Consider the following 228,621-nt stretch of genomic DNA (forward strand, 5'->3'; position numbering starts at 1 on the left):
GGCTGTGGCGGGGTCTGCCCGGTGATCTGGAACAGATAATAGCCCAGCTGCGCGGCCTGATTGCGAGTCAGGAAAAACTCCGAAACTTCCACGGCCTTGCGTGCCTTGCTCTCGCTGGAACGATAGCCCTGCATCTTGAGGACAAACCTGTCCCCCAGCTTGGCGCCATACCAGCCGACCAGTGCGAAATAGCTTTCCTCGCCAGTTGCCCCCAGCTTGGGAAAGTCCTGCGTGTCTTTCTCCATAGAGGGGCATCTATGTGGGGCCTGCGGGGCAAGTAAAGCGCCTAGCGAAGCGCGATCCACAGGCTACTGTCTCGTTTTTGGGCGATTTCAGAGCAGCTTGTACATCACCAGCGCATCCACCAGGCCGAGCCGCTTGTGGCGGAAGGCCTGGGGCAGGCGACCCACCACATGCAGCCCGTGCTTCTGCCACAGCCGCAGCGCCTGCTCATTGGTGGCGACCACCAGATTATATTGCATGGCAAGGAAGCCGGCGTCCTTCGCCCGCTGGAAACTGTCGCGCGCCATTGCGCTGGCAACGCCTTTTCCGCGCGCGGCGGGATGGGTCATATAGCCGGCATTGGCGACATGATCGGCAAGGCCGGTGGAATTGGGCTTGAGGTAATAAGTACCCAGCACCGCACCCTCAATCTCGGCCACGAACACCTGCTTGTCCGGCGCGAACCAATATTGGAACGCCCCATCCCGATCGAGCCCGGGATCGAGGGGATAGCTCGCCCCGTCGCGGATCACAGGTTCCATGATCGCCCAGATCGCATCGTGATCCTGATCGGTGGCGGGGCGGATGGAGAGTTCGGCGTTCGGCATTGCTCGGCTTTTCAGGCTCTCGGTGATTGCCTTCTGTAGCTCAATGCCTCGGCAATGTGAATCCGTCCGACCTGCTCCACGGCTGAAAGATCGGCGATGGTGCGGGCCACGCGCAACATCCTTGTATAGCCGCGCGCGGAAAGGCGCATGGCGTCGGCCGCCTGGAGCAACAGCTTGCGCCCGGCCTCGTCCGGCGTCGCGAACCGATCCAGCGCCTCGCCATTCAGTTCCGCATTGGTGCGCGCGCCGGTTTCTTCCGCGCGGGCGCTTTGCAGCTGGCGGGCGCGGGCGACGCGGGCGGCGACTTCGGCCGAGCCTTCGGTGGGCGGGGGCAGGGCAAGGTCCGCCGCGCTGACCGGATCGACTTCCACATGCAGGTCGATCCGGTCGAGCAGCGGGCCTGATACCTTGCTCTGGTAATCGGCGGCGCAGCGCGGGGCGCGGCTGCAGGCCAGCGCCGGATCGCCCAGATGGCCGCAGCGGCAGGGATTCATCGCCGCCACCAGCTGCACCCGTGCAGGGAAGGTCACATGGGCATTGGCCCGCGCCACGCTGACCTCGCCGGTTTCAAGTGGCTGGCGCAGGCTGTCGAGCACGGCGCGCTGGAATTCGGGCAATTCGTCAAGGAACAGCACGCCGAGATGCGCCATGGAGACTTCGCCAGGCCGCACCTTGAGCCCGCCGCCGGTGAGCGCGGCCATGGAGGCGGAATGATGCGGGCTGCGGAAGGGGCGGGTGCGGCTGATTCGCCCGCCTTCCAGCTCCCCCGCGACCGAGGCGACCATGGAAACTTCCAGCGCCTCAGGCGGGGTGAGGTCCGGCAATATGCCCGGCAGGCAGGAGGCGAGCAGCGACTTGCCCGCGCCCGGCGGCCCGATCATCAGCAGATTGTGGCCACCGGCTGCGGCGATTTCCAGCGCGCGCTTGGCGGTTTCCTGCCCCTTCACTTGCCGCAGGTCCGGCCCGCGCGCAGGCTCGTCCACCCGGCCCGGCTCCGGTTCGGGCAGGCGCTGCGTGCCCTTGAGGTGATTGAGCAGGCTGACGAGGTCGGGCGCGGCGCAGACTGGCACGCCAGATGCCCAGCGTGCTTCGGCCCCTTGCGCGACGGGGCAGATCAGGCCCTTGTCCTGCTGGCTGGCATGGATCGCGGCGAGCAGCACGCCGGGGGAAGGCACGATCCGCCCGTCCAGCGCCAGTTCGCCCACTGCCACCCAGTCCTGCAATTGTTCGCCGTCGGTCACGCCCATGGCGGCGAGCAGGGCAAGGGCGATGGGCAGATCGTAATGGCTGCCTTCCTTGGGCAGGTCCGCCGGGGAGAGATTGATGGTGATTCTTTTGGGCGGCAGCGAAAGGCCCATGGCGGCAAGCGCTGCCTGCACGCGCTCGCGGCTTTCGCCCACGGCCTTGTCCGGCAGGCCGACAATCGCGAAGCGCGGCATGCCCGGGGCCACCTGACACTGCACTTCAACCGCGCGCGCTTCCAGCCCGAGATAGGCAACCGTCGATACCAGTGCGACCAAGAGACCCCCAAATGTCCTTTTCGTGTGGGACGATAACGCCGCGCGCGGCCCTGTCCATGGGCGCTTCCCTCATTCCCTCCGCTTTGGACCTATGCCTGCAATGCTTCGGAGAAACAGAGTGAACGGCCTGTAAAGCAGTTTTGCTGAGATTCGCGCAGGGCCCCCGGGGGCAGTCTGCCAGGCATGAAGCGGGCCTTTGCCTTATTGGCCGCGATGCTTGCGGCCCTTGCGGTGCACGTCCCCGCCACCGCGCGGGTGACCGTGCTGGAAACGTGGGAATATGAGGTGGCCGATGATGGTCCGGCAGCGGATGCCGGGCAGGCGGGCCGTTTCGTATCGGGAGCGCCGCTCGGGAAAGTCCCCGGGGCTCTCGCCCAGGGCGTAACTTACGGCCCCTTTCGCGTGATCGACGATAGCCATGCCGCTCTGTTGGGTATCACCGATGATCGCAGCCCGGCCCAGTTCGCGGCGATGCTGCGCGATTATCCCGGCATCGCCACTCTGGAGATGATCGAATGCCCCGGCACTTTCGATGATATCGCCAATCTCCAGCTCGGGCGGATGATTCGCGCGGCGGGAATCGCTACGCGCGTGCCGCGCGGGGGCTCGGTTCGTTCGGGCGCAGTGGAACTGTTCCTGGCCGGTGCGAATCGCACCATCGAGGATGGGGCGAGCTTCGCGGTCCATGCGTGGGAGGATGATTCGGGTTTGCAGGCGAACGATTATCCCGCTTCCGCGCCAGAGAACCGCAAATATATCGCCTATTACCGTGAGATGGGCATGAGCGCGCAGCAGGCGCAGGCTTTCTATGCTATGACCAATTCGGTGCCGTTCGAGGAGGCGCGGTGGCTCTCGGCCCGGGAGATGAGCGGCTGGGTGCGATTCGGGCCGGTGCCAGCCTATTCTCTGCCAGCCCGTTCGCAGGCTGCCCGCCGGCTGGCCCATGCTCCGGGCGTTGCCCTTGCGCCATTTTCGCCTAAGGAGCATCCGCAGGGGCAAGGGGAAGAACGCGCACCAAGGCTTGCCTATCTTGACTTGGCTGCGCTGCTCCACTAACCGCCCCCGCATATTGATGGCCGCCTCCCTTGGGCTGGCGGCTTTTCTGTTGGCGTCGCCCCGGTGGCGCTTAGTTTGGAATTTCTGAAGGGTTCAGATCATGAAGCGCACTTTCCAGCCGAGCAATCTCGTGCGCAGCCGTCGCCACGGCTTCCGCGCGCGTACCGCCACTGTTGGTGGCCGCAAGGTTCTTGCCGCTCGCCGCGCTCGCGGCCGCAAGAAGCTGAGCGCCTGATTTAGCGGCTCTTTGCGGGCCCGGCTCCGGCTGGGCTTTACGCATCGCACCGGCCCGCTGCCTTTCCTCGTCGCCCTCTATCGGGCGGCCGGGCAAGGAAGCGGGCCGGTGCCGCTTTCAGCGCACAGGCTTTCGGGCTAACGGAACAGGCCATGCCGCCGGACCTTTCCACCCTGCGCAAACGGGCGGATTTTCTCGCCGCGAATCACGGGCTGCGCGTGGCGCGCCTCGGATTCGTGCTGCTCGCCCGTCCGAATGACGGGCTGGGCAAGCGGATCGGCATCACCGTTACCAAGAAAATCGGCAATGCGGTGGTGCGCAATCGCATGAAGCGCCGCTTCCGCGAATTGGCCCGTGCGATCCTGCCGCTTGAAGGACTGCCCGATCATGACCATGTTCTGATCGGCCGGGAAGGCGGGATCGAACGCGATTTCGCGCGGCTGAAGGAAGAACTCTCCGCGGCTCTCCAGCGGGCCGCCCAGGGCAAGGGGGATGCGCCGCGCCGTCCGCGCGGGAAAAGGCGATGAAGCGGATTTTCATCCTTGTCGCGCGTTTCTGGCAGTTGGGCCCTTCACGTCTTTTGCCGCCTAGCTGCCGCTATGCGCCTTCCTGCTCGCAATATGCGATAGAGGCGCTGGAGAAATATGGTGCGATGAAGGGTGGATGGCTTGCGCTCAAGCGTCTATTGCGCTGCCACCCTTGGGGAGGGCACGGGTACGACCCCGTGCCGTGAAATACCCGCGTCGCATCCGTGCGGCGCGGTCAGCCGATGAATTGACGGGAACTAGGATCGCCAGTGGACAATAAGCGCAACATCATCCTGTTCGTGGTGCTCAGCGCCTTGATGCTGCTCGGCTGGGAGGCCTTTTCGCGCTGGTATTTCCCCCAGCCGCAGCGGCCCGCTGTCGAACAGAGCACGCAGGCATCCTCTTCCGCCGCGGAAGACGAAAAGCTGCGTCATTCGCGCACCAATCGCGAAGGCGGTCTGCACAATGCCGCTGACATCGCGGCAGAACGCAAGGATCTCGCCACCGATCTGGCCGCGCCCGTCCGCGTGAAGATCGACGCGCCCAAGATTGCCGGTTCGATCAACCCGGTCGGTGCGCGGATCGACGATCTGACGCTCAACCGTTATCGCGTCGATCTGGACAAGAGCAGCGATCCCGTCCGCCTGTTCTCGCCCGCGGGCACGCCGGCCGAATATTTCAGCCAGTTCGGCTTCGTGCTGGATGGCGAGCTTGCCACTTCCGGGGATACGCCCTGGCAGACATCGGGCGGTCCGCTCGCGCCCGGCAAGCCGGTCACGCTCAGCTGGAACAACGGCAAGGGCCAGCAGCTCTCCATCAAGTTCTCGGTCGACGATCATTACATGATCACCGCGGAACAGACCGTTTCCAACACTGGCGCAGCGCCCGTGGTGGTGCAGCCCTATGCGCTGATCAAGCGCACCAGCAAGACGGCCAGCGGCGATTCCTGGAACGTCCATTCCGGCCCGATCGGCGCTTTCGACGAAGCTGTGACCTATGGCCCGGATTATGACGATCTGGCCGAAAGCGGCAGCGACAGGCCCACGGGCCGGCCCGACTGGATGGGCTTTACCGATATTTACTGGCTTTCCGCGCTGGTCGCGCAGAACGGGCAGAAGGCCGATGCGCAGTTCCGCTCGCTGGGCGGGGAGCTGTTCCAGGCCGATCTCAACTATCAGCCCGTCACCGTGCCCGCGGGCAAGGCCTTCACCCGCACTACCCGCCTGTTCGCAGGCGCCAAGGAAAGCGACGTGCTGGGTGCCTATCAGGATGCCGGCATTCCCAATTTCAGCCGCGCGATCGACTGGGGCTGGTTCGAAATTCTCGAAAAGCCGATCCTCTGGCTCCTGAAGCACCTGTTCGCGCTGGTGGGCAATTTCGGCGTGGCGATCATGCTGCTTACCGTGGTGATCCGCGGGCTGATGTTCCCCATCGCGCAGAAGCAGTTCGCTTCCATGGCGGCGATGCGCGCCATTCAGCCCAAGATGAAGGCGTTGCAGGAACGCTACAAGGACGACAAGCAGAAGCAGCAGCAGGAAGTGATGGCGCTCTACAAGGCAGAGGGCGTCAATCCGCTGGCGGGCTGTCTGCCGCTGCTGTTGCAGATCCCGATCTTCTTCGCGCTCTACAAGGTGCTGATCCTGTCGCTCGACATGCGCCACCAGCCCTTTGCCCTGTGGATCAAGGACCTTTCCGCGCCCGACCCCGTGCATTTCCTGAACCTGTTCGGCCTGCTCGATTTCACGCCGGAGGGCTTCCTGGCCATCGGGCCGCTGGCGCTGTTGCTGGGCTTCACCATGTATCTGCAGTTCAAGCTGAACCCGGCCCAGATGGACCCGGTGCAGCAGCAGATGTTCATGTTCATGCCGTGGATCATGATGTTCGTCATGGCCCCGTTCGCGACCGGTCTGCTGCTTTACTGGTGTACGTCCAACCTGCTCACCATCGCGCAGCAGGCCTATCTCTACAGCCGTCATCCGCAGCTGAAGGCGCAGGCGGAGAAGGACAAGAGCGATCAGGAGCGGGCCAAGGCGCGCGACAAGAAGGGCTGAGGGCCGCGCGCCATGAGTGATGACATAGACGATCTGGCGGAACGCGCCGGCAAGCTCTTTTCCGGGCGGGTGGAGTTTCTCAAATCCGCCCCGGAACTCAAGTTCCTGCCCGACCCCAGCGCGCCGGAGATTGCTTTTTGCGGGCGCTCCAACGTGGGCAAAAGCTCGCTGCTGAATGCGCTGACGGGCCGCAAGGCGATTGCCCGCGCCTCGGTCACGCCGGGCCGCACGCAGGAACTGAACTTCTTCGAGGTCGGCGATCCCACCCAGTTCCGGCTGGTGGATATGCCCGGCTATGGCTTTGCCAAGGCGCCGCCCAGGGTGGTGGCGAAGTGGAAGATGCTGGTGCGTGACTATCTGCGCGGGCGGCAGGTGCTGAAGCGCACTCTGGTGCTGATCGATGCCCGCCACGGCCCCAAGCCGGTCGATGTCGAGATGATGACCATGCTGGATGAGGCCGCCGCCAGCTACCGTGTGGTGCTGACCAAGGCCGACAAGATCAAGGCCAGCGATCTGGCAGCAGCCCTTGCCGCCACGCAGGCCGAAGCGCGCAAACATCCTGCCGCCTTCCCCGTGGTGCATGTCACCTCGGCGGAAAAGAAGATGGGCATCGATGAATTGCGCGCCGCCGTGCTGTCCGATGTCGAGCTGTAATCGCCAGCAATGATCGCGCGCGAACTGATCGACACGGCCCAGGTGCCGGGCGGCGAGGAATTGCGCCTGTTCCGCCATGGGCGCGACTTCATGATCGTGCTGGACCGCAATGAGCTGATGAGCACGCGCATGAGCGGTTCGGAGCAGGCGCTCGCCACGATGAGCTGCGAACGGATCGCCGGGCAGCGCGCGCCGCATCTGCTGATCGGCGGCTATGGCATGGGCTTCACCCTGCGCGCGGCGTTGGCGATGCTTGGCCCCGATGCCAAGCTGACCGTGGCCGAACTGGTGCCGCAGATCATCGAATGGGCGCGCGGGCCAATGGCGGAAGTGGCCGCCGGTTGCCTTGACGATCCGCGTGTGCGGCTGATCGAGGAAGATGTCGGGCTGGTGATCGCCAATGCGCGCGCCACTTACGATGCGATCCTGCTGGATGTCGATAATGGCCCGGACGGGCTGGTGCGGCAGGAGAATAACCGGATCTATTCGCGTCAGGGCCTGCTGGCCGCGCGGGAGGCCTTGCGCCCGGGCGGCGTGCTGGCGATCTGGTCCGCCGGGCCGGACCCGGCCTTCTCCGCCCGCCTGCACAAGGCGGGTTTCGATGTGGAAGAAGTGGCGGTGCGGGCGCGCAGCAACGGCAAGGGGGCCAAGCATGTGATCTGGTTCGCCCGTCAGGCCAAACGTGCAGGTTCGCCAATGGGCCCCGCAACCGGACAGGCAAGAGGATAGAGCAGGCATGAAACGCGCCGCACGGGCAATCGCACCCTTTTTCGCGCTGGCTGCGGGCCTGTTGCTGGCAGGTGCCTCTCCGGCGGCGGATCAGGGCGCGGCCTTCCGCGCTTCGCTGGCCGAAGCGCCGCTGGCGCCGGGGGTGAAGCCCAAGGCCTATGACGTTACCATCGTCCTCTATTTCGATTACCAATGCGCCTATTGCAAGAAACAGCACCTCTCGCTGATGGACCTGCTGCAGCGCGATCCCAGGGTGCGGGTGGTCTATCGCGACTGGCCGGTATTCGGCGCGGTTTCGCAGCGCGCCGCGCGGCTGGCCATCGCCTCGCAATTTCAGGGCCGCCATGCAGCTTTCCACGATGCGCTGATGCGCACGCAGGGCAAGCTCGATGAGGCCGCACTGAAAGCGGCCGCGCGCACCGCCAGGGTGGATTGGGAGCGGCTGCAGGCCGATCTCGCTGCCAATGGCGCGAAGATCGACGCGCTGATGCGCCAGACGCGGAGCCAGGCCAGCCAGCTTCAGCTGGAAGGTACGCCCGGCATGGTGATCGGCAATTATATCGTTCCCGGCGCGATGAACATCACCGGCCTGATGGACGTGCTGAAGCGCGTGCGTGCCGGCTGATTGGCCAAAATCAATTCCCTTCGCGGAAAATGGTATTAGAGGGGCAGCCATGTCCGCTCTCCGGCTCTTCCTGATGCGCCATCGCCGCCTGGCAGCTCTGCTGCTGGCGCTTGCGTTGTGCCTGAAGGCATTGGTGCCGATGGGCTATATGCTGGATGCCACGGGCGCCACGCTGACCATGCGCATCTGTGACGGGCAGACGGTGAAGACCGTGCAACTGGCTATTCCGGGCAAGAAAGCCGATGCCGATACCAGCCGCGCGCAGGAGGCCAGTCACTGCCCCTATACCGCGCTGGGCATGGGCGGGCTGCCGGGGGCCGATCCGCTGCTGCTGGCAGCGGCAATTGCCTTCATCCTGCTGCTGGGCTTCGCGCCGATGGTTTCGCCCGCGCTGCGCCCCATTCCCTTTGTCTCGCCGCCCCTGCGCGGCCCTCCTGCCCTCGCGCTCTGACTGGCGGGCCGGTTTCCGGCCTGCCTGCATGACGCTGCCTCTCCGCCGCCGGGCGGGGCGGGCCATTATGTCGGGCCGATCCCCATGAGGGGACAAACGGGACCAGAAGACCATGACTATTCGCATTTCCGCCTATCGTGCCGCGCTTGCCGCCGGCTGCTGCCTCGCCACCCTTTCGCTCGCTGCCCCCTCCTTCGCTCAGGACGAGGCCGCACCTGATGAAGACACCGCGCTGGAAGCGGGCGGGGAAGGCACGGTGGTGATCACCGGGCCGGTTGCCGGCAGCGAGATGGGCCGCCGCTCCATCGCGCGCCGTCAGGCCTCCACCAGCGACACGGCGGCCATCCTCACGCGCATTCCCGGCGTCAGCGTGGCGACGGGTGGTGGCTTTTCCTCCATGCCCGCGATCCGGGGCCTTTCCGAACAGCGCCTGACGGTGCTGGTCGATGGGCAGGCGATCGACATGTCCTGCCCCAATGACATGAACTCGCCGCTTTCCTACACCGATCCGCAGAATGTGGCCTCGATCCAGGTGCTCACCGGCATCGCCCCGGTCAGCAAGGGCGGCGACAATATTGGCGGCGTGATCGCGGTGGATGCCGCTCCGCCGCAATTCGCCACGGGCGATGCGATGCTCATCACCGGGGAGGCTTCCACCTTCTACCGTTCCAATGGCGACGGTTTTGGCGGCGCATTGCGGCTGACGGCGGCCAGCCAGCACGTCAGCGCGACCTATACCGGCTCCTACACCCAGTCGGACCAGTATGATGGCGGTGGGGATGACGGGATGGTCCGCTCCAGCGAATATGCCAAGACCGACCACGCGTTGGCGCTGGCGGTGCAGGGCGGCTCCAGCTTGTTCCAGCTGAAGGGCGGCTATCACTTCTCGCCCTACGAAGGCTTCGTGAACCAGTGGATGGACATGACCTCCAACAAGAGCTGGTTCCTCAACGGCAGCTATCGCGGCGTATTCAACTGGGGCAAGCTGGACCTTGCCGCAGCCTGGCGCGACACGGACCATGTGATGAACTTCCTGGAAGACAAGCTTCCGGGCTCCATGCCGATGAATACCGAGGTCCACAGCTTCGATGCCTCGGCCAAGGTGGAACTGCCCCTTTCGATGCATGACACAGTGCGTCTGGGCGGCGAATATCATCACCAGTGGCTCAATGATTACTGGCCGCCGGTTGCCGGCAGCACGATGATGAGCCCCAACACCTATGTGAACATCAATGCCGCCACGCGGGACCGGATCGGCGCCTATGCCGAATGGGAACGCCACTGGAGCGACCGCCTCTCCACCGTGGCGGGCCTGCGGTATGACCGGGTGGAAATGGATGCGGGCGATGTACAGCCCTATAATCCGATGGACCCGATCCCTATGGGCGGAATGGGCGGCATGGGCATGACCAGCATGGCAATGATGGGCATGGCCAATCCCGACGTCGGCGCGGCCAATGCCTTCAATGCCGCCGACCACCAGCGGGTCGACAATAATTGGTCGGGTTCCTTCGTGCTGACCTGGCAGGCATCGGACATGGTCGCGCTGGAACTGGGCTATGCCCACAAGGCGCGCTCTCCGAACATCTACGAGCGTTACAGCTGGGGTGTGGGCAGCATGGCCAGCCGGATGATCGGCTGGTATGGCGACGGCAACGGCTATATCGGCAATCTGGACCTGAAGCCGGAACGGGCCGACACTGTCAGCGCCGCGCTGGACCTTGGTGGCGGATCGCAGGGCTGGTCGCTGCGGATCGCGCCCTATTACACACATGTCCGCGATTATATCGACGCGCAGTTCGTGAAGGTTCTGCCGGACATGATGGGCATGCCTTCGCCCTTCGTGCAGCTGAAATTCGCCAATCAGGAAGCCGAATTCTACGGCGTGGACCTGTCCGGCGGGATCGACCTGTGGCGCGGCCAAGGGCAGGACGGTACGCGCCTGAACGCCGCTGCATCATGGCTGCGGGGGGATAACCTCACCGATGGCGGGCCGGTCTATCGCCAGATGCCGTTCAATGCCCGCCTTGCGCTCGATCACCGGCAGGGCGCGCTGGAACTGGGCGCGGAGCTGCAATGGGTGGCGGAAAAGACCCGCGTTGACACCACGCGCAACGAGCCGGTTACCGGGGACTATGCGCTGGTGAACCTCAGCGCGGCCTATACGGTCGCCGGGGTTCGCCTGAGCCTTGAGGCCGAAAACCTGTTCGACCGGGCCTATGCCCTGCCGCTGGGCGGCATGTCGCTGGGCGATTATGGTGTCACGGGCGATCTGCGCCCGGTGCCCGGCCGTGGCCGCTCGATCAATGTGGGACTGAGCACCCGCTTCTAAGCGTGAAACGACGCCGGCCGGCCCCCGCAAGGGAGCCGGCCGGAACGCCGCTTGGATCGCGTAAACTGTCAGCGGTTCTGCTGATTGCCCTGCTGGCGATCCTGTTGTTCGCCCTGCTGGCGGCGGTTGCCCTGTTCCTGTTCCTGCTGGCGGGAACGATTGGCGTCCTGTCCACCCTGCTGGTTGGTCTGATCGCCCTGCTGGCGATTGGCGCCGCCCTGCTGTTCGGCCTGACGGTTGCGATCCTGATTCTGGTTCTGGTTGGGCCGGTTTTCCATCGGTCTTACTCCTCTCCGCTACCCGGGATTGGGTATGTCCGGAAAATGGATACAGAGCTGCTGCGTTCCGCCCGATGCGCCGGAGTGCCGGGTGTGGAAGCCCGGTTGCGGCAGGTGTTTCCTGCCAGCGCCAAAGCGTGTTCCTACAGCCTTCCGATCCGGCATGGGCCGGTCGATGGAACGCCAGCCCTATATTTCCCGAAGCAGGCGAAAGGTCTCCTGGCGGGCTGGCGACCCTGGTTGGGACTGTAACTGGTGTAACATTGTTCAGCCTCGACAGCGGCAGGATGAATGCTTAGGGCATCCCGGCGAACGAAAGGCGGGCCTTGTGAAGCTGATCATCGGCAACAAGAACTATTCGAGCTGGTCCCTGCGCGGCTGGCTGGCAGTCAAGCAATCCGGGCTCCATTTCGAGGAGCTTACCGTCAACATCAATGGCGAGGATTGGGAAGAGGCCAAGCGCGAGCAGGGCGATTTCGCACCCTCCGGCGGCAAGGTGCCGATCCTGTGGGACGGTGACGTGGTGATCTGGGACAGCCTCGCCATCCTCGAATATCTAGCCGACCGTGTCGGGCGGGATCGCTTCTGGCCCCGGGACGATGCCGCGCGCGGCATGGCCCGCTCCATGGTGGCGGAAATGCATTCCTCCTACCTCCCCCTGCGCCGCGCCATGCCGATGAATGTCCGCCGCCGCTTTGAAGGCGTGCAGGTTACGGATGAGGTGAAGGGCAATATCGTTCGCATCCTCACCCTCTGGGCAGAGGCGCGGGCGCGGTTCGGCGCGGGCGGGCCCTTCCTGTTCGGCACGTTCTGCGCTGCCGATATCTTCTATGCCCCCATCGTCAGCCGCTTCCTGACCTATGGCATCGGCGTGCCCGGCTTTGCCGAGGCCTATATGCAGGCCCTGTGGGAACATGAATGGATGCAGGACTGGGTCAACGCGGCGGAGGACGAACAATGGGTGATCGCCCAGTGGGATGCGCCGCCCGTCAGCGCCTGACGGGTCACTTGATCCGGTCGGTGGGATAGGGCGTGCCGTCCCGGTGGAGATAGGCGCTTTCGGTGAATACCATGTCGATGTCGGAATAGGTGCCGCCCTTGCTCCGGTCCCCGGCGCTAACCACCACGAAGCTGCAATCTGCATCGCTTTCGTTGCGCAGATGATGGCCATTGGCGGTTCCCATCGCCCATGCCGCGACATCGCCTGCGCGCAGCACGGTGCGGGCATCGTCTTCCACCAGCACGGCTTCTCCGCCGAGCATCACCAGCAATTCATCCTCACCCTCGTGCCAGTGGCGCTGGGAAGACCATGCGCCCGGCTTCAGGACCACGTGGCTCGCCCCGAAGGCAGTCAGCCCGCCCGCCGGTGCCAGGCGCCGCCACCAGCGGCCCTCGACTTCCCGGTCGAAGGGTGCGGGATAGCCGGTGGCGTTGGATTGCGGGATGGCTTCGACGTCGAGCTTGGGCATGGCGGGGCGCTCCTCCTTGTATCGCCCGCGCATAGCCCATATGCGCTTGTCCAGCCATGACAGAACCATCCGCGAACGTCGTCGATTTTGCTTCCGCGCTGATCGCCTGCCCCTCCGTCACACCGGCCACGGGGGCGGTGTTCGATTGCCTTGAGGACATGCTCCGGCCGCTGGGCTTCGTGGTCCATCGCTTCATCGCCGGCGATCCGCCTGCCGGGCCGGTGGAGAACCTCTTCGCCATCCGCAAGGGGCCGGAAGGATCGAAGCACTTCGCCTTTGCCGGCCATGTCGATGTGGTGCCCGCCGGCGAGGGCTGGACGGGCGATCCCTTCGTGCCGGAACGCCGCAGCGTGCCGGGCGGGGATCTGCTCTATGGGCGCGGCGCCGTGGACATGAAGGGCGCGGTCGCGGCCATGATCGCGGCGCTGCACGATATTCCCGCCGATGCCGGAACGGTCAGCCTGATCATCACCGGGGACGAGGAAGGGGAGGCGATGTACGGCACGCGCGCCCTGATCGATCATATGCGCGTGGTGGGCGAAATCCCGGACCTGTGCCTGGTGGGGGAACCGACTTCGGTAAACCGGCTGGGCGACATGATGAAGATCGGCCGGCGTGGTTCGATCAACGCATGGTTCGAGGTGGAAGGGCGCGAAGGCCATGTCGCCTATCCGCATCTGGCGGATAACCCGATCCCCCGCCTCGTGGCGCTTCTGGCCGATCTGGACGCGATGGAACTGGATGACGGCAATGACTGGTTCCAGCCTTCCAATCTCGAAATAACCGAGATCACCGTGGGCAATCCGGCCACCAACGTCATTCCCCCCCGCGCCAGCGCCCGCATTTCCATCCGCTTCAACGATACGCATACCGGCGCCGAATTGTCGCAGAGAGTGACGGAGATCGCGCACAGGCATGGCGCCAGCGCCCGCCCGATCATCTATGGCGAGCCATTCCTGACGCCGCCGGGGGCCTTCTCGCAGATCATTGCCGAAGCAGTGGAGGCCGAGACGGGGCTCTCGCCCGAGGCTTCGACCAGCGGGGGCACGTCGGATGCGCGGTTCCTGAAAGACCTGTGCCCGGTGATCGAATTCGGCCTGCTCAACGCCACGATGCACAAGCGCGACGAAGCCGTGGCGGTGGACGATCTGGAAACGCTGGTGCGGATATATCGCAGAGTTGTGCTGGCCGCTCTGGGGGCTTGATAAATCCTCTCGCGATTGCGAGCGTACGCAAGTCACTGACGACGCAGAACTCCCGGGGGATTCACGAATGACCGACGCTGCCGAAATGGCAAAGGACGCCGCGCCTGCCGGCCATGGCAAGCTGCAGATGCGGATTCTGTTCGGCTTCCTGCTTGGGCTGGTCGGCGGATTGGCAGTGCACAGCTTTGCTGCCGATGCGGCCTGGGTTGATGCGGTCGTGACCTATGTCACCGGCCCCATCGGCCAGATATTCCTGCGCCTGCTGTTCATGCTGGTGATCCCGCTGCTGGTCTCGGCACTGGTGGTCGGCATTTCGGAGATGGGCGAGATTCGCCTGCTGCGGGCAATCGGGATCAGGACGCTGGTCTATACGGTGATCGTCTCGGGAATTGCGGTGGCGCTCTCGCTGGCGCTGGTGAACATTCTCAGGCCCGGCCAGGGCGTCAATCCCGCTGCCGCGCAGGAATTGCTGGAGCAGGGCAGGGAGAATGCCGCGGGCATCGTCGCCGCCTCCGCCGAAAGCGAGATGGGGGTGAGCCAGATCGTGGCCATTGTGCCCAACAACATCATCGGCGCGATGAGCAATAATGACATCCTCGCCGTCATGTTCTTCGCCTTGTTTTTCGGCATCGGCTTGCTGCTGGTAAACACGCCGCGCACGGCGGTGCTGAAGGATGCGGTGGAAGGCGTGTTCGAAGTGGCCATGCGGCTGATCGGCATCGTGATCCAGCTCGCGCCGCTGGCGATCTTCTGCTTCATGTTCAACCTTTCGGCCCAGTTCGGCTGGGATCTGCTGGTGAAGCTGGCTGCCTATGTGGGTGTGGTGCTGCTGGCGCTGGGCCTGCAGATGTTCGGCGTGTTCCCCGCGCTGCTGAAATTCGTTGCGCGCAAGAGCCCTGTCGCTTTCTTCCGCGAGACTCGAGAGGCCAGCGTGATGGCCTTCTCCACCGCCAGTTCCAATGCCACTCTGCCCACCTCGCTGCGGGTGGCCGAAGGGGGGCTCGGGCTGCCGCCGCGCATTGCGCGCTTCGTGCTGACCATCGGGGCCACGGCCAACCAGAACGGCACCGCGATGTTCGAGGGCGTGACGGTGCTGTTCCTCGCCCAGTTCTTCGGGGTGGACATCTCCCTGCCGGATCAGTTCTTCGTGATGCTGGTGTGCATCCTTGCGGGCATCGGCACGGCGGGCGTGCCCGGCGGCTCGCTGCCGGTGATCGCGCTGATCCTCAACGGGGTGGGCGTCCCGCCCGAAGGGATCGGCCTGATCCTGGGTGTGGACCGGTTCCTCGATATGTGCCGCACCACGCTGAATGTGGTGGGCGACCTGGTATGCGCTCAGGTGATCAGCTCGCTGAGCGCTGAGGACGAGCACGCGGCTACGGAGTAAGCCAACCGTCCCCCGTTCGTCCTGAGCCTGTCGAAGGACGCGCGCGAACCTTCGCCCAAAGCGTGCCGAGCACTTGTGCAACCTTGATGGAACAGGAATTCATCAAAAACTGATGTTTTGCGCGTCCTTCGACAGGCTCTGGACGAGCGGAAGTTGGAGGGGCGCATTTACCCCTTCCGTCCCTTCGGAGCCTCCAGCACCTTTGCCTTGAATTCGCATTGTGTCACCACCGGGCAGCGCCAGCATTCGGGCATGCGGGCCTTGCAAGTATAGCGGCCCAGCAGGATCAGCCAGTGATGGGCGTCGCGCCGGAAGGGCTGGGGCACGCGCCTTTCCAGCAGCGCCTCCACCTTCTCCACCGTCTTGCCCTTGGCGAGGCCGGTGCGGTTGGAAACGCGGAATACATGAGTGTCCACTGCGAAGGTTTCCGCCCCGAAAGCGCAATTCATCACCACATTGGCGGTCTTGCGGCCGACGCCGGGCAGAGTCACCAGCGTGTCGCGATCCTGCGGAACCTCGCCGCCGAAATCGCGCACCAATATTTCCGACAGGGCGATGACGTTCTTCGCCTTGGAATTGAACAGCCCGATCGTCTTGATGTGCTCTTTCAGCCCATCCTCGCCCAGCGCCACCATTTCGGCCGGGGTCTTCACCTTCTCGAACAGCGCGCGAGTGGCCTTGTTCACGCCCGCATCGGTCGCCTGGGCAGACAGCACCACGGCCACCAGCAATTGATAGGTGTTGCCGAATTCCAGCTCTGTCTCGGGATGGGGGTTAAGCTCCGCCAGGGCCGAAAAGAAGGCGAAGATGTCGTCTTTCTTCATGGGTTGGGGGCCTCGCGGGATGAGGCGGGGCTCAGAGCCCCAGAACCTGCGGCATGGTATAGCGCCCCGGCGCCTTGCCGATCAGCCAGCCAGCAGCCTTCACCGCGCCATGGGCAAAGATCATGCGGTTTTCGGCGAGGTGAGACAGGGTGATGCGTTCCTCCTCGCCCGCCAGGATCACGGAATGCTCGCCCGCCACCGTGCCGCCGCGCAATGCGGCAAAGCCGATATTGCCGGGCTTGCGGATACCGGTATGCCCGTCCCGCCCGCGATCGGAATTGGGGGCCAGATCGATCCCGCGCCCTTCCGCTGCCGCCTCGCCCAGCAGGATCGCGGTGCCGGAAGGGGCATCCACTTTCATGCGGTGATGCATCTCCACGATCTCGATATCCCATTCCACGCCCAGCTTCGATGCCGCTTCGCGCACCAGATGGGCCAGCAGGGTAACGCCCAGAGAGGTATTGCCCGTCTGCAGCACGGGGATGGCGCGGGCCGCCGTATCGATGGCGGCATGGTCCGCCTCGGAAATGCCCGTAGTGCCGATCACGATGGGAATGCCAGCCTGCACAGCCGCGTCCAGATTCGCGGGCAGGGCGGCGGGTGCGGAAAAGTCGATCAGCACATCGCTGCGCGCTGCAATATCCGCCGGATTGCCGCCGCGCCCTATGCCGCCTGCCAGCGTAAGGCCCGCAGCTTCCACCGCCAGGGCCAGCGCCTTGCCCATGCGACCTTCGCTGCCGATGATTCCGATACTGCTCACTGTTTCGCCCCGCTCGTCATGCTGAACTTGCTTCAGCATCCATCTTTCCGTTCGCGCGGCGGTGCATGGGGCTAAATGGGCCCTGAAACAAGTTCAGGGTGACGATATAGGCAGGGCATGACGGCGATTCGTAATATCGTGATCCTCACCGGCGCAGGGATAAGCGCCGAAAGCGGCTTGCGGACCTTCCGCGCCGAAGATGGCCTGTGGGAGGATCACCGGGTGGAGGATGTTGCAACGCCCGAGGCGTTCCGCCGTGACCCGGAACTGGTCCAGCGTTTTTATGACGAGCGGCGTGCAGGTGTACTCGCCGCCCGGCCCAATCCCGCGCATGAGGCACTCGCCCGGCTCGATCGGGAATGGGATGGCGAATTGCTGATCGTCACCCAGAATATCGACGATCTGCACGAGCGGGCGGGGGCGGCCCGCGTACTCCACATGCATGGGGAGGCGCTTTCCGTCTGGTGCCTGGCCTGCGATGCGCGCCACCATTGGGAAGGCGCATTGCTGGACGGGCCGCCCTGCCCTTCCTGCGGGCAGGCAGCGCTGCGGCCGGACATCGTGTGGTTCGGGGAAATGCCTTACCGGATGGAGGAGATTTTCCGGGCCATTTCCCGCGCGGATATGTTCGTTTCCATCGGCACTTCCGGCGCGGTCTATCCGGCGGCGGGTTTCGTCCAGCAGGCGTCCAGCCACAGGGCAAGGACACTGGAACTCAATCTGGAACCCAGCCAGGGCTCGCACTGGTTCGAAGAGACGCGGCTCGGCGCGGCGAGCGTGCTGGTGCCGGAGTGGGTGGAGGAAGTGCTAGGCGATTAATCCTCCGCCCATCGGGGGAGGGGGACGGTCCGCAGGACATTGGTGGGGGCTTGCCGCTGGGCGAACCCTCTCCGTCATCGCTACGCGATGTCACCTCGCCCGGTAAGGGAGGATTTCAGGTGGAACAAGCTCGGCACTCCGGGTCTTTCGCGATATTCAGCGTGCGCAGCGAGGGCGTGAGGCCGTCCAGCAGGTGCAGCTTGCCCCATTGCGGGTCGCCCAGCGGGCTGACCCCGTCCAGCAGCACGCGGATCGCTTGCATCGCGCCGAAAGTGGCGGCCCAGCCGGCCATGGCGCCCAGCATGCCGTCTGCCGCGCATGTATCGCAATCTTCCGCATCGAAGGCATCGCCGACATAGCAGCGATAGCAGCTATGCCCCTCGATATGGCCCGCAAAGGCAGCCACTTGCCCCTGGAAGCGGCCGACCGCGGCGCTGAGCAACGGCACTCCGGCGGCCACACAGGCATCGGAAACGGCCAGCCGGGTAGCGAAATTATCGCAGCCGTCCATCACCAGATCCGCGCCCTGGACCAGAGCGGGGGCGGTTTCGGGTGTCACTCTGATCGCGGCGGCCTGGCAGGCGATGGCGGGATCGAAACGCAGCAGCCATTCTTCCGCCCGCTCCACCTTGAGCAGGCCGATATCGGCTTCGGCAAAGATGGTCTGGCGCTGGAGATTGCTGGCATCCACCCGATCGTCATCGATCAGGGTCAGCCGCCCGATTCCGGCGGCGGCAAGATATTGCAGGGCCGGTGAACCGATGCCCCCCACGCCCACCAGCACGACATGCGAATTGGCGAGTTTCATCTGCCCCGGTCCGCCGATTTCCGGCAGCACGATATGGCGGGCAAAGCGTTCCAGGCGTTCGGGCGAAAGGCTCATCGCCGGGCCTTACGCCTTGGGTTCCTGCGGCAGGCGTTCCTTGCGGAAGCCCACCAGCCCCAGCCACCATTGCGCGGCGATCACCGCGCCTTTGGCCGGCTGGAGTATCCCCAGCATGAGCCCCGCCGCCAGCGGCAGGGCAATAGTGCTGGTAGCCAGGATCGAGAGGTGGAAATCCAGCACCAGCAGGATCAGCAGGGGCGCCATCAAATGGCCGGTGATCAGGATGGAAATATAGGGCGGGAAATCATCCGCGCGCTGCAAGGTCCAATCCTGCCCGCAAGCATAGCAGAAATCCACCGGCTTGAGCCATTTGCGGAACAGGGGCGCCTGGCCGCAGCGCGGGCAGGTGCAGCGCAGCCCGCCCCGGATGGCGGCCTCCAGATAAGTGGAAGGCAGCGTGCGGGGCAGGGGAGACTCGGCAATTTCGGTCATTTGGCGGCTTTATGCGCCCAATACCCCTCCTGTCGACAAGCCTGTCGAAAAGAGGTTGGCGAAAGAGGGAACCGGCGGTGGACATTTTGTGCGCACCGCCGGGAAAAGGGATCAGCTTTCCAGCTGCCTCAACAGGCTGCGCACATCGCCATCCATATCGGCATCGCGCTTGCGCAGATCCTCGATCAGGCGGACGGCGTGGATCACGGTGGAGTGATCGCGCCCGCCGAACTTGCGCCCGATTTCCGGATAGGAACGAGGGGTAAGCACCTTGGCGAGATACATCGCCACCTGGCGGGGACGCACCACCGCACGGGCGCGGCGCTTGGAGGACATTTCCGAACGGTCCACCCGGTAGAACTGGCAGACCGTGCGCTGGATCTCGTCAATCGTGATGCGCTTGCGATTGGCCGAGAGAATATCGGTCAGCTGCTCTTCGGCCAACTGGAGGGAAACTTCCTGCCCGGTGAGCTGCGCATAGGCGATCAGCTTGTTCAGGCCGCCCACAAGCTCGCGCACATTGCGGTTGATGGTGCGGGCCAGGAACTCGATCACATCGGCCGGAACTTCCAGCGGAGCGAACTTGGTCAGCTTCGATTCGAGAATCGCGCGGCGCAGCTCGATGTCGGCGGGCTGGATGTCTGCCACGAGCCCCATGGAGAGGCGCGAGAGCAGGCGCTGCTCCACCCCGTCGAGCGCCTGGGGCGCACGATCGGCGGCGAAGACCAGCCGCTTGCCTTCGGCCAGCAGCGCGTCGATCGTATAGAGCAGCTCTTCCTGGGCGGAAGCCTTGCCGATGATGAACTGGATATCGTCCACCAGCAGCAGGTCGAACCCGCGCAGGCGCGCCTTGAATTCGATCATCTCGTTCTGGCGCAGGGCCGAGACGAACTCGACCATGAAGCGCTCAGCCGAACAATAGAAGATTCGCGCACGCGGATGGGCCGCCAGATAGGCATGGCCGATGGCGTGCATGAGATGCGTCTTGCCCTGGCCGGTAGCGGCCTTGAGGTAGAGCGGCGAGAATTGCGGCTGCTCCACCTTTGCCATGCGCTCGGCCGCGTTGAAGGCCAGCACATTGGTGGTGCCCGTGACGAAGGCGGCGAAAGTCAGGCTCGGGTCGAGGCCGACAGAGGCAGTGAAGCCTGCATCGCCGATCGTGCCAGTGCCCATCGCGCCGAAGCTCTCGGCCGCGCCGTCATTGGCGGCACCGCGGCCGAAGCTGTCAGGCCCGCCCAGCGACACTTCCGGCAGCTGGCGACGGCCGGGATGTACGCCAATACGCACCTGCCGGACTTCGCTGCGCGCAATCTTCCATGCGAGCGAGAGGCGGTCGGCAAAGCGATCGGCCACCCAGTTCGCGGAAAACTCGGTCGGAAGGAACAGATTTAAAGTGCCGGTGTCCTTGCAAAAGCTGCCCAGCTGGATCGGCTTGATCCACTGGCTGTGGAGCTGGTGGCCCAGATCTTTTCTCAGGCCCTGGCTGATATCTGCCCAGTCGGCTGCGAGGTCCAGCGCCTCCTGGTCTTCAGTCATCTCATCTCCGCCTTTGCGCTTCCTTGCTGCTGCAGTTCGATCTGCGTGTGGTCCCATCCGAATCATCTACCGCCCATCCCTCAGCAATACGGTGTTTGATCCCAATAGACGGCCGCAAGCGCGCACAATGATTGTCCGCACTTTCAGAGCAAAGCTCCGCCAAGCCCGATCCCCCCAAGACCGGAGCCTGATTGCCATCATCTCGACTAGTGATGCCCCCAACGGACTCGCCGTGGGCTTCGAGGATTTATGGACGGCGCGCCGAAATGGGCAAGTGGCCGTCCGTAAAAAAAGTGAAATAATGAGTCTTGACTCGTCCGAGGTGCGCGGACTTGCGTCGAAGTCGCTGATTTCCTGATTTTTTACTATTCGAATGCCCCCGAATCGTGAGATTTCGGGCACTTACGCGAATTTGTAATAATCACTGTTGGCAGGCGCGAAAAAAGCCGACGCGAAACGCGCCGGCCTGTTCGTTTTGTGTTCCTGCCGGGACCCGACGGGGTCCAGCGAATCAGAGCGAGGCGATTCGCTTCGACAGGCGCGACACCTTCCGTGCCGCGGTATTCTTGTGCAGCACGCCGCGAGCGACGCCGCGAGCCAGTTCCGGCTGCGCGCTGCGAAGGGCTTCTGCGGCGGCGGTCTTGTCGCCACCGTCAATCGCGGTTTCCACCTTCTTCACGAAGGTGCGGATGCGGCCCAGGCGGGCGCCATTGATTTCGGCCCGGTTGGCGTTGCGACGGATGCGCTTGCGTGCTTGCGGCGTATTGGCCATCTTCGTCCTCTGTCGGGCCACCTGCGGGGCGGCCGGATTCCTAAATCCAAAAAACTCGCGGGAAGGGCTGTTGCCCTCCGGAAAGCGGCGCCCTTAACCGGGCATGCCCGAATCGTCAACAGATTGTCGCCGTCGCCCTTCGGACACAGGCCCTGTCATTTCTGGCAGGAGGGGCAATACCAGCTGCTGCGCCCACCCTGCGCGATACGTTTCACCGTGCCGCCGCAACGGCGGCAATCCTCCGCCTCTCGCCCATAGACATCGAAGCGGGTCGCGAAATAGCCCAACTCGCCATCGGGCCGTGCATAATCGCGCAGGGTGGAGCCGCCATCGGCAATCGATTCGGTCAGCACCTGCCTGATCGCAGGCACCAGCCGCTCAAGCGCGGCGAGCGAGACTTTGCCGCCCGCTCGTTGCGGGCTGATGCCCGAACGGTAGAGCGCCTCGCACACATAGATATTGCCTAGGCCCGCCACGATCCGCTGATCCAGCAGCAGCAGCTTGATCGCCTGCGAACGTCCGGCGAGCGCCGCGCGCAGGTGGGCCGGCGTCAGATCTTCGCCCAGCGGCTCCGGCCCCATGGCGGCGAATTGCGGCCATGCCGCGAGGCCGGAGGTATCGACAAGGTCCACCGAGCCAAAGCGCCGCGCATCGTTGAGGGCGAAGAGGTGCTCCGCCGTCCGGATCACCAGATGATCATGCGTGCCGGGCTCCGCCGGATCGATCCGCCAGCGCCCGCTCATGCCCAGATGGAACACCATGGTCTGCCCGCGATCGGTGTGGATCAGGCCATATTTCGCCCGCCGGCCCAGCCCCGTGACCGTCGCCCCGGTGAGCGACTGGACGAGATCGGGCGGAAAGGGACGCCGCAGGTCAGGCCGGTTCACGGCCACGCGTTCTATCCGTTCCCCTTCCAGGAAACGGGCAAGTCCGCGCACGGTGGTCTCTACTTCGGGCAGTTCCGGCATGGGCATTTATCTAGGGTTGGCGTTGCGGATTGTCACCACGGTCAGCTTTTCATGCGCATCCGGCCCTCGCCAAGCGGGGCTTCGCTGCCTATTGCCGCCGTCATGTCTATGCCCAATCAGGAAGCGTCGCCCAATCTGAAGGCCTTCGCCATGCTGGGCCTGGTGATGTTCTTCTGGGCAGGCAATTCGATCATCGGCCGCGCCGTCCATGACGATATTCCCCCCTTCACTCTGGCTTTCGTGCGCTGGACCTGCGCCTCGTTGCTGTTGCTGCCCTTTGCGGCCAGATCGGTGTGGAATGATCGGGCGGCCCTGTTGAGCGGGTGGAAGATGGTTCTGTTGCTGGGGATGATCGGCATCGCGACCTTCAACGGCTTGCTGTATATGGGGCTGGGCTACACCACGGCCAGCAATGCGCTGCTGCTGCAGGCGGCCATTCCTGCGCTGGTGGCCCTGTTCGACCGGATCATCTTCGGCACAAGGCCTGATCCCCGGCAGGCGGCGGGTGTGGCGGTTTCGATCCTGGGCGTGGTGGCAATCGTGTTCCAGGGCGATCCCTATGCCGCGCTGCGGCTCCATTTCGGGATAGGCGATGCGCTGGTAATGACGGCGGTGGTCGCCTGGGCTCTCTATACCGTATTGCTGCGCCTGCGGCCCGTTACTGCGCCGGAAAGCTTCGTGGCCGTTACTTTCTGGGTGGGCGTGGTGGCCATGGCACCGCTGGCCGCGATGGAATGGATGCAGGGCAAGCATGTGAACTGGAGCTGGGGCACGGTGGGCGCCTTTGCCTATGTCTCGATCCTGCCCTCGCTGGTGTCCTACTTCATCTATAATTGGGCCACCGGGAAGGTCGGCCCGGCCCGCGCCGGGCAGGCGATCACATTGATGCCGTTGTTCGGCGCGCTGCTTTCCGCGCTGATTCTGGGGGAGAAGCTCTATTCCTATCACTGGATAGGCATGGCTCTGATCCTGGCGGGAATCGTCGTTTCAGCACTGGCGCTTCGGCCCAAAGGTTCGGCTGGCGCCAAGCGGGACTGACCGCTACAGGGCAGGCATGAGCGAACAGGTATCCTTCGGCTACGAAGAGGTGAGCCCCGAAGAGAAGACCCGGCGCGTGGGCGCGGTGTTTTCCAACGTGGCGGCGAAATATGACATCATGAACGATGCCATGTCGGCCGGCATGCATCGTTTGTGGAAGGACCGTTTCGTGCGGCGGGTGAAGCCCCAGCCGGGTGAGCAGGTCCTCGACATGGCGGGCGGCACGGGCGACATCGCCTTCCGCATGGCGGAGCGCGGGGCCATCGTGACCGTGTCCGACATCAATCAGGACATGCTGGATGTCGGCATCGAACGGGCGATCAAGCGCGGGCTGGATGAACTCGTCTGGTCGCGCCAGAATGCCGAGGAACTGAGCTTCCCCAGCCGTTTCTTCGATGCCTACACCATCGCTTTCGGTATCCGGAACGTCACGCGGATAGAGAAGGCGCTGGCCGAGGCCTATCGCGTGCTGAAATTCGGCGGGCGGTTCTATTGCCTCGAATTCTCGACGACCGAATGGCCGGGCTTCAAGGAGGTGTATGACCTCTATTCGCACAAGCTCGTCCCGCAGATCGGCAAGGCGATTGCCCATGACGAGGAAAGCTATCGCTACCTCATCGAATCGATACGCCGCTTCCCGCCCATGCCCGAATTCGAACAGATGATCCGCGATGCCGGTTTTACCCAGACGCGGGTGGAACCGATCCTGGGCGGCCTGGTGGCGATCCATTCGGGGTGGAAGGCTTGAGGCGGCACGCAAGGCGATGACCAGCCCGGTAACGCATATCTTCCGGCTCCTGTCCTGGGGGCGCACGGCGGCGCGATATGGCGCGCTGCGCGGGATCGAGCGTGATCCCAATACGCCGGGCCCGGTGCGGCGGCTGGCCAAGCTGGCTCGCTTCGGCACTTTCCAGCCGCGCGAGCCTGACTATTCCAGCGCCTTCAAGGCCATTGGCCCGGCGGCAATCAAGCTGGGTCAGTCGCTCGCCACCCGTCCCGACCTGGTGGGCGAGGATGCGGCGAATAATCTGCTCAGCCTGCAGGACAGCCTGCCGCCCGTACCTTTCGAGGCCATCCGCGCTGAGATCGAAGGCAGTTTCGGCCAGCCGCTTGAGGCCCTGTTCGCCAGTGTCGATCCCGATCCCGTGGGCGCTGCTTCCATCGCGCAGGTCCATAAGGGCGTGACGATTGATGGGCGCACCGTGGCGATCAAAGTGCTGCGCCCCGGCATTCGCCGCCGGTTCGAGCGTGATATCGAGACCTATGAATGGGCCGCCGCTCATCTTGAAGCACTAGGCGGAGAAGCAGCCCGGCTGCGCCCACGCCTGACGATCGAGAATTTCCGCCGCTGGACCGCGCGCGAACTGGACTTGCGGCGCGAGGCCGCCTCCGCCAGCGAACTGGCCGCCGCGATGAAGGGCTTCGAAGGCTATCGCGTACCCGAGATCGACTGGGATCGCACCAATGGCCGGGTGATGACCGTCGAATGGATCGACGGGTTGAAGATCAGCGATATCGAGGCGCTGAAGGCCGCCGGGCACGATCTGCCCAAGCTGGCGAGCCGGCTGGTGCTGGCCTTCCTCACCCAGGCGATCAGCGCCGGTTTCTTCCATGCCGACATGCATCAGGGGAACCTGTTCGTGAAGGCGGATGGCACGATCGTGGCGATCGATTTCGGCATCATGGGCCGGATCGACCGGCGCGCGCGGCAATGGCTGGCGGAGATTCTCTATGGCCTCACCACCGGCAATTACCGCCGCGTGGCCGAGATCCATTTCGAGGCGCAATATGTGCCGAGCTATCACTCGGTGGACGAATTCGCGACTGCCCTGCGCGCCGTGGGCGAGCCCATGCGCGGCAAGCCGGTGAGCGAGCTTTCGGTCGGCCAGATGCTCGACGGGCTGTTCGCCATCACCCGCGATTTCGACATGCAGACCCAGCCGCATCTGCTGCTGCTGCAGAAGACCATGGTGATGGTGGAAGGCGTGGCCACTCAGCTCGATCCCTCCATCAATATGTGGGACGTTTCCGGCCCCTTCGTGAAGAGCTGGATACGCGACGAACTGGGCCCCGAAGCCATTCTGGCGGACCGGCTGCGCAGCGATTTCCAGACCCTGCTGCGCCTGCCCGATCTGCTGCGGCGGCTGGAAGATCGCATTCCGGCCAAGGGCGGCGCGCCTGAAGCGCCTCCGCTGGCATCCGTGCCGCTCATCTGGGAACGGCGCGGCAATCGCCGCTGGCCGGGCTATGTGCTGGCTGCGGCGGCAGGCGGCGCGGCGATCTGGGCGGCCAGCCTCGCCGGATGGCTCTCCTGACCGATCCGCCGGTGCTGTCGCGGGCAAGGCTTGCGGCATGGATCGACCGGCCGCTGGCGCGCCTTCCGCGTCCAGCGGCCATTCTGACGCTGCTGGCGCTGATTGCAGGCTGCATCTGGAGCATTTCGGCCACTGGCGCGCTCATTCACTCCGCGGACGCACGGATTGAGGCGCAGCAGGAGGGGCAGCACCCCGGCGCGGAGGGAGACAGGGGAGACCTCAGTCTATATCGTGCGATCAACGCCCGAATGGCGCGCGGGCAAGGCTATTACGAAGCCGCCATCGCCGAGCAAATGGCGCGCAATTATCCAACGAAGCCCTTCTTCACTGTCCGCTCGCCCGTCCTGGCGGAGGGAACGCGTTTGTTCGGTTCGGGCGGCTGGCGGATCGTGGCCACTTTCTCGCTCGGCCTCTGCCTTGTCGGGCTGATGGGCCTTCCTTCCGAGCGAACCAGCGCGCCTGAACGGATTGGTGCGGCCTTGCTGGTGGCACTATGCGGCCTCGGTGCTTTTCTGGACATTGCCGGGCTGGTGCATGAATTGATTGCGGGCCTGCTGCTTTCCGCTGCACTGCTGCTTTACCGGCCGAGGCGCTGGTGGCCCAGCCTGGTGCTTGCCGCCGCCGCGCTGGCCGTGCGGGAACTGGCGCTGCCTTTCCTCCTGCTCTGGATGGCTTTCGCAATTGCCGGGCGTCGCAAGGGGGAGGCGCTGGCCCTGCTGGGGGTGATCGCGCTCTTCGCCATCGGCATGGCGCTTCATGCCCAGGCCGTAATTGCGCTGGGTCCACCTGATGCGCCTTCCTCGCAAGGCTGGTCGGGCCTGCTGGGGCCGCAAGCCTTTCTGGAAGCCATGGTGCGGCTGACGCCTCTGTCATTCCTCCCGCTCTGGCTGGGCACCCCGCTGGCGCTGCTGCCGCTTTTCGGCTGGCTGGGGCTGGGCGGCAGACCCGGCTTGTTTGCTGCTTTGTGGTTCGCAGGATTCGCGCTGGCTATCGCCCTGTTCGCCCGGCCGGAGAACTTCTATTGGGGCGCGATGGTGCTGCCCGCCTATGGCGCGGGGCTGGCCTTCGTCCCGCGCGCAGTCGCAGACCTGCTGGCGGCGGCACGGGGCGTGCCGCCGCGGGAACGGGCTTAGCTCGTCAGTTCTTCAACCTTGTGGTGCGGCAGCAGGCGGTTGCCCATTATGGAGACCAGCACTACGCCCGCCTCGATCGCCATGGGCATGGCCGCACCTTCATATGCGCCATCGGCGATCAGGCTCACCAGCCGGCCGATAAAGGCGATGCCGAACAGGGCGGCGGGCACCAGCAGCATGTCGCCCGCGCGCTTCCATGCGCCCCACACCATGCAGAAGCCGCCCACCACGAAGAAGGCGGTCATATCCGCGCGAATGGTGGACCAGCCCGCCGCCCCCACGGCGTCGAGGCCGAAACTGCCCACCGAGGATTGCGGCATGGCAAGAAAGCTCAGCCCGTTGATGATGAAGAACAGCCCGCCCACGAACAGCAGGGCAGTGAGGATCAGGCGCATATTTTATATCTCCTCCGTCTCTCCATATGCCTATGCCCGGATAGGCGCTGCTAGGCAAAACTTAACCACGGGCGGGCCATGACTGGCATTAGGTTAACGGCGGCGCTAGGTTGGTTGAATGAACTTCATCGCGCACAGGTGCAGGTTGCACATATGACAGGACCGCGCATCTTGCTGGTCGTGGGCGGCGGTATAGCGGCCTATAAATCCTGCGAACTTGTTCGCCTGATCCGCAAGGGCGGCGGGGATGTGACCTGCGTGCTGACCGAGGGCGGCGCGCAATTCGTTACGCCCATGTCGCTCGCGGCGCTGAGCGAGAACAAGGTTCACACCTCGCTGTGGAACCTCACGGATGAGGCGGAGATGGGGCATATCCAGCTCAGCCGGAATGCCGATCTGGTGGTGGTCTGCCCGGCCACGGCCGATCTGCTGGCCAAGATGGCGGCAGGCATTGCCGACGATCTGGCCACCACGCTGATTCTCGCCACGGACAAGCCGGTGCTTGCCGTTCCGGCCATGAATGTGCGCATGTGGCAGCACGAGGCGACCCAGCGGAATGTCGCCTGGCTGCGCCATGCCGGGGTGCGCGTGATGCAGCCCGATGAAGGCCCGATGGCCTGCGGCGAATTCGGCCCCGGTCGCCTGCCGGAACCGGAGATGGTCTGGCTCGAAATTGCAGAGATGCTTGGCCTCGATCCTGGCCTGCTGGGCGAAGGCGGGGCAGGCCGGCACCAGATCGCCGATTATCTTGAGGCGCTGGAGCCGGAGGATGAAGAGGAAGATCTGCTGGAGGAGGCCTCCACCGCAAGTAAGGGGGGCCTAAGCGGGCTGTTCGCTTCCTTGATCCAGCGCACCACCCCGCGCCGCATCCGCGAGGAGGAAGTCGAATATGGCGACCTTCCCGCGCTGCCGGAGGATTTCGTTCCTTCAAGCTCGCCCTTCCAGGATGCTCTGAGCAGGGCCTATCCCGAACCCGGTGCCCGTGCGGTGGAAGTGCCTGTTGAGGCCGAACCCGATCTTTCCAGCCCGCTTTTCGCGCGCAAGGGCAAGGCGCGTTCTGCGCCGGCCACCGATAGGGAGGCGCTCAATCACCTCGTTCGCACCGGATCGGGCGGGGCGGCGGCAGAATCCGTGGATTGGGATCAGGCGATTCCTCCGCTGGCGGAAATCCGCGAAGATCCGCTGGAAGGACAGCCCGGTTTTGAAATCGCGCCCGAACATCGCCCCCTGTATGGCAGGCATGTGCTGGTCACCGCAGGCCCCACGCATGAGCCGATCGATCCGGTGCGCTACATCGCCAATCGCTCCTCCGGCAAGCAGGGCTTCGCCATCGCCGCCGCCGCCGCCGCACTGGGCGCGCGGGTGACTTTGGTGACCGGCCCGGTCCATCTCAGGACCCCGCCGGGCGTGGACCGGATCGATGTCGAATCGGCTCTTGAGATGGCGGATGCGGTAAAGCGGGCCTTGCCCGCCGATGCGGCAGTGATGGTGGCCGCCGTGGCGGACTGGCGGACGATGGAATTCGCCGATGCCAAGATCAAGAAGCGCGCCAACGCCCCGCCGGCGCTGCTGTTGACGGAAAACCCGGACATTCTCGCCACCATTGCCGCAGGTCCGAACCGGCCGCGCCTGCTGGTGGGCTTTGCCGCCGAGACGAACGACCTGATCGAGAACGCCAAGAAGAAGCGCAAGTCCAAGGGCGCGGACTGGATCGTGGCCAATGACGTGAAGGGCGATACGATGGGCGGTGAACAGAACACTGTGCATATCGTCACTGCCGACTCTGTCGAGGACTGGCCCGTGATGCCAAAGGAAGAGGTAGCCCTGAAGTTGATGGAAAGGATTGCCGATGCCCTCGAATGACGTTGCGGTTCAGGTCAAACGCCTGCCGCATGGCGAGGGGCTGGAGCTTCCGAACTATGCCACGCCGGGCGCTGCGGGGATGGATGTCCTTTCCGCCGAGGATGTGGTGCTGGAGCCGGGCATGCGCCACGCTGTGGCCACGGGTCTCGCATTTGCCATTCCCGATGGCTACGAAATCCAGGTGCGCCCCCGGTCCGGCCTTGCGCTGAAACACGGGGTGAGCGTTCCCAACACTCCCGGCACGATCGATTCCGATTATCGCGGCGAGCTGAAGGTCATCATGATCAATTTCGGCAGCGAACCCTTTGCGATCCATCGCGGGGACCGCGTCGCTCAGCTCGTGCTGGCCCCGGTCACGCGCGCGCGCTGGGTCCAGGTGGCCGAGCTTGACGATACGCAGCGCGGAGAAGGGGGCTTCGGCTCGACTGGCGGAGTGGTGTCTCTCAAGGCTTGATGCGGGTCAAAAATCTTTCCCTTCCCGTGGGTAAACAGGGCCTTCACTAAAAATTAGGCAGATCTGTAAGCCCTTTGCTGATGAAACATCATCATCAATCCTTGCCGATGCCACGGCGCGGATTTCTGCCGTTTCCCGGCGGCACCACAGGAAAAACAAACGGGATAGCAATGTGGCCGCCGATGTGCCGAACGAGGCAAGACAACTTATCGCCCAATGTCGCACGCGCAGCGGCGGGGTGCTCGATCTGCCCGTCCTGGATATTTCTCCCATCGGCTGCATGATTGACCGGCGGGCCTGGTCGATCCGGTCCGATGACCGGGTTCTGATCAAGCTGGAAGGGCTGGCTTTCCAGCCGGCCACGGTGATCTGGGTGGAAGACGACAGGGCCGGGCTGATGTTCGAACAGCTGCTGTACGAACCGATCCTGGCACGCCTGCGCAAGACGCTGCTGACCCCGAAAGGCGAATAGGGCCAGGACGGGAAGGACAGCAAAAAGGCGGACCCATCGGGCCCGCCTTTTGTTTGCCTGCTGTCCCGGCGATGCCGGGGGGCGGCGCTTACTTCTTCTTTTCAGGCGCGATCGTGATCCGCACCGTCTCGCCCGAATTGCCGGGGAAGTCCGTGAACATGGCTTCCACCAGATTGGGCACCAGATATTGCAGCCGGTTGGAGGTGGAAACAGCCTCCGCCTTGCCTTCGAACAGGCGCTGGCCATCGGCCGCACGGTCGATCTTCAGGTCGATTCCGCTGGTGTAGACGGTGTAGCTGTCAAGCGAACGGTCATCGAAGAAGGGATCGTACCACCCGAAGCCCCACAGGCGGCTGGCGTAATAGGGGCGGCCATAATAACCGCGATAGCCATACCAGGGGCTGAAGAAAGGATCGCGGCTGAAGCTGCTGCCGGTCACCTTCTCGCGTCCATTGTCCACGCCATAGTCGAAACGAACGATCAGGGACGCGTCCTTGGGCGAGGCCAGCTCATATCCCAGCTTCTGCATCTGGCCTTCCACCAGATGGGCATATTGTGCGAATTCGAGCCCACCCGCGAGCTTGGGATCATCCGCCACGACAGCGAAACTCTGGCCCTGCGGAGCCGGAAGCTGGCTCTGGAAGCGGGAAACATCTGCCTTGAAGCTGGATGCGCAGGCCGCCAGCGCTGCAAGCAGCAAGGGAACTACCACCAGCTTGATCGTGCGGCCGATTGTCGAGTGACTTGGTTGCATTACCCTATTCTCCGGCAACCCGTGTCCGGAACAGCCGGCGCGCGGGAACGAGTCCATTGTCAGATGCTAGCTTGACGCAGGCAGCGTGAATAGGCCTTGAATGGGCGCGCCAGCAGCGGCAGGCGCGCCCATTTGAAGGCATCAGTGGTGGCTGCGGACCAGCCCCAGCGCATCATAGGCCGCATTCAGCGTCGGCCCGGCAAGGGCCCGGGCTTTCAGCGCGCCCTTGGCCAGGATCGCATCCAGTTCCTCGCGGTCCTGCTTCAGTTCCACAAAGCGGCTGGTGATGGTGCCCAGCGTTTCCACCAGCAGCTCGCCCAGAGCGGGCTTGAATGCGCCGAAACCCTTGCCTGCGAAATCGGCCAGCACAGCTTCGGGCGTGATGTTCGCCATAGTGGCATAAATGCCCACCAGATTGTTCGCTTCCGGGCGGCCGGCCAGCCCTTCCACTTCGGAAGGCAGCGGTTCTGGATCGGTCTTGGCCTTCTTCACCTTCTGCATGATGGTGTCGGCATCGTCGGTAAGGTTGATGCGGCTCATGTCCGAGGGATCGGACTTGCTCATCTTCGACGTGCCATCCCGCAAGCTCATGATCCGGGCCGCGTCGGGAGGAATGATCGCATCGGGCAGGGTGAACACCGGGGCGTCCTCGCTCGCGAAGTCGTTGTTGAACTTCTGGGCGACGTCGCGGGCCAGCTCCAGATGCTGCTTCTGGTCCTCGCCCACGGGAACGTGAGTCGCCTGATAGAGCAGCACGTCGGCCGCCTGCAGCACCGGATAGGTGAACAGGGCGATGCTGGCGCCTTCGCGGTTCTTGCCGGACTTGTCCTTGAACTGCGTCATGCGGTTCAACCAGCCCATGCGGGCCGTGCCGTTCAGCAGCCATTGCAGCTCGGCATGGGCGGGCACCTGGGCCTGGTTGAACAGGATCGAGCGATCGGGATCGATGCCGCAGGCAGTCAGTGCGGCGACCATTTCGAGCGTGGCGGCATGCAGTTCAGCGGGGCTGTGCGGCATGGAGATGGCGTGCAGGTCCGCAAGGAAGAACAGGCATTCGCTGCCTTGCTCCATCTCGTCCTGCATGCGCACCCAGTTGCGGATGGCGCCCAGATAATTGCCAAGGTGAAGCTGCCCGGTGGGCTGGATGCCGGATACGATACGCATTGTTTTGGAACTTTCGTGAGACGAATTGCGGTAACTCCGCCCCCATGATGCGGGCGGCGGGCAGTAGAGATCAGCGCGCGATGCGCGATGTTACCTCACGCCATCGCCCCGACTCTTCCGGTGCCCCCCGGCCGATGCGGGCCATGATGCAAGCGCAGGATGGGATTCGTTCCATGGGCGGGGCGCATATCACAATTTGCGCCTTGAGAAAGCCCGTGATTACTTACCCACCCTCACCGGCCGCCTGATCGGGCCTGCTATCCGGTCAATCCGTATCCAGCGCGCTTTCATTCGGGCGGCGGCGGCGCAACTGCCGCAGCAGATCCTTGTCGAGCGCGCCCACGGCATAGGCAACGGTGAAGAACACCCCCAACCCCAGGCCCACAAGAACCACGAGCGACCAGGTCCGTTCGATGAAATTGCCGGAATAGCGAGCCATCATCAGCGGCATGACATTGTAGAGCGCCGTGGCCATGGCGGCGGTCGCCACGATCTGCCGACCGATCTGTAACGCCAGCTTGCGGGTGAAGTGGAACCAGCCCCGGCGGTGGAGAATGGTGTAGAGGATTGCGCAGTTGAGCGTGGCCGAAGCGGCAGTGGCCGCCGCCAGCCCGACAATGCCGAAACGCTGTACCACATAGAGGTTCACCGCGATGTTGAAGATCAGCGAGACCAGCGCGGAGAGCACCGGGGTCCGTGTATCTTCCCGAGCGAAGAAGCCGGGATTGAGGATTTTCACCACCACATAGGCGGGCAGCCCCGCCACCAGCGCCATTACGATATGCGCCATGGTGGCCCCATCGGCCTGGGTGAACTTGCCGCCCACGAAAAAGGCCGTGACGAAGGCCGGGGCGCAGACCGCCAGGGCCGCCGCGGCGGGCAGGGTCAGCAAGGTTCCCATTTCAAAGGCATTGGCTTGCAGGCGCTGCGCCTCGCGCGGATTATCCTCATGGATATGGCGTGAGAGCATGGGCAGGATCGCGGTGCCCAGGGCGATGCCAACAATACCCAAAGGCATCTGGTTCAGCCGGTCCGCCAGCTTGAGCAGCGTCAGCGAGCCTTGTTCAAGGCTCGTGGCGAAGAAAGTGTCGACGAACTGGCTGATCTGATAGATGCCCGCGCCGAAAGTGGCGGGCAGGATCAGCGCGCCCAGCCGCTTCACTTCGGGCGTGATCTTCGGAAAGGTCACTTTCAGCCGCACGCCTGCCCGGCGCGTTTCCCATGACAGATAGATCAGCTGCAGCAGCCCGGCCACGGAGACGCCCACCGCCAGAGCGGTGGCAACGGTCGTGTCGGTCCCGCCCTGTTCGCGCAGATACCAGCCCGCGCCCAGCGAGGAGATCAGCGCCAGATTCAGCAGCACCGGCGCTACTGCTCCGGGGCCGAATCGTGCCCGGGCATTCAGCAGGCCCGAAAGCATCGCCACAAGGCTGATCAGGCCAAGATAGGGGAATGTTACGCGGCTGAGCGTGACGGCCAGTTCGAACTTGCCGGGCACGCTCTGGAACTCGCTTGCCAGAATCCACACGATTCCCGGCATGGCCAGCATCGCCAGTGCGCTGAAGGCGGTGAGCACCCAGATGAAGACGGAGAGTACATCGTCTGCGAATCGCTCCGCCGCTTCTTCGCTGCCCGGCTGGCCGCCCGCGCCGTGCAAGGCGCGGGAGTAAAGCGGCACAAAGGCCACCGAGAAGGCACCTTCTGCAAAGAGTCGCCGGAAGGTATTCGGCAGAGTGAAGGCGAGCTGAAACGCGTCAGCGGCCAGCCCCGCCCCAAGGACGCGGGCCAGCAGCATGTCGCGGATAAAGCCGAAGACGCGGCTGATCGCGGTCAGCCCGCCAATCGTGCCGACATTGCGAACAAGGCTCATCGCCCGCCCCCCTCAGGCCGGCAGATCAGGCGTTGCCGACGGTAGAGTCTTCGCTCTGGCCTTCCTCCAGCCGGCGCTGGAGCTGCTGGGCATAGAGGCTGTGGAAGTCGATCGGGTCCAGCAGCAGCGGGGCAAAGCCGGCATCGCGGGTGGCATCGGCCAGTACGCGGCGGGCGAAGGGGAACAGGATGCGCGGAGCTTCGGCATAAAGGAAGGCATGTGCCTGATCTTCGGGCATGTTGCGCAGGCCGATCAGGCCGCAATAGGCCAGTTCCACCACATAGCTGGTGCCCTGCGAAGTCTTGGCCGTGGCGCCGATCTTCAGTTCGATTTCATGCACTTCGGCATTCACCTGGCGCGTGCCGATGTTGAACTGAACGTCGAGTTCGGGCTGCTCGGTCCACTGGAAGCTTTCCGGCGCGCGCGGATTTTCGACCGAAAGATCCTTGATATATTGAGACAACAGACCGGCCACGGGCTGGCTGTCCACGCCATTGGCGGCGGCATTGGGATCGAGGTTGGTCAGGACGTCGCCTTCATCGGCCATGATATTCGCTTTCTCTAGGGAATCCGCTCAATTTTCCACCGCGCGATGTCGGTGTCCGGCGGCGCGGTTAGCATCTGGGATGCCGCCCCGCAACGCCCGCGCGCCATATCGTGATAGTCGCCATGCTGCCACACGCGCCGCACCGGAAATGCCGTCCACCTGTTGTTCATTTGTAAAAAGTACCTATTTCGGGCACATTGAAAAATTGAGGCGGTGCACCATGCGCTGCCATGGTAAACCGGTTCAGAGCCTGAAACTCATGATCTACGAAATTGTAATCCTGGCCATGATCGCCGCCTTCCTGGGCCTGAGGCTCTATTCCGTGCTGGGCCGCCGTGCCGAGCATGAGGAAGAACCGGTGCCCACCCGCTTCGATCAGCCCGAAGGGCAGAAGGGCCTGCCGCGCCGTTCCCCGCCGCAGCCCGCGCAGACGGCCCAGCAGCCGCAGCGTCCGCGCGAATTCGGCCTTTATCCGCCCGCGCTGGATCAGGGCCTGCGGGCCATCGCTTCGGCCGACCGGTATTTCGACCTTCCTTCCTTCCTCGAAGGGGCGAAGGCGGCTTATGGCGTTATCCTCGAAGCCTTCTGGCGCGGGGACAAGGAAACGCTGCGCGCCCTGTGCGACAATGACGTTTATGAAGGTTTCAGCGCCGCGATCGACGCGCGCGAAGCGGCAGGCGAAACGCTGGAAAACCGCCTTGTCCGGATCGAGGAAGTGGAAATCCACTCCGCCTCGTTCGATGGGCGCATCGCTCGCATCGGGGTCGGTTTCAATGCCGATATCGCTGCCGTGACACGGGACAAGGACGGCAATGTCGTGGCCGGCTCGCTGCATGACGCAGTGGAAAGCCGCGATATCTGGACCTTCAGCCGTGACGTGTCCTCTGCGGGGCCGGACTGGCTGCTCGACGAAACCGACGAAGGCTGATCTCTCATGGGGGCGCGTTTGCGCGGGCTGGGCTCGCTCGCCGCGCTGGCCATGCTTGCCGCATGCGGGCGCATCATTCCCGAAGGGGGACGCCCCCCGGGCATGATCCCCGCACCGGCCCCGGCGCCTGCCTCCGCACTCATCGCGGGCGTCGCGCCGGGCAAGGGCATGGGGGCGCTGAACCTTTCCCGCTATGATGCGGGCGATGCGCTCGCCTCTTTCACCGAAAGCTGCCCCCGCCTCACTGCGCGGGACGATACGAGCGGGCTGACCCGCAAGGAAGACTGGCGCCCCGCCTGTCAGGCCGCCGCCACCTGGAATCGCGACGATGCCGCGCGCTTCTTCGCCACCTATTTCGAAACCGCCGTGGTGGGTGATGGCGCGGCTTTCGCCACCGGCTATTACGAACCGGAAATCGCCGGGGTGCGCGCTCGCCAGCCGGGCTATGATGTGCCCGTCTATGCTCTGCCGCCTGATCTGACGCGCGGTTGGTATGACGATATGCCTGTTGCCGAGCGCTCGGGTCAGCCGCCGCTCGGCCGTTATGACGCGCAGGGGCGCTTCGTTCCCTATTTCGAACGGGCCGAGATCGAACAGGGCGCGCTGGAGGGCAAGGGGCTGGAAATCGCCTGGGCGGCCGATCCGGTGGAATTCTTCTTCCTGCAGATCCAGGGTTCCGGCAGGCTGCGCGGGCCCGACGGCACGGTGCTGCGCATTGGCTATGCCGGGCAGAACGGGCGCGAATATGCGGGCATCGGCTCGCTGATGCGCCAGCGCGGCCTGATCGGCAGCGAACCGGGGCAATATTCCGGTTCGATGCAGGGCATCATGCAATATCTGCGCGAACATCCCGAAGAAGGCCGCGCCCTGATGCGCGAGAACAAGAGCTGGGTGTTCTTCCGCGAACTGACCGGCGATGGCCCGCTCGGCGCGCTGAACGTGCCTGTGCGCCCGCAAAGCTCCGTGGCGGCGGATCCCAAATTCGTGCCACTGGGCGCGCCCGTGTTTCTCGATGTCGACAACCCGCTGGCCAGCGGGTTGTGGATCGCGCAGGATACGGGCGGGGCGATCAAGGGCGCCAATCGCTTCGACACTTTCTGGGGCGCGGGCGAGGAAGCCCAGGAGGTTGCCGGCGGGATGAGCACGCGCGGCCAGGCCGTGCTGCTGTTGCCCAAGGGCACCTTGCGCCGTCTGGGCGCGGAATAAGGGGGCCGCCATGCGCACGCCGCGCGGGCTCTCGCCCGAAGAGAAGGCCCTGTGGCAACGCGTGGCCAGCACCGTGAAGCCACTCCATCCCAAGCCTCCCCGCACCGGGGAGGGGGACCAGCCGCAGGCTGCCGGAGGGGCGCGGGCAGTCATCGATCCGCCTTCCCCTAAACCCCAGCCCAAGGCGCTCAAGGGGCGCGTACCGCCGCCGCTGCCGCCCAAGGCAACGCCCGCGCCGCGCCAGACCCTGCATGATCGGCACGGCCTCGATTCAAGCTGGGAACGCAAGCTGAAGGGCGCGCGGATCGATCCCGATTTCACGCTCGACCTGCACGGCCACACTCTGGACGAGGCGCATATTCGGCTGGACCGCGGGCTGGCGCAGGCCAAGGCGATGGGCGCGCGGCTGGTGCTGGTGGTAACCGGCAAGCCCCGCCCGGTGGAACATGCCGACCGGGGCGAACGCCGGGGCGCCATCCGCGCCAAGGTTCTCGACTGGCTGGCCGCGGGGCCGCACGGCGCGGACATCGCAGCCGTGCGCGGCGCCCATCGGCGCCATGGCGGGGAAGGGGCGGTTTATATCGTGCTCAGGCGGGGACGGTGAGGGGAAGCCCCGCGCGGTAGCGGATAGACTGGCCTCGATCCGATCACCTTTCCCGTTCTTCTTCGCCCCGGCGATCGCCTTCTATTTTGCCATGCGGGCTGCGGTGGCAGCGCGTGCAATTCTCGATGTCGCGGATGCCCTCCTCGGCATGTTCGGCAATGATCCGCGCAGGTTGATGTTCGTGGCAGCCGTAGCAGGTGTAGCGCTCGAACTGGTTGCCGATGTGGCAGGTCGTGCAGGCCACATTGTGATCGGCGTCGAGCTGGAAGTAGCGATCATGTGCGAAGCTGGCCGGCGTCCACTTGTTCGTCGTGTGGCATTGCGCGCATTGCCCGGTGATGGTGGCGTGCAGGCCGTCCTTGGGCTTGGCGTGGCATGAGGCGCATTGCGTTGCGACTGCGGGCTTGAGCAGGTCGTGAGCAAAGCTTTTGGGCTTGTTCCTGGTAAGCAGGGCTGCGGCGTGATCCGTGTGGCAGGCCATGCAATCGGCATCCTGCAACTGCGCGTGGAACGCCACCTTGGGTTTCTCGCTGCGGATCAGTTCCCCTTTCGTCGTCTTGACCCCGATCTCGGTGGGGACGTGGCAAGTGACGCATCGTGTGGGCGAGGCCCCGCGCAGGGGCGCATGGCAGGCGAAGCAATCCTGTTCCAGCTCGGCATGAGCGGGGATCAGCGGGCCGGGCGCGATCATCTGGTGCGGATAGATGAAGAGCAGGGCCAGCAGCACCATCAGCGCGACGGCAATTCCCGCGAGCAGTGCGCGCCCTGTGCGGGGGCCGGGGGCTGTCATTTCCAGCTCCAGAACAGAAAGATGGTGATGATGTGCGCCAGCGCCAGCCCGGCAAAGGCCAGAGTGATCGGAACATGGATCACCCGCCACTGTTTGATGAGGTCCATCGTCCTGGTGTCGAAATGGGTGCGCTCGGAAATATCGTCAGCAGACAGGCCCGCATCCGTGAGTGCCCGCCGCCGGTTGGCGAGGCGTTTCTGCGTGCGGCCGAGCAGATATTTGCCGGTAAGGCCGCTGGCGACGTTGATCAGCATCGCGGCAACGGCCAGCCAGCCCAGCCAGGCGTTAAAGTGAATGCCGGCATGAACGAGCACCAGCAGCGATCCGATCCATGCCAGCCACTGATGCTGCTTGAGCAGCTTGGCAGGCTTTCCCCATGATACGATCTTGTGCTTGCGCAGCGAATACCGGCCCGAGACCAGGATCAGGATCGTTCCCGGAATCCCGAGATAACGCCCGATCCAGACTGCGTTGCCAAGATGCAGCAGCGCATCGAGCAACAGCGCCGCCGCCACCAAGGCGAGCAGCGACAGGTAGAAGGGCAGAACATCGTGCCCAAGCAGGCTTTGCGATCTGCCGATTGGCATCAGTTGCGGCCGGGCAACATGCGCCTCAGCGTATCGTCCCTGACGATATAATGATGGAAGAGGGCCGCAAGGGCATGCAGGCCGATCAGGAAATATCCGACTGTGCCGATAGTCTCGTGCACTTCCTCCACCTGCTCCGCCAGCGCCTCGCTCGGGCCAACCAGAGCGGGAAGTTCCAGCCCGAAGAACGGGATGGCCTTGCCCGAGGCGCTCAGGGCCAGCCAGCCCAGAACGGGCATCGCGATCATGAACGCGTACAGGGCAAAATGCGTGACCTTGGCGAGCAGCACCTGCCAGGCCGGCGGTTCCGGTGTGATGGGTGGCTTATGGCCGATGCGGGCTGCAACTATGCGGATGATGACGAGGGCAAGAACGGCAAGGCCCAGCATGAAATGCCAGGTCTTCAGCCCCTCCCGCAGATCGCTTCCCCTGGGATAGTTTTCGCGCAGCAGGATGGAGGCGTAAACCGCGGCAATCAGCACCACCATGATCCAGTGGAGCGCAATGGACAGCGGCGCATAATGCCGCGAGGGGACAGTCGAACTCATTGCAGACCTCTCATTCGCCACAAGTCCTGAACGAGAGCAACGTGGAACGCATTGTCGTGGATCAAGCTGCCCTGTCGATTTTTTATACTATTCCATGAAATAGTTGATGTCTTGTGCATCTGTATCGGCGGGCGCGCATCGGCGCCAGCGCGACGGGCGCATATGTAAGACGGGCAGGAACCTTCCGGTCCCTGCCCATCCTGTGTGCCGCCAACATGTGCGGCAGTATGGGCGGCGTCAGGCCGCTTCGGCCACTTCTTCCGCCGGAGCATTGCGGATGATGTAGTCAAAGGCGCTGAGTGCCGCCTTTGCGCCTTCGCCCATGGAGATGATGATCTGCTTGTAAGGCACGGTAGTCACGTCGCCCGCCGCGAAGATGCCGGGCAGGTTCGTGGCCGCCTTGTCGTCGATCACGATCTCGCCCCGCGGGGAAAGTTCGACGCCGGAATCCTTCAGCCATTCGCTGTTGGGCACCAATCCGATCTGGACGAACACGCCTTCCAGCTCGACCTTCTTTTCCTCGCCGCTTTCCCGGTCCTTGTAGACAAGGCCGTTCACCCGTTCGCCATCGCCGGTCACTTCGGTTGTCTGGGCCGAAGTGTGGATGGTGACGTTGGGCATGGAACGCAGCTTGTCCTGCAGCACCTGGTCGGCACGCAGCTGGTGATCGAATTCGATCAGCGTGACATGGCCCACGATATTGGCCAGGTCGATCGCCGCCTCGACCCCGGAATTGCCGCCGCCGATCACTGCCACGCGCTTGCCCTTGAACAGCGGGCCGTCGCAATGCGGGCAATAGGCAACGCCCCGGTTGCGATATTCGAATTCGCCCGGAACGCCCAGATTGCGCCAGCGTGCCCCGGTGGTGAGGATCACCGCACGGGCCTTCAGCGTCGCGCCATTCTTCAGCACCACTTCGTGATAGCCGCCGGGAACCTTGGCGGGCACAAGCTTTTCGGCCTGCTGCAGGTTCATCAGGTCAATGTCGTATTCCTTGACGTGAGCTTCCAGCGCGGCGCCCAGCTTCGGCCCTTCGGTATAGGGCACGGAGATGAAGTTCTCGATCCCCATGGTGTCGAGTACCTGCCCGCCGAAGCGTTCCGCCGCGATGCCGGTGCTGAAGCCCTTGCGCGCCGTATAGATCGCGGCAGAGGCGCCGGCCGGGCCGCCGCCCACCACCAGCACTTCAAAGGGCTTCTTTTCCGCCAGCTTGGCCGCAGCCTTCGCATCGGCATTGCTGTCGAGCTTGGCGAGGATTTCCTCCACGCTCATCTTGCCGCTGGCGAACATCTCGCCATTCAGGAAAGTTACGGGCACGGCCAGCACATTGCGCGCATCGACCTCGGCCTGGAAAGTGCCGCCTTCGATCAGCGTGGCGTGGATGCGCGGATTGGTCAGCGCCATCAGCGTGAGGGCCTGCACCACATCCGGGCAATTGTGGCAGGAGAGCGAGAAATACATCTCGAAATTATAATCGCCCTCCAGGCCTGCGATCTGGTCGAGCACGTCCTGCTCCACCTTGGGCGGATGGCTGCCGGCCCACAGCAGCGCGAGCACCAGCGAGGTGAATTCGTGGCCCATCGGCAGGCCGGCGAAGCGGACCTGGCGGCTGGGGTCGGAAGCGCGGATGATCGCGAAGCTGGGCTTGCGTGCATCGTCGCCGTCAAAGCTGGCGCTCACCTTGTCGGACAGGGCGGCGATCTCGTTCAGCAATTCGCGGGTCTGGGCCGATTTCGCATCGTCGCCAAGCGAGGCGACGAGCTCAATCGGCTCGCGCAGATTCGCAAGATAGGTTTTGAGCTGCTGCGTCAGATTGGCGTCGAGCATGGGTTTGGTTCCTTGGATTCGGGTCTCGTGAAAACAAAAGCGGCTCGGGGCGGAGGGGGCGCCCCGAGCCGCTCATGCGTCCCGCAGATGCGGGCTCGAGGGATTAGATCTTGCCGACGAGGTCGAGCGAGGGAGCAAGCGTTTCAGCGCCTTCTTCCCACTTGGCCGGGCAGACCTGGCCGGGGTGCGAGCGGACATACTGCGCGGCCTTGATCTTGCGGACCAGTTCCGAAGCATTGCGGCCCACGCCTTCGCAGGTCACTTCCATCACCTGGATCACGCCATCGGGATCGACCACGAAGGTGCCGCGATCGGCCAGGCCCTGTTCCTCGCGCAGCACGCCGAAGTTCTTCGAGATCGTGTGCAGCTGGTCGCCCAGCATGGGGAACTTGATCTTGCTGATGGCGGGCGAGCTGTCGTGCCAGGCCTTGTGGCTGAAATGCGTGTCGGTGGAGACGGCATAGACTTCGACGCCGAGCTTGGAGAGCTCTTCATACTGGTCGGCCATGTCTTCCAGCTCGGTCGGGCACACAAAGGTGAAGTCCGCCGGGTAGAAGAAGAAAACGGACCACTTGCCCTTCACGTCAGCGTCGGTCACCTGGAAGAAGTCCTTGCCGGCCTGGAAGGCGGTGGCGTTGAACGGCTTGATCTCGCTGCCGATGATACCCATCATTTTGCTCCGTTTATTCAAGATGAAACTCAGTCACGCCGAGATAGGGGCGTGTGGCTCATCTGCCAAACAAAAGAGTCCGATTGGTATGATAGAGTAAATCAATCAGCGCGGATTGATCGGAATCATAGATAAGAGGGGGAGGCCCGGCCCGCCCGCTGATTACCCGTCCGCCTTCGGTTCAACCCACCTGAGCGCGATGCAGCAGTTTGTGATCCGCCAGCACCAGCGCCATCATCGCTTCCACCACCGGTACGCCGCGAATGCCCACGCAGGGGTCATGGCGGCCCTTGGTGGCCAGCTCGGTCGCTTCCCCTTCGCGCGTGATCGTCGGCTGGGGGATCAGGATCGAGCTGGTGGGCTTGAAAGCCACGCGTACCACCACCGGCTGGCCGGTTGAAATGCCGCCTGCGATGCCGCCTGCATGGTTTGCGTCGAATTCCGGCGAGCCACCCGCGCCGGGGCGCATCGGATCGGCATTCTCCTCGCCGCGCAGGCGCGCCGCGTTGAAGCCTTCGCCGATTTCAACGCCCTTCACGGCATTGATGCCCATCATCGCGGCGGCAAGGTCTGCATCGAGCTTGCCATAAAGCGGCGCGCCCCAGCCTGCAGGAACGCCCGTGGCCACGCATTCCACCACCGCCCCGAGCGACGATCCGGCAAGCCGCGCATCGTCCACCAGCTTTTCCCACCGGGCGGCGGCGGCTTGATCGGGGCAGAAGAAGGGGTTGTTGCGGATTTCGCCCGCATCGAAGCTCTCGATCCGGTCCCCGCCGATTTCGCTGACATAGGCCAGGATCGTCACTTCCGGGATCGCCAGCCGCGCCACGGCGCCTGCCGCCACGCGCGCAGCGGTTTCGCGTGCGCTGGAACGGCCGCCGCCGCGATAGTCGCGGAAGCCGTATTTCGCGTCATAGGCATAATCGGCATGGCCGGGGCGATAGGCCTTGGCGACTTCCGAATAGTCCTTGGATCGCTGATCGGTATTCTCGATCATCAGCGAAATGGGCGTGCCGGTGGTCTTGCCTTCGAACACGCCGGACAGGATCTTTACCTCGTCCGCCTCGCGCCGCTGGGTGGTGAACTTGGACGTTCCCGGCTTGCGCGCATCGAGGAAGGGCTGAATCCACGCCTCGTCCAGCGTCAGACCCGGAGGGCAGCCGTCAACCACGGCGCCCAGAGCGGGGCCATGGCTTTCCCCCCAGGTGGTGAAGCGGAATACGCGGCCGAAAGTGTTGAAGCTCATGGGATGGGGCTATTGTCGGAAATTCCCAACATGTCCACACCCCGCAATTGCGAGGACGATAAGCGAGGCGTGGCACTAGCCATGTGCCTCGGTTTCAGGCAGGAACAAAACATGATTGCGAAGCTACGGGGCCTGCTGGACGAAACCGGAACCGACTGGGCGATAATCGACGTCCAGGGCGTAGGCTATCTCGTCCATTGCTCGGCCAAGACGCTCAGCGCCTTGGGGGAGAAGGGCGAGGGGGTCACGGTGTTCACCGATCTGCAGGTGAGCGAGAACGACATGCGCCTGCTCGGCTTCGCCACCAGTGCGGAGCGGGACTGGTTCCGGTTGCTGACCCTGGTGCAGGGCGTGGGCAGCAAGGTGGCGCTGGCGATCCTGTCTGCGCTCTCGATCGACGAACTGCGCAACGCCTGCGCCAATGGCGATGCCGCCCAGGTCGCGCGCGCCAATGGCGTCGGGCCGAAGCTGGCGGGCCGCATCGTCAATGAACTGAAGGAGAAGGCAGGCGGAATGCCTGGCGGTTCGGGCGGTGTCGCGCTGGGCGCAGTGGCGGCTCCGGTGGGTTCGGCCAGCGCGGATGCGGTTTCGGCTTTGCAGAATCTCGGCTTCAAGCCTGCCGTGGCGGCCAGCGCGGTCGCCCATGCGCAAGGCGAACTGGGCGAAGATGCGGGGCTGAACGATCTGGTGCGGGTCGCGTTGAAGAGGGCGGCGGGGTGATGGCGGAGGTCTTGGCCGCGATTCTTGGGGCACTGCTTGCTGGGGGTTTCCAGACAGTTGTTTCAATTTTTGACAGGCGACGTGAAGACGAAGCGATTCTTCTGGCAATTGCCAGTGAGGTTGATGCGCTTTGTAAGCTCACCAGACTACAGAACTACCTCGGCGAAGCGCGCCGTATCAGGGAAGAGTTGGTACGAGATCCGAACATCTCGTATGTCTATCTGGTCGATCTCAGGAGTGACTATTTTTCGGTTTACCACTCTTTGTCATCGAATCTCGGGCGGCTGAGGGCTGCTAACGCGTCGAAAATCGTACGTTTTTATTCCATCAGAAAGACAATAATCGATTGCACTCGTCCTGATGGTATCGCTGCCCATCCTATCCCAAACTCGAATGCTCAAGAGGCATTTGACCTTATAGTTCAGCTGTTAGTTGAGTTCCTAGCGCTGGGCGATTCGATCGTGCGGATGCCGAGGGAGTCATTTCTGGATTTGTCTGATACGTGACCACTAACCCCACCCTCTCCCCCCAGCGCCAGCCGGAGGATCAGGACGCGGCCCTGCGGCCCAAGTCGCTTGCCGAATTCATCGGGCAGGCGGCGGCGCGGGATAATCTGCGGGTGTTTATCCAGAGCGCGAAGTCGCGCGGGGAGGCGATGGATCATGTGCTGTTCCATGGCCCGCCCGGCCTTGGCAAGACCACTCTGGCGCAGATCGTGGCCAAGGAACTGGGCGTGGGCTTCCGCGCTACCTCTGGCCCTGTAATCGCCAAGTCCGGCGATCTGGCGGCTTTGCTGACCAATCTCGAACCCGGTGACGTGCTGTTCATCGACGAGATCCATCGCCTCAATCCGGTAGTGGAGGAAGTGCTCTATCCCGCGATGGAGGACCGCGCGCTGGACCTGATCATCGGGGAGGGGCCGTCCGCCCGCTCGGTGCGGATCGACCTTGCCCCCTTCACCCTGATCGGCGCGACCACGCGGCAAGGCCTGCTGACCACGCCGCTGCGGGACCGCTTCGGGATTCCCGTACGGCTGCAATTCTATACCGAGGCCGAGCTGGAACTGGTGGTGCGCCGGGGTGCGAAGCTGCTTTCGGTGGAAATGGACAGCGAAGGCGCGCGCGAGATTGCGCGGCGCGCGCGTGGTACGCCGCGCGTGGCGGGGCGTCTGCTGCGGCGGGTGCGCGATTTCGCCCATGTGCTCGGCTCCCCCGTGGTGACAGCCAAGGTCGCGGATGAGGCTCTGACCCGGCTTGAAGTGGATGCGCTGGGGCTCGATGCGATGGACCGGCGCTATCTCACCATGATCGCGGATATCTACAAGGGTGGCCCGGTGGGCGTCGAAACCTTGGCCGCGGGCCTGGCCGAACCGCGCGATACGGTGGAGGAAGTGGTCGAGCCCTACCTCATCCAGCTGGGCCTGCTTGCCCGTACGGCACGCGGGCGTGTGCTGAACGATCGCGGCTGGGCGCATCTGGGAATCACCCCGCCCGCCGGCGGATTGCAGGGGGGGCTTTTCGGGGAAGGGAAATAATCTCCCCCTCAATGGCCTTGCTGTTACGCATTTTCCCGAAAGCCTGACCAAGCGTTCGGTTCCATTGTGGGACAACTCTGCCCCGAAGGGGCTGAATGTCCCAAAATAATCGCCTTCCTCGCGGGCAAACATAGTTAATTCAATTGCTCGCAAGGGGGTGGTCTGGCCTGTTGCATCGGTCAGGGTGGTGAAAAGGGGGAGTCGTATCCGCGGCTCGGGCCATTCTGAAGCGAACAGGATTTGAGACCATGTCGGTAAGAATGGCCCTCGCGAAATTGTCTGCCGCTGCTGCTGGCGGTGCGCTGCTTGGCGGCGGGGCAGTGCATGTCGCAGAACCGCAATCTGCCAATGTGACGACCTACAAGTCGGCCAAGGTAGCCAAGGCGGCCCCGAAATATGTGAAGCGCAAGCCCGCCAAGCGCGTTGCTGAAAAGCCGCGCGTGGTGAAGCGTATCCGCCGCGTGATCGAGGCGCCTTGCGAACAGGGCGGCCCGGATTGCACGCCGCAGATCGCGATGATGCCCGTGCCGCTGCCCCAGCCCCTTCCGGCGCTTCCCCCGGTCAGCGGATCGAGTGGCGGCGGTGTGACCGTGGTTGGCGGTTCGGGCGGCTTTGGTGGTTTCGGCGGCGGGTTCTTCGGTGGGTTCTTCGGCGGCGGCAGTTCCTCGGGCGGCAGCGTCGTGGTGACTTCCACCACCACGGGCGGCTCGACCAGCACGTCGAGCGGGGGCAGCTCCACTTCCAGCAGCGGCGGATCGACCTCCACCAGTGGTGGTTCCACCTCTACTTCCACCGGTGGGGTGACGAGTACGACCACCAGCAGCACGGGCGGCATCACCAGCACGACGACTACCAGCTCGGGCGGATCGTCTTCCTCCAGCTCTTCCAGTTCGTCGTCATCCTCCTCGTCTTCGTCGAGCTCTTCCAGCTCATCGAGTTCGAGCGGCGGGTCGAGCGGGAACTGCCATCACAAGCATTGCGGCGGGTCGAGTTCGGGTTCCTCCAGCGGTTCGAGCTCCAGTTCGGGCAGCAGCAGTTCGTCCAGTTCCAGCTCGGGCAATGTGACGAGCAGCACGTCTTCCTCGACCAGCAGTTCGACCTCCAGCTCCACCAGTTCCTCGACCTCTTCGAGCACGAGCACTTCGGGTTCGACCAGCGGATCGAGCACCAGCACCACCAGCGGCACGCAGGTGCCTGCCCCGCCGATGCTGTTGCTGTTCGGTGCAGGCGCCGCCGCCGTCTTCGGCCGCCGCCGTTTCGGCAAGGCCCGGCAGGAGAGCAAGCGCGCCGCCTGAGGCGCTGGCCTTGGCGAAAATGAAAAGGGCGGCCTCGCAAGGGCCGCCTTTTTCGTGTGGCCGCCCTTTTCGTAAGGCAAGTTTCTGAACCGGATCAGTCGGCACCCAAAACAAAAGCCGGCCCGGTGCGGCCTACTGCACCGGGCCGGCCCTTTCGGCGAGTTGGGCGCTCGCCGGGGTGACCTCTTCAGGATCTCAGTAATAGACGCCCAGGGTGAAGCCGATCACGCGCCCGCAGAAGGGGATGATCAGCCAGATACCGAGCGAAAGCGCGCCCGAGAGCTTTGCCGCCGCGGGAACACTGCCGCCCGGCTTGCCCCATTCGTCGATGCCCTTGGACAGGATGCGGTGGAAGATCGCCATATTGACGCCAGCCAGGGCCATCAGGCCCATTTTCCAGAGGAAATAGGGATTGGCCATGTAAGTGGTCGCCTTGCTGACGAACAGCAGCACGCCGGTGATCAGGGCCACCGCGAAGCCGATCCAGGTGACGGGCACCGTATCGCGTTCCACTGCCTTCACGCTGCGGTTCTTCGAAGTGAGGCCCAGCAGGCGCATGTCCATGATGGCGATGGCGCCGATGACGGTGACCAAGGCGAAGACGTGAATGGTCTCGATGGTCGGGAACATCCATTCATTGCTGGCGATAGTGGTGCCGAGGCCGGATTGCTCGAGGCTGGCCCAGATGGAATTTGCCATTGTTCTTTCTCCCCCCTCAAACCGGTGCGTAGGCGATCCAGCGCCCACCAACCATGACCAGCATCCACAGCACGATCAGCGCGACGGCGCCGAGCTTGATCGAGCCCTGCCCGCCGGGCGAGACCTCCCACTGCTCCATCCGGCCACGCACGGCGGCCTGGAACCACAGGCTGACGATGATCGTCACGATCAGTACGCCCATCTTGATCCAGAAAATCGGGTTGACCATGTTGCGGACCGGTTCGCTGATCAGCAGGATGATACCCGTGGTGATCAGCACCAATGCGCCGCCCTTGATCCAGGGCTGATAGCGATTGAAGATCTGTGGCAATGTCTGGTCTTTGCCGCTCACGCCCAGCACCTTGAGGTTGAGCATCAGGGTGGAGCCGAACAGCACCGCGATGGCGAGGATGTGCAGCGTCTGGAAGCCCGGGATCGCCAGGAAGTTGCTCTGCAGCCAGAGCGCGAAGGGCCAGTCGGAGACCCAGAGCGAGAATTCGACGATCGGCGTCTGTCTGATCGCCTCCGTCATCTGGAATAGAAATTCGCCAATCGACATGGGTTACAACCTCCCCTGTATCCGGCAGGCGCATGGCGGCGCGACCCTGTCCGGTTGTTCCTGTCACTCAGGCTCCGCGACTCCAGTTGGGCTTTGCGGAACCCGTCCCATCCAAGACTGCCTGATGGCTTAGTTGACTTCGTCCGCCATTGACCTGGATCAACTGGGCTGACGTGAACCTGAAAGAGACAGGGGGGAGGAAGGAGTGGGGCGGCCGGCGAAAATGGAATGATGTTGTGTGTGAACATGGCGGTCTGTTGCCCGCCTCTCGTCACCCTGAACTCGTTTCAGGGTCTATTTTTCGTCTCGTTCAGGGCTGGCTGTGAAGGCGAGATGGATGCTGAAACAAGTTCAGCATGACGAAGAGGGGGAGGTGACGCAGAACATCCGCCGTGTTTCCAAGTGATATATTCGCCAACGAAAAAGGCCCCGCATCGCTGCGGGGCCTGTTCGATTTCGGCAGTGCCGGACTGGGCCGGACTGGGCCGGGCTGGCGCGGATCAGGCGGCCAGCTTGCGCAGCACATATTGCAGGATGCCGCCATTCATGAAGTATTCCACTTCATTGGCGGTATCGATGCGGCACAGGGCAGTGAAGGTGAAGGTCGAACCGTCCGCCTTGGTGACTTCCACTTCGACATCCTGCTGCGGCTTGAGATCGGCCACGCCGCGGATGGTGAAGCTGCAATCGCCGTCGAGGCCCAGGGACAGGCGGGTATCGCCTTCCTTGAACTGCAGGGGCAGCACGCCCATGCCGACGAGGTTGGAGCGGTGGATACGCTCGAAGCTTTCCACGATCACCGCGCGCACGCCCAGGAGGTTGGTGCCCTTGGCCGCCCAGTCGCGGCTGGAACCGGTGCCGTATTCCTTGCCGGCGACCACCACCATCGGCGTGCCTTCGGCCTTGTGCTTCATCGCCACGTCATAGACCGGCAGCACTTCGTCACCATAACGGCTCATGCCGCCTTCGATGCCGGGAACCATCTCGTTCTTGATGCGGATATTGGCGAAGGTGCCGCGCATCATCACTTCGTGATGGCCGCGCCGCGCGCCATAGGAGTTGAAGTCCGCCTTGGCCACCTGATGCGCCATCAGCCATTCGCCCGCGGGGCTGTCGGCCTTGATCGAACCGGCCGGGCTGATGTGATCGGTGGTGATGGAATCGCCCAGGATCAGCAGCGGCTTGGCTTCCACGATGTCGGAAACCGGGGCCGGGGTCATGGTCATGCCTTCGAAGTAAGGCGGGTTGGCGATATAGGTGGAGCCTGCACGCCAGGAATAGGTTTCCGAACCGGCAACGTCGATTGCCTGCCAGTGCTTGTCGCCCTTGTAGACGTCGGCATAGCGGGCCTGGAACATGGCGCGATCCATGCAGCTCGCCATGGTTTCATAGACTTCGTTATTGGTCGGCCAGATGTCCTTGAGGAACACGTCCTGGCCATCCTTGCTCGTGCCGATGGGGGTGGTGATGAAATCTTCCACCACGGTGCCCTTCAGCGCATAGGCCACCACCAGCGGCGGGCTGGCGAGGAAGTTGGCGCGCACATCGGGGCTGACGCGGCCTTCGAAATTGCGGTTGCCCGAGATGACGGCGGCGGCGACGAGGCCGTTTTCGTTGATCGCCTTGCTGATCGGTTCGGCCAGCGGGCCGGAATTGCCGATGCAGGTGGTGCAGCCATAGCCGACCAGGTTGAAGCCGATATTGTCGAGGTGGGACTGGAGGCCCGCCTTGTTGAGATAATCGGTAACGACCTGCGAGCCGGGGGCCAGCGAGGTCTTCACCCAGGGCTTGGGCTTGAGGCCGAATTCGTCCGCCTTCTTGGCGACGAGGCCGGCGGCAACCAGCACGCCCGGATTGGAAGTGTTGGTGCAGCTGGTGATGGCCGCGATCATCACGTCGCCATCGCCCACGTCGAAGTCCTTACCCTGCACCGGAACGCGGGTGGCGGTCTTCTTGTAGGTTTCGGTCATGTCCTTGTTGAACACGTCGTCCACCTCGGGCAGCGGCACCCAGTCCTGCGGGCGCTTCGGCCCGGCGAGCGAGGGCACCACGGTCGACAGGTCGAGTTCCAGCGTGGAGGAGAACACCGGTTCCACGGCGCCCGGTTCCATCCAGAAGCCCTGTTCCTTGGCATAGGCTTCCACCAGGGCGATCTGTTCTTCCTCGCGGCCGGTCAGGCGCAGGTAATCCAGCGTCTTGTCGTCAATGCCGAAGAAACCGCAGGTCGCGCCATATTCGGGGGCCATATTGGCCAGGGTGGCGCGGTCGGCCAGCGTCAGCGAGGCAAGGCCGGGGCCGTAATATTCGACAAAGCGGCCCACCACGCCATGCTTGCGCAGCATGGAGGTGCAGGTCAGCACGAGGTCGGTCGCGGTCACGCCTTCCTTCAGCTCGCCAGTGAACTTGAAGCCGACCACTTCGGGGATCAGCATGGAAACCGGCTGGCCCAGCATCGCGGCCTCGGCCTCGATCCCGCCGACGCCCCAGCCCAGCACGCCCAGGCCGTTGACCATGGTGGTGTGGCTGTCCGTGCCGACGCAGGTGTCGAAATAGGCCACGGTCTCGCCATTCTGGTCCACGCTGGTCCACACCGACTTGGCGATGTTTTCCAGGTTCACCTGATGGCAGATGCCGGTGCCCGGGGGCACGGCGTAGAAATTGTTGAGCGACTTGGAACCCCACTTGAGGAAGTCATAGCGTTCCATGTTGCGCTGATATTCGATCTCGACGTTCTCCTCGAACGCCTTGGGGTGACCGAATTCGTCCACCATCACCGAGTGGTCGATCACGAGGTTGACCGGCACCAGCGGATTGATCTTGCTGGTGTCGCCGCCCAGCTTGGCAATGGCATCGCGCATGGCGGCCAGATCGACCACGCAGGGCACGCCGGTGAAATCCTGCAGCAGCACGCGGGCCGGGCGATACTGGATTTCAGCGCCGGTCACGGGGTTCTTCTGCCAGTCGGCAATGGCCTGGATGTCGTCGGTGGAAACGGTGAAGCCGCCATCTTCGAAGCGGAGCAGGTTTTCCAGCAGCACCTTCATCGAGAAGGGCAGGCGGCTGACGTCGCCGATCTTTTCCGCCGCCTTGTTGAGGGAGTAATAGGCATAGTCCTTGCCTCCCACGCTGAGCGTGCTGCGGGTGCCGAGCGAGTTCTTGCCGACCTGGGTCATCTGTGCGCCGTCCTCTTATTTCCGAATTGCGGAGCCCTCCGATGCGCTCGTTTGCGAAGGAGGGGAGTCGCCCGGCACCTGCGCGTTTTGCCCCGCAAGGTCAAGGGTTGGGCCTTGCAAATAGCCGTCCGCCAGGGCGCTTTTTCATGCTCTGTGGCGAATCCTTGGCGCAGGCGCACACCCGCGCTATCGCTCCCGCCGATGAATGGAATCGGCAACTCTCCCCGCAAAGCGGAGCCGCTGCGCGTCGCGGTCATGGCGGCTGCATTGGTGGTGGCCGCATGTGCCGGCGCGGGGCTGGGCTTCCTGCTCGATCTGATGAACGGGGATGAGGCTCCCGCCGGCTCGGCAGACAGCGGCGCGGGCAATGGCCCGATCGGGCTGAACGCGCCTTAGGCCGCGGGCCTAGAGTGCGGTCTGCTCGGTGCGCTTGCGGGGCGCCGCGATCCAGCAGCCTGCCACGATCAGGGCCGAACCCAGCACCGTGGGCATGGTCACCGCTTCATCAAAGGCGATCCAGCCGAACAGGGCGGCCCACAGGAAGGCGGTATATTCAAAGGGCACCAGCGCCTGCGTTTCGGCCCTTCCATAGGCCCAGCTGCCCAGCATCAGCGCGCCGATGGCCAGCACGGCGCTGATGCTCACGCTCATCCAGGCTTCCGTATCGGGGATCACCAGCAGCCAGGGCGCGGCTATGACCAGAGTCAGCGTGGCGGCAACGCACTGGAACAGGGCCACTTCGGCAGGCTTGGCCAGCAGGGCCTGCTGGCGCTGGAGCACGAGGTTCCAGGCATAGAGGCAGGCGGAAACCAGCACGGCGATGACGCCCAGCGTTGCTTCGGGATGGGCGTTGGCCTCGCCCGCGCGGCCCAAAGCGATCACCAGAACGCCCACCAGTCCCAGCACCGATGCGCCGATGGCCTGCCGCCCCACCTTCTCCTTCAGCAGCAGCGCCGCCAGGAACAGGGCGATCAGCGGGGCGATGAAGGAAATGGCAATCGCTTCCGCCATGGGCAGGCGGATCAGGCCGTAGAAGAAGCTTGTCCCCACGCCCGCCGACAGGCAGCCGCGCAGCATGTGCAGCTTCAGCAGCGGCAAATCCGGCCGCCGTGCGCCTTCCTTCAGCCATAGTGGCAGCACCATGGCCGCCCCCAGCACATTGCGCCAGAAGGTCGCGCTATAGGCGCCCAGCGCCAGCGAGGCGAACTTCATCGCCCCGTCCATCACCGAATAGAAGGCGATGGAAACTGCGATGGCCACGAAGGGCGCCATCGAATGCCGGGAATGGGCGGAATGGCTCATGCCGGGGCACATAGGGCCGCGCCGCTGCGCCGTCACGCCGAATTGCCAGCTCCTTTCACGGTTAATTCTGCAGACATCGCTTTTGTTGAATGATTGGCTTAATATCACGACACATATGGCCGGGCCCCCTCCGGCGCATAGACAGGGCTAGATCTCGATGAATGTTCCGATGCGCAGGTTTGTTGTTCTTGGTTTGGCGGCGCTGGCGGTTCCCGCCGCGGTCTCAGCCCAGCCGGGACAGCCTGCGCCCACCCGGCAGCCGGCGGTGCCGCAACCCGCACCCACTCCGCTCCTGCCCGCCAATAGCCAGCCCGCCCCTGCCGCCGAGGCCGCTGCCACTCCGGTGGTCCAGCCTCTGGCCGATGCGGATCAGGCGCCGCTCAAATGGACCTTGGCTGATGGCGAGGCGCTGCTTGAACTGATCCAGGGCATCGGCTCGGAAGGGCTCATCCCCTATGATTACCAGATGCAGGGCCTTGCCGCCGCGATTGCCGATGGCGAAGGCGCCAGTCTGGACGAGCAGGCGACCCGCAGCTTCTCCTGGCTGATCGAGGATCTGCGCGACGGGCGCACTCCGATGGAGGCGCGCAAGCAGTGGTTCGTGGTCGATCCCGATCCGGACCGGCTGCCCACTCGCCAGATCATGGCCGAGGCGCTGGAAAGCCACGACATTGCCGGAGTGGTCGGCAAGCTGGCGCCCACCGTGCCCGATTATGCGGAGCTCAAGGAAGCGCTGGCCGCAACGCCCAAGGCCAACAAGGCGCGCATCGCCCTGATCCGCGCCAATATGGATCGCTGGCGCTGGCTGGCGCGCGATCTGGGCTCGCAATATCTGCTGACCAATGTGCCCGAATATCAATTGCGGCTGACGGTGAACAACAAGATCATCCGCAGCTACAAGACGATCGTGGGCAAGCCGGGCCGCACCGCCACGCCGCAGCTGGCCGAAGTGGTGGAAGGCGTGATCTTCAACCCCACCTGGACCGTGCCGCAGAGCATCGTGAAGGGCGAAGGGCTGGGCGCGCGGCTGCTGGCCAATCCCGCTTCCGCCAAGGCGCAGGGCTATGCCGTCACCAAGGGCGCCAATGGCTTCGTCAATGTGGTGCAGCAGCCCGGCAAGAACAATTCGCTCGGCCTGATGAAGCTCGACATGCCCAACGAACATGCGATCTTCCTGCATGACACGCCCTCGCGCCATCTGTTCGACAGTGACAGGCGCGCGCTCAGCCATGGCTGCATCCGCACCGAAAGGGCGCAGGAACTGGCGATCACCATGGCGATCCTGGGCAAGGGCGCGGCCAAGGACGATGCCGTGGCCATCTCGGTTTCCGGCAAATATACCAAGGTGCCGCTGCAGAAGACCTTCCCGGTCTACATTACCTATTTCACCATGGGCCGCGACATCAACGGCCAACTGACCACCTTCAACGACATCTACGACCGCGATGCCCCGGTTCTGGCCAGCTTCGACCAGCCCCGCCAGGCCAACCGCGCTCGCGAAACCGATGAGGAAGTGGTGGAGATCGTGGACGATCTGCAGATTTGAGGCACAGCGGTTCTGTTGCTGCCCCTCAATCCCCGTTCGTCCTGAGCCTGTCGAAGGACTCGCGCTGAGTTTTGATCCGGGCGCTCTTAACGGCAACGCTTGCGCGCGTCCTTCGACAGGCTCAGGACGAACGGGTGTGGGTGAAGGGGGAACAGGGCACCAAGCCCCATCCGGCGGCGAGCCCGGACGTAACGCCATCCTATGGAACAAACCAATCGCGCGGCCGGCACGGCGTCAGGAACTGAGGCGCGTGCGGAGCGGGCGGAGGGAGTTGCGAGAGACCGGGCGCCCATCCGCAGCGCCTTGGGTTCGGCCCTTTTTTCGGTGATCGGCCAGGAAAGGCGCCACGGGCTCGCGTGCGGCGTGTTTTCCCTCGCGAGTGATCATCTCGCGCCACTGGCGGTGATCCGTCCCGGAGAGCCCGTCCTCCAGGGACAGGTGTGCACGGGCAGAGGAGAGCACCACACATCCGATCATCCGCGTCTGAGCGCTGGGAGGCATTGCCATTGGGAGAACCGCCCAAGGGAGCACACACCCGCGCCGGCCGCGTTGTTCTGTTGAACAAGGGAGGCTTGCGGTCGACTACGCGCACCTCCGGACTGGTAGGTAATTGCAGGGTTGGTAGTCCTGCAATGTGCCGGGGCATATAACCGAAACGGTTCGCAATGTCAATTCAAAACGCCAATCCTGTCAATCGTCCTCCGGGCGAAGGCGGGGACCGCTGGCCGGATTGCGTGGGGTGATGTGGAAGGGTTTCACGCGGAGACGCGGGGGCGCGGAGAGAGAGTGGGCGCTCGCAGAGGCGCAGGAGCGGCTGGGCGCTTTCCCTCTGCGCCTCCGCGTCTCCGCGTGAGTATTATTGGGTTCGCGCAAAGAGCGCGAAGAACGCTGAGGGGCTGCGCTAAACTCAGCCCCCTCGTCATTCCCGCGAACGCGGGAACCCAGTTCAATGGTTGCTGCTAGGTTCCCGCATTCGCGGGAATGACGAACTAATGAGGCCAAGCGCCACATCTTCGCGCGCTTTGCGGTCTTTGCGCGAACCGGAAACACGCCCCGCCAGTGCCTGTAATGTCGCTCTCAGACCAGCCCCAGCCGATCCGCATAAAGCAGCCGCCCGCCCGAAAGGTGCCACAGGGCTTCGTTGAAGTCCTCCGGGCTCATGGCGAAGCAGCCGTTGGAGCGGCCGAGGCGGCCCCATTTTTCGACATGGGCCTGTGTGGCGTAATCGGCCGAATGCATCACGATGGCGCGGGGCAGCGCATTGGAATTGTCCTGATCCAGCCCGCCGAGGCGGATCGAGGTGCCGTATCTGCCCTTGTACCATTCCCAGGTGATATAGGCGCCGCGGCTGGTGGCGTTGGAGCCTTCGATATTCGAGAATTGCTGCAGGAAGCCCGAATGGTCCGGGTCCGATCCTGTGCCATGGGCCACCAGGAAGCTGCGCACATTGCCTGCTTCCAGGTTGACGAAATGGAAGCGCGGAATGGCGGAATGGACGCCGTAATCGGCAATGCCGACAATATCCGTGCGCCACAGGGTACTGCCCGCCCGGTCCACTTCGCGCCGGGCGATGTCCAGCAGCTTGCGGTCCCGCTCCGAAAGGGGGGAAGCCTGGGCGAAGGCGCGCGTGGGCAGGGCGGCCATTGCGGCGGCGGCGCCTGCGACCTTCAGCAGATTTCGTCTGTCGAATGCCGTGCTCATGGCGCTATTATGCCATAAAATTCGTGAGAGGAAAATGAATGGTGAGCGGCGGTGTTGGGGGCTTCCCCTTCGTCATCCCGGCTTTCGCCGGGATGACCAGTTGTTCAGCGGCCTATCGCCCTTGCCCCGCCAGCGCGGTCAGCGCATCGCCGTCCACGCGCATCACGGTCCATTCGTCCATCATCTTCGCGCCCAGCGATTTGTAGAAGCCGATGGAAGGCTCGTTCCAGTCCAGCACCCACCATTCCAGCCGGGCGCAATCGCGTTCCACCGCCAGCCGGGCAAGTTCGGTCAGCAGCGCCTTGCCCAGCCCCGCGCCGCGCGCTTCGGGCATGACGAACAGATCTTCCAGGTAAATCCCCGGCCGCCCTTCGAAAGTGGAGAAATTATGGAAGAACAGCGCAAAGCCGCGCGCTTCGCCATCAACCTCCCCGATCAGCACTTCGGCGTAAGGTCGAGAGCCGAACAATTTCTCGGCCAGCACCGCCTCGTCAAAGCGGACTTCGTGGGCGAGCTTTTCATAGTCTGCCAGTGCCCGGATCAGCGAGGCGATCAGCGGCATGTCGGCGGGAGTGGCCGCCCGGATGGAAATGCTCATTTCCCGTCAGTGCCAGTCTGGATGATGCGGCCCACTTCCAGCTCGTCGATCCGCAGCTTGCGGATGCGGGCCTTGCCGATGTTCAGCCTCCCGATGGCAAGCGCGCCCACGGCGAAAGCACCCAGCGCGAAGGCACCTATGGCAATCGCCCCGATGGCCCCGCTGCCCAGTGCCGCCGCGCCGGTGGCCGATGCTCCCGTGGCGCTGGCCCCGGTGGCGACTGCGCCGCGCGAGAGGGATGGCTTGCGCGTGGCGGGCAGGGCGGCGTCCCTGGTGACGGGCAGCACCTCCTGATCCGCCTTGCGCATCATGCCGCCTTCCCGTGCAGCGTATCCATGCTGACGGAAGTGCCCGCGTCTATCTCGGCCGCCTTGGCTTCCACCAGCTTCACGATGTGATCGAGCATGTCGGCATCGTTCACATGGTGGTCGGTCACGCCCGAGAGATAGACCATGTGCTTGCCCGCGCCGCCGCCGGTGATGCCGATGTCCGTCTCGCGTGCTTCGCCCGGCCCGTTGACCACGCAGCCCAGCACCGAAACGCTCATCGGCGTCTTGATGTGGCTCAGCCGGTCTTCCAGCGCGGCGACGGTGCGGATCACGTCGAAGCCCTGCCGCGCGCAGCTGGGGCAGGAGACGACGCGCACCCCGCGCGTGCGCAGGCCCAGGCTCTTGAGGATTTCATAGCCGACGCGCACTTCCTCTTCCGGCTCGGCCGAGAGGGAGACGCGGATCGTATCGCCAATGCCGGCCCACAGCAGATTGCCGATGCCGATGGAGCTTTTCACCGTGCCGCCGATCAGCCCGCCAGCCTCGGTAATGCCAAGGTGCAGGGGGCAATCAACCGCGTCGGCCAGTTGCATATAGGCGGCGACCGCCAGGAATACGTCGCTGGCCTTCACGGCCACTTTGTATTCGTGGAAATCGTGATCCTGTAGCAGCTTGATATGATCGAGCGCGCTTTCGACGAGCGCCTCGGGGCAGGGCTCGCCGTATTTTTCAAGCAGGTCTTTCTCAAGGCTGCCCGCATTCACGCCGATGCGGATCGAACAGCCATTGGCCTTGGCCGCGCGCACCACTTCGGCCACGCGTTCGCTGCTGCCGATATTGCCGGGATTGATGCGCAGGCAGGCCGCGCCCGCGTCTGCCGCTTCCAGCGCGCGCTTGTAGTGAAAGTGGATGTCCGCAACGAGCGGCACGCGGGCGGCGCGGGCGATCTGCTTGAAGGCCGCAGTGCTCTCCACATCCGGGCAGGAAACGCGGATGATGTCCGCGCCCGCTTCCTCGCAGCGGCGGATCTGGTCGATCGTGGCCACCGGATCGGACGTGAGCGTATTGGTCATGGTCTGCACCGTGATCGGCGCATCGCCGCCAACGGGGACATTACCGACCATGATCTGGCGGCTCTTGCGGCGCATGATATCGCGCCAGGGGCGTATGGAAGACATGGCCCGCGATATAGAGGCAAGCGTGTTGCCCTACAATGACGGATCGGGGCGGTCGGCCCCTATCCTGCAAAGGGCGTGGCGGGCACGCCGGGAATGTCCACCCGGAAAGAGAAGATCGCACCGGCATAGGGATGCCGCTCCAGCTCGCTATCGCTCATCAGCGCACGGGCGCTGGTGACATAGGCGGTGCGCATGTCATCCCCGCCGAAGCCGATCATGGTGGTGCGGTGCGTGGGGATCTCGACGGTGGTCAGGATTTCGCCCTGCGGGGAAAGGCGCACGACCTTGCCGCCCCCGTCTGACAGGCCGAACAGCGCCACCCAATAGCAGCCTTCCACATCGAACCAGCCGCCATCGGGCGTGCCCTGGCCTTCGGGGAAGCTGTGCAGAATGCGCCGGTTGGAAAGCGTGCCGCTCACCGGATCGGCATCATAGGCGCGCAGTGTGTGAGTGGGGCTGTCGGCATGGCAGAACATCGTGCCGGCGGCGGAAAAACCGGCGGAATTGCAGGTGGTCATCCCGCTTTCGATCAGGGTCACGGTGCCATCGCCATCCACCCGATAGAGGGCGGCGTCTTGAGCGCTCTTCGCCTCGTTCACAGCGCCGACCCAGAAGCGGCCCGATGGATCGGTGCAACCATCGTTGAGCCGCAAATCGTCCTTCCCCGCCAGCATCTGCTCCCCATAGGGCACCGGCTCCGCATCCCAGCTATCCAGCGTTGCCAGCCCGTCCTTCATGGCCAGCAGGAAGCCGCCCTTTGCGCGGAAGGCGAAGCAGCCCAGCGCCTGATCGAAGCGGCGGCTTTCATCCATGCCCGTGACAGGATCGAAGCGGTGCAATTCGTTGCGGAAGATGTCGACCCAATAGAGTCGCTTCTCGTCCGCATGCCAGATGGGGCTTTCGCCAAGTTCGGCCCGCGCATCCAGCGCGACGATGGGTTCGATGATCTGCATGGGCGGGGAATGGACGCGGCGGGGCCTCCGGACAATGGAGGGGAGCGCCCAACTTCTTGGCTTCCCGCGTCCTTCGCTCATCGGCCGCACGGCGGGTTGCGCCTCTGTGGGAATCGGCTCAAGAAGCGTGCCCAACGGGCTTATCGGAAAGACGGTTAGATGGAAGAAGCGGGCCAGGCATCCTTGCTGCATGACGGGTTCCTGATGCTCGGCTTCGCGCTGTTCTTCGTGCTCGTATTCCGGCGCTTGGGGCTGGGCGCCACGCTGGGCTATCTGGTGGCGGGGGCAGTGGTCGGACCGCAGGTTCTGGGCCTTGTGGGCGATGCGGAACAGAAGATCGGCATTGCCGAACTGGGCATCGTCCTGCTGCTGTTCATCGTGGGGCTGGAACTTTCCCCATCGCGCCTGTGGCGGATGAAGCGGGAGATCTTCGGGCTGGGCGTGCTGCAGGTGGTTCTGTGCGGCCTGGCGGTTAGCGCCATCGTCTATTACTCCACCAGCTTCACTACTGCGGCCGCGCTGGCGCTGGGCCTGCCGCTGGCGCTTTCCTCAACCGCGCAGGTGCTGCCCATGCTGCAATCGGCGGGGCGCCTGCGCACGCCTTTTGGGGAGCGGGCCTTCGCGATCCTGCTGTTCCAGGATCTCTCGATCATCCCGCTGATCACCGTGATCGCCGCCATGAGCCGCAATCCGGCGGATGCGGGTGGGCCACCGGGCTGGTTGCTGGTGCTCTATACCATTGCCGCCATTGCCGGGCTGATCGCTGCGGGCCGCTTCCTGATCCGCCCGCTGTTCGGCCTGATCGGCAATCTGGGCGAGCGTGAGATGTTCGTCGTCACGGCCCTGTTCACGGTGATCGCGGCGGCCGCGCTGATGGAAATGCTGGGGCTTTCGACCGCGCTGGGCGCCTTCGTCGCTGGCGTCATGCTTGCCGATTCGCCCTATCGGCATGAGCTTGAGGCGGATGTGGAGCCTTTCCGCTCGATCCTGCTGGGCATGTTCTTCCTCTCGGTGGGCATGCTGCTCGATCTGCGGGCGATTGCGGACCATCCCATTTTCGTGGCCGCCATGGCTGCGGCGCTGATCGCCACCAAGACGGCGGTGATCTTCGGCATCGCCACCTTGTTCCGCATGCCCTGGCGCAGTGCGCTGGGCCTTGGCCTGCTGCTCAGCCAGGGCGGCGAATTCGGCTTCGTTCTGTTCGCGCAGGCGCAGGATGCGCTGCTGATCGAGCCGGAGGCGGCCAGCCTGTTCGGCGCGATTATCACCCTGTCCATGGCCGCAACGCCCTTCCTGATGCTGGCGACCAAGCGGGTGCGGCAGGTGCCCGATGCCAAGCTCGCCACGCGGGATGGCCCCAAGGCCGATGGCGCGCGGGCGCTGGTCGTGGGCTATGGCCGCTTCGGGCAGACCATGGCGCAGATGCTGATGGCTGGCGGCATTCCCGTCACGCTGATCGACCGCGATGTGGGGATGATCGATGTGGCGGGCCAATTCGGCGCGCGGGTGTGGTTCGGCGACGGTACAAGGCTGGACGTGTTGCGCCAGGCCGGCGCGGCGGATGCGCAATTGATCGCTTTCTGCATCGATCGCGACCAGGCAGAGCCCGGCCTGATCGAGGCGGTGCATGAGGCATTTCCGCAGGCGGCGATCTATGTGCGCGGGTTCGACCGGCGCAGTGTGATTGCGCTGCATGGCAGCCCGGTGAACTACGTGATGCGCGAAGTGCTGGAATCGGCCGTGGCGATGGGGCGGCTGGCGCTGGAAAATCTGGGGCTGGGGCAGGACGAGATCGAGCGGGCGGAGGACGTTTTCCGCGCCAATGACCGTGAACGCCTGCACGACCAGTTCGCCTCGGGCGATGTGCGCAGTGCGCGGGACAAGATCCTCACCGAGCCGAGGCGTGTGGGCCAGCCTTAGGGCGGGCTCCCACAGTCGTCATCCCAGCGAAAGCTGGGATCGCTGGCGGCTATATCATCTGTTCGAAGAGATCGTCCCAACCGGGATTGGCGGTTTCGATCAGTTCGATCTTCCATGCCCGTTTCCATGCCTGCATCGCTTTCTCGCGTGCGATAGCAGCATGAATGTCGCCGTGCTCTTCGGCATGTACGAGCCGCTGGATGCCATATTTGCGGCAGAATGCTGATCCGATTCCGGCACGATGCTGCATCATCCGCCGGGCGAGGTCGGCAGTCACGCCGATATACAGCACCCCCTTGGGCTTGTTGGCGAGAATGTAGGTCCAGGCGCTCACGACGCACCCGCACATTCAGCCGAGAACGATCCCAGCTTTCGCTGGGATGACGATATTATCAATCGCATCGCTTGCGAGGGCAAAGCCGCGATCGCCTAAAGCATCCGTGCGAACAGGAACTCGTCATCCCGGTGGTCGCCCACCCAGAAGTAGATATCGGCCAGCTTGTCGAAGCCATAGCGGCGGTAGAATTTGTGGGCGCCGGTATTTTCCGAGAAGACCGACAGATGCACTTCATCCGCGCCGCGGGCGTGGAATTGTTCCATCGCCCAGTCCATCAGCAGCGCGCCGATGCCTTGCCCCAGCCGGTCAGGCGCGGCGTAGAGCTGCTTCAACTCCATCGTCCGATTTCCCCGCGCATGTTCGGGGAAGCCGCTCTTGAAGGCGATCTTGCAATAGCCGGCAATCTCGCCCGCATCGTCCACCGCCAGGCAATAGAGCCGGCCCGGATCGGCCAGCTCGCCTGCAATGGCTTCGTCGCTGAAGGTTTCGCCAAGGAACCGGTCGAGATTTTCCCGCGAATAGAGATGGCCGAACTTGGCGATGAAGCTTTCGCGGCCCAGCGCGGCAAGGGCGGGAATATCCGCCTCGGTCGCCGGGCGCAGGGTGATCGTCGTCCTGGTATCGCTCATGAGAATTTATCCGCCTTGCGCTTGCCGAAGCGCATGTCCCTTTCCAGCCGGGCGCGGAGCTGGGCGTAGAAGGCTTCGAGGAAGGCCCTTTCATCGCCCGACCCGGCCGACCAGCCGATCTTGTTGCAGATCGCCGTGGCTACCGCCACCAGCGCCTCGGGATTATTCTCCCTCAGCACGCGTTCCAGCGTCTGCAATTCATATTCGCCATAGACCGAAAGCTCCGCCTCGCCGAAGCGATATTGCGCGCCCGTGGCCACGGAACGCCCGCGCGCTGCCTCACCCAGCGACATGGCCTGTTCCAGCTTGCGCCGGGGCACTTCCACTACCCAGGTTCCCGCGATCAGATCGCCCGCGCGCATCGCATCACGGTTGAAGAAGGGGAACAGGAGGAAAATCGCCAGCCAGGCGAAACTGGCCCAATTGGCCGCGCCGCCTTGGCCCGCGCTGCTCATCAGGAAGATCAGGGGCAGGAATATTTCTATATCGCGCAGCAGGTTGCGCGCGATCACCGCATTCACGCTCAGCCGCCCCCCATCGCGTGCGGCAACGCGGATGCCGGTGAGGCGCTTGCCCGGCGTCGCCCCGCGCGGGCCCAGTTCGAAATAGAGGAAATAGCCATAGCGGAACAGGAACATGGCGATGATCCACACCACTCCCAGGAATTCCATCGCCGCGCTTTGTCCCTCCCCGAACAGTCCGATCACTATCCCCAGCAGGGCCAGAGTGACGGCTATCTGGATCACGCCCATGATGATGAGGTCCAGCATCAGCGCAGAAGCGCGTGCGCCCCGGCTGGCGATGGTCAGCGGCAGGCTCAGCCCTTCGGGCGTCACCAGCACGCGCTTGCGCCGGTCCGGCCGGCGGAGGGCACGGGCCCGGCTCATTCGCCGATGTCCCCGGGGCTACGGCGGAAGGCGAAGAAATAGGCCAGCCAGAGGGCCAGCATGGTGCCGCCAATCGCCAGCCGCATCCCCGTATCGGTCACCAATTGGCGAGCGAAGCTTTCCAGCAGGGCGGCCACCACCAGCATCAACACCACGCCTGCCATCACCTGCGCGGCGCGCTGCCCGCTTTCCGCAGCGGCGGCCACCACCGTGCGATTGCCCGGAAAGGCCATGGAACGGCCGATATGCAGCCCGGCGGCCCCGGCCAGCAGGATCGCGAAAAGTTCCGTGGTGCCATGGATCGAAAGCCAGGCGGCAAAGTCCAGTGTCAGCCCGGCTTGGCTGAACAGCCACAGCATCGCTCCCAAAGTCGCAAGGTTCTGCATCAGCAGCATCAGCGAGGGGATGCCGAAGGCGAAACCCAGTGCGAAGGCCAGGATGGCCACCTTGGCGTTGTTGCTGAACAGAAAGGCGGAAAAGAACGACAGCCCGTCAATCTTCTCGACGCCGCTCAGGCTTTTATCCAGCACTTCGCGCGATGCGCCCGGCACGCGGGAATCCGCAAAATCGGTGGGGACGAGCGCGTAATACCATGCCTCGTCCCGCGCGGAGAGCACCCAGCCGACAATCGTGCCGGCCACCATCACCGCCAGCGCGATGCAGATTTCCAGCCACAATTCGCGCACCGACGCGCTCCACCCGCCGCCGAAGAAGCGCCGCAGCCAGCCGATCAAGGAACTGCGCGGGCCATAGACCTGGAACCAGGCGCGCTGGACCAGCGATTCGAGGTAGGCCAGGGTCGCGGCGTCCAGCGAGGTTTCGCGCGCAATGGCCAGGCTGGAGGCCGCGGTGCGATAAAGTGCGGGCAGCTCCAGCAGATCCTCGTCCGGCACCTTGCGCAGGCGCCCGCTCTCCATCCGCTTGAGGATCGCCTCCAGTCGCTTCCAGTCCTGCTCGCGCTCCAGCCGGAACCGGTCGGAGCGCAGGGCGGCGGCCTCGATATCGGGCAGTTCCTCGATGGGTTTTGAGCGGAAGAGGGCGGTGATTGGCTTCATCCGATGCTCCCGCTGCGTTTGATTTCCAGATAGCGGTCGATCAGGCGATAGGTCAGCGCCTGCCACGGTGCCTCGATCACATCGACATTCAGCTGGCGCAGCTTCTGCAGTACGATCGCGCGCTGCCGGGCGAGGGTTCCCGCCGTCACGGCCACGGCCACATCGTTCACCGTTTCGGGATCGGCATTGGCCAGCGTCGCCAGCTCGGTATCCTCCATGGTCACGAACAGCACCAGATGGCGCTGCACCAGCCGGCTGACGCTTTCCACCATCAGCTGCGCGCTGGTGGGATCGGTGAAGTCCGAAAACAGCACGATCAGCGAACGCCGCTTCAGCTGCGCGGAAAGCGTGGCCAGCGCCAGAGTGAAATTGGGTTCCGCCGAATGATAATCCAGCTGGGCGGCGGCGCTTTGCAGCCGGTGGAACTGGCGGCTGTCGGTAACGAAGGGAGTGAACAGCTCGGGCCGTTGGCCGAAGCCGAACAGGGCCACCTTGTCCCCGCCTTTCAGCGCGACATAGCTGGCGGTCAGCCCGGCGGAAACCGCGCGGTCGATGCGCGGCAAGCCGTCCACCGGCTCGCACATGGCCTGCCCGCAATCGAAGGCAAACACGATCTGGTTGTTGCGCTCGCTCTCATTTTCGCGGGCATAGAGCCGGGTCTGCCGGGCGGAGCTTTTCCAGTCGATCCGGCGGCGGTCCATGCCCGGCTCATATTCGCGCAAAGCCTCGAACTGAGTGCCTTCGCCCCGGATGCGCCGGGCGATCAGGCCGAACTGGGCATCGCGCAGATAGGTTTGCAGCGCAGGCGAACGGACCGGCGAAAGGTCCGGCCAGATGCGGATCTGCGTATCCAGTTCGCGCTCCACCTGCCGGTGGGCAAGGCCCAGCGGGCCCGGCCAGCGCAGCCAGATACGGCTCACTTCGCCGATGCCGCGCCTGCTGGGGACCAGGCTCACGCTGCCGGCATAGGCGCTGCCGGTCTCGTCCCGGGACAGGCGCAATTGCACGCGCCCGCCGGGGCCGAGCCGCGGATCGAAAGACAGGGCCGCTTCCGGCGCCCCGCCCATCCGCCGCCCGCCAATATCCGCCAGCACGGTGATGGGCAGTTCCTGCCCCACTTCCGCATCGGCCGGGGCGATTACCCTGAGGTCGGTCAGCACGCCCGCCACCAGCCCGTCGAGCAGGACCAGCACCAGCAGGGCGAAAGCCGCCGCCGGGGCCACGATCCACGCGCCGGGCGCGCTGGCGGCCACCAGCAGCGCCACGGGCGCGGCGAGCGCAGCCAGAACCAGAGCGCGGGCGGAGGGGACGATCATGCGGCGGCGTCAGTCATCGAATCAGCGCGGTGCCTCGGTCTGTTCGACCAGCGTCGCCACCAGCTCCTCGACCTGCCGGCCTTCGATCTCGGCCACCGGGGAAAGCAGCAGGCGGTGGCGCAGCACGGCAGTGGCCAGCGCCTTCACATCGTCAGGCAGCACATAGTCCCTGCCTGCCAGTGCCGCGCGGGCGCGGGCCGCATTGGCCAGCAGCACGGCGGCGCGGGGCGATGCGCCGCTGGCCAGTTCCGCCGTCTCGCGCGTGGCGCGGATCAGGCGGACGATATAGTCGATCACTTCCTGCGCCAGTGTAACCGCCTTCGCCGCCTCTGCCACGGCATTGAGCGTGGCGGCGTCCGTCACGCGCGAAACGCCGAAATCGCCGGGATGTGCCGGGCCGCTGCGTTCCCCGAAACGGGCGACGATCTGCGCCTCTTCCTCGGCGCTGGGATAGGGGATCAGCAGCTTGAACAGGAAGCGGTCCAGCTGGGCCTCGGGCAGGGGATAGACGCCCTGATTCTCGATCGGGTTCTGGGTCGCCACCACCATGAAATGATTGGGCAGGGCGTGGGTTTCGCCATCCAGCGTCACCCGCCGTTCCTGCATGGCTTCCAGCAGGGCGGCCTGCGTCTTGGGCGGGGTGCGGTTGATTTCATCGGCCAGCAGCAGCTCGCAGAAGATCGGCCCGCGCGTGAGGGTGAACTGGCTGGTCTGGAAGTTGAACAGGTTGGAGCCCAGAATATCGCCCGGCAGCAGGTCCGGCGTGAACTGGATGCGCCCGAAATCGAGGCCGAGCGTCTGGGCGAAACATTGCGCAAGGAAGGTCTTGGCCGTTCCCGGCGGGCCTTCCATCAGCACATGGCCCTGGCTGACCAGCGCGATCAGCAGATGTTCGATCGTGTCGTTCTGGCCCACTACCGCCTTGGCCATTTCGGCGCGGATGGCATCCGCCAGCGCGCGGACATCTGCGAGCGTCGTGGTCATCGGGCAAGCTTCCTTTCGATGGTCTTCAGAGCATGCGCATGGCGCAGCAAATCATGCGGAGTGCGCGCGGCGCGCAGCGCCTCGGCATGGGTCGAGAAATTGGCGGGTTCGATGCCGCGGCGTTCCAGCACCCGGTCGATCTCGCTTTCGGTCAGCGCGGGGTCGGCGCCCGCGCGAATGCCCAGCAGATGCGCCACCTTGCCGCGCAGGATCGCGGAATAGGGCGCGCCCAGCAGGTAAAGCCGCCGGGAACGCTGGATCAGCGCCGCGCCATTGGTGGCCAGCTGGCGCTTGCCGAAGGCGAAGACCGGCAGTGCGGCGAGCGGCGGGCCGAAGCGTTTCATTCCCCGCCAGGCGACGATGATCGCGGCGATGAGGAAGCATAAGGTCGCGGCCAGGAAGGGCGGGGTGAAGGCCAGCGCCAGCAGGTTAGGACCGGCGCCCAGCCCGTTCAGCGTCAGGTCGAAAGAGATCGGCAGATCGTAATCTTCCAGCGTGGCGCTGACGATGGCGAGAGCGAGCATCGCCCGGTCGCGGTCGGCCAGGCCGTAATTGTCCAGCAGGTCCGGCTCGGCCACGATCACCACGGGCCAGAGGTCTTCATTCTGTCCCTCTTCATCCAGCGGCTCCATTCCGGCGGAATTGGCCAGATCGGGGTAATAGCCGCCATCGTTCCAGAAACCCGCCAGCATGCGCCCATGCTCGTCCGCTACCAGCGGCACGATGGCGCGCGAAGCCATCGTCTGCACCGCGCCCGGCTGCGGGAAACGCCCGGAAAGGCCCAGCCCGGTCCAGCCCGGCTCCGTGGGAGTGGCCTTGTTGAGTGCAGCGGCAAGCAGGCCCTTTTCCCCCACTTCGCCTGCCCAGGGGGGGCTTTCGGCCCCCAGCAGCGCCACCCAGCCATCCCTGGCCTTTATGGCGGGATTTTGCAGTAGTTTCGCCGCTTGCCATTTGGGCAGGACCAGCAGCGTGGGCCCGGTATGGCGATGTTCGGAAATGATCCGGTTGATCTCTTCCACATCGGCATGGGCAGGCGGGGTGAGAATCAGCAGGCCTTCAGGATCAAGATTCGCGGCATTGCGGATGGTGCCCACTTCGTGGCCGCGCTTTTCCAGCAATTCGGCCAGTGCGGAATAGCCGTTAAGGCCGTCTCCCGCCGCATGGCCGCCGCCATCATTGCCCTTCTGCTCCAACTGGCCCGCACCCATGAACCAGAGCGCCGCGATGAAAGCGAGCGCGCCGAACACCAGCAGGCCGAGCACTGTCCGGGAGGAGAAAGGGGCCGTACCGGCAGGCGCGCTCATCCCCGGCCTCCCGCTCTCAGATCAGACAGCCTCAGGTCGGAAAGCGCAAAATCGGCATAGGCGGCGCGGGCCGCGTTCCAGTCCTCGGCCTCCAGTCGGCGCAGGGCGAACAGGCTGCGTTCCACCCGTTCGGCAATCGCGGCGAAGGCGCTTCGGGCGCGGTCCGGCAAAGCGGGCAGGGCGGCGATTTCCCGCGCGGTGCTGGAAGGCTCCAGCCAGTCGGGCCGCGCCTGCGCGATCTGGCTGACGCTGCGCTGAAGCAGAAGGTGAACCGCCTCGTCGAAGCGGCCTTCCGCCGCCAGACGGTCCGCATCTTCCAGCAGGGCAATCGCCTGTCCCCGGTCAGGCACCCAGGAAGGCTCATCCCCCGTTTCGTCAGCGGAGCGAGCGAAGCGAATCCGCGCGATCGGGGCAAGCAGCCGCCACAGCAGGGCGAGCGCGCAAAGCACCGTGATGCCTAGCAGCACCCATTTGAACACCGGCCAGGAAACGCCCAGCGCCTCTGCCGCGGGGCGCAGCAATTCGCCCAGGAATTTCAGGAATTTCAGGAATTGCACCAGCCAGTCGGGCGGAGGGGCCTGTTCGGGCATTTTTACCGGGGCGAACTGGATGTCGCCGCTGGCGCGCACCGCTTCCCAATCGCGCACCGCATCCGATGCGGACCCGGCGGCCGTTCCCCCAGCGATTTCGCCCGATGCCCTCGTCACGAGGGGAGTGGTGGCATGGGCACGAAGGCGGTGCAAGCGCCCACTCGGCCCGATTTGGACCGGGCGGCGTTTATCCGCGTTCGCGCGCCATGCGATAGCTGCCCAGCAGGCGGACCGACTTGGAATGGAACGTCAGTTCTTCCAGCGCGCGGTCCACGTTGGGTTCGCCCGGACGGCCCACAATATCTACAAAAAACATGGTCGCGGCAAAGCTGGCGCCTGCCTGATAGCTTTCCAGCTTGGTCATGTTCACGCCATTGGTGGCAAAGCCGCCCAGTGCCTTGTAGAGCGCGGCAGGCACATTCTTCACTTCGAAGACGAAAGTGGTCATCGCCGGTTCGCCTTCCAGAGTGGCGGGGTCCAGCGGTTCCTTGGCCAGCACCACGAAGCGCGTGGTGTTGTCATGCGCATCTTCCACGGCCTCGGCCGCCACGGTCAGATCATAGAGATCGGCCGCGATCCGGGGGGCGATGGCGCAGGCCGTGGGATCGCCCATTTCCTTCACATAGGCCGCCGCGCCTGCCGTATCGGCATAGGCCATCGGCACGATGCCGTGGCTGCGCAGATAATGGCGCGTCTGGCCCAAGGCCTGCGGATGGCTGTAGGCGGCGGAATAGGGGCCGGGGCCGATTCCCATAACCGTGTGGGAAATCGGCAGGAAAATTTCCCCAACGATCGACAGGCCGCTTTCAGGCAGCAGGAAGTGGATATCCGCCACGCGGCCATGCTGCGAATTTTCGATCGGAATGATCGCGGCCCCGGCGCGCCCTGCCTTCACCGCGTCCAGCGCGTCTTCGAAGCTGAAGCACGGCAATGGCAGGCATTCCGGCGCATATTCCAGCGCGGCGCGGTGGGAATTGGCGCCCGGCGCGCCCTGAAACGATATGGCGCGTGCCGGTTCCTGGGCTGCCGAAGCGGTCATCTGCTCGACCAAAGCGAGTGCGGGGGCGGGGAAGCTATGCATTGCGGCAAGCGCCTAAACGCAGTCAGCGACGCGAACAAGTCACGTTGACACTTGCGAAGCGCGCGGGGGCTGACTAGAGCGGCGCCCAAACTCCAATCGCCCGGACAGATCACGGATGACCGACCGTTTCAACACCTTCGCCGGATGGCTTCTCTTCTCAGGTATCGTGGCCCTCGGCCTTTCGATCTTGAGCGGCATGTATTTTCAGGCCGACAAGCACCATCCTCCGCATGAGATGGGCTTCCCGATCGCTGGCGTCGCGGAAGAAGGCGCGGGCTCGGGCCCGTCGCTGAACACGCTTCTCGCCTCGGCCGATCCGGCCAAGGGGGAGAAAGTATTCTCCAAGTGCGTCTCCTGCCACACGATCGATCAGGGCGGCGCCAATGGCATCGGCCCGAATCTGTTCGCGGTTGTGGGTGAAGGCATCGCCCAGGGCCGTGGCGGTTTCGCTTTCTCCAGCGCCCTTGCGGGTCATGGTGGCACCTGGACCTTCGAAAACCTCGACGAATGGCTGAAGAGCCCGCGCGGTTTCGCCAATGGCACCAAGATGAGCTTTGCCGGTCTTTCCAATCCGGAAGATCGTGCCAATCTGATCGCCTATCTCAACACGAAGGGTTCCAACCTGCCGCTTCCCGCCGCTGACGCAGCTCCGGCCGCCGATGCCGCCGCCGCTCCTGCGGAAGGCGAGGCTCCAGCTGCGGAAGGTTCGGAAGCTCCGGCTGCGGAAGCTGCTCCCGCCGCTCAATAATCCGGCGCGCAGTACCGAAATTGAAAAAGGGCGGGGTAATTCCCGCTCTTTTTGTTTGTTACTTGCGGATGCTCGATGCGGAGGAACTTTACCATCCGTTGTCGTCATGCTGAACTCGTTTCAGCATCCATTTATCCTCACAAGCGGCGGATCGATCAGGAGAAATGGGCCCTGAAACAAGTTCAGGGTGACGATTGAGGCAGCGTGAAACCTTCCCTCTCGAAGCATTTCGCGGCCTGAACGTGAGTTGTCATCTGGCGCTTGCGAGGGCTGAGTCCCTCAGCGCCCCTTGAAACCCTGCGCGATGACGTACCATTCGGAAGAGCCCTTGCGGCTCGCAGGCGGCTTGGCGTGCTTTACCGTGGCGAAGTTCTGCTTCAGCAGCGTCAGCAGCTCGGAATCGGTTCCGCCGGCAAAGACCTTGGCCACGAAGGCGCCGCCGGGCGCCAGCGTCTGGATCGCGAAATCGACGGCGGTTTCCACCAGCCCCATGGTGCGAAGATGGTCTGTCTGCTTATGGCCCACGGTATTCGCCGCCATGTCGGACAGGACGAGGTCAGGAGGGCCGTCCAGCGCCCCTTCCAGCGCTTCCGGCGCCTCGTCGGCCATGAAGTCCATCTGGAAGATGGTTACGCCCTCTATCGGCTCCGTGGGCAGCAGATCGATCCCGACAATGGCCGCGCGCGGTGCCATCTTGCGCACCACCTGGCTCCAGCCGCCGGGGGCGATGCCCAGATCCACCACGCGCTGCGCGCCCTTCAACAGGCCGAATTTCTCGTCCAGCTCGATCAGCTTGTAGGCGGCCCGGCTGCGATAGCCCTCCGCCTTGGCCTGCTTCACATAGGGATCGTTGAGCTGGCGCGACAGCCAGCGATTCGAGGAGGCTGTGCGGCCTCGAGCGGTTTTGACCCGCTTTTCGGGATTGCGTCCGGAACGGGTCACGATGCTTGCCTTTTCAACCGGCGCAGATGGGCGCGCGCCTGTTCGCCTTCATTGTCGGCGCTCATCAGGCTGCGCAAGATGCCTTCGCGAATGCCGCGATCTGCCACGCCCAGCCGGGGCGCGGGCCAGATGTCGAGAATCGATTCGAGAATCGCGCAGCCTGCCACCACCAGATCCGCCCGCTCATTGCCGATGCAGGGCAATTGCTTGCGCTCTGCCGGGGAGAGTGTGGACAGGCGGCTGCTGATCGCGCGCATCGAATCGGATGGAACGATCAAGCCATCGACTGCCTTGCGATCATATTGCGGCAGGTCGAGATGCACGCTGGCCAGCGTCGTTACCGTACCGCTGGTGCCCAGCAGGCGCAATTCGGGGGCGCGGGCGGAGGCAATGCGCTCTGCAAAGGGGGCAAAGCTCTCGCTCACCAGCCGGCGCATCTCGCTGTAGCGGGCGAAGCGCGCCTCGGCGGAGGATTCGTCATGGCCGCAGGTCTCGGTGAGGGAAACGACGCCCCAAGGCACGCTCTGCCAGTCCACGATGGCGGGAATCGGCCCGCCTTGCTCGATCAGCACCAGCTCGGTCGATCCGCCGCCAATGTCGAAGATCACGGCGGGGCCCGTCCCGTCTTCCAGCAGGATGTGGCAGCCCAGCACGGCCAGCCTGGCCTCTTCCTCGGCGGAAATCACGTTCAGCACGATGCCGGTCTCGCGCTTCACGCGCTCGATGAATTCATCGCCATTGCTGGCCCGACGGCAGGCCTCGGTCGCCACGGAGCGGGCGAGGTGGACATTGCGCCGCTTGAGCTTTTCGGAACAGATTTTCAGGGCGCACAGGGCTCGCTCCATTGCCTCGTCGGAAAGGCGTCCGGTCTGGGCCAACCCTTCGCCCAGCCGGACCACGCGGCTGAAGGCGTCGATCACCGTGAAATTGGCGCCGGAAGGCCGCGCGATCAGGAGGCGGCAATTATTCGTGCCAAGGTCGATCGCGGCATAGGAATTGCGAGGCAGCATATTGCCGCCGCGCGGATTCCCAACGGCCTGCAAAAAGCCTGGCCGGCCGCGTCCACCTGTGTCGGGCGTATTCGCCCTTGCTTCCTGCTTGTCGCCGGAAGCGCGGGATTGCCTGCTCTCAGGACCGGATTTGCGGGCTTTGCTTTTCCGCTTGCCCCGGCCCGATCGTTGCGCAGCGTCCCGCTGCCTGTCCGGCGGAATCACATCCGCCATACTCGAATTCTTTCTTGTTCTTATGCCCGCCCTTCAAAGGGGGGTACCTGGCCGACAAGCTAGCGCCATGCGGGTTATGGGGCAAGGCGCGTGAAAGAAGTGGAAGTGGGCCTTGACCAACCGCGGAACCCGCCCTAGAGGCACCCCCCGCGTTGCCCCGTCGTCTAATGGTAAGACTACGGACTCTGACTCCGTCAATTGAGGTTCGAATCCTCACGGGGCATCCATATTCCGGACATTATCGTTTCCTTTCGATGGGTTGCGGTCCTGTTTTGGCTAACTCCCTGGATTGGCTGGCCATTACCCTGCTCGCCGCGGCATCTGCGCGGGGCGCGTGAGACTCCTTGACGGTGTCCGGCGGCACTCTTCCCCTGTCTTTTGGCACGGTCTTTCGGCACGGTCTTTTGGCCGATGATCGGTCTGCCTTCTTCATCGATGCATCCGGTTTCTCAGCAGCGCCGTGTCGAATGAGTAATCCCGCTTCCAGTTCCCGCTTGAGCGGCTGACGATGGGAACGCTTGCGGGATTGCTGGTTTTACTTGCTGGAGATTGATCCAATTATATCGGATGGGCGCGTGGGCCATTATGCGCACGCCGCCGCTGTGGTGCGGTCCGTGTGGCCGGCGTCTCTTTTGCCTGCGCGTGTTTGGGGAATTGCACGTGATCGGCCGGGTTAGGCGCTGTTGCAGGGGTGCAGGGCAATTAGTTGGGGGATTGCATGAGTGGTGAAGGCGGGCAGCCGAACAAGACGGGCTGGCTCAGGATCGGCTCCATCGTGGTTGGCGCGCTGGTGGTGCTGATGGTGATCGGAGCAAGGGCTGGCGGCGATGAAAGCAAGGGCGCAGGCGGTGTATCAGGCAGTGACACTGCTTCGGCCGCTGCGCCGCCGCTGGAAGTGACCGCAGACGAACTCTCCAGGGCATATGACGCGAACGAAGCTGCTGCGCGGCAGCACTATGCCCAGCGTCCCCTGCTTGTTTCGGGGAAGATTGAGCGCATCGATCTGGATTTCAGGAACAGGTCGGTTCTTGTGCTTGGCCCGTCAAACCAGCTCCCGAGTGTTCAGGCATCGCTGACCGAAGCGACCCAAGGCAAGGCGGCATCGCTCTTCAAGGGACAGAACATCAGACTTCTTTGCCAGAACGTGTCAGAAGTTGCAGGTTCTCAGATACTTAGGGATTGTGAATTCTGAAACAGTCAACTGGCGATATTCAGTTCGCCAGCTGATCTGGCGCGGGCGGAATTCGGCAGAAACTCGAAAAATCGTAGTTAATTGCGGATTTACCACCTATTTACTCCGATGAAACGATTTCAACCTAGTTTTAGGCGCATAAGGGTCGAAATATATAATCGGAGCCAGGATGGAACTGCGTGAAGCGGGGAGGCCATTATTTTTGTCTTGTGTTGTGGAAGCACGGCTCGTCCGGACGATAGCACAGCTACGTTCTTCCGGAGTTGGGCTGCCGCAGCACAACTATCCGGTTGATCCATATAGAATTACGGATCAGTAGGCCCATGACGCGGATTAACAGCGTCACCCTCGTCATAGCTCTGGGTGTTTGTGTCGCGATCGGTCTGCCGGTTGCAGCCGCGATCGGGTTGGCACGGGAAGAATCGGAGGAACGGGCCGAAAGTCGGGCACTGGGGCTGGCGCAAGTCGCTCTGGTGCAAGGCGAAGAGACGGGCAATCAGCTTGCCGCCGCGACAGACGCCATCAACAGGCTTCCAGCGGATCGCCCCTGTGATCGTGAAGGTGTCGATCTCATGCGGCAGATCGATCTGGAATCCACGCTGTTGCAAGCAGTAGGGTGGGCGGATGGAAACGTGATGCGCTGTTCCTCAATTGGAGGAAGCGAACGCCTATTCGACCTTGGCGAACCCGAAATGACTTCGTCGCTCCAGGCACGGATCAGGAGGAACGTAGTCCTTCTCGACCCGAGTGACCGGTATTTCGTGGTCCAGAGAGGCCATGGGGTGGCCGTAATCCACCAGCAATTGGCCCTGAGCTTCGTGAAAGATTATCCGAGCATGTCCGTTGCGCTGTTCAGCAAGTCAAAGGGAGAAATCCTGATGCAGAGGGGGGATGTCCCCCGCCGCTATGTGCGCAGTTCGCAGCTCCCATATGAAACCTTCCGCGATGGAAACCGGCAGATCGCAATCGTCCGCTCGCCAAAATACGACATCGGGGCAATCGTAGTTCAATCCAATGCGAGCTTTTACAGCTACGTGAACCGGGCGGCACTGATCCTCATATCCATCGGATTGATCGTGGGGGTTTTTCTGTCCCTGCTTCTGATCGATGGCGCTCGCCGCTGGACATCCTGGCCGGCATTGATCCGGTCGGGGCTGAAACGAGGGGAGTTTGAGCTGCATTATCAGCCGGTGGTTCGGCTGGAAGATGAGAAAATCGTCGGAGCCGAGGTTCTGGTTCGATGGAGCGATCGAGGCAATCTCAGAATGTCGCCCGACCAGTTCATACCTCTGGCCGAAGATGCAGGGATCATTACCCTCATCACGGACAAGGTCCTGGACCTGCTGGTAGCGGATGCGCAGGCCATCCTGAAGATCGATCCCAAATTCCATTTCGCCGTGAACATCTCTTCGCAGGATATTCACCGGGCCGATCTGGCTGAACGATTGAACTTCTTGATCAGACGTTCGGGTCTGGATGCGGGGCAAATCGTGGTGGAAGTGACCGAGCGCAGCGTGGTGGATGCCGAGCGAGCCGAGGCGACTTTGGGGCTGCTGCGCGCAACGGGTGTCAAGGTGGCTGTCGACGATTTCGGGACCGGCTATTCCAGTCTAGCGTCAGTCGCCAAGATGAAGCTCGATTTGCTGAAGATCGACAAATTGTTCGTCGGTGCAATCGGGACAAATTCAGAAGTGGGCCGCGTAACCAACAAGATCGTCGATCTGGCAAAGCATCTTCATTTGGGGATTATCGCGGAAGGGATCGAAACGCGCGAACAGGCGGAGGCTCTTCGGAGCATGGGGGTCGAGTATGGTCAGGGTTACTATTTTGCACGGCCAATGATCCCGCACGACTTGCTGCAGAAATTGCGCAAACAGCGAGATGAAGGCTAGGCCACGTCGCCTGCGATCGGAATGCGGTCGGCCCGCGCAGGAGGAATGGTGACAATGTCGGAGGCATAGCCTTGCAGAGCGTCCATATTCCGGTGCTGATCAGCGCCCCGGGCCTGCAACGATCCTCTACCCTCCGGATTCTGGGGCGTCGCCATTTCGGGGCGCCTTCTCACCCCCCTCTTGCAGGCCATGCGCCTGAAAGCGTAACCACCCGGTCCGCGACTCCTTAGGCCGGAGCCGATCATTGTCCGTGGCCGGTCATTCGCCTGCAAATTACGTGAGTATCCCGAAATGAAGATTGCCGTTTTCGGCCTGGGCTATGTCGGATTGTCCAATGCCGTCCTGCTCGCACAGCACAATGATGTGGTTGCGGTGGATATTTCGCCCGAGCGGGTGGAGATGCTGAACGCGCGCAAATCGCCCATCGTGGATGCGGAACTGGATGAGTTCCTGGCGACTAAGCCGCTCACTCTGATGGCGACTCTCGATCCGCAGGAAGCGCTGGCAGGCGCCGATTTCGTGATCGTGGCCACGCCGACCAATTACGATGTGGAAACCGACAAGTTCGATACTTCCTCGGTCGAGGCGGTGATCAAGCTGGCGATGGCGGCCAATCCCTCCGCCACGATCGTGATCAAATCGACCATTCCGGTCGGCTTCGTTGACGATGTGCGCGAGCGTCTGGGCACTTCGCAGGTGATCTTCAGCCCCGAATTCCTGCGCGAGGGGCGGGCGCTTTATGACAACCTCCATCCTTCGCGCATCATCGTGGGCGAACGTTCGGAACGGGCGCGGGTCTTTGCGGATCTGCTGCTGGAAGGGGCGATCAAGAAGGACGTGGAGATTCTCTTCACCGACGCCTGCGAGGCGGAGGCGATCAAGCTGTTCGCCAACACCTATCTTGCGATGCGGGTGGCCTTCTTCAACGAACTGGACAGCTATGCCATGGCCCGTTCAATGGACACGCGCCAGATCATTGACGGGATCGGCCTCGATCCGCGCATCGGACGGCACTACAACAATCCCAGCTTCGGCTATGGCGGCTATTGCCTGCCCAAGGACACCAAGCAGCTTCTCGCCAATTATTCGGAAGTGCCGCAGAACCTCATCCGTGCGATTGTCGATGCCAATCGCACCCGCAAGGATTTTCTGGCAGATCAGATCATCGCGAAGAAGCCGAGGAAGGTCGGCGTGTTCCGGCTGGTGATGAAGGCCGGATCGGACAATTTCCGGGAATCGTCGATCCAGGGGATCATGAAGCGCATCAAGGCCAAGGGGATCGAGGTCGTGGTTTACGAACCGACCATGGCGGAAGCGGAATTCTTCGGTTCGAAAGTGGTTCGCGATCTCGACGCGTTCAAGCAGGAATGCGACATCATCATCGCCAACCGGATGATGCCCGCGATCGAGGATGTGAAGGACAAGGTTTTCACGCGCGATCTGTTTGGATCGGACTGATCCGCAGGCAGGGCCATCCATGCCGGTTTCGGCAAACACGGCGGGAAAACAGGGCCGGAAAACAGGGGAAATGAAAAGTGCAGGAAGATGGCCCGATTCTGGTGACCGGTGCGGCCGGTTTTATCGGCCATGCCGTGGCTCACCGGCTGCTGGAGCGGGGTGAGCGGGTCATCGGGGTCGATAATCTCAACGATTATTACGACGTTTCTCTCAAGGAAGCTCGTCTGGCGACCTTCAACGGGCGGCGCGAATTCGCCTTCCACCACGGCGATATAGCAGATGCTCCGGCCATGGCGGAGATGGTGCGCGCCAATGGCGTAACGCGGATCGTCCATCTCGCCGCGCAGGCAGGGGTGCGGTACAGCCTTGAGCAGCCCTTCGCCTACGAACATTCCAATCTGGCCGGCCATCTTTCCCTGCTGGAGGCCAGCCGCCACGTGCCGGGCTTCCGGCATCTCGTTTATGCCTCGTCCTCGTCTGTCTATGGGGAGCGGCCGATGGGCGGGCAGGGCTTTTGCGAGGACGAGCGGGTGGACAAGCCTGCCTCGCTCTATGCTGCCACCAAGGCCGCCTGCGAGCTGATGAGCCAGAGCTACACCCATCTTTTCGATCTTCCGCAGACCGGCCTGCGCTTCTTTACCGTCTATGGCCCCTGGGGCAGGCCCGACATGGCCTATTTCAAGTTCACCCGGAAGATCATGGCCGGAGAGCCGATCGAGGTTTACGGCGAAGGCCGGATGGCGCGGGACTTCACCTATATCGACGACATCGTCGATGGCGTGATCGGGGCGCTCGATAATCCGCCGCCTCAGGGGGATCACCGCATCCTCAACATCGGCGATAGCCGCCCCGTGGGGCTGATGGACATGATACAGACGCTGGAGAGAGTTCTCGGCCGGGAGGCGGTGAAGATCATGAAGCCGATGCAGCCGGGAGACGTTACGGCGACTTACGCGGATGTCTCCAAGCTCCACGCGCTGACGGGCTATCATCCCGAGGTAATGCTGGAGGATGGGCTTGCCCGGTTCGCGAAGTGGTATCGGGAATTTTATCCGGAGGAATTCGGCTGACCGTTCTTGCCATGCGGCAGGTGCGATATGGCGGCACGGATCGCGGACTTACGCGGGCAGGCCGTTACTGATAGCGTAAAAAATATGCTAATGTTTTATTGAGGTTACGCTCCAGCGAACCTTTGCTGCGGATGTTCACGAAATCATCGTAATTGTTGCGCATTGCAGCATAGGTTGGCACATGGTCTTCATGGGTTTCGGCAGTAAAGGATGATGCGAGTGGGAAGTGCTAAGGTTGCCTTGGTAACGGGGGTCACGGGTCAGGACGGTGCGTATCTTGCTTCGCTGCTGCTTGAAAAAGGCTATGTCGTTCACGGTGTGAAGCGCCGTTCATCCTCGTTCAACACTGGCCGAATCGAGGAAATCTACGAAGATCCCCATATCGAGAACGCGCGGTTCCATCTCCACTATGGCGATCTCACCGATGCGACCAATCTGATCCGTATCGTGCAGGAAACCCAGCCGGACGAGATCTATAACCTCGCGGCGCAGAGCCATGTGCAGGTAAGCTTCGAGACGCCGGAATATACCGCGAATGCGGACGGCATCGGCACGTTGCGCCTGCTGGAGGCGATCCGCATCCTGGGCATGGAGAAGAAGACCCGCTTCTATCAGGCCTCCACATCCGAGCTTTACGGGCTGGTGCAGGAAGTTCCCCAGCGTGAAACCACGCCTTTCTATCCGCGCAGTCCCTATGCCGCGGCCAAGCTCTATGCCTACTGGATTACCGTGAATTACCGCGAAGCTTATGGTATGCATGCTTCCAACGGCATCCTGTTCAACCATGAGAGCCCGCTGCGCGGCGAAACCTTCGTCACCCGCAAGATCACGCGGGCGGCCGCGGCGATTTCCCTTGGGCGCCAGGAAAAGCTCTATCTCGGCAATCTCGATGCCCGGCGCGACTGGGGTCATGCCAGGGAATATGTTCGCGGGATGTGGCTGATGCTGCAACAGGACGAGCCTGACGATTACGTCCTCGCCACCGGCGAGACCACCGAAGTGCGCGAATTCGTGCGCTGGTCGTTCGAAGATGCCGGCATTCCCATCGATTTCACGGGTTCCGGCGTCGATGAAAAGGGCATCTGCCAGAAGACCGGCAAGGTTCTGGTGGAGATCGATCCGCGCTATTTCCGCCCGACCGAGGTGGAACTGCTGATCGGCGATCCCGCCAAGGCGCATCAGAAGCTCGGTTGGAAGCATGACACTTCCGTTCGCGACCTCGCTCGGGAAATGGTGCTCGCCGATCTTGAGGTGATGCGCGACGCTCCGATTTCGAAGGGGGCCTGATAGGTTGTAGCTGACACGCTGTATCTGACGCACTGTCATGAAAGGGAGGATTGCTATGAAATCCGGTTCGGTATCTTCGAATCTTTCCCATTTTTACCCCGAAGTCGGCGCAGGGGGTTTCTCCCGCGTCGATGGGACAGTGAGCTTCTATACGCGTGTCAACGCCCTGCTCGACCCGAGTTTCACGGTTCTCGATCTTGGGGCCGGGCGGGGTGCTCAACTGGTGAGGGAGCCCGGTTCCTACCGGACGAAGCTGGCCACGATCAAAGGGAAGGTGGCAAAAGTCATCGGCATCGATGTGGACGAGGCGGTTCTATCCAACCCTTGCCTGGATGAGGCTCATATCATTTGCATCGGCGAACCCTACCCTTTTGCGGACCACACTTTCGATCTGATCGTGTCGGACTGGGTGCTGGAGCATGTGGCCAATCCGGAAGAATTCGCCGCGGAAATCGGGCGGGTTCTCAAACCGGGCGGTTGGTTCTGTGCCCGCACTCCCAATCGCTGGGGAATGGTCGGGCTCGCTACCAATCTCGTGCCCAACCGCGCACATTCGAGCCTTCTGGCCAAGCTCCAGCCGGGCCGCACGGAACGGGACATTTTCCCGACCACCTATAAGCTCAACACCATGGGGCGCCTTATTCGCGCCTTTCCGCCGGACAGGTGGGACAATTATTCTTACGTGACCAATCCAGAGCCGCCTTATGTGCAGCGTTCGGCACTGGCGATGCGGGCTGTCCAGTTCGCCTGGCGGCTTGCTCCCCCGCAGATGGGGACGGTTTTCAATATATTTTTGCAGCAGAAGGACGGGGCCAGGGCGTGAAGGGTGAATTCTCTCTCGAGACAAAGCGTGTATTCGTAGCCGGGCACAGGGGCATGGTCGGATCGGCCATTGTCCGGCGGCTTGCTTCCGAGAATTGCGAGATACTCACCGCAGGGCGCGATGTGATGGATCTGAAGGACCAGGCTGCGGTCCGCGCCTGGTTCGCAGCGGAAAAACCGGATGCCGTGTTCCTCGCCGCGGCGAAGGTGGGGGGCATTCTGGCGAATGACACCTATCCGGCGGATTTTCTCTACGACAATCTGATGATCGAGGCGAACATCATCGAGGCGGCCTACCGCACCGGGGTGGAAAAGCTGATGTTCCTCGGCTCGTCCTGCATCTATCCGCGCATGGCCCCGCAGCCGATGCGCGAAGATGCGCTGCTGACCGGCCCGCTCGAGCCGACCAATGAATGGTATGCCATCGCCAAGATCGCGGGGATCAAGCTGTGCGAAGCCTATCGCAAGCAGCATGGCAGCGATTTCATCTCGGGCATGCCGACCAACCTCTATGGCCCCGGCGACAATTTCGACCTGCAATCCAGCCATGTGCTGCCGGCCCTGATCCGCAAGGCCCATGCCGCCAAGGTCGCGGGGGACAGCACGGTGCAGGTATGGGGCACGGGCAGCCCGCTGCGCGAATTCCTGCATGTGGACGATTGCGCCGATGCCTGCGTGTTCCTGATGAAGAACTATTCCGATGCCGGCCATGTGAACATCGGTTCCGGCCAGGAAATCTCGATTCTCGAACTGACCCGGCTGGTCTGCGAGATTGTGGGTTTCGAGGGCGAGATCGTGACCGATCCTTCCAAGCCCGACGGCACACCGCGCAAGCTGATGGATTCGGGCAAGCTGCTGGGCCTTGGCTGGAAACCGGCGATTGAATTGCGCGATGGCATTGCCACGACCTATCGCAGTTTCCTTGCTGAATACGCCTGACCATGCGCCTGTTGTTTCTCGGGCTGAATTACGCCCCGGAAGAGATCGGCATCGGTCTCTATAGCGGTGAGATGCTGCGTTGCTGGGCCGAGGAAGGCCATGAGGCCGAAGTCGTGGCCGCCAAGCCCTATTACCCGCAATGGCGGGTCTGGCCGGGTTTTGGCGGGCTGTGGCGGCGCAGTGTGGAGCATGGTGTGCGGATTACCCGCTGTCCGCTCTATGTGCCGGCCCATCCCACGGGCCTGTGCCGGATCGTCCACCATGTCAGCTTCGCCGCATCCAGCCTGCTGCCGATGATGCGGGGCGCCCGCAAGCGGCCCGATCTGGTGATGACCACTGCCCCTTCGCTGATCGCCGCGCCGGTGGCGCTGCTGGCGGCAAAACTATGCGGTGCGCGCTCCTGGTTGCACATCCAGGATTTCGAGGTGGAGGCGGCGGCGGCCACGGGGCTGGTCGATGGCAGCGGGCTGGGCGCAAGGATGGCGCGCGGGTTCGAACGCTGGGTGCTGCAATCCTTCGACGTGGTAAGCTCCATCTCTCCGCAGATGTGTGCGCGGCTGCTCGAAAAGGGCGTTCGGCCCGATCGCGTGTTCCAGCTGCGCAACTGGGCCGATATTGACGGGATTACGCCGCTGGCGGGGCAATCGGCCTATCGCCGGGAATGGAACATCACCACGCCGCATGTCGCGCTCTATTCCGGCAATATCGCCAACAAGCAGGGGATCGAACTGGTGATCGAGGCCGCGCGGCTGTTGCAGTCGCGCGAGGATCTGACCTTCGTGATCTGTGGGGAAGGCCCGAACAGGGCGCGGCTGGAAGCCGAAGCCGCCGCGCTGCCCAATGTGCGCCTGCACGATCTGCAACCGCGGGAGCGGCTGGGCGAATTGCTGGGCATGGCTACGGTGCATCTTTTGCCCCAGCTGGCGGGCGCGGCCGATCTGGTGCTGCCTTCCAAGCTGACGAACATGCTCGCTTCGGGCCGCCCGGTGGTGGCCACTGCCGACCCCGGCACGGGGCTGGCGGACGAGGTGGACGGTGTCGGCACAGTCACTCCGCCGGGCGACGCGGCGGCATTCGCCGATGCAATCGCCAGGTTGGTGGACGATCCGGAAAGTGCCGCCCGGCTCGGAAAGGCTGCCCGCGAACGGGCGGAGCAGCGCTGGAGCCGGAATGCGATCCTGCGTGGCTTCATGGAGAAATCAGGGGAAATACTTAGATTATAACCTGAATGGTTATTTCATTTTCCTACACCGGGCAAATTTGGTTCTCATGTTCCCGGATCGATTACCGATCCGACAAAGGAGAACTTCATGACTGACCTACCTCCCTCACTCGCGCCTGCCGCATACATCCCTTTCACTGCTCTCGCCTGGCCGTCTGGTGAGGATTCGGTTGCTGTTGGGCCAGATACGCCGCTGCCGGTTACTGCCGCATTCGGTGCCGCTGTCAGCACTCCGCTCGCCGGGACCGCGTCTTCCAGCATGATTGTGGGCCCGTTCACGCCCGATCTCGGTCGTCCGATCTGGCTGACTTTGTCAGGAAGCTGGAGCGGCAGAGTGCAGGTGAAGCGCTCCGTTGACGGAGGCACAACCAAGCTCGCCTTGACCGCTGCCGGGATCAACTGGGGCAAGTTCACCACCAACGCTTGCGAGCCTGTGGCGGAAGAGAGCCAGCAGGGGGCAACCTATTATCTCGACGTCGTTCTGGCTTCCGGCTCGCTGGATTATGAGGTGGCCCAATGAGCGCGCTCGACTTTATCGCGCGGGGTGGCATCGCTCGCGAACGCCGGGAAAACCGCCGCCTTGGGGCGCTCGATCTGTTGGCGAAATCCATCGCGCAGAATTTGCCTCGGGGGCTGCCGGGCCTCATCAACGTGCCGATTGCCGAGAATCGCGCGACATCGACCCAGATCGCCAGTGGGGTGACCTACGGTTTTTCGAATAGCTCTGCTGCCTCGGACTTTCCGCACCACTACAGTTTTTGTGGTGGGAATTGGGAGTGGTATAACGCTACCAAACGCCAGCCGGTTTCGTTCCACTTCGGTAATGGCTCCGATCCTTCCGCCAGCGGCGCCAGTACGGCAGGTGGGATCGTCCGCTTTGCAACATGGGCGAACAAATTCGAGGTGCTTGTCCAAAACTACCTCGGTTTCCGGATCAAGGTGAACGGGAAATATCTGCAGGATGGCATGTATGGCGTGGCGGCCCTTAACGGTGATGCCAGCGGTTTTGACCGATGGTTTCTGTTCGATTTCACCGGCACAGAATTTGCCGGAACGGGCCTGAAGCAGATCGAGCTTTCCAGCACCATCACGCGCTTCGGCGGGGTGCGGGTGCCGGCAGGTTATACGGTGGAGCCCTGGCCGCAGGCCGTGCCGATCCGGGCGGCGTTGTGTGGAGACAGCATGCCTTCCACCTTTTCAGACAGCGCGGATTCCCGCACGGCCCGGCATGGCAACATGGGGGAAATCCTCAAGACGTTGACAGGGATACCCGATCTCTGGATCACCAGCCTAGGCGGTTGCGGGTTTATTTCGGACAGCAGTGGTACAAGATCGACTTTTCTAGAACAGGCGACGTATGATCTTTCGGAGAAGAACTATGATGTCGTCTGGGAAATCGGCGGACGGAATGATGCCCCCTATTATGGCAGCGAAGCTTCTTATCGGGCGCTGGTCGAACAATGGATCGAGATCTATCTGGCGGACAATCCCGATACGCTGATCTTCATGACCGGCCCTCTTTCGGTGACAAGCACGGAAGCTGCCGGAACGGCCATGCAAACCATGCAACGGGCCAAGAAGGCGGCCGCCGCCAAATATCCGCAGAACTGCGCATTCATCGAAACCTGCGGAAATTCCGTGACTGCCGATCCCTGGATCTTCGGGTCCGGAAGGGTGGGGGCCACGGCGGGTGACGGCAATGCCGATCTTGTGCGGGGAACCGACGGCGTTCACCCTTCGGTATTCGGCCATCAATATCTTGCGCATCGTATCGCTACCGAAACCGCCAGGGTCATCCCGCTGCTTGCCTCGCGCATCCGCAACGGCGTGATTCCGATGGTTAATGATGACGACTTGACCTGATCTCTCGAGCGTTGCCCCGACGTCGGCTGACCGATATGGACCGTTCAGCCGCGTCGTGGGCAGCGGTGTTCTGAAAGGCTTTCATGAATCCCTCTGCCGGAAATAAATCTGCTTCCGAATCAAGCCTTAAGGAAATGGTCCAGATGCCAGGAACGAAGCTGCGGATCGGCATTCTCACCTTCCATTTCAGCGAAAATTTCGGGGCTTTGCTCCAGGCCTATGGCCTGCGTAGCTGGCTTGCCGGATTGGGCCACACGGTCGAATTCATCAATTACCATCCCAGCCATGTGGAGGCGGGCGGATCATTCAGCCGCCTGCTGGACCCGCGCGCGCTGAAGGCCAATGCGAAGATCGCCTATCTGAAGCTGACCTCCCTCAGGGAGCGTCTGTTCGGCAATAAGGGGCAGGCCGAAGCATTCGCGGATTTCCGGCGTGGGGAACTGGGGCTGACAGGTGCCCCGCTGCGCGATCTGGCAGAAGTGGAGGCCCATCTGGCGGCCATGCCTGTACCCTATGATCTGATCGTGCTGGGCAGCGATCAGGTCTGGTCCGCCTCGGAACAGCATGGGCTGGATCGTGTCTATTTCGCGGATTTCGCCGTGCCGGAGGGCACGCGGCGGATTTCCTATGCGCCCAGCTTCGGCAAGGCGACTGTCGCGCCCGAATATCGGGACGAATTGCGCCGGATGCTGGCCGGGCTCGACGGTATTTCCTGCCGCGAGGCAAGCGGCGCGGCCATCGTTCGGGAACTGACCGGGCGGGAAATCGCCTGCGTGCCCGATCCCACTTTGCTGCTTGGCGATTTTGCAGCGCTTTCGCGCCAGGCGGACGGGCCGCAGGGGCATGTCTTCTGTTACGCGCTGCGCAGTGCAGGCGGGATTCGGGAAGTGACCGATTGGGTCGGCAAGGAACTGGGCGCGCCCATTCTGTCGCCCTACAACGCCCATCGCCGGTGGAAGGAAATCGGCCAGACCGTTTATCCTTCGCCTGCCGAATGGGTGGCCCTGGTCGATCGCGCGGCCTATGTTGTGACAAATTCCTTTCATGGAACGGTTTTCAGTATTCTCCTGCAAAAGCCCTTCCTGGTGGCCGGTTTGCCCGGCAAACGCGCCGCTCTCAATGAAAGGGCGCTCAATCTGTTGGGCGAACTGGGCCTGCAGGATCGTTTCATCGAGAATGGCGATCTTGCCATGGCTCAACGCCGCTTTGCCGAACCGATCGAATGGGAAGAAGTGAACGAACGCCTGAGGCGCCTGCAACTGGACGGCCGGGACTATCTCGACCGCGAATTGCGAAAGAGCATGGCCGCATGAACCGGGATTTCGCCGAGTTCAAATATCGGAACCTGCAACCCCGGCGGATGCTGCTGCTGCGGTTGGTGTGGGAACTGGTCTGGCTTCTGGCCTTCCGCCCCACGCCGCGCTGGGCTTTGCATGGCTGGCGCCGGACGCTGCTGCGCCTGTTCGGGGCGAAGATCGGCCCCGGCTGCCGCATCGCGCCGACCTGTTTCGTGTGGGCACCCTGGAATCTCGAAATGGGAACGCTCTCCGTTCTGGGCGATCACGTGGACTGCTATTCCATGAACAGGATCAGGATCGGCTCCAAGGTGGCAGTGAGCCAGCGCAGTTTCCTTTGCACCGGTTCGCATGACATAAATTCGCTCAGCCGCCCGCTTGTAACCGAACCGATAGATATCGGAGACCATGTGTGGATCGCCGCGGAATCGATGGTGATGCCCGGCGTTTCGATTGGAGAAGGCGTGGTTGTCGGCGCGCGTTCCCTGGTGACCAAGGACTTGCCGCCATGGACCGTCTGTGCGGGCAATCCCTGCCGGCCCATCCGGCAGCGGGAGATCGGTCCGGCGGAAGTTCCCGGTATTTCACCCCCTGCCGCGCAGGAAGATTAGGATTCGCTTCGAGATGAAACTCTCCAACATTCCTGCCCAGATCGGCAAACTGTCGCTGTTCATCACGGAATATGCGCAGGATATGGCCCTTTATGCCCGCTATTGCGGTATTTCGCCCATGCAGAAGGGCCGCAAGAAGGCCTTCTACAAGATCATGATCGAGACCCATGCGATCGAGAAGGGCCTCTCCCTCGCCAATCCCCGGCATCTGTTCGGACGCGAGAAGATAAATCACATCATGCGGATGGTCCGTTCCTATGGCATCGGATCGGACGAGATTCCGGTCACCATGGCTGTCGGGGCGCTGGAAACCTATCTACAACGGCACCGGGATCTGGGCCTGGCTGACCCTTTGCTCGATGCCATCGAGGCATTTCTTGCCGAACGGAAGGCCGCATCCGCAGCGGGGGGCACGGGCGGTTTGCGCTTCTTCCCCGAAGGCAAGCCGGCGGTTGCCCCAGAACCTGCCGGGCTGCTGCTCAACCGCTTCAGTTGCCGCATGTTCGAAAAGGCCCCCCTGGACCGGGGCAAGATCGCCGATATCGTGCATCTTGCGCAGACCGCGCCTTCGCAGTGCAATCGGCAGGCAACGCGCCTGCATTATTACGATGATCCCGCCAAGGTCAGGGAATTGCTGGCATTGCAGGGCGGTTCCGCCGGTTTTCTCGACGATGTGCCGGGCCTGTTCGTGGTGGCGTTCGATCTCGCCGCCTGGGGCGGGGCGCAGCAGCGCAATCAGGGCTATGTCGACGGTTCGCTCTTCGCCATGACGCTGATGCTTGCGGCGCAGGCCCATGGTGCCGTTACCTGCCCGCTCAACCTCGCCATCCGCCACAGTACGGAACGGCGGATCAAGGCGGCTGGGGGCATCCCCGGTGATCAGCGCCTCGTCATGATGATCGCTATCGGCACGGCGCAAGCGCATGATCTCAAGGCGGCAGCCTCTCCCCGGCGGGAGACGAGCGAAGTGCTGGACTTCGCCTCCGGCCATGCGGCTGCGGACGTCGTGCCCGCATGAGCATTACCGTCGTCGTCCTCACCTATAATGAGGAATTGCACCTTGAACGTGCGCTTCGCTCGGTCGCGTCTTTCGCGGACGATGTGCTCGTGGTGGATTCCCATTCAACGGACCGGACGGTGGAGATCGCTCAAGCCGCGGGCGCGCGGGTTCTCCAGCGCAAGTTCGATAATCAGGCGCGGCAGTTCAACTGGGCGCTCGACAATGGCGAGATAGCTTCCGACTGGATCATGCGCCTGGATGCGGACGAGATTATCGAGCCGGACCTTGCGGCGACCATAAGCGCCACCTTGCCGACGCTGCCGGGCGATGTGGTGGGCATCAACCTCAAGCGCAAACACATCTTCCTCGATCGCTGGATTCGCCATGGCGGGCGTTACCCCCTGCTGATGCTGCGGCTCTGGCGGCGAGGCCATGGGCGAGTGGAAGATCGCTGGATGGACGAGCATGTGGTTGTCTCCGGCGGGCGGACGATCGTGCTGGATGGCGGCTTTGCCGATCATAACCTCCACGACATCGGATATTTCACCGCCAAGCATAACGCCTATGCCACGCGCGAGGCGATCGAAGTGCTGAACCGGCGATATGGGCTGTTCACCACCGATGGCTCCCTCACCGGAGAGAGCGCATCGAGGCAGGCGGCATTCAAGCGTTTCGTCAAGGAACGGATCTACAATGCGATCCCCTTTCCGCTCTCCTCGCTCGGCTACTTCCTCTATCGCTATTTCATCCAGTTGGGATTTCTCGACGGAATGCCCGGACTGATCTACCATTTCCTGCAAGGGTTCTGGTATCGCTTTCTGGTTGGCGCCAAGGTCTATGAATTCGATCTGGTGCTGCGGGGCTGCAGTTCCGCCGGGGAACGGCTGGAGCGGCTGGAACAGCTGACCGGCCACAGGCTGGGTGCAGCAAGTCAGGGCGATTAGGCGAATTCAATGTTGAAACGCCTGTATGGCAAATCGGCCGGCGCGGCCCGCATGCTCAATCTTGTCTTGCTGATCGCCGGTTACGGCTTTGGGCAAGGCTCGATCTTCCTTGCGCAAACCTGGCTCGTGGCGAAGGGCGATCTGACGACGCTCGCCTCGTTTGGCACCCATTTTTCCTTTGCGATGCTGGGCATCCTGCTGGTCGATGCCGGTGGGCTTGTCGCCCTGGCACGGCATGCCTCGCTCGCGCCCGAAGCCGAAAGCGGCCGCGCGGGCTTTGAACACACGATGTGGCGGAAGTTCTGGGAAGTCAGCGTGTTTCGCGCGTTTCTGGCGGCGATGGTGATCGGCGGAATTGCGATTGCGGGCATCGCCGGGTTCATGGACGATTTCTCGTTCCATTATGCTCTCTGGGCGGCCCCGGCCTTCCTGATCTGGTCCATCAATGCTGCAGGTTTTCTCGACGGGCTGAAGCTCAGCGGCATCAGCGGCGTTTCGGGATCCATTGCCTTCATCGCTTCCGCAGTGGGGCTGTTGCTGATCGGGGGCTCTTCCGCATCTGTCGCGGGCACTATTCTGGGCGTGGCCTTCACTGCCGGATATTTGCTGACGGTGGTGGTGCAGTTCGCGGCCCTGAGGGTGGCGGGCTGGCCCCTGCGCTTCGAAAGGCCGGGTTGGGCGGGCATAGCGGCCTCGGCGCGAGACGGTGTGGCTCTGCTGGGCAATACACTGCCGGGGCAGCTTAATTTCCGTATCCAGTTGCTGATAAGCTCCACCTGGCTCGGCATGGGGCCGACGGCGCTGCTGGTCTATGTGAAGCAGATCATTGCCGCAGCGGCGCAATTGATCGGCTTCATCCGGCGGATCGAGTTCCCTGCGCTGGTGCAGCAACTGGCCGGGGATGTGCAGCGGCCGCTTGCCGTCGTGGCGAAGGCGCAGCGGCTGGGCACCTTGCTGGCCCTTGTAATGACCGCAGGCATCATGGTTTGCGGCCTTGTGCTGACCCGTATCGATCATTCGGCATCGGTTGACGTGGGCTGGTATCTCGCCTTGTTCTCGGTCACCGTTGCCACCAGCGCCGTCCTGCTGGGGCTGGGGCAGGGGGTGGCGGCAATGGGCAGGTATAATGCGCTGTTCGTCTGTTCCTCGATTTCCACCGCCGCAGGATTGCTGGTCGGGCTGGCGCTGGTGCAGGAGGCCGGCCTGTCCGGGCTGTTCGCGGGCGAAATCGTGGCCGCCATATTGGGAATATTGCTGTTCGCCAGCGTATTGGGGAAGAAGACACCGAAATGAGAAGCCTGAAGATTGCCTTCCAGCTCGCGATCATGGTCCTGCCCTGGGCCCTGAGGCGCCGGCTGCTCGTCAAGGTCTTTGGCTTTGATATTCACCCTACGGCGCGGATCGGCAAATCGGTACTTCTGCCCCGCAAGCTGCGGATGGCGGAGCATAGCAGGATCGGCAGCCTCACTTTCGGTCACGGAATGGAGGAGATCAGGCTCGATGCCCATGCCATTCTGGGCAGCATGAACTGGATCTCGGGCTTTCCATTGGGGGGCGCGCGCTATTTCCGCGATTTCCCGGATCGCCATCCGATGCTTCATCTTGAAGAGCATGCCACGATCGTCAATCGCAACCTGATCGATTGCACGGACCGGGTGACGGTGGGGCGGTTTGCGCTGGTGGCGGGCAACCGCAACCAGATCCTTACTCACGGTATCGACATGCGGACTTCCAACCAGTCGAGCGCGCCGGTCAGGATCGGAGCCTATAGTATGGTGGGCACCGGCTCGATCCTGTTGAAGGGCTCGGCCCTGCCGGATTATTGTGCCCTTGGCGCGGGCTCAACGCTGCACAAGAACCATTCGCAAACGCATATGCTCTATAGCGGCGTTCCGGCAGAACCGGTCCGGGCGCTCGATCCGGGCCTCAGTTTCTTCAGCCGGACGCAAGGAACGAGCGACTGAACTGCTCGGCGGTGAACTGGCCGGGCACCTTCAAACTGGCGGTGCCCTTCGAGCAGGAGCGGGGCTGCGTCCCCCATTTTGGGCAGGGCGCGGCATTCGCGAGCGAGGAGCCCTGCCGGGTGCGCGAGCGAACGCCCCTTGATATGCCAGCAGGAACAGCGTCTGGAAAAGAATTAGAATGTAAGTTACCGCGAGGGTCCCTCGCGTAATGATTGCTATGTTTGCCAGAAACAGAAGGAAAAAGACGTCAATGCCATTGATCGTCTTTGTGATATTCTTTCTTACATATCCAAACGTAATCGCTAGAAGGAAGGCATAGACCAGTCCTCCGATTATGCCAAAGTCCATATAGCCATCCATAAACCATGGAACGGCAAGGTTTGTATTTCCAAGGCCCTCAGCGTCATTCATATAGCCGACCAGAAGGCCGCTGTTGATGGGCTTGCCGGGCCAGAGGGAGCGGGGGAAGAACGACAGAACGGTCGAGACGAACAAGCCCCCATTTTCATGGCCATATCGTTCGACATAGCGAATGGCGTCGCAGCCCGCTTCCAGAAGGTCGAAATAGGAAATCTCGAAAATGGCACTCTTGCTCGCAAAGAGGTCCTGGATTTGGGAAAACCGGTCAGTGCTAAAGCGCGTGGTGATGTTGAGAACCGGCAGCACGAAAAGGAACGTAAAAGGAATGGCAAGATAGAACCAAAAGGGGTTGAGTATGACCGGCGCCAATGTCGCAAGAACTGGAATCCATGCTCCCAGAAGGAAGAACCTGGCTGTATTAAGCGGGTTGCAGACAAACAGCAGGCAGGCGCAAGCAATCAGGATTGTTCCGGCTTTGCGGATAGGGTTCGGATCTTTTCGAACTACAGTAAAGGTTGCATTTATTGAAAGGGCAGCAATCGTAATAGGGACGATGAAGCCTACATCAGTCGATTCTCGTGCATAGCGCGAGGCGAGCAAATTCCCGACCGAGCCCGAGGCTGCAATCGCAACGAGCGTCAGGAAAACTCCAATCCCGACAAATATGAGAGCGGGCGCTGGCGGCGTATAAAGCGCTACTTTATTTATCGGCGCCACTGACCTTCTCATGAAGAAGGTCAGTGTAATGTATGAAAACAATGCAAGCGCAGAAACTATTATAAAATAATATTCCGGGTATGGAAAACCGCGGCTCATCAAGCTTGTTGGAAAGGCCCAGTCTTCAACCTTCTGCAAGGGAACTATCACGAAAGCGATGAAATATATGATGGAGACTGCGTCGATATAGTCAATGCGTTTGGATGAGGTGAAGCGTGTCGCAAACAGAATTGCAGCGAACATCGGAAATGTAAGTATGACTACTTTGAAATCGCGGGCGGTTAGGGCCGTGAGAAGATAATAGAGAAAATAGAAAGCAAACCGCATATCAAGGCGGAACGAGGAGTGGCCTCCTCGCCTTGGCAGTTCCCTGCGATAATTCGCTGCGGCTCGCGGGTTTCTGATCACGGTCGGTTAATCTCGCTGCGGTCAAACATCTGGCTTCGGCTCATAACACACCGGAGTGACTGAACCATCGGTCAATTCGTGAGCGGTCCGTCAAAGCGTTGTAATGAACGGATGAATAATCCATAGCTGCTCTGTTCCGGCACGGAAAATGCGCTGCCTGCGCAATGATTAGGAATTTGCAGGAAATGTCTGGTCCCCGTATCGGCCTTCTCACCACCAGTGCGAGCCGCGCCGCCGGCGGCGTGTTCGAGGCTATTGTCGCGCATTGCGAGACCTTGCGCGGTCTGGGGTTCACGCCGGTCATCATCGCGCTGGATCAGGCCGAAGGCGGGGAGGATCACAGGCGCCTGGGGGATACCGAGATCGTGATCGTCCGCCGCGCCGCGCCGCGTTCGATCGCTTATGCGCCCGCTCTGGTGCAGGCGCTGCTGGATGCCCGGCTCGATCTGCTGCATCTTCATGGTATCTGGATGTATCCTTCCCATGCTGCGAGCAGCTGGGCGGCCCGCACGGGCAAGCCCTATGTCATTTCACCGCATGGCATGCTCGACCCCTGGATCGTCTCGCGCGGCAAGCTGAAGAAATCCATCGCGATGCTGGCCTATGAGCGCGCCAGCTGGCGCCGGGCGAGCTGCTTCCATGCGCTGACCATCGACGAGGCAAACGATATAAGGGCGATCACCGGGCGGGACGATAGCGAGATTATTCCCAATGCGGTGGAACTGGCGGGGGGCGAAGAACACCGTGCTCCGCGCGCGCTCTATCTTGGCCGGATTCATCCGAAGAAGAATATCGGCGCACTGATCGAAGGCTGGCGCCGCGCCCGGCCGGTGCTGCAACCCCTGGGGGCGCGCCTTGAGATCGCCGGCTGGGGTGCAGAGGAAGACGTGGCGCAATTGCGCGAGCAGATTGCCGCCGATGATCTGGGGGATATCGCCTTCCTTGGGCCGCAATTCGGGCCTGAAAAAACTGCGCTGATCGGGGCGGCGCGTTTTCTTGCGTTGCCTTCCCATAGCGAGGGGCTGCCGATGGCGATCATCGAAGCCTGGGCGCAGGGAACTCCTACCCTTATGTCTCGCCATTGCCACCTTCCCGAAGGCTATGATGCTGGTGCGGCAATGGATTGCGGGACCGATCCCGATGAAATCGCGATTAGCCTGAAAGAGGCGTTCGGCCAGTCCCAGCAGGAATGGCAAGCCATGTCCCAGGCGGCGAGTGACCTCGTCCGCGCCCGTTTCACCCCGGCTGTCGTGGCGCAGCGTTGGGGGCAGACCTATTCGCGATTGCTCGGAATTGCCGAACCGCAGGACGCCGACTGGCGATCCAGCCTCGTCGGGGCCTGAGCGGGGCTCGGGGAGCGCGGGGCGCCGCCGCTTCGGCCTTTCCCGTTCCAACCTTCGCCAATGCCCGCTTCCCAAGCGCGCGCCCTGCTCCTAGGCAAAGCGACAGACCATTAATGCAAGGAGAGGCTCGATTGACTGACGAGCACGATCTGACGGATAGGCGCTTCTACGGCGCAGAGCAGGAAACGCGGTTCGTCGAACAGCGGGCGGCCCGAACGCCGCAGACCCAGCACCCGGCCTATCGCCTGGCTTTCCGCGATTCCGATTTCATCCTGCGCGAGGAACTGCGCCCGATCCGTTTCCAGCTGGAATTGCTGAAGCCGGAAATGCTGATGGACGAGGCGCGGATCGGTTCCACGCTGGTGGTCTATGGCTCCGCGCGCATTCCCGCGCCCGAGGAGATCGAGGCGGTCTTCGCCCGCGCCAAGACGGACGAGGAAAAGAAGGTGGCGGAAAATCTCGCCGCCAAGGCCCGCTATTGCGTGGAAGCCTACAAGCTCGCCCGGATCGTCAGCGAGAAGTCGATCATCGAGGATGGCAAGCGTCAGTTCGTGATCTGCTCGGGCGGGGGGCCGTCGATCATGGAGGCGGCGAACAAGGGCGCGTCCGATGCCGGGGCGGAGTCCATCGGGCTCAACATAGTGCTGCCGCATGAGCAGGCGCCCAATGCCTATGTCACGCCCTATCTCTCCTTCCGCTTCCACTATTTCGCGCTGCGCAAGATGCACTTCCTGATCCGCGCGCGGGCGATTGCGGTGTTTCCCGGCGGCTTCGGCACCATGGACGAATTGTTCGAAACGCTGACCCTGATCCAGACCCAGAAGATGAAGCCGATCCCGATCCTGCTGTTCGGGCGCAAGTTCTGGAACAAGGTCGTCAACTTCGAGGCGCTGGCCGAGGAAGGCACGATCAACCCGGCCGATCTCAAGCTGTTCCACTGGTGCGAAACGGCCGAGGATGCGTGGAAGCACATCCAGAAGTTCTACGACCTGAAAGACCCGTTGGACGAAAGCAGCGACTTTTAGGGCCTTATTGCTTCGTCATTGCGAGTGTAGCGAAGCAATCCAGGGCCCAATGCGTTCAGCCCTGGATTGCCGCGCGGCTGTGCCGCTCGCAATGACCAGTGATGGGCCCGCCTCAGCGAACCGCCTGATGCCCCATCGGCCCATGCCCCGCGCCGAAGCCCGGCGCGGCGATCAGGGCGGCGCGTACGAAGGTGCGGGCGCGGGCGATGGCTTCGTCCAGCGGCAGGCCCTGGCCCAGACCGGTGGCGATAGCGCTGGACAGAGTGCAGCCCGTGCCGTGGGTGTGGCGTGTTTCTATGCGGTCTGAACGCCAGACGAAATCCTCTGCGCCGGGGCGTGCCAGCCGGTCTTCAACCACGGGGCCCTCCGCATCGCCGCCCTTGGCGAGATAAGCAATGCCTCGGTCTGTCATTGTCTCTGCGCCGCCAAGCGCCGCCAGTTCGGGCACATTGGGGGTGGTAAGAGTGGCGAGCGCCATCAACCGCTCGAACCCGGCAATCGTCGCTTCATCGGCGAGCACGGAGCCGCTGGTGGCGATCATCACCGGATCGAACACCACCGGGATCGCCAGCCCTTCCAGCCTCTCGGCCACCACGGCGGCGATCTCGGGCGAGCCGAGCATCCCAATCTTCACGGCATCCGCGCCGATGTCGGACAGGCAGGCGTCGATCTGGGCGGCGACCATGGCCGGCGAGAGCGCCTCCACCATGGTCACGCCCAGCGTATTTTGCGCTGTTACGGCGGTGATTGCACTCATCGCATAGCCGCCAAGCATGGTGATGGTCTTGATGTCGGCCTGAATCCCCGCGCCGCCTGAGGAATCGGAACCGGCGATGGAGAGGATGCGCGGGGGTGTGGTCATATTGTGGGGTTAGAGTTACGCGTTTGCTTCGACAAGCTCGGCATGAACGGGTCTTGTGTGCCCCCGCTCAGCCTGAGCCTGTCGAAGGCCACGCGATTACCCCTTGAACCGGCGTTCTGTAGAAGGCGGATATTTCTCGTGCAATTTCTTCGCCCGCGTCGGCCGGTCGAGCAATTCGCCGCCGCAATTGGGGCAGCGTTCGTCCAGATCCTCCGCACAAGGGGCGCAGAAGGTACACTCAAGGCTGCAGATAAAGGCTCCACCGACCTCTGCCGGCAGGTCCGCGCCGCAGCGCTCGCAATCGGCGCGCATTTCCAGCGGCATCAGACGGCGGCCTCCACTGCGGCGCAGATATCGTCCACCACCTGTTTCACCTGGGCCTCGTCGTCGCCTTCGGCCATCACGCGGATCACCGGCTCCGTGCCGGAGGGGCGGATGACGAGGCGGCCCTTGCCCGCCAGCGCGGCCTCCGCATCGGCAATAACTGCCTGCACCGCTGCGTTCTCCAGCGGCTTGCCGCCCGAATAGCGGACGTTCTTCAGCAATTGCGGCACCGGGTCGAACAGATGGAGCAATTCGCTGGCCTTGCTGCCCGTCTGGACCAGAGCGGCCAGCACTTGCAGCGCGGCCACGCAGCCATCGCCGGTGGTAGCGTGATCGAGCAGGATCATGTGGCCCGACTGTTCGCCGCCGACATTATAGCCACCCTTGCGCATCTTCTCGAGCACGTGGCGGTCCCCCACCTTGGCGCGGAGCAGGTCCAGCCCCTTGCTCGCGAGGAAGCGTTCGAGGCCGAGATTGGACATCACCGTGGCCACTACGCCGCCGCCGCGCAGCTCTCCGCTTTCTGCCAGACGGCTGCCGATCAGCGCCATGATCTGGTCGCCATCGACGGTCTGTCCCTTTTCGTCGATCACGATCAGCCGGTCCGCATCGCCATCCAGCGCAATGCCGATATCCGCGCCTTCGGCCACCACGCGGGCCTTGATCGCATCGAGGGAGGTGGAGCCGACGCCATCGTTGATATTGAGGCCGTTGGGCTCCACGCCCATGGCCACCACTTCCGCGCCCAGTTCCCAGATCGCGCTGGGGGCCACGTTATAGGCTGCGCCATTGGCGCAATCGACCACGATCTTGAGGCCATCCAGCCGGATGTCGCTGGGCAGGGATTGTTTGATCGCATGGATATAGCGGCCGCGCGCATCCTCGATCCGGCGGGCGCGACCGATCTGGTCTCCCTGGGCAAGGGGGATGTCTTGCTCCATCGCCTTTTCGATGGCCAGTTCATCCTCGTCCGACAGTTTGAAGCCATCCGGGCCGAACAGCTTGATGCCGTTATCGGCAAAGGGGTTGTGGCTGGCGGAAATCATCACGCCGATATCTGCCCGCATCTCGCGCGTGAGCAGAGCCACTGCAGGAGTGGGCAGGGGCCCCGTCATAATCACATCCATGCCCACGCTGGTGAAGCCCGCGACCAGTGCGGTTTCCATCATATAGCCGGACAGGCGCGTATCCTTGCCAATCACCACGCGGTGCCTGTGGCTGCCGCGCAGGAAATGGCGACCTGCGGCCTGCCCCACTTTCATGGCGGTGGCTGCATTGAGCACGCCGGCATTGGCCCGGCCGCGAATGCCATCGGTCCCGAAATATTTGCGCGTCATCGAGGTTCCTGAAATGCCTTTACCTGCCCCCAGATTGCCATGCCGCTTTGCGCCGCTAATGTCACCCGAGGCAAGGGCATTCTGCGTGGGGAAGTGATGGAGCATCGTGAGGCACAGGCTGGTTTCGAGGCGCTGAAGCTGCCCGTGTGGTGGACGTTCGGCGGGCTTGCGATCGGGCTGGGGCTGGGCGTCCTGCTCGGCGGCTCAGCCATCGAAACCCCAGTGCTCGACATTACGGAAACTGTCGGCAATCTGTGGCTGCGCGCCTTGCAGATGACGATCATCCCGCTGGTTGCTGCGCTGCTCGTCACCGGCATTTCTCGCATGGTGGAAACCGCAAGCGCGGGGCAGATGGCGCGGCGGACGATCTTCACCATCTTTGCCGTCCTTGCTTGCGGCACGCTGTTTTCCGCCCTGGCCACACCCCTTTTGCTGGAGGCTTTCCCAATTCCGGTCTCCGCCGGGCAGGCGCTCGCCGTTGCTCAGGGGGATGAGGTACAGGCAGTGCCGGGGATCGCCGAATTCATCCGCTCGCTGGTGGCGCCTAATCTGTTCGCTGCGGCAGCGGAGAATGCGATGCTGCCGCTGGTGCTGTTCTTCGCCTTGTTCGGGGTGGCCGTGGCGAAACTGCCCGATGGCCAACGCCAGGTGATGGCAGGCTTCTTCGCCGCGCTGGGCAATGCGATGCTCATCATCATCGGCTGGATCTTGTGGCTGGCGCCGGCTGGTGTCTTCGCGCTGGCCATCGGCGTCGCCGCGCGGGCAGGGGCCGGAGCGTTCCTGGCGCTGGGGCATTACATCCTCGTGGTGGCGAGCATGGGGGTGGCCGTACTGATCGCGGCCTATCCGCTGGCGCTGCTGGCGGGGCGCAAGAGCCTTGGCGAGTTCGCCCGCGCCATATTGCCTGCGCAGGCCGTGGCGATTTCCACGCAAAGCTCGCTGGCCAGCCTGCCCGCCATGCTCGCCGCTTGTCGACAGCTCGGCATCAGGGAAACAAGCGCGGATTTCGTACTGCCGCTGGCGGTCGCGATTTTCCGGGCGACCAGTCCCGCGATGAATCTGGCCGTGGCGATCTATGTCGCGAAGTTGACGGGCGTCCCGCTGACGCCTGCCACTCTCACGGCGGGCGCTGCGGTGGCGCTGGTTACGACCATCGGATCGGTCAGCCTCCCGGGCACGATCAGTTTCGTCGCCTCGGTCGGGCCGATTGCACTGGCAATGGGCGTTCCCATCGGGCCGCTGGCCCTGCTGGTGGCGGTCGAAATGCTGCCGGACATCGTCCGAACATTGGGAAATGTGTCAATGGACGTGGCTGTGAGCGCTTCTGTCGATCATACACGATCTAAAGATTGAGCGGAAAAAGCGGCACCGCTAAGTGGCTCGGGGCGTTATGCACGCGTCACCCGAAGCTTCCTTGCAAGGATTTACAATGGCTTTCGAACTTATCGACCTTCCGTTTGCGAGCGACGCGCTCGAACCGGCGATCTCCGCCAGGACCTTCTCGTTCCACCATGGCAAGCACCACAGGACCTATGTGGACAGGACCAATGCCGCCATCGAAGACACCGACATGGCGAATGACGATCTCGAAACCGTGATCGCCAAGGCGCGCGGCAGCAACGCCGGGCTGTTCAACAACTCTGCGCAGGTGTGGAACCACGGTTTCTTCTGGTATTCGCTCTCGCCTGAAGCAGGTGCACCGGAAGGTGAGCTTGCCGCGAAGATCGATGCGGATTTCGGTTCGCTTGACGCGCTGAAGGAAAAGCTGGCCACTGTCGGCGCCGGTCACTTCGCCTCGGGCTGGGTGTGGCTGGTCGAAGAAAACGGCAAGCTGGTCGTCAAGGATTCGCACGATGCGGAAACCTTCGCCGATCAGGGTGGCAACCCGCTGCTGGTGATCGACCTGTGGGAACACGCCTATTATCTGGACCACCAGAATGCCCGTCCGGCCTATCTGGACAAGGTGATCGCCCAGCTCAACTGGGGCTTCGCTGCAGAAAATCTGGCCCGCGGTTCCGCGTGGAAATATCCGGCCTGATCTTCAGGCCATGAGTGACCCGGCTGGCCCGAACCCAAGTGTTTCAGGGCTGGCCGGGATCGCCCGCCGGGGCTGCCCCATCAGGGCCCATCTCCAGCGGGTTCATCGGGAACAGGGGTTCCCCAAACAGGAAGCCCAGCAGATTGGGCCTTCCCAGGTGATCGACCACCGCTGTGAGCGTCAGCAGGATTGGCACCGAAAGCAGCGCTCCCGCCACGCCCCATATCCATGAGAAATAGGACAGGGCGATCAGGATCAGCACCGGGTTCATCGTAAAACGCGCGCCAAGGATGGCAGGCGTGATGATGTTCGATTCCACTGTATGCAGGCCCAGATAGATCGCAGCGGGCATCATGCCCAATAATACGGTGTCTGCCGTTCCCAGCCCGAACAGGGTCAACACGCCGATCATGATCAGCGGACCGACATAGGGCAGGAAGTTCAGCAGCGCGGCAAGGCCGCCCCACATGATCGGGGCATCCATTCCCAGCGCCCAGGCGCCCGTCGCCACGATTACGCCGACGCCTGCGTTGATGACGCTTACCGTCAGTATGTAGACCGCCACTCGATCCTGCACGTCGCGCATCACGCGCGCCGCCTTCACGCTGGTGCTGAGCGAGGCATGGTGCAGCTGTACATGATGGCGCATGCGCCCGCGCGCGCCGATCATGAAGAAGGCCATCAGGAAGGTCAGCAGCACTTCCAGCACGACGCTGGGCGTCGCGAAGGCCACTTCCTCAAGGAAGGACGGGCTGGCGAGTACGACTTGCGGCCCTGTACGGTGCCCGGCGATCTCGGCAAGCTGTTCGTTGAGCTTGTTGACCCAGGCAAGGCTGCCGCGCAGCTGGGAGAATTGCTGGCCCACGGCCTCGGCCAGGGCAGGTAAACGGTCGAACAGATCCACTGCCGGGCTCAGGATTGTGACCAGCGCCACCACCAGCACCGCGATGAACAGCAGCATGGAAAGGAAGGCGGCCAGCACGTTGGGCAGGCCGAAGGAAGCAAGCCGGTCTGCCAGCGGGGATAAGACGATGGTCAATATGATGGCCGAAACCAGCGGCAGGAACACCACCGATCCGATTGACAGGACGAAAGGCAAGGCCAGGAACAGGCCAGTCGCGATCAGCACCACCAATGCGGAAATCAACCGCAATTCCTGCGCCGCAAAGGCCAGGGTGCGCCGACGCGGAGCAGGTTCCGCCGGGCCGCCCGGCGCGGAGCCGGGAGAAGTTTCGTGCTGTGGGGATTCGCTATTCGTTTCGGAACTCATCCTCGCTCGCCCCTCCCGTGGGCGACCTTCCATCATTGGCGCGGGTTGGGTCGCCGGTCAATCGGGGGACTCAATCAGGCGGCGAGGTGCCCGCTCCTGTAGAGACCTGCTCCAGCTCGTCCAGAATCGCACGATGCGCTTCGGCATCGTCCGCATGGCGGCGGGGAATCTTCCCCTCTTCGATCATGGACGTCAGGGCTGCCCGGGCACGGCCCACGCGGCTCTTGATCGTGCCTACGGCGCAGCCGCAGATCTCTGCCGCCTCTTCATAAGAAAAGCCGCCCGCGCCCACCAGCAACAGGGCCTCGCGCCGTTCGGGCGGCAGGGTCTGCAAGGCGCGGTGAAGATCGCCCAGATGGATAGGGTCTTCCTGATCGGCGGGCGCGGTAAGAATACGCTCGGCCAGCCCCTCGTCATACTCACCGCGAAAACGCGCGCGGCGCATGTCGGTGAGATAGGCATTGCGCAGGATCACGAAGGTCCAGGCGCGCATCGATGTTCCGGGCTCGAACCTGTCCCGCGCGGCCCATGCCTTGAGCAGGGTTTCCTGCACCAGATCGTCCGCCATGTCGGGGCGGCCGCACAGGCCGCGCGCGAAGGCGCGAAGATGGGGGATCACGGCGGTCAATTCGCGTTTGAAGCTCTCGCCGGCTCTGCGCTCGCCGCTGTCTGAGGTGGCCTTGTTCATGGCTTGTCGTCATCCAGCCGGGACAGCAGATCCATGAACGCGTCAGGCAGGGGTTCGTCCACTACCGAATCGTAAAGCCGCTTGAGGCCGTCAGCCCATTCGGGTTTGGAATCCCTGCCGGGCGCCGCACCGGCGCGCTGCTTGCCTTCCTTGGCTCCCTTTTTGCGGGAGCCGGCCTTGCTCGCCGCCTCGTCGGGGAAATCTTTTGGTTCGGACATGGGGCGATGGGTGCTCCGGCAGATTGGTGACGTCGGGCGCAAACTCGTGCGATCCCCCGGAACGAAACGGGGCGCGCCTGTGTTTCCGCATAACGTACCCAGGTGACTTGCCATGTGAGTAGGGCACCGGCGAAAAGGGTGCAACGGCCAAGCCCCGGCGCTACAGTGGGGGGAGGCGGGCATGAAGGCGAATTCTTGATACGGTTCTTTTCCCAGAAGAGTGCGGCGCGGCGCTGGCTGGTGCAATTCCCGCGCGCGGTGCCGCTGGCGATCTTCGCGGGGATCATGGGGGTGACCCTGATGGCCTGCTACGCCATCGAGCGGGTGGAACAGCGCAGTCAGGTGGCCCAATTGCGAGAGAGGGCGGGAGCCATCGCTTCCGCGCTGGAACGGCGGGCCAATGCCAATGCCTCCTACCTGCGCGCGGGTGCGGCGCTGTTTTCCACGCTGGAGGATTCCCAGGCCGATCATTTCCGCCGCTTCGTGAGCGAATTGCGGCTGGATACCGATTTCCGCGGCGCAGACGGGATCGGCTGGGCCCAGCGCGTCGATCCCGCCGAAGTGGCCGATTTCGACCGGCTGGTGATGCTGGAATATGGGGAGGATGTGCATATCCGCCCGGCGATAGGCCCCGGCCAGCCCTATGCCGTGCCGGTGACATTCCTTGAGCCTGATACTCAGCGCAATCGCCGCGCGCTGGGCTATAACATGTATGCCGAACCCAATCTGCGCGTCGCCATGCTGGAGGCGGAACGCACCGCGCGGCCCAGCGCCAGCGGCAAGGTTTCCTTGCGACGGCAAGGGAGGGACAGCGGGGCGGGCTTCCTGATCTACATGCCTGTATTCGAAAGCGTGCCCGGCGGCGCGCGGTTGCGCGGCTTCGTCTATTCGGCCTTCGTCGCGCAGGATTTCCTCGCCTCCGCCCTGCTCATCGCCTCTCGCGGCGATCTCGGCATCAGGCTGTATGACGAGACGGCCAGCGAGGATCGGCTGATGGCCTCTATCGCGCCGGCGCGGTCCGGCACCCTGAGTGTGCGGGAAGGGGTGACAATCGCCGATCACCAATGGGTTCTGGAAGTATCGAGCGCGCGAAGCGCCGTCCTGTCGCCCCTGTCGGTAGCGACGCTGCTGTTCGGGCTCGCGGCGGCCAGCTTGCTGGCCCTGCTGGCACGGATGCTCACCCAGCAGGCCAAGGAAGATGGCGTGCGGCTGATGTGGTTCGAGGAGCAGAACGCAATCCGCGATTCGCTGACGCGCGAACTCAATCACCGGGTGAAGAATACGTTGGCCAATGTGCTGTCCATCGTGGCGCTGACCCGCCGCAGGGCGAGCGATCTCGATGAATTCGCCGAGGGGCTGGAAGGCCGCATCCGTGCGCTATCCGCCACGCATGACCTGCTGACCCAGTCGGAATGGGGCGCCACGCCCGTGGGCGCGGTGATCGAGGCGGAACTGGCGCCCTATGCACGCGATTGCGGCCCGGTGATCGCGATGGAAGGGCCGCAGATCGAACTGGCGCCCAATGACGCGCTTTCGCTCGGTCTGGCGATTCACGAACTGGCGACCAATGCTGCCAAATATGGCGCGCTCAGTCAGCCGGGCGGACAATTGTCGATCGGCTGGGAACTGGAAAATGGAAAGGCGCGGATAATCTGGGTGGAGGCGGGCGGACCGCCGGTGCCCGTTCAGCGCACACGCGGGTTCGGCATGGATCTGATCGAGAAGATCGTGGCGCATGAATTACGCCATCCGGTGGACCTGCGCTTCGATCCGGATGGCGTGAAATGTATTCTGGGGGTGCCGGTGCGCGAAGCCCACGCCTTCGAACTGCGCCGTCGGTTCTGAAGGCGCAACCGGGGTCGGCGCCACGGCTTCAGTCGACCGGGCGCCCCGATCCGAAAAACAGCGCCTGCCCGATGGCTGCGCGCACGCTCGCTTCGGTGAAGGGCTTGGTGATCAGATAGGTCGGTTCCTGGCAGCAACCGGTCAGCAGCCTTTCGGGATAGGCAGTGATGAAGATCACCGGGACATCGCCCAGCGCCTTGATATCGTCCACAGCGTCCAGCCCGGAACTGCCGTCAGCCAGTTGGATGTCGGCCAGCACAAGGCCGGGCAGTGCCTGCTGCGCGAGGGACTGGGCCTGTGTACGCGTTGCCGCAGTGCCGGTAATGTCGTGCCCCAGCGAGCGGACCAGTTCCTCAAGCTGCATGGAGATCAGCGGTTCGTCCTCGATGATGAGGACACTGGCCATCGTCTGCCGGTCGATCTCGGCGATGGCCTCACGCACCAGCTCTTCAACCTCGCCCGTAGAGCGGCCGAGAATTTCGCCTGCCTGGGCCGGGCTGAAATCCTCCAGCGTGGTCAGCAGCAGGGCCTGCCGGCTGAGGGGAGTGATCTTGCCCAACTGCGCCTGGGCCGCGGCCTCGTGGAAGCCCGCGCCGTCGGCAGCTTTCACGCGATCAGCAACAGCGGATGTCCAGATCGCGTTGAATGCGCGGTAAAGCGCCACTCTTCCGCCTTCCAGGCTGGTCCGCACCTGTACATCGGCCACGGCTGTTTCCAGCAAGCTGCGCACCAGCGCATCGCCTGCTTCCTGCGATCCGGTAAGCGCGCGGGCATAACGGCGCAGAAAGGGGAGATCCGCGGCAAGCTTGTTTCCCAGCGACATGGGATCCTTTCCAGAACATCGGGGACCGCCAATGGCGCCGGGAAATCCGGCAAGGTAGCCCGTTGAGCGCAGTCTAGACCGGGGATCGCCAAACGATAATGGCAAAAATTTGCAGCAGGGCGCGTTTGGATCGGGAACCGGCTGCCCCTCCGTGCATTTACGCCAATATCACCGCCGAGACCCCCCTCCCGTCCAAGCGGTTGGTGATACGATCCCGAAAGGTCCCCGATCCAACAAGATCGGGGGCCTTTTTTTGAGACGCCACCGTTCCTCCGGAAACCTGCGGATCAGCCCGCCAGCGGCTTCTCGAAGATCCAGTAATCCTTGTTCACCTTGCTGCCGATGGCATCGGCAATGGCGTTCATTCCCTGATTGTCGTCCAGGATCCAGCCGATCTCGCTGCGCTGCGTGCCATAGGTGGCCACTGCCGTGCGGCGGATATATTCGATCATCATGAAGGCAAGCTGGCTGGCCATGCGGGAAGACTGATATTCCTTCAGCACGCCCATCAGCGGCACGCGCATGGTGCATGGCTTGGGATTGCGAATCCACCGCAGCAGCTTGATCCAGCCGAAGGGAAACAGCTTGCCCTTGATCGACTTGATCACTTCATTGGCATCGGGAAGGGTCAGCATGAAGGCTACAGCCTTGCCGTCCAGTTCCGCGATCAGGTTCACGTCCGGGCGAATCAGCGGCTTGAGCTTCTTCGCGGCATAGCGAATTTCCGTATCGGTAAAGGGCACGAAACCCCAATTCTTCGACCATGCATCGTTCAAGATGTGGATCACGATCTGCACGTCACGCTCGAAATTCGCGAGATCGAGCTGGCGGACATTGATCCGCGGGTTGCGTTCGCCCATTTCCACGATCTTGTTCACCAGCGGCGGGAAACCACCGGTCACATCGAGATCGTAGGTCTTGAGGCTCATCGCCTTGGTATAGCCGTAGCTTTCGATCCAGCCCTTATATTCCGGGCGGTGATGACCCATCATGATCGCGGGGGGATGGTCGAAACCCTGCACCAGCAGGCCCGGTTCTTCCCAGATCGACTGGCTGATAGGGGCCAGCACGCGGTTCATGCCGTGCTGCTTCAGCCAGCCTTCCGCCGCTGCGATCAGGGCATGGCAGGCAGCTTCATCCAGGGCTTCCATATAGCCCCAATTGCCGGTTCCGGGGCCCATGCCCTGCTCCACCGGCTGCGCGACCGCCAGATGGTCGATATGGGCGGAAATGCGGCCCACTACCTCGCTCCCACGCCGGGCGAGGAACAATTGCATGTCCGCATGTTCGTGGAACGGATTCTTGCCCGGGGTGAGCAGTTCCACCATCTCGCTCTTCAGCGGGGGAACCCAATTGGGATCATCGGCGTAAATGCGCCAGACGAGTTTGATGAAGGCATCCAGGTCCTTCTTGCCGGAAACGGGTGTTACAACTACGTCAGTGTCAGCCACGGCCAAAGTTCCTTGATGCGGAGCGGTCGGCAGAGAATATGGCGCCGCCCGCTTGTCAAGCACGGGTTGCGGGAGAAGGGCAGCAATACGACATGTTGCTGCCATCATTATGTACCATGGGCGCAACCGGAAAATTCATATGACAGCGCACGAAACCATCGAACTCCCGCTTGCCGCCCCCGGCTCCGCAGCCGGCACCGGCCGCATCCCCGACGATATGGAGATGCTGCGCGCCGCCGCCGAGCTGACGCGCGACATCAATACGGCACGGCCCGGAATATACTGGCCTGACATGCTGATATCGGCCGCGCTCGGCTATGCCGCGCTGGCCGGGGCCATTCTCGTCTCCAATGTCTGGCTGGCGATCGCCCTGGGCCTGTTTGCCTCGCTCGCGCTTTACCGGGCGCTGCTGTTCATTCACGAACTGACGCATATCCATAAGAATGCGCTGCCCGGCTTCCGTTTTGCATGGAACCTGCTGGTAGGCATTCCGGTGCTGACGCCCAGCTTCATGTATGAAGGGGTCCACACGCTGCATCATGCGCGCACGCGCTATGGCACGGCGGAAGATCCCGAATATCTGCCGCTGGCGCTGATGAAGCCATGGTCGCTGCCGCTGTTCATCCTGGTGGCGCTGCTGGCTCCGCCGGCACTGATCATCCGTTTCGGCATCCTCAATCCGTTGAGCGTGATCATTCCGCCGCTGCGCAGGATCGTGTGGGAACGGTTTTCGGCCCTGTCGATCAATCCGGATTTCCGCCGCCGTCCGCCTGAGAGCGATTTTGCGCGGATGGTGTTCTGGCAGGAATTCGGCGCCAGCCTGTGGGCGATGACGCTGATCGCCAGCATCTTCGTGCTGGGCTGGAAGCCGCTGCTCGTCGCCATGGCGGTGCTCTCGCTCACGGCGGTGCTCAACCAGTTGCGCACGCTGGTGGCCCATCTGTGGGAGAACGGGGGCGAGACGATGACGGTGACGGCGCAATATCTCGATTCGGTCAACGTGCCTCCGCCGAGCCCCTGGGCCGAGCTGTGGGCGCCGGTCGGCCTGCGCTATCACGCCACGCATCACCTTCTGCCCAGCCTGCCCTATCACTCTCTGGCAGAGGCGAACCGCCGTCTGGTGGCAAAGCTGGGCACGGATTCCACCTACACCCGCGCGAATTACCCCGGCATGGTGATGCTGGTGGCGCGGATCGCGAAAAGCACGATGGTGCGCGGCCGCTGAGGCCGCGTTACTCTTCCGTCCGGATCAGCACCGTTTCGCCCACCAGGGCGAACAGGAAGAAGGGCGCCCAGGCGGCGAGCAGCGGGGGATAACCGCCGAAATTGCCCATCGCCAGGGCGGCATTGTCCACCACGAAATAGGCAAATCCCAAGGCCATGCCGATGACCGCGCGCACAAAGAGCTGGCCGGAACGGGCAAGGCCGAAGGCCGCTACGGCGCCCAGCAAGGGCATCAGGGCAGCTGAAAGCGGGCCCGAGAACTTGTGCCACCACTTGCTTTCCAGCTCGCTGGTGCGGCGCCCGGATTCCTTCAGCAGGTTGATCGATTCCCGTAGCTCCATCGCGTTCTGGGAATCGCCATTGACCTTGCTCAACGCAACATTGGTGGGGGTCAGTTCCCTGGCCACCACAATCGGCCCCAGCTTGGCGCTGGCCGTCGTTTCCACGTCGAAGCGGGTAGGTGCCTCCAGCAGCCAGCCGGGATTGGCGAAGGTCGCGCGCGGGCTGCGCAGCTGTTCCTCGATCATGCCGTTGCGATCACGCAGGTAGAACGAGACATTCTCCAGCACGGCATCCGTGCCGCGCCCGGTGAGCGAACCGGCGGCGAGGATGTTCATCCCGTCCGCCATGTAGATATTGGTCCTCACGCCCGAATCCGTCGGGATCGGCCCATAATCGACATCCTGCCAGGCATCGAGCGTAGCCGTGGCGCGAGTGACAATGCGTTCGTTGAAAGCGAAGCTGGCGATGGACACAATGCAAGCGGAGGCCAGCAGCGGCGCCAGCACCTGATGGGCGGACATGCCCGCCGCTTTCATCGCGATCACTTCGCTGTTCTGGTTGAGCGTGGCGAGAGTGATAATCGTCGCCAGCAGCACCGAATATGGCAGAAACCGCGCGACCAGTTGCGGCAATCGCAGTGAGATATATTGCCACAGCTGTTCTTCCCCATTGCCGGGATGGCCCAGGATCTTGCCGCTCTCTCCCAGCAGATCGAGCATCTGCAATACCAGCACGAGCATCAGCAGCACGGCCAGAATGCGCAGGACGAAAGTCTTGGCGAGATAGACCGTCAGCGTGCGGGAAGGAAAAAAATCAAGCCGCATCGCCGGCTGCCTTCATCTGTTGGGAATGGCGCCTGCGGGCCAGCGCCTTGAACCGCTTCACAAGCTTGGCGAACATCGTTTCCAGCGCGCCGATGGCCTGGGCGCCGGGGACATAGGCCACGCGATAATACATCCACAGGATCAGCGCCGCGAAGATCACGAAAGGCCCCCACAGGGCCAGGACGGGATCGACCCGGCCAAGCGCGGCCACGGACTGTCCGTACTGGTTCACCTTGTGATAGGCGACCACCATCACGATCGAGACGAAGACGCCGAGCGAGGAAGTGGAACGCTTGGGTGGGATCGCCAGGGCAACCGCCAGCAGCGGGAGGAGCAGCATCATCACCACTTCCACCATGCGGTAATTGAAGCTGGCCTGGCCCACCGCGCGATCGGTACTGGATGAATCCGGCGCCCAGCCGATGCGCAGCAATTCGGGCAGGATATATTCCTTGTCCTCCCCGCCGCGCTGGCGGAACTGTTCGATCGCCGGCAGGTCGATCGGCAGGTCATGGGCGGAAAAGCTCAGCACGCGCGGGGTGGTGCCGTTGGTGTCCTGAACGATTGTGCCGTCAGTCAGCCGCAGGATGATCGTATCGCGGTTTTCCTTATTGGCGAGGAAACGCCCTTCGCGCGCGGAGATGGAGAGGACCTGCCCCTTTTCGTCGGAGACACGGGCGAAGATGCCGATCAGCCGCGTTCCCTCATCCTCGCTCCGTTCGATGCGCAGGGCCATGCGGTCTTCCAGCGTGGAGAATTCGCCTACCTTGATTGACGAACCCAGTGCGCCGGCGCGCAATTCGTGCTGCAGTTCCGCGTAATAATAATGGGCGTAGGGTTGCAGATAGCCGACAATGGCGAAGTTGAGCCCCGCCAGAGCCAGCGTGATCATATAGGGCACCCGCAACAACCGGGTATAACCAAGGCCCACCGCGCGCAGCACGTCCAGCTCGCTGGAAGTCGCCAATGTGCGGAAGGCCAGCAGGATGCCCAGCATAAGGCCCAGCGGAATTGCCAAGCTGGCATATTCCGGCAGCAAATTGGCAAGCATCTTGAACACGATTCCGACCGGGCCGCCCAGCGTTGCAACCAGGTCGAACAGGCGCAGCATCTTGTCGAGCACCAGCAGCGAGGCGGCGATCACGAAGACGGCCAGCATCGGCGTCAGCACCAGCCGGAAGATGTAGCGGTCGATGGCGGTGAGGAACTTCACGTGGTCGAAGTATCTTTCGCGGGGTTGGACCTTACCGGCGCGTGGCCTGCGGGCAAGGCCCGTGCAGCGACTCCTTGCCCAGAATCCTGCAATTAGGCAAGAAAGGGATAGTCATGGCGGGCGCTTTCCCAGCCATGCCGGGAGAATAGCCATGCCGGGCAGAGCCAAGTTCCACCGCGAGCGTCATACTGTAGACCGCATCGGATGGCTTCGCGCCGCGGTGTTGGGGGCCAATGACGGCATCGTTTCCACTGCTAGCCTGATCGTCGGCGTGGCCGCGGCATCCGCCGATAAGGGGCCGGTTTTGATCTCGGGAATAGCCGGGTTGGTGGCGGGTGCCATGTCGATGGCCGCTGGTGAATATGTTTCCGTATCCAGTCAGGCCGACGCCGAAGAGGCCGATCTGGCCCGCGAGAAGCAGGAACTGGCGGAGATGCCAGAGGCCGAACATGCCGAACTCGTAGGCATCTATGCGGCGCGCGGCTTGCCGGCTGATCTGGCCGAGCAGGTGGCGACGGCGCTGGAAAAAGCAGGCACTCTCAAGGCGCATCTCCGGGATGAACTCGGCATTGTCGATGTGACCCGAGCCCGGCCGGTGCAGGCGGCGCTCACTTCGGCCGCGACATTTTCTGCCGGTGCGGCCTTGCCACTGGCGGCCGTGGCGCTGCTGCCTTTTTCAAGCGTGACGGTGGGGGTCTCGGTCGCTTCCCTGCTGTTCCTGATGATTCTCGGCGTGTTTGGCGCCCGGGCAGGTGGGGCCCCGGTAGGGCGCGCCGTCGTACGAGTCGCTTTCTGGGGTGCGGTGGCCATGGCCGCCACTTATGCGATCGGAAAGTTGTTCGGCGCGAGTGTCGCCTGAGAGAGGAAATAGGCTGAGGTAGAGCGCCTAAGGCAGGAGAGGGCTCGGCGGCCCTTCAGGTCAGGCCTTTTCCAGCGTGCATTGCAGCGGGTGCTGGTTTTCCCGGGCGAAGTCCATCACCTGATGGACCTTCGTTTCGGCCACTTCATAGGGATAAATTCCGCATACGCCCACGCCCCGCTGATGGACGTGGAGCATCACACGAGTGGCCTGTTCCAGATCCATTCGGAAGAAGCGCTTGAGGACCATCACCACGAATTCCATCGGGGTGTAATCGTCATTCAGCATCAATACTTTGTACTGGCTCGGCTTCTTGGGTTTGGCACGAGTGCGGGTGGCAAGGCCAACCTGGCCTGCGCCGTCCGTGTCGCCATCATCCGCAGCCCCTTCATCATCGCTTGCGCGTGGGGCAGGCTCCGCCTCAAGCGAAAAGCGCGGATCGTCAATCACGTCCGCCGCGAAGGCTGCCAAACGGGTCATGAACCATGAATATCGTATCGGCGGGCAAAGCTGCAAGATGCAGAGCCGCAAAAAGTGCTTCCGGCACCATGGCATGAAGTCTGCGGGCCATAAAAGTAAACGAGCCGGTTAGCCATTGGGCCAACCGGCTCGTCTCGCCGCACCGCCGGTGGAGAGGAAGCCCGGCGGGGCGAATTCCGTTCAGGCGCGCCTTCAGGCCGCCTTGGAAATCTTGTCTGCAGCCAGGCTCATGCGGCTGGAAAGCGGAGCGATCGATTCATTGGCCAGCTTGACCATGGCTTCGCTCGACTTGGAACCGAAGGCGACCATGGCGTCGAAATTGCGGCGCATCAGCTTGCCCTGAAGCTGGAACAGCTCCGTGGGGGACTTCACGGCAGCCATTTCCTTCATATCTGCAGTGATCGTTTCGAAAGCCGACTTGGCCTCTTCCACATAGGTCTTGCCGAAATCCTGCACGCCTTCGGACAGAATTTTGCCGCTTTCCACCAGGGCTTCGACATTGCCCTTGGTGAATTCGCCGAGCTCGCCGGCCATTTCGGTGGACTTTTCGTAGGCGGCCTTGGCGCGGTTCTGCATCTCGCTCACCGCGTCGGTCATGGACTTCGTGAAATCGGTGGTGTTGGCCATGATGAAAATTTCCTTCGCTTCGATTACGGGCTTCGTCGGGACGGGGGCTTTCTTCGGAAGCACCTTCTCGGTTGCGGCTTTTGCCGGTTTGGCGGCACTCGGCATTGCTGCCGGCTTAGTCTTGGCGGGAACCCTGGCGGCGGCTGGAGCCGTGACGGACCCTGCCTTCTTCCCGGGTGCCTTGGCCTTCGGCGCGGCGACCTTGGGGGCCGGTTTCGCCTTGGGCGCGGGCATTGCCTTCGCGGCGGGTTTTTCTTCTGCCGAAACAGCAGGCGCCGCAGAGGGGGTGGATTGGAACGCCTTCACCGGTTCGACCTTTGCGGGCGCAGTCTCGGCTGCGGCGGCGTAGGCCTTCTCGGCGGCTTCGGCTTCCTTGTCGGCTTCGTCAGCCATAGGTTCCTGATCCTGCATCTGGGGCCGTGTTTAATGGCCTTATGTTGCACTGCACAAAATAGATGTCGTGCGCCTAGAGTCAAGAACATTTTGTGCGGTGCACAAATTTCGAGGAGGCGTTTCGGCGGCCTGCCGCTGCGGAACAGAGGGCCTATCCCTCTCCGGGGTTACCGCATCGTGACATAGCGTCCGGGGGCATCCTCGATCACATGATCGCCCCTGCCGCCGGGCTTGCGTTTGCCCCTGGCCGGAACGCGCGCCTTGTCCTGCGCTTCCAGCCAGCTGATCCAGTCCGGCCACCAGCTGCCCGGATGTTCCTTCGCGTTTTCGCGAAAGCTGTCGAGATCGTGGAAGCGGCCTTCATTGGTCCAGAACTGGTATTTATGGGCATCCGGCGGGTTCACTACGCCAGCAATGTGGCCGCTGCCCGCCAGCACGAAGCGGACGGGGCCCTTGAGGAACCACGTCATGCGAAACACGCTTTCGGCCGGGGCGATGTGGTCTTCCCGGCCTGCCTGAATATAGGCGGGCGTCTCGATCCGGGTGAGGTCGATCGGCGTGCCGTCGGCGCTCAGCCGGTCTGGCAGCACCAGCAGATTGTCGCGATAGAGATCCTGCAGATATTGGATATGCCATCTTGAGGGCAGGTTGGTGACATCCCCGTTCCAGTAGAGCAGGTCGAAGGCCGGATAATCCTCGGCCAGCAGGTAATTGTTGACCACGTAGTTCCAGATCAGCTCCGGGCCCCGCAGCAGGTTGAAAGTGGCGGCCATGTACCGCCCGTCGAGAAAGCCGTTCTTGCTGGCTTGCCGAATCATTTCGAGCTGGGCGTCGTCCACGAACACTTTCAGTTCGCCCGCCTTCTCGAAATCGACCTGGGCGGTGAAGAAGGTGGCGCTCTTCACCTTGTCCGCTTCGCCGCGCCGGGCGAGAATTGCCAGTGTCGCGGCAAGGGTGGTGCCGGCCACGCAATAACCGATCGTGTGGACGCAAGGCACTTCCAGCCGGGCGCGGATATGGTCAATCGCGTCGATCTGGGCACGGATATAATCGTCCCAGGTCACATCGCTCAGGCTCTCATCGGCTGACTTCCAGCTGACCATGAAGGTGGTCAGGCCCTGATCGACGGCCCATTTCACGAAGCTTTTCTTCGGGTTGAGATCGAGGATGTAGAAGCGGTTGATCCAGGGCGGGAAGATCACCAGCGGCGTTTCCAGCACTTCCGTAGTCGTGGGGGAATACTGGATCAGCTGATAGAGCCGCGTTTCATGCACCACCTTGCCGGGAGTGACGGCGATATTCTCGCCCAATCGGAAGGCCGCTGCGTCCGTATGGGTAAGCTGGCCTTTCTCAAGATCGGCGGCCAGTCGGTTCAGTCCCTTGACCAGATTCTCGCCGTGCTTCTCCATCGTGCGTTCGAGCACGACCGGATTGATCATCGGGAAATTGGCAGGGCACAGCGCATCCACCATGGTTCGGGTGGCGAAGCGCAGCTGTTCGCGCTCATGCTGTTCCAGCCCTTCGGCCTCGTCCACCAGCTTCATCATCTGGCGCGAGAACATCAGGTAGCTCTGGTGGATCAGCGCAAAGATCGGCTGCTCGCGCCATTTGGGGTCGGCAAAGCGGCGATCGTTCAGCGGCAAATGCGGTGTGTGCTTCCCTTCATCGGGCTGGGCCTTGGCTGCTTTGGGCCCGATGCCATACTCGCCCAGTACATCTTCCCACAGCTCGACCCCTTCGCGCCACATCTCCTGCTGCTTTTCCGGATCGGCGAGCGGAACCTGGCGGTAGAAGGCGTTCAGCGCTTCCCACCATTCGGCAGGATTGGAGAGCACTGGGGGCAGATGTTCGGGCAGGGCCTGCTGTTGCTGAAAATTCAGCCACATTTCCTGCCACTCATTGGCTGCCGTACCGAGGTCCTGGGCCCATTTCCCGATAGCGTCACTGCCGGGAAGCGCGGCTGCCGCGCCGGGCAGGAACTGCGCCATCACTGCGCGGGCCGCCTCTCCCTGGGCTTTCAGCATGTCAGTGAAGAGTCGGGCGGAATCGTCGTCGGACTTGCTGCGGCGTGCCATGGCTTACTGCATAACCGCAATTACGGGGATTGTGAGCCTAAAAGCACGATGCAACGCCAATTGCGAACACATCAATTGCGTGACGCGCATGATTCCTCCACTATTAGGCGCGCGGCAATCTCGCCGCGCTAATTTTTTGGAATGCAAGAGGTCATGGAAGACGAATTCTACCGCATCAAGCGACTGCCGCCCTATGTCATCGCCGAAGTGAACGGCATGCGCGCAGCAGCACGAGCGGCAGGGCGCGACATCATCGACCTCGGCATGGGCAATCCCGACCTGCCGCCTCCGCAGCATGTGATCGACAAGCTGTGCGAAGTTGCGCAGAAGCCCAGCGCCCATGGCTATTCCCAGTCCAAGGGCATTCCCGGCCTGCGCAAAGCACAGGCGAATTATTATGGCCGCCGCTTTGGCGTGGATCTCGATCCCGAAACCGAAGTGGTCGTCACTATGGGCTCCAAGGAAGGGCTCGCCAGCCTCGCCACCGCGATCACCGCGCCGGGCGATGTGGTGCTGGCGCCCAACCCCAGCTACCCGATTCACATGTTCGGCTTCATCATCGCCGGCGCGACCATCCGCTCCGTGCCGACGACGCCTGACGAGAATTACTGGCGCGCGCTCGACCGGGCGATGGCCTTCACCGTGCCGCGGCCCAGCGTGCTGGTGGTGGGCTATCCCTCCAACCCGACGGCGGAAACGGTGGACCTGGCCTTCTACGAAAGGCTGGTTGCCTGGGCGAAGGAAAACAAGGTGTGGGTTCTTTCCGACCTTGCCTATTCCGAACTCTATTATGACGGGAACCCGACGCCTTCGATCCTGCAGGTGAAGGGCGCGAAGGATGTGGCTGTGGAGTTCACCTCCATGAGCAAGACCTTCTCGATGGCCGGCTGGCGCATCGGCTTCGCGGTAGGCAACCAGAAGCTGATCGCGGCCCTTACCCGCGTGAAGTCCTACCTCGATTACGGCGCCTTCACTCCGTTGCAGGCCGCAGCCTGCGCAGCGCTGAATGGGCCGCAGGACATCGTCCAGCAGAACCGCGAACTCTACCAGAAGCGCCGTGACGTGCTGGTGGAAAGCTTCGGCCGTGCCGGGTGGGATATTCCGCCGCCCAAGGCATCGATGTTCGCCTGGGCTCCCCTTCCGCCTGCGCTGAAGGAAATGGGCAGTCTCGAATTTTCCAAGCAGCTGCTCACTCATGCGGACGTCGCCGTGGCGCCGGGCGTGGGGTATGGCGAAGATGGCGAAGGTTATGTCCGTATCGCCATGGTGGAGAACGAGCAGCGCCTGCGGCAGGCTGCCCGCAATGTTAAACGCTATCTCGCCTCCATGGGCGTGAATTCCAGCGCCGCATGAACGCTCACTGGCCTTGCCTGGTAATGCCCGGCAAGGTCGGGGTTGATCGGAGGACCGGCCCGTGAGCCGGTCCTTCGGCGAGGCAGGCCGGGTCACGCTTTCCCTTGAAGAAGGGGGTGTGGCTCAGGTCCGCCTTGCCCGATCGGACAAGCTCAATGCCCTCGATCGTCCGATGTTCCAGGCATTGAGCGAGGCTGGACAGGTTCTCGCGCGGATGCCGGGGCTGCGGGCGGTAGTACTGGCGGGGGAAGGCAGGGCCTTCTGCGCCGGGCTTGACGTTGTGGCCTTCGCGGGATGGCCGGGGCCGGAAGCTCCCGACATCACCGAGCGGACTCACGGCATTGCCAATATCTACCAGCATGTCGCCCTCCAGTGGCGCCAGTTGCCGGTGCCCGTTATCGCGGCGCTGCACGGCGTATGCCTGGGCGGGGGGCTGCAAATCGCCAGCGGCGCGGATTTTCGGGTCGCCTCCCCTGACACGCGGCTGTCGATCATGGAAATGAAATGGGGCATCATCCCTGACATGGCAGGCTTCGCCCTGTGGCGTGGTCTGGTGCGGGAGGACGACCTGCGCGAACTGGTCTACACCGCGCGCGAGTTTTCCGGCGAGGAAGCACGGCAGCTGGGGCTGGTGACCTTGCTCGATCCCGATCCCCTGGCGCGCGCGACTTCCATCGCGCACGAAATCGCCAGCAAGAACCCTCACGCGATTCGCAAGGCGAAACATCTCGCCAATGCCCGGCATGAACTGCCGATCGCGGAACTGCTGGTGGAAGAAGCGCGTGCGCAGCACGAGCTTATCTACTCAAAAAACCAGCTCGAGGCGGTGATGAGCCAGCTGCAGGACAGGAAGCCGAGATTCGACGATCCCTAGTCCTTCAAGGGGCCGGGAATCCGGGAACATCACCAAGGCGCCAAAAATGATAGCAGGCTAGCGGTTTTCCGTTTAGCAGAGCGCTAGGGAATTGGAGAGGAATGCACCAGATGGCCGGAAAGGCACAAGCGGGCAGTGACGAGACGCTGGACGTTGCCAGCTTCCTCGGGGGGCTGAAGATCAGCGGTTTCCATAAATGGCTGATTTTCCTGTCCTGCCTCGTCACCTTTTTTGACGGGCTGGACTTCTCGCTGATGACTTACACCCTGCCCTATGTGCGGGATGAAATGGGGCTGAACACCGCCATGATGGGCCTGGTCAGTTCCGCGGCATTCGCGGGGCAGATGGTCGGCTCGCTCGCGGGGTCCTATATGGCGGACGTGATGGGCCGCCGCCCCGTGATCCTGCTATGCACCGTGCTGGGCGCGGCGCTGACCTTCATTACAGGCTATGCCAACAGCCCCGAAATGCTGATTGCCCTGCGCTTCCTTGGCGGGCTGGCCATTGGCGGGCTGCTCGCGCCGGCATGGTCGCTCAATATCGAGGCAATGCCTTTCTCCTTGAGGGCCACTTCGGTCACCATCATCATGCTGGGCTTCAGCCTGGGCGGGGCGGCTGCCGGACAGGTCACCAATCTGATCGCCCCGCATTATGGCTGGGAAGGAGTGTTCTTCTTCTGCGGCGCGGCGACTTTCGCGCTGGCGATCGTCCTGCAGTTCACCCTGCCGGAATCCGCCCGCTGGATGGTCGCGCGCGGCCGCCCGGTGGAGAAGGTCCTGCCGCTGCTGACGCGTTTCGATCCCGCTCTGGCAGGCCGCAAGATCACTTCGCTGGTGCTGTCGGATGAAAAGAAAAGCTCCGGCGAGGCGCCGTGGACCAAGTTCCTTGCCCTGTTCAAGGGGCCGTTGCTGTTCATCACCCCGATCATCTGGGCGACCTATTTCTTCTCGTCCTTCGCGATCTATCTGAAGTCCAGCTTCGGCATATTGTTCCTCGAAAAGCTCGGCCTCCATCTGTCAACGGCGACCAATATCGGCTCGATCGGCGGCATTCTGGGCGCCATCGGCGGCGTGTTCCTGCTGGGCTTTACTGAAAAGCGCGGGCCGATCTGGATTGCGGTGGCACCGCTGCTGGGCGTGCCGCTGGCGATTCTGATCGGCGCCGGCCACATCGATGGCGGGCCGTTTTTCATCCCCGTGATCCTGCTCGGCTCGATCACGATCGGCATCGGCCATGCGGCGGTGATTTCGATCACCAGCATCTATTATCCCAGTGCCGTGCGCTCCACCGGCGGCGGCATGGCCAGCTTCATGGCCAAGTTCGCTGCGGTGGCCGCACCCAATATCGGCGCTGCCTGGTTCCTGACGGACCGGCAAGCCGTGCTGGATGGCTATCTCTTCACCGGCCTGTGCCTGGCTGGGGTAGTGGTGGGCATTGTCGCCCTGTCCTTCTTCGCCCGGAAGCTGCCTGCGGCACATGTCCATACCGATCCTGAACCAGAACCCGCCTGATCGCCTTACTGGAGTAGCAAGATGACCCTGCGCAGCCTCGCCGCGAATTCGCCCGGCCGTCGTGCCAACTGGAAGGCGCTGGGCCTCAGCGCGGAAGACATGCTGAAGCCCAAGATCGCGGTGGTGAATTCCTCCTCCGAACTGGCGATCTGCTATGCTCATCTCGATGGGATCGCCGCCATCGTGAAGGAAGAGATCCGCAAGGCCGGCGGCGTTCCTTTCGAGGTTCGCACCGCCGCCCCTTCGGACTTCATCACCGGCGCGGCCAAGGGTGGCAGCTATATCCTTGCCGGGCGGGACATCATCGCCAACGATATCGAAGTGCAGGTGGAAGCCGCATTGCTGGACGGGATGATCTGCCTGACCAGCTGCGACAAGACACCGCCGGGGCATCTGATGGCCGCCGCACGGCTCAACATCCCCACCATTCTGGTGATCGGCGGATATCAGCAGGCGGGCGAGATCGATGGCGAGCCGGTGGACGTGGAAGATGTCTGGTCCGGTTCCGTGGGTGAGCGCTTCGGTGCCAAGCCGAAGTTCCCGGTGGCCGATATGGCGGAAAATGCCATTCGCGGCCCCGGCGTCTGCGCGGGCATGGCTACCGCAAATACGATGCATTCCGTGGTGGAGGCACTGGGCATGAGCCTGCCCGGCAGCGCGCCCGTGCGCGCCAATTCCCCCAAGATGAAGGAAGGCGCCCGTGCCGCCGCCCGCCGCATCGTGGAAATGGTGCATGAGGATCTGCGTCCGCGCACGATCCTGACCGAGGGAGCCTTTCGCAATGCCGTGGCCACCGTTCTGGGGGTTTCCGGATCAATCAACGCGATCAAGCATCTGCAGGCGACCGCCATTGAGGCGGAGACGGATATCGACGTCTATGCCCTGTGGGACGAGATGAGCGACGTTCCCGTGCTCTCCGCCGTGCGCCCCACCGGCCATGTGCGGATCGAACAGTTCGAGGATGCGGGCGGTGCGCGTGCAGTGCTCAAGCGGCTGGAAGGGCGGATCGACACTTCGGTGATGACCTGCACCGGCAAGACGCTGGCCGAGAATCTGGCAGGCTACGTCATCCCCGGCCCGGATGTGATCCATGCGGTGGACGATCCCGTGGGCGAGGGCCCGGCCATTGCCATCCTGCGGGGCAATTTCGCGGATACGGCCGTGGTTCGCCTCGGCATTCGCGACGGTTCGCGGCCTGAGGAATTCAGCGGTCCGGCCAAGGTATTCGAGGATTCGCTCGAATGTCTCCAGGCTATCGAAGACGGCAAGGTAGTGGCAGGCGACGTGGTGGTGGCGCGCAATCAGGGGCTGAAGGGCGGGCCGGCCATGGGCGGCGGTGCTTCCATGGTGCTGTTCGCGCTGGATGCGGCGGGCCTTGCCAAGACCACGGCCTTCGTCACCGACGGCCAGCTTTCGGGCCTCTGCCTCAAGGGGCTGACCGTGGCCGAAGTCTCGCCCGAGGCGGCGACCGGCGGTCCAATCGGCAAGGTGCGCGACGGTGATGTGGTGACGATCAGCGTGGCCAACCGCAGCATCGACGTTGCGCTTTCGCCGGAAGAACTGGCCCAGCGCGAAGGGCCGGGCTTCCGCATTCCGGCCAGCGGTTATCTCGCCAACTTCCGGCAGGACGTGCACCCGCTCTCGACCGGCGGCGTGCTGCTTCCGATAGAGGAATAGGGATCAGCCGCCGCAATAGCGGCGCACGATTTCCGCCTCGCGCAACAGGGCCTCTGCCCGTTGGGCCTGCCCCAGTGGGGTGAGCTGGGCGGCAGCCCGTTCGCGATCGCGAAGTTCGGCTACAAGGATCGCTTCGAGCTGGTCCGGGGAGAGGGGCAGCCGCTCCACTTCGCCGGACAATCCCGTAACCTGCAGCGGGGCAGATCCGATGTCCGGTGCCTCGGCATTGTCGATCGCGGCCAGCAATATGCGCAGCACGGTGATTTCCGCGGTGCGCCTGCCCTTCATCGCATCCTTCAGATCGAGCCGCATCCGCGCCTTCAACTGGTGGGCATGGTCGGGTTCTGCGTGATGTTCGGACATGGTCAGGCTCCGGTGCGACGGATTCGGCGTCCCTTATGGAGCCTCTGTCTCGCGCAGGGGAGTCAGGTGAAAGTGACGCAGAACGGCCGCGAAACTCTGTGACCTTTTTCCGGGAATTTGGTTATTATATAATGTCTTGAGGTAATTTCAGAGGCTGCGAAATGTGACTTTCCGCGGGTGGGATATTCCAGCCCTGCCGGGTTCGGTGCCACCTGAAAGATGCTTCCCTGAAGCCCCAGCCCGTTCGTCCTGAGCCTGTCGAAGGACGCGTACAGGGCACAGCAACGGCCATGCCAAGCGGAGCCTGGACAGGAATTCCGACGATGGGAAGGAGCCGCGCAAAGCCTTTCACGGCGGGGCGGCAGCAGGAAAGGGGAAAGTCGCGGGAGACTATTTCTCGCGCAGGGCAGCCTCACGGCCATTGGCGGCCTTCAGGGCCTTGTCAGCCATGCCGCGCCAGGCCGCTTCGGACCGCAGAGCGCGTTCGCGGACATTTTCCAGCACGGCCAGATTGGCCTCATTCGCTGCGTCCTGTGCCCGGGCGAGGAAGAATTCGTAGGTCAGCGCCACAAGCGTTCTCCTCAGGCAAAACAGGCAAAAGATAGCCCGACGGCCTGCGGTGCAGGCTGCCGGGCATATCCGATCAGTCGGCGTGGGCCAGATTCACAGCCGATTCCTTGCCGTTGCGGCCGGTTTCGACTTCATAGGACACGCGCTGGTCCTTGTTCAGCGTTGCCATGCCGGCAGCCTGAACGGCGGAAATGTGGACGAAGCTGTCCTTGCTGCCATCATCGGGCTGGATGAAGCCATAGCCCTTGTCTTCGTTGAAGAATTTTACGGTTCCGATAGTCATGAGCGTTTCCTTTCAAGAAACGGGTATATTCGCCCGCACGATTGCGGACGAGGTCGTGCGTCAAGTCGTCAATTGAAAGGAGTTCGTCGTCTTGCAGATCGGGAAATATAAATTTCCGTGATCCGGAACCAAATCGTCGATACCCGTCGAAATTCAACGAGAGCAAGATTGTCCTACCACCCTATTGTGGCAGTGCCAATTCAAATGCGGCCCGCGGCCGAAAACTGCGCCATGCTCCACACACAGGCGGCAGCGGCACCCAGTTCCATCTGGAAGGTGCTGATGCGGCCGGCGATGCTGGATGCAACGGCAAGGTGCGCCCGGCGCTCGTCGGTGTTTGCGGCATTATCCGCGCACATCAAAGCACGCTGGTGGGCGGCATATTCCTTGTTGAGGTCCATGGGCGATCTCCTGGCTGGGGGCGAACTGAAATGGGTTGGCGCGCCTGAAAGCGCGCCTGAATGGGGGCCGTTCAATCGACCATTCCCTCAATCGACCATCGTCGCCACGAGCCGGCGCAGTTCGAGAGTCGAAAGAGAGGAAGGCATCGACATATGCGATGCCAGGGAAAAATTGCCCGCCGCGTTCTTGCGCTGCGAGATTGCGTGGCGCCTTGCGGAGCCCTTATCGATAGAATTCATCATGTCCTTGCGGGCAGCCATGTGCTGCCGCCTTATATTGCAAAATGGCGTGAACGCCTGTGTGTCCGCTGGCGGACATCGCCCGGCCACCAGGCCAGATCCCAGACGTTTTGCCATCTGTACGCGGCCATTATGACCATGCGGAGACCTTTGCAGCGCATTCGGGCGCGGCGCATTCGGCCGGGGTTCCTGGCGTACGTAAAACCATCCGCATTCGGGCGTATCCCGGCGCGGAGCCAATGCTGCGTGTAAGGGAAAGGGGCCGCTTCGGGCCGTTCAATTCCGTCGCAAACGACGTTAGGCAATTTCTATATAGCGCGATGTTTGAAAATTGCAAGGCGGGCGTCGCAGGACAGTTGCGCTGCCCGCCTTGCCCGCCTCTGTTCGCGCATTTATTCTGCCGGAACCGCCTCGGCCTTGACCGTGGCAAGGGCGGCATCGTCGGATAAGTGTGCGCCCTGTTCACGCAGGATCTTGCGCACTTCTGCCACATCCACCTCGCGCGGCTGCACTCCGCGATTGGCGGCCACCGCCGCGCCGACGCCCGCCGCATGACCGGTCAGCCAGCATTGCGGAATCTCGCGCATGAAGCCGTGGCTGTTCGCATCGCAGCTGATGTGGCGCCCCGCGGCCAGCATCCCGTCCAGCTGGCGCGGCACCAGGCTGCCATAGGGCACGGAGACGACCGGGAATTTCGGGCTGATGGAGGGGCTGATGCCCACTTCGTCTGCCACCGGAGTGCCATTGCCCCAGTTCTGGCGCTCGATCCGGCCGATACCCGCCAGGCGGCGCGTGTGGCGCACGCCCAGCTGGCTGGCGCTCTGCAGCGAATAGGCATTCTCGAAACCCGGCGCATGGCGGCGGAAGAACTGGCAGTGCCCTTCCATCAGGCGGTGGCTGCGGAATTCCACTTCGGTCATGTCGTCCACATCCAGCGCGGAAAGGCCGGACTGACGGGGGCCGAGGAACAGAGCTATGTCCGGCCGCCAGCTGACATAGGGCGTCTGGAAGAAGCCCAGCTCTTCCCGTCCGCGCGCCATCAGCTCGCGCAGCTGATCGGGATAGAGCACCTTCCAGTTGATCCAGCGGTCCATATTGACGCCGCCCAGTACCCAGCCGGTATTCATCGAATGATGGACGTCGCCCTCCTCGATATCGGTATCGAAGGCGGCGCCTGCGCGGGCGAACATGTCGCCATCGCCGGTGGTGTCCACCACCACCTTGGCCATGACAGCCTGCCTACCGGCCTTGGATTCGAAGATCACGCCCGTGGCCGCGCCGTCTTCCACCACTGGCCGCGCCGCCCAGGCGTGGAATACGATCCGCACGCCCGCCTGCAGCAACATTTCCTGATTGTTGAGCTTCATCCGCTCCGGATCGAGCGTGGGCGCCCAGCTGACGATGCCGTGAAACGCCGTGGTGCGCTGGCCCCAATAGGCTGCCTTGATCGGGTCCTGCGATCCCCAATCCTCTCGCGGGGGGCCGGCCACCGCATCGGCGGGCATGCGTTCGATGAACTGGCGGGCGAAGCCCTGGATAACGTGATTGCCCTGCCAGTCGGTCATGCGGTCGATCCACATCACAAGGCCACCGGTGGAAAGGCCGCCCAGGCAATTATAGCGTTCGATCAGCGTCACATCTGCGCCTGCCCTGGCCGCTGCCCAGGCTGCGGCGCAGCCGGCGGGGCCGCCGCCTATCACCACTACATCGCAGCGGTGATAGACGTCGATATCGCGCGCATCCTCCCGAATCGATCCGGTGCCATTGCGCGGGGGCAGGGTGTGGCGGTTCGATTCGAACACATCCGAACCGAGGAAGCGTTCCTCGCTATGCCCTTCCACGCGGTGCATCTTCGGCTTGTCGTCGGCCATTTCCCGGATCCTCATGTCTTTGCTAGCCTGCTAATCATATGCGATGAGCTGTGCAAGGCGCAGTCATGCACGAAAGCGGATTGCGCGCCCGGCACCTCTCGGCTAGGGCGCCCCTTCCTGATGACGGGGAATCTCCCCGGCAGAAGGTGGGGCCCGATGGCGGAGTGGTGACGCAGCGGACTGCAAATCCGTATACGCCGGTTCGATTCCGGCTCGGGCCTCCATATCCACGCACCGGCTTGCGGCACCACCGCAACGCCATTATGGGGCGCGGACAGTGCCGCTTTAGCTCAGTCGGTAGAGCACATCATTCGTAATGATGGGGTCAGGTGTTCGAATCACCTAAGCGGCACCACTATTTTCCAGACATCTTCTCGCCAGCGCATCACCCATCTCGTTGATGGGCCGATCCCCTCTTGAGGGAATCGCCGCGCGGCGCCGGGGCGAGTAGCCGGTTTCCGGCGCGAAGCCGGCTCACATGCATGCCTATTACCTTCGAAGCGCCCAGCTTCCGCTGTTCGCGCAGCCTTGATGGTTAGTATTACCTTATCGCTAACCAAGGTTGACAGTAAGAATAACGTAATGAAAAATGGACGGATTAGGTCACGCTAATTTCTCTGATGCTGGGGGTGCGGGCGGCATCGGGCGGGCGCTTCGATGCGCAATTTACTCGCATTGCCATCTTAGGGGGAAGTTGCCTTGCATTCCGAGAAAATCCAATCCGCGCGCGGCGTGAAGCCGTTGCTCCTGGCCGGTGCTGCCGTGATCTGCGTCACGGGTGCAGCCCAACCTGCCTGGGCCGATCCTGCGCCTTCATTCTGCACGGTCACGGGCGACATTTCCGAGGTGGATTGCGATTCCGGGAACGTGGAATACACGGCCAATTCCGGTGACAGTTCGCTGGACGTCACGGGCGCCGATATCACGACGGGGAACATCAACTACAACCCTCACCCCGATGCCGAGGGCCCGCTGGGCATGTCGCTGACAGTGAATGATACCACCGTCAATTCGACCACCTATGGCGGCATCAACATCAACTCCTTCGTCGAGGATACGACGATTGACGTCACTCTTGGCGATGATGTGGAGATCACCAGCAATGCCGGCTTCGGCGGTGTATGGGTTCGCAACAACGAAAGTGGCGATATCACCATCATCAGCGGTGCGACTGTAGAAGCGGGAACGCCGGACCCTAATGGCGCGGCCATTACGGCCACCAGCAACGGTGGCTCGGTTTCGATCACGAATACCGGCAATGTCACGGGAACGAACAATCGCGGCATTTATGCGGATGGCAGCGGTGAAGTCGACGACTTTGCCTCGGTTTACGTAAACAACAGCGGAACGGTCGATGCCGATCAGGCGGGTATCCGTGGTGTCGGCTATTATGCCAATGTCTCGATCGAGAATACGGGCGACGTAACCTCCGCGCAGAAGCAGGCGCTCGTGGCGTGGTCGCAGACCGGCGATGTGGACATCACCAGTTCGGGCCACCTGACTGCCACAGCGGATGCGGGCATTCGCGGTTCCGCCGACAAGGGCGATACGACGATCATCAATAACGGCAATATCGATGCCTATCAGGGTATCAATGCCGATGCCGGCTATTATGACGAGGTCGGTGGTTACGGCGATGTTTCCGTCACCAACACTTCCCGTATCACCGCCACCGGCTCCGAAGCCATTTATGCCTTTGCGCGGGACGGGGAGATCGAGATCGATAATTCCGGCGATGTCACCGGCGCTACCGACGGGATCAGTGCGGACAGCCTGGACGGCTCCGTTACGATAACGAACACCGCGACGGTCAGGGGCGTTAACGGTATCCGCACAGGCGCGGCGGATGCCACCATCACCAATTCGGGCACGATTGCCACCACCGGCAGCGGCTCCGCCGTTATCGTGGGCAGCGGGGATACGACGCTGATCCTCGAAGAAGGCTCGGTCCTTGCCGGCAAGCTGACCATCGGAACCGGCTCGCTGGCGATTGACCCTTCGCTCGACACCAGCCTTTCCAACGTCGTCGCTGGTGAAGGCACTCTGATCAAGCAGGGCGATGCGCAGCTGACTCTCACCGGAGACAGTTCTGCCTATGCGGGCGATCTCAGGGTCGAGGAAGGCGTGCTGAAGCTCACCGGGCAGCTGGGGGCAGACCGTGTCTATGTCGGCAGCGCGGCCGGGGCAGAGCTGGAAATCTCTGGCGGCCCGGGCGCGACGCTCACCTCCAGTCATGTCGTGATCGGCCATTATGAAGGCGAAACCGGCGAAGCTACTGTTTCGGGCACCGGCAACAGCTGGACCAGCACCGGCAATATCTATGTCGGCAATGAAGGCGACGGCAGTCTGTCCGTCCTTTCCGGGGCAACCGTTGCCAGCGTGGATGGTTATGTCGGTACGGTCGACGGTTCGCATGGCGAAGTGACGATCGACGGCGCGGATTCGGAATGGGCCATGAGTGGCGTGTTCATCGCCGGGCACCAAAACGGCACCACGGCCGATGTGACGATCAGCAATGGCGGCTCGCTGAAGGCGGTGCAGGGCACGCTGGGCGATCTGGCGGGCTCTCATGGTTCGATGACCGTCACGGGCGAAGGCTCGGTCTGGTCCGCTTATGACGACGGCGTCACCGATTATGCCGGCTTCATGAATGTCGGGCGTTTCGGTGAAGGCGAACTGACCGTGTCCGACGGGGGCGCGGTGGAAGCCTATCGCCTCTATATCGGCAATGAAGAAGGCTCCGTCGGCTCGGTAGTCGTGACCGGGGAAGGCTCCTCCATCACCACGGGGCACCGCATATATGTCGGTTCCTACGGCAGCGGCTCGCTGACCGTGGCTGACGGGGCGCAAGTCACCGCAGAGCGGATCAACATTGCCTATCTTGAAGGATCGTCAGGCGTTCTCAACATCGGCGCTGCCGAAGGAGAGGAGGCCGTTGGCGCCGGGGCCCTCAATACTCCCAAAATCTACATCGGCATGGATAACGGGCAGCTGGTGTTCAACCACACGGATACGGATTACGAACTGGCTTCGGCCATTTCGGGCACCGGCGAAATCCGGCATCTGGCAGGCCATTCGACCCTGACCGGTGACAGCTCGGCCTATACTGGCGATGTCATCGTTACCGGCGGCGTGCTGGCGCTCACCGGGCAGCTTGGCTCCACCAATGCGATCGTGGGCGGGGAAGCCGGGGCCTCTGTCCTTGTCAGCGGTGAAGATGCGCTCTGGGTGAACACCACCGATTTCGACATCGGCCAGGAGGGAACGGGCGACGTCACCGTTTCCGGCGGGGCGCGGGTCGAGACCTATTCGACCCATATCGGCGCGGAAGACGGCACGCTGATCCTCGAAGGCGAAGGTTCGCACTGGTTCAATCAGCTCCATACGGAAATCGGCCGTGCTGAAGGTTCCAGCGGCACGCTGATCGTGCGTGACGGGGGCGTTTTCGAAACCTCCGGTGGCGGGCTCTACGCGGGCGAAGGTGCGGATATCACCATCACCGGCGCGGGCTCGAAAATGCTGATCGGCACGCTTCATCCGGAACTTCCGGCCAATTGGGATGCGGCCGATGGCTGGTTCAGCCTCGATGAAGGCAAGGCTCTGGTTTCGGAAGGCGGGCTGCTGCAGGCAGATGGCATCTATATCGGCGGCGATGGCGATACCGTGGCCAATGTGACGGTGACGGGTGAAGGCACCAGGATGGTCAGCCAGCTCAGCCTCTATGTCGGCGGCACGGGCAACGGCAATGAGGGCCATGGCATGCTGACCATTGCCGATGGCGCCAAGGCCTCGGCCTATACTACCGCTGCCGGTGTTGACGAAGGTTCCGTCGGCACCATCCTGGTCACCGGTGCAGGCAGTTCCCTCGAATCCCTCTCGCGTGAGGGCTATTCGGGCAATCTGCGCGCCGGCTTTAATGGTGACGGGACGATTATCGTGCAGGACGGCGGCTTGGTTAAGGCAGCCAACATCATCGATATCGCCACGAATGAAACCGCGACCGGCCGGCTGGTTATCGGTGCGGCGGAAGGTGAGCATGCGGTTGCCGCCGGCACGGTACAGGCAGCCAACGGCATCTTCTTCGGCGCAGGTGATGCGCAGCTGGTGTTTAACCACACCAGCAACATCACTTTCGACAATGTGATGTTCGGCACTGGCGGCGAGATCCGTCATCTTTCGGGCGTCACCAACCTCACTGCCGATTCCCCGGACTATTTCGGTTCGATCGATGTGCTGGGCGGCCTGCTGAAGGCAAATGGCAACCTATCGGGCGCCGATGTCACAATTGGTGACGGCGGCACGCTGGGTGGTGCCGGCACCATCGGCTCGGTGGTGGTCGGCGATGGCGGTATCCTGGCGCCGGGCAATTCGCCGGGTCAGCTGACCATCGTGGGCGATGTGCTGTTCGAAAGCGGTTCGACCTACGATGTCGAGATCGACGGGCTGCTGCATGACAGCATTCTGGTGCAGACCGGAGATGTCACGATCGAGGAAGGCGCGCTGCTCAATGCCGCCTTCGCGCCCGGCGTATTGCTCGATAATCCCTATCAGGTGATCGTGCTGGCCGATGGTTCCGACGGCGAATTCATCGTCGAGGGTGACGGTTTCGTCCTGCCGACGGAGGATAATCCGCTGCTGGAAGGCCTGATCGGCTATTCCGCCGATGGCATCACGGTGACCTATCAGGGTATCAAGACCGAGTGGGCCAAGCTGGTCGGCACGGCCAACCAGGGCGCTACTGCCAGTGCGGTGCAGGCACTGGGGGGCACCAATTCGCTCTATTACAGGGCAATGTTCCTCAAGCAGAGCGATCTGGGGACTACCTTCGATAATCTCTCGGGTGAAATCCATGCTTCCCTGAAATCGGCGCTGATCGATGAAAGCCGCATCCTGCGCGGCGTTGCCATGGATCGCGCGGCCGAACTGGGCGAAGGCACGGGTCTTTGGGCCACCGCCTTCGGCAATTGGGGTTCGCTGGAAGGCGACGGCAATGCCGCCGAGCTCGAAAGCGACAGCGCCGGTGCATTCATGGGCATCGATGCCCAGTTGGGCGATTGGCGCCTGGGCGTACTCGGCGGCTATAACAGCAGCAATTTCGATGTGGATGCCCGTGCTTCCACGGCGGAGAGCGAAACCTTCCACCTCGGCGCCTATGTGGGTGGCGCTATCGGCCAGTTCCGTATGCGCGCTGCATTCGGCCAGAGCTGGCATGATATGTCGACCGAGCGGGGCGTCGTCTTCCCGACCACGCAGAGGCTGTCGGCCGATTACAATGGCACCACCACTCAGCTGTTCGGCGAGATCGGTTATGCCGTTAAGGTCGGAGGCGTTGATGTGGAGCCCTTCGCGGGCCTCGCTTATGTCAGCCTGAAGACCGACGATTATGCCGAAACCGGCGGTGTCGCGGCCCTCACTGGTGACAGCATGTCGACGGACGCGACCTTCGGCACCTTCGGCTTCCGCGGTTCCGCCAAGCTGGATGTTGCTGAAGCGGGTGCGCTCATCAAGGGGCTGGTCGGATGGCGCCATGCCTTCGGCGATACTTTGCCTTACGCCAGCCACTCCTTCGGAGCGGCGGCAGCGCCCTTCACCGTCACGGGCGTGCCGGTGGCCGAGGATGCCATGGTGACGGAAGTCTCGGTGGACTTCCCGCTCAACGAAAATGTCCGCCTCAATCTTGGTTACAAGGGCCAGTTCGGCGGCGATGTGACGGACAACAGCGCCCGCGGCGGCATCGTCGTTCGCTTCTGACGCGAGATACAAGGCCAGCCCGGTTTCGCCGGGCGGCAGGGAAGGGGCGGCCTTGGTCGCCCCTTTTCTTTTGGCGACTACCATTTCCGCGATCCCGCCAGCCATGCCATTCATCCGCTGCTATCGGTTGTTGGCAGAACAGCACGAGTATTCGCTCGCTCGTTCATCTGTGTTATGTGAATAACTCACCTGGCGTCTGTGCCGAGTGAGCGAGCCGCGCATCGTGCGACAATTCGTGACTGGTCTTGAACCGTAAGCGGGTTAGTTTGCCGGTGCTGTGCAAGCGGGGGAAACGGAATGAACGGCAGTGCGAAAGCGCGTTTGGCTTACCGGGCCGTGCCCGTTGCCCTGCTTGCGCTGGGGCTGGCCGGATGCGGTACTCCGGGCGGCCCGCGCGCTCTGCCCGATCATGCCATTGCCTTGCCCGCCGCGTGGAGCGGGCAGGATGTTGCCGGGAGCGCAGAGGCCTTTGCCTATGAGGATGCTTCCTATTGGCAGGCGCTGGGCGATCCTGCGCTGACCGAACTGGTCGAGGCCGCGCTTGCCCATAATCTGGACCTTGCCCAATCGGCGGCCCGGCTTGCCCAATCCCGCGAGGCGCTGGCGCAGGCGCGCGCCGGGTTCCTGCCGCAGCTCAATGCCAGTGGCGGGGCGCGGCAGGATATTCTTGATGGTGGGGGCGGTGATCCGCTGCTCAATCTCGGCGTGGATGCCAGCTGGGAGGCTGACCTGTTCGGGCGGATCGGCAATTCCGCCAGCGCGGCGCGCTATGATTACGAATCTGCTGGCTATTCGCTGGACGATCTACGACGCGTGATCGCAGGGCAGGTGGCCAGCCAGGTGATTTCCGTGCGGGCTACTGCTGCCCAGCTGGCCATCGCGCGCGACACTCTGCGTATTCAGGACGAGAACCTCCAGATCGCGCGCTGGCGCAATCAGGCGGGGCTGGTTTCCAGCCTCGATGTGGAGCAGGCGCGCAGCCAGAGGGCGCAGACCGCCGCGAGCATTCCTCTGCTGGAAAGCAGCCTTGCCGCCACTGCCAATGCGATTTCCACCCTCGCGGGCGAAACGCCGGGCCGAGTGCGCGAAATGCTTGCCGCCCCCGCCGCTGTTCCCGCGCCGCCCCGCCTCGCCGGGCTGGCCGTCCCTGCCGACATTCTTCGCCGCCGCCCGGACATTCGCGGGGCGGAGGCGAATCTCTACGCCGCCGGGGCCCGGATCGGCGTCGCCCGCGCCCAGCTCTATCCCGCGTTGCGCCTCGCCGGGACCATCGGCACCAGTGATGCCGGGCCGCTCAATCTGTTCGACATGGTGACGGGATCCATTTCCGCCACTCTCAGCCAGCTCCTGTTCGATGGCGGGCGCACCCGCTCGCAGGTCCGTTCGGCAGAAGCGGCGGCGGAAGGTTCTCTTGCCGCCTGGCGCAAATCGATCCTTACCGGGCTGGAGGAAGTGGAGAGCGCGATTGCCGCCCGCCGCGCCGCCGATGCCCGGCTCGCCGAACTGGCCGAGGCGCTGGATGCGGCCAATAATGCCGCCATCCTCGCGCGCAGCCAGTATCAGGCGGGGCTCACCGATTTCCAGACGCTGCTTTCGGCAGAAAGCCAGCTTCTCACCGCGCGTAATTCGCTGGCCTCCGCCGAGGCTGACAGGGCCACTGCCTTCGTGCGCCTGACCCAGGCGCTGGGCGGCGGCTGGAGCGGAGCGTCCGCACTTTCCGATGATGGGACCACGCCATGAGTGACGGCCAGACCTCGATCGACGAATTCCTCGGCACTTCCGAGAGGCCGCGCTGGAAGCGTTGGGCCCTGTTCTGGGTTCCGGCGGTGGTGCTGATCGCCATCCTCCTGGGCGCGGCGCTGTGGTTCGGCCGGGGGAACGACCAGGGCTATGTCACCGAAGCGGTGGTCAAGCGCTCGCTGGATGTGGAAGTGACCGCCACCGGCAATTTGCGCCCGACCAATCAGGTGGATGTCGGTTCCGAAGTTTCGGGCAAGATCGACGATATCTATGTCGATGTGAACGATCGCGTCACGCGGGGGCAGGTTCTGGCGCGGATCAATACCGATGTGATCGATGACCAGATCAAGCAGGCCCGCGCCAGCCTTGCCTCGGCCCGTGCCTCAGTGGCGCAGGCGCAGGCGACTCTCAGCCTCGATCAGGCGCAACTCGCCCGGTTGCAGGAAGTTGCGCGGCTTTCGGGGGGCAAGGTTCCGTCCAGGAGCGAGCTGGACATCGCCCAGGCCAATGTCGCGCGGGACCGCGCCTCGCTCGCATCCGCACAGGCCAACGTCACTTCCGCTCAGGCCCAGCTTTCGACGGCGGAAACCAATCGCCGCCGTGCGATCATCGTTTCGCCCGTGTCGGGCGTGGTGCTGGCGCGGCAGGTGGAACCCGGTCAGACCGTGGCGGCCAGCTTCAGCACGCCGACCCTGTTCATCCTCGCCGAGGATCTTTCGCAGATGCAATTGCGCGTCTCCATCGACGAGGCCGATGTCGGCCAGGTGAAGGCCGGGCAGAAGGCGAATTTCACGGTCGATGCCTATCCGGGGCGCCGTTTTCCGGCTCAGGTGGAGCGGATCAATCTGGGATCGAACAACACGGTCAGCGCGTCGCAGACCACCACGGCGACCACTACGCAGAGTGCGGTGGTGATCTATGAGGCACGGCTTTCGGTCGCCAATCCCGAAGGCCTGCTGCGGCCCGGCATGACCGCCACCGCCAATATCGCAACCGAGAGCACCGGCGTGCAGATGCTCGTTCCCAATGGCGCGCTGCGGTTCAAGCCGGACCAGCAAAAGGTGGCCGGGGGCGGGGCGCTCAATCCCCAGATCGGCCTGCAGCAGGAAGAGGAAAAGGCCACTATCGGCGTCGGCAGCCGCCAGCAGCTTTATGTGCTGGGCGATGACGGCAAGCCGAAGCCCATCACCGTCACCACCGGACAGAGCGACGGCAAGCTCACCGTGGTCCATTCCTCCGACTTGCGGGTGGGGATGAAGGTGATCACGGGGGTCAAGGCGAAGCAGAAGTGACCCAGGCGAAGACCAAGGGGCCCCTGATCCAGCTGGAAGGGATCACCAAGACCTTCGGACGCGGCGCGGCGGCTTTCCAGGCCCTGAAGGGCGTGGACATGACCGTCCAGCATGGGGATTTCGTGGCGGTGATGGGCCCCTCGGGCTCCGGCAAGTCCACCACCATGAACATATTGGGCTGCCTGGATACGCCCACCACCGGCATCTTCCGGTTTCTGGGCGTGGAAGTGCAGGCACTGAACCGCGATCAGCGCTCGCTGCTGCGGCGGCGTTATCTCGGCTTCGTCTTTCAGGGGTTCAATCTGCTGGCGCGAACATCGGCGCTGGAGAATGTGGAACTGCCGCTGATCTATCGCGGCCTCAACAAGGCCGAGCGCAAGGAGGCGGCGATGAGGGCGCTCGATCAGGTGGGGCTGGCGCCCTGGGCGGACCACACGCCCGGCGAGCTTTCCGGCGGCCAGCAGCAGCGCGTGGCCATTGCCCGCGCACTGGTAAGCGATCCTGAAGTTCTGCTGGCGGACGAGCCGACCGGCAATCTCGATACGGAACGCTCGATCGAGATCATGGAACTGCTGAGCCAACTCAACCGCAAGGGCATTACGATCCTGATGGTGACGCATGAGGCCGAAATGGCCGCCTTCGCCAGGACGATTGTCCATTTCCGCGATGGTCTGGTCGAGCGCACAGAGCAGGGGCATCTTCACCGCGACGCGACCGGTGCGGAGGTGCAATGATGCTGGGCACCACGCTCGTTCTCGCTCTCCGGGAAATCCGCCGTCACCTGCTGCGCAGCTTCCTCACCACGCTGGGGATCATCATTGGCGTTTCGGCGGTGATCACCATGGTGACGCTGGGCAATGGCGTGACCGTTTCGATCAAGGAGCAGATCAGCGCGCTGGGCTCCAACGTGTTCATCGTTTTTCCCCAGCAGACCGATCGCGGCCAGCCACGCCCCTTCAAGGAGGATGACGTTACTGCCGTGCGCGAACAGATCGCCGGGGTGAAGGCGGTGGCGGGCGAAGTGAACCGCGACGTCAAGGCGATCCATAATGGGCAGGACTGGTCTTCGCGGGTGGAAGGGGTGTCCAATGCCTTCATGGATGCGCGCGGCATCGGGCTGGATCAGGGCCGCCGCTTCACTAGGACGGAGGAAGAGGCCGGGGCGAATGTCTGCATCATCGGGCCCAAGGTCTATGAAGAGATCTTCGTGGCCGGCTCCAGCCCGCTGGGGGAACGGATGCGGCTGGACGATGTATCCTGCACGGTCATCGGCATGTTCGCCTCGCGCGCGCAGGGTGCGCAGAATCAGGACGACGACAATTCGGTGTTCATGCCGATCAAGAACGTCCAGCGCCGCTTCCTGGGCAATGACAACGTCTTCTACATGGTGATCAGCTATGATCCCGGTTACGACAGTTCCGCCATGCAGAGCGCGCTGGTCGATCTGCTGCGCGAACGGCGCCTGTTGCAGGAAGGCCAGGCGAACGACTTCAACATCCTCGACACGGCACAGGTGAACGATGCGGTTTCGACCGCGGTGGGCCTGCTGACGGCCATGGTTTCAGCCATTGCTGCGATCAGCCTTGTAGTGGGCGGGGTGGGCATCATGAATATTATGCTCGTGTCCGTGACCGAGCGCACCCGCGAGATCGGCATTCGCCTCGCCATCGGTGCCCTTGCCCGCGAAGTGCGGATGCAGTTTCTGACCGAGGCAGTGGTTCTATGCTGCTTCGGCGGCATCATGGGCATGGTGCTGGGCTTCCTCTTTTCCTTCAGCCTCGCACGCCTGATCGACATCCCCTTCGTCTTCTCGCCGACGATCAACATACTCAGCTTTCTGATCTCGGCCCTGATCGGTGTGGTGTTCGGCTATTTCCCGGCACGTCGCGCGGCCGCGCTCGATCCGATCGAGGCCTTGCGGCACGAGTAGTGCTGGAGGGCTTTCCGGCTTCTGCCTGAAGAGGACCTGACGTGGGAGGCCAATCTGATTGCCGTCATAATCGTCACCCTGAACTTGGTTCAGGGTCCATTTCTCCGGATCGGGCGCCGCTTGTGGGGAGATATGGATGCTGAACCAAGTTCAGCATGACGGTGGTCGAGGAGGGAGCGTTCTTCACCTCGTACCTTTGCAGCCGATGCTATCGACAAAAAGAAACCCCCGCAGACCGGGTGGTCTGCGGGGGTTCTTGCGTTCGTAAGGAACGATTGCCTTGCGGCGATCAGTTCCCGCCGGCGCGCTTGGCAGCAGCGGCCACGGCTTCCGTGGTCGGGTTGCCGAGCGACAGCGAACGGCCATCGGGGAAGCTGATTTCCGCGGCGCTGGCGCGGGTATCCCCGTCGCGTGCGCGGAAGGCGTTCACGATGATCTTGGTGCCGGCCGGCAGCGAGTTCCGGTTCCAGCCACGACGCAGCAGGGCGCTGGGTGCACCGCCTTCAACGCGCCACACCTGACCGTTGCCGGTCTTGATGTGAATCCAGGAGTGGGGGTTCACCCACTCGAACTTCACCACGGTGCCTTCGATCTTGATAGGCTTGTTGCGATCGAATTCAGCCGCAAACGAATGGTGGGCATATGCTGTGCCCGCCGCGCCGCTCACCGCCAGAACGGCGCCGATCATCGCCGCTCGCAGGGTCTTCATACGCATTGTGTGGTCACTCCTTTGAAATATCAACGTCCGGGGGACTTATCTGTTCCCCTCATTCTCCCGACTTCTTCGACTCCAGGAGATCGCCGTAGAGCAACATCTCGGAGAAAGGCACGCACTTGTATTCAAGCAGCTGGGCATTGTCCTCGACGCGGCGATAAAGTGGCATCTTGATGGTCCAGGGCTTGGTGTAAACCGACGGATCGTCGATCGTGGCGGTATATTCGATGTGATCCTTGTCGATCAGCTTGAACGTCTCGGTCACCGCAGCGGTATTGGTCAGGTAATTGCCGGTGCGGTCGAGCCAGGTCACGCCCGCTTCGAGAGCGCCGCCGGGCAGCTTCACGTCGCCCGGGCTCTGGCCCAGCGTGACGACCTTCAGCGTATCGCCTTCCCACTTGCCGTAGGAGGTGCCCATCCAGGTGTCGATCGGCGGAACTTCCACGTCCTTCATGTGGATGACGCGGTTGGCCGAGGCGTATTCATACACCATCAGCAGATCGTCCTTCTCGCCCTGCACGATCTGGAACGGCAGGTTGATATAGGTCGCGCGCGGGATCCCCGGCAGATAGCACATGGCTTCCGGATCGTGGCTCGGGGCGTTCGCCTTGTTGGCCTTGCGCAGTTCGAGCGCTTCCGCCTTGTAAGGGATCGAACCGCCTTCAACCACGCCCAGGCCAGCCGGAGTGGCGACCAGCGCGCCCATGGTGCGTTCGGCCGTGGTGTTGGTCGAAGCCGAATGGGGCTCAAGGTCATAATTGGCGGTGTTCAGCACCTGCCAAACGCCGTTGAGGTTCGGATGCCCGCCGAGCTTCGCGGGCTCTTCAGCCATCGCCGCGGTGCTTGCCCCCGCGAGCAGCAGCGCGCCCAGCACGAATTTCTTCACGAACTTGTCCTTTCCCAGCATAAACTCTCCTTTAGGTCCCTGTTCCGGGCAGCGCGAAGGACACGATCGCCCCCCCTGCATTAATGGCCACATACTGTTTACCGTCACTGCCCCTATAGCTCATCGGATTGGCATTGGCGTTGTTCGACAGCAATGCCTCCCACAATTCCTTGCCAGTTGCGGCATCAAAAGCACGGAATCGCTTGTCGTTCGTGGCGCCGACGAACACGAGTCCGCCAGCCGTCACGGTCGGACCCGCGCTCCCGGCATTGCCAACAACCTGCTTCCCCTTAGGAAGTTCCTCATAAAGTCCAAGAGGGACTGCCCATTTTACTTCACCGGTGTTCGCATCGACCGCGGTAAGCCGCGCCCATGGCGGTTTGTAGCAGGGTGCACTGGTGCCAACCGGGCGGCCCTGGGCATCATATTTTCCGCTCAGCGGCGCCTGGAAACTGAAGAACGGGCCCTTGCCGTCCACGCTCGCCCGGTCATAGTCCGGCGATTCGGTGGCATCGAAGCTGTAGGGCTTGGAACCGGTCGGCACTTTCTCAACCCAGCCGACCAGCGAGGTGTCCTGCGCATTCATGTAAACGATGCCGGTCTTCGGATCGGCCGCCGAACCGCCCCAGTTCACACCGCCGGTTCCGCCGGGAAACTGGATGGTCGAGCGAACCGGATCGCCTTCCGCGCGATAGTTGAACGGCGTGAAGGGCCCCAGATTGATGAAGCCGCCGGCCTTTTCCCACATGGTGTGGCAGGCTGCGGAATGTTCGGGATTGGTATCCTGCGCGGTGACAATGTCATTATAGCTCATCGCCACGCGGCTGAGCGGGGGCGTCTTCACCGGGATAGGCTGGGTCGGGTGATAATATTCGCCCGGTACGTCCCCTGCGGGAACCGGACGCTCCTCGATGGGCATAGCCGGCTCGCCCGTTGCGGCGTCGAGTTCGTAGAAAAAGCTCGTCTTGCTGATATTCGCGAGGATCTTCTGGCGCTTGCCGTCAATCGTCACTTCCAGCAGCGGCCCGGCCGTGGGCATGTCGACATCCCACAGATCGTGATGCACGGACTGGAAGTGCCATTTGTACTTGCCGGTCTTGGCATCCACCGCGACCACGGAATTGCCGAACAGGTTCGACCCCGGGCGATCGCCGCCATAATAATTATGCGCAGGCCCGCCAATCGGGAGATAGACAGTATCCGTATTCACATCCGCCGTGGCGGCGAAGCCCCACATATTGGTGCCGCCGCGCCCTTCCCAGCCATCGCCCCAGGTTTCGTTGAAGGGCTCGCCCTTCTTGGGGACGGTCTGGAATTCCCACAGCTTCTTGCCGGTCTTCACATCAAAGGCGCGGGGGTTGCCCGGATTGCCGCGCGGATTTTCAAGCGAGGCCGCGCCGATCACAGCCACATCGCCAATGATGGTGGGGGTGCCGCCATAGGATACGCCGACATCGACATAACCCTTGTTGCCGAAACCCGCGACCGGCTTGCCCGTGCCCGCGTCAAGCGCAGTCAGCTTGTTGCCCAGCATAACCAGCAGGCGCGGCTTCATCTTGCCGCTGCCGGCCCAATAGCCCAGCCCGCGGCCCGAGAAGCCGCCGCCGAATCCGCCCTGCGATTCAGGCTTGGGTTCTTCATGAACCCAGATTTCCTTGCCGGTGGCGGCATCGAGCGCGACTACCTTATAGCCGGCGGGCACATACATCACGCCGTTCACCACGATCGGTACGGCCGTGCTGAAGGTGCGCAGCGGATATGTCCACTGCTGCTGCAGCTGCGTCACGTTGGACTTGTTGATCTGGTCCAAAGGGGAGTAACGAGTCGCGGCAAGATCGCGATTGATCGTGCGCCAGTCACCGTCCGGCATGGAAACTTCGGCTGATGCTGCGGCGCACAAACCAATCGCAGATATCGTCGCCAGAAGCGCAAAGCCGCCAAGACGCATGAACTTCTCTCCCGTCGGGTATGATTCGAGGCGCCCGGGAGGCGCCAGATACACTCTCTTTGACTTTGTCCTAGACGCGGAAGCTTGCCGTGGCAACGGTGCTTCGCTACAGGCAGGCAAATTTTGGCACCGCTGGGGGGCGGGGCTTCACCGAAACTAATGGGGGTGGCGACCTTGGGCAGCCATACCTCGGGGAAAGGGACCGATGCTCTGATGTCGATATCCGACCTTCTTTTTGAGTTCACTGACTGGCTGCGTGGCACGTCGCTCACTGAACTCTCCCTGGCGATCAACGAACTGTCGTTGAGCCTGTGGATCCAGACTCACTTCTGGGCGATTCCTACCATCCAGACGGTGCACATCCTCTCGATCGGCGCGCTGTTCGGCTCGGCCATGATGATCAGCCTGCGCGTGCTCGGCGTGACGGGTATGAGCCGCACCATGGCGCAGACCACCCATCGCTACATTCCGTGGATCTGGTGGGCGCTGGTGCTGCTGGCCATTTCGGGCCTGCTGCTGATCATCGGGGAACCGGTGCGCGAACTGATCAACCCGATCTTCTGGATCAAGATGGTGCTGATCATCGTTGCCGTGATCGCGACGCTGGCCTTCAATGGCGCAGTGAAGCGTCGCGCGGCCAAGTGGGATGCGGGCGCCGCAACGGGCGGCCTTCGTCTCGCAGCCATCCTGCTCCTCATCCTGTGGTGCGCAGTCATGTTCGGCGGTCGCTGGATCGCTTACGCGCCGGTCTAAGGGGGAAGATTTCTCATGATTCTCGAATCCTTCTGGCAGGCCCTTCAGGCCTCCGCAGTCGGCGATTTCATCGCCACCTCCACCTGGGCGTTCCCGACGCTTGAAACCCTGCATGTGATCGCTCTGGTGACTGTGCTGGGCAGCATCGTGATCGTCGATATCCGCCTGCTCGGCCTGACCTCCACCGATTATCCGGTCACCGTCATCAGCCAGGACACGCTGAAGATCACCTGGATCGCCTTCATCTGCGCGGCGATCACCGGGTCATTGCTCTTCACCGCGAAGGCGCATGACTACATGATCAACCCGTATTTCATCCGGAAGATGATCCTGCTGGCGCTGGCCGGGGTCAACATGGGCGTGTTCCATGTGCTGACCTGGAAGTCGGTGAAGCAGTGGGACACGGGCGGCATGATTCCCGTCGCCGCCAAGGTTGCGGGCGTGCTCTCGCTGATCCTGTGGGTCGGCGTGGTGATGATGGGCCGCACCATCGGCTTCACGCTGGGCATCTTCTACTGATCGCCTGACATTGCACTGGCCGGCCTCCCCGGGTCGGCCCGGCAAGAGAAAGCCGCGAAACCCAGGTGGTTTCGCGGCTTTTCTTTTTCCCGATTCAGAATGCCCTCTCGGCGGGCTCTCAAAGATCCAGATGAAAGAACTGGTTGAACTCGCTCGCCTCATAGTCCGAGAACGCGTCGCCCGGACGGAAACCGCGCCGACGATAGAGCGCAAGGGCTGGTTCAAAGCTGGGGCCCGAGCCGGTTTCCAGACTCAATCGGGTTACGCCTTTCGCGCGCGCAGCGTCGATGATGGTATCCAGAAGCGCTGCTGCTGCCCCCATGCGGAAGAAGTCGGGATGAGTCCGCATGGATTTTACTTCCGCCTGTGCAGCACCCAGCAGCTTCATCGCCCCGATGCTGGCAATACGGCCATCCCGCCACGCGCTCCAAACCGTGACGCCGGGGGCTGTCAGGCCTGAGAGATCGAGCGCAAACACCGCTTCGGGCGGAGAGTTGGCGTGCATGCCAGCCAGATGCAGGGCGAGGAGAGAACGGCTCTGTTCGCCGGTGAGATCGTCTTCAAGGATATCGAACATGCTTTGTCCTGTTGGAAATACCCATATTTGCCATGCCGTTACCCAAACAAAAAGCCGCGAGACCTCTCGGTCCCGCGGCTTTTCTCATCCATTCTGGCCAGGGAGGGGCGCGCCCTTATTCCCCTTCCTTGATGCCCAGCGGCTTTGCCACGTCGCGCTCGAACAAGCCCTCATAGAGCTTGAGCTTGGCATCCGTGGTCCAGTGGCCCTTGGCCGATCCCTTATTGCCGTCCAGCAGCATTGCCTCGGTCGAGCCGAGATCCTTCACGGCAGGCCACTTGGGCAGGCCCTCGCCATTGGGATTGCCGGTGGCGGCAAAGTTCACCCAATATTGCGAGACCTGATCCGCGAAGGCCAGTTGCACCGGATCATTCTTCATCAGATCGACCGAGCTGCCCGCCGGATAGGTGCGCGGCGCGGCGAGGTTGTTGAAGACATAGGGAATCTCGGCCGTGTGGCCCGCGCCCAGATCCTTCTGGCCCGGATCGTAGAGCGGCCGGTGCGTGAACCAGTAATGCCACGCATTCTTGCCGATGGCGGCCTGGCTCTCGGCCAACAGGCGCATGTGCCATGCCATCGCATCGGAGAAGGGCAGGGTGGAAGCCGCAGCGGCGTCCGCATCGGTGGCGGCGGGATAGGCGGCCATGCCGACATCGGCCAGATCGCCCCAACGCTGTTGCGCCCCGGCTGCCCAGCTCTCCTTCGTTACGGGCGGGCCGAAGCCTGCCGTGAAAGAGCCTTCCTCCGCATTGGACCCGGCCAGAATATCGACCGGGTTCTGCTTGCCCTCGGCAATGGTGATCGAAACGTCTTGCGGGATGATCCAGCCATCCACGATCATGCCCTGGCCGCGAATACCGGCGAACACATCCTTGGCGGGCAGGGCGCGCAGTTCGGCCAGGCTCTTGGCGCCGAGCTTCTCGGCTGCTTCCAGCGTGCGGGCTTCGGAAGCCTCGCGCGTGCCCATCTTGGCGATGCCCAGACCCATCCAGGCGCCGCTTTCAGGAATGCCGCGCTCAAACGTGCCGCGCGCGGGCGGGGCCCCCACCAGGCCGCCGATCATGGCCGCACCGGCGCTCTCGCCGAACAGGGTCACGCGACTGGGATCGCCGCCAAAGGCCGCGATGTTTTCCTTCACCCATTTGAAGGCCGCGATCGCATCGCCCAGCGCCTGATTGCCCGACGCCTTGTGGGGCGAAGCGGCCGTGAGTTCCGGGTGCGACATGAAGCCGAGCGAGCCGACGCGATAGTTGAAGGTGACGAGGACGACGCCCTTCTTGGCCAGCTTGTCGCCTTCGCTGAAGGGGGAGTTGCCACCCCCTTCATTATAGGCGCCGCCATAGAGCCAGATCATTACCGGCAGCTTTTCCTTGCCGGTCTTCGCAGGCGTCCAGACGTTGAGATAGAGGCAATCCTCCGACATCTCCGGCGCGTTGTTGAAATCGGTTGCCCCGTTCTTGGGGAAGCGGTTGGGCGCGGGGTTCTGGATGCAGGGCGCGCCATACTGGCTACCGTCGCGCACGCCGCTCCACTTGGCTGGTGGCTGCGGTTGTTCCCAGCGCAGATCGCCTACCGGGGGCGCAGCGAAGGGAATGCCCTTGAAGACGGTGATTCCGTCCTCATTACCGGCAAAGCCCTGGATCTTGCCCTGCTTGGTGGTGACGGGCTTGGCCAGCGTGGGCTGGTCGGCCTGAGCCACCGCAGCCGAGGCCATCAGGGCCGAGGCTATGGCGACGCGAAGCGCGATTGCGCGGGTCTTCATCAGGCTTACTCCCCAGTTTTGCCCGCTTCTGCGCGCTGGGCACGCGAAGCGTTGATATAGTTGCGGACCTGCACATTGCCTTCGTGGCAGGCATATTCGAAGATTCCGAAGCCATCGTCCCGCTGCCAGTCGAGGCGGGCGGTCCAGGGCTTGGTGAACACCACCGGATCATCCAGCGTCACTTCGTAGACGATGGTGTCCTTGCCGGTCATGGTGAAGCGCTCGGTCATCTTGGCGCTTTCGCTGATCGGGGTGTTGTTCGTAGGCGGCGATCCGGTTGTGCCGATATTGGTGGCCGAGGGGCCGGGCTTGAAATTGGTGGTTTCGACAACCAGCGTGTTGCCGTTTTCCCAATGACCCCGGCTTTCACCCAGCCAGTTCTGAATCTGCACCGGGATGGGCTTGCGTCCATCCGTGTAGATCATGCGGGTTTCATGGACCATTTCCATCTGCAGGGCGACAAGGCCCGGCGCCTGGAAAATCCGCATCCCGTTATTGTACATGAAGGGGAACATCGAAGCGGGTAGGCCGCGCGTGATGCAGCGGTCCCAGCTGTCGAAATCGCTCACCCATTCGAAGGGCTGGTTTGGTGCCCAGGTGGAACGCATCTCGGCGGAACGGCGCTTGCCCTCTTCCGTATAGGGAGGGAGCCGGCCATTGGGCGGATCGATGATCCAGCTGGTGCGGCGGTTGGCAGAGGCGACTTCGGCCCAATGGCCGATGCCCATGGTGCCGCTGGCCTCTTCATTCTCATAGCGCTTGGAAAGCGCCTGCACGGCCTCGTCCCGCTCGGCGAATTCCTGATCTGTCAGGAACACGCGATTGCCATATTTCGGATCGCGTTCCAGCGGCGTGCGGCCGTTCAGGTGATCGATCGGCCAGCCGCCGCGCAGATCGGGCTCGCCCCACGATGTGGTGGCGGGCTTGTAGTCGCGCGGCACGGGCGGAACGACAGTCAGATCCTCCCCTTCGGCAGAGACGGGGACAGACATGACCCCCGCCGCGACAAGCGCGACGGGGGCCAGAATGATGCCGAATTTTGCAGAACGCATCATGCTTACTCTGCGGAGGCCTCGTCAGCCTTCTGGGCTGCGTCAGTGCCACGCGTTGCGCGCGATGCGTTGATGTAGTTGCGGACCTGCACGTTGCCTTCATGGCAGGCATATTCGAAGAAGGCGTAATCGTCGTTACGCGTCCAGTCGAGGCGCGCAGTCCAGGGCTTGGTCCACACCTTCGGATCCGAATAGGTCAGTTCGTAGATGATGTGATCCTTGCCGGTCATCGTCAGGCGTTCCACGACCTTGGCTTCTTCGCTGGTCGGGATGACGTTGTTCGGCGGCACGCCCATGGTGGCCATGTTGAGCGGCGAGGCGCCCGGCTGGATATTGGTCGTCTCGATCACCAGGGTGTTGCCTTCCCAGTGGCCGATGCTGTCGCCCATCCATTCCTTCACGCGGCTGTCATTGTGGCCCTTCTTGCCGATCGGGATAATGCGTGCATCGTGGATCATCTCGAGGCTGATCACCACAAAGCCCGGCGCCTGATGGATGCGGATGCCGTTATTGTAGCGGAAGGGGAACATGGAGGCGGGGAAGCCGCGCGTCACGCAGCGGTCCCAGCTGTCGAAATCCGTTACCCAGTCATAGGTCTGGCCGGCGACCCAGCTCGAACGGCCGATCTTGATCATGTTCTTCGCATAATCGGTGAATTCCGGCAGCTTGCCGTCCACCGGATCGATCAGCAGCGAGGTGCGGCGGCCCGAAGCGTCGGATTCCACCCAGTGCCCCATGCCCATCTTGCCGGATTCTTCCTCGGCCTTGTAGGCTTCGGTCGAACGGTCCGCCTGTTCCTGACGCTGGGCGAATTCCTCGTCCGTCAGCCAGAAGCGGTTGCCGTACTGCGGCGTACGGGTGAAGAAGATGCTGGCGATGTTGTCGATCGGCCAGGTGCCGCGCAGGTCTGGATCGCCCCAGGCGGTCTTGGCCGGCTGATAGTCGGTCGGCACCGGCGGCATGGTGGTCAGGTCTGCGGGCACGGGCTGTGCCTGCACGGCGCTGAAGCCGATACCGGCAAGGGCCACCACAGCCAGCGAGGCGGAAGCCATCGCGGTGCGGATCTTGGAAACTTTACTGCTCATTGGGCACCCTCCTGTTTCTCTGCGCGTTCGGCCCGGGACGAACTGATATAGCCACGGACCTGCACATTGCCTTCGTGACAGGCATATTCGAAGAACTGATAATCGTCATTGCGCCGCCAATCGAGCCGCGCGCTCCAGGGCGCGGTGAAGATCGTGGGGTCATTCCACGTCACATCATACACGATCGTGTCGGGGCCGGTCATGGTGAAGCGCTCGGTCATCTTCGCTTCGGTGCTCACCGGCGTGTCGTTCTCGGGCGGGGCGCCCCAGGTGCCGACATTGGTGGCCGAAGGGCCGGGCGTGAAATTGGTGGTTTCGACGACCAGCGTGTTGCCATCTTCCCAATGGCCGCGGCTTTCACCCATCCAGTTGCCGATCTTGGGCGAGATCGAGGGACGGCCATCGGTGTAGACGATGCGGGTTTCGTGCACCATCTCCAGCTGGATCGCCACCAGGCCGGGGGCCTGCCACAGGCGGATGCCGTTATTGTAATTGATGGTGAACATCGAGGCAGGCAGGCCGCGCGTGATGCAGCGGTCCCAGCTGTCGAAATCCGTTACCCAGTCGAAGCTCTGGCCCTGGCGATAGCTGGAGCGCATCAGCTTGGAGCGGCGCTCGCCCTCGGCGGTCTTCGCGGGGAGGCGACCGTTGGCGGGGTCGATCAGGAAGGACGTGCGGCGGTTGGCCGTACCCACTTCCATCCATGCGCCCATGCCGAGCGTGTTGGTCTGGATTTCCTTGTCGTAACCGCCGGCCATCGCCGTCATGCGCGCGTTGCGCTGGGCGAATTCCTCATCCGTCAGATAATAACGGTTGCCCTGTTCGGGCGTGCGCTGGAACGGAGTGACGTTAAGATGGTCGATCGGCCAGCTGCCGCGCAGGTCGGGATCGCCCCACGGCGTCGTCTTCGGCTTGTAGTCCTTGGGGACTGCCGGGATGGTGACGAGATCCTGCTCCTCGGCGCCGACGGATGCGGCGGCGCCGAGAGCGGCCATGACGGCCGCCGAAGCAAGAATGAGGCTGCGCAGGCGCATCAGTTGCTTCCGCTCGAGCCTGCCTGGGGCAGCGCGAAGGCCATGTACTGGCTCGGCCCCGGAGGGGTCTGGCCCAGCTGCGGTGCGAAAAGCCCGTCACCGCCCACGGCGATCACCAGATACTGGCGGCCATTGGCTTCATAAACGGCGGGTACGCCTTCCGAGGCTGCCGGAAGTTCGAATTCCCACAGCACCTTGCCGTTATCGGCGTCACGCGCGCGGATTTTGCGGTCCGATGAAGTGCCGACGAAGACGATGCCGCCCGCCGTTGCTACCGGGCCGCCGCGCGGGGCGGTGCTGCCGGTGTTCTTGATGTTCATCTTCGCCAGCTCGGTCACTTCACCATTGGGAAGTTCCCAGATCTTCTTGCCGCTGTTCATGTCGTAAGCGGTGATCAGCGACCAGGGCGGATTGATCGCCGGAAGGCCGTTGGACTGAAGCATGAAGTTCACGCCCGACTTGTAAGGCTGCACATCGCCGCCGCCATTAGGCATGGCTGCCAGCGCTTCAGGCCGCTTGTCAAGATTCAGCTTGTCGAACGTCGGCATCTGCTTGGAGACGACGAAGAAACGGTTGTTCTTCGGGTCGACCGCAGAGCTGCCCCAGTTCGCGCCGCCATTGTGGCCGGGCGCGGAAATGGAACCCTGAACGCTGGGCGGCGTGTAGAGACCTTCGTTGCGCGCCGTCTTGAACAGTTCGCGCAGCTTCACCTTGTCCTCTTCCGGAATATACGGATTGATGTCCGCCTCGGTGAAGGACTGGCGTGCGAAGGGTTCAGGCCAGGTGGGGAAGGGCTGGGTCGGCCAGGCCTTTTCGCCCGGCACGTCCGATGCGGGAACGGGGCGTTCCTCGATCGGCCAGATCGGTTCGCCGGTGAGGCGATTGAAAGTGAAGATCAGGCCCATTTTGGTAGCCAGGATCACCGCAGGGATGTCCTTGCCGTCCTTCTTGATGGTCAGCAGCTTCGGCGCCTGAGGATTGTCGAAATCCCACAGATCGTGATGGATGACCTGATAGTGCCAGATGCGCTTGCCCGTCTGCGCATCGAGCGCGACGATCGAGTTGGCGAAGAGGTTCTGCCCTTCGCGGTTGCCGCCGTAGAAGTCATAGCGGGCAGTGCCGGTGGGGATATAGATGATCCCCGTTTCCGGATCGACGGTGGATTCCGACCAGTTATGGACGCCGCCGAACTTCTCGTGGTCCTTCTCAGGCCAGGTTTCGTAACCGAACTCGCCCTTCTTGGGGACGGTGTGGAACTTCCACTTCAGCTTGCCGGTGCGCACGTCATAGGCGTGGATGTCAGCCGGGGCGGAGGCATAATCATAGGCGCCGGCCGGCAGCGACATGATGATCGTATCCTTGTAGATACGGCCCGGATTATCGGTCTGCAGCGGGCGCAGCTGGCTGATGTCGACATCCAGCCCCTTGCGCAGGTCCACGCCGCCCTTTTCGCCGAAAGTGGCAATCGGATCGCCATTTTCGGCCGAGACCGCGGTCAGCATCCCGTCCATCATGAAGAACAGGCGGCGGTCCTTGCCGTCCTTGCTCTCCCAGTAATTCATGCCGCGGCCGGCCACGCGGCCGCTATATTTACGCTTCCACAGTTCCTTGCCCGTGGCGGGGTCAAGCGCGGCCAGCGCATTGTCGGGCGTGAGGATGTAGAGCTTGCCGTGTACGATCACGGGATTGAAATGCGGGGGTTGCCCTTCGCCGGTCTTGTAGGACCATGCCAGCTGCAGTTGCGCGACGTTGGACTTGTTGACCTGGTCCAGCGCCGAATATTGCGACGATTCGCTGCCGCCGAGATAGGAATCCCAGCCGGCGAGATCGAAGGTTTCACCCGGCGTCTTGGCCTGTACGGCATTTGCCGAAACGAGGCTCAACGCTGCGGCGGCGAGGCAGAATGCCACGCGGCGGCTGCGCGCGCGAACTTCACGATGCTGGTGCACTAGGCCAAACACTCCCGACTTCCCTGTTGCCTTATATGTCTGCGGCCGTTCCCACAGGCATGGGCCGACGGCAAAAGCCTATACGAGATCACGCGGAGGCAACAAGGCGGAAAATACCGTTTCGTTGACAAAATCCGACGCGCGGCCGCAACGCATTCACTCGCTTCCGGTTCCCTGCCGAAGCCATGATTTTTGCGTATGGCGGGCTTAGTCGCCTGTGGGGATCGGTCGCTTGTGTTCGCCGGTTTCGTCAAAGAGCGTCGATTCTGTAAAACCGCCCGTTGCTTCGAGGACCAGAGTGACATTGTCCATGGACTGGTTCTGCCAATACCAGCCGTGAATGCCGCTGAAGGGCGCGACATAGCTGCCTTGCATTTCGCTGGCATCGGCCACGCTGTAGCTTTCGGTCAAGGCCGTGCCGCCATCGAAGGGATGCGAATGCATATCGTAATGGACCGGCCCGGTGGTCTTCCAGTGGAACAGCATCGCTGAGCCCTTATCCATCGTATATTTGAATTCGATGGACTTGAACGGGCCAAGCTCGAATTCCCAGCGATCCTTCCGGACCGGGGCATTGGAAAGTGAAACCACTTGCCCCTTGCGCAGGGCGCCCCGCTGCAGTTCGGTCATCTCGCCCGATGCGGCAAGTTCGGTCAGGCCCATAGCCGCGCCTGCGCCGGTAGGATCGATCCCGTATTCGGCGGGTAGAACGAACAGTGCCAGAATGGCTGCCGCAGCGCCCGTCGCCAGCACCGTGCCCGTTACGAGCCTGCGAGTGGTGGGGGTTTGTGAAGGTGCCTGGGTCATGATGCGAAATATCCCGTGAACTGGTATCCGGCCAGCACGAGGCCGGCCGTCATCAGCAGCACATTGGCTGCGAAGGCCGCCTTCCCGAAGGAAGCCTTGCGGCGCCAGAGATTGAGCAGGGTGACGATCACGGCCAGCACGATCACCTGCCCTGCCTCGACCCCCAGATTGAAACCGATGAGGTTGACCAGCAGCCCGTTAGGCGAAACGGCCAGGTCCATCAGCTTGGTCGCCAGGCCCAGCCCGTGCGCCAGCCCGAAGGCCAGCACCGCAAGGCGAGGATCGAAGGTGAAGCCGATCTTGCGGAAACCCCCCATATTCTCGAACGCCTTGTAGGCCACCGAGATGCCGATGATCGCATCGACTATGTGCGAATTGGCTCCCGTGCCCAGCAGTACCCCGCCCATCAATGTGAGCGAATGGCCGATGGTAAACATCGAGACGTAGAGCACCACGTCCTTCAGCCGATGGAGGAAGAACACTACCCCGATCAGATAGAGCACATGGTCGATCCCGGTGACCATGTGCTTCGCGCCCAGATAGAAGAACGGCAGGAAGGCAGGCCCGTCGATCCCCTCCACAAAGGCGCGGTTGGCCTGGCTGATGTCATGGGCGTAGGCGGCTGCCGGCAGCAACACCAGTGCCGCCAGCGCCAGCAGCGCCATATTGCGATTGGCTGTAGCGATCACGCCAGTTTATCCGGCTGCTGCCGCGCCTTCGCCCTCGGCAGGAGGGGCTTCGCTTTGCGGATAGGCCTGATGGCAGGCAGTGCAGACGTCATAGATCGTGCCGCCCACTTCAAACACCTTGTCCGGGTTCTTGTCCGCTGCGGCCTTTTCGGCGACCTTGCTGACGTCGATCAGGCCCTGCGAAAGTCTGATCCACGCTTCGCCGCGATCCTTCGAATATTCCGGCTCCATCATCTTCTTGCCCAGCTCGCCCAGCTTGGTGGCGGCATCGCGGGCTTTCTGCCAGCCTTCTTCCGTGGTGGGCGTGAGGTCGGTTATGCCGTTCTCGTCGCTCACCGCGCCGGCCGAGCCCCAGTAGATTTCAGCGGTCGGCTGGACCTCATTCTTCATGAGGTCGCGCACGGATGCCATTTCGGGCTGCTTTTCTCCGCAGCCTGCCAGCAGCGCCAGCCCGGCCAGTGCAACGATGGTATTCCTGATCATGTTCTTCTCCCCTGATAAGGGTATGTACCCGTCTCATTCTTCGCCGCGCAAGCTTGCATTATCCTGACAAAATGCCAATCCTGCTGTTAAGCGCCGGTCAATCTGGAATCGTCAATTGATGATTTTGTCCGGCTTTGCTTGACACGCAACTCCGTTGGAATAGTGGGGCACATCCGCTCAGAAGGCGGCTTTCTATACCTGCGCAATAGATTGGGATCGGAAGACATGGGTGACAAAGTTTCGAATCGCAAGCTCGCCGGAATGGGCCTGGCATCGCTTGCGCTGGCTGCGGTGGCGGTTTCGGGCACGATGCTGACCGGCGGTCAGGCGAAGGCTGCTGACGAAACTGGCGCGGTGGCTGAAAAGGGTCGCGCGCTTTTCAGCGACTGGTCGTGCGGCAGCTGTCATGAACTGAAGGATGCCGGCGGCACGGGTCATGTCGGGCCCAAGCTGGACGGTGCGAAGCTGAGCAAGGAATTCGTCCTGGGTCGCATCACCAACGGGCAGGGGGCAATGCCCAGCTTCGGCGGGATGCTGACCGACGAGGAAATCGACCAGTTGTCCGCCTATATCGCCGATGAATCGAACAAGTGAGCATATGGGGAGGCAGGTGCCGCGGCGCCTGCCTCTTTTCGGGCTCCCTGCTAAAAAAAGCCCCGCCATTGGCGGGGCTTTTGCGTTTCCGGTCCGGCGCGGATCAGTTCTTGCCCCGGGCCGTCCGCGAATTAGGGCCGACCTGGGCATAGTAGTTAGTCACACCATCCGGATCGTTGAGCCAGACGGTGATGAGATCGAAGCCGTTGAGCTTGTTGAGGGGGGTTTCCACCGCAATGCCGCGTGCCTTTGCCTTGGCATCGGCCATGGGGGAATCCTTCACTACATATTGAATGCCCGCGCTGCCATTATCCTGCGGCAGGTTGTCGCCCGCGTGATAAAGGTACAGCGTCGTCTCCCCATTGCGATAGGGATAGAGCGTCAGCCCCAGCAGCTTGTCGGTAACTGGCGGTAGCTCGTCCAGCCCGACGAATTCGCGATAGAAGGCGCGGCTCTTCTCCAGATTCGAGACGCTGATGCCCACGCCGACCCCATCGTTGGAGCTATCCTTGGCGCCGGGGCGGATCACGATCTGGATCGGGAACTCGCCCGGATCCTTCACCAGCGCAGCCTCTGTGCCGTTGCCCTGATCGACGAAGTGCGGGGCGGGGAGCCCGGCGGCCTTGAAGCGATCGATTACGGTCTGCCTGTCGGGGTAGCTGAGCGCGAAGTAACGGATGCCGGTGCCGCCCTTCACGCCGCCTTCCAGATTATATTTCCGATTGCCCTGCTGGCCTGCCGAAAGCTTGATCTGGGCTTTGCCGACACCGGTGAGGATCATCTGCTGTGTGGACGTGAGCTGGATCGGGCTGAGCGAGCGCAGGGCCAGCGCATCGACGTAGAATTTCTGCATTTCTTCCGTCTTGCCGCGCGGGAAGCGGCGGAACACGTTCATCGCGTCCATCGCCATCAGCTCACGGGTGGAGCTCATCAACTGTTCCTGCGTCAGCTCGCCCGGCTTGTAGGCGAGATCGGCATTGACGTTCATCAGTGCCCCTTCCGGGGTGGTGACAGTCCTGTTGGCAGGTGCGGGATCACCGCTTTGCGCAAAAGCCGCGCAGCCGGCGATGGCGAACATGCCCGCCGCAAGGGCGAAGGCGGATTTCCTGATCATTCTGGCCTCTCCAATTCTCGTCTTTCCTGTTGAATTCACTTGGGAAGCGCGAAGACCACCAGCGATTCATTATTCGCGGGGCGCCCTTCCGGTGTCCGTGCAGCAGGCGCCAGGCTCGATCCGCTGGCCATCACCGCTACATATTGCCGCCCATCCTTGCCGCGATAGGTGATCGGCACGGTCAACGGCGCATAATCAAGCTGCTGCTGCCACAGGATTTCGCCATTGCTGGCATCGAAGGCGCGGAAATAGCGATCGGAGGTGGCGCCGATGAACACCAGCCCCCCCGCCGTCGCGATCGGCCCGCCAGAACCGTTATTGGCCCCGGTATTCTGCTTTTCCGGGGGCAGATCCTCGGTAATGCCGAGTTTGCTGGCCCACAGAATGTCGCCTGTATTGCCATCTACCGCCAGCAGGCGGCCCCATGGCGGCTTGAAGCAGGGCAGGGTGACCTTGCGGCCCTGAGCATTGGTGAAGCTGGCCATGAAGCCGGAATAAGCGCCCGGTCCGGTAAGGCTGCCGCGATCGTAGGGCTGGGCCGAGGTGGTGGTTCCCCGGCCATAATCACCCTTGGGGTCGCGCTTTTCGATCCAGCCGATAGAGCCACCTTCGCTGGTGTTGATATAGACGATACCCTTATGCGGATCGGCGGCGCTGCCGCCCCACACAGAGCCTCCATTATGCGGCATGTTGATCGAGGCGCGCGGAGGATCGCCTTCCTCATGCAGGAAGAAGGGCGTGAAAGGCCCGGAATTGAAGAAAGTGCCGCCGTAGGAATCGAGCAGCTTGTGGCAGGCCGCAACATGTTCGGCATTGGTGTCGGCCTCGGTCACCACATCGTCCGGCGTCCAGCGCAGGCGGTTGAGCGGTTCGGGCTTCACCGGGATTGGCTGCGTGGGCGAATACCATTCGCCCGGTACGTTGGCGGCGGCGACCAGTTGTTCGTTGACGCCATGGATCGGCTCGCCTGTTTCCCGGTTGAGGATATACATCAGGCCCGGCTTGCCGGTTTCGGCCAGAGCGGGAATGGTCTTGCCGTCCTTCACCACATCGAACAACACCGGCGGGGCGGGCAGGTCCCAGTCCCACAGATCGTGGTGGATCGTCTGAAAGTGCCAGCGATATTTGCCGGTATCGAGATCCACCGCCACGATGGAATTGCCGAACAGATTGTTGCCCGGCCTATCGCCCCCGTAATAGTTGGGCGACGGGCCCCCGATCGTCATGTAGAGGAGGTTCGTCTTCGGATCGTAGGTGGTGTACCACACCCACATATTCGTGCCCGAACGATCCTTCCAGCCATCGCCGAGCCAGGTTTCATGACCCACTTCGCCGGGCCGGGGCACGGTGTGGAAGGTCCACAGCTTCTTGCCGGTGCGCGCATCATAGGCGCGGCTGTCGCCCGCCGGGCCCTTGGAATCCTCCGCAGTATTCGCGCCGATCACCAGCACGTTCCTGTAGACCGAGGGCGGGTAGGAATAGGGCGTCCCGTCAATCTCGGACTTGCCGCCGGTCCCATAGCTCTTGTCCACCTGCCCCGTCTTCGCGGACAGGGCCCACAGCGCATCGCCGGTGGAATAGAAGATGCGGGGCTTGATCTTGCCTTCGCCGGGCCAGTAGCTCACCGCCCGGCGGACGAGCGCGCCTTCAGGCACGGTATGGCGCCAGATTTCCTTGCCACTATCCGCTTCCAGCGCCACCACTGCGTCACCCAGCGGCATATACATCACATTGTCGATCACGATCGGCACGCTGCCGCCCAGCAACCCGGCGCCGCCCTGCGGACGCAGGCGGAAGGTCCAGACCTGCTTGAGGTCCTTCACATTGCCGGTGTTGATCTGGTCGAGCGGCGAGAAGCGAGTGCCGCCCATGTCGCGTGCGTAGCGCGGCCAGTCGGCGGGTCTGGTCAGATCCTCCCCCGACAGCGCGGGCGCACCTATTACAAGGCAGGCAGCGCCCAGCGCCAATGCAATCCGATTCCGCATGAAATACCTCTCCCCCGACAGGTCTTGTCTGACAGACGATTCATTCCGCCGTCGGTTCCGGGAGATGTAAGGGCAGGAAGCATGCAATGTAAATATATAGATTGCTAAGTTATTTGGCGGGTCGCAGCGCCCGCCGCACTCGGCGACGGGCGGGGATTCGCCCTAGTGAGCCAGCAGCAGGGGCAGCTTCGCCTTTTGCAGCATTCCTCGGGTCACGCCGCCCAGGATGTTCTCCCGCAGGCGCGAATGGCCATAGGCTCCCATGACGAGCATCCCTGCCTTGCGCATATCGGCGGCCTCCAGCACGCTGTCCGTGATGGGCGCCATGCCGGGATTAAGTTCCACCAACTCGCTGGAGATGCCGTGACGCGAGAGGTAGGTGGCTGCCTGGGTGGGCGGCAGATCGTAATCGCTATCGGGCTGAGTGGCGTTGATGAGATAGACGCTGCCCGCCTGTTTCAGCAGGGGGATCGCGCCCTTTATCGCGGCGCAGGATTCAGGCGAGCCGTTCCACGCGATGGCGATGGGGGCAGTACAGTCGATCCCGCGTTTTTCTTCCGGCACCACCAGCACGGGCGCGCGGCTGCGCACCAGCACTTCGGCGGCGGTGGGCGGGGCATCGAGCCGGGGGAGCCATTCCTCCGGCGGAGTGCTGACCACCACCAGATCGTTCAGCCAGCTGTGATTGGCCACCATACGAGCGGGATCGCCGCTTTCATTGATCCAGTCCCAGCTGATGTCCTCCTGCGCCAGCCGTGTCTCGATCACGTTGCGCTCGGCCTGTTCAGCATCGCGCACGATGGAAATGGTTTCGGAAAGCATGTGGCCCACGCCATAGGGATCGAGCGCGGCGAAGGCTTCCACCTGTGTGACCTGCAGGCAGCTGAGATGCCCTCCGAAATTGCGCGTTATGTCGAGCGCGGCCTGAAAACGGGCTTCCAGCCCGCTATCCCGGTTGATCTGCACCAATATCGATTTCATCGCCCGCTTCTCCCCAAAAGCCGCTGCGTTCCGACCGGGAGACGCAGCTACAGGAAAGCTATCCTAGTGGATGGCGGTGACAAGGGAATGATCCAGCGCAAGTTTGAACGAAAACGGCGGCACCTATGGGCGCCGCCGTTCCGTTTTTAATGACCCTTGCCGCGATCAGAAATCGTAGCTGAGGCCGATCTTGATCCGCCAGACGGAGGAGCTGAAGTTGATCGAATTGTCATCGGCGATCGACTGGGCGCCGTTGAAGTCCTTGAAGATGTAACGGCCTTGCGCGTCCACACCGTCGGAGGAGGCGATGTCCTGCAAGCCGCGATAATCGCGGCGGCGCTGCACGTTCCAGTTGTCGTCCAGCAGGTTCAGGAAGTTGTCGATCATGCCATAGAGCCGGATCTTGTCATCCTTGTAGCCGAACAGATGACCGGGGCCGGGGATCTCCTGCGAGAAGGTGAGATCCATATCGAAGTACCAGTCGCCCGTGCAGCTGTTACGCGGCACGGTGCTGCCGATATATTTCTTCGCGCAGCTGGTGCTGTCGATCCAGTCAACCAGCTGTGCCATCTTGTCGGCAGAGATGGTGGAACTGGGCGAGACGTTCGGATCGCTGAGGCCCGTCGGCAGATAGACCAGCGCATTATCCGAACCGGAGGATGAGTCTCCCCACACGCCGCTGCCGCCGAAGGTCAGGCTGTAGGGACGGCCCGAACGGGCGATGAAGGTGATGCCCAGGCGGGTGTCGAGATCCTTGAAGAATTCCTCACGGAAGCTCGTATTGACGGTGAAGTTGTGCTTGCTCGCATAGAAGCTGGGCGAAGCTGCCGGGTTCTGCCGGTCGAAGGCGGCGACGTTGTCATAGTTCGAGCCGGCAGTGGAGTTGTACATGCTCCGGCGGTCCTGCGAATCCGTATAGGAATAGCCGAAGGTGAAATTGGTCGAGCCGCCCGAGGTGAAGATACCGCCGTCGAACTGCTTCGACAGGATGATCGAGGCAACGTGGCTGTCATAGCTGGCGGTATTCGTCAGCATCAGCTCGTCGTCGCGGTCGATGCCTACGTAATTGTCTTTGTTGAGGATGAAGTTGCCGTTGGCATCGGTCTTGAAGAAGCACTCGGCGCTCAGACCGGTCCACGTCGGGATGCCGTTCTGCAACGACATCATCCCATTGCATCCGACATTGGTGGGCTCGACTGCGCGATAGATCGGGCGTCCATCCACGGTGTAGCCGTTAAGCCCGATCGCTGCGCCTTTGCTGCCGCCGAATGATGCCGGGGCCATCGACAGGTCCACCACGTTGAACGGGTTCATATAGTGGCTGTAGATGTAGTCCAGATTGAGTCGCCAGCCGCTGAAGAAGCCGCTGTCGGCGAAGTCCAGATTCGAGCTGAAGCCGAAATTGGCGCGCAGCACGGAAGGCATCTTGATATCCGGATCGATTGACTGCGTATCGCCCTTGCCCGCAGCGGCAGTGGCGACGCCCGCAGCCTTGAAGCAATCGGGCACACCCGCGAACTTTCCGTCCACGACCACGCTGATCGGGCCGTCCGGGCAAGCCGCGTCGGCCGTCGTGCCCTGCGCATAGCCGCGGCCATCGTTCTGGAAGGCGTTGCCGAACCACACGACCGGATCGCCGCCCGAGAATACGCCGACCCCGCCATGGAGCTGGCCATTGTTGAACACGGCGAAATCGTCGAGGTCATAGGTCAGGCCGAGGCGCGGCATCCACACCGGATCGAGCGCGTCGAAGCCGGTGTCGTTGCCGAAGCCGTAGCGATCGACGAAGTTCTGGTTCAGCGCCGGATGGCCGCCCTTGTACCAGTCGACGCGCAGGCCGAGCGTGGCGGACAGGCGATCGGTCACTTGCCAATCGTCCTGTGCGAAGAGTGAATAGATGGTGCGGCGGAACTTTGCGGCAGCGTCGTTCACGTCGCCAGTGGCGGAGAAGTTGCCGAACGCGCCGGAGACGGTGCCTTTGACCACGTTGGTCGGCGAGTTGGTAGTGCCCGAACCGTCGGCGAGGATACCCGCCTTCAGGTCGTCGATATTGCGGAAGACCAGCGTGCCGGTGGCATTCTGAACGAACAGGTTGAACAGGTTCGCCTGGTTGATTTCACCACCGAACTTCAGCTTGTGGGCGCCAAGATCGAGCTTGGCGGCGACACGCCACTGATTGACATTTGTACGCAGATCGTTTGCCGAGCGGGAGAAGCCGGGGCCGGCTTCCACCGCGCCGTCATCCCCATCGGTGGGACCATTGGGGACGCCGACGACGATGCGTGGAATGGGATTGGCATCCTGTGCCTCGCCGCCGCCGACCGGGTCCTGCACGTCACGCACTTCCGAGCGCGAATAGCGGATTTCAGTCGAGAAATTGTCCGTCCAGTCGGAATAAAGGCGGGCGGAATAATAGTTGGAGCGGGTGCCGCTGAGGTAATAGGTGTTCTCGCCGGTGACGGTGCCGCCATAGAGGCCGGTACGGGCCTGGTCGTCCGACCGGGTCGAGCTTTCCTCAAGCCGCTGATAGGTCAGCTCGGCACGGTGGCGGTCCGAAAGCTGGAAGTCGCCGCGAATGAAATAACGGTCGTTGCTGTAGGGGCGGCTGGTGATCAGCGGGCCCGTATCGATCCCGTAAACGTCTTTCAGGACCTTGGAAATCTCGTCGAACTGGTCAACGCTTACCTGCGTGATAGCGTTCGGATAACCACCGCCTGCCGGGCCGTCATCCTGCGACTGGCCGGCTTCCTGATGCTCATAAGCGCCGTAAAGCCAGACGTAATCCTTGATGACCGGGCCGCCCAGATGGACGCCCCAGCGCTTTTCGGGCTCGACCGGGGCAACGGTCTTGCCGTCCACCGTGTTGCCGCGCAGGCCATCGTCCGAATATTCGAAGAACCCGCCGAAATGATAGTCATTCGTGCCCGACTTGGTCACGGCGTTGATCGAGCAGCCGGTGAAGGCGCCGTAATCGACGTCGAAGGGGGCGAACTGCACCTGGGTCTCGCGCACCGCGTCATAGGGGATCGGGGTCGAGCTGCGCGACGAGAAGCCCGTATCGTTCAGCCCGTAAATGTCGCCCTGGCTGATGCCGTCCACCGTGAAGGCGTTGCCGCGGTCATTGCCGCCAAGGCAGGAGATGCGATCCTGGCCCGAACCGCCATCGTCACGATCAAGGCTGACGCGCGGGTCGATGCGGATCACGTCGCGCACGTCGCGATTGAAGCTCGGCGCGTCTGACAGCAGCTGGCTGGTAAAGCTCTGGCCCGGGCCGACCGCCAGCTGCGTGGCGCCCACGCGCGCGGCGGAAACGATGATCGCGCCTGAACCGGAGGTCAGGGTGAAGGTCAGGCTGGTTTCGCCCTGCAGGGTCAGGAACACGCCGCCGACCGACTGGCCCTCATAGCCGTCGAGCTCGGAAGTGACGGTGTAGGGGCCGCCCGTGGTGAGGTTGGGGGCGCGGAAGCGGCCATCGCTGTCGGTAACCAATACGCGTTCCACGCCGGTGCGGTCATCCCGAACCTTGACCATGGCACCGCCCAGCGGTGCGCCGTCGTCGCCGAGTACGCGGCCCTGAACACCCGAGGTGATCTGCTGCGCGGCGGCCGGTGCAGGCAGCATTATGGCGGCGGAAAGGCCCGCGACGCTGGCGGCCAGGAGATACTTCAATTTCATGTTCTGACGCTCCCTGTTTGGCGGTCGTGGCCGTGCCGTATGGTTGGTTCGAGACGCAACCATGTCTGTTTTTTGACGGATTGGTTACAGTCGCAACGTCGTATTGCAACGCAACGTAATATGGCGTTGCACGGCTTGAATTTGCGCGGTTTTTGGCGAATTGTTGCTGCGTTGCAACAATTCGGGATTTTTTACGCGCCGCCCGCTTTCCCCCGGGGCGGACATGGCCCGGCTGGCGCCAATCGCCGGTTTGCAGCAGCCGGGAGGCGACTCAGGCCAGATTGATTTCGCGCAGGCGCTGCATCAGGAATTCGTGGCTGGAAATTGGCTCGGGATAGAGGTCGGGATGTTGGGCATCCACGCAGCCGGGCAGTGTTTCGATCATGAAATCCGGCCGGAAATGCAGGAAGAACGGCATCGAATAGCGCGAGCGGCGGGCGGCGGGGCCAACCGGGTTCACGACCCGGTGCAGCGTGGATTTCAGCCGGTTATTGGTCAGCCGTTCCAGCATGTCGCCAATATTCACCACCAGCGCGCCTTCGGGCGGATAGATGGGAAGCCATTCACCTTTCGCCGTCAGCAACTGGAGCCCGGCTTCCTCCGCGCCGAGCAACAGGGTGATCGCGTTGATGTCCCCATGGGCGGCGGCGCGGATCGCGCCTTCCGGGGCGCCTTCGGGCAGCGGTGGGTAATGCAGCAGGCGCATCACCGAATTGCCGTCCTCCACCGTAGGGTCGAACCAGTCTTCTGACAGCCCGAGATGCAGGGCGATGGCGGAAAGGATACGCCCCCCGGCTATCTCAAAGGCGGAATATAGCGCCTCGAAGGTCTCCCGGAATTCGGGAAGGCCCTCGGGCCAGACATTGGGCGGCATATAGCGTTCCAGCGGATCGCCCGGCGGCAGGCTGCGCCCGATGTGCCAGAATTCCTTGAGGTCATGCACCTGCGCGTCTTTGGCCCGCTCCATGCCGAAGGGCGTATAGCCGCGCGCGCCGCCCGTGCCGGGGATGTGCCAGCCGCGCTTCACATCGTCGGGCAGGGCGAAGAAGGCGCGCGTCAGCTCCCAGGCCCTCGTCACCAGATCGGGCGGCAACCCATGGTCGCACACTACGGCAAAACCCCAGTCGCGAAAGCTGTTGCCCAGTTCGTCCGCCATTTCGGCAAGGGGGCGGGAAAGCGAGACGGTGGCGATATTGTCCATGGTTTTAATGCCTAGAATGACAGGAACAGCCCGGCCAGCGCCGCGCTCATGAGATTGGCGAGGGAACCGGCGGCCAGCGCGCGCAGGCCCAGCCGGGCGATCACCGGGCGCTGGTTCGGCGCAAGGCCTCCCGTTACGGCCATCTGGATCGCGATCGAACTGAAATTGGCGAAGCCGCAGAGCGAGAAGGTGATGATGGCGCGGCTGCGGTCCGACAGCATGGAGGAATCCATCGCGCCCAGATCGATGAAGGCCACGAATTCATTCAGCACCACCTTGGTGCCGAACAACCCGCCGGCCAGCTGAGCCTCGTTCCAGGGGATGCCGAGGAGATACATTACGGGCGCGAAGACATATCCGATCAGGCGCTGGAAGGTCAGCCCTTCGATCCCGATCCAGCCGCCGATCCCGTCCAGCACGCCATTGGCCAGCGCCACCAGCGCAACGAAGGCCAGCAGCATCGCGCCCACCGCCACAGCCAGCTTCACCCCGGTCTGCGCGCCTTGCGCGGCGGCCTCGATGATATTGGCGGGGCGCACGCCATCCTCGAAGGTTTGCGCCACTTCCACTTCATGCGGCTTTTCCCCGCCCTCGGTCAGGGCTGCGGGGCCCTCCGCGCTGATGCGGGCCTTGGGCAGGGCGATCTCGCCCTCCGGCTCGGGCGGGGCGGGTGCTTCGTCCGGCATGATGATCTTGGCCATCAAGATGCCGCCCGGCGCGGACATGAAGGCGGCGGCCAGCAGATAGGGCAGATATTGGAGGCCCAGCACACCGGCATAAGCGGCCAGGATAGTGCCAGCCACACCCGCCATGCCCACAGTCATCAGGGTGAAGATGCCCGAGGGGGAAAGTGCCGCGAGATAGGGGCGCACCACCAGCGGGCTTTCCGATTGGCCGACGAAGATATTGGCCGCCGCGCCCAGCGATTCCACGCGGCTGATCCCCGTGACCCAGCCGATCGCGCCGCCCACCCAGCGCACCACGCGTTGCATGATGCCAAGATAATAGAGGATGGAAACGAGCGAGGCGAAGAAGATGATCACCGGCAGAGCGCCCAGCGCGAAAGTACCGGACAGGGGATTATCTGCCGGGGCGCCGAACAGGAATTCGGTGCCTTTGTCGGCATAGGAAAGCAGCGCCGAAACCCCGTTGGCCATGCCCAGGATGGCAGCCTTGCCCCATGGCGTGCGCAAGACGATCAGCGCGATGCCTGCCTGCAGCGCAAAGGCCGCGCCCACCACGCGCAGGCGAATATGCCGCCTGCCGGTGGAAAGCAGCAGCGCGATAAGCAGGATCGCGGCGATCCCGGCCAGGTTGATGAGCAATGCGATGGCCCCTTTCGCAAAGGCGCCACGGCGGCGCGTGATTCCAGTCCGGAACCGACTATGCCGTGCCGATCCGGCCAAGGTCAAACAGGTTGCAGGGCGAACCGCTTTTCAAATACCGCATTGCGCAATAGGCAGGGCCATGGACTCGCCCGCACCCAACCCTTCCGCCGCCGCTCAGGGCATTCCGCAGCCTTTGTTCCTGTTCGCCCTGCTCTATGGCGGGATGACCTGTATCGCGGGCGTGCTTGGGGCCAAGCAGGTGGCGCTCGGCCCGCTGGCGGTGGAGGCGGGGATATTTCCCTTCCTGATGCTGGTGGCGATTTCCAGCGCCGTGGCAGAGCTTTACGGAAGGCCGGTGGCCGACCGGCTGGTCCGCTTCGGCTTCGTGCCGCTTATTACCGCGATCCTGCTGACCTGGCTGGTGATCGAACTGCCCACCGATCCGGGCATGTATCTCCCGGCGCAGGATGCCTTCCCGATCATCCTGGGGCAGAGCGGGCGGCTGATGGTGGCGGGCATTGCCGCCTATGGCGTGTCGATGACGCTGAACGTGCTGATCTTTTCCAAGCTGGCGGGGCTTGGTGGGCGGTTGGTCGCGGTCCGCGGGGCAATTGCTTCCATGCTTAGCCAGGTGGTCGATACGCTGATCTTCATCACCATCGCCTTTCTGGGCGTGCGGCCGATCGGAAACCTTATCCTGGGGCAGGCACTGGCCAAGGTGACCTTGTCGATAGTGCTGGTGCCGCCCTTGATTGCCCTGCTGGTAAGGCTGGCGCGCAGGTTGGGATGAGCGCATGTGGGTGAATGGGGTGGGTAGGGTTGAGCAGGGGGCGGCAAGCACAGACCCCCATCCGGCGGCGAGCCCGGACGTAACGCCAGCGTGTAGAACAAACCAATCGCGCGGCCGGCACGGCGTCAGGAACTGAGGCGCGTGCGGAGCGGGCGGAGGGAGTTGCGAGAGACCGGGCGCCCATCCGCAGCGCCTTGGGTTCGGCCCTTTGATCGGTGATCGGCCAGGAAAGGCGCCACGGGCTCGCGTGCGGCGTGCTTTCCCTCGCGAGTGATCATCTCGCGCCACTGGCGGTGATCCGTCCCGGAGAGCCCGTCCTCCAGGGACAGGTGTGCACGGGCAGAGGAGAGCACCACACATCCGATCATCCGCGTCTGAGCGCTGGGAGGCATTGCCATTGGGAGAACCGCCCAAGGGAGCACACACCCGCGCCGGCCGCGTTGTTCTGTTGAACAAGGGAGGCTTGCGGTCGACTACGCGCACCTCCGGACTGGTAGGTAATTGCAGGGTTGGTAGTCCTGCAATGTGCCGGGGCATATAACCGAAACGGTTCATCATGTCAAGTCAAATCGCCAATTGTGCCCGTACCCATCTACACCATCCCCCTGTCGTCATCCCAGCGAAGGCTGGGACCGCTGGCGGGATTGCGTGGGTGATGTGGAAGGGTTTCACGCGGAGACGCGGGGACGCGGAGAGAGAGTGGGGCTGCCGCGCATGCGGCTTTCGGGCGCTCGCAGAGGCTGAGGAGGTGCGGGGAGGGTTGCGCCTAAAGGCATTCCCTCTGCGCCTCTACGAACGCCAAACCCCGAAACCCTAGGGTTCCCGCATCAACTCGCGGACGAAGTCGATCAGGCCGGTCTGGCGCATGCGCTTCAGGCGTTCGGCTTCCAGGATGCCGCGCACTTTTTCAAAGCAGCCCTCCACATCCTCGTTGATCACGACGTAGTCATAACCGTCCCAATGGCTGATCTCGCTGCGGGCGCGGTCCATGCGGCTGCGGATCACTTCTTCGGCATCGGTCGCGCGGGCCCTTAGGCGGCCTTCCAGTTCCTCGATGCTGGGCGGCAGCAGGAAGACGCGGACCACGTCCACTTCCATCCGCTGATAGAGCTGCTGGGTCCCCTGCCAGTCGATATCGAACAGGAAATCCTGCCCGGCGCGCAGGCCTGCCTTGATCTGGGCCTTGGGCGTTCCATAGCAATTGCCGAACACTTCCGCCCATTCGAGGAATTCCTCCTCTTCCACCATCCGGTCGAAAGTGGGGCGATCCACGAAGTGGTAATCCTTCCCGTCGACTTCGCCGGGGCGCATCGGGCGGGTTGTGACGGATACCGACATGGCGATGCCCGGAACACGCTCGAGGATCTTGCGGGCAATTGTGGTCTTCCCCGCGCCGGAGGGCGAGGAGAGGATGAACATCAAGCCGCGGCGGTGCAGGGTCTCTTGGTTGGCCATGCGCGCTGTTGCAGCAAGGGGGCGGGTGGAATCAAGCCTGCCTGTTACCGGGAAGGGGATCGGCTGCTCTTTTTGGCAGGCTTTTCAGCAGCGGGGGCGGCCTGCGCGGCCAGTTCCGCTTCCTCGCGCTTGCGCTTGTGCCGCTCATACAGGGCCTTTGCCACCAATCCGCTGCCTACAATCACAGCGCCGGGAACGGACCGGGTGGCGAGCCGCGTGGCGGCAGTGAGGGCGATGGTGCTGACGAGGCCGCGGGCAGTGAAGGCCGAATCGACATCGCCTGCCGAGATTCCGCCGATGCTCAGCCGCTTGTCGATGGAGCGGCGGGCGAGTTTCGCGCCCTGGCGCAGGGCAAGGCCGGCCAGCGTCGAGCCGGGCGATTTTTCGCCACTCGCTTCCGCTGGGCTGTCTTTTGCCCCGGTGTCTTTTGCCCCGGTGTCTTTTGCCCCGGTGTCTTTTGCCCCTGTGTTTTTTGCCATGGTGTGCCTTCCGCTTCCCTGGCTCGGCCTGATCCCGGCGTCCCCGCCGGATCGTGCATTATTTCTTGCGCCCGAAATCCACGGTTACGACATTCGACCCGTCATCGCTGATGGCGGCGGGCTTGCTATCGCTGTCGCGCGAATCGTTTTCCGCATCGTCATGCGGCTCGGGCTCCAGATCGTCCACGGCGGCCTGGAACTGCAGTCCGAAATCCACTGCCGGATCGACGAAGGCCGTGATCGCGGAGAAGGGAATGTCCAGCTTGGCGGGCACCTGGTTGAAGCTCAGCCCCACGGTGAAGCCATCCTCGTCCACCTTCAGATCCCAGAACTTGTTCTGGAGCACGATGGTCATCTCGTCAGGGAAGCGTTCGCGCAAGTGGGTGGGGATCGAGACGCCGGGCGCCCCGGTCTTGAAGGTGATGTAGAAATGATGTGCACCGGGCAGGGTGCCGCCGGTGGCCTGCACTTCGCCGAGCACTCGGCCCACCACGGCGCGCAGCGCCTCTTGCACGATTTCGTCGTAAGGGATCAGGCTGTCGGGCGTATCGTCGCTCATGCGGCACAAGTGGCGGCGGCTGTCCGTCCGGTCAAGCCGTTTTGAATGGCTTGCAGGTGATTGATTCCCGTGCCCACGGGCCTATAGGCGAGCCATGCGTACAGCCCGGATAGAGCGCAACACCAAGGAAACCGAAATCCTCGTCGAGGTTAATCTCGACGGGACGGGGGCTTATGACGTCTCCACAGGGATCGGTTTTCTCGATCACATGATCGAACAGTTCAGCCGCCACTCGCTGATCGACGTCACCCTGAAGGTGAAGGGCGATCTGCATGTGGACCAGCACCATACGACCGAGGATTCGGCCCTCGCTCTCGGCCAGGCGATCAGCCAGGCGCTGGGCGACCGGGGCGGGATCGGCCGCTATGGCGCGGCCTATTCCCCCATGGACGAGACGCTGGTGCGCGTGGCGCTGGATATTTCCGGCCGCCCCTATTTCGTGTGGCATGCCGGTTTCACGCAGGAAAAGCTGGGCGAGCTGGATACGGAACTGGTGGAACACTGGTTCCACTCCATCGCGCAAACGCTGGGCATCACCCTGCATATCGAGCTGCTCTACGGCCAGAACAACCACCACATCTGCGAGGCGACCTATAAGGGTTTCGCCCGCGCGATGCGCACGGCGGTGGAAATCGATCCGCGCAAGGGCGGGGCGATTCCCTCCACGAAGGGGCAGCTTGGTGGCTGAGCCTATCGCGCTGATCGATTACGGCGCCGGCAATCTCCATTCGGTGAAGAACGCGCTGGTCGCGGCCGGGGCGGAATCGGTGATGGTCACGGCAGACCCGGAACTGGTCCGCATGGCCAAGCGGATCGTGCTGCCCGGCGTCGGCTCGTTCCGCGCCTGTTTCGAAGGGCTGACCTCCATCGAAGGGCTGGCGGACGCCATGGAAGAGCGGGTGCTGGGCGACGGGGTGCCCTTTCTGGGCATCTGCGTGGGTATGCAATTGCTCGCCAGCCGTGGCCTTGAATTCGGCGAATGCCCCGGCCTTGGCTGGATCAAGGGTGAGGTTCGCCCGATCGAGCGCACCGATCCGGCGATCAAGATTCCGCATATGGGCTGGAACGACGTGATCCCCAGCGCCCATCACGACGGGTCGGAGCTGATCGAGCCGGGCGAGGCCTATTTCCTTCATTCCTATCATTTCGTGCCGGATGACGGCCAGCATGTCGCCGCGATGACCGATCATGGCGGCGGGCTGGTGGCCGCCGTGGCGCGCGACAATCTGCTGGGGGTGCAGTTCCACCCCGAAAAGAGCCAGGCCTATGGCCTCGCCTTTCTGAAGCGTTTCCTGGAGTGGCAGCCGTGATCGTATTCCCCGCCATCGACCTCAAGGGCGGACAAGTGGTGCGCCTTGCCGAAGGCGATATGAACCGCGCCACCATCTATGGCGACAATCCCGCCGCGCAGGCGCTGATCTTTGCCGAAGCGGGCGCCCAGCACCTGCATGTGGTCGATCTGGACGGCAGCTTCGCGGGCCGGGCTGAAAACCGCGAGGCCGTGGAAGCCATTGTCGAGGCCTTTCCCGGCTATGTCCAGCTGGGTGGCGGCATCCGCAATCGCGAGGCGGTGGAAGGCTGGTTCGATCTGGGCGTCGCCCGCGTGGTGATGGGCTCCGCCGCGCTGAAAGATCCGGAATTCGTGAAGGACATGGCGCGCGAATTTCCCGGCGGGATCGTAGTGGCCGTGGACGCGCGCGACGGCATGGTCGCGACCGAAGGCTGGGCCGATGTGTCCGACGTGCCGGTGGTCGATCTGGCCCGCCGGTTCGAGGATGCGGGCGTTGCCAGCCTGCTGTTCACTGACATCGGCCGTGACGGTCTGCTCAAGGGCGTGAATATCGAAGCGACGGTGGACCTTGCCCGGCGCGTGGACATTCCCGTGATCGCCAGCGGCGGGGTGAAGGGGCTGGATGACATCCGGCTGCTGACCATCCATGCGGATGACGGGATCGAAGGCGTCATCACGGGCCGTGCGCTGTATGAAGGGCGGCTCGATCTGGCTGCGGCGATCCAGATGGCGGGGCGGGCGTGACTGTAACCTTGGCGCGTGTGTTTCGACAAGCTCAGCATGAGCGGACCTTGTGGCCGGCATTCCAACACCCGCTCAGCCTGAGCCTGTCGAAGGCCACGCGCAAAGGTAAGCGAGCATGACCGTCCGCATTCGCGTCATCCCCTGTCTCGACGTGGCCGATGGCCGCGTGGTGAAGGGCGTCAATTTCGTCGATCTCAAGGATGCTGGCGATCCGGTGGAACAGGCCCGCGCCTATGATGCAGCGGGCGCCGACGAGCTGTGTTTCCTCGATATTTCCGCCACGCATGAAGGGCGCGGCACGCTGATCGACATCGTGCGCCGCACGGCGGAAGTTTGCTTCATGCCGCTGACCGTGGGCGGCGGGGTGCGCAGTGTGGAGGATGCGCGCGCGCTGCTGTTGGCAGGGGCGGACAAGGTGGCGGTCAATTCCGCCGCCGTCACGCGCCCCGAAGTGGTGAGCGAGATTGCTGAGCGCATGGGCAGCCAGTGCATCGTCGCTTCGGTCGATGCGCGCTGGAGCCATGACCATTGGGAAATCTTCACCCATGGCGGCCGCCGCGCGACCGGGATCGACGCGGTGGAACATGCCGTGAAGCTGGCCGAGATGGGCGCGGGCGAATTGCTCGTCACCTCCATGGACGGGGACGGCACGCAAAAGGGCTATGATCTCAAGCTTACCCGCACGATTGCCGATGCGGTTTCCGTGCCGGTGATCGCCAGCGGCGGAGTGGGCACGCTGGATCATCTGGTGGAAGGCGTGACCAAGGGCGGGGCGAGCGCGGTTCTGGCGGCCTCCATCTTCCATTTCGGCACCTATTCCATTGCCGAGGCTCATGCGGCCCTGCGCGCTGCGGGTTTGCCTGCACGCGGCTGATCTGCCTCGCGCATTGCGCGCAACTCTGCCTGTGACAACAGCCCCAAACGCTTGACCGCAGGCCGCGCCCTGTCCATGTCGCGGGCCATGGATACGCTTACCCGCCTTGAACAGACCATCGCCCAGCGCATGGGTGCTTCCCCAGATACCAGCTATGTCGCCAAGCTGCACGTACGCGGCCTGCCCGTGATCGCGCGCAAGCTGGGCGAGGAAGCGGTGGAGACGGTGATCGCCGCCCTGTCCGGCAGCGAGGAGGACCTGGTGGGCGAAGCGGCCGATCTGCTGTTCCACCTGATGGTGCTGCTGGCCGAAAAGCAGGTGCCGCTGGCCAGCATCATGGCCGAGCTTGACCGGCGGGAAGGGACATCCGGCCTCGTTGAAAAAGCCTCGCGGAGCGAATGATGCCGATCGACGCCACTTTGCCCTATGACGACCAGAATATCTTCGCGAAGATTTTGCGAGGGGAAATCCCGAACAAGACCGTCTTCGAAGATGAATGGGCACTGGCATTTCACGATATCGCCCCGCAGGCGCCGGTTCACGTTCTGGTGATCCCCAAGGGCGCCTATGTCAGCTGGGACGATTTTTCCGCGCGGGCGCAGGCAGAGGAAATCGCGGGCTTCGTGCGCGCGGTAGGCCATGTCGCGCGGGAGCTTGGCCTGGTGCAGCCGGGCTATCGCCTGCTGTCCAATCTGGGCGCGCATGGCGGGCAGGAAGTGCCGCATCTGCACGTTCACCTGTTCGGCGGGGCGCCGCTGGGGCCGATGCTCATCCGCTGATCGCGGGCCATCAACGGTTCATCCCGCAATGTAAAAAAGCCGTTCTTGCCGAGCGAGTCGGCAACCGGCTACACCCCTGCGGGAGAAGATGGTGACGCAGATCGAACCCCCAACCGGTCGTTTCGAAGGCCCGAACGGCAGCTGGCGCCACCAGTTCGCCGTGCGCGTCTATTATGAGGATACGGACCTGTCGGGCGTGGTCTATCACGCCAATTATCTGCGCTGGTTCGAACGTGCCCGGTCCGACATGCTGCGCCTGCTGGGGATCGACCAGCGCGCCGCGCAGGAGGCGGGGGAGGGCGTCTATGCCGTGGCGGGCCTGACCATCCGCTATGCCGCGCCTGCCCGGCTTGACGATGCGGTGCTGATCCAGAGCCATGCGCTGGACCTCGGCGCCGCCAGCGTTACCCTGCGCCAGAAGGCGTTTCGTGGCGATCTTCTCCTGGCCGAGGCGGATGTCCGCGTCGGCTTCATTTCTCCCGAAGGCCGCCCGCGCCGCCAGCCAGCCGCCTGGCGCGAAGCCTTCGCCAATCTGCTTGCTCCAGAAGGAACCGCATGACCCAGCTTGCTTTCCTGGCCGCTTCTTCCGCGCCCAGCCGCCTCGATCCGATCCAGCTCTTCCTCGATGCCGACATCGTGGTGCAGGTGGTGATGGGCGGCCTGCTGCTCGCCAGCCTGTGGGTGTGGACCATCATCGTATCCTTCAGCCTGCGCATGGGTTCGCTGCGGCGGCGGTGCGAGGATTTCGAAGGTGAATTTCTCAGACTCGACAATCCGGAAGCCCTGCTGGGCGAGCGCCGCCGCCAGTCGATCCCTTCCGCGGCCATTGCGGCTGCGGGGCTGAGCGAATTCCGCAAGTCCACCTCGCGCGCCGGGTTCGATCGCGAAGGGGTGCGCCAGCGCATCGCTACTGCGATGGAAGGCCAGGTGGCCGAGGAATCGGACAATCTGGCGGCCCGGCTGAACTTCCTTGCCACCACCGGCTCGGTCGCGCCTTTCGTCGGCCTGTTCGGCACGGTCTGGGGCATCATGAACAGCTTCTTCCAGATTGGCCAGCAGCAGAATTCCTCGCTCGCGGTGGTTGCGCCCGGTATTTCGGAGGCACTTTTTGCCACCGCCATCGGGCTGTTTGCCGCCATTCCGGCGGTCATCGCCTATAACCGCTTCAGTAATCGCGTTGGCCTGTTCGAGGCGCGGCTGCAGCGCTTTGCGGACCGGTTCAGCGCGAAGATGAGCCGCGAGCTGGAGCGCGTCTGATGGCGATCGGTGTAGCCTCTTCCCCCAGTCGGCGCAGGCGCGGCCGCAGCCGCCGCGCGCCGATGGCGGAAATCAACGTCACGCCGCTGGTGGACGTGATGCTGGTGCTGCTGATCATCTTCATGGTCACCGCGCCGCTGCTCAATGCGGCGGTTCCGGTGGACCTGCCCGATAGCCGCGCCAGCGCCATGGATCAGCAATCGGACCAGATCACCATCTCCATCGACGAGACCGGCGCGATCTATTTCGATGAGGAGCCGGTGGACGAGATCGCCCTGGCCGCAAGGCTGGAAAACGTGCCGCGCGATGCCGATGGGAAACCCCCGCTGGTTACGCTGCGGGCGGACCGATCGCTGCGTTACGAACGGGTGATCTCGGTGATGGGCGAGCTGAACCATGCCGGGTTCAATTCGATTTCGCTGGTCACCAACAGTTCAGTCAGCGCTCCGTAGCGTCGGGCCATGCAGATCGCGCATCTTCGGAAGGAAGAACAACTTGGGCTTGCGATCGCCGCAGCAGCGCATCTGGCGTTGCTGGGGGCGCTGGTGTTCAACGCCTCGCGTCAGCCGCCGCATGTCCCGGTGCCGGAACGCATGGTGGTGAGCCTGGCTGACGAGGTTTCGCTGACCTCCACTTCGCCCAATCCGTCGCAGGATTCGAACGCTGCGGTGGCGCCCACGCTCGCGCCCTCCTTTGCCCCGCCGCCCGAGCCAGAACCTGTCGCACAGCCCAAGCCGGAACCGAAGAAGCCCGAGCCGCGCAAGCCGGCGCCCAAGCCCGCTCCTAAACCTGTGCCGAAGGCCGCGCAGGTGCCCCAGCCCAGGCCCGCGCCCAGGCCGTCCCCGGCGGCGAAGCCGGCGGCCAAACCCTCGTCCGCAGCAAAGCCGGCGGCACAGGCTTCGGCCAAGCCCCAGCCCAAACCGGCGGGCGGCAGCCGCCTGGGCGACAATTTCCTCGCCGGAGCCGGTGCGGGTGAGCGCAGCGATTCTCGCGGTGCGCCCGCGGCAGCTTTCGGCCCTGCGGAACAGGCATCGCTCACCAGCGCGATCTCGCGCCAGTTGCGGCCCCATTGGAACGCACCCCAGGGGGTGGACGTTGAAAAGCTGGTGACTCTTCTGGATTGGGATCTGAATCCGGACGGGAGCCTGAATGGCAGGCCGCGCCTGAAGAGCCAGAGCGGGCTGACCGACTCCAACCGGCCGCAGGCTGCGCGCCATGCGGAACTGGCGATCCGGGCTGTCCAGCTTGCAGCGCCATTCGATTTGCCCGAGCAATATTACGACCACTGGAAGCGCGTCCGCAATTGGCGTTTCGATAGGAATACTTCCCGATGAAACAGTATGTTGCCCTCATTGCATTGATCTTGGCCCCGGTTGCGGTGCACGCACAGGAAGGCGCTGGCGCTCTCTCCGTTCCGGCGACGAATGCCCCGGATGATGACGAAGGCGGCTTGTCCGGCTCCGTCACGGATGACAGCGCGTGGCAGGATCTGGGCATTGCCATCCCGGCCTTTGCCACCAATGCCAATGTCTCCACCGCCGCCAATACGGAAGGCACGGCGGCACTGGGCCGCGAGCTGGCGCGGGTCATCACGGCCGATCTGCGCAATAACGGCCTGTTCCGCCCGGTCGGGCCGGACAGCCTGCCGCGCCCGGAATATCCCGAAATCACCTCCCCCAAATGGTCCAACTGGCAGGCCCGCAGCGCGGAAATGCTGGTGCAGGGTTACGTCCGCGCGAACGACGATGGCCGCCTGACCGTGGGCTGCTATCTCTACGACGTGAAGCTGCAGAACGAACTGGTCCGCGAAGGCTGGGTGGTTCCGCCCAGCGACTGGCGCCGTGCGGCGCATAAATGTGCGGACCTCGTCTATTCGCGGCTGTCGGGCGAAAGCCCGTTCTTTGACAGCAAGATCGCCTATATCGCCGAAACCGGCCCCAAGGATCGTCGCATCAAGCGGCTGGCGATCATGGATTCCGATGGCGCGAACCACCGCTTCATCACCAATGGCCAGGCCACTGCGCTGACCCCGCGCTATTCGCCGGATTACAAGCAGATCGTCTATCTGAGCTATCTGAACGGCAATCCCAGCATCTATATCTACGATATCGGGACGGGCAAACAGCGCCTTGTGGCCCGAAACAACAATCCCACTTTCGCGCCGCGCTGGTCCCCCGATGGCAAGTGGATTCTCTATTCCATGGCCGTGGGCGGCAATACCGACATCTATCGCGTGTCCGTGCAGGGCGGCCAGAGCGAGAGGCTGACCGATAGCCCCGGTATCGACGTGGGCGGCTCCTACTCGCCCGACGGCAGCAAAATCGTGTTCGAGAGCGATCGTTCGGGCAGCCAGCAGATCTATGTGATGAATGCCGATGGCACCAACCAGCGCCGGATCAGCTTCTTCGGCGGCCGTGCGGCCACGCCGGAATGGAGCCCGCGCGGCGATCAGATCGCCTTCACGCATATCGTCGGCAATTTCCGCATCGCGGTGATGACGCCCGACGGCAAGAATGTGCGCCACCTGACCGATAGCTGGCAGGACGAGGCGCCCACCTGGGCTCCCAATGGCCGGATTGTGCAGTTCTTCCGCAATGCGCGCAATTCGGGCGAGGCTTCGCTCTGGCAGGTGGACCTCACCGGCCGCAATGAACGCAGGCTGCCCACCCCCGTTGGCGCGTCCGACCCGGCATGGGGTCCTGTTCTGCCGTAAAAGTGATACATTAGGATATTACCGACTAACTTTTCCCCCCTGTTGGCCCCGCTTCGAAGGAGAGAATATATGAAACGTCTTGTTTCCCTCGCCGCCCTCGCCGCCGCAATCACTGTTGCCGGTTGTTCCAAAAAGGCTGAGCCCGAGCAGCTTCCTCCTCCGCCTGCCACTGTCGAAACGGCAGCTCCGCGTCCCACCCCTACGCCCACCGGTCCGGTTCCTGGCAGCAATGCCGATTTCATGGCGCAGATGCAGGGCCGCAGCGTGATCTTCTTCGATACGGACAAGTTCGATATCGATGCCGACGATCAGGCCGCCCTGCGCGCGCAGGCCCAGTGGCTGCAGCGGTATCCGGCCAAGCGCGCCACCATCGAAGGGCATTGCGACGAACGCGGCACCCGCGAATACAACATCGCCCTGGGTGAACGCCGCGCCAATGCGGCGAAGAACTATCTCGTCAGCCTGGGTGTGGATGCCAGCCGCATCAACACGGTCAGCTATGGCAAGGAACGCCCCGTGGCGCTTGGCTCCAACGAGGCCGCATGGGCACAGAACCGCCGCGCGGCTACGATTACTATCGACTAATCGGCGGCGAATTGCAGCGCCGGGATTTTCGGCAGCTGAAACAATCCGGCGGGCGCTTCGATTTCGATCGGGGCGCCCGCAACGCTTTGGGGCAGGGCAACGGAATTGCGCAGGGCGCCATCCGCTTCAAGAGCGGACGGGGTCGTGCTCAGCACGAAGGCCGCCATCGCGAAGATGGAAAAGGCCGCGGAAAGGGCAAGTTGCTTGCTCACGGTGCCTGATAACTCCTCACCACGCGAGATAGTTCCCCCAATCGCTTTTGCAATGCAGCATTTGTCGCAAAGTGTCGCCCCTTCCGCCCTTGGCAGGGGGGCAGGCGAACGCCTATGTCTGGAAGTGATGTTCAAGGAATCCATTCAATGAGCAGGGCGAAGAGATCGCTCGACTGGGGCTTTCCCCGCTGGCGGCCCTATGGCAGCTCGCGCGAGGCAACTTCCGTGCGCCTGTGCGACCGGCATGGGTGCACCGAGCCGGGCAATTGCCCCGCCCCCAAATCGCCCAACAGCCCGGACCGCTGGTATTTCTGCCAGCAGCATGCGGCCGAGTATAATTCGAAGTGGAATTACTTCGAAGGGCTGGACGAGGAAGAGACGCAGGAGCGTGCCCGCAGCGAGCAGCGCGCCAATTCCGGCTATGCGGAAGCATCGCATTATGGCTGGGCCGGATCGGGCGATGGCAGCCGCAGCCAGGACGAATTGCGCGCACTGGAAGTGCTGGGGCTGGAAGCGGATGCCGATTTCGAGGCGGTGAAGAAGGCCTGGCGCGCAAGGGCCAAGGAAGTCCACCCCGATGTGCGCCCGGGGGATGCCGAAGCCGCCAAGGCGTTCCAGAGATTCCAGGTTGCCTACGAAGTGCTGCGTCAGGCGGAGGAGCGGCGGACCTGGAAGGGTTAGGGCCGGCGGTGCGCCGCGCCGCGCCCGCCCATGGAAAAAGCATCAAGAATAGGGGCAGGTTGAGGCAAGCGCATTTTGCCTGTCCGCCCAAAGCTGGCGGAAAATGGGGAGAATGCGATGAAGGCCGTATCCGGGGTGAAAGTTCGCAAACTTGCTGTGCTGGCAGCAGTGCTGGCCGCCTTGCCAGCTCTGGGTGGCGGCGCTCTTCAGGCCGCCGGGCGCGGGCAGACAGAGCCGGGGCGGATCGTGCTGGAACGGCAGGGCGCCTTTGCCGCAGGTGGCAAGGTGCTGGGCGATCCGGCCAAATCTTCGCTCCATTGCGATCACGGCTATGTCGAATATCAGATCCCGGTAAGGGCGCGGAAAACCGCGCTGTTCATGTGGCACAGTTCCAGCGCGCTGGTGTGGCAGCGGCGCTGGGACGGGGGCGAAGGGTTCCGTGACATCTTCCTGAAGCGCGGCTTTGCCACCTATCTGTGGGACGGGCCGCGCGTGGGCCGGGCCAATTGGGGTTGCGAGGAATATACCTACAAGCCCGGCATCGGCCGCGATCAGGGCAATTTCACGGCCTGGCGCTTTGGCAAGAGTTTCGGCGAATGGTTCCCCGGCGTGCAATTCCCCAAGGATGACAAGCGCGCCTATGAACAGGCGATGCGCGCCCGCTACGAGGAATTCGACATTGTGAAAAATGTCCGCCTCGAAGCGGCGGCCGGGGCCAGGGCGATTGACGAGGTGGGGCCCAGCGTGGTGCTGACCAATTCGGCGGGCGGCCTGCGCGCGCTGCTGGCCGCGACGCAGAGCAGCAATGTAAAGGCCATCGTGGCCTATGAAAATCCGGGCTTTCCTTTCCCCGAAGGGGCGGGGCCAGATCGGCCGGAAGGCCCCTTCGGCCCGATCCGCGTGACCGAGGAGGAATTCAACCGGCTGACGAAGATCCCCCTGCAATTCGTCTGGGGCGACAATATCGCGGATTCCGCCACCTGGCCCGCCAGCCTGAAGCAGTGCGAGCAATTCGTGGAACTGATCAACCAGCGCGGCGGAAATGCCAGGATCCTGAAGCTCACCGATGCGGGCCTGAAGGGCAATACTCACATCCCCTTCATGGACATGAACAATCGCGCCGTGGCGGATCAGCTATCGGCCTTCCTCAAGCAGAACGGGCTGGATCGGCGCTGAGAGGATAGTCAGTTCACCAGCGCGGCCACGCCCCAGACCGCGGCCACGATCAGCACCGCGCCCGATATGTCGAGCGCCACCCCCGCCCCCACCATGCGGTGCAGGTGGATGCGGCCCGTGGCCCAGGCGATGGCATTCGGGCCGGTTCCTGCGGGCAGCATGAAGCCCCAGCTCGCGGCCATGGCGGCGGGTACGGCCAGCAGGACCGGATCGGCGCCCAGCGCCACGATCAGGCTGGCCACCACCGGGATGATCCCGCTGGCGGTGGCGACATTGCTGGCAAATTCGGTGATCACCACCACCATGGCCACCACGGCCAGCGCCACCACCAGCAGCGGCACGGAGGAGAGGGGGAGCAGCGACTGGCCCAGCCAGTCCGCCAGCCCCGATGCGGTCATCCCCGCCGCCAGCGCCAGCCCGCCGCCGAACATCATGATGACGCCCCATGGCGCGCGGTCCGCCTCGCTCCACACCAGCATCGGGCGGCCGGTTCCATCGGGCAGCAGGAACAGGCTGATGCCCGCGATCACGCCGATGGTTCCGTCGGTCAGCGATCCCTTGGGCAGCATGGTTTCGAGGAAGGGCTGGGCCATCCATGCGATGAAGGCCAGCGCGATGACCGGGACGAGCCGCTTTTCAGGCAGGGACCATTCGGGCGAGCAGGCGATTGCCTGCCGCGCGGCATCGACATCGAAAGGATGCTGCGCCGTCTTCTGAACGCGGGAAATGATGAAGGCCGCCAGTGGAATGCCCAGCAGCACGATGGGCATTCCGTAAAGGCTCCACTCTGCAAAGCTGATGTTCAACCCGATGGATTTTTCCAGCAGGCCCACCGCGATGGCGTTGGTAGGGCTGCCCACGATAGTGCCGAGCCCACCGATGGAGGCGGCAAAGGCGATGCCCATCGGCAGGGCGCCTGAAAGCCCCTCGCGGTCGTGGGCGGAGGCGCCTCCGCCATCCAGCACGGCCAGCGCCATGGGCATCATGATCAGCGCGGTGGAAGTATTGGATATGCCCATGGAAAGCACGGCCGTGGCCAGCATGAAGGCCAGCAGCAGCCGCGTACTGCCTCCTCCCGTGCCCACGCGCGCCAGAATGGCGAGGGCCAGCCGCCGGTGCAGCCCGGTCCGCTCGATCGCCAGCGAGAGGAATGCACCGCCCAGGATCAGGAACAGGATGGGCGAATAATAGGCGGACGCCGTCTCATTGGCGTTCATCACGCCCGCGAAAGGCAGGACGACGAAAGGCAGCAGGGCCGTGGCGGTCAGCGGCACCGCTTCGGTCATCCACCATGCTGCCATCCAGAGGGTCAGCCCGGCCACGGTCCACGCCTGCGGAGGCATTCCCGCAGGCGCGGGCAGAATCAGTGTGAGGACAAAACCGGCGATCCCGGCTGCAAGGCCGATATGCTTCGCCCTCAAGGCACCATTTTGCGCCAACTTCTGCCCCCTTTACCTCGCCCTGGCGCGATCCTAGCTTCGATGCGGCTCGTGGCAAGGAGTCTGGCAATGGCCGAGGGCAAGGTTCTGGGGATTGGCGGCGTTTTTCTCCGGGCGAGCGATCCTGCTGCGCTTGCCGCCTGGTATCGCGATCATCTGGGTTTCACCGTCACGGCGGGCGGAGAGGCTGCGCCCGATGGAGCATGGTTCTGGCAGGCGGAGGGCGGGCCGACGGTCTATTCGCTGTTCCCGCGCGACAGTGCCTATTTCCCGGCAGACCGCCAGGTAATGGTCAATTTGCGGGTGGCGGGCATCGCCGCGCTGATAGAGCGGCTGCGCCAGTCAGGCGTGGCGGTGGAGACTCGCGAAGAATGGGATCATCCCGATGTCGGCCGTTTCGCGCGCATCCATGATCCCGAGGGCAATCCCATCGAATTATGGGAACCTCCCGCCAAGGCGTGACGTGGTGCTGCCAAATGGCCGGGCCCCAAAAGCAAAAGGCGCACCTTGCGGCGCGCCCTTGCGAGGTTCTGCGATAGAGGCGCCGCTTATTTCGGCGACAGCACCATCAGCATCTGGCGGCCTTCAAGCCGGGGATAGGCTTCGATCTTGGCGATCTCGGCCACATCTTCCTGCACCCGCTTCAGCAGGTTCATGCCCAGTTCCTGATGGCTCATTTCACGGCCACGGAAGCGCAGGGTGATCTTCACCTTGTCGCCTTCCAGCAGGAACTTGTTCACGTTGCGCATCTTCACGTCATAATCATGCGTGTCGATGTTGGGGCGCATCTTGATTTCTTTGATTTCCTGCGTCTTCTGCGTCTTGCGCGCAGCATTCGCCTTCTTCTGCGCCTCGTAGCGGTATTTACCCACATCGAGGAACTTGCAGACTGGCGGATCCGCATTGGGCGACACCTCAACCAGGTTCAGGCCCACTTCGGCCGCCTGTTCGATTGCCTCGCTCGTGTACATCACGCCGAGATTCTCGCCATTCTCGTCGATGACGCGAACCTTGTCGGACTGGATGAAATTGTCGAAGCGCGGCCCGCTTTTAACGGGGGGCGTCAGCATTCGCCGGGGAGGACGGGCTATTGTGCGGTCTCCTGTAATCGTTTTTGTCTAAGGTTTTCGAAGCGCGCGTCTTAGTGGGATTCTTTCGCCAGCGAAAGGGGGCTTGGCGAGGTTTTCAGCCGTGTCCGATTATACTGCCGCCCGCCAGAGCGGGAATTGCAGCAAACGGTCCTTTGTCGGCACGATTGCATCCACCCGATGGGCGGGCTGCATGGCCTGAAGGATAGCGGGATCGGAAGCATCCATTCCGCCCGTAAGCGCGCCGAATGCGGGCAGGATCATCCGTCCAGCCCCAGATGGGGACGATCCCACCACGGCGCAAGGGCGGCTGATCGAACGGCCCCGCGCGCTCAGCCGGAACTTGGGGTGGAAATGGCCGGAAAGTTCTGCCCGCAATTCTCCGGGCAGGGCCTGATGGCGCAGCATGATCCCCGAAATTTCCAGCACTTCCACCAGAGTGCCGCCAGCCGGATCGCTTATCTGCGAATCGTGGTTGCCGGTGATCCACACCCAGTCCACCGCGCGGGTCAGTGCATCCAGCATTCCCGCCGCATGGGGTTCCAGCCGCAGGGCGCCGCCATCGTCATGGAAATTGTCCCCCAGCGTGAAGACCCGCCGCGCGCCGGTGGCGCGGATCGCCTGCGCCAGCCGGGCCAGCGTTTCGCGGCTGTCATAGGGGGGCAGCATCTGGCCATGGCTTGCATAGAAGCTGGCCTTTTCCAGATGCAGATCCGCCACCAGCAGCGCCTGTTCGCGCGGCCAATAGAGAGCGCGGCCATCCACCAGCGCGAATTCCTCCTGCGCGAAACCGAAACTGGGCTGGAACGAAAGAGGAACCATGCCAGTGCCTTGCCGTGAGGCGGCGGGTTTGGCAAGGGGTTGGAGGCTCGATGCTATCAACGGTGCCGGCCTTACAATGATGCTGGAAGATGTGATGACTGACTGGACCCCTCAGACTGCCCAGGCCCGCGAATGGTTCGAAAGCCTGCGTGACCGTATCTGCGCCGCCTTCGAGGCGATCGAGCGTGAGGCGGGCAGCGATGCCAGTTTCGAATATATCCCGTGGGACCGGGAGACGTCGGAAGGCAGTGAAGGGGGCGATGGATCAGGCGGCGGCGGCGTGCGCGGCCAGATGAAGGGCAAGGTGTTCGAGAAGGTGGGCGTCAACGTCTCCACCGTTATGGGCAATTTTGCCCCCGGCTTCGCCCAGACGATCAACGGCGCGAGCGAGGACGATCCCGGCTTCACCGCCACGGGCATCAGCCTGGTGGCCCATATGGCTAACCCGCATGTTCCCGCAGTCCACATGAACACGCGCTTCCTCACCACCAGCAAGGCGTGGTTCGGCGGCGGGGCAGACCTCAATCCGCCGATTCCCTACGAGGAAGATACCGAAGCCTTCCACGCGGCCTTTCGCGCCGCCTGCGCGGGCCATAACCCGACCTATTACGAGAAGTTCAAGAAGTGGGCGGACGAATATTTCTTCATCCCCCATCGCAATGTGGCGCGCGGCGTGGGCGGCATTTTCTACGATCACCTCGAATGCGCGGACCTGGCCGAGTGGGAACGCAATTTCGCCTTCACCCGCGATGTGGGCGAAGCTTTCCTCGATGTCTTCCCCCGGATCGTGCGCAAGCGCATGGGCATGGAATTCAGCGAGGCGGAAAAGCAGGCCCAGCTCGAATGGCGCGGCCGCTATGTGGAATTCAATCTCGTCTATGACCGGGGCACTTTGTTCGGCCTGCGGACCGGCGGCAATATCGACGCTATTTTGATGAGCCTTCCCCCCGAAGTGAAGTGGAGCTGACCCGCATGCACCGTATCGACCTTGCCCAGGCCAATGCCATGATCGAAGCCGCCCTGAACAAGGGCACGGAGCTGGCGCTGAAGCCGCTGACCGTAGTAGTGCTGGATGCGGGCGGGCACATGATCGCTTGCCAGCGTCAGGACGGGGCATCGAACATGCGGGTGAAGCTGGCGACCGGCAAGGCGGCAGGCGCGCTGGCGCTGGGCGTATCGAGCCGCACCATCGGCGATATGGCGCTGGAACGCCCGCACTTCATCGCCTCAGTCGATAGCATGGGCGAGGGCGGCATGGTCCCGGCGGCGGGCGGCGTGATTGCCTGCGATGCGAACGGGACCGTGGTGGGCGCGATCGGGATTACCGGCGATACGTCCGACAATGACGAGGCCTGCGCGCTGGCGGGCCTTGCGGCGGTGGGGCTGAAGGCGAAGAATTGAGGTTTTCATTTTCGTCATGCTGAACTTGTTTCAGCACCCATTTCTCCCCACGCACTGCCGCTCGATCCGGAGAAATGGATCCTGAAACAAGTTCAGGATGACGAAATAACTGAATCCGCCCGAAACTCCGCCAATTTTCCCAGCGCCTCATCCAGCGTCGCATCCTGCTTGGCGAAGCAGAAGCGCAGGAAGCCCTTTTCCTTCGTGTCGTGATAGAAGGCGGAGACGGGGATGGTCACCACGCCCGCCTCGCGGATCAGGCGTTCGGCCATCTGCTCGTCATCGGCGGGCAGGCCCGATGCGGCGAGATCGACCGTGACGAACCATGTGCCGCTGGAAGGCAGCACCGCATAGCCCGCCGCCTCGAGCCCTTCCACCAGACGACGGCGGCTGGCGCCATATTGGGCGCGGTGGGCTTCGTGCCATTGATGGGGCAGGGCCAGCCCTTCGGCTACGGCCCATTGCAGCGGCGTGGCGCTGGTGAAGGTCAGGAATTGATGCTGTGCGGCGATAGCGTCGGCCAGCTTGGGCGCGGCTACGGCCCAGCCGATCTTCCAGCCGGTGAGGGAGAAGATCTTGCCTGCAGAGCCGACCTTGATTGCACGGTTCCGCAGCGAAGGGATGGCGAGGGGGGAGATATGCGGCGTGCCGTCGAAGATCATGCCCTCCCACACTTCGTCGCAGAGCAGAGTGAGGTCATGCGTCTCGCAGAGCGCGCCCAGCGCCTCCAGCTCGGCGCGCGGCGTGATCGTGCCGGTGGGGTTGTTGGGCGTGTTGAGGATGATCAGCTTCGTGCGCGGGGTGATGGCCTCTTCCAGTTGCTCCATCGGGATGGTCCAGTGCGGCGGCACCAGATTGAGCAGCCTGGCCGTGCCGCCTGCCCGCTCGATCAGCGGAAGATAGGCATCATAGCAGGGCTGCAGCAGGATCGCCTCGTCCCCCGGCTGGATCAGGGCGAGGATGCTGGCGGCCAGCGCCTCGGTCGCGCCGGAAGTGACCACCACTTCCTCTTCCGTAACCTCCAGCCCCTGTTCGCGCAGATAATAGTCGCACACCGCGCGGCGCAGTTCGGCAAACCCGCGCATGGGCGGATATTGGTTCGATTTCTCCACCAGCGCGCGCCGGGCGGCTTCCAGCAATTCGGGCGCATGTTCCCGGTCGGGGAAGCCCTGGCCGAGATTGATCGCGCCTGTTTCCCGCGCGAGGGCGGACATGCGTTCGAAGATCGTGGTCGTGGCTGCATTGCTCATCGCCTGCTATCTGAAGCGGCTTGCGGCAGGCTGCAAGCCGCCAGAGCGGGCGGATTTGACGAGCGGGGCCTAATCGTGGAATTGGTGTTAAGCGAAACCAGTTTCTGCCCATCCCGCCTTTTCGGAGAATCCGATGCGCGCCGCGCTCAAGCCGTTCCTTTTGTCTCTCTCGCTGCCCCTGTCGCTGCTCGCCGCCGGCTGTTCCGGCGGGGCGGACAAGCCAGCTGGGGAGGAGGCTATCGTCTCCCCGATCCTCACTGGCGAGGACGCGAAGGATACGGCCAGTTTCGCGCAGCCCGAAGTGGCGCGGGTGACGCATGTGGCGCTCGATCTGGCGCTGGATTTCGCGGCGAAGACAGTGAGCGGCACGGCCACGCTGGATATTCTGGCCAAGCCTGATGCCGACACGATCGTGCTGGACAGCAACGGGTTGAAAATCTCCAGGATCACCGATGAGAGCGGGGTGGAACTGCCCTTCACCGTGGGTGCCAGGGTAGAAGGCAAGGGCGAGCCGGTCAGCGTGAAGATCGGCAAGGCGCGCACAATCACCATCGCCTATTCCGCCGCGCCCGATGCGGAGGCGCTGCAATGGCTGGCCCCGCAGCAGACGGCGGGCGGCAAGCAGCCCTATCTGCTCAGTCAGGGGCAGGCGACGCTCAACCGCAGCTGGATTCCCACGCAGGACAGCCCCGGCATCCGCCAGAGCTGGGAAGCGCGGATCACGGCGCCCAAGCCGCTGACGGTGGTGATGTCCGCCCTGCGCGTGGGCGAGCCCGAGGATGTGGGCGATAATCGCCGCGCCTTCCGCTTCCGCATGGACAAGCCGGTGGCGCCTTATCTGATCGCCATCGCGGCGGGCGATCTGGCCTATCGCGAGCTTGGCCCGCGCACCGGCGTTTGGACCGAACCTTCCATGCTGGATGCCGCCGCTGCCGAACTTTCCGATACGGAGAAGATGGTGGAAGCGGCCGAGAAGCTCTATGGCCCCTATCGCTGGGGCCGCTATGAGATGATCGTCCTGCCGCCCAGCTTCCCCTATGGCGGCATGGAAAACCCCACCATGACCTTCCTGACGCCCACCTTCATCGCGGGCGACCGGAGCCTGACGGGCCTTGTCGCGCATGAACTGGCGCATAGCTGGTCGGGCAATCTCGTTACCAATGCCAATTGGTCCGACAGCTGGCTGAACGAGGGCATCACCTCCTATTTCGAGAACCGCATCGTCGAGGAACTCTACGGCACGAAGCGGGCGCAGCAGGAAGCCGCGCTGAGCTTTGCCGAAATGGAGAAGGCGCTGGCCGAAGCGGGCAAGGACGCACCGATCACCGCGCTGCACCTGCCGCCTGCCGAAGGCGTGCCCGATGGCGAGTCGTCGGGCATCATTTACGACAAGGGCGCCACTTTCATGCGCACGGTGGAAAGCATCGTGGGGCGCGAGAAGTTCGATGCCTGGCTGCGCAACTGGTTTGACAAACACGCCTTCCAGCCCGCCACTTCCGCCATGCTGCTGGCCGATATGCGCGCCAATCTGGTGAAGGGTGACGCGGCGCTGGAAAAGAAGCTGATGCTGGAAGACTGGATCTACAAGCCGGGCCTTCCCTCCAACGTCATCCATCCGCCAGCCTCGGCCTTTGCCGATGTGGACAAGGCCGCCGGGGCCTATCGCGCCAGCGGCACGCCCGATGCGAAGGCATGGGGCAGCTGGACCACGGCGGAACGGTTGCGCTTCCTGGCCAAGGTTCCGGCAAAGCTGGATGCGGCAAAGCTGGCGGCGCTGGATAGCTCGCTGGGCCTTTCCCGATCCGGCAACAAGGAAATCCTGTTCGCCTGGCTCGAACTGGCGCTCAACAATCGCTACGATCCGGCCGTGCCGGTGGCGGAGAAATTCCTCTCCAGCGTGGGCCGCACCAAATTCGTGAAGCCGCTTTATGCTGCACTGATGAAGCAGGGCAGCTGGGGCCAGCCGATTGCCAAGCGCATCTATGCCAAGAACCGCGCGGGCTATCACGGGGTTACGCAGGGCGCGGTGGATGAGGTGGTGGGCAAGCCGGCCTGACCCGGCTCCCGCTCTCTGACCTGACCCGATAGCGGACAGCTTTTTCCGACTACGCGCTTTCCCGTTGCAAAGTGGGGGGTCTTGCCCCCATTTGGGAAACACAATGCTGCGTCAGTACGAACTTGTTGAGCGGGTAAAGGATTACGCCCCGGATGCCGATGAGGCGCTGCTTAATCGCGCCTATGTCTATACCGTGCAGAAGCATGGCTCGCAAAAGCGCGCCAGCGGTGACCCCTATTTCTCCCATCCGGTAGAAGTCGCGGGCCTGATGACGGACCTGAAGCTCGATCAGGAAACCATCATCACCGCGCTGCTTCACGATACGGTGGAAGATACTCTCGCCACGATCCAGGATATCGAGAAGAATTTCGGCCCCGATGTCGCCCGTCTGGTGGACGGGGTCACCAAGCTCTCCAAGATCGAGCAGATGACCGATGACGAGCGGGCGGCGGAAAACCTGCGCAAGTTCCTCCTCGCCATGAGCGAGGATCTGCGCGTGCTGCTGGTGAAGCTGGCGGACCGGCTGCACAATATGCGCACGCTGCACTTCATCAAATCGCCGGAAAAGCGCCGCCGCATTGCGCGCGAGACGATGGATATCTATGCCCCCCTGGCCGAGCGGGTGGGCATGTATGAATATATGCGCGAGATGCAGCTCCTCGCCTTCGAGCAGCTGGAGCCGGAAGCCTATGCCACCATCACCGGGCGGCTGGCGCAGATCCGCAGCCAGGAAGGCGGGCAGGTTGACGATATCGCGCTGGCCATCAAGCAGGCGCTGGCCGAAGCCGGGCTGAAAGTGGAAGTCTCCGGGCGCGAGAAGCACCCCTATTCGATCTGGAAGAAGATGGCCGAGCGCCATGTCAGCTTCGAGCAGATCACCGACATCATGGCCTTCCGCGTGCTGACCGAAAGCGTGGAGGACTGCTATCGCGCATTGGGCGTGCTGCACACCACCTGGCAGTTCATCCCCGGCCGCTACAAGGATTACATCTCCACGCCGAAGTCGAACGGCTATCGTTCGCTGCACACCGCGCTGATCTATGAAAATTCCATGCGCATGGAAGTGCAGGTGCGCACGCGCGAGATGCATAGGCTCAACGAATTCGGCCTGGCGGCCCACTGGGCCTACAAGCAGGGCGGCACCCGGCCTGACGGGCAGGTGGGCTGGCTGCGCGACCTGATCGAGATCGTGGATGCCAGCCACGATGCGGACGAGCTGCTCGAAAACACGAAGCTGGCCATTTATCAGGACCGGATCTTCGCCTTCACCCCCAAGGGGGCGCTGTTCCAGCTGCCCAAGGGGGCGACGCCGGTGGACTTTGCCTTTGCCGTCCACACCGATCTGGGCGCGCAGGCGGTGGGCGCCAAGATCAACGGGCGCCACATGCCGCTACGCACCGAACTGCATAATGGCGATGTGGTGGAGATCATCAAGGGCAGCCATTCCGAACCGCAGCTGTCCTGGCTGGGCTTCGTCGTCACCGGCAAGGCGCGCGCCTCCATCCGCCGCGCCGTGCGCGCCAAGGAACGGGCAGAAGTGGCGCAGATCGGGCACAAATTGTTCGACCACATTGCGGACCGCCTGCCCGCCAAGATCGGCAAGAAGGCCATCCGCGCGGCGGTGGACCGGCTGGGCTTCGAGGATGAGGACGAGCTGATGTACGCCATCGGCGCGGCCAAGATCAAAGACCGCGAAGTGATGGAAGCGCTCGTCCCCGGCAGCACGGTCGACATGCCCGAGCCGGAAAAGCAGGAACGCGCCATTTCCATTCGTGGCCTGACGCCCGGCGTGGGCTTCAAGCTGGCCGAATGCTGCCACCCTGTGCCGGGCGACCGTATCGTGGGCCTGCGCCATCCGGGCGAGGGCGTGGAAGTCCACACGATCGACTGCCTGGAACTGGCAAACGGCGTGGATGCGGACTGGGTTGACCTGTCATGGGGCGAACGCTCGCAGGGGGCCACGGGCCGCGTGCGCGTGGTGCTCTACAACCGCCCCGGCACGCTGGCGGAAGTGGCGGGCATCTTTGCCAAGAACCACGCCAATGTGATGAACCTCGTCCTCTCCCATCGCGACGATCCATTCCACACTTACGAAGTGGATCTGGAAGTGCAGGATCTGGCCCATCTCACCCGCATCATCAGCGCCCTGCGCGCCAGCGATGCGCTGGCCGAAGCGAGCCGGATGTAGGTCGATTATCCCAATCCCAAACCTCCGTTTCCCAAATCCCAACTTCCGTTCGTCCTGAGCCTGTCGAAGGACGCGCGCCAAGGTTCGTTCCGGGTGCTTATTAGTCGGCTTGATTGGACAAATGTTTCCCGCCTCCTTCGACAAGCTCAGGACGAACGGGTGTGAGTGAGTGGGGTGGTAAGCGTAGCGCACTCACCCCCCATCATCCGGCGGCGAGCCCGGACATAACGCCGTGGGAAAAGCAGAGGAACCGCGCGGCCGGCAATGCGCCGGGGGCAGTACGGAAGGTTTATCTTGCGAATGGCTTTGGCGCCTGTTCCGCTGCGCGCCAAGGCTCGACCCTGTCCGGAGCGGCTGGGAAGCGCGGGCGGGCTCGCACGATGCGCACTTCCATCGCGGCTGCTGCCGCGCCATATCCGATCCGGCGGCTGGACCGGCCTTGCGGGGCCTGTCCCTGACGCAAGAGCGCCGGCCGCGATGCGGGAGTGACATCTCCTGTTGTGTGCAGGAGCACCCGCGATTGGAGGGGAAGGCAAGCCGGCCGAGCCGCCTCCCGGTTCCAGATCCTGTTTTGAGATGCAGGATGGGCGCGCATATAACCAAATGGGTTATATATGTCAAGGAAGATGTCATCCGGCAATCTGGTGAGCCCCTGCGCAGGCAGGGGCCCAGCATCCAGCACTCGGCCAGCACTCGGCCAGCACTCGGCGTCGCGTTCTGGACCCCGGCTTGCGCCGGGGATCGCGCATAGGCTGCGCTAAAGCAGCTCCAGCTCGATCTTCAGCAGATCGCCTTCCTCCAGCCCTTCGGCTCGCTGGATCGCCTTCTTGATCGGCAGGAACCAGCCGCCTTCCTTCTGCGGGAACACGGATGTCGACCAGCGGCTATCGCCCAGAGTGACATTGACCTTCACCGATCCGAAGCCGCGCCTTTTGCCCAGTTCCAGCCGCCGCATCAGCTCATGCCCGCGAATGGTTTCCTCGGCCTCGCCGGTGATGCTGACATAGCCCAGCCCGGCAAAGTCGCCCAATTCCCAATGGATCAGCGGGGCGGCGAAGCGGATGATCTCGCTCACTGTGCGGTCACCCGCAGGACAGAAACCGGCAGATTGCGACAGGCGGGCAGGGCAAACGGGGAGGGGCGTTTCATGCCGGGCAGAGTGCCATCGCCTGGTTCAGGCGGAAAGCCTCTTCGCAAACAGGCCGGCCTATTCGGCCAGTTCCTCCAGCGCATGCATCGCCTCGTCCGACAAGCCGAAATGGTGCCCCACTTCATGGATCACCACATGGGCCACCAGATGCTCCAGCGTCTCGTCCCCGCGGGCGATCCATTCGTCCAGTATGGGGCTGCGGAACAGGCGAATCCGGTCGGGCATGGTGCCCGAATGGCCGATGCTCTTCTCGCCAAGGGGCAGGCCCTCGTAAATTCCGGTCAGTTCGAAAGGATCCTCGATGCCCATGGCCGCCAGTGTTTCGGCATCGGCAAAGTCTTCCACCAGCAGCAGAATATCGCCCAGATGCACGCGAAACTGCGCCGGAAGCCGCTCCAGCGCGGCGCGGGCGATGGCCTCCATTTCCTCGGCGGAAGGGGCAAGTCCGAATGTTCTTTCCATGGAAAACGGATTTAACGCCAAGATACCCACCTGCAAGCTTGCCCAACCGCCTCGCCCGCGCTATCGGCCACGCCTTCGCCAGCAGGCCCTTGGGCAGCAGGCGATGCGGAGCGGTGGCCGAGTGGTCGAAGGCGCACGCCTGGAAAGTGTGTATACGGTAACCCCGTATCGAGGGTTCGAATCCCTCCCGCTCCGCCAACGTCTCAATGCGAATCAATGAGATGGGCATAACTGGGCCAGAAAATCCCCGGCTTCCGCGCGGTTTTGCTGGTGGCGCCTGAACCTCAGAGACTGCCGAAAACGCCAATATCGGTCTCTGACCGGCTTTTGTCTCGTTTCACCCGAACCTCGCCGGAAAAGGTCCGGGTTAAAAATACCACTTTGTTTCAGCATTTTACGGATAGAGCGCCGCCGCGCGGTTCTCTATGCGATCCCGGCAGCCGTTGCGATTAGAGAATCCGAGGTGGGCGAGATGGCGCGCAATTCCGAGCATAAAATGCACGCCTGTCGGCAGTCCTCTGTGGATTACAGTCGAGCCAAATATTTCTCGGTGTCATCCCAATCAACTTGCGTCCAGAGTGCGGCATTTTTGAAGTTCATACCCTGGGTGTTGTACTTCGGCCCCATCGCTCGAATAACCAAGGCTTCCAAATCGCCAATTGTGGTGTTCGTGTCTTCAGACACTTCATCATCCGGTTCATAGAGGCGAAACACGCCATCCTTGCCGGGTTCTTCATTAAGAGGCCAGAAGCCGAACCACGAGAACCTATCCCATTTGTTCTGCAAATGATCCGAAAGATGATCCTTGAGGCGTTTGCCCAAGCCTTGCCGTTTCGTCAGACCTACATAGCAAGGTCCATAGTCGTCAAAGAGGATGTAAATTCCTTGCTGATACCGGAAATCGGCTACTTTTATCGTGCCGCGCTGCGCGCCAATCCTGCCAAGCAAGCGAAAAGCATCTTTGCTCCCTTGGCCTGGATGCCAATCTATTTCTGACGCGCGCCAGAACAGCCCATAGCTCGTAACACGCAAGCATTGCCTCCTATGGAAGTGATTCCCCTTGGTGGCGCTTAACGCATCATTCGACCCGCGCAATATTCTTCCATCATGTCTTGGCGCGCGATGACAGACGAAGTGATCATCATTTTCAGAAGTCGCCGAACACCGTCGCTTCCTGTTCTGCCCACGGCAGCTCGGCGGCGGCTGCCATATCCTTGACTGACACGGTGGGGGACATTCGCCCTACCAGCAGTTTGTCCAACACGGTGGGAGCCAGATAGCCCAGCCGCAGCATGCGACCGACATAGCGGTCAGAGATGCCCTCGGCCTCGGCAATATCCTGAATGGTCGCCTCTTCCCCGCTTTCCAGCTTGCGCCGCCAGCTCCACCCCTTGGCAATCGCCTTCAGCATATGCGGGTCGACCCCGCCGGTGTCCGGCACCATGTCGGCTGGCGGCACGATCTTCGGCCGCCCGTTGCGCTTGCGGATGGTGAGCGGGATGAACACCCGCATGGTGGTGGGTGCGCTCATGCTGCAAACTCCTGTTTCGGGGCGACCATTTCCTGGATGACCGACCCGAGGCCTTCTGTGCGCAGGTCGACCGCAAGGCCATCGGCGCTGACCGTGACCCGCTCGATCAGCAGCCGGGCGATCCGGGCCTGCTCGGCCGGGAACAATGATTCCCAGAGACCGCCAAAGCCCGCCAGCGCGGTGACCACATCCTGCTCATCGATATCCGGTGCCGTTCGGCGGGTCGCTTCCATCGCCCGCGCCGCGATTTCCGGCGTGCGTAGCAGCGACCGGATGTGCTGGACCACGGCGGATTCCACCATGCCGGCATTGAGCCGGACGAAGCTGTCGCGCCCTTCGCAGGCGCGGTTCCGGATCGCATCCATTGAGGTGTAGTAGCGGTAATGCCGACTGCCCTTTTTCGTTACCGTCGGCGTCATGGCGATTCCGCGATCCGTGAAGATGAGCCCCTTGAGCAACGCTGGCGTCTGGGTGCGGGTGTTGGCCGCCCGCTGCCGGGGGCTTTCCTGCAGGATGGCATGGACCTGATCCCACAGCGGCTGGTCAATGATCGCCTGATGCTCGCCGGGATAGCTGGTGCCCTTGTGGACCGCCTCGCCAAGATAAAGCCGGTTGCGGAATAGCTTGTACAGGAAGCCCTTGTCGATCGGCTTGCCCCGCTTGTTGAGGGTGCCCTTTGCTACCAGTTCGCGCGTCAGCAGCGTGGCCGAGCCAAACCCGACAAAGCGCTGGAACATATGCCTGACCGTGGCGGCCTCGGCCTCGTTGATGACCAGCTTGCGGTCAACCACATCGTAGCCCATCGGCACGAACCCGCCCATCCACATGCCCTTGGCGCGGCTGGCAGCGAACTTGTCACGGATGCGTTCGCCGGTGACCTCGCGCTCGAACTGGGCGAACGACAGCAGGATGTTCAGCGTCAGTCGGCCCATGGAGGTCGTGGTGTTGAACGCCTGCGTCACCGACACGAACGTCACGTTGTTTCGGTCGAAGGCTTCGACCAGCTTGGCGAAGTCCATCAGCGAGCGTGACAGACGGTCGATCTTGTAGACGACGATGACGTCGACGAGCCCGGCCTCGACATCTTCCAGCAAGGCCTTCAGCCTCGGTCGATCGAGCGTCCCGCCCGAGAACCCGCCGTCGTCGTAGCGTTCGCGCATGCAGACCCAGCCTTCGGCGCGCTGGCTGGCGACATAGGCCTCGCAGGACTCGCGCTGGGCATCGAGGCTGTTGAACTCCATGTCCAACCCTTCCTCGCTCGATTTGCGGGTGTATAGACCGCGCAGCGCAGGCGCCGCCGGGGTGCCGTATCGGTCATGCCGCGTCCTTCCGTTCCCGCAGGCCGAAGAAGCGGTAGCCGTTCCACTGCGTGCCGGTGATGTCCCGTGCGATGGCCGACAGCGACTTGTACCGGCGGCCCTGCCAGTCGAACCCGTCCTTCAGCACCGTGATCACGTGCTCGGTTCCGTCCCTTTCGCGCACCAGCCGCGTCCCGATCACCGGGTTGCGCGGGTCAGCGATGACCGACTTCCTGACCTTCTTGCCCTCGACCTCGTCGGCGAGAGCATCGAGCAGCTGGCGCGCCGGCTTCGACAGGCCGCCGAAGGTCAGCTCCTGGATCCGGTAGGCCAGGCGCTGTTCCAGGAACGACCGGCTGTAGTTGGGCGGCGGGGATCCCATCAAGCCCTGCCATTCGACCTTCAACTCGCCGACTGTCATGTCCTTCAGCGCCGCCAGCCTGGCCAGCACCTGCGCGTTGTCATGTCCTTGCATCATTGTCCTCCACTCCGGGCCTTTGCCCTAGGACGACTGACGCTCTTGGCGGGCAGGATTGCGAGTGAACTATCTGCACTGGCAGCAGAAATAAGACTGGACTGTTGGCGCAGCTGAATGACCCCGGCAGCAACGATCCGCCCCAACTCGGAGAGCCGGGAATCTGCAGTCATCGTGGACGGGCAGATGCCATTTCCCCCGCTCATGCGGCGATCCTTGCTTGTCCACCGGATACCAGCCGAATGATGGCATCACGGTTCCAGTGGAACTTGAGCTGGCAGTTGGCGTCATATTTGGAATAGCCGAAATCCATCGGCGACACCTCGATCCCGGCCCGGCGCAGACAGCCGAGCTGCTTTGCGGATGTCCTTCAGCCATCGCCGGCTCTTTGCCGCTGCCAGGCTGCTTTCGGCGGACCGCAGAAAATTATCTGCTTCCGCCAGTGCCTGGACGCGAGTGCCGATCGCGATCTTGCGCGGAGCACCAGTCTTCGGTCCGCCCAGCGCGTGCCAGAGGGCGCCATCATGGAAAACACCGGCCCAGGCATCGAAGCCGCTCGCGATCAGCGACTCCCCGTCGCCCCGGATATCGCACCACTGGAACGGGGACTGGTTGAGTAGATCGATTTCGAGGAGATCGAAGTCGGTCAGAAGGCGCTTCTCATCAACGTCGCGGACGAAGATATGCCCGCAGAACGGACATTCCCCTGCGCCCAGCGGGATTTCCGCCTGACAGTCCGGGCAGGTCTTGTAGGGCGCGTCGCCCGGCTCGCTGGTATCGTCGTCCAGCGAGATTTCCTGTTCGAGACAGCCGTGACGGATCGCCGCACCGGCAAAGTCGAGAATGACGCAGTCGGTCTTGATGATGCCCGGGTAGCGTTGGGGGTCGACCTTGCGCAGCCCACGCCCGATAGCGTGTCGGTCGCGGCGTTGATGACGAAGTAGGTAGTGTTGGCGAGGATCCCGGTCGGCAGCGCGCCGCTGGTTGGCCCCGAAGCTCAACCCCCACCATCGCCGAAATGTACGATGCGGGTGTCGCCTGGACCTTGTGCGAGCATGTGTCCGTCGCGATCGCCGGGTGGGCCGATTACGTCTTCGAGGGGCCCAAGGGGCCCATTACCCAGCGCTGGACGCCCGGTTGCCACAATGTCGAGCGCGATCACCTCGTCGGTGACCGTGGGCCGGCGATCTGCCTGCATCGTTGTTTTCCTTAGCTGACCGTGACCGAGACGACCTCGCGCACGATGTGGCTGCCCGACTGGCCGCCCGAGGTGCCGATCGCGGCGCCACCCTCCGTGGCGGAGAGGTTGAGAACGGTGGCGGCTATCTGCCGGCCGGCGAGTTCACCCGGCGCTTCCACGATGATTTCACGCTGTGCTGCGTGGTGCAGAAGTTCAAGCGAACGCCCGGCGTGCAGTACCACTTCGAGGTGCAGGCAGGGCCAGCCGTCCTCGATCGCGATGCGCTGTTTGCCCATTACGTGACTGGCGACCGGCAGCGGTAGACGGACTTCGATCTGCCGGCCGGGCAAACGCTTGATGTGACCCCGGGCGACATCGCCATCGTCGGGAGGCTGCGCTGATGGCTCCCAATCCTGATCGCGATCCAGCCGTGGAAATCGCCCTGATCCGGGCGGATCTCGAGGCCATGCAGGAGGACCTGAAGGCTGTTCGCAAGGAGCTGAAGGACCTTCTCGAGGCCTGGAATACCGCGATTGGCATGGTCCGGTTCGTCAAGTGGCTGTCGACCTTCGCTACCGCGCTCGTCGTTCTCTACGCCACCGTCAAAGGCCTGTCCGGACGCTAACTTCCCTGGAGACATTCATGAAACCGCTACCACCGGCCTATGGCTGGATCGATGACTTGCGTCCGCTGCCCAGGATGCTGGAAGAGGCCCGCAAGCTCTACGGCACCTTCGAGGTGGCGGGGCCCGCCGACAACCCCGCTATCCTCGGCTGGGCAAAGGAAACTGGCCTCACGAAGACCTTCACCGCCGACAGCATTCCATGGTGCGGGCTGTTCATGGCCGTGGTTGCCAAGCGCGCCGGCAAGCTGGTCATGGAGGGCCCGCTTTGGGCGCGCAACTGGGTGACATTCTGGTGTTCCGCCGCGCGCAGGGTTCCGGCCATGTCGGGCTCTACGTTGGCGAGGACTATGGTGCCTTCCATGTTCTCGGCGGCAACCAGTCCGACGGCGTGACGATCACCCGGATTGCCCGGGATCGCTGCATCGCCATTCGCCGACCGGCCTACAGGAAGGCGCCTGCGAGCGCGAAGCCGGTCCAGCTCGCGGCCAACGGCGTGATGTCCACCAACGAGGCCTGACCGGCCGGGAACCCCATCAACCAGTCCGCCCGCGATTTTCGTGGGCTTTTTTGTGGAGAATCGACATGGAAGATCTGAAACCCTGGTGGACGTCGAAGGCCATCTGGACCGGCGTCATCGGAAGCCTGTGGGGTGTTGCTGGTGCCATCGGCATCCTGCCCGAGGGCCTGACGCAAGCCAATGTACTGACCGTGGTGCTGGCGCTAATGGGTATTGGCAGCGTGGTTTCTCGGAAAACGGCCAAGGCGCGGATCGGTTGAGGCGATAGATCGAGGGGGTGGACCGCACTTCCGTCGCGCCCCTTCGCACCGCTCTTCCCCGCGCGGAGACAACACAGGTCTGTGAAAACAAAAAAAGAACATCGAAGGCTTGCTCCCTGGGAATCTCTGTGCCATTCCGTCAAAAAATGACCCGGTTTCCCCGGGGCCAACTGAGGGATTTTCATGCACGACTGGACCGCCGCTTTCGAAGATTTGTTCAAACGGTCGGGCCTGTCGCTGGATGAAGCAGAAGCCGAGTTGGGCGTATCCGCGCGTCAGATCCGCCGATACATTGCGAATGAGGTCACTCCGACCAAGCTGGCGATGGAAAGGATCCGGGAGATTGCCAACCAGCGCTCGGCCGCGCGGCCGGAATCTGCGTTTCGCTTCATCGACCTTTTTGCCGGCATTGGCGGACTGCGCCTTGGGTTCGAGGCGATCGGAGGCGAGTGCGTGTTCACCAGTGAGTGGGATCGCTGGTCGAATGAAACATATCGAAAGAACTTTGCGGAAACCGAAAACCACGTGATGGTCGGGGACATACGTCCCTACGGCGCCGATCCCTCGAAAATCCCCGAGTTTGACGTTCTGCTTGCAGGCTTTCCCTGTCAACCGTTCTCACTGGCAGGTGTGTCCAAGAAAAACTCGCTTGGCCGTGCGCATGGATTTGCTGACGAGAAACAGGGCAACCTGTTTTTCGATATTGAGGCGATCCTGCGCCACCACAGGCCGCCAGCGTTTCTGCTGGAAAACGTCAAGCACCTGCAGCGTCACGACAAGGGGCGCACCTTTGAGGTGATCCGCCGCACGCTCGAAGATGAACTGGGCTACGCGATCAGTTACCGGGTAGTCAGTTCGGAACCGTGGGTGCCGCAGAAGCGCGAACGCATCTTCATTGCAGGCTTCCGACAGGATGTCGGGTTCAGCTTCGGCGACTTCGACAGGATGATCCCGCCAGAGAAATCATGGCCAAAGCTCGGGGACATCCTGCAGTCGCACAACGAGGTGGATTCCAAATACACCCTGACGCCCAAACTGTGGGACTATCTGCAGGCCTATCGCGCCAAGCACGAGAAGGTCGGCAACGGCTTCGGTTACAGCTTGTTCGGCGAGAAGGATGTCGCCCGGACACTGTCGGCCCGCTACCACAAGGATGGGTCCGAAATCCTGATTGCCCAGAAGGGTACCCGACCGCGCCGGTTGACCCCGACCGAATGCGCGCGGCTGATGGGTTTCGAGCATGGTGACCGGAAGTGGCATATCCCGGTGTCTGACACTCAGGGGTATCGGCAGTTCGGTAACGCAGTGGTCGTCCCGGTGGTTGAGGCTATTGCCCGATTTATGGAACCGTCGATCAAGCAGATGCTGGAGATCAACCAGCTACAATCCACGGCTGCACGAAAGCGGGCTGTTGGCTGACATCGTCGCGCCCGATGTCCGCAGCCGGATGATGGCAGGAATCGGGCCGGTCAACACCAAGCCTGAGATGTTGATCCGGCGTGCGCTGCATGCCCTTGGTTACCGATATCGGCTCCATGTGAAGGGGCTGCCGGGCAAGCCGGACCTTGTTTTTCCAGGACGGCGCGCTGTCATCTTCGTGCATGGCTGCTTCTGGCACGGACATGACTGCGCTCTCTTCCGCTGGCCGGCAAGCCGGGCTGAATTCTGGCGTAACAAGATCACTGGGAACATTGTGCGCGATTCCAGGTCTCGCAGGAAGCTAATCAGCACCGGCTGGCGCGTTCTGGAAATTTGGGAGTGCACCTTGAGGGGCAAGGACCGGCTTTCCCTAGACGAGGTTGCCGGTCGCTGCATTCAGTTCCTGGAAGGCACGGAGCAGTCCGCAACCGTTGGCTCCGATCGGACCATTGTTGAGGCTGACTGTTAACCCCTACCAGCAACAGTCAGTCTTCGAGTTTATCGTTCACTGTGACCGATCGTACATCCGTGTAAAGATCCTTAGCCGCAGCGAAAATGTCGTTGACCCGCCATTGTGAGCGACGCTTGTTAAGTCGCGCGTTTCCCGGACAGTATTTTGGTGCCGGATCAAGGAAGAGGGTGCCGTTGTACAGGGCCTCAAACAGGCGCTCCGCCGAAGTCTCGCGGCACCACATCACCCGGTCCGAAAATTCTACCATGTTCTGGTAACCGGCGGCCTTTAGCTCGGGGTCGTCACACCGGGTTTTCGTTGCGGGTATGTACACGGTTTCATTGTGCTTTGATGTCCAGCAGTTAAGGATCCGCTCCAGTGACCATCCTGCTGTAAATTGATTAGCATCGTCGAAGAGCCCAACATGGACGTCACGGTCCGCACTTGCTGCCAGTGACGCCGACCGATCATGGTTCATGATTTTTAGCGTCAAACCACTCTTTGCGCAGCGCTCGCCGACCCGGTGGATGCCGGTGACGCGGTAATTCCCATCGCCATCCAGATAGCCGAAAGTCGTCATGAACTTGGTGAAATCAGTAGCGTAGAGCCCCATGTCAGGCTCGGGTGTGAACAGTGTCACCTTTTTCTGTGTATGGGTCTTGAGCTCGATCCCCTCGAAGTCTCCATTGCTGTCACTGTTGGGCACAATGCCAAGCTCGTGCTCCAGGGTATAACCGCAGACCTGTGTGCCGTTGAAGGGAAGCGTTTGCCGCGAATTGTCGAGCCTGCAACCTGGGATTTTTCTACCCGCAGTGCCTCCGAGCAGGGCCAGAAGGCGCTTTGAGGTTCCGGTCTGCAGCCTCAGATGTTTCCACATCCGTGACCCACTGGCAGGCGGCAGGGCAGCAACGTCATCCATGAAGGCTTGCGATGGGGCGACGACCATGACCGCGACTGCCTCACCAGCCTTCCGGCGACCCAGCACGAGGTATCTCGGCAAATCAGGGTGCAGTTTAGTGAATTCCACCGACAGGGATTCCGGCATGGTATTTTCGACCGTGCTGAAGCCGCTCAGCCGGGTTTCTGGATACTGGGCGTAAATTATCATCCGAACCCCGCGGGCTGGGACCTCGCGCCCACTCGCATCGACCCAAACGAAATTGCGGAATACTGCTTCTGGAATCGCCTTGCCGCGGGTGATGCTGCCCTTCTTCCCGCTGCTCGAAGGGCCCCGGAGACAGAAGTCGACATCGAAGGTTGGATATAGGGGCGCAAACTCCCGCCCTGAGTAAATCTGGTTTTTGTCATTGTGATTCCGGGTCAGCGGCTTGATCAGTGCTTCGCTGACTCCATGCGCGCCCAGTAGGGTCTCGATATCCTTAAGTGATTGGGGGCTGTGTTCGTAGGTCAATGCCAGTGCTCCATGTTTTGTCTGGAGCAATCTGGGGACGGAATTAGGTTGCCGCAAGCCCCACAAACGCCGCAATAACCAAGAAAAACAATCTAATATGTTGGTATATAAGGATAAATATATTTTTTGTGCGAATATGCCACCGAATGTTTTGGCGCTGACCAGACCGGAGAGGCATGGCTCGGAACCGCCCTCCGTTGATTTGGAGAGGCAACGTACTGGCTATAGGTCACTCTTCTCGATACCCTTGAGCGGCGGGCCGACCTATTGGGGGTATCTGAATGAACGATTTCCAGCAACAGTACGAGCTCTGGGATCAGTTCCTGGAGATCTGGCCGCGCGATCGGCTGCGGACGATGACGCTGGATGAATATAGCCAAGCGGGGTCGAAAGACAGCTTCACCTACTGGATTGAATCTCGCCTCGACAAGATGGGCAGCATCTGGGGCGGATCAGCGTTCAAATTCGGCGTATTCTCGCGCAAGGACACGGAAGACAAAAAGTCTGATTCCAAACTGAGCTATTCCGACAGCCACGGCTGGCTTGCTTCTCTCGGGGAGACATCTGACGAAGCCTTCGAAAAAGTTCGTGGCTACATTGCCCAAGTGGCGGATCTGGCAGCCGAAGGTAACTTGGACGGCATTGAAGCCTTCACGCACCTCGGCGAGGTGCTCAAGTGGAAGATAGCGTTTCATTACCAGGACCGACAGGCGCCGGTGATCGTGGACATCTTCAAGCCGGCGCCCCTAGCGGTTTTGGTCGGCGGCACCACAAGCCAAGGCATGGCTGCATTGCAGAAGGCTACACTGGCTAAAAGGCCGGAAAATCTTGGTATTCTGGAGTTCGGACATCAGGTGTGGGAGGCGTGGAGCCAGAAAAATCTGAATATCTGGAAGCTATCACACGGCAACCCACCGAACTTCACGGATCCCGAGCGCCAGCACTATCTGGAAGCCCAATTGGCCGTAATGCACCGCGATACAGGTAAGTACCAGGGCAACAAATTTGCTGAAGCGCCGGTAGGCACGCTGTTTTTCCTCTGCCACGGCAACAGCCCCCAGCGTATAGGCCAACTGACTTCCGAAGCGATGCCATGCGAAAAAGGGGAAGGCTGGTTGCAGCGCAGCTATCGCGTGCTCAAGCCTGCACAGCGTACTGACCGCTACACAGCAAATTCGAAGGCATGGTCGCCACAGGGAAATTCGACTTTCTGGCAAGTTGGTGCACACGACCTGCCAGAGTTCGAATCCACATTTCTCAGGCCATACTTCGACACTGATCTGGCAGAACTGGCCGCTCTGGCCGGTGAACCTATTGAAGAGGCAAATGGTGGAGCCCTGGTCGTAGCTCCCGCTTCTTCGTCGGCTCCCCCGGCATCTTTAACGGCGCGCGACCCTGTCGCCGCCTGCATCAACCGGATTTATTATGGCCCACCGGGTACGGGCAAAACCTATACAATGACACGCTTACTCGAACGATTCTACGGCAAGCCTGACCAGGAAAAGCAGGGCGACAATGATGCCCAGCGCTACGTCTTCGTCACTTTCCACCAGTCATACGGCTATGAAGAGTTCGTCGAGGGGCTGCGGCCCGTGCTTGCGAACAACACCGAGGCGGGCGAGGTTGCCTATGAAATCCGACCCGGCGCCTTCAAGGAATTGTGCTGCAGGGCGAGGAAGTCCCCTGATCAGCGCTTCGCAATCGTTATCGATGAAATCAATCGCGGCAACATCAGCAAAATCTTTGGCGAACTGATCACCCTAATCGAGGCTGACAAGCGCGATCCGCTCGACGGTAGCCCCCCTCCTGTCGAAGTCATCCTGGCGTATTCGGGGGAGAAGTTTTCGGTACCTGCTAATGTAGATATCATCGGCACAATGAATACGGCGGACCGCTCGCTGGCCCTTCTCGACACTGCATTGCGTCGGCGTTTCGACTTTGTGCCGTTGATGCCCGACACTCGGGCCGAGAAAGATCCCAACGATGCGAACAGCGCGCCTCTGGCAGCCCTGGCTGTCACAACGGACGCTGGCAGGATCAACGTGCGTCAGCTGCTCGAGCGGATCAACGAGCGCATTGAGGCTCTGTACGATCGCGACCACTGCATCGGTCACGCTTATCTGACCGCACTGGCTGATGTGGAGGACGGACCGGCGCGCTTTAAAGCACTCGCTGACATCTTCCGCAATCGCATCGTGCCGCTGCTCGAGGAATACTTCTTCGAGGATTGGCGCAAGATCCGGCTGGTGCTGGGCGACAACCAGAAGCCGGATTTGGCGACGCAGTTCATCGCTGAGAGCGATGCGCACGAACAGGATCTGACCACCCTGTTCGGTAACGATCACGGGCTCGACAGTTACGCCACGAAGCGCCGTTACAGCTTGCAAGAAGCGGCATTTTCCATACCCGCCGCCTATATCGGCATCTATAAGATTTCGGCCTGACTGACGCGGATGGCAGGCATCACCATCTATGAATTCGATGCGCTGGTGGAGGCCCGCGACCTGCCCGATGCTGCTGGCCTCCACTCGGTGCCTTCCAGCGTGTTTGCCTGGCTGGAACAGCAGGCGCTGAGTGCTGCGGAGACTGGCGAAGCGGCGTGGTTGCGGCTGACACAGCGGCGGGGCCGGCGTGCCGTGCAGGTTAACAGCTTCGTGGGCGTGATCCGAGCACCGGATGGCCATCAGATCGAAGTTCTGCCCAAGGTTGGCAAGGCCATCGGTGGTGGCGATGACGAGGCCCGGCAACTTCTGATTGAAATGCTGCGGTGTCTGGGCGGCTTCCGTCACATCCAGACCGACAGCGCTCAATTAATGGCCACGCGTATGCCATTGTTGGAGGTGTTCATCAGTGAGTTCCTGCGCGCTGCCGAACACGTCGTAAAACGCGGTCTGCGCAGTGATTATACCATCCGACAGGACAATGTTTGTGCACTGCGCGGCAAGCTGCAGATGGCAGCGCATTTGCGACAGAACCTTTGTAGGCGCGATCGCTTCTTTACCGAATTCGACGAGTTTTCCACAAATCGACCGGAAAACCGACTGTTGCACTCGGCGCTCAGACGCGCCTTGTCGTGGACGGCGTCGCAGACGAACCAGCAACTGGCACGAGAGCTATGCTTCGTATTTTCCGATGTGCCGACGTCAGATATGCCATCGCTGGACTTTCAGCGAGTGCGTCTGGATCGTGGCATGGCGCATTACGACCATGCTCTGGCGTGGTCGAGGTTGATTCTGGGAGACGAATCGCCGCTGACCGGAGCAGGCGGCCACCGTGCGCCATCCTTATTGTTCCCCATGGAAGCGGTGTTCGAAACCTTTGTTGCCAAACATCTCGCCCGGCAACTGCTGCCAGCCTTCGCACTGCGCACGCAGGCGCGCAGCTTTTCACTGGTCAGACATCAAGGGCAGGACTGGTTTCGCTTAAAGCCGGATCTGCTTGTCCAGGATGCGGGAGCGAACCACTTGGTATTGGACACGAAGTGGAAGTTGATCGACAGTCAGAAAACGACTGGCACGGATAAGTATGGGTTGGATCAGGGAGATTTCTATCAGTTGCACGCCTACGGTCAGAGTTATCTCGATGGCCATGGTGATGTCGTGTTGATTTATCCCAGAACGGACGCATTCGATCAGGCGCTATCCGTGTTCGAGTTCCCGAAGGCGGAGGGCTTGCGGCTCTGGGTGTTGCCCTTCTGTTTGCGTGGGCGTGAAATCCTTCTGCCGAAGTGCGGGAGCCTCGATGAGTTTTTTGTGCCCGGTAAATTGCATCGTAGTGAGCTTATTGCCGTTGTTTGATAGGGATCCATTGAACCCAATCCCCACGACCCGCCAGTTTTTGATCTGAACCGATGCAGTGCGCTGGGCTACTCCGAGAGAGTTCGTCAGCAGGCTCCCTCCCGCTCCGCCATATTCTGATCTATTCTAGAACATAAGCTTCTGATTTTCTTAGAGAATCATAGGGATTTTGCGTTGGCTGGGTCAGGCATAGTCTGCATTTATTCTCGCGCCTCGGGTGCGCCATATGGTCCGAAGTATGGTATGGGTTCGGCGCAGTATGGAATGGAGCGGCAGATTCTTATGGGCTAAGCTTACGCGCTAAATGGCTGAGCTATGTCCGCAAAACGAGGTTCGCCTAAGGCGCTTGGCGATGGTAGCAGCGAAAAGACGTTCTCCAGGATAGGATCCCGCCATCACCGAAGAATGCGATCAGTCGCTGGGTAGATCGTGGCGGCGGTTGCTGCGCAGAATTTACAACGGCCGTACGGTCCCGATCATCGTCGATGGTAAGCCGTTCCTGACTTACAAGGAAGCAAGCCGCTACCTTCTGTCTTTAACGCACGACGCGCGAGAGAAGGCCTGCGCGGAAATGAGAAGCAGCGCGGCCGGTGAGTAGGGATACAGGCGTAACTCGCACCCACCCATAAGGGGCGATGGGCGGTTCGAACCGAGTCGATCACGGATCGCTAGGTCCAGAGGTCAAAGTGGCAGAGATGGTTTCTGCGGCCGCGCTGGCTTCAGCGACGAGCTCGCGCAGGGCCTTCGCGGTGTCTCGAAGCAAACCGTCGCTGATGGGCCGCTCGCCATTGATGAACCGCCGGATAGCTCGCTCATCTATCCCGAGGCGCCGCGAAAATGCTGTGGTGCCCCCAAAAAGTTGGACACAATAGGCGAAGTGATCCTGTCGATCTTGCATCGCGGGGATCATAGCCTGTCCTGCGACTGTGGCAATGCGAGTTGCTCGTGCAGCTGAAGCAAGACCGATTCCAGCCGTGTTCAGACGAGGGGACGACCGGAAAGTCCGGCATACCAGCCATTCCGGCCAGCCATTCCTGCCAGCCATTCCGGCGTTGCCGTTTCCCCTCACACGACCCCGCGGCTGCCGGCGAGGTGGTTCTCCTGCAGCACTGGCCTGAGCCGCAGGACTCCATCACATTCAACAGGTGCCCCAATACAGACCCGCAGACCCATGACGGCGTAGCTGGCGGACAGACCTTAGCTTCGGGCGGTTCAGAGCGATTGGGTGTCGAAGTGGAAAGCGCTGTCGAGGTTCCGCAGGAATTCAAGCCCATTTTCGACATGGGCACGCATGGCCGCCTCGGCGGCATGAGGATCGTTGGCTCTTATCGCTTCCACGATAACACTGTGATCCGCTGCAGCGGATTTCAGGTGATCTGACTGATAGAAGGTCTCGAAAACTAGATGATGAACAGGCGTATCTAGGCGCTGCACCAAATCGCGGATCACCAGATTGCCCGAGCATTCCATGATCATGGCGTGCCAGCGCGCGTTCAGCAGTCCAAAGCTTTCGGGCGTGCCCATTTCCACGCAGCGCTCCATTTCTCCGGCGATCCCGAATAATTCCTCGCGCTGTTCCTTGTTCGCCTTGCGGGTGAAGTCCGCGGCGCACAGGCCTTCGAGAGCGGCGCGGGCACGATAGATCTGGCGTACTTCCTCCATGCTCGCACTGCGTACCGAGGCACCGCGAAATTCCTCGATCGTAACGAGGCCTTCGCCTTCCAGCCGCTGCAGGGCTTCGCGAACCTTGAAACGGCTGCCGCCAGTCTTGCGGATGATGTCCACCTCCACCAGCCGCTGGCCGGGCACGAGTCGGCGGCTGCGGATCTGATTGCGAATCCAGTCGCCGATCTCGGCAGCGGTCGCGCCTTTCTGCGGAAGCAGGGGTTCGTTTTTCGACATGGATTCAATTTCCGGGAGGACAACAAAATTGTCAACAATTTCGTTGTCCATAATTCGGTTGAACTGCGTGACCGGCTCCGGAAAGGATAAGCCCAATGATAAAGAGGATAGCCTTGAAGTCGGTTTGCCTATGCCTGGCCGCGTCTCTCGCCGGCCTTGGGCAAGTCGCGTATGCCCAGGCCTATCCCGCCCCGGCCTATCCCGCCCAGGCTTATCCCGATGTGAAACGGACGTCGCTCTATGTTCCAGTACGGGATGGCACTCGCCTGGCTGTGAACATCTATCGCCCTTCGCGCAGCGGCGCGGTGGAAGCGCAGCCGCTGCCGACCATATTCGTCTTCACGCCTTACCGCGCCCGTTATCGCGACGAGAAGGGCGCAACCGTCGAGACGGCCCTGTCCGATAGTCTGGCGCTGCGTTCGCTGTTGCAGGCCGGCTACGTAGTCGCGGTGGCAGACATAAGAGGCAAGGGTGCATCGTTCGGGCACCGCCACGGCTTTCAGGACCGCACCGAGGCCCGGGATGGCTACGATCTGGTCGAATGGCTTGCCAGCCAACCTTTTTCGAACGGCAAGGTCGGCATGATTGGCTGTTCCTATCTTGGCGGGACGACTTTCCATACTGCAACAACTGCGCCGCCTTCACTCAAGGCGGTTTTTATCGGGGCCAGTGATCTCGATAAATATGCCTTCGTCCGCAACGGCGGCATCACTGCGCAGTTCAACACACGCCCGGACGAGGCGCCCGAAGTGGATCTGGCGAGCGAGCCGGTCGATGCCGATCCGGATGGGACGCAGCTAAAGCAGGCCGTGGCCGAACATGGCGCGAATACGCCGATGGCTCAGCTGTGGTACTCGATGCCGTTTCGAGACAGCGTTTCGCCGCTGACCGGAAACGATTTCTGGAACGAGGTTGCCGTCTATCGTTACCTCGATGCGATAAAGGATGCCGGGATCGCCACCTATTTCTGGGGCAACTGGCAGGATGAACCGACAAGTCAGGTCATCCTCGGTGCTGCCAATCTGGGCGGCAAGTTCCTGGCCGGACCGGGCGGACATTGCGCTTCGCCTCAAGGGTTCGATTTTGCCGGGGAAATGGTCCGCTATTTCGACCACTATCTCAAGGGAATCCCGAACGGGATAGAGGCCGAGCCGCGCGCGACTTACTGGGTTGAGGGGCTGGGCGGCCAGGGCGAGTATGTTCGTTCCGCGCAATTACCGGGGGTGCAGTCCCGGCCACTGGCGTGGTACTTTGCCGGTGGGCGCAGCGGGACGGCACGCTCGGTCAATGACGGGAGGCTCGCCATCGGTGCCGGCGCGCCGGGCATGGACAGCTTCGCCGTCGATTACGATTTGCCGCCTGCAGATTACTTCGCGTTCTGGGCCGGGCCCATGGACCATAAAGGCCTGAGCTACACCAGCGAACCGTTGAAGAAGCCGCTGCCTTTGGTCGGATTTCCGGTCGCAAGGCTGGCGGTCGCTACGGACAATCCGCAGGCTGATCTGTGGGTCTATCTCGATCTGGTCCAGCCGGACCGGCCGGTGGAAGTGATTTCTTTCGGCAGGATCAAGCTTGCGCAGCGCAAGCTGGCTCAGGCACCTTATGATACGCTGGGTCAGCCCTGGCATTCCGGCCTTTCGAAAGATGCGGAGCCGCCGCAGCCGGGTGCGAGGGTTCCTGTATCGCTCGCCCTGACAGCCATGTCTCGCGTGATCCCTGCGGGGGCGCGGCTGCGCGTGACCATTGCCGGTGCGGACCCGCGACAGCGAAACATCAAGGACATCGCTCTCGATCCCGCCCCGACGATCAAGGTCTTTTTCGGAGGCGAGGATGGGTCACGGATCGAACTGCCTCTGGCCGAAGAACTTGAGAAGTGAGGGCGGCAAAAGCTGCCGGGAGTTGGCGAGAGATACTGGGAGGGAATGACAATGAGGAAATCTGGAATAAATCCTGCCTCGCGCCTTTTGCGAGGCGCGTCCTGCGTGGCGATCGGCCTGTTCGGCCTTGCCGCAGCGCATCCGGCCATCGCGCAGGATAGCGAAGGGCCCGCAGCCGAAGGTGGCGCGATCATCGTTACCGGTAGCCGCATCCAGGGCGTTGCCCCGGTCGGCGCGACTGTGACCACTCTCGGCCGGGCCGAGATCGAGCAGGCAGGAACCATCACGGTCGACCGCATGATCAAGGAACTGCCACAGGTCTTCGACCTCGGCATTTCGGAGAACTCACGTGCACAGGCCGGCGGGAACGGCAATGCGACCTGGGGCAATTCGATTAACCTGCGTGGTCTCGGGCCGTTCTCGACCCTGATCATCACCGATGGTCATCGCATGGTCAGCAATGGCCGCGCGATCGATCCTTCGGTTCTGCCTTCACTGGGTGTGGAGCGGGTGGAAGTTATCGCGGACGGCGCATCGGCGATCTATGGCTCGGACGCGATCGCCGGTGTGGTCAACCTCATCCCCCGTCGAAACCTCGATGGCGGCGAGGCGTTCGCCCGCTATGGTACGGCGGAAGACGGCGCCTATTGGGAATGGAACGCGGGCCTCGCCCTGGGCAAGGTCTGGGATCGCGGCCAGGTCATGATCGCTTACGAACATGCCAAGCGTTCCAACCTCTCGGGCGAGGATCGAGATTTCTATGTCAGCGACCAGACGCCCTTTGGCGGCAAGGACTATCGCACCAGACAGTGCGCGCCCGGCACTATCATCGCGGGCGGTGTGTCCTATGCCATGCCGGCCGAGCTTACCCCGGCTAATGCGGCCAGCCTCGTTCCGGGAACGCGCAACCTTTGCGAAAGCCTGATTGGCGGAGACCTCTCGCCGGAAAGCGAATATGATTCCGTGAACGGCACGGCCAGCTGGCAAGTGCTGGACAATGTCGAACTGCTGTTTGACGGCTTCTATTCCCATCGCGAATTCTCGCGCATTCCGGGCGCGCTGACTTTCGACCTGACGGTGCCCAATACCAACGCGTTCTATGTCGCGCCGCCGGGATTTGCGGGCAACAGCTACACCATTGCCTATAGCTTCGAGAACGACATCGCTCCTGACGTTTACTCCGGCGAGACGACCAGTTGGCAGGTCACGCCCGGGATCAAGATCAAGCTGCCGCATGAGTGGCAGCTCCAGGGCATTGTCGGCTTCGGCAAGACCGATGACGATGCGGCGTCCTATCTGGGGCTTGATCGTACCGCGCTGACTGCGGCACTGGCCAGCAGCGATCCGAACAAGGCGTTCGATCCCTATGGCCTCGGTCGCACCAATCCCGCGGTGCTGAAGGACATCTTCGACGTTCCCGCCTATTTCCCGACCAAGGCCGAACTGACGACCTATCAGGCCAATGCCAATGGGCCGCTCTTTTCGCTTCCGGGCGGGGAAGTGAAGCTGGCCGTAGGCTATGAGCGGCAAGAGTTCGAAATGCAGCTCAGCCGTGATTATGTGACGTGGAACATCTACAACCGCGCCGTGGATTCGGTTTACGCCGAACTGTTCCTGCCGCTGTTCGGGCCGGGCAACGCTACGCCCGGCTTTGAAGAGTTGGTGATCAATGCCGCGGTGCGCCACGATGCCTACAGCGATGTAGGCGGGACCACCAATCCCAAGTTCGGCGTTAACTGGACGCCGGTGGAGGGGGTGAAGCTGCGCGGCACTTACGGCACTTCGTTCCGCGCGCCGAGCTTCCCGGAAATTTACGGCAACAGCACCTTCCTTTACGGTCAGGCTTACACCAACCCGTCGGGCACGCCGGCTACGGTGCTTGGATATACCTACGGCTCCGGCCCCAATCTCGATCTCGGCCCGGAAACCTCCACGACCTGGACCGTCGGCGCGGATTTCGAACCCACGCAGGATCTGCGGGTTTCGCTGACCTATTTCGACATCGCTTATGACAATCAGATCGTCGGGCTGCTGTCCAACCTCGCCGTGCTGTCGCTGGAAGACCAATATGCTGGCACCGGCGTGATCCTGCGAGGTCAGGCGGCGAAGGACCGGATCGAGCAACTGATTGCCGCAGGCGTCGTCGTCCGGCCGATCGCGGGTGTTTACACTGATGCGACGCCCATCTCCGATTACATCTTCGTCGACGGCCGCAGCCTCAATCTGGGCCGGTCGCAGATGAGCGGCATAGACTTCAACGTCAGCTATTTCCTCAACCTGGGAACCGATGACAGCCTGACCTTCCAGGCGAACGGCACCTACCTCACGGAATATAAGGTGGCGGTTTCATCGGCGGGCAAATTGCTCGATCTCAAGAACGAGATTTTCCAGCCGCTGACCTTCAAGGCGCGCGCCTCGGTTTCGTGGGAACACGGGCCAGTGACCACGAGACTGCAGGCAACCCATGTCGGCGGATACGAGAACACAGCGATTACGCCGTCCGAGAAGGTGAATTCCTACACGCCTGTCGACCTGTCGGTTACGTGGCGGGTTGGCGAGAGCTTTGAGGGCGATGCCTTCAAAGGGCTGACCCTGTCGGGAGAAGTCCGCAACCTGTTCAATGTCGATCCGCCTTACGTCAATCTGGCCAAGTCGGCGAATGGCGGCGGCGGCTTCGACCCTACGGCCGCAAATCCGATCGGGCGCCTGTTCGCCCTTAGCCTGCGCAAGCAGTTCTAAGCGGAACGGAGTAAGGTACATTCGCGATCCGGCTGATAGGCTCAGCATAGTGTTCACCGGCGATCTGGTTCTCGATGAACCGGACGCCGGGCACTGGCTGGCAGGCATCGCCCCGCTGCTGCGCGATGCCGACATGGCGATAGGCCACCTGGAAGTGCCGCATACGCGCAGCACTTTCGAATATGGCGGGGATGTTCCGGCGCCGGGTGCGCCGCTGGAAAACCTTGCGGCGTTGGCCGAGGCAGGTTTCACGGCGGTCAGTCTGGCGGGCAATCACATTGGCGATTGCGGAGCAGAGGGAATCTCGGACACTATTGCAGAACTCGACCGGCTCGGCATCCGCCATGCCGGGGCCGGGAGGACTCTCGGTGAGGCACGCCGCGCGGCGATGCTGTCGGCGAAGGGCCGCAATGTCGCGTTGCTGAGCTATAATTGTGTGGGGCCGGAAGCGACATGGGCAAGGCACGACCGCGCCGGTTGTGCCTATCTGCCATTGCTCACCACGGACGGGTCGCCAGTCGCGCCTGCTGCTCCGCTCGAGAGTATTGCACCCCAAGCTTACGAGATCCTGGCCAACGATATCGCCGCAATCCGCCAGGAGGCGGATTTCGTAATCGTCGCCCTGCATAAGGGCATTGTGCACCGCCCGGCAGTACTCGCCCCCTATGAACGGCCTCTGGCCCGTGCGGCCATCGATCACGGGGCGGACCTTGTAATTGGCCATCATGCCCATATCGCGCGCGGGATCGAGTTCCATAAGGGACGCCCGATCTTTCACGGAATGGGCAATGGCTGCGTGGTCACTCGCGCCCTTTCGCCGGATCAGGACCATCCTTTGCGCCGCAAATGGGCGCAAAGGCGCAAGGCCCTGTTCGGCTTCGAGCCTGATCCGGACTATCCGCTCGCCCCCTTTCATCCTGAAGCGGTGAATGCCTTCGTCGGCTCTGTGACGCTGGATGCGGCTGGGGTGGTTCAGACTGGGATCGTGCCGGTTTTTGTCGAGCCCCCCGGTCGACCTGTCCGGGCCGATGGGACCAGAGCGCAGACGATCACCCGCTATATGGAAGACATCACCACACGCGCAGGCTTGCCTCCCATCCATATTGCGCCGGACGGACAAGTCCTGGAGGAAGTGTGACCATGATGCAGAGGGTGCTGATCTGGCTGGGCGGGGTGGCCCTGCTGGCTGCTACGGCGGTCGATACGTTTTCCGTGATCGGGCGCCATGTCGGCCGGCCGTTCACGGGTTCGATCGAACTGATGCAACCGTTCGTGCTGGTTTCCGGTGCGGTTGGCATCGTTGTGGCCACGCTCTTTTCCTCCCATGCGCGCGTGAAGCTGCTGATCGACCGGCTGGGGCCCGAAATGCGGTCGGTCGCCGACCGGTTTTCGGACTTGCTCAGCTTCCTGTTCTTCCTCGCGCTGCTGGCCGGCTCTGTCTGGATCGCCGTGGATTTGTGGCACGGTTATGAGCGTAGCGAAGTGCTGGGCGTGCCTTGGCGCTGGATGCGCCTGTTCGCAATTACCTGCCTCCTCATGGCTGCGCTGGTCGCACTGGCGCGCCTGTTCGGGAGGCGGGCGCGATGATGGCTACAGCCGGAACTGGCCTTGCTGGAATTGTGATCCTGCTGTTCCTGCTCCTCGCAGGGGGAAGGATCGGTGTTGCGCTCGGGCTCGTTGGACTGGGCGGGCTGGCCCTTTTGATCGGGCCGGAAGCGGCTCTGATCAAGAGCGGCGTGATCGTGATCGATACGCTGACCCGTTATGAACTCGGAACGCTGCCCCTGTTCCTGTTCATGGCGCATATCTTCTTCTCGATCGACGCCAGCCGGGACCTGTTCGACGCCGCGGCCAAGATGGTGGGTCATCGCCGGGGCGGGCTGGCTTATGCCTCCATCGCAGGTTGTGCGGGCTTTGGCACGATCAATGGTTCCAGTCTTGCCACCACAGCCACCGTCGGCCTTGTTGCCCTGCCGGAAATGCGGCGGCGCGGATATGATGATGCGCTTGCCACTGGCACGATTGCCGCAGGCGGCACCCTCGGGCAGATGATCCCGCCATCCGGCGCGCTGATCGTGTTTGGCATCATCGCAGAGACATCGATCGGAGACCTGTTCACGGCGGCGATCATTCCCGGCATTACCCAGGCATTGTTCTATGCGCTTGTGGTGTTCCTGCTTGTTCGGCGCAGGCCCGACCTTGCCCCTGCCGGGCCGCGCGTGCCCTGGGCTGAGCGCATCCCCGCGCTGGCGCGAATCTGGGAAATCGCGCTGCTGGTCCTGCTCGTGATCGGCGGGATCGCGCTGGGCTGGGTAAGCCCTTCGGAAGCGGCCGCGATTGGTGCAGCGGGCGCGCTGGCAATCGCGATGCTGCGGCGCAAGCTCGGCAGCAAGGCCCTCTATTGCGCATTTGAGGAGACGTTGCGCACCAGCGGCATGATCTATCTGATCATCATCGGTGCGCTGATCTTTTCCGCCTTTGTCGGCGTTACCGGCCTTGCCGACGCGGCGGGCAGTCTGATTGACGGGCTTGGCCTGGGCAGGATCGGCACGCTTGTGCTGCTGGCGCTGTTCCTGCTGGCCCTCGGCTCCGTGCTGGACGGTCTGGCGCTGATGCTGCTGACTACGCCGATCCTGTTGCCCATCGTGGAAGCCACGGGACTTTCGGCAATCTGGTTCGGCATTTTCATTACCCGTGCGATGGAGATCGGCTTTGTCCATCCCCCGCTGGGTATGAATCTCTTCGTGATCCAGGGCGTGGCTAAGGATGTCTCCATCGGCCGGGTCTTCAGGGGGGTTACGCCCTTTCTCGCCAGCGATTTCGTCCATCTGCTGCTGCTCATACTTTTCCCGGCCATGGCCCTGTGGCTGCCGGGCCTGTTTGGAGTCTGACCTGTGATTGCCTCGATAGGGCCTCTCCTTCCGCTCGAAATCCTTGAAGCCACCGGGCGTTATGCCGGGCCACTGCTCGCCGATTTCGATGCCCCCACGCCGGTGGCGAGACGCTGGCTGGAAAGCAAGTTCGCGCCATGGGCGCCCTGCGTGCTCGAACGCTGGGCCGCGGGTGCTTATGACGGGATCGAGACTGCGGTATTTTCCCGTGCGGACGATACGGCCCAGCGCCTTTATTATTACATCTGCGAACTTCGGCGGCGGGGCCATATCAAGGGGCCCGAGCCGGTGATTTTCGACCTCGCCCAGATTCCCCGGCAGAGCAGCCTCGATCGGACAATCGCCCAGGTCCGGTCGCTCGCCGACCGCCTTGGTGTGGACGACGCCGCACTGGGCAATGCCATCGAGGTGTCCAACCAGGGCCGCTCGACGATCGTTGAGCCACCCGTTGGGCTGAACTGTCTATTGGCTGGAACACCCACACCCGATGGCCGCCTTGGCGATGCAGTGAGAAGGGCGGGCTTTGTTCCGCACGGCGTCACGCTGGAAGAGGAATGGAGCGATCCGGGGCCGCAGGTCGACCTTTCGTGCAGTACTCCGGTTGAGGCGCTTGGCCGGCAATTGCACGGGCGTACGGCCGGTCCGCGCAGCTTTGCCGATCCTGCGGAGCTGATGGCTGCGAAGGTCCGTGCCGCAGGAGCCAGCGCGGTAGTGCTGTGGAGGATCGAGGAGGACGAGGCCTATGCCTGGCACCTTCCTGCCGAACGGCGCGCACTGGAAGAGCTTGGCGTCCCACATCTGGTGATGACGCGGCGCGATTGGCTGGGCCGTGACGGTGCCCCTGATGAAATCCGGAAATTCCTTGAAGGAGTGAAACCATGAAGCCGCTGGCCGGTCATCGCTATGTTGCCCTCGGCGGCATGGAACGGCGCCCGCTGGCCCGGTTCCTGCGCTCCCTCGGCGCCGCGCCAGTCGATGATTTGTCGGCGGCATCCTTCGTGATCGATGATCTCGGTCTGGAAGCTGTCGCGGGGCTCGGTTTACCGGAACATGCCGTGCATGTTTCCGTCACGACCTTCGGCTCGGGCGGTCCGCGTTCGCATTGGCGCGGGGGTGAACTGGTCGCATCCGCCATGGGCGGCGCGCTGCGGCTCACAGGGGAGCCGGGCGAGAAGCCGGTCAAGGAAGCAGGCGATGCCTGCATCTTCCATGCCGATATGGTTGCCGCCGCCGGTGCCATGGCCGCGCATTATGCGCGGGGGACGCATGGCAAAGGCCAGCATGTCGATGTCTCGGTCCAGCAGGTCGCAATGAGCCGCAACGTCAATGGCGTGCTCGTGTGGCAGTTTGACCGGCGCAAGCTCGACCGGGCGGGAGGCTGCATTGCCTATGGCAAGGCAAAGGTGCGGGTGATCTGGAAACTGGCCGATGGCTGGTGCTTCCACGCCTTGATGACCGGGCGTTTGGGCGCGCCTGCGAACAAGGCCCTGTCTGACTGGATGGATGAGACCGGGTTCGACAATCCGATGCGTGGGGTGGACTGGCTGGCCTATAACCGATCCACTCTCCCGGCGGAGACGCGAGCCATATGGGAAGCTGCAATGGCGCATTTCTTTGCCTCGCGCAGCAAGTGCGAGATCGCGACCGAGGGGTTCAGGCGCGGGATCAATGCCTGTGTGGTGAACGAACCGGCTGACGTTCTGGACGATCCGCACCTGGCAGCTCGAGGCTTTTTCGACACGTCGAGCGGCCTGCCGGACAGGTTCATGAGCCTGCGTGAGGGCGGGGCGCCCGCCGTCCGGCAGGCGCCTGCCATTCGCACCGGAGGCCGTCCCGGCCCTCTGTCCGGGGTACGGGTTCTGGACTTCGCATGGGCGCTGGTGGGGTCCATCACTACCAAGACGCTGGGTGATCTCGGCGCGGAGATCGTGAAGGTTGAATCCCGCAGTCGCCCCGATCTTGCCCGGCTGGACGTTCAGGTTTCCGCGTCCGGCCCGACGAGCCTCGACGACAAGCCCTGGTTCGCCCATCTCAACACTTCAAAGCGCAGTCTGACGCTGGACTTGAAGCAGCCAGCATCCCGCGAAGTACTCGATCCACTGATCGAATGGGCCGATGTTGTGGTGGAGAATTTTTCACCCGGCACCATGGGCCGGCTCGGTCTCGACTACGAGCGGCTCGCGGCACGCAATCCCGGTATCGTGATGGTCTCGGGCAGTGTTTATGGCCAGACGGGCCCGCTCGCACAGGAATGGGGTGTCGACGGGACCGGCGGTGCGCTGTCCGGCAGGACTTATCTCACTGGCTATCCGGACCGCGATCCGGTGATTCCCGGCGCAGTGCCCTATGGCGACGTTATCGTGCCCTACGTCATGGCTGCCGGCGTCGCTGCCGCGTTGCAGCATCGGCGTGTTACCGGCAGGGGCTGCCATATCGATGCGGCGATGTACGAAATCTGCGTTCAGCAGATGCGTGATTATATTGCGGCGGCCAAGGCGGGCGAGCGCCCGCAGCGCAGCGGTAATGCCGATCCGGGCGTCTGGTTTCAGGACGTTTTTCCTGCCGCCGGAGACGAACGCTGGGTTGCAATAAGCGTGGCGAGCGAGGCTGAGATGGCGCGGCTCAAAGCGATCACCGGAGAGGACATCGCTGCCTGGACATCGGTCCGAGAGGATGTTGCCATTGCAGAAAAGCTTCAGCGCGAAGGTTTCGCTGCTGGCGTCCTTCAGGACTGCGAGGACCTGCTGGAGTGGGACCCGCAGATTGCAGCACGCAGGGCGCTGGCGATGTTGGACCATCCGTTGCTCGGTGCATTCGGCCACATGGCGACCCCTTTGCGCTTTTCCGTCAATTCCTTCGAACCCTTCCGGGCACCGTTGATGGGGGAACATTCCCATGAGGTTGCCCGCATGATCTGCGGCCTGAGCGAGGACCGTATCGCACAGCTCGAGGCCCAGGGAGTCTTCCGGTGAATTCTTCAGAAAACCAGCGGAGCCGCAAGACGCTGGCCTGCACGGCCGAGGCAACGGCATTCCAGAAGCGCTTTGGACAGGATCTGCGCCGTCGCGTGATCGACGAGGGCGAGCCCTTCGCTATCGTCCAGGCCGATACGCCCCACGAGATTTTTCACGCGATGGATATTCCGATCATCACGAACCAGTGGTGGTCCGCCTATATCTCCGCAAAGCAGCTCTCCTCCCGTTATTTCGATGCGATGGTGGAAGCGGGGTATCCGGCCAACAGCTGCAAATATTGCTCGCTTGGCCTTGCCTGCACTCTGGCGAATGAGCCCGAAACCGCGCCTTGGGGCGGCTTGCCGACGCCGACGGTGCTGGTCGCGCGGCTTACCTGTGACTGTATCCAGCAGGTGTTCGGCCAATGGTCCCAGGCTCTGGGCAGCGAGTTCTTCCCGATAGAAGCACCGGCCTGGGAAGACAAGGACCCGGACTGGTTCGCTCATTCGAAATCCGATTGGGAGCGGGTGTACCAGCCAGACCGGATTGCGCAGATGGTCCGCGAAATGCGGGACCTGATCTCGCTGCTGGAAAACCGCACGGGGCGCAAGTTCGAAGAGGCCCGCCTCCATCATCTGATGGAGCAGATCAACGTCCAGGAGGGCTTCATCTGGGAGGCAGCTCAGGCGATCGGAGCAGCCCGGCCGTGCCCGGTCTCCATCGCCGAGCAGATGCCAAATACGATGATCCCGCAATGGCATCGCGGTTCCGACTGGGCCGTGGCCCATGCCAGAAAGTTCCGCGACGAGGTTCTGGAACGCATCGCCGAGGGCAAGGGCGCAGCCAGCAACGAGAAGCTGCGTCTGATGTGGATCGGCGCGGGCGTATGGCACGATCCCGGCTTCTACCAGTCAATGGAAGAGAGCCTGGGCGCCGTGTTCGTCTGGTCGATGTACATGCCCTTTGCCGGGCCGGCCTATATTCGCGACATCAAGGGCAAGCCGATGGAGGCATTGGCGAGCCGCGTGGCCTCGATGAACGAGACATTGCATCTGCCGCCTTGGATGAATGGCTGGATGACGGCGGAGGCGGCACGCTGCGGCATCGATGCCGCAGTAATGCTGTTGCCGCCCGACAACCGCCTTTCCCAATCCGGCACCAAGCTGACCGCCATCGCGCTGGAGGCCGCCGGGGTTCCCGTGTTGATGATCGACGCGGACATGGTGGACGCGAAAATCTGGGACCATGACCGGATGGTGGCGATGGTTTCCGGATTTCTGGCCGAAAGGGGGCTGGCTTGAGGCCGTTTTTTCTCCTCTTTCTGTTGCTGCTCTCTGCCTGTTCGCGGCCCTTGCCGCCGGGTGTGACGGAGCTGACCTATGCTACGCCCTATCCTCCGTCGCACCCCTTCAGCCGCGCCGACCAGCGCTGGATCGATTTTGTGGAGCAGCGTTCTGCCGGCAGGCTGGTGATCAGGCCGATCTGGTCTGGCGCGCTGCTCTCGGCCGATATGTCGATGGAGGAATTGCGGCACGGAGTGGCCGATATCGGGTTGATCACCCCGATCTATACGCGGGGAGGGGCCCATTTGATCCGGGTCCAGTCGGGTTTCTACAGTGGGGCGGATTCAATCGAGTCCCAACTGGCACTGTATCGCTGCCTCGAACGCGACGTGCCTGAAATCGGCAAGGAACTGGCCGGCCTCAAGATTCTGGCGGTGCAGGGGGGATTGCTGCCGGGAATCGTGACGCGCAACAGGCCGATCAGGAGCCTCGCAGACTTGCAGGGCCTGCGTATTCGTGCGCCCACCGAACTGCTGCCGGTTCTGCGCAATCTCGGGGCCGATCCGGTCAACATGCCGATGGGCGAGGTCTATTCGGCCATGGCGAAGGGGGTGATCGACGGTGTCATCGCTCCGCCCGATACGTTCCGTGCTCTTCATCTCGCGGAAGTGGGGAAGTATTATTACGAGTTGAAAGTTCCGCGCGGTGCCTATCCTGCTCGCGCCATGGGTTTGGACCGGTGGAACGCGCTTGCCCCTGAACTGCGTTCGATCCTTCAGGAAAGTACCGCGGTGTGGGAAGCGGCGCTGGCCGATGAGATACGCATTTCAGAACAGGTCGGCAGGGATGCAGCGGCAGGGCGCGTTGTCATGTCGCCTGCCTCTCGGAGCGACCAGGCCCGTTTTGACGCGATCTATTTGCGCGATGCTGAAGCTAATGCGCGCAGCCTGGAAAAATTCGCAATCAATGGATCGACCGCCTTCGCGGTTGCACGTCGCAGCCTGGTCGGTCGCGACAAGGTAGCATGTAGGGGAACCCAGTGACACAGCCGCTTGCAGGTATCAGAGTGGCCGATTTCAGCCATGTTATGGCGGGGCCATTTGCTTCGCACATGCTGCGTTTGATGGGTGCGGAGGTGATCAAGATCGAATCCCGCGCCGGCGACCAGTTTCGCAATTACGGGGCCGATCGCCGCTATGACGGGATGAGCCCGGCATTCATCGCGGCCAATGTCGGCAAGAAATCCATCGCGCTGAATCTCAAGGACCCGGCCGATCTGGAAATTGCGCGCGAAATTGTTTCTCGTTCCGATGTGTTTCTCGAGAACTTTCGGCCCGGCGTGATCTCGCGCCTCGGCCTCGGCTACGATGTCGTGCGCGAGGACAATCCCGGCATCGTCTATTGTTCAGTGTCGGGATATGGCCAGAACAGCCCCCAGCGGGACTGGCCTGCAATCGACAATATCGTGCAGGCGACGAGCGGGATGATGATGCTGAGCGGCGGGGAGGGCGATCCTCCGGTTCGGATCGGCTTCCCGATTGTCGACACGCTGACCGGCCAGACCGCAGCAGTCGCCATTCTTGGTGCGTTGCTTCAGAGGGAGCGGACCGGCGAGGGCGCCTATATCGACGTCTCCATGCTGGAGGCGAGCCTTGCCTTCATGACTTCCGCGCTCACGCCGTTCCTGACGACGGGCAAGACGATGAAGCGCCTTGGCAATACGGGCTATAGCGGGTTGCCCACCGCCGCATTGTTCGAGACGCGCGATCAACGGCATATCTCGCTCGGCGTAGTCCAGGCCAACCAGTTCGAGGCGCTGGCTCGACATCTGGGGCGCGATGAATGGCTGACCGATCCCCGCTTTGCCACGCCGGACGACAGGCGCGCCAATTTCAAGGAAATGTACGCGGCCCTGCAGGCTGTTTTCCTCACGCGCGACGCGGATGAATGGGAGCGGGAACTTAACGCTGCCAGCATACCATGCGGCAAGATCCGTCGCGTGAGCGAGGCTGCCGAATTGTGCAGCAAGGATGCGCTGCTGAAGGTCGAGATGGAGGGCTTTCCCGATCTGGGAGAGATCGCCATTCCGAATATCGGTTTTCGCATGTCTCCGGGCGAGAAGACCACGATCGAACCCCCTCCGCGCATTGATCAACATCGGGCGGAAATTCTCGCCTGGCTGGCCGAGAAAGAGCGGTGAGAACGGGCGCCAAAGGCGGATTGAACAGACAAGAAATCGAGATGGGGATGTCGATGCAGCAAAATGGGGAAGCAAACGCCAATACAGGCCGGGCTGGACGGGTTGTCCTGACTGCCGCCTTGGCACTGCTCGCGATCAGCGTGGCGACGAGTGGCAGAACCCAGGAACATGCAGGGGAGAAGCCACGCTGGTGGAGCCCCGGCGATGGGGCCACGCTGCCTGAGCTAGCAGTCTATCCCAATGCCAGCGGGCATTTGGGTATCCTCAATGCGGGCGGCCCGGTGGATACCAGGGGGCACCCGTTCTTCGAGCCCATTGGCACCAATGGCAGAGCCTGTGTCAGTTGCCATCAGCCGAGCGACGGGATGAGCCTGTCGGTGCAGTCCATCCGCGAACGTTGGGAAGAGACTCAGGGCGCCGACCCGATCTTTGCGATGGTGGACGGCGCAAATTGTCCCAACTTGCCGAAAGACGATCCCGCTTCACATTCCCTGCTGCTCCGTCGCGGCCTGTTCCGGATCGCCATTCCGTGGCCTCCACGCGGGGCTGATGGAAAGCCGTTCGAGCCGGAGTTCGATATCGAGGTCGTCCGCGATCCGGGCGGATGCAACACCGATCCGGTTTATGGGCTGAACAGTCCTAATCCGACCATTTCGGTCTATCGCCGTCCCCGGGTGGTGGCGAATATGGAATATGTCGTTCACCAGAATTTCGGAGTGAGCCCGTTTGTGGGCAAGACCGGCGAACCTGCTCTCAGAGATCCCGAAACGGGCAAGCCGCTCAACATGAACATGATGGCCGATGCCCGCGTTGTGACGCTCAAGAGCCAGATGAACGATGCAGCGCGCAGCCATCTCGAGTTCGCAGGCAGGCTGACCCCGCAGCAGGTTGCACGGATCGAGGCATTCGAGCGTCAGGTATATGCCGCGCAGGTCGATATGGGAGCAGGGGGCAGTCTTGTCGAGCAAGACGGACCGCCCGGCCTTGGGCCCTACAATCTGCTGCATGGTGCGCGCGGGGTATTGGGCAACAACACGACCCGCTGGGTCATTCCGATGGGCGACGCGTGGCAGTCTGCCAAACCGGACGAAACGGCCGAAACGCGCAGGATGCGGGAGTCGATCCTGCGTGGGCAACAGATTTTCCACTTCCGCACCTTCTGGATACGGGATTCAATGCACCTCAACACGGTGGGGCTCGGCAATCCGACCAAGCGGACCTGCGCCACATGCCACGGCATGCACATGACCGGGCTCGATACGGTCAATGGCTGGATGGATATTGGCACTACGAACCTGCCCTGGGCGAAGGAAGCACCCCGCAACCCCTGGCAGACCGAGGACGAGTTGATGCCGCTGTTCAAGATCACTTGTCGGCGCAGTGCGCATCCGCATCCCTATCTCGGGCGCGTGATCTACACTCAGGATCCAGGTCGAGCGTTGATTTCCGGACGGTGCAACGATGTTGGCACTATCGTGATGCAGCAATTCCGGGGGCTGGCGGCGCGGGCGCCCTATTTTTCGAATGGTTCCGCCGGTTCGATCAGGGAACTGATCGACTTTTACGATCGCCGTTACAACATCCAGTACAGCGATCAGGAAAAGATCGATCTCGGCAATTTCCTGGCTGCCTTGTGAGGAGGGGCGAGATTATGCGCATGTTCTCTGTATCCGCCGTACTGGCCTTGCTGGCGGCAGGGCCGCTTCAGGCAGAAGAACAGGGGCGGCTGGCATTCGTCGCCTGTCCAATTGTGCAGGACACGCCCACAGTGCCCTGCTGGCTCGTGGAGTATCAGGGCAAGACCTATTACATGGGCATCCAGACCGACGTCTCGGCGCCGTTTAATCCGCCCTCGCTTGGCCATAAGGTACTTGTGGAGGGCACTCCGACGGATCGCGAGATATGCGGAGCGCAGGTGATCGAGCCGATCCGGATTTCCATTATACCCGAGCTTTCGCCTGAATGTGACGAATTGCGAATGGCCAGGCCGGGTGTCGACCTTGGCTTCGATCCGCCCCGTCCGCCGGGACCCAGCCGGGGCCGTCTGGCGTTCGACTATCTTGACCCGCCGCCCGTGCCGCAGGCACCTTTCGCAGTCAGAAACTTCACCGTCGACTACGATTTCGAGGGGATGGTCGGTTTTCGCACGCCGCGTATCCTGCAACCGGCACTGGAATATGCCCAGCAGAGCAAGGCTTCGCGGCTGGAAGTCACTGGCTTCCGTGGCGCAACGCGGTTGAGTGACGGAAAACTGCTGGAAGAACACGCCGGTATTGCACGGGAACGGGCCGAAGAGATCGTACGGATGTTTCGTGGCGCAGGGTTGGACACGGAGTTCGTAATCCGCGCGGGCGACGAAGCGATCGAGGGTGGCCCCGAGAATCGGAAGGTGGATATCAGGATCGTGCCCTGACACTGGGAGAAAAGTCGATGATCTTGCAGATGCCCTTTGCGAAGTGGACCGGGCTGATGTGTGGGATTTTGTGCCTCGGCGCGTCTGCCCCAGCGGCGGCGCAGGCACAAGGTGCACCCGATCCGGAAGCCTTCCGGCGCCAGCAGGATGAGCTCAACAAGGTACCCGACACGGCAGGCGACGGTCCTTTTCCCGCGATCATCGAGACCGATCCTGGTCTGCCAGACCATGTGATTTACCGCCCGGAAGACCTTTCTTCTTTCGGTGGCGGGAAGCTGCCGGTGCTTGTCTGGGGAAATGGCGGCTGCGCTGATGATGGGACGGCCCATCGTCTTCACCTCGCCCAGATAGCATCCTACGGCTATCTGGTTGTGGCAGTCGGAGAATGGCGCAGCGGGCCGGGGGCGACCGCGCCGCGCGCGCCGCAACGAATGCCTGCGGGCGGAGGCCTGCCGCCTGCCGCGACAAGTGCGGCGGACGTCAAGGCGGGGCTCGACTGGGCGCTGGCCGAAGATGCCCGGGCCGGCAGCCGGTTCCGCGGCCGGATCGCGCGCGACGCGCTTGCGGTCGCGGGCCATTCCTGCGGAGGATTGCAGGCGCTTCAGGTGGCCGCCGACCCCCGGATCAGGACGGTGTTGATCCACAATAGCGGGGTATATAACAGCGGCGCCAGCGCGATCCCGGGCATCACCGTGTCAAAGGAGACGCTCGAAGATCTGCACACGCCGGTCATTTATATATTGGGCGGACCGACGGACATTGCTTATCCTAACGGTACGGACGATTTCGTCCGGCTGCACAAGGTTCCGGCCGTACTTGCCAATCTTCCAGTCGGTCATGGGGGTACCTTTTCCCAGCCCATGGGCGGAGCTGTGGCCAGCGTGGCCGTTGACTGGCTGGAATGGCAACTGAAGGGGGACAACGTCGCTGCACGCACCTTCATAGGCGAAAATTGCCGTTTGTGTGCGGGATCGGACTGGACCATCGAGCGCAAGGGCTTCTGAACGCGCCAACTCATTAGGCAGATCCGTATGCGAGGTCAGTTATTTGTCATCTCAATAGCAAGGGTACTGTCAAGCCCGCGCTGTCAAAGCAGAACTATGCCTGTGCTGTTCGAGCGCGGGATTGAAATCTGTACGAGACCGTGAGGTCTGGTTGAACCGGATGGGCGATTTTTGCCACCAGCTTCGCAAGGTGAGGCATTTCGGCGGAAGCTTAAATCGCTTATTGCTAAAGTCAATAATATGGGGTTGAGAGGAGGAAATTGACAGAAAAATCGATGTTTATGTGAGGGATGACGGGGATGACGAGCGGGCACGCGGGAAAACGAACGATCTTGGCCGTTCTCAATTATCTCGGTCCGATGGACGAACGCCCGCAGAATTATCCGTCCGATCCTGCTCGTACAAAATTGAATCTGGTATCCCACTGCGTGCCTGTCGAGGATCTCAGCGGGGCCGTTGACGCAGCTCGTCTCGACCGGGAGGGCTTCGAACTTGTGGGCCATCGGACTTCGGTTTCCGATTTCAGGGTTCGGGATGAACGCGACCAGATCTATCGCAAAGAGATCGAGGAAATGATGCTGGCCGTGACCGGAGCTGCGAAAGTGGTGGTGGCCAATGGCTTGTTGCATCGTTTCGCCGAACGGGATGCGCGTTTCGGGGCGGCCGGGTCCACCACGCCTATCCGGATGATTCACGCCGATTATAGCCGGACATCGGGAAAACTGGCCGCCGATGCACTGCTCACGCCGGAGGAGCGGGGCCGTTATCGCCGCAGTGCAGGCTATAGCGTCTGGCGTGCGCTTTCGCCGCCACAGCAGGACGTCCCGCTGGCGGTATGCGATGCCCGAAGCGTAGAGGAGAGTGACTGGATTGGCGGCGACGTCGTTCTGCTTCCTCCGGGCCGCTCGCCGATCGAGTGGGAGGGATCTTTCTATCGTTATAATCCCGCCCATCGCTGGTGCTGGTTTTCGCAGATGAACCGGGATCAGGCGCTCGTTTTCAAGACACACGATACGGACGGAAGTCTGGCGGAACGCGCTGCCCATTCGGCATTCGATAATCCCAATGAAAATTGCATCCCGCGCGAGAGCGTTGATATTCGGGTGACGGCCTTTTTCGAGTGAGGTTTCCCGTCCGCGGCTTTGCCGTTCATGGGTGCCTTGTCAGAAGCTAAGGACGACAATTACCGTGTCGGAATAATTTCCCACGGCTGGCGGCTGTAGAACTTCCACACGCCCGTACATCGGTACCGACTGCACGGCGCCGCTCCCCGTCCCGGCGATTGTTTCGTCTATGCCGATGGGCTGAGCGCGAGCACTGTCGCGATACAGCCGATAGGTAACGTAATCGCCTTGTTCACTCTGCATGCGTCGTTCTCCCGCTGCAGCATGAAGGCCGGCGCCGAAAGCCAGTTGCCAGCTGACGTTCTGCGGACAGAAAACCTGGACTGCTGCAGCCGCGTCCGCCCGCGTCCACAGACCGGCAGGCGTTCCAAAATCCATCGCTGCGATCGTGCCGAGGTTGCACGCCTGCGGCACCGTTGCAGTCACGAACAGGGTGAAGTCGAGTCCGTTGAGATCGGCGATGTTGGGCAGGCAGTTTCGTCCATCGGGAGTGAGAAAACCCAGAACGCTGTTGAAGAAGAATGCCTGATAATTGCCGATGGGGGATTGCTGCCCGGCCGCTATTTTGCCGTAGAATGGCAGGCTCCCGGTGATCGTGGCGCCCGCGGCCACGGTCACACTTCGAGCAATAAGGTTCGTGGAGGTCCAGGCACTGGTCGCAGCCGAGTCCACATAGACATTGAAGGCCAACTCGTTGCTGCCGCTTTGCAGCAGCGGCTGCTGCGTCGTCCCGGGATAGCTGGCAGTGCCTCGGCTGGCGCATATCGTGAAGCTTGTCGACTGGGTGTTGTAGCTCCTGCAAGTATAGCGGATTTCACCATTGGCCGTCAGCGCGTTGCCGAAGCTGAGCGTGACCGGTTGGCTGGCGAGCGAACAAACGACATTGGCCCGCGCGGACTGGGGCCAGAACAACAGGGCAAGGAGCAGCAACGTCGCCGAGACCATGGCGGCCGCGCGAATTCGGGGTTGCCCGGTGAGGAATTCGGCTAGCGACATGACAATGGCCCGATCATTACCTGCTTGCCGGGAAGTGGCACGAAGTCAAAGTCCACGCTGCAAGTCGGTGCGTCCTTGCGCTGCACGATAAGCCGGTTGTGGGCGGTGAGTTCAGTGACATAAGTGCGCCCGTCATAGCCGACGACGGCTTCCTCGGTTCGCCCTTCCAGAGTGGCGAGCGAGCCCACGGGCAGGGGCTGCCCCGCCGCATCGACAAGCACCAGCACCGCCGCCGCTTGCGGCGCGACGCCGAAATTCACGATGACGCCGGCGCGATCGTCCGGGATCACCTGCACTTCGGTCCGCTCCGCCTTCATGTCTATGGGCAGGTTGCGCGGATCGATCGACACTGTGTTCGTGGCTAGTGATCGCAACTCCGGAACCAGCGCCCGGCCGTGGCTGTCAGTATGCGTTATCGGGCGGGTGTTGACCTCCACCGGGGTGTCGGCGCTGGCGCCCTTCACCACCGCGAAGCTGTTGCCGATCTGCGGCGCGAAGAAGAGCCCGTCCATCGCCACCACCGCACCTTCGACGGAGGCATGCCCGGTAATGCGCTCGCCAGACTGCTCAATGCCTGCGCCCAGAATCGTGTGGTGGGCGTTGTAGGTAAGGTTTGCGGCACGAAGATTCGGGGCATCGCCCGACAACCCCTGGTTCACCACCGTGCTCCAGCCGAAGTTCCCATGATCCTGGCCGGCATCGTGTGTGTAGCGCGCCGACAGCATCGTAGCGCCTCGGTTATGCGACACGTTGCTCGAACTCCAGCTATGGTTGCCGAAGGTTACGCTCACGCCCGCGACCACGCCATAGTCCTGCCGATCGCTGAAGTCCTTATAGCCGTTCGCCCAGACGGCAATGCGTCGGCCGAGCGGGCGGCTCAGCGCCAGATTCACGATGCGGACGTCCCGCTGGGGCAGGTGGACGTGAGTATAGCCGATATTGACCCCCGTTTTGGCGATGGTGAAGCTGGCCCCAAAACGCTGGGTGCGGCGCGAAAAGGCAACTTGGATCGGCACGTCGATCGGCCCGATGACCGGCCCGGTACCGGGGTCGGGTTCGTGGGGCCGGGATCCGGCCTTGATCGACGTCGCGGTCACGATGTTCTGAAAATTGGTGTCGGCGCGCGCGACCGAGCCATAGAAATCGATCCCGCCCAGCCTCACCTGTGCCTCGACCAGATAGCGCATACCGGTCGCACCTTCGAAATGGCTGCCAGCCACCGCCCCGGTCACCGCACCGAACCCGCCCAGGCGAACCGTCCCGCCCAGCGTGGCGCTGACGAGGCCGGGCATGCTTTCCGCATAGAGGCGCAGGGTGAGACCGTCGGTCACGCCATAGCGTATCATGCCCGAACCGACGATCTGGGGATAATAGTCGAACGATTTGACGCCGTAATTCAGGCGCGGAAAGCCTACTTCCATTGAAAAGTCGAGCATCCCGCGCGGCAACAACCCCTGCACGAAATAGATCGGCCGCGTGATCCTGGTCTCCCGTCCCGTGGCGTCGGTCAGGACCATGGTCGCCGTGGCGCCGCTCCCCAGGTTCGGCAAGGAGCGAAACTGGAATGGCCCGCGCCCGACCTCGCCGGTGAAATAGCGCAGGCCGTTGAGGTACAGATCGACCGTAGAAGGCACTGCCGCCGATCCGTTGAGCACCGGCAGCGCGTTGGTCACCAGGTCGCTGCGGCCGCCGTAGTCCCGGCGCAGCTGTATTCCGCCGAAGCGGTAGGCGCTGCTGATCGAGCCCGGGTCAGCAATGGCATCGCCGATCGTCAGCACGGCCACGCGGCGCACGTCGATGTAACGCCAATTGGTGTCGAGCCGGACATGGGAAAAGTCCTTCCTGGCGCCGGAAACCCAGTTGGCATAGCCGCTCGTCTCCGCCACGCCATGCCAGGTGAGCAAGCGCAGGTTATATTGCGCGGTGGCAGCCAAGGAATTGGGGCCCACATCGGCGTAGGCGCCATAATTGAGCACGGCCCCCAGATTTCGGACGAGCTTGTCAGGGTCGATAGGGGTGGGAACGGACGCTGCATCGAGCACGACAGGGACGATCGCGCGGCTGCCTGCGTCGATCTCCACCAGCTGGCGGGCCTCGACATAACGATAATCGACGTCCGGCAGGTCATCCAGGCGGACCAGCGCAGCGTCGGGAGGCAGATGACTCACATCGAAGCCGAGCAGCCCCAGGCGCTTGGAACTTGTCGCCAGCTTGCCATCCGGCAGCAGGACGAACTCCCACAGAAGCGGCGAACGCACGCCGTTCAGCCAAACTTCCAGGACGAGTTGGACCTGTCCGGCGGCGGGAACTTCCTGCCCTTGCGCCGGAGGCGCCAGTGCCAGGAGGAAGCCCGCCGCCAGAACTCCCCGCAGGATGCAGCGCCTTCTAGCGACTCGTGATCTTGAGGGGGGCGCGTACTTCACCGGCGCCGACTCCCGCGACCAAGGTCACGCTGGCATTGGCCTGCGGTAGCTTGGCACCTGCCGGGGATGTCCAGCGACGCGTGGCACCGGGGAGGACATAGCCGTTGAGGCCTTTGCCGAAAGAGATATCTCCCACTTGCAGCCCGACGACCCGCGCATTCCTCTCGCCGCGGTTGGTCGCCTCAACGACCAGGCTGTCGCCCGAGCGATACGCAGCCCAAGTGACATCGGGGGCGATGTTAGCCGCGCCGAAGAACAGGGGCATATCGTAGCGAAGGCGGACCTCCACCGCAGCCTCGTCGGCAGTGTCCGTCGCCGTGACCGGGATTTCGTCGATCCACAGCCGATAGCTCTTCTCGCCCTTGGTCACCGCACCGGCAGTGCGTGCCACGCGGACTGTGTAGGTCGAATTGCCGGGAACGGTAGCGGCGGGCGGGCTCACCACCACGTCAGTGGTCGGCCGGATCACGTCTCCACCGTCAACCTGCGTCCATTCGAAGACGCGCAGCTGAAGCGAAACAGGCGTACTGCCCGTGTTCTGCAACGTCACCGCAGTCGCTTGCGACGGCGCGCGCACGTCGACAGTGATCGGCTGCACACGGAACGAAGTTTGTGCCGATGCGGCACTGCACGCTACGAGAGCCAGGCAGCCGGCGAAAATGAAGCGAAAAGCCATTCTACCCTCCCTCAAAAGGAAACCGTGACGGTAACGACATCGCGATAGGACCCGGGCGTTGGAGCCGGGCTGATCGCAGGCACCCGGCCATATATCGGGATACCCTGAAAGGCCCCGTTGCCGGTGTCGCTGACCTGGCTCAGAACCACGCTGCGCGCAGGATCCGAATATAGCTGGTAGGGGATGTTAACGCTGCCGGTGGGGCCCGCCATCGCCCGGTTGGCGATATCGGTGGCGTTTTCCCCTGCGCCGAAATCCACGGTGTAGTCGACCCCGGGATTGCAGCGCACCTCGATCCCGCCTGCGCCGCCGATGCCGATCTCACCATCGACATTCGACGTCAGCAATTGGGTCTCGCCGAAATCGAGCGTGGCTTTGCCGGTCCCGCCGGATGCGGAGCCGTTGACCTCGCAAGCGGCGGTGACGGAGAGAAGGACCTCCAGGCTACCGGTCGCTGTGCCCTGCACCTGCGCCTGCGCCGCAGTCAATGGCGCAACGATTAGAAAGGCAGAAGAAATAGCAAGTCTTATCATCATGATAGCCTCTCCCAAATGTAGAAAATTGGTCTGCGAAGGGAATAATTGTTCCTCTGGGAAGTAATGGCAGACATCGAATTGCCCGGGTCATGAAGGCAGGTCGCCCCCCAGCACCCACGACCTGCGCGACGATCCGGGCCGGTGATGGTCAATGCTAATCGGAAAGTGGTCCGCAGCCTCGGCGGTCGAACCGATGCCGTCCTTGGTTCGGGGTATGCTGCAGGATGGGCTCCGATGCATTCGGTCCTACGAAGTTCCACGTAGTGGCCCAGTCAAGCTATCATAAAGTCATAATATCAATTGATCCGAAGAACACCAAGTGGAATTGAGAACTCAGCTTCCTCTGGGCGCTGAAACCGTGGATCCAATCTCCCTTCGGGCGCTTCTGCACGCGCGCCGCGCTCTCGTTGTCCACGTGGCCCGCCCTATGAATATCCGCTTGCCCGCGATCCGGGCGACCGACTTGTTGAGATGCCACACGCTATCGGTGTGGCCACTTTTGTGGCGAATGCCGGCTTCGATTACCGCTCCAAACCTGTTCACCCGGCATCGAACGGTCTCATAGGCAAGGTGGCTTCCGCGCTCGATCCTAAACGTCGCGCGGGTGAATCTGAAATTCAGCCAAATTGCGTGGCAAATGCCCTTGAATGTGGAACAAGAATCTCCAGATTTGATCTGCGGGCCGGGCCCCTCTGGCGATGGATGTCATCGTGATGTCGGACCGCATCGGGATTTCTCGATGTCGGCTCGGCGTATTTGCTATCTCGCCCTGCTGCATCGTGATCCCATTTGGTTCAGCCACTGGGAGTTTTGTAGATGGAACAATTCGGTTTGCGCTCGCAGCCTTGCTGCATCGTCGGGAGATATGACCGATGACAAATGCAGGTGTCGGCATGCCTTGTCCGGTTTGCGCGGTTCCGCTCGCGATGACTGATCGGCAAGGAGTTGAAATTGACTATTGCCCGCAATGTCGGGGTGTCTGGCTCGATCGCGGAGAACTCGACAAGATCATCGAGCGGAGCAGGGCCCCCGAAACAGTGGTCCAGCCTGTCCCCCCGCAGCAGAATTACGCGCAGCCGTCCGCCGGATCGCCTTGGGGCGACGGCCATCACCAATATCGCAAGGGTTACCCCAAGCGAAGGAAATCCTTTCTCGAGGAATTGTTTGACTGACCGTGCCGGGCCGGCCCGACCGGCCCGGACTTGCTGCCCGCCACCCGGCAGGGCCCCCCCAAACCGCATGCTCCGGCTGTCTGCTGAAACAGGCGGCGGGCGCTGTCACTTGCAAACTGGGTCCGCCCAACAGGAACCCTTGGCCGGTGGTGCATCGGGCCACTGTTTGCAGCCAAGCTACGCCGACAGCGCCTGAGCCGGATGCGGTGCCTTAAGCCACTGGAAGTAACTCCTCGATGAGATCCCGGGTGAAGATCTACGTGAAGATAAAAGGCGATCCCTTCACGGTGAACTCAGTCGAACCTCTGGCAGCTTGGCTAGATCTTGTGCAGACATATTGGTCTGAAGATCCCGATCATTGCCGTGGCTGCGGACCGTAAGCCCGGTGAGCGGAACCACGACAAAGCGGTCCGGCTTGCTGTCTTCGATTTCAACCAGGAAGCCTGTTACGCCGCCGTTCGCATCGCGTTGAATTTGGGCAATATCGCCCAGCTCGGAGCCGTCCTGTGTGACGAGGTTCGCGTCGAGAAGTTGCCGTTCGGTCAGGCCGAGAGCCGCCTCAGCATTACCCGCCGCGGAAGCGCTTAATGCTGCCTCACGCTCCACCTGGTCTTCGGCCGCGTCCGCCTTTTTTTCTGCTTGGGATTCACATGCACTCAAGGTCGTGAGAGCAAATGGAAGTATGGCAAGTGCTAAGAGCCGCATGGGTCATCTCCGCATTCTGCGCTGCCCCCGAAAATGCAGGAGCGCCCGAAGTGTTCCAAACTCTATAGGCTCGGTCAAGCGGAACGGCATTGTTTGCCACGCTCGTGCATAGGGTGCGCCATATGGTCAAAAGTATGGTATGGGTTGGCTAGACTGATAGAACCCGTGGCGGGGATTGAGTCCGCGGTTCCGGAACTGGCTTGGGCGTGATCCGGCGGGGCTCGCTTCGAAGGAGGGCTTCGAAATGATCGATCGCAGCGGCAAACTCGCCACATTGATCCTGCCGGCAATTCGGCTGCATTATGCGAGCAGCGCCGAGACGCTCGATGAACTCGTCGCGGCGGCCCTCCAGCAAAACGAAGCTGGGGGCGGGGATGACCCCGATCTGCTCGATGCCGTTACTGCCAGGGTACGCCGGCTTCTCGCCGAGGAAACGATCCCGGACAGGATTGACGAGGCTTCCATTGAATCCTTTCCGGCGAGCGATCCGCCAGCATGGATCAGTGGTAAACCCGCCCCTCGCGATGTGGAGCCCGAGTGATATGGGAAGGCTGGCCATCAAGCGGGTCTACGCCGGGCGGGATGAGCGCTTCAATCATGGGCGTGTTCCGGCCGACTGTCTGACCGGGAAACACGCGGATCGAACGGCGGGCGCGGGCCAGATACGAACCGCTCTCAACGGGACGCGGGAAGACCTTTCCGTACCAAAGTTTGCAGGATCATCGCCGGGCGCGAAGGTAACATCCGGATTGCAATTGCGCCCGTAGGGCCTACTCCTTCCAAGCTGTTCAGGAAGGAGCAGGATGTGGGCAGCGCTCCCGGAGGTGGCAGTGGATCGGCACCGGCTTTTCGGGCGGCGGGGCTCAACAAGGTCTACCGGACCGGCGAGACCGAGGTTCATGCTCTGCGCGACGTCGACCTCGAGATCGCACAAGGCGAAGTGCTGGTCCTGCTAGGGCCCTCGGGCAGCGGCAAGTCGACCCTGCTCAACATTCTCGGCGGGCTCGATCGTCCGAGTTCGGGAAGCCTGTCCTACATCGATCATGACCTTGTGGCGGCGGATGAGGGCGCACTGACAAAGTTCAGGCGCACCCACGTCGGCTTCATCTTCCAGTTCTACAACCTGATCCCCAGCCTCACCGCCGAGGAAAACGTCCGGCTGGTCACCGACATTGCCGAAACCCCCATGGCACCCGACGAGGCGCTGGAGATGGTTGGCCTCGCCGACCGCCGGGACCACTATCCGGCGCAGCTGTCCGGCGGCGAGCAGCAGCGCGTGGCCGTCGCCCGGGCCATCGCCAAGCGCCCCTCGGTGCTGCTGTGCGACGAGCCGACCGGCGCGCTCGATAGCAAGACCGGTGTGCGTGTGCTCGAAACGCTGGCGCGCGCCAACCGCGAGCTTGCCACCACGGTGGTGATCATCACCCATAATGCCGGGATCGCCGCCATGGCGCACCGCGTGTTCCATTTCCTCGACGGGCGGATTTCCCGCATCGAGACGAACCCCGAGCCGGTCGATCCGGCGGGCATCACCTGGTGACCGCGCTCGACCTCAAGCTGGTGCGCAGCCTTTGGCACATGCGCGGCCAGGCGCTGGCCATCGCCGTGGTACTGGCCGCCGCCGCGGCGACTTTCGTGCTGTCGCTGGGCGTGCACCATTCGCTTACGGCGACCCGCGACGCCTATTATGCGCGCTACCATTTTGCCGACATCTTCGCCGACATGACCCGCGCGCCGCGCAGTGTGGTGGAACGGGTTCGAGCCATCCCGGGGGTGGCGGCAGCGCAAGGCACCATCCAGCAATACGCCACGCTCGACTTCCCTGACCGGCCGGCCCCGGTGCGGGTGCTGATCAACTCGGTTGACGAACGCGGCCGCGACCGGCTCAACCTTGTCGTCATGCGCTCGGGGCATATGCCCCGTCGGGGGCAAGCGGGCGAGGTCGTGATCGACGAGGCCTTCGCCAAGGCCAACGAGCTGGGGATCGGCAGCCGTCTCGATGCGGAAATCTACGGCCGGCGCCAGCGCCTGTCGGTCGTCGGCATCGGTCTTGCACCCAATTTCATCTATGCCCTCGCACCGGGTGAGATCATCCCCGACGATCGCCGTTTCGGGGTGCTCTGGATGGGCGAGCAGGCGCTGCAAGCCGCGACCGATCGCACCGGTGCGATCAACAGCCTTTCGCTCATGCTGGCCCACGGCGCCTCGGAAGCGGAAGTAATCCGCCGGGTCGATGCCGTGCTGGTGCCGTTCGGCGGGACCGGGGCCTACGGCCGCAAGGACCATCTCTCCCACGCCTTCCTCGACAACGAACTGACCCAGCTTAACGCCATGACGCGGGTGATCCCCCCGGTGTTCCTGCTCGTCGCCGCGCTGCTGGTCTATGTAGTGCTGGGCCGGATGATCCGCACCGAGCGCACCCAGATCGGCCTGCTCAAGGCCTTCGGTTACACGGACCGGACGATCGCCGCGCATTATCTGAAGTTCGCGCTGGTGATCGCCCTTGCCGGCGCAATGCTGGGCTCGCTTGCAGGCATACTGATGGGCCGCTCGATGACCGCGCTTTATGCGCAGTACTACCGCTTCCCGTTTCTCGAATATCGCATCGCTCCGGCCGTCCTGCTGGGCGCGGCGGGCCTGGCGTTCGGATCGGCGGCGCTGGGCGCGCTGGGCGGCATGCGCTCGGTGGCCCGGCTTGCACCCGCCGTCGCCATGGCCCCGCCACCGCCGCCGGCCTACCGCGCCGGCCTTGCCGAAAAGCTCGGGCGCGCAGCCGGCCTGTCTGCCATCGGCCACATGATCCTGCGCCACATCGCCCGCTGGCCCGGCCGTTCGGCGGTGACGGCGGGGGGGATCGCGCTGTCGATGGGGCTGCTCTTCGCGACGCTGCAATTTCTTGATTCGAGCCGGACCATGCTCGATTCATTCTTCTTCCGGTCGCAGCGGCAGGATCTCACCGTGACCTTCACCGAGCCGCGCAACACGGCAGCCGTTCGCGCCCTGGCGCAGATTCCGGGAGTCTTGCGCGTGGAGCCTCTGCGCGCCGTTCCCGTGATCCTGCGCAATGGCACGCACAGCCGCCGCACGGCGATCGAAAGCGTCTCGCCCGAGGCCAGGCTGACCGCGCGGATCGACAGCGACGGCAGCGAAATCGCTGTTCCGCCCGGCGGGGTGATGCTCAGCCGCCAATTGGCCGACAAGCTGGCCCTGCGCGCGGGCGAGCCGGTGGAGGTGGAGCAGCTTGGCGGCCGCCACATCCGTATGGCCTTGCCGGTGTCCCGCGTCGTCGATGAATTCATCGGTGAGCGGGCCTATGCGAACACTGCTACCCTGATGCGGCTGACGCGCGAGGATACTCCGGCGGGTGCGGCGCTGATGCGGATCGATCCTGCCGCCAAGGAACGCATATTGCGCCAGCTCAAGGGAATGCCCGTCGTCCTTGGTGTAAGCGAGCGCGACGCGGCGCTGGCAAAGTTCGAGGCGATGATCGACGACAATATCTACACCATGCTCGGGTTCTACATCGCCTTCTCCTCGGCCATAGCGGTCGGGGTGGTCTACAACAGCGCCCGCATCCTGTTTTCGGAACGCGCCCACGAACTCGCCACGCTGCGGGTACTGGGTTATCATCGCGCCGAGGTTGGCATCGTGCTGCTGGGCGAACTCGCCCTGCTGGTCGCGGCTGCCATACCGCTGGGATGCATCGTGGGGTACTGGCTGGCTCAGTTGATGACGGCAATGTTCAGTTCCGACCTGTTCCGCTTGCCGTTCGCGCCGGCGCCCGCCAGCTATGGCTGGTCTGCGGTCATCGTCATCATCGCGACGCTCGGCACCGCCGCGACCGTCGCCCGGCGCGTGCTGCACCTCGACATGGTGCGAGTGCTGAAGGCGCACGAGTGATCGGCCGGTTTTTCGCCCGCTGGCGCTGGTCCATCCTGATCGCCCTGTTGCTGCTGGCAGGGCTGGCGGTCGCGTTCTGGCCGCGAGCGGCGGCCGTCGACACCGGCAAGGTAAGCAGGGGCCCGATGGAGGTCGGCATCACCGACGATGGGGTGACCCGCGCCGAAGAATATTACGTGGTCACCGCCCCGGTGACGGGATATCTCTCCCGCATCGAGCTGGAGCCCGGCGATCGGGTCAAATCCGGCACGCTGGTGACGACCATGAGCGGACGCCCGGCGGCGCCTCTTGATCCGCGTACTACGCAATCTCTGGGGGCGGCGCTGGCTGCGGCACGCGCCGCCGAAGCCAGCAGCGCGGCCTCGCTTGGTCAGGCCCAGCGCGATCTCGAGAGGGGGCAGGCATTGGCCGAGCGCGGCTTCCTGGCGCGCGCCCAACTTGAAACGATACGGACCCGGGTCGCGATGAACCAGGCCGCGCTTGCCCAGGCGCGCGCCGAAGCCGCCAGGATAATGGCGGAACTCGCCCCCACTCGCGGGCAGACCGGACGAAGCTCGGTCCCCGTCCGGTCGCCGGTTGGAGGCACGGTTCTATCCCTGATTACCGAAAGCGAAGGGGCGATCGCGGAAGGAACCCCCCTCGTCACGGTGGGCGATCCGCGCCGGATCGAGGTCGTGATCGACCTCCTCTCGCGCGAAGCGGTACGGGTCAAACCTGGTGATCGCGTCCGGATCGAACAATGGGGCGGCCCGCGCCCGCTCACCGGCACCGTGCAGCGGATCGAGCCGTTCGGGCGGCTCAAGATCTCGGCGCTTGGCATCGAGGAACAGCGGGTCAATGTCATCATCGCCTTCGACGAGGCCGCTGCCGAGCAAGGGCAGCGGCTCGGCCACGGCTATCAGCTGGACGCGACGATTATCGTCTGGAGCCGTCCCGATGCCTTGCGGGTTCCCATCGGGGCGCTGTTCCGGGACTCGCAGGGCGAATGGCGCGTCTATGTTGTGGCCGGCGGCCGTGCAGTGGCGACCACGGTGCGGATTGGACAGATCAACGACGAGTGGGGCGAAGTTCTGTCCGGACTCGCCAATGGACAAGCAGTGGTGCTCAACCCCTCACCATCTTTGAAGGACGGCGCTCGCGTCACTGCGCGCAAATGATGGTCGGCCTGGATTGGTACTGCGCTGGAACAGGTTCGGGCCATGTTCGCAGCAGAGATTCCCAGGCGGGGCGTGAGCCGAATGCGCGGCGCGGTCGATCAGGAAAGTGGGATCGACCGGGAATGGAACGCGCTGGTGCGGATGTTGCAGCGGACGTCTCCAGGTTTCGATAGCTAGGCTATTCGCGGGAAAGCAGCTCTTCGCCCGCCAGGAAGCGGCGGATATTCTCCCGCAGTTGGCCGAACATCGCGAGCCCTGCTTCCTGCGTATATCCGGCCATATGCGGCGACAGGACTGCATTGTTGATCCCGTTCCAGTTGGCGGGATCGACCGGTTCACGCGCGAACACGTCGAGGGCCGCGCCGCCGAGGTGCCCGTTTTTCAGGAAAGAGCGCAGCGCAGTCTCGTCCACCAGTGTACCCCGCGAAACATTTACCAGCACTCCGCCTGGCCCCAGTGCGCGGATGGCTCCCTCATCGACCAGTCCGGCATTGTTCGAATCCGAACGGCAGGCAATGAACAGCGCATCGCTCCATTCGGCCAGCGCATGGAGGCTATCCATCCGCGGCCATGGTGCATCGTGCTGGGCACACGGCGCCCACCAGCGCACTTCCATTTCATGTGCCGCGAGCCGCCTCGCGATGGCACTGCCGATCCGCCCAAGCCCGACGATTCCCGCCCGGCGCCCGCGCAAGAACCGGCGTGGCGACCAGCCTTCGCCCCATTCCGCCCGCCGGTCGAGCAGGAAGGGGCTGGCGACGACAATAGGGGCGGTTTCCACCCGTCAGATTCCGAAGCGCGCCCGGGCCTCGTCCACGCTGGCAGGCTGCATCCCGAAAAGAGCGCCGATCTTTACGGCTGCCTCCACCATCTCGTGATTATGGCGAGCTACGCTGCCATCGGGCAGGTAAATGCTGTCCTCAAATCCCACCCGCACCAGATCGCATCCCATTGACAGACCCAGAGTGATCATCGGGAACATCTCCTTGCCGGTGGAGGTTATGCCCCAGATCGCCTGGGGGAAATAGCGCAGCCCTTCTTCCACATTGAACATCAGGTTGCGGGCTATCGGCGGTACGGCACCAAAGCCGCCGCCATGCAGCAGCCAGATATTTTCGCGGTGGCGATCGAACAGCCCTTCCTCGGCATAGCGCAGCAGCCGGTGCAGGACGCTGGCCTCGACCACTTCATATTCCAGGGCAGACCCGCGCGCATAGACTGCCTGGATCGTCTGTTTCAGGAATTCCGGCGAGTTCACATAAGGGGTTTCCTTAAGATAGCCGCCTTCGGGGTGATAAAAGTCGGCCGAGCCTGCGGCGACCCCGTACAGGTCGGGTGCGGGCTGGATGTTGAGAAGGCCCAGCCGCTCCTCGTCGCTTGGCCAGATGAAGTCCCCCGTTTTTGGATCGCGGCGGATGCCGATGCCATTGGTGGTCTGGATCAACACCGGGCAGCGGGCCCGAATCTCGCGAATGATCTCGGCATAGATCGCCGTATCGCCGCTGTTTTTTCCGTCAGGCCCGCGGGCGTGAACATGGACCAGCGCCGCCCCGGCTTCCCAGCAACGCGCCGCAGCCTCACCCAGCTCCGCCGGCTGTTTGGGTACAAGAGCGCCGTCGCGGTCCTGTTGCATGCCGCCATTGAGCGCGACGGTAATGATGAACTTGTTACCGGGAAGCATGATTTTCCTCGTTTTTGTGATTTCCCCCTTGGTGA

The 228,621-nt window shown here is 62.8% G+C and carries 221 protein-coding genes and 4 tRNA genes (1 of these 225 running past the window's edge); 117 read left to right on the forward strand and 108 right to left on the reverse strand.

Annotated features, from left to right (window positions below):
* From H0274_RS10755 to H0274_RS10765, 3 genes are all read right to left on the reverse strand, one after another.
* A protein-coding gene (locus H0274_RS10755; RefSeq protein WP_226795349.1) for a hypothetical protein crosses the window boundary here: on the reverse strand, positions 1-245 show its 5' portion. It extends 76 nt beyond the left edge of the window; only the first 245 of its 321 coding nucleotides appear in the window; the start codon lies at positions 243-245; its stop codon lies beyond the left edge, outside the window.
* Positions 246-332: 87 nt separating this feature from the next.
* Positions 333-830 carry a GNAT family N-acetyltransferase gene (locus H0274_RS10760; RefSeq protein ID WP_226795351.1) on the reverse strand — a complete coding sequence of 166 codons (498 nt, stop codon included), beginning with the start codon at positions 828-830 and terminating at the stop codon, positions 333-335.
* A gap of 11 nt (positions 831-841) precedes the next feature.
* The gene (locus H0274_RS10765) at positions 842-2,350 is read right to left on the reverse strand and encodes a YifB family Mg chelatase-like AAA ATPase (protein ID WP_226795353.1); all 1,509 of its coding nucleotides are present in this window, start codon (positions 2,348-2,350) and stop codon (positions 842-844) included.
* Positions 2,351-2,563: 213 nt separating this feature from the next.
* Here H0274_RS10765 and H0274_RS10770 point away from each other — a divergent pair, with 213 nt between their 5' ends.
* From H0274_RS10770 to H0274_RS10815, 10 genes are all read left to right on the forward strand, one after another.
* Entirely contained in the window at positions 2,564-3,406 is an 843-nt protein-coding gene (locus tag H0274_RS10770) for an alpha/beta hydrolase (protein ID WP_319018222.1), read from the forward strand.
* A gap of 100 nt (positions 3,407-3,506) precedes the next feature.
* Entirely contained in the window at positions 3,507-3,641 is a 135-nt protein-coding gene (rpmH, locus tag H0274_RS10775) for a 50S ribosomal protein L34 (protein WP_054531051.1), read from the forward strand.
* A gap of 152 nt (positions 3,642-3,793) precedes the next feature.
* The gene (gene rnpA / locus H0274_RS10780) at positions 3,794-4,168 is read left to right on the forward strand and encodes a ribonuclease P protein component (RefSeq protein ID WP_226795357.1); all 375 of its coding nucleotides are present in this window, start codon (positions 3,794-3,796) and stop codon (positions 4,166-4,168) included.
* Positions 4,165-4,374 carry a membrane protein insertion efficiency factor YidD gene (gene yidD, locus H0274_RS10785; protein WP_226795360.1) on the forward strand — a complete coding sequence of 70 codons (210 nt, stop codon included), beginning with the start codon at positions 4,165-4,167 and terminating at the stop codon, positions 4,372-4,374. Before rnpA ends, yidD begins: the two co-directional genes overlap by 4 nt.
* 63 nt (positions 4,375-4,437) lie before the next feature.
* Entirely contained in the window at positions 4,438-6,219 is a 1,782-nt protein-coding gene (gene yidC, locus H0274_RS10790; protein ID WP_226795364.1) for a membrane protein insertase YidC, read from the forward strand.
* Between the two features lie 12 nt (positions 6,220-6,231).
* On the forward strand, positions 6,232-6,873 hold the full coding sequence (yihA, locus tag H0274_RS10795) for a ribosome biogenesis GTP-binding protein YihA/YsxC (protein WP_226795366.1): 642 nt from the start codon (positions 6,232-6,234) through the stop codon (positions 6,871-6,873).
* Positions 6,874-6,882: 9 nt separating this feature from the next.
* The gene (locus tag H0274_RS10800) at positions 6,883-7,602 is read left to right on the forward strand and encodes a spermidine synthase (protein ID WP_226795368.1); all 720 of its coding nucleotides are present in this window, start codon (positions 6,883-6,885) and stop codon (positions 7,600-7,602) included.
* A 7-nt stretch (positions 7,603-7,609) separates the two neighbouring features.
* Positions 7,610-8,227, forward strand: a complete 618-nt coding sequence (locus H0274_RS10805) for a DsbA family protein (RefSeq protein ID WP_226795370.1) — start codon at positions 7,610-7,612, stop codon at positions 8,225-8,227.
* A gap of 49 nt (positions 8,228-8,276) precedes the next feature.
* On the forward strand, positions 8,277-8,678 hold the full coding sequence (locus H0274_RS10810; protein ID WP_226795371.1) for a DUF2946 family protein: 402 nt from the start codon (positions 8,277-8,279) through the stop codon (positions 8,676-8,678).
* A gap of 112 nt (positions 8,679-8,790) precedes the next feature.
* Positions 8,791-11,010 (forward strand): TonB-dependent receptor, encoded by a 2,220-nt coding sequence (locus H0274_RS10815; RefSeq protein ID WP_226795373.1) that lies wholly within the window; start codon positions 8,791-8,793, stop codon positions 11,008-11,010.
* A gap of 68 nt (positions 11,011-11,078) precedes the next feature.
* On the opposite strand, the gene H0274_RS10820 is transcribed toward H0274_RS10815, so the two are convergent.
* Positions 11,079-11,288 (reverse strand): hypothetical protein, encoded by a 210-nt coding sequence (locus H0274_RS10820; protein ID WP_226795375.1) that lies wholly within the window; start codon positions 11,286-11,288, stop codon positions 11,079-11,081.
* Positions 11,289-11,616: 328 nt separating this feature from the next.
* Here H0274_RS10820 and H0274_RS10825 point away from each other — a divergent pair, with 328 nt between their 5' ends.
* Positions 11,617-12,288: a glutathione S-transferase family protein gene (locus tag H0274_RS10825; protein WP_226795377.1), complete on the forward strand. Its 672-nt coding sequence runs from the start codon at positions 11,617-11,619 to the stop codon at positions 12,286-12,288.
* A gap of 4 nt (positions 12,289-12,292) precedes the next feature.
* Here the strand turns inward: H0274_RS10825 and H0274_RS10830 are convergent, their stop codons facing one another.
* Complete coding sequence (locus tag H0274_RS10830; RefSeq protein ID WP_226795379.1) at positions 12,293-12,757, reverse strand: cupin domain-containing protein; 465 nt, start codon at positions 12,755-12,757, stop codon at positions 12,293-12,295.
* A gap of 56 nt (positions 12,758-12,813) precedes the next feature.
* On the opposite strand from H0274_RS10830, the gene dapE reads away from it, so the two are divergent.
* Both dapE and H0274_RS10840 read left to right on the forward strand, forming a co-directional pair.
* A complete protein-coding gene (gene dapE, locus H0274_RS10835; protein WP_226795381.1) occupies positions 12,814-13,962 on the forward strand; it encodes a succinyl-diaminopimelate desuccinylase in 1,149 nt (382 codons plus the stop codon).
* A gap of 67 nt (positions 13,963-14,029) precedes the next feature.
* Complete coding sequence (locus tag H0274_RS10840) at positions 14,030-15,349, forward strand: dicarboxylate/amino acid:cation symporter (protein WP_226795383.1); 1,320 nt, start codon at positions 14,030-14,032, stop codon at positions 15,347-15,349.
* A 167-nt stretch (positions 15,350-15,516) separates the two neighbouring features.
* Here the strand turns inward: H0274_RS10840 and nth are convergent, their stop codons facing one another.
* Positions 15,517-16,173: an endonuclease III gene (nth, locus tag H0274_RS10845; RefSeq protein ID WP_226795385.1), complete on the reverse strand. Its 657-nt coding sequence runs from the start codon at positions 16,171-16,173 to the stop codon at positions 15,517-15,519.
* Positions 16,174-16,204: 31 nt separating this feature from the next.
* Positions 16,205-16,933: a 4-hydroxy-tetrahydrodipicolinate reductase gene (gene dapB, locus H0274_RS10850; protein WP_226795707.1), complete on the reverse strand. Its 729-nt coding sequence runs from the start codon at positions 16,931-16,933 to the stop codon at positions 16,205-16,207.
* Between the two features lie 117 nt (positions 16,934-17,050).
* Here dapB and H0274_RS10855 point away from each other — a divergent pair, with 117 nt between their 5' ends.
* Positions 17,051-17,752 (forward strand): NAD-dependent deacylase, encoded by a 702-nt coding sequence (locus tag H0274_RS10855; protein ID WP_226795387.1) that lies wholly within the window; start codon positions 17,051-17,053, stop codon positions 17,750-17,752.
* 115 nt (positions 17,753-17,867) lie between these two features.
* Here H0274_RS10855 and H0274_RS10860 read toward each other — a convergent pair whose 3' ends face one another.
* The 5 genes from H0274_RS10860 to mutM all read right to left on the reverse strand — a co-directional run bounded on the left by H0274_RS10860 (position 17,868) and on the right by mutM (position 22,346).
* Positions 17,868-18,635 (reverse strand): HesA/MoeB/ThiF family protein, encoded by a 768-nt coding sequence (locus H0274_RS10860; protein WP_226795389.1) that lies wholly within the window; start codon positions 18,633-18,635, stop codon positions 17,868-17,870.
* A 9-nt stretch (positions 18,636-18,644) separates the two neighbouring features.
* On the reverse strand, positions 18,645-19,070 hold the full coding sequence (locus H0274_RS10865) for a DUF983 domain-containing protein (protein ID WP_226795391.1): 426 nt from the start codon (positions 19,068-19,070) through the stop codon (positions 18,645-18,647).
* A 111-nt stretch (positions 19,071-19,181) separates the two neighbouring features.
* The gene (gene dnaA / locus H0274_RS10870) at positions 19,182-20,606 is read right to left on the reverse strand and encodes a chromosomal replication initiator protein DnaA (RefSeq protein WP_226795393.1); all 1,425 of its coding nucleotides are present in this window, start codon (positions 20,604-20,606) and stop codon (positions 19,182-19,184) included.
* A gap of 511 nt (positions 20,607-21,117) precedes the next feature.
* Positions 21,118-21,378 carry a 30S ribosomal protein S20 gene (rpsT, locus tag H0274_RS10875; RefSeq protein ID WP_226795395.1) on the reverse strand — a complete coding sequence of 87 codons (261 nt, stop codon included), beginning with the start codon at positions 21,376-21,378 and terminating at the stop codon, positions 21,118-21,120.
* A gap of 155 nt (positions 21,379-21,533) precedes the next feature.
* Positions 21,534-22,346, reverse strand: coding sequence for a bifunctional DNA-formamidopyrimidine glycosylase/DNA-(apurinic or apyrimidinic site) lyase (gene mutM / locus H0274_RS10880; protein WP_226795708.1), 813 nt, complete (start codon positions 22,344-22,346; stop codon positions 21,534-21,536).
* A 102-nt stretch (positions 22,347-22,448) separates the two neighbouring features.
* Here mutM and H0274_RS10885 point away from each other — a divergent pair, with 102 nt between their 5' ends.
* From H0274_RS10885 to H0274_RS10900, 4 genes are read left to right on the forward strand one after another with little or no spacing between them, the layout of a single operon-like run.
* Positions 22,449-23,384, forward strand: coding sequence for a DMT family transporter (locus H0274_RS10885; protein ID WP_319018226.1), 936 nt, complete (start codon positions 22,449-22,451; stop codon positions 23,382-23,384).
* A gap of 16 nt (positions 23,385-23,400) precedes the next feature.
* Entirely contained in the window at positions 23,401-24,132 is a 732-nt protein-coding gene (locus tag H0274_RS10890; protein ID WP_226795397.1) for a class I SAM-dependent methyltransferase, read from the forward strand.
* Between the two features lie 16 nt (positions 24,133-24,148).
* Complete coding sequence (gene ubiB / locus H0274_RS10895) at positions 24,149-25,699, forward strand: 2-polyprenylphenol 6-hydroxylase (RefSeq protein ID WP_226795399.1); 1,551 nt, start codon at positions 24,149-24,151, stop codon at positions 25,697-25,699.
* On the forward strand, positions 25,687-26,832 hold the full coding sequence (locus H0274_RS10900; protein WP_226795401.1) for a hypothetical protein: 1,146 nt from the start codon (positions 25,687-25,689) through the stop codon (positions 26,830-26,832). Before ubiB ends, H0274_RS10900 begins: the two co-directional genes overlap by 13 nt.
* On the opposite strand, the gene H0274_RS10905 is transcribed toward H0274_RS10900, so the two are convergent.
* Positions 26,829-27,227, reverse strand: a complete 399-nt coding sequence (locus H0274_RS10905; RefSeq protein WP_226795404.1) for a DUF4345 family protein — start codon at positions 27,225-27,227, stop codon at positions 26,829-26,831. The two genes, H0274_RS10900 and H0274_RS10905, sit on opposite strands and share 4 nt — an antisense overlap.
* Before the next feature lie 153 nt (positions 27,228-27,380).
* On the opposite strand from H0274_RS10905, the gene H0274_RS10910 reads away from it, so the two are divergent.
* The 3 genes from H0274_RS10910 to H0274_RS10920 all read left to right on the forward strand — a co-directional run bounded on the left by H0274_RS10910 (position 27,381) and on the right by H0274_RS10920 (position 30,016).
* Positions 27,381-29,090, forward strand: a complete 1,710-nt coding sequence (locus H0274_RS10910) for a bifunctional phosphopantothenoylcysteine decarboxylase/phosphopantothenate synthase (RefSeq protein ID WP_226795406.1) — start codon at positions 27,381-27,383, stop codon at positions 29,088-29,090.
* A complete protein-coding gene (gene dut, locus H0274_RS10915) occupies positions 29,077-29,544 on the forward strand; it encodes a dUTP diphosphatase (RefSeq protein ID WP_226795408.1) in 468 nt (155 codons plus the stop codon). The genes H0274_RS10910 and dut overlap by 14 nt, the downstream gene beginning before the upstream one ends.
* Before the next feature lie 172 nt (positions 29,545-29,716).
* The gene (locus H0274_RS10920) at positions 29,717-30,016 is read left to right on the forward strand and encodes a PilZ domain-containing protein (RefSeq protein WP_413463479.1); all 300 of its coding nucleotides are present in this window, start codon (positions 29,717-29,719) and stop codon (positions 30,014-30,016) included.
* Between the two features lie 88 nt (positions 30,017-30,104).
* Here the strand turns inward: H0274_RS10920 and H0274_RS10925 are convergent, their stop codons facing one another.
* The 4 genes from H0274_RS10925 to secB all read right to left on the reverse strand — a co-directional run bounded on the left by H0274_RS10925 (position 30,105) and on the right by secB (position 34,351).
* Positions 30,105-30,770 (reverse strand): DUF4136 domain-containing protein, encoded by a 666-nt coding sequence (locus H0274_RS10925; protein ID WP_226795411.1) that lies wholly within the window; start codon positions 30,768-30,770, stop codon positions 30,105-30,107.
* Between the two features lie 141 nt (positions 30,771-30,911).
* Positions 30,912-31,934 carry a tryptophan--tRNA ligase gene (gene trpS, locus H0274_RS10930; protein ID WP_226795413.1) on the reverse strand — a complete coding sequence of 341 codons (1,023 nt, stop codon included), beginning with the start codon at positions 31,932-31,934 and terminating at the stop codon, positions 30,912-30,914.
* 265 nt (positions 31,935-32,199) lie between these two features.
* Positions 32,200-33,804 (reverse strand): murein biosynthesis integral membrane protein MurJ, encoded by a 1,605-nt coding sequence (gene murJ, locus H0274_RS10935; protein ID WP_226795415.1) that lies wholly within the window; start codon positions 33,802-33,804, stop codon positions 32,200-32,202.
* Between the two features lie 25 nt (positions 33,805-33,829).
* Entirely contained in the window at positions 33,830-34,351 is a 522-nt protein-coding gene (secB, locus tag H0274_RS10940) for a protein-export chaperone SecB (RefSeq protein WP_226795417.1), read from the reverse strand.
* Positions 34,352-34,610: 259 nt separating this feature from the next.
* Between secB and H0274_RS10945 the strand changes: the two genes are divergently transcribed.
* Genes H0274_RS10945 through H0274_RS10955 form a run of 3 tightly spaced genes read left to right on the forward strand, consistent with a single transcriptional unit; the run spans position 34,611 to position 37,089 of the window.
* Positions 34,611-35,279, forward strand: coding sequence for a Tim44/TimA family putative adaptor protein (locus H0274_RS10945; RefSeq protein ID WP_226795419.1), 669 nt, complete (start codon positions 34,611-34,613; stop codon positions 35,277-35,279).
* A gap of 6 nt (positions 35,280-35,285) precedes the next feature.
* On the forward strand, positions 35,286-36,485 hold the full coding sequence (gene mltA / locus H0274_RS10950; protein WP_226795421.1) for a murein transglycosylase A: 1,200 nt from the start codon (positions 35,286-35,288) through the stop codon (positions 36,483-36,485).
* Between the two features lie 10 nt (positions 36,486-36,495).
* Complete coding sequence (locus tag H0274_RS10955; RefSeq protein ID WP_226795422.1) at positions 36,496-37,089, forward strand: Smr/MutS family protein; 594 nt, start codon at positions 36,496-36,498, stop codon at positions 37,087-37,089.
* Between the two features lie 43 nt (positions 37,090-37,132).
* Here H0274_RS10955 and H0274_RS10960 read toward each other — a convergent pair whose 3' ends face one another.
* The 6 genes from H0274_RS10960 to aroC form a co-directional block, all read right to left on the reverse strand.
* Positions 37,133-37,879, reverse strand: a complete 747-nt coding sequence (locus tag H0274_RS10960; RefSeq protein ID WP_226795424.1) for a cytochrome c3 family protein — start codon at positions 37,877-37,879, stop codon at positions 37,133-37,135.
* Positions 37,876-38,466 carry a hypothetical protein gene (locus H0274_RS10965; RefSeq protein WP_226795427.1) on the reverse strand — a complete coding sequence of 197 codons (591 nt, stop codon included), beginning with the start codon at positions 38,464-38,466 and terminating at the stop codon, positions 37,876-37,878. Before H0274_RS10965 ends, H0274_RS10960 begins: the two co-directional genes overlap by 4 nt.
* Positions 38,466-39,014, reverse strand: a complete 549-nt coding sequence (locus H0274_RS10970; RefSeq protein WP_226795430.1) for a cytochrome b — start codon at positions 39,012-39,014, stop codon at positions 38,466-38,468. Before H0274_RS10970 ends, H0274_RS10965 begins: the two co-directional genes overlap by 1 nt.
* 237 nt (positions 39,015-39,251) lie before the next feature.
* Positions 39,252-40,841, reverse strand: a complete 1,590-nt coding sequence (ahpF, locus tag H0274_RS10975; protein ID WP_226795433.1) for an alkyl hydroperoxide reductase subunit F — start codon at positions 40,839-40,841, stop codon at positions 39,252-39,254.
* A gap of 103 nt (positions 40,842-40,944) precedes the next feature.
* The gene (ahpC, locus tag H0274_RS10980) at positions 40,945-41,511 is read right to left on the reverse strand and encodes an alkyl hydroperoxide reductase subunit C (protein WP_226795711.1); all 567 of its coding nucleotides are present in this window, start codon (positions 41,509-41,511) and stop codon (positions 40,945-40,947) included.
* Between the two features lie 181 nt (positions 41,512-41,692).
* The gene (gene aroC / locus H0274_RS10985) at positions 41,693-42,757 is read right to left on the reverse strand and encodes a chorismate synthase (RefSeq protein ID WP_226795437.1); all 1,065 of its coding nucleotides are present in this window, start codon (positions 42,755-42,757) and stop codon (positions 41,693-41,695) included.
* Between the two features lie 111 nt (positions 42,758-42,868).
* Here aroC and ruvA point away from each other — a divergent pair, with 111 nt between their 5' ends.
* Genes ruvA through ruvB form a run of 3 tightly spaced genes read left to right on the forward strand, consistent with a single transcriptional unit; the run spans position 42,869 to position 45,011 of the window.
* Positions 42,869-43,477, forward strand: a complete 609-nt coding sequence (gene ruvA / locus H0274_RS10990; RefSeq protein ID WP_226795440.1) for a Holliday junction branch migration protein RuvA — start codon at positions 42,869-42,871, stop codon at positions 43,475-43,477.
* Positions 43,477-43,983 carry a hypothetical protein gene (locus H0274_RS10995; protein ID WP_226795443.1) on the forward strand — a complete coding sequence of 169 codons (507 nt, stop codon included), beginning with the start codon at positions 43,477-43,479 and terminating at the stop codon, positions 43,981-43,983. Before ruvA ends, H0274_RS10995 begins: the two co-directional genes overlap by 1 nt.
* Positions 43,980-45,011, forward strand: coding sequence for a Holliday junction branch migration DNA helicase RuvB (gene ruvB, locus H0274_RS11000; protein ID WP_226795446.1), 1,032 nt, complete (start codon positions 43,980-43,982; stop codon positions 45,009-45,011). The genes H0274_RS10995 and ruvB overlap by 4 nt, the downstream gene beginning before the upstream one ends.
* A 358-nt stretch (positions 45,012-45,369) precedes the next feature.
* Here ruvB and H0274_RS11005 read toward each other — a convergent pair whose 3' ends face one another.
* The 5 genes from H0274_RS11005 to acnA form a co-directional block, all read right to left on the reverse strand.
* A complete protein-coding gene (locus H0274_RS11005; protein ID WP_226795448.1) occupies positions 45,370-45,855 on the reverse strand; it encodes a hypothetical protein in 486 nt (161 codons plus the stop codon).
* A 123-nt stretch (positions 45,856-45,978) separates the two neighbouring features.
* A complete protein-coding gene (locus H0274_RS11010) occupies positions 45,979-46,275 on the reverse strand; it encodes a hypothetical protein (protein WP_226795451.1) in 297 nt (98 codons plus the stop codon).
* 226 nt (positions 46,276-46,501) lie between these two features.
* Complete coding sequence (locus H0274_RS11015) at positions 46,502-47,005, reverse strand: DUF6644 family protein (protein ID WP_226795454.1); 504 nt, start codon at positions 47,003-47,005, stop codon at positions 46,502-46,504.
* 16 nt (positions 47,006-47,021) lie between these two features.
* On the reverse strand, positions 47,022-47,564 hold the full coding sequence (locus H0274_RS11020) for a DUF6644 family protein (RefSeq protein ID WP_226795456.1): 543 nt from the start codon (positions 47,562-47,564) through the stop codon (positions 47,022-47,024).
* A 500-nt stretch (positions 47,565-48,064) separates the two neighbouring features.
* Positions 48,065-50,737 (reverse strand): aconitate hydratase AcnA, encoded by a 2,673-nt coding sequence (gene acnA / locus H0274_RS11025; RefSeq protein ID WP_226795459.1) that lies wholly within the window; start codon positions 50,735-50,737, stop codon positions 48,065-48,067.
* A gap of 201 nt (positions 50,738-50,938) precedes the next feature.
* On the opposite strand from acnA, the gene H0274_RS11030 reads away from it, so the two are divergent.
* Positions 50,939-51,133 carry a hypothetical protein gene (locus H0274_RS11030; protein ID WP_226795462.1) on the forward strand — a complete coding sequence of 65 codons (195 nt, stop codon included), beginning with the start codon at positions 50,939-50,941 and terminating at the stop codon, positions 51,131-51,133.
* A gap of 9 nt (positions 51,134-51,142) precedes the next feature.
* On the opposite strand, the gene H0274_RS11035 is transcribed toward H0274_RS11030, so the two are convergent.
* Positions 51,143-52,039 carry a DMT family transporter gene (locus H0274_RS11035; protein ID WP_226795465.1) on the reverse strand — a complete coding sequence of 299 codons (897 nt, stop codon included), beginning with the start codon at positions 52,037-52,039 and terminating at the stop codon, positions 51,143-51,145.
* A gap of 265 nt (positions 52,040-52,304) precedes the next feature.
* On the opposite strand from H0274_RS11035, the gene H0274_RS11040 reads away from it, so the two are divergent.
* Positions 52,305-53,585: a L,D-transpeptidase family protein gene (locus tag H0274_RS11040; RefSeq protein WP_226795468.1), complete on the forward strand. Its 1,281-nt coding sequence runs from the start codon at positions 52,305-52,307 to the stop codon at positions 53,583-53,585.
* A 1,077-nt stretch (positions 53,586-54,662) separates the two neighbouring features.
* Here H0274_RS11040 and H0274_RS11045 read toward each other — a convergent pair.
* From H0274_RS11045 to H0274_RS11065, 5 genes are all read right to left on the reverse strand, one after another.
* Positions 54,663-55,286, reverse strand: coding sequence for a murein L,D-transpeptidase catalytic domain-containing protein (locus tag H0274_RS11045; RefSeq protein ID WP_226795471.1), 624 nt, complete (start codon positions 55,284-55,286; stop codon positions 54,663-54,665).
* A 112-nt stretch (positions 55,287-55,398) separates the two neighbouring features.
* Positions 55,399-55,884, reverse strand: a complete 486-nt coding sequence (locus tag H0274_RS11050) for a GNAT family N-acetyltransferase (RefSeq protein ID WP_226795473.1) — start codon at positions 55,882-55,884, stop codon at positions 55,399-55,401.
* Positions 55,881-56,195 (reverse strand): hypothetical protein, encoded by a 315-nt coding sequence (locus tag H0274_RS11055; RefSeq protein WP_226795476.1) that lies wholly within the window; start codon positions 56,193-56,195, stop codon positions 55,881-55,883. The genes H0274_RS11050 and H0274_RS11055 overlap by 4 nt, the downstream gene beginning before the upstream one ends.
* Positions 56,192-57,331 carry a flavodoxin-dependent (E)-4-hydroxy-3-methylbut-2-enyl-diphosphate synthase gene (ispG, locus tag H0274_RS11060; protein WP_226795478.1) on the reverse strand — a complete coding sequence of 380 codons (1,140 nt, stop codon included), beginning with the start codon at positions 57,329-57,331 and terminating at the stop codon, positions 56,192-56,194. Before ispG ends, H0274_RS11055 begins: the two co-directional genes overlap by 4 nt.
* 59 nt (positions 57,332-57,390) lie before the next feature.
* Positions 57,391-58,284, reverse strand: coding sequence for an SMP-30/gluconolactonase/LRE family protein (locus tag H0274_RS11065; protein WP_226795481.1), 894 nt, complete (start codon positions 58,282-58,284; stop codon positions 57,391-57,393).
* 159 nt (positions 58,285-58,443) lie between these two features.
* On the opposite strand from H0274_RS11065, the gene H0274_RS11070 reads away from it, so the two are divergent.
* The gene (locus H0274_RS11070; protein ID WP_226795484.1) at positions 58,444-60,204 is read left to right on the forward strand and encodes a cation:proton antiporter domain-containing protein; all 1,761 of its coding nucleotides are present in this window, start codon (positions 58,444-58,446) and stop codon (positions 60,202-60,204) included.
* Positions 60,205-60,253: 49 nt separating this feature from the next.
* On the opposite strand, the gene H0274_RS11075 is transcribed toward H0274_RS11070, so the two are convergent.
* The 9 genes from H0274_RS11075 to H0274_RS11115 form a co-directional block, all read right to left on the reverse strand.
* The gene (locus H0274_RS11075; protein WP_226795487.1) at positions 60,254-60,553 is read right to left on the reverse strand and encodes a GIY-YIG nuclease family protein; all 300 of its coding nucleotides are present in this window, start codon (positions 60,551-60,553) and stop codon (positions 60,254-60,256) included.
* A gap of 80 nt (positions 60,554-60,633) precedes the next feature.
* Complete coding sequence (locus H0274_RS11080) at positions 60,634-61,170, reverse strand: GNAT family N-acetyltransferase (protein ID WP_226795489.1); 537 nt, start codon at positions 61,168-61,170, stop codon at positions 60,634-60,636.
* Positions 61,167-62,057 carry an RDD family protein gene (locus H0274_RS11085; protein ID WP_226795491.1) on the reverse strand — a complete coding sequence of 297 codons (891 nt, stop codon included), beginning with the start codon at positions 62,055-62,057 and terminating at the stop codon, positions 61,167-61,169. Before H0274_RS11085 ends, H0274_RS11080 begins: the two co-directional genes overlap by 4 nt.
* Positions 62,054-63,112: a stage II sporulation protein M gene (locus H0274_RS11090; protein ID WP_226795493.1), complete on the reverse strand. Its 1,059-nt coding sequence runs from the start codon at positions 63,110-63,112 to the stop codon at positions 62,054-62,056. The genes H0274_RS11085 and H0274_RS11090 overlap by 4 nt, the downstream gene beginning before the upstream one ends.
* Positions 63,109-64,428: a DUF58 domain-containing protein gene (locus H0274_RS11095; RefSeq protein WP_226795494.1), complete on the reverse strand. Its 1,320-nt coding sequence runs from the start codon at positions 64,426-64,428 to the stop codon at positions 63,109-63,111. The genes H0274_RS11090 and H0274_RS11095 overlap by 4 nt, the downstream gene beginning before the upstream one ends.
* 21 nt (positions 64,429-64,449) lie before the next feature.
* Positions 64,450-65,412: an AAA family ATPase gene (locus H0274_RS11100; RefSeq protein ID WP_226795497.1), complete on the reverse strand. Its 963-nt coding sequence runs from the start codon at positions 65,410-65,412 to the stop codon at positions 64,450-64,452.
* A complete protein-coding gene (locus tag H0274_RS11105; protein WP_226795499.1) occupies positions 65,409-66,716 on the reverse strand; it encodes a DUF4350 domain-containing protein in 1,308 nt (435 codons plus the stop codon). The genes H0274_RS11100 and H0274_RS11105 overlap by 4 nt, the downstream gene beginning before the upstream one ends.
* Positions 66,713-67,423, reverse strand: coding sequence for a hypothetical protein (locus tag H0274_RS11110; RefSeq protein WP_226795501.1), 711 nt, complete (start codon positions 67,421-67,423; stop codon positions 66,713-66,715). The genes H0274_RS11105 and H0274_RS11110 overlap by 4 nt, the downstream gene beginning before the upstream one ends.
* Positions 67,424-67,493: 70 nt before the next feature.
* A complete protein-coding gene (locus tag H0274_RS11115; RefSeq protein ID WP_226795503.1) occupies positions 67,494-68,387 on the reverse strand; it encodes a prephenate dehydratase in 894 nt (297 codons plus the stop codon).
* A gap of 115 nt (positions 68,388-68,502) precedes the next feature.
* Between H0274_RS11115 and H0274_RS11120 the strand changes: the two genes are divergently transcribed.
* Positions 68,503-69,135, forward strand: coding sequence for a c-type cytochrome (locus tag H0274_RS11120; RefSeq protein WP_226795504.1), 633 nt, complete (start codon positions 68,503-68,505; stop codon positions 69,133-69,135).
* Positions 69,136-69,414: 279 nt separating this feature from the next.
* Here the strand turns inward: H0274_RS11120 and H0274_RS11125 are convergent, their stop codons facing one another.
* Both H0274_RS11125 and H0274_RS11130 read right to left on the reverse strand, forming a co-directional pair.
* On the reverse strand, positions 69,415-70,077 hold the full coding sequence (locus tag H0274_RS11125; RefSeq protein ID WP_226795506.1) for an RlmE family RNA methyltransferase: 663 nt from the start codon (positions 70,075-70,077) through the stop codon (positions 69,415-69,417).
* Positions 70,074-71,300, reverse strand: a complete 1,227-nt coding sequence (locus tag H0274_RS11130) for a Ppx/GppA phosphatase family protein (protein WP_226795508.1) — start codon at positions 71,298-71,300, stop codon at positions 70,074-70,076. Before H0274_RS11130 ends, H0274_RS11125 begins: the two co-directional genes overlap by 4 nt.
* Positions 71,301-71,453: 153 nt before the next feature.
* Between H0274_RS11130 and H0274_RS11135 the strand changes: the two genes are divergently transcribed.
* The 17 genes from H0274_RS11135 (at position 71,454) to H0274_RS11215 (ending at position 88,859) form a co-directional block, all read left to right on the forward strand.
* A tRNA-Gln gene (locus tag H0274_RS11135) sits at positions 71,454-71,527 on the forward strand.
* A 491-nt stretch (positions 71,528-72,018) separates the two neighbouring features.
* Entirely contained in the window at positions 72,019-72,492 is a 474-nt protein-coding gene (locus tag H0274_RS11140) for an OB-fold putative lipoprotein (protein ID WP_226795509.1), read from the forward strand.
* 323 nt (positions 72,493-72,815) lie between these two features.
* On the forward strand, positions 72,816-74,384 hold the full coding sequence (locus H0274_RS11145) for an EAL domain-containing protein (protein ID WP_226795510.1): 1,569 nt from the start codon (positions 72,816-72,818) through the stop codon (positions 74,382-74,384).
* A gap of 291 nt (positions 74,385-74,675) precedes the next feature.
* A complete protein-coding gene (locus tag H0274_RS11150) occupies positions 74,676-75,842 on the forward strand; it encodes a nucleotide sugar dehydrogenase (protein WP_226795511.1) in 1,167 nt (388 codons plus the stop codon).
* Between the two features lie 77 nt (positions 75,843-75,919).
* Complete coding sequence (locus H0274_RS11155; protein WP_226795512.1) at positions 75,920-76,912, forward strand: NAD-dependent epimerase/dehydratase family protein; 993 nt, start codon at positions 75,920-75,922, stop codon at positions 76,910-76,912.
* Between the two features lie 219 nt (positions 76,913-77,131).
* Complete coding sequence (gene gmd / locus H0274_RS11160) at positions 77,132-78,199, forward strand: GDP-mannose 4,6-dehydratase (RefSeq protein ID WP_226795513.1); 1,068 nt, start codon at positions 77,132-77,134, stop codon at positions 78,197-78,199.
* 55 nt (positions 78,200-78,254) lie between these two features.
* The gene (locus H0274_RS11165; RefSeq protein WP_226795514.1) at positions 78,255-79,022 is read left to right on the forward strand and encodes a class I SAM-dependent methyltransferase; all 768 of its coding nucleotides are present in this window, start codon (positions 78,255-78,257) and stop codon (positions 79,020-79,022) included.
* Entirely contained in the window at positions 79,019-79,960 is a 942-nt protein-coding gene (gene fcl / locus H0274_RS11170) for a GDP-L-fucose synthase (RefSeq protein WP_226795515.1), read from the forward strand. Before H0274_RS11165 ends, fcl begins: the two co-directional genes overlap by 4 nt.
* 2 nt (positions 79,961-79,962) lie before the next feature.
* Complete coding sequence (locus tag H0274_RS11175; protein WP_226795516.1) at positions 79,963-81,183, forward strand: WcaI family glycosyltransferase; 1,221 nt, start codon at positions 79,963-79,965, stop codon at positions 81,181-81,183.
* 87 nt (positions 81,184-81,270) lie between these two features.
* Positions 81,271-81,702 (forward strand): hypothetical protein, encoded by a 432-nt coding sequence (locus tag H0274_RS11180; protein ID WP_226795517.1) that lies wholly within the window; start codon positions 81,271-81,273, stop codon positions 81,700-81,702.
* Between the two features lie 77 nt (positions 81,703-81,779).
* A complete protein-coding gene (locus tag H0274_RS11185; protein ID WP_226795518.1) occupies positions 81,780-83,045 on the forward strand; it encodes a hypothetical protein in 1,266 nt (421 codons plus the stop codon).
* A 143-nt stretch (positions 83,046-83,188) separates the two neighbouring features.
* Positions 83,189-84,358 (forward strand): polysaccharide pyruvyl transferase family protein, encoded by a 1,170-nt coding sequence (locus tag H0274_RS11190; RefSeq protein ID WP_226795519.1) that lies wholly within the window; start codon positions 83,189-83,191, stop codon positions 84,356-84,358.
* Positions 84,355-84,951, forward strand: coding sequence for an LbetaH domain-containing protein (locus H0274_RS11195; RefSeq protein WP_226795520.1), 597 nt, complete (start codon positions 84,355-84,357; stop codon positions 84,949-84,951). The genes H0274_RS11190 and H0274_RS11195 overlap by 4 nt, the downstream gene beginning before the upstream one ends.
* A gap of 13 nt (positions 84,952-84,964) precedes the next feature.
* On the forward strand, positions 84,965-85,969 hold the full coding sequence (locus tag H0274_RS11200; protein WP_226795521.1) for a nitroreductase family protein: 1,005 nt from the start codon (positions 84,965-84,967) through the stop codon (positions 85,967-85,969).
* A complete protein-coding gene (locus tag H0274_RS11205) occupies positions 85,966-86,895 on the forward strand; it encodes a glycosyltransferase family 2 protein (protein WP_226795522.1) in 930 nt (309 codons plus the stop codon). The genes H0274_RS11200 and H0274_RS11205 overlap by 4 nt, the downstream gene beginning before the upstream one ends.
* Positions 86,896-86,904: 9 nt before the next feature.
* On the forward strand, positions 86,905-88,188 hold the full coding sequence (locus H0274_RS11210) for an MATE family efflux transporter (protein WP_226795523.1): 1,284 nt from the start codon (positions 86,905-86,907) through the stop codon (positions 88,186-88,188).
* Positions 88,185-88,859, forward strand: a complete 675-nt coding sequence (locus H0274_RS11215) for an acyltransferase (protein ID WP_226795524.1) — start codon at positions 88,185-88,187, stop codon at positions 88,857-88,859. The genes H0274_RS11210 and H0274_RS11215 overlap by 4 nt, the downstream gene beginning before the upstream one ends.
* 30 nt (positions 88,860-88,889) lie before the next feature.
* Here H0274_RS11215 and H0274_RS11220 read toward each other — a convergent pair whose 3' ends face one another.
* Positions 88,890-90,263: a hypothetical protein gene (locus tag H0274_RS11220; RefSeq protein WP_226795525.1), complete on the reverse strand. Its 1,374-nt coding sequence runs from the start codon at positions 90,261-90,263 to the stop codon at positions 88,890-88,892.
* A 266-nt stretch (positions 90,264-90,529) separates the two neighbouring features.
* Between H0274_RS11220 and H0274_RS11225 the strand changes: the two genes are divergently transcribed.
* Both H0274_RS11225 and H0274_RS11230 read left to right on the forward strand, forming a co-directional pair.
* Entirely contained in the window at positions 90,530-91,687 is a 1,158-nt protein-coding gene (locus tag H0274_RS11225; RefSeq protein WP_226795526.1) for a glycosyltransferase, read from the forward strand.
* A gap of 113 nt (positions 91,688-91,800) precedes the next feature.
* Positions 91,801-92,712, forward strand: a complete 912-nt coding sequence (locus H0274_RS11230) for an LOG family protein (RefSeq protein ID WP_413463480.1) — start codon at positions 91,801-91,803, stop codon at positions 92,710-92,712.
* Positions 92,713-92,824: 112 nt separating this feature from the next.
* Here H0274_RS11230 and thiD read toward each other — a convergent pair whose 3' ends face one another.
* From thiD to glmM, 3 genes are all read right to left on the reverse strand, one after another.
* The gene (thiD, locus tag H0274_RS11235; RefSeq protein WP_226795528.1) at positions 92,825-93,574 is read right to left on the reverse strand and encodes a bifunctional hydroxymethylpyrimidine kinase/phosphomethylpyrimidine kinase; all 750 of its coding nucleotides are present in this window, start codon (positions 93,572-93,574) and stop codon (positions 92,825-92,827) included.
* A 96-nt stretch (positions 93,575-93,670) separates the two neighbouring features.
* Positions 93,671-93,898 carry a DUF1272 domain-containing protein gene (locus tag H0274_RS11240; protein ID WP_226795529.1) on the reverse strand — a complete coding sequence of 76 codons (228 nt, stop codon included), beginning with the start codon at positions 93,896-93,898 and terminating at the stop codon, positions 93,671-93,673.
* Complete coding sequence (gene glmM, locus H0274_RS11245; RefSeq protein WP_226795530.1) at positions 93,898-95,235, reverse strand: phosphoglucosamine mutase; 1,338 nt, start codon at positions 95,233-95,235, stop codon at positions 93,898-93,900. The genes H0274_RS11240 and glmM overlap by 1 nt, the downstream gene beginning before the upstream one ends.
* Positions 95,236-95,274: 39 nt before the next feature.
* Between glmM and H0274_RS11250 the strand changes: the two genes are divergently transcribed.
* Both H0274_RS11250 and H0274_RS11255 read left to right on the forward strand, forming a co-directional pair.
* Positions 95,275-96,588 (forward strand): dicarboxylate/amino acid:cation symporter, encoded by a 1,314-nt coding sequence (locus H0274_RS11250; RefSeq protein WP_226795531.1) that lies wholly within the window; start codon positions 95,275-95,277, stop codon positions 96,586-96,588.
* A gap of 76 nt (positions 96,589-96,664) precedes the next feature.
* The gene (locus tag H0274_RS11255; RefSeq protein ID WP_226795532.1) at positions 96,665-97,273 is read left to right on the forward strand and encodes a superoxide dismutase; all 609 of its coding nucleotides are present in this window, start codon (positions 96,665-96,667) and stop codon (positions 97,271-97,273) included.
* Between the two features lie 43 nt (positions 97,274-97,316).
* On the opposite strand, the gene H0274_RS11260 is transcribed toward H0274_RS11255, so the two are convergent.
* The 3 genes from H0274_RS11260 to H0274_RS11270 all read right to left on the reverse strand — a co-directional run bounded on the left by H0274_RS11260 (position 97,317) and on the right by H0274_RS11270 (position 99,449).
* On the reverse strand, positions 97,317-98,543 hold the full coding sequence (locus H0274_RS11260; protein ID WP_226795533.1) for an AI-2E family transporter: 1,227 nt from the start codon (positions 98,541-98,543) through the stop codon (positions 97,317-97,319).
* Positions 98,544-98,613: 70 nt separating this feature from the next.
* Positions 98,614-99,231 (reverse strand): sigma-70 family RNA polymerase sigma factor, encoded by a 618-nt coding sequence (locus H0274_RS11265; protein ID WP_226795534.1) that lies wholly within the window; start codon positions 99,229-99,231, stop codon positions 98,614-98,616.
* Complete coding sequence (locus tag H0274_RS11270; RefSeq protein ID WP_226795535.1) at positions 99,228-99,449, reverse strand: NepR family anti-sigma factor; 222 nt, start codon at positions 99,447-99,449, stop codon at positions 99,228-99,230. Before H0274_RS11270 ends, H0274_RS11265 begins: the two co-directional genes overlap by 4 nt.
* Before the next feature lie 195 nt (positions 99,450-99,644).
* Here H0274_RS11270 and H0274_RS11275 point away from each other — a divergent pair, with 195 nt between their 5' ends.
* Positions 99,645-101,294, forward strand: coding sequence for a CHASE domain-containing protein (locus H0274_RS11275; protein WP_226795536.1), 1,650 nt, complete (start codon positions 99,645-99,647; stop codon positions 101,292-101,294).
* 28 nt (positions 101,295-101,322) lie between these two features.
* Here the strand turns inward: H0274_RS11275 and H0274_RS11280 are convergent, their stop codons facing one another.
* Positions 101,323-102,117 (reverse strand): response regulator, encoded by a 795-nt coding sequence (locus H0274_RS11280; RefSeq protein ID WP_226795537.1) that lies wholly within the window; start codon positions 102,115-102,117, stop codon positions 101,323-101,325.
* Between the two features lie 287 nt (positions 102,118-102,404).
* Positions 102,405-103,568: an N-acetyltransferase gene (locus H0274_RS11285; protein ID WP_226795538.1), complete on the reverse strand. Its 1,164-nt coding sequence runs from the start codon at positions 103,566-103,568 to the stop codon at positions 102,405-102,407.
* Positions 103,569-103,707: 139 nt separating this feature from the next.
* Between H0274_RS11285 and H0274_RS11290 the strand changes: the two genes are divergently transcribed.
* Positions 103,708-104,793, forward strand: a complete 1,086-nt coding sequence (locus H0274_RS11290; RefSeq protein ID WP_226795539.1) for a fatty acid desaturase family protein — start codon at positions 103,708-103,710, stop codon at positions 104,791-104,793.
* Positions 104,794-104,800: 7 nt separating this feature from the next.
* Here the strand turns inward: H0274_RS11290 and lptG are convergent, their stop codons facing one another.
* Complete coding sequence (gene lptG / locus H0274_RS11295) at positions 104,801-105,898, reverse strand: LPS export ABC transporter permease LptG (RefSeq protein WP_226795540.1); 1,098 nt, start codon at positions 105,896-105,898, stop codon at positions 104,801-104,803.
* The gene (locus tag H0274_RS11300; protein ID WP_226795541.1) at positions 105,888-107,111 is read right to left on the reverse strand and encodes an LptF/LptG family permease; all 1,224 of its coding nucleotides are present in this window, start codon (positions 107,109-107,111) and stop codon (positions 105,888-105,890) included. Before H0274_RS11300 ends, lptG begins: the two co-directional genes overlap by 11 nt.
* A 151-nt stretch (positions 107,112-107,262) precedes the next feature.
* Between H0274_RS11300 and H0274_RS11305 the strand changes: the two genes are divergently transcribed.
* Positions 107,263-107,970 (forward strand): VIT1/CCC1 transporter family protein, encoded by a 708-nt coding sequence (locus H0274_RS11305; RefSeq protein WP_226795542.1) that lies wholly within the window; start codon positions 107,263-107,265, stop codon positions 107,968-107,970.
* 60 nt (positions 107,971-108,030) lie between these two features.
* Here H0274_RS11305 and clpS read toward each other — a convergent pair whose 3' ends face one another.
* The 3 genes from clpS to H0274_RS11320 all read right to left on the reverse strand — a co-directional run bounded on the left by clpS (position 108,031) and on the right by H0274_RS11320 (position 111,545).
* A complete protein-coding gene (gene clpS, locus H0274_RS11310) occupies positions 108,031-108,450 on the reverse strand; it encodes an ATP-dependent Clp protease adapter ClpS (RefSeq protein WP_226795543.1) in 420 nt (139 codons plus the stop codon).
* 192 nt (positions 108,451-108,642) lie between these two features.
* A complete protein-coding gene (locus H0274_RS11315) occupies positions 108,643-109,470 on the reverse strand; it encodes a phasin family protein (RefSeq protein ID WP_226795544.1) in 828 nt (275 codons plus the stop codon).
* A 167-nt stretch (positions 109,471-109,637) separates the two neighbouring features.
* Positions 109,638-111,545 (reverse strand): PHA/PHB synthase family protein, encoded by a 1,908-nt coding sequence (locus tag H0274_RS11320; protein ID WP_226795545.1) that lies wholly within the window; start codon positions 111,543-111,545, stop codon positions 109,638-109,640.
* Between the two features lie 153 nt (positions 111,546-111,698).
* Here H0274_RS11320 and H0274_RS11325 point away from each other — a divergent pair, with 153 nt between their 5' ends.
* The 4 genes from H0274_RS11325 (at position 111,699) to H0274_RS11340 (ending at position 116,960) form a co-directional block, all read left to right on the forward strand.
* Entirely contained in the window at positions 111,699-112,898 is a 1,200-nt protein-coding gene (locus H0274_RS11325; RefSeq protein ID WP_226795546.1) for an LL-diaminopimelate aminotransferase, read from the forward strand.
* Between the two features lie 61 nt (positions 112,899-112,959).
* Positions 112,960-113,772 carry a crotonase/enoyl-CoA hydratase family protein gene (locus H0274_RS11330; protein WP_226795547.1) on the forward strand — a complete coding sequence of 271 codons (813 nt, stop codon included), beginning with the start codon at positions 112,960-112,962 and terminating at the stop codon, positions 113,770-113,772.
* 110 nt (positions 113,773-113,882) lie between these two features.
* Positions 113,883-115,283, forward strand: coding sequence for an MFS transporter (locus H0274_RS11335; RefSeq protein ID WP_226795548.1), 1,401 nt, complete (start codon positions 113,883-113,885; stop codon positions 115,281-115,283).
* A 21-nt stretch (positions 115,284-115,304) separates the two neighbouring features.
* On the forward strand, positions 115,305-116,960 hold the full coding sequence (locus H0274_RS11340) for a dihydroxy-acid dehydratase (protein ID WP_226795549.1): 1,656 nt from the start codon (positions 115,305-115,307) through the stop codon (positions 116,958-116,960).
* Between the two features lie 3 nt (positions 116,961-116,963).
* Here the strand turns inward: H0274_RS11340 and H0274_RS11345 are convergent, their stop codons facing one another.
* The 6 genes from H0274_RS11345 to H0274_RS11370 form a co-directional block, all read right to left on the reverse strand.
* The gene (locus H0274_RS11345) at positions 116,964-117,323 is read right to left on the reverse strand and encodes a GatB/YqeY domain-containing protein (protein WP_226795550.1); all 360 of its coding nucleotides are present in this window, start codon (positions 117,321-117,323) and stop codon (positions 116,964-116,966) included.
* A gap of 390 nt (positions 117,324-117,713) precedes the next feature.
* The gene (locus tag H0274_RS11350) at positions 117,714-117,893 is read right to left on the reverse strand and encodes a hypothetical protein (protein WP_226795551.1); all 180 of its coding nucleotides are present in this window, start codon (positions 117,891-117,893) and stop codon (positions 117,714-117,716) included.
* A gap of 73 nt (positions 117,894-117,966) precedes the next feature.
* A complete protein-coding gene (locus H0274_RS11355; RefSeq protein ID WP_226795552.1) occupies positions 117,967-118,176 on the reverse strand; it encodes a cold-shock protein in 210 nt (69 codons plus the stop codon).
* A 200-nt stretch (positions 118,177-118,376) separates the two neighbouring features.
* Positions 118,377-118,577: a hypothetical protein gene (locus tag H0274_RS11360; protein WP_226795553.1), complete on the reverse strand. Its 201-nt coding sequence runs from the start codon at positions 118,575-118,577 to the stop codon at positions 118,377-118,379.
* Between the two features lie 87 nt (positions 118,578-118,664).
* The gene (locus H0274_RS11365) at positions 118,665-118,838 is read right to left on the reverse strand and encodes a hypothetical protein (RefSeq protein WP_226795554.1); all 174 of its coding nucleotides are present in this window, start codon (positions 118,836-118,838) and stop codon (positions 118,665-118,667) included.
* Positions 118,839-119,209: 371 nt separating this feature from the next.
* On the reverse strand, positions 119,210-120,688 hold the full coding sequence (locus H0274_RS11370; RefSeq protein WP_319018235.1) for an FAD-dependent oxidoreductase: 1,479 nt from the start codon (positions 120,686-120,688) through the stop codon (positions 119,210-119,212).
* Between the two features lie 150 nt (positions 120,689-120,838).
* Here H0274_RS11370 and H0274_RS11375 point away from each other — a divergent pair.
* The 7 genes from H0274_RS11375 (at position 120,839) to H0274_RS11405 (ending at position 131,401) form a co-directional block, all read left to right on the forward strand.
* A tRNA-Cys gene (locus H0274_RS11375) sits at positions 120,839-120,912 on the forward strand.
* A 55-nt stretch (positions 120,913-120,967) separates the two neighbouring features.
* A tRNA-Thr gene (locus H0274_RS11380) sits at positions 120,968-121,043 on the forward strand.
* A gap of 377 nt (positions 121,044-121,420) precedes the next feature.
* Positions 121,421-126,439 carry an autotransporter domain-containing protein gene (locus H0274_RS11385; RefSeq protein WP_226795555.1) on the forward strand — a complete coding sequence of 1,673 codons (5,019 nt, stop codon included), beginning with the start codon at positions 121,421-121,423 and terminating at the stop codon, positions 126,437-126,439.
* Between the two features lie 297 nt (positions 126,440-126,736).
* Positions 126,737-128,179 carry an efflux transporter outer membrane subunit gene (locus H0274_RS11390; protein ID WP_226795556.1) on the forward strand — a complete coding sequence of 481 codons (1,443 nt, stop codon included), beginning with the start codon at positions 126,737-126,739 and terminating at the stop codon, positions 128,177-128,179.
* On the forward strand, positions 128,176-129,471 hold the full coding sequence (locus tag H0274_RS11395; RefSeq protein WP_226795557.1) for an efflux RND transporter periplasmic adaptor subunit: 1,296 nt from the start codon (positions 128,176-128,178) through the stop codon (positions 129,469-129,471). Before H0274_RS11390 ends, H0274_RS11395 begins: the two co-directional genes overlap by 4 nt.
* The gene (locus tag H0274_RS11400; protein ID WP_226795558.1) at positions 129,468-130,205 is read left to right on the forward strand and encodes an ABC transporter ATP-binding protein; all 738 of its coding nucleotides are present in this window, start codon (positions 129,468-129,470) and stop codon (positions 130,203-130,205) included. Before H0274_RS11395 ends, H0274_RS11400 begins: the two co-directional genes overlap by 4 nt.
* Entirely contained in the window at positions 130,205-131,401 is a 1,197-nt protein-coding gene (locus H0274_RS11405; protein ID WP_226795712.1) for an ABC transporter permease, read from the forward strand. The genes H0274_RS11400 and H0274_RS11405 overlap by 1 nt, the downstream gene beginning before the upstream one ends.
* A 289-nt stretch (positions 131,402-131,690) precedes the next feature.
* On the opposite strand, the gene H0274_RS11410 is transcribed toward H0274_RS11405, so the two are convergent.
* Genes H0274_RS11410 through H0274_RS11420 form a run of 3 tightly spaced genes read right to left on the reverse strand, consistent with a single transcriptional unit; the run spans position 131,691 to position 134,872 of the window.
* Positions 131,691-132,116: a DUF6152 family protein gene (locus H0274_RS11410; RefSeq protein WP_226795559.1), complete on the reverse strand. Its 426-nt coding sequence runs from the start codon at positions 132,114-132,116 to the stop codon at positions 131,691-131,693.
* Between the two features lie 52 nt (positions 132,117-132,168).
* Positions 132,169-133,023: a hypothetical protein gene (locus H0274_RS11415; RefSeq protein WP_226795560.1), complete on the reverse strand. Its 855-nt coding sequence runs from the start codon at positions 133,021-133,023 to the stop codon at positions 132,169-132,171.
* Between the two features lie 10 nt (positions 133,024-133,033).
* Positions 133,034-134,872, reverse strand: a complete 1,839-nt coding sequence (locus tag H0274_RS11420) for an outer membrane protein assembly factor BamB family protein (RefSeq protein WP_226795561.1) — start codon at positions 134,870-134,872, stop codon at positions 133,034-133,036.
* A 291-nt stretch (positions 134,873-135,163) separates the two neighbouring features.
* Here H0274_RS11420 and H0274_RS11425 point away from each other — a divergent pair, with 291 nt between their 5' ends.
* Both H0274_RS11425 and H0274_RS11430 read left to right on the forward strand, forming a co-directional pair.
* Positions 135,164-135,703, forward strand: coding sequence for a DUF6644 family protein (locus H0274_RS11425; RefSeq protein WP_226795562.1), 540 nt, complete (start codon positions 135,164-135,166; stop codon positions 135,701-135,703).
* A gap of 15 nt (positions 135,704-135,718) precedes the next feature.
* Positions 135,719-136,222, forward strand: coding sequence for a DUF6644 family protein (locus H0274_RS11430; RefSeq protein ID WP_226795563.1), 504 nt, complete (start codon positions 135,719-135,721; stop codon positions 136,220-136,222).
* A gap of 118 nt (positions 136,223-136,340) precedes the next feature.
* On the opposite strand, the gene H0274_RS11435 is transcribed toward H0274_RS11430, so the two are convergent.
* From H0274_RS11435 to H0274_RS11475, 9 genes are all read right to left on the reverse strand, one after another.
* A complete protein-coding gene (locus H0274_RS11435; protein ID WP_226795564.1) occupies positions 136,341-136,799 on the reverse strand; it encodes a GNAT family N-acetyltransferase in 459 nt (152 codons plus the stop codon).
* A 115-nt stretch (positions 136,800-136,914) separates the two neighbouring features.
* Entirely contained in the window at positions 136,915-138,561 is a 1,647-nt protein-coding gene (locus H0274_RS11440; protein ID WP_226795565.1) for a carboxylesterase/lipase family protein, read from the reverse strand.
* 5 nt (positions 138,562-138,566) lie between these two features.
* Positions 138,567-139,616 (reverse strand): hypothetical protein, encoded by a 1,050-nt coding sequence (locus H0274_RS11445; protein ID WP_226795566.1) that lies wholly within the window; start codon positions 139,614-139,616, stop codon positions 138,567-138,569.
* Positions 139,617-139,618: 2 nt separating this feature from the next.
* Positions 139,619-140,698, reverse strand: coding sequence for a hypothetical protein (locus H0274_RS11450; protein ID WP_226795567.1), 1,080 nt, complete (start codon positions 140,696-140,698; stop codon positions 139,619-139,621).
* Entirely contained in the window at positions 140,695-141,732 is a 1,038-nt protein-coding gene (locus H0274_RS11455; protein WP_226795568.1) for a hypothetical protein, read from the reverse strand. Before H0274_RS11455 ends, H0274_RS11450 begins: the two co-directional genes overlap by 4 nt.
* On the reverse strand, positions 141,732-143,681 hold the full coding sequence (locus H0274_RS11460) for a pyrroloquinoline quinone-dependent dehydrogenase (RefSeq protein ID WP_226795569.1): 1,950 nt from the start codon (positions 143,679-143,681) through the stop codon (positions 141,732-141,734). The genes H0274_RS11455 and H0274_RS11460 overlap by 1 nt, the downstream gene beginning before the upstream one ends.
* A gap of 207 nt (positions 143,682-143,888) precedes the next feature.
* Positions 143,889-144,488 carry a hypothetical protein gene (locus tag H0274_RS11465; RefSeq protein ID WP_226795570.1) on the reverse strand — a complete coding sequence of 200 codons (600 nt, stop codon included), beginning with the start codon at positions 144,486-144,488 and terminating at the stop codon, positions 143,889-143,891.
* Positions 144,485-145,177: a HupE/UreJ family protein gene (locus H0274_RS11470; protein WP_226795571.1), complete on the reverse strand. Its 693-nt coding sequence runs from the start codon at positions 145,175-145,177 to the stop codon at positions 144,485-144,487. The genes H0274_RS11465 and H0274_RS11470 overlap by 4 nt, the downstream gene beginning before the upstream one ends.
* A 6-nt stretch (positions 145,178-145,183) precedes the next feature.
* Positions 145,184-145,660, reverse strand: coding sequence for a hypothetical protein (locus tag H0274_RS11475; RefSeq protein WP_226795572.1), 477 nt, complete (start codon positions 145,658-145,660; stop codon positions 145,184-145,186).
* A 225-nt stretch (positions 145,661-145,885) separates the two neighbouring features.
* On the opposite strand from H0274_RS11475, the gene H0274_RS11480 reads away from it, so the two are divergent.
* Entirely contained in the window at positions 145,886-146,254 is a 369-nt protein-coding gene (locus tag H0274_RS11480) for a c-type cytochrome (RefSeq protein ID WP_226795573.1), read from the forward strand.
* A gap of 103 nt (positions 146,255-146,357) precedes the next feature.
* On the opposite strand, the gene H0274_RS11485 is transcribed toward H0274_RS11480, so the two are convergent.
* The 6 genes from H0274_RS11485 to H0274_RS11510 all read right to left on the reverse strand — a co-directional run bounded on the left by H0274_RS11485 (position 146,358) and on the right by H0274_RS11510 (position 156,541).
* Entirely contained in the window at positions 146,358-147,368 is a 1,011-nt protein-coding gene (locus H0274_RS11485) for a VOC family protein (RefSeq protein ID WP_226795574.1), read from the reverse strand.
* Between the two features lie 35 nt (positions 147,369-147,403).
* Complete coding sequence (locus H0274_RS11490) at positions 147,404-149,353, reverse strand: outer membrane protein assembly factor BamB family protein (RefSeq protein WP_226795575.1); 1,950 nt, start codon at positions 149,351-149,353, stop codon at positions 147,404-147,406.
* 162 nt (positions 149,354-149,515) lie between these two features.
* Positions 149,516-150,334 (reverse strand): universal stress protein, encoded by an 819-nt coding sequence (locus tag H0274_RS11495; protein ID WP_226795576.1) that lies wholly within the window; start codon positions 150,332-150,334, stop codon positions 149,516-149,518.
* Positions 150,335-150,499: 165 nt separating this feature from the next.
* Positions 150,500-154,009, reverse strand: a complete 3,510-nt coding sequence (locus H0274_RS11500) for a TonB-dependent receptor (protein WP_226795577.1) — start codon at positions 154,007-154,009, stop codon at positions 150,500-150,502.
* Positions 154,010-154,280: 271 nt separating this feature from the next.
* On the reverse strand, positions 154,281-155,210 hold the full coding sequence (locus H0274_RS11505) for an isopenicillin N synthase family dioxygenase (RefSeq protein ID WP_226795578.1): 930 nt from the start codon (positions 155,208-155,210) through the stop codon (positions 154,281-154,283).
* A gap of 11 nt (positions 155,211-155,221) precedes the next feature.
* Positions 155,222-156,541, reverse strand: a complete 1,320-nt coding sequence (locus tag H0274_RS11510; protein WP_226795713.1) for a NupC/NupG family nucleoside CNT transporter — start codon at positions 156,539-156,541, stop codon at positions 155,222-155,224.
* Positions 156,542-156,677: 136 nt separating this feature from the next.
* On the opposite strand from H0274_RS11510, the gene H0274_RS11515 reads away from it, so the two are divergent.
* Entirely contained in the window at positions 156,678-157,328 is a 651-nt protein-coding gene (locus H0274_RS11515; protein WP_226795579.1) for a queuosine precursor transporter, read from the forward strand.
* An 813-nt stretch (positions 157,329-158,141) separates the two neighbouring features.
* On the opposite strand, the gene gmk is transcribed toward H0274_RS11515, so the two are convergent.
* From gmk to H0274_RS11530, 3 genes are read right to left on the reverse strand one after another with little or no spacing between them, the layout of a single operon-like run.
* Complete coding sequence (gene gmk, locus H0274_RS11520) at positions 158,142-158,783, reverse strand: guanylate kinase (protein WP_226795580.1); 642 nt, start codon at positions 158,781-158,783, stop codon at positions 158,142-158,144.
* A gap of 44 nt (positions 158,784-158,827) precedes the next feature.
* On the reverse strand, positions 158,828-159,262 hold the full coding sequence (locus H0274_RS11525; protein ID WP_226795581.1) for a hypothetical protein: 435 nt from the start codon (positions 159,260-159,262) through the stop codon (positions 158,828-158,830).
* Positions 159,263-159,320: 58 nt separating this feature from the next.
* The gene (locus H0274_RS11530; protein WP_226795582.1) at positions 159,321-159,821 is read right to left on the reverse strand and encodes an SspB family protein; all 501 of its coding nucleotides are present in this window, start codon (positions 159,819-159,821) and stop codon (positions 159,321-159,323) included.
* Positions 159,822-159,915: 94 nt separating this feature from the next.
* Between H0274_RS11530 and hisB the strand changes: the two genes are divergently transcribed.
* From hisB to pal, 12 genes are all read left to right on the forward strand, one after another.
* Complete coding sequence (gene hisB, locus H0274_RS11535; RefSeq protein WP_226795583.1) at positions 159,916-160,509, forward strand: imidazoleglycerol-phosphate dehydratase HisB; 594 nt, start codon at positions 159,916-159,918, stop codon at positions 160,507-160,509.
* Positions 160,502-161,131 carry an imidazole glycerol phosphate synthase subunit HisH gene (hisH, locus tag H0274_RS11540; RefSeq protein ID WP_226795584.1) on the forward strand — a complete coding sequence of 210 codons (630 nt, stop codon included), beginning with the start codon at positions 160,502-160,504 and terminating at the stop codon, positions 161,129-161,131. The genes hisB and hisH overlap by 8 nt, the downstream gene beginning before the upstream one ends.
* Positions 161,128-161,856: a 1-(5-phosphoribosyl)-5-[(5-phosphoribosylamino)methylideneamino]imidazole-4-carboxamide isomerase gene (gene hisA / locus H0274_RS11545; protein WP_226795585.1), complete on the forward strand. Its 729-nt coding sequence runs from the start codon at positions 161,128-161,130 to the stop codon at positions 161,854-161,856. Before hisH ends, hisA begins: the two co-directional genes overlap by 4 nt.
* 115 nt (positions 161,857-161,971) lie before the next feature.
* Entirely contained in the window at positions 161,972-162,730 is a 759-nt protein-coding gene (gene hisF, locus H0274_RS11550) for an imidazole glycerol phosphate synthase subunit HisF (RefSeq protein ID WP_226795586.1), read from the forward strand.
* 87 nt (positions 162,731-162,817) lie between these two features.
* Positions 162,818-163,132 carry a phosphoribosyl-ATP diphosphatase gene (locus tag H0274_RS11555; protein ID WP_226795587.1) on the forward strand — a complete coding sequence of 105 codons (315 nt, stop codon included), beginning with the start codon at positions 162,818-162,820 and terminating at the stop codon, positions 163,130-163,132.
* Complete coding sequence (locus tag H0274_RS11560; RefSeq protein ID WP_226795714.1) at positions 163,132-163,509, forward strand: histidine triad nucleotide-binding protein; 378 nt, start codon at positions 163,132-163,134, stop codon at positions 163,507-163,509. Before H0274_RS11555 ends, H0274_RS11560 begins: the two co-directional genes overlap by 1 nt.
* A gap of 88 nt (positions 163,510-163,597) precedes the next feature.
* Positions 163,598-164,068, forward strand: a complete 471-nt coding sequence (locus tag H0274_RS11565) for a YbgC/FadM family acyl-CoA thioesterase (protein WP_226795588.1) — start codon at positions 163,598-163,600, stop codon at positions 164,066-164,068.
* Positions 164,065-164,766: a protein TolQ gene (gene tolQ / locus H0274_RS11570; protein WP_226795589.1), complete on the forward strand. Its 702-nt coding sequence runs from the start codon at positions 164,065-164,067 to the stop codon at positions 164,764-164,766. Before H0274_RS11565 ends, tolQ begins: the two co-directional genes overlap by 4 nt.
* Positions 164,766-165,218, forward strand: coding sequence for an ExbD/TolR family protein (locus tag H0274_RS11575; protein WP_226795590.1), 453 nt, complete (start codon positions 164,766-164,768; stop codon positions 165,216-165,218). The genes tolQ and H0274_RS11575 overlap by 1 nt, the downstream gene beginning before the upstream one ends.
* A gap of 9 nt (positions 165,219-165,227) precedes the next feature.
* A complete protein-coding gene (locus H0274_RS11580) occupies positions 165,228-166,100 on the forward strand; it encodes a hypothetical protein (RefSeq protein ID WP_226795591.1) in 873 nt (290 codons plus the stop codon).
* The gene (tolB, locus tag H0274_RS11585) at positions 166,097-167,479 is read left to right on the forward strand and encodes a Tol-Pal system beta propeller repeat protein TolB (protein WP_226795592.1); all 1,383 of its coding nucleotides are present in this window, start codon (positions 166,097-166,099) and stop codon (positions 167,477-167,479) included. Before H0274_RS11580 ends, tolB begins: the two co-directional genes overlap by 4 nt.
* A gap of 69 nt (positions 167,480-167,548) precedes the next feature.
* On the forward strand, positions 167,549-168,064 hold the full coding sequence (gene pal, locus H0274_RS11590) for a peptidoglycan-associated lipoprotein Pal (protein ID WP_226795593.1): 516 nt from the start codon (positions 167,549-167,551) through the stop codon (positions 168,062-168,064).
* Here the strand turns inward: pal and H0274_RS11595 are convergent.
* On the reverse strand, positions 168,061-168,276 hold the full coding sequence (locus tag H0274_RS11595) for a hypothetical protein (RefSeq protein WP_226795594.1): 216 nt from the start codon (positions 168,274-168,276) through the stop codon (positions 168,061-168,063). The two genes, pal and H0274_RS11595, sit on opposite strands and share 4 nt — an antisense overlap.
* A 147-nt stretch (positions 168,277-168,423) precedes the next feature.
* On the opposite strand from H0274_RS11595, the gene H0274_RS11600 reads away from it, so the two are divergent.
* Both H0274_RS11600 and H0274_RS11605 read left to right on the forward strand, forming a co-directional pair.
* A complete protein-coding gene (locus H0274_RS11600; protein WP_226795595.1) occupies positions 168,424-168,957 on the forward strand; it encodes a J domain-containing protein in 534 nt (177 codons plus the stop codon).
* A 117-nt stretch (positions 168,958-169,074) separates the two neighbouring features.
* Entirely contained in the window at positions 169,075-170,133 is a 1,059-nt protein-coding gene (locus H0274_RS11605; protein WP_226795596.1) for an alpha/beta hydrolase, read from the forward strand.
* A gap of 8 nt (positions 170,134-170,141) precedes the next feature.
* On the opposite strand, the gene H0274_RS11610 is transcribed toward H0274_RS11605, so the two are convergent.
* Positions 170,142-171,572: an SLC13 family permease gene (locus H0274_RS11610; protein ID WP_226795597.1), complete on the reverse strand. Its 1,431-nt coding sequence runs from the start codon at positions 171,570-171,572 to the stop codon at positions 170,142-170,144.
* Positions 171,573-171,641: 69 nt separating this feature from the next.
* Between H0274_RS11610 and H0274_RS11615 the strand changes: the two genes are divergently transcribed.
* Positions 171,642-172,034, forward strand: a complete 393-nt coding sequence (locus H0274_RS11615) for a VOC family protein (protein WP_226795598.1) — start codon at positions 171,642-171,644, stop codon at positions 172,032-172,034.
* 86 nt (positions 172,035-172,120) lie between these two features.
* Here the strand turns inward: H0274_RS11615 and infC are convergent, their stop codons facing one another.
* Together infC and pdeM are read right to left on the reverse strand one after the other, a co-directional pair.
* Positions 172,121-172,642 carry a translation initiation factor IF-3 gene (infC, locus tag H0274_RS11620; protein ID WP_226795599.1) on the reverse strand — a complete coding sequence of 174 codons (522 nt, stop codon included), beginning with the start codon at positions 172,640-172,642 and terminating at the stop codon, positions 172,121-172,123.
* Positions 172,643-172,771: 129 nt separating this feature from the next.
* Positions 172,772-173,482 carry a ligase-associated DNA damage response endonuclease PdeM gene (gene pdeM, locus H0274_RS11625; protein WP_226795600.1) on the reverse strand — a complete coding sequence of 237 codons (711 nt, stop codon included), beginning with the start codon at positions 173,480-173,482 and terminating at the stop codon, positions 172,772-172,774.
* Between the two features lie 94 nt (positions 173,483-173,576).
* On the opposite strand from pdeM, the gene hemF reads away from it, so the two are divergent.
* The gene (hemF, locus tag H0274_RS11630) at positions 173,577-174,449 is read left to right on the forward strand and encodes an oxygen-dependent coproporphyrinogen oxidase (RefSeq protein WP_226795715.1); all 873 of its coding nucleotides are present in this window, start codon (positions 173,577-173,579) and stop codon (positions 174,447-174,449) included.
* A 5-nt stretch (positions 174,450-174,454) separates the two neighbouring features.
* Positions 174,455-174,883 (forward strand): GlcG/HbpS family heme-binding protein, encoded by a 429-nt coding sequence (locus H0274_RS11635; protein WP_226795601.1) that lies wholly within the window; start codon positions 174,455-174,457, stop codon positions 174,881-174,883.
* Positions 174,884-174,975: 92 nt separating this feature from the next.
* Here H0274_RS11635 and H0274_RS11640 read toward each other — a convergent pair whose 3' ends face one another.
* Positions 174,976-176,133 carry an aminotransferase gene (locus H0274_RS11640; RefSeq protein ID WP_226795602.1) on the reverse strand — a complete coding sequence of 386 codons (1,158 nt, stop codon included), beginning with the start codon at positions 176,131-176,133 and terminating at the stop codon, positions 174,976-174,978.
* A 133-nt stretch (positions 176,134-176,266) separates the two neighbouring features.
* On the opposite strand from H0274_RS11640, the gene H0274_RS11645 reads away from it, so the two are divergent.
* Both H0274_RS11645 and H0274_RS11650 read left to right on the forward strand, forming a co-directional pair.
* The gene (locus H0274_RS11645; RefSeq protein ID WP_226795603.1) at positions 176,267-178,189 is read left to right on the forward strand and encodes a M1 family metallopeptidase; all 1,923 of its coding nucleotides are present in this window, start codon (positions 176,267-176,269) and stop codon (positions 178,187-178,189) included.
* A 103-nt stretch (positions 178,190-178,292) separates the two neighbouring features.
* The gene (locus tag H0274_RS11650) at positions 178,293-180,377 is read left to right on the forward strand and encodes a RelA/SpoT family protein (RefSeq protein WP_226795604.1); all 2,085 of its coding nucleotides are present in this window, start codon (positions 178,293-178,295) and stop codon (positions 180,375-180,377) included.
* A gap of 757 nt (positions 180,378-181,134) precedes the next feature.
* Here H0274_RS11650 and H0274_RS11655 read toward each other — a convergent pair.
* Together H0274_RS11655 and H0274_RS11660 are read right to left on the reverse strand one after the other, a co-directional pair.
* Positions 181,135-181,452, reverse strand: a complete 318-nt coding sequence (locus H0274_RS11655; protein ID WP_226795605.1) for a DUF1905 domain-containing protein — start codon at positions 181,450-181,452, stop codon at positions 181,135-181,137.
* Between the two features lie 132 nt (positions 181,453-181,584).
* Positions 181,585-181,989, reverse strand: a complete 405-nt coding sequence (locus tag H0274_RS11660; RefSeq protein ID WP_226795606.1) for a metallopeptidase family protein — start codon at positions 181,987-181,989, stop codon at positions 181,585-181,587.
* Between the two features lie 107 nt (positions 181,990-182,096).
* Here H0274_RS11660 and H0274_RS11665 point away from each other — a divergent pair.
* Positions 182,097-182,187: transfer RNA gene (locus H0274_RS11665), tRNA-Ser, on the forward strand.
* Positions 182,188-182,514: 327 nt separating this feature from the next.
* Here H0274_RS11665 and H0274_RS11670 read toward each other — a convergent pair.
* The 5 genes from H0274_RS11670 to H0274_RS11690 all read right to left on the reverse strand — a co-directional run bounded on the left by H0274_RS11670 (position 182,515) and on the right by H0274_RS11690 (position 186,294).
* Positions 182,515-183,021, reverse strand: coding sequence for a GIY-YIG nuclease family protein (locus H0274_RS11670; protein WP_226795607.1), 507 nt, complete (start codon positions 183,019-183,021; stop codon positions 182,515-182,517).
* Positions 183,022-183,136: 115 nt separating this feature from the next.
* Positions 183,137-183,520 (reverse strand): hypothetical protein, encoded by a 384-nt coding sequence (locus tag H0274_RS11675; protein WP_226795608.1) that lies wholly within the window; start codon positions 183,518-183,520, stop codon positions 183,137-183,139.
* Complete coding sequence (locus H0274_RS11680; RefSeq protein ID WP_264295596.1) at positions 183,517-184,761, reverse strand: recombinase family protein; 1,245 nt, start codon at positions 184,759-184,761, stop codon at positions 183,517-183,519. The genes H0274_RS11675 and H0274_RS11680 overlap by 4 nt, the downstream gene beginning before the upstream one ends.
* 73 nt (positions 184,762-184,834) lie before the next feature.
* A complete protein-coding gene (locus tag H0274_RS11685; RefSeq protein ID WP_226795609.1) occupies positions 184,835-185,296 on the reverse strand; it encodes a DUF2924 domain-containing protein in 462 nt (153 codons plus the stop codon).
* A 284-nt stretch (positions 185,297-185,580) separates the two neighbouring features.
* Positions 185,581-186,294 (reverse strand): zinc ribbon domain-containing protein, encoded by a 714-nt coding sequence (locus H0274_RS11690; protein WP_226795610.1) that lies wholly within the window; start codon positions 186,292-186,294, stop codon positions 185,581-185,583.
* Between the two features lie 17 nt (positions 186,295-186,311).
* On the opposite strand from H0274_RS11690, the gene H0274_RS11695 reads away from it, so the two are divergent.
* On the forward strand, positions 186,312-186,506 hold the full coding sequence (locus H0274_RS11695) for a sarcosine oxidase subunit delta (RefSeq protein WP_226795611.1): 195 nt from the start codon (positions 186,312-186,314) through the stop codon (positions 186,504-186,506).
* Here the strand turns inward: H0274_RS11695 and H0274_RS11700 are convergent.
* A complete protein-coding gene (locus H0274_RS11700) occupies positions 186,503-186,769 on the reverse strand; it encodes a hypothetical protein (RefSeq protein ID WP_226795612.1) in 267 nt (88 codons plus the stop codon). The genes H0274_RS11695 and H0274_RS11700 overlap by 4 nt on opposite strands.
* A gap of 104 nt (positions 186,770-186,873) precedes the next feature.
* Between H0274_RS11700 and H0274_RS11705 the strand changes: the two genes are divergently transcribed.
* The 5 genes from H0274_RS11705 (at position 186,874) to H0274_RS11725 (ending at position 189,763) form a co-directional block, all read left to right on the forward strand.
* Positions 186,874-187,098, forward strand: coding sequence for a hypothetical protein (locus H0274_RS11705; protein ID WP_226795613.1), 225 nt, complete (start codon positions 186,874-186,876; stop codon positions 187,096-187,098).
* A 17-nt stretch (positions 187,099-187,115) separates the two neighbouring features.
* Entirely contained in the window at positions 187,116-187,490 is a 375-nt protein-coding gene (locus H0274_RS11710) for a C40 family peptidase (protein ID WP_226795614.1), read from the forward strand.
* A 190-nt stretch (positions 187,491-187,680) separates the two neighbouring features.
* Positions 187,681-187,875 carry a hypothetical protein gene (locus H0274_RS11715; protein ID WP_226795615.1) on the forward strand — a complete coding sequence of 65 codons (195 nt, stop codon included), beginning with the start codon at positions 187,681-187,683 and terminating at the stop codon, positions 187,873-187,875.
* A gap of 183 nt (positions 187,876-188,058) precedes the next feature.
* Positions 188,059-189,294 carry a DNA (cytosine-5-)-methyltransferase gene (gene dcm / locus H0274_RS11720; RefSeq protein WP_226795616.1) on the forward strand — a complete coding sequence of 412 codons (1,236 nt, stop codon included), beginning with the start codon at positions 188,059-188,061 and terminating at the stop codon, positions 189,292-189,294.
* Positions 189,287-189,763, forward strand: a complete 477-nt coding sequence (locus tag H0274_RS11725) for a very short patch repair endonuclease (RefSeq protein ID WP_226795617.1) — start codon at positions 189,287-189,289, stop codon at positions 189,761-189,763. The genes dcm and H0274_RS11725 overlap by 8 nt, the downstream gene beginning before the upstream one ends.
* Positions 189,764-189,779: 16 nt before the next feature.
* Here H0274_RS11725 and H0274_RS11730 read toward each other — a convergent pair whose 3' ends face one another.
* A complete protein-coding gene (locus H0274_RS11730) occupies positions 189,780-191,156 on the reverse strand; it encodes an MvaI/BcnI family restriction endonuclease (RefSeq protein ID WP_226795618.1) in 1,377 nt (458 codons plus the stop codon).
* Between the two features lie 281 nt (positions 191,157-191,437).
* Between H0274_RS11730 and H0274_RS11735 the strand changes: the two genes are divergently transcribed.
* The gene (locus tag H0274_RS11735) at positions 191,438-193,600 is read left to right on the forward strand and encodes an McrB family protein (RefSeq protein WP_226795619.1); all 2,163 of its coding nucleotides are present in this window, start codon (positions 191,438-191,440) and stop codon (positions 193,598-193,600) included.
* 9 nt (positions 193,601-193,609) lie between these two features.
* Complete coding sequence (locus H0274_RS11740; protein WP_226795620.1) at positions 193,610-194,953, forward strand: McrC family protein; 1,344 nt, start codon at positions 193,610-193,612, stop codon at positions 194,951-194,953.
* A gap of 1,212 nt (positions 194,954-196,165) precedes the next feature.
* On the opposite strand, the gene H0274_RS11745 is transcribed toward H0274_RS11740, so the two are convergent.
* On the reverse strand, positions 196,166-196,855 hold the full coding sequence (locus H0274_RS11745; RefSeq protein ID WP_226795621.1) for a GntR family transcriptional regulator: 690 nt from the start codon (positions 196,853-196,855) through the stop codon (positions 196,166-196,168).
* Positions 196,856-196,968: 113 nt separating this feature from the next.
* On the opposite strand from H0274_RS11745, the gene H0274_RS11750 reads away from it, so the two are divergent.
* The 14 genes from H0274_RS11750 (at position 196,969) to H0274_RS11815 (ending at position 215,340) form a co-directional block, all read left to right on the forward strand.
* Positions 196,969-198,732, forward strand: coding sequence for a CocE/NonD family hydrolase (locus H0274_RS11750; protein WP_226795622.1), 1,764 nt, complete (start codon positions 196,969-196,971; stop codon positions 198,730-198,732).
* 105 nt (positions 198,733-198,837) lie between these two features.
* On the forward strand, positions 198,838-201,471 hold the full coding sequence (locus H0274_RS11755) for a TonB-dependent receptor plug domain-containing protein (RefSeq protein ID WP_226795623.1): 2,634 nt from the start codon (positions 198,838-198,840) through the stop codon (positions 201,469-201,471).
* A 49-nt stretch (positions 201,472-201,520) separates the two neighbouring features.
* Positions 201,521-202,609 (forward strand): CapA family protein, encoded by a 1,089-nt coding sequence (locus H0274_RS11760; protein WP_226795624.1) that lies wholly within the window; start codon positions 201,521-201,523, stop codon positions 202,607-202,609.
* Positions 202,610-202,611: 2 nt separating this feature from the next.
* Positions 202,612-203,058 (forward strand): TRAP transporter small permease subunit, encoded by a 447-nt coding sequence (locus H0274_RS11765; RefSeq protein WP_226795625.1) that lies wholly within the window; start codon positions 202,612-202,614, stop codon positions 203,056-203,058.
* A complete protein-coding gene (locus H0274_RS11770) occupies positions 203,055-204,362 on the forward strand; it encodes a TRAP transporter large permease (RefSeq protein WP_226795626.1) in 1,308 nt (435 codons plus the stop codon). The genes H0274_RS11765 and H0274_RS11770 overlap by 4 nt, the downstream gene beginning before the upstream one ends.
* 3 nt (positions 204,363-204,365) lie before the next feature.
* A complete protein-coding gene (locus H0274_RS11775; protein WP_226795627.1) occupies positions 204,366-205,244 on the forward strand; it encodes a hypothetical protein in 879 nt (292 codons plus the stop codon).
* Positions 205,241-207,334 (forward strand): CaiB/BaiF CoA-transferase family protein, encoded by a 2,094-nt coding sequence (locus H0274_RS11780; protein WP_226795628.1) that lies wholly within the window; start codon positions 205,241-205,243, stop codon positions 207,332-207,334. Before H0274_RS11775 ends, H0274_RS11780 begins: the two co-directional genes overlap by 4 nt.
* Positions 207,331-208,617, forward strand: a complete 1,287-nt coding sequence (locus H0274_RS11785; protein WP_226795629.1) for a 2-hydroxyacyl-CoA dehydratase subunit D — start codon at positions 207,331-207,333, stop codon at positions 208,615-208,617. The genes H0274_RS11780 and H0274_RS11785 overlap by 4 nt, the downstream gene beginning before the upstream one ends.
* Positions 208,618-208,679: 62 nt before the next feature.
* Positions 208,680-209,642 (forward strand): TRAP transporter substrate-binding protein DctP, encoded by a 963-nt coding sequence (gene dctP / locus H0274_RS11790; protein WP_226795630.1) that lies wholly within the window; start codon positions 208,680-208,682, stop codon positions 209,640-209,642.
* On the forward strand, positions 209,639-210,799 hold the full coding sequence (locus tag H0274_RS11795) for a CaiB/BaiF CoA transferase family protein (protein ID WP_319018242.1): 1,161 nt from the start codon (positions 209,639-209,641) through the stop codon (positions 210,797-210,799). Before dctP ends, H0274_RS11795 begins: the two co-directional genes overlap by 4 nt.
* 47 nt (positions 210,800-210,846) lie before the next feature.
* Positions 210,847-212,436: a hypothetical protein gene (locus H0274_RS11800; protein WP_226795631.1), complete on the forward strand. Its 1,590-nt coding sequence runs from the start codon at positions 210,847-210,849 to the stop codon at positions 212,434-212,436.
* A gap of 20 nt (positions 212,437-212,456) precedes the next feature.
* The gene (locus tag H0274_RS11805) at positions 212,457-213,212 is read left to right on the forward strand and encodes a hypothetical protein (RefSeq protein WP_226795632.1); all 756 of its coding nucleotides are present in this window, start codon (positions 212,457-212,459) and stop codon (positions 213,210-213,212) included.
* Positions 213,213-213,229: 17 nt separating this feature from the next.
* The gene (locus H0274_RS11810; protein ID WP_226795633.1) at positions 213,230-214,216 is read left to right on the forward strand and encodes an alpha/beta hydrolase; all 987 of its coding nucleotides are present in this window, start codon (positions 213,230-213,232) and stop codon (positions 214,214-214,216) included.
* A 332-nt stretch (positions 214,217-214,548) separates the two neighbouring features.
* Positions 214,549-215,340, forward strand: coding sequence for a CmcJ/NvfI family oxidoreductase (locus tag H0274_RS11815; protein ID WP_226795634.1), 792 nt, complete (start codon positions 214,549-214,551; stop codon positions 215,338-215,340).
* A gap of 39 nt (positions 215,341-215,379) precedes the next feature.
* On the opposite strand, the gene H0274_RS11820 is transcribed toward H0274_RS11815, so the two are convergent.
* The 4 genes from H0274_RS11820 to H0274_RS11835 form a co-directional block, all read right to left on the reverse strand.
* Entirely contained in the window at positions 215,380-216,336 is a 957-nt protein-coding gene (locus tag H0274_RS11820; protein ID WP_226795635.1) for a Csu type fimbrial protein, read from the reverse strand.
* Entirely contained in the window at positions 216,327-218,594 is a 2,268-nt protein-coding gene (locus H0274_RS11825) for a fimbria/pilus outer membrane usher protein (protein ID WP_226795636.1), read from the reverse strand. The genes H0274_RS11820 and H0274_RS11825 overlap by 10 nt, the downstream gene beginning before the upstream one ends.
* 127 nt (positions 218,595-218,721) lie before the next feature.
* The gene (locus H0274_RS11830; protein ID WP_226795637.1) at positions 218,722-219,435 is read right to left on the reverse strand and encodes a fimbrial biogenesis chaperone; all 714 of its coding nucleotides are present in this window, start codon (positions 219,433-219,435) and stop codon (positions 218,722-218,724) included.
* Positions 219,436-219,446: 11 nt separating this feature from the next.
* Positions 219,447-219,923 (reverse strand): Csu type fimbrial protein, encoded by a 477-nt coding sequence (locus H0274_RS11835; protein WP_226795638.1) that lies wholly within the window; start codon positions 219,921-219,923, stop codon positions 219,447-219,449.
* Positions 219,924-220,843: 920 nt separating this feature from the next.
* Here H0274_RS11835 and H0274_RS11840 point away from each other — a divergent pair.
* The gene (locus H0274_RS11840) at positions 220,844-221,143 is read left to right on the forward strand and encodes a TFIIB-type zinc ribbon-containing protein (RefSeq protein ID WP_226795639.1); all 300 of its coding nucleotides are present in this window, start codon (positions 220,844-220,846) and stop codon (positions 221,141-221,143) included.
* A 282-nt stretch (positions 221,144-221,425) separates the two neighbouring features.
* On the opposite strand, the gene H0274_RS11845 is transcribed toward H0274_RS11840, so the two are convergent.
* The gene (locus H0274_RS11845) at positions 221,426-221,803 is read right to left on the reverse strand and encodes a PRC-barrel domain containing protein (RefSeq protein WP_226795640.1); all 378 of its coding nucleotides are present in this window, start codon (positions 221,801-221,803) and stop codon (positions 221,426-221,428) included.
* Between the two features lie 289 nt (positions 221,804-222,092).
* On the opposite strand from H0274_RS11845, the gene H0274_RS11850 reads away from it, so the two are divergent.
* The 4 genes from H0274_RS11850 to H0274_RS11865 all read left to right on the forward strand — a co-directional run bounded on the left by H0274_RS11850 (position 222,093) and on the right by H0274_RS11865 (position 226,905).
* A complete protein-coding gene (locus H0274_RS11850; protein ID WP_226795641.1) occupies positions 222,093-222,389 on the forward strand; it encodes a hypothetical protein in 297 nt (98 codons plus the stop codon).
* A gap of 264 nt (positions 222,390-222,653) precedes the next feature.
* Positions 222,654-223,388, forward strand: coding sequence for an ABC transporter ATP-binding protein (locus H0274_RS11855; protein WP_226795642.1), 735 nt, complete (start codon positions 222,654-222,656; stop codon positions 223,386-223,388).
* Complete coding sequence (locus H0274_RS11860; protein ID WP_226795643.1) at positions 223,385-225,748, forward strand: ABC transporter permease; 2,364 nt, start codon at positions 223,385-223,387, stop codon at positions 225,746-225,748. The genes H0274_RS11855 and H0274_RS11860 overlap by 4 nt, the downstream gene beginning before the upstream one ends.
* Complete coding sequence (locus H0274_RS11865; protein WP_226795644.1) at positions 225,745-226,905, forward strand: efflux RND transporter periplasmic adaptor subunit; 1,161 nt, start codon at positions 225,745-225,747, stop codon at positions 226,903-226,905. The genes H0274_RS11860 and H0274_RS11865 overlap by 4 nt, the downstream gene beginning before the upstream one ends.
* A 178-nt stretch (positions 226,906-227,083) precedes the next feature.
* On the opposite strand, the gene H0274_RS11870 is transcribed toward H0274_RS11865, so the two are convergent.
* On the reverse strand, positions 227,084-227,686 hold the full coding sequence (locus tag H0274_RS11870; protein WP_226795645.1) for an NAD(P)-dependent oxidoreductase: 603 nt from the start codon (positions 227,684-227,686) through the stop codon (positions 227,084-227,086).
* 3 nt (positions 227,687-227,689) lie between these two features.
* On the reverse strand, positions 227,690-228,586 hold the full coding sequence (locus H0274_RS11875) for a beta-keto acid cleavage family enzyme (RefSeq protein ID WP_226795646.1): 897 nt from the start codon (positions 228,584-228,586) through the stop codon (positions 227,690-227,692).
* Positions 228,587-228,621 lie beyond the last annotated feature (35 nt).

The sequence above is a fragment of the Fulverythrobacter ferritrahens genome (assembly GCF_020539485.1).
GTDB classification, from domain to species: domain Bacteria; phylum Pseudomonadota; class Alphaproteobacteria; order Sphingomonadales; family Sphingomonadaceae; genus Andeanibacterium; species Andeanibacterium ferritrahens.

Coding starts and splice junctions, on each gene's coding strand:
- ruvA (WP_226795440.1), top strand. CDS start 42,869: ATGATTGCGAAGCTACGGGGCCTGCTGGACGAAACCGGAACCGACTGG.
- H0274_RS11145 (WP_226795510.1), top strand. CDS start 72,816: ATGACGCGGATTAACAGCGTCACCCTCGTCATAGCTCTGGGTGTTTGT.
- H0274_RS10970 (WP_226795430.1), bottom strand. CDS start 39,014: ATGAGTTCGACTGTCCCCTCGCGGCATTATGCGCCGCTGTCCATTGCG.
- H0274_RS11715 (WP_226795615.1), top strand. CDS start 187,681: ATGGAAGATCTGAAACCCTGGTGGACGTCGAAGGCCATCTGGACCGGC.
- H0274_RS11020 (WP_226795456.1), bottom strand. CDS start 47,564: ATGTCGATTGGCGAATTTCTATTCCAGATGACGGAGGCGATCAGACAG.
- H0274_RS11805 (WP_226795632.1), top strand. CDS start 212,457: ATGTTCTCTGTATCCGCCGTACTGGCCTTGCTGGCGGCAGGGCCGCTT.
- H0274_RS11365 (WP_226795554.1), bottom strand. CDS start 118,838: ATGGCTGCCCGCAAGGACATGATGAATTCTATCGATAAGGGCTCCGCA.
- clpS (WP_226795543.1), bottom strand. CDS start 108,450: ATGACCCGTTTGGCAGCCTTCGCGGCGGACGTGATTGACGATCCGCGC.
- dnaA (WP_226795393.1), bottom strand. CDS start 20,606: ATGACTGAAGACCAGGAGGCGCTGGACCTCGCAGCCGACTGGGCAGAT.
- H0274_RS10900 (WP_226795401.1), top strand. CDS start 25,687: ATGGCTCTCCTGACCGATCCGCCGGTGCTGTCGCGGGCAAGGCTTGCG.
- mltA (WP_226795421.1), top strand. CDS start 35,286: ATGGGGGCGCGTTTGCGCGGGCTGGGCTCGCTCGCCGCGCTGGCCATG.
- H0274_RS11415 (WP_226795560.1), bottom strand. CDS start 133,023: ATGCTGGGAAAGGACAAGTTCGTGAAGAAATTCGTGCTGGGCGCGCTG.
- H0274_RS11800 (WP_226795631.1), top strand. CDS start 210,847: ATGTCGATGCAGCAAAATGGGGAAGCAAACGCCAATACAGGCCGGGCT.
- H0274_RS11180 (WP_226795517.1), top strand. CDS start 81,271: ATGACTGACCTACCTCCCTCACTCGCGCCTGCCGCATACATCCCTTTC.
- mutM (WP_226795708.1), bottom strand. CDS start 22,346: ATGCCGGAACTGCCCGAAGTAGAGACCACCGTGCGCGGACTTGCCCGT.
- H0274_RS11580 (WP_226795591.1), top strand. CDS start 165,228: ATGCAGATCGCGCATCTTCGGAAGGAAGAACAACTTGGGCTTGCGATC.
- H0274_RS11695 (WP_226795611.1), top strand. CDS start 186,312: ATGTACGATGCGGGTGTCGCCTGGACCTTGTGCGAGCATGTGTCCGTC.
- H0274_RS11070 (WP_226795484.1), top strand. CDS start 58,444: ATGGAAGAAGCGGGCCAGGCATCCTTGCTGCATGACGGGTTCCTGATG.
- H0274_RS10840 (WP_226795383.1), top strand. CDS start 14,030: ATGACCGACGCTGCCGAAATGGCAAAGGACGCCGCGCCTGCCGGCCAT.
- H0274_RS11175 (WP_226795516.1), top strand. CDS start 79,963: ATGCGCCTGTTGTTTCTCGGGCTGAATTACGCCCCGGAAGAGATCGGC.
- H0274_RS11420 (WP_226795561.1), bottom strand. CDS start 134,872: ATGCCGGACGGTGACTGGCGCACGATCAATCGCGATCTTGCCGCGACT.
- H0274_RS11555 (WP_226795587.1), top strand. CDS start 162,818: ATGGATACGCTTACCCGCCTTGAACAGACCATCGCCCAGCGCATGGGT.
- H0274_RS11290 (WP_226795539.1), top strand. CDS start 103,708: ATGACAGCGCACGAAACCATCGAACTCCCGCTTGCCGCCCCCGGCTCC.
- acnA (WP_226795459.1), bottom strand. CDS start 50,737: ATGACCCAGGTCGGCAAGAACTCGCTCGGCACCCGCAGCACGCTCAGC.
- H0274_RS11490 (WP_226795575.1), bottom strand. CDS start 149,353: ATGCGGAATCGGATTGCATTGGCGCTGGGCGCTGCCTGCCTTGTAATA.
- H0274_RS11780 (WP_226795628.1), top strand. CDS start 205,241: ATGAAGCCGCTGGCCGGTCATCGCTATGTTGCCCTCGGCGGCATGGAA.
- H0274_RS11435 (WP_226795564.1), bottom strand. CDS start 136,799: ATGTTCGATATCCTTGAAGACGATCTCACCGGCGAACAGAGCCGTTCT.
- yidD (WP_226795360.1), top strand. CDS start 4,165: ATGAAGCGGATTTTCATCCTTGTCGCGCGTTTCTGGCAGTTGGGCCCT.
- infC (WP_226795599.1), bottom strand. CDS start 172,642: ATGCTGACGCCCCCCGTTAAAAGCGGGCCGCGCTTCGACAATTTCATC.
- H0274_RS11660 (WP_226795606.1), bottom strand. CDS start 181,989: ATGGAAAGAACATTCGGACTTGCCCCTTCCGCCGAGGAAATGGAGGCC.
- H0274_RS11705 (WP_226795613.1), top strand. CDS start 186,874: ATGGCTCCCAATCCTGATCGCGATCCAGCCGTGGAAATCGCCCTGATC.
- H0274_RS11095 (WP_226795494.1), bottom strand. CDS start 64,428: ATGATCGTCCCCTCCGCCCGCGCTCTGGTTCTGGCTGCGCTCGCCGCG.
- tolB (WP_226795592.1), top strand. CDS start 166,097: ATGAAACAGTATGTTGCCCTCATTGCATTGATCTTGGCCCCGGTTGCG.
- H0274_RS11120 (WP_226795504.1), top strand. CDS start 68,503: ATGACCGACCGTTTCAACACCTTCGCCGGATGGCTTCTCTTCTCAGGT.
- secB (WP_226795417.1), bottom strand. CDS start 34,351: ATGGCCGATGAAGGCGACGTCCTGACCAACCTCGATCCCAATGCCGCC.
- H0274_RS11615 (WP_226795598.1), top strand. CDS start 171,642: ATGGCCGAGGGCAAGGTTCTGGGGATTGGCGGCGTTTTTCTCCGGGCG.
- H0274_RS11035 (WP_226795465.1), bottom strand. CDS start 52,039: ATGAGCCATTCCGCCCATTCCCGGCATTCGATGGCGCCCTTCGTGGCC.
- H0274_RS11220 (WP_226795525.1), bottom strand. CDS start 90,263: ATGCGGTTTGCTTTCTATTTTCTCTATTATCTTCTCACGGCCCTAACC.
- H0274_RS11680 (WP_264295596.1), bottom strand. CDS start 184,761: ATGGAGTTCAACAGCCTCGATGCCCAGCGCGAGTCCTGCGAGGCCTAT.
- H0274_RS11810 (WP_226795633.1), top strand. CDS start 213,230: ATGATCTTGCAGATGCCCTTTGCGAAGTGGACCGGGCTGATGTGTGGG.
- dut (WP_226795408.1), top strand. CDS start 29,077: ATGCCCTCGAATGACGTTGCGGTTCAGGTCAAACGCCTGCCGCATGGC.
- H0274_RS11150 (WP_226795511.1), top strand. CDS start 74,676: ATGAAGATTGCCGTTTTCGGCCTGGGCTATGTCGGATTGTCCAATGCC.
- H0274_RS11765 (WP_226795625.1), top strand. CDS start 202,612: ATGATGCAGAGGGTGCTGATCTGGCTGGGCGGGGTGGCCCTGCTGGCT.
- H0274_RS10890 (WP_226795397.1), top strand. CDS start 23,401: ATGAGCGAACAGGTATCCTTCGGCTACGAAGAGGTGAGCCCCGAAGAG.
- H0274_RS11270 (WP_226795535.1), bottom strand. CDS start 99,449: ATGTCCGAACCAAAAGATTTCCCCGACGAGGCGGCGAGCAAGGCCGGC.
- H0274_RS10965 (WP_226795427.1), bottom strand. CDS start 38,466: ATGCCAATCGGCAGATCGCAAAGCCTGCTTGGGCACGATGTTCTGCCC.
- H0274_RS11575 (WP_226795590.1), top strand. CDS start 164,766: ATGGCGATCGGTGTAGCCTCTTCCCCCAGTCGGCGCAGGCGCGGCCGC.
- H0274_RS10945 (WP_226795419.1), top strand. CDS start 34,611: ATGATCTACGAAATTGTAATCCTGGCCATGATCGCCGCCTTCCTGGGC.
- H0274_RS11250 (WP_226795531.1), top strand. CDS start 95,275: ATGCCGCTTTGCGCCGCTAATGTCACCCGAGGCAAGGGCATTCTGCGT.
- H0274_RS11430 (WP_226795563.1), top strand. CDS start 135,719: ATGATTCTCGAATCCTTCTGGCAGGCCCTTCAGGCCTCCGCAGTCGGC.
- H0274_RS11525 (WP_226795581.1), bottom strand. CDS start 159,262: ATGGCAAAAAACACAGGGGCAAAAGACACCGGGGCAAAAGACACCGGG.
- H0274_RS11045 (WP_226795471.1), bottom strand. CDS start 55,286: ATGAGCACGGCATTCGACAGACGAAATCTGCTGAAGGTCGCAGGCGCC.
- H0274_RS11085 (WP_226795491.1), bottom strand. CDS start 62,057: ATGAGCCGGGCCCGTGCCCTCCGCCGGCCGGACCGGCGCAAGCGCGTG.
- tolQ (WP_226795589.1), top strand. CDS start 164,065: ATGACCCAGCTTGCTTTCCTGGCCGCTTCTTCCGCGCCCAGCCGCCTC.
- H0274_RS11345 (WP_226795550.1), bottom strand. CDS start 117,323: ATGTCCGAACATCACGCAGAACCCGACCATGCCCACCAGTTGAAGGCG.
- H0274_RS11370 (WP_319018235.1), bottom strand. CDS start 120,688: ATGGCCGACGACAAGCCGAAGATGCACCGCGTGGAAGGGCATAGCGAG.
- H0274_RS10885 (WP_319018226.1), top strand. CDS start 22,449: ATGTCTATGCCCAATCAGGAAGCGTCGCCCAATCTGAAGGCCTTCGCC.
- H0274_RS10955 (WP_226795422.1), top strand. CDS start 36,496: ATGCGCACGCCGCGCGGGCTCTCGCCCGAAGAGAAGGCCCTGTGGCAA.
- H0274_RS11875 (WP_226795646.1), bottom strand. CDS start 228,586: ATGCTTCCCGGTAACAAGTTCATCATTACCGTCGCGCTCAATGGCGGC.
- H0274_RS10815 (WP_226795373.1), top strand. CDS start 8,791: ATGACTATTCGCATTTCCGCCTATCGTGCCGCGCTTGCCGCCGGCTGC.
- H0274_RS11225 (WP_226795526.1), top strand. CDS start 90,530: ATGTCTGGTCCCCGTATCGGCCTTCTCACCACCAGTGCGAGCCGCGCC.
- thiD (WP_226795528.1), bottom strand. CDS start 93,574: ATGACCACACCCCCGCGCATCCTCTCCATCGCCGGTTCCGATTCCTCA.
- H0274_RS11770 (WP_226795626.1), top strand. CDS start 203,055: ATGATGGCTACAGCCGGAACTGGCCTTGCTGGAATTGTGATCCTGCTG.
- H0274_RS11530 (WP_226795582.1), bottom strand. CDS start 159,821: ATGAGCGACGATACGCCCGACAGCCTGATCCCTTACGACGAAATCGTG.
- H0274_RS11560 (WP_226795714.1), top strand. CDS start 163,132: ATGCCGATCGACGCCACTTTGCCCTATGACGACCAGAATATCTTCGCG.
- H0274_RS11360 (WP_226795553.1), bottom strand. CDS start 118,577: ATGGACCTCAACAAGGAATATGCCGCCCACCAGCGTGCTTTGATGTGC.
- H0274_RS11390 (WP_226795556.1), top strand. CDS start 126,737: ATGAACGGCAGTGCGAAAGCGCGTTTGGCTTACCGGGCCGTGCCCGTT.
- H0274_RS11325 (WP_226795546.1), top strand. CDS start 111,699: ATGGAAGACGAATTCTACCGCATCAAGCGACTGCCGCCCTATGTCATC.
- H0274_RS11075 (WP_226795487.1), bottom strand. CDS start 60,553: ATGTGCGGGTGCGTCGTGAGCGCCTGGACCTACATTCTCGCCAACAAG.
- H0274_RS11600 (WP_226795595.1), top strand. CDS start 168,424: ATGAGCAGGGCGAAGAGATCGCTCGACTGGGGCTTTCCCCGCTGGCGG.
- H0274_RS11465 (WP_226795570.1), bottom strand. CDS start 144,488: ATGACCCAGGCACCTTCACAAACCCCCACCACTCGCAGGCTCGTAACG.
- H0274_RS11605 (WP_226795596.1), top strand. CDS start 169,075: ATGAAGGCCGTATCCGGGGTGAAAGTTCGCAAACTTGCTGTGCTGGCA.
- H0274_RS11840 (WP_226795639.1), top strand. CDS start 220,844: ATGACAAATGCAGGTGTCGGCATGCCTTGTCCGGTTTGCGCGGTTCCG.
- H0274_RS10995 (WP_226795443.1), top strand. CDS start 43,477: ATGGCGGAGGTCTTGGCCGCGATTCTTGGGGCACTGCTTGCTGGGGGT.
- glmM (WP_226795530.1), bottom strand. CDS start 95,235: ATGACGCGCAAATATTTCGGGACCGATGGCATTCGCGGCCGGGCCAAT.
- H0274_RS10805 (WP_226795370.1), top strand. CDS start 7,610: ATGAAACGCGCCGCACGGGCAATCGCACCCTTTTTCGCGCTGGCTGCG.
- ispG (WP_226795478.1), bottom strand. CDS start 57,331: ATGTCTTCCATACGCCCCTGGCGCGATATCATGCGCCGCAAGAGCCGC.
- H0274_RS11340 (WP_226795549.1), top strand. CDS start 115,305: ATGACCCTGCGCAGCCTCGCCGCGAATTCGCCCGGCCGTCGTGCCAAC.
- H0274_RS11850 (WP_226795641.1), top strand. CDS start 222,093: ATGATCGATCGCAGCGGCAAACTCGCCACATTGATCCTGCCGGCAATT.
- H0274_RS11505 (WP_226795578.1), bottom strand. CDS start 155,210: ATGGACAATATCGCCACCGTCTCGCTTTCCCGCCCCCTTGCCGAAATG.
- hisF (WP_226795586.1), top strand. CDS start 161,972: ATGACCGTCCGCATTCGCGTCATCCCCTGTCTCGACGTGGCCGATGGC.
- rpsT (WP_226795395.1), bottom strand. CDS start 21,378: ATGGCCAATACGCCGCAAGCACGCAAGCGCATCCGTCGCAACGCCAAC.
- H0274_RS11485 (WP_226795574.1), bottom strand. CDS start 147,368: ATGATCAGGAAATCCGCCTTCGCCCTTGCGGCGGGCATGTTCGCCATC.
- H0274_RS11315 (WP_226795544.1), bottom strand. CDS start 109,470: ATGGCTGACGAAGCCGACAAGGAAGCCGAAGCCGCCGAGAAGGCCTAC.
- trpS (WP_226795413.1), bottom strand. CDS start 31,934: ATGCGTATCGTATCCGGCATCCAGCCCACCGGGCAGCTTCACCTTGGC.
- H0274_RS11015 (WP_226795454.1), bottom strand. CDS start 47,005: ATGGCAAATTCCATCTGGGCCAGCCTCGAGCAATCCGGCCTCGGCACC.
- H0274_RS11700 (WP_226795612.1), bottom strand. CDS start 186,769: ATGGGCAAACAGCGCATCGCGATCGAGGACGGCTGGCCCTGCCTGCAC.
- H0274_RS10770 (WP_319018222.1), top strand. CDS start 2,564: ATGCTTGCGGCCCTTGCGGTGCACGTCCCCGCCACCGCGCGGGTGACC.
- H0274_RS11735 (WP_226795619.1), top strand. CDS start 191,438: ATGAACGATTTCCAGCAACAGTACGAGCTCTGGGATCAGTTCCTGGAG.
- H0274_RS11230 (WP_413463480.1), top strand. CDS start 91,801: ATGCAAGGAGAGGCTCGATTGACTGACGAGCACGATCTGACGGATAGG.
- ahpC (WP_226795711.1), bottom strand. CDS start 41,511: ATGGGTATCATCGGCAGCGAGATCAAGCCGTTCAACGCCACCGCCTTC.
- ahpF (WP_226795433.1), bottom strand. CDS start 40,841: ATGCTCGACGCCAATCTGACGCAGCAGCTCAAAACCTATCTTGCGAAT.
- H0274_RS11495 (WP_226795576.1), bottom strand. CDS start 150,334: ATGAAATCGATATTGGTGCAGATCAACCGGGATAGCGGGCTGGAAGCC.
- H0274_RS10910 (WP_226795406.1), top strand. CDS start 27,381: ATGACAGGACCGCGCATCTTGCTGGTCGTGGGCGGCGGTATAGCGGCC.
- H0274_RS11200 (WP_226795521.1), top strand. CDS start 84,965: ATGAAACTCTCCAACATTCCTGCCCAGATCGGCAAACTGTCGCTGTTC.
- H0274_RS11445 (WP_226795566.1), bottom strand. CDS start 139,616: ATGATGCGTTCTGCAAAATTCGGCATCATTCTGGCCCCCGTCGCGCTT.
- H0274_RS10760 (WP_226795351.1), bottom strand. CDS start 830: ATGCCGAACGCCGAACTCTCCATCCGCCCCGCCACCGATCAGGATCAC.
- H0274_RS11645 (WP_226795603.1), top strand. CDS start 176,267: ATGCGCGCCGCGCTCAAGCCGTTCCTTTTGTCTCTCTCGCTGCCCCTG.
- H0274_RS11410 (WP_226795559.1), bottom strand. CDS start 132,116: ATGCGTATGAAGACCCTGCGAGCGGCGATGATCGGCGCCGTTCTGGCG.
- H0274_RS11640 (WP_226795602.1), bottom strand. CDS start 176,133: ATGAGCAATGCAGCCACGACCACGATCTTCGAACGCATGTCCGCCCTC.
- H0274_RS11100 (WP_226795497.1), bottom strand. CDS start 65,412: ATGACCACGACGCTCGCAGATGTCCGCGCGCTGGCGGATGCCATCCGC.
- H0274_RS11115 (WP_226795503.1), bottom strand. CDS start 68,387: ATGCATAGCTTCCCCGCCCCCGCACTCGCTTTGGTCGAGCAGATGACC.
- murJ (WP_226795415.1), bottom strand. CDS start 33,804: ATGAGCCTTGTTCGCAATGTCGGCACGATTGGCGGGCTGACCGCGATC.
- H0274_RS11455 (WP_226795568.1), bottom strand. CDS start 141,732: ATGCGCCTGCGCAGCCTCATTCTTGCTTCGGCGGCCGTCATGGCCGCT.
- H0274_RS11195 (WP_226795520.1), top strand. CDS start 84,355: ATGAACCGGGATTTCGCCGAGTTCAAATATCGGAACCTGCAACCCCGG.
- H0274_RS11055 (WP_226795476.1), bottom strand. CDS start 56,195: ATGATGCGCAAGGCGGATCAGGAGGTGCTGCCCGTCACCAGGGACGCC.
- H0274_RS11215 (WP_226795524.1), top strand. CDS start 88,185: ATGAGAAGCCTGAAGATTGCCTTCCAGCTCGCGATCATGGTCCTGCCC.
- H0274_RS11335 (WP_226795548.1), top strand. CDS start 113,883: ATGGCCGGAAAGGCACAAGCGGGCAGTGACGAGACGCTGGACGTTGCC.
- H0274_RS11685 (WP_226795609.1), bottom strand. CDS start 185,296: ATGATGCAAGGACATGACAACGCGCAGGTGCTGGCCAGGCTGGCGGCG.
- yihA (WP_226795366.1), top strand. CDS start 6,232: ATGAGTGATGACATAGACGATCTGGCGGAACGCGCCGGCAAGCTCTTT.
- H0274_RS11740 (WP_226795620.1), top strand. CDS start 193,610: ATGGCAGGCATCACCATCTATGAATTCGATGCGCTGGTGGAGGCCCGC.
- H0274_RS11675 (WP_226795608.1), bottom strand. CDS start 183,520: ATGAGCGCACCCACCACCATGCGGGTGTTCATCCCGCTCACCATCCGC.
- H0274_RS11190 (WP_226795519.1), top strand. CDS start 83,189: ATGCCAGGAACGAAGCTGCGGATCGGCATTCTCACCTTCCATTTCAGC.
- H0274_RS10800 (WP_226795368.1), top strand. CDS start 6,883: ATGATCGCGCGCGAACTGATCGACACGGCCCAGGTGCCGGGCGGCGAG.
- dapE (WP_226795381.1), top strand. CDS start 12,814: ATGACAGAACCATCCGCGAACGTCGTCGATTTTGCTTCCGCGCTGATC.
- H0274_RS11355 (WP_226795552.1), bottom strand. CDS start 118,176: ATGACTATCGGAACCGTAAAATTCTTCAACGAAGACAAGGGCTATGGC.
- H0274_RS11260 (WP_226795533.1), bottom strand. CDS start 98,543: ATGAGTTCCGAAACGAATAGCGAATCCCCACAGCACGAAACTTCTCCC.
- H0274_RS11305 (WP_226795542.1), top strand. CDS start 107,263: ATGCCGGGCAGAGCCAAGTTCCACCGCGAGCGTCATACTGTAGACCGC.
- H0274_RS11450 (WP_226795567.1), bottom strand. CDS start 140,698: ATGAGCAGTAAAGTTTCCAAGATCCGCACCGCGATGGCTTCCGCCTCG.
- H0274_RS10830 (WP_226795379.1), bottom strand. CDS start 12,757: ATGCCCAAGCTCGACGTCGAAGCCATCCCGCAATCCAACGCCACCGGC.
- lptG (WP_226795540.1), bottom strand. CDS start 105,898: ATGCGGCTTGATTTTTTTCCTTCCCGCACGCTGACGGTCTATCTCGCC.
- H0274_RS11710 (WP_226795614.1), top strand. CDS start 187,116: ATGAAACCGCTACCACCGGCCTATGGCTGGATCGATGACTTGCGTCCG.
- H0274_RS10925 (WP_226795411.1), bottom strand. CDS start 30,770: ATGCAACCAAGTCACTCGACAATCGGCCGCACGATCAAGCTGGTGGTA.
- H0274_RS11065 (WP_226795481.1), bottom strand. CDS start 58,284: ATGCAGATCATCGAACCCATCGTCGCGCTGGATGCGCGGGCCGAACTT.
- H0274_RS11030 (WP_226795462.1), top strand. CDS start 50,939: ATGAATGGAATCGGCAACTCTCCCCGCAAAGCGGAGCCGCTGCGCGTC.
- H0274_RS10855 (WP_226795387.1), top strand. CDS start 17,051: ATGACGGCGATTCGTAATATCGTGATCCTCACCGGCGCAGGGATAAGC.
- H0274_RS11130 (WP_226795508.1), bottom strand. CDS start 71,300: ATGGCGGATGTGATTCCGCCGGACAGGCAGCGGGACGCTGCGCAACGA.
- H0274_RS11210 (WP_226795523.1), top strand. CDS start 86,905: ATGTTGAAACGCCTGTATGGCAAATCGGCCGGCGCGGCCCGCATGCTC.
- H0274_RS11320 (WP_226795545.1), bottom strand. CDS start 111,545: ATGGCACGCCGCAGCAAGTCCGACGACGATTCCGCCCGACTCTTCACT.
- dcm (WP_226795616.1), top strand. CDS start 188,059: ATGCACGACTGGACCGCCGCTTTCGAAGATTTGTTCAAACGGTCGGGC.
- H0274_RS11140 (WP_226795509.1), top strand. CDS start 72,019: ATGAGTGGTGAAGGCGGGCAGCCGAACAAGACGGGCTGGCTCAGGATC.
- H0274_RS11280 (WP_226795537.1), bottom strand. CDS start 102,117: ATGTCGCTGGGAAACAAGCTTGCCGCGGATCTCCCCTTTCTGCGCCGT.
- gmk (WP_226795580.1), bottom strand. CDS start 158,783: ATGGCCAACCAAGAGACCCTGCACCGCCGCGGCTTGATGTTCATCCTC.
- ubiB (WP_226795399.1), top strand. CDS start 24,149: ATGACCAGCCCGGTAACGCATATCTTCCGGCTCCTGTCCTGGGGGCGC.
- H0274_RS10810 (WP_226795371.1), top strand. CDS start 8,277: ATGTCCGCTCTCCGGCTCTTCCTGATGCGCCATCGCCGCCTGGCAGCT.
- H0274_RS11105 (WP_226795499.1), bottom strand. CDS start 66,716: ATGAGCGCGCCTGCCGGTACGGCCCCTTTCTCCTCCCGGACAGTGCTC.
- H0274_RS11405 (WP_226795712.1), top strand. CDS start 130,205: ATGCTGGGCACCACGCTCGTTCTCGCTCTCCGGGAAATCCGCCGTCAC.
- pdeM (WP_226795600.1), bottom strand. CDS start 173,482: ATGGTTCCTCTTTCGTTCCAGCCCAGTTTCGGTTTCGCGCAGGAGGAA.
- H0274_RS11820 (WP_226795635.1), bottom strand. CDS start 216,336: ATGTCGCTAGCCGAATTCCTCACCGGGCAACCCCGAATTCGCGCGGCC.
- H0274_RS11650 (WP_226795604.1), top strand. CDS start 178,293: ATGCTGCGTCAGTACGAACTTGTTGAGCGGGTAAAGGATTACGCCCCG.
- H0274_RS11475 (WP_226795572.1), bottom strand. CDS start 145,660: ATGATCAGGAATACCATCGTTGCACTGGCCGGGCTGGCGCTGCTGGCA.
- hemF (WP_226795715.1), top strand. CDS start 173,577: ATGACTGACTGGACCCCTCAGACTGCCCAGGCCCGCGAATGGTTCGAA.
- H0274_RS11830 (WP_226795637.1), bottom strand. CDS start 219,435: ATGGCTTTTCGCTTCATTTTCGCCGGCTGCCTGGCTCTCGTAGCGTGC.
- H0274_RS11080 (WP_226795489.1), bottom strand. CDS start 61,170: ATGAGCGATACCAGGACGACGATCACCCTGCGCCCGGCGACCGAGGCG.
- nth (WP_226795385.1), bottom strand. CDS start 16,173: ATGAAGAAAGACGACATCTTCGCCTTCTTTTCGGCCCTGGCGGAGCTT.
- pal (WP_226795593.1), top strand. CDS start 167,549: ATGAAACGTCTTGTTTCCCTCGCCGCCCTCGCCGCCGCAATCACTGTT.
- H0274_RS11635 (WP_226795601.1), top strand. CDS start 174,455: ATGCACCGTATCGACCTTGCCCAGGCCAATGCCATGATCGAAGCCGCC.
- H0274_RS11515 (WP_226795579.1), top strand. CDS start 156,678: ATGGACTCGCCCGCACCCAACCCTTCCGCCGCCGCTCAGGGCATTCCG.
- H0274_RS11440 (WP_226795565.1), bottom strand. CDS start 138,561: ATGAAGACCCGCGCAATCGCGCTTCGCGTCGCCATAGCCTCGGCCCTG.
- H0274_RS11240 (WP_226795529.1), bottom strand. CDS start 93,898: ATGCCGCTGGAAATGCGCGCCGATTGCGAGCGCTGCGGCGCGGACCTG.
- H0274_RS10820 (WP_226795375.1), bottom strand. CDS start 11,288: ATGGAAAACCGGCCCAACCAGAACCAGAATCAGGATCGCAACCGTCAG.
- H0274_RS11395 (WP_226795557.1), top strand. CDS start 128,176: ATGAGTGACGGCCAGACCTCGATCGACGAATTCCTCGGCACTTCCGAG.
- H0274_RS11165 (WP_226795514.1), top strand. CDS start 78,255: ATGAAATCCGGTTCGGTATCTTCGAATCTTTCCCATTTTTACCCCGAA.
- H0274_RS11745 (WP_226795621.1), bottom strand. CDS start 196,855: ATGTCGAAAAACGAACCCCTGCTTCCGCAGAAAGGCGCGACCGCTGCC.
- H0274_RS11205 (WP_226795522.1), top strand. CDS start 85,966: ATGAGCATTACCGTCGTCGTCCTCACCTATAATGAGGAATTGCACCTT.
- H0274_RS11050 (WP_226795473.1), bottom strand. CDS start 55,884: ATGAGCATTTCCATCCGGGCGGCCACTCCCGCCGACATGCCGCTGATC.
- H0274_RS11255 (WP_226795532.1), top strand. CDS start 96,665: ATGGCTTTCGAACTTATCGACCTTCCGTTTGCGAGCGACGCGCTCGAA.
- H0274_RS11425 (WP_226795562.1), top strand. CDS start 135,164: ATGTCGATATCCGACCTTCTTTTTGAGTTCACTGACTGGCTGCGTGGC.
- H0274_RS11265 (WP_226795534.1), bottom strand. CDS start 99,231: ATGAACAAGGCCACCTCAGACAGCGGCGAGCGCAGAGCCGGCGAGAGC.
- H0274_RS11500 (WP_226795577.1), bottom strand. CDS start 154,009: ATGAAATTGAAGTATCTCCTGGCCGCCAGCGTCGCGGGCCTTTCCGCC.
- H0274_RS11565 (WP_226795588.1), top strand. CDS start 163,598: ATGGTGACGCAGATCGAACCCCCAACCGGTCGTTTCGAAGGCCCGAAC.
- rnpA (WP_226795357.1), top strand. CDS start 3,794: ATGCCGCCGGACCTTTCCACCCTGCGCAAACGGGCGGATTTTCTCGCC.
- hisB (WP_226795583.1), top strand. CDS start 159,916: ATGCGTACAGCCCGGATAGAGCGCAACACCAAGGAAACCGAAATCCTC.
- H0274_RS11480 (WP_226795573.1), top strand. CDS start 145,886: ATGGGTGACAAAGTTTCGAATCGCAAGCTCGCCGGAATGGGCCTGGCA.
- H0274_RS10905 (WP_226795404.1), bottom strand. CDS start 27,227: ATGCGCCTGATCCTCACTGCCCTGCTGTTCGTGGGCGGGCTGTTCTTC.
- aroC (WP_226795437.1), bottom strand. CDS start 42,757: ATGAGCTTCAACACTTTCGGCCGCGTATTCCGCTTCACCACCTGGGGG.
- rpmH (WP_054531051.1), top strand. CDS start 3,507: ATGAAGCGCACTTTCCAGCCGAGCAATCTCGTGCGCAGCCGTCGCCAC.
- H0274_RS11090 (WP_226795493.1), bottom strand. CDS start 63,112: ATGAAGCCAATCACCGCCCTCTTCCGCTCAAAACCCATCGAGGAACTG.
- H0274_RS10860 (WP_226795389.1), bottom strand. CDS start 18,635: ATGAGCCTTTCGCCCGAACGCCTGGAACGCTTTGCCCGCCATATCGTG.
- H0274_RS10960 (WP_226795424.1), bottom strand. CDS start 37,879: ATGACAGCCCCCGGCCCCCGCACAGGGCGCGCACTGCTCGCGGGAATT.
- H0274_RS10865 (WP_226795391.1), bottom strand. CDS start 19,070: ATGACCGAAATTGCCGAGTCTCCCCTGCCCCGCACGCTGCCTTCCACT.